General features: G+C 67.5%; 205 protein-coding genes and 2 riboswitches. Of the genes, 103 read left to right on the top strand and 102 right to left on the bottom strand.

What is annotated here, in order from left to right:
* The first annotated feature begins 200 nt into the window (after nt 1-200).
* The 8 genes from AC0IYU_RS10470 to AC0IYU_RS10435 all read left to right on the top strand — a co-directional run bounded on the left by AC0IYU_RS10470 (nt 201) and on the right by AC0IYU_RS10435 (nt 7,258).
* Nucleotides 201-491, top strand: coding sequence for a hypothetical protein (locus tag AC0IYU_RS10470; protein ID WP_472116124.1), 291 nt, complete (start codon nt 201-203; stop codon nt 489-491).
* Nucleotides 492-569: 78 nt separating this feature from the next.
* On the top strand, nt 570-965 hold the full coding sequence (locus AC0IYU_RS10465) for an Imm50 family immunity protein (protein ID WP_435485396.1): 396 nt from the start codon (nt 570-572) through the stop codon (nt 963-965).
* Nucleotides 966-1,106: 141 nt separating this feature from the next.
* Nucleotides 1,107-1,463, top strand: a complete 357-nt coding sequence (locus AC0IYU_RS10460) for a hypothetical protein (RefSeq protein ID WP_472116121.1) — start codon at nt 1,107-1,109, stop codon at nt 1,461-1,463.
* A 480-nt stretch (nt 1,464-1,943) separates the two neighbouring features.
* A complete protein-coding gene (locus AC0IYU_RS10455; protein WP_472116118.1) occupies nt 1,944-2,981 on the top strand; it encodes a substrate-binding domain-containing protein in 1,038 nt (345 codons plus the stop codon).
* 26 nt (nt 2,982-3,007) lie between these two features.
* A complete protein-coding gene (locus AC0IYU_RS10450; RefSeq protein ID WP_472116116.1) occupies nt 3,008-3,970 on the top strand; it encodes an ABC transporter permease in 963 nt (320 codons plus the stop codon).
* Nucleotides 3,970-4,767 carry an ATP-binding cassette domain-containing protein gene (locus AC0IYU_RS10445; protein WP_435485399.1) on the top strand — a complete coding sequence of 266 codons (798 nt, stop codon included), beginning with the start codon at nt 3,970-3,972 and terminating at the stop codon, nt 4,765-4,767. The genes AC0IYU_RS10450 and AC0IYU_RS10445 overlap by 1 nt, the downstream gene beginning before the upstream one ends.
* Nucleotides 4,760-5,986 (top strand): ROK family transcriptional regulator, encoded by a 1,227-nt coding sequence (locus AC0IYU_RS10440; protein WP_472116113.1) that lies wholly within the window; start codon nt 4,760-4,762, stop codon nt 5,984-5,986. The genes AC0IYU_RS10445 and AC0IYU_RS10440 overlap by 8 nt, the downstream gene beginning before the upstream one ends.
* A 123-nt stretch (nt 5,987-6,109) precedes the next feature.
* Nucleotides 6,110-7,258: an ATP-binding protein gene (locus AC0IYU_RS10435; RefSeq protein ID WP_472116110.1), complete on the top strand. Its 1,149-nt coding sequence runs from the start codon at nt 6,110-6,112 to the stop codon at nt 7,256-7,258.
* Nucleotides 7,259-7,267: 9 nt separating this feature from the next.
* Here the strand turns inward: AC0IYU_RS10435 and AC0IYU_RS10430 are convergent, their stop codons facing one another.
* The 7 genes from AC0IYU_RS10430 to AC0IYU_RS10400 all read right to left on the bottom strand — a co-directional run bounded on the left by AC0IYU_RS10430 (nt 7,268) and on the right by AC0IYU_RS10400 (nt 13,519).
* Entirely contained in the window at nt 7,268-7,909 is a 642-nt protein-coding gene (locus tag AC0IYU_RS10430) for an FHA domain-containing protein (RefSeq protein WP_472116107.1), read from the bottom strand.
* 188 nt (nt 7,910-8,097) lie between these two features.
* The gene (locus AC0IYU_RS10425) at nt 8,098-8,268 is read right to left on the bottom strand and encodes a hypothetical protein (RefSeq protein ID WP_435485403.1); all 171 of its coding nucleotides are present in this window, start codon (nt 8,266-8,268) and stop codon (nt 8,098-8,100) included.
* 129 nt (nt 8,269-8,397) lie between these two features.
* Nucleotides 8,398-9,411, bottom strand: a complete 1,014-nt coding sequence (locus AC0IYU_RS10420) for a Bug family tripartite tricarboxylate transporter substrate binding protein (protein ID WP_472116104.1) — start codon at nt 9,409-9,411, stop codon at nt 8,398-8,400.
* 13 nt (nt 9,412-9,424) lie between these two features.
* Nucleotides 9,425-10,834: a sensor histidine kinase gene (locus AC0IYU_RS10415; protein ID WP_472116172.1), complete on the bottom strand. Its 1,410-nt coding sequence runs from the start codon at nt 10,832-10,834 to the stop codon at nt 9,425-9,427.
* Nucleotides 10,835-10,942: 108 nt separating this feature from the next.
* Nucleotides 10,943-11,608, bottom strand: a complete 666-nt coding sequence (locus AC0IYU_RS10410; RefSeq protein ID WP_435485405.1) for a response regulator — start codon at nt 11,606-11,608, stop codon at nt 10,943-10,945.
* Nucleotides 11,609-11,634: 26 nt separating this feature from the next.
* Entirely contained in the window at nt 11,635-12,639 is a 1,005-nt protein-coding gene (locus tag AC0IYU_RS10405; RefSeq protein WP_472116101.1) for a Bug family tripartite tricarboxylate transporter substrate binding protein, read from the bottom strand.
* 73 nt (nt 12,640-12,712) lie between these two features.
* Nucleotides 12,713-13,519 carry an IclR family transcriptional regulator domain-containing protein gene (locus tag AC0IYU_RS10400; RefSeq protein ID WP_435495130.1) on the bottom strand — a complete coding sequence of 269 codons (807 nt, stop codon included), beginning with the start codon at nt 13,517-13,519 and terminating at the stop codon, nt 12,713-12,715.
* A 197-nt stretch (nt 13,520-13,716) separates the two neighbouring features.
* Between AC0IYU_RS10400 and AC0IYU_RS10395 the strand changes: the two genes are divergently transcribed.
* The 6 genes from AC0IYU_RS10395 to AC0IYU_RS10370 are packed head-to-tail and all read left to right on the top strand — an operon-like array spanning nt 13,717 to nt 19,207.
* Nucleotides 13,717-14,640: a shikimate dehydrogenase family protein gene (locus tag AC0IYU_RS10395; RefSeq protein WP_472116098.1), complete on the top strand. Its 924-nt coding sequence runs from the start codon at nt 13,717-13,719 to the stop codon at nt 14,638-14,640.
* Between the two features lie 27 nt (nt 14,641-14,667).
* A complete protein-coding gene (locus AC0IYU_RS10390; RefSeq protein WP_472116095.1) occupies nt 14,668-15,501 on the top strand; it encodes a shikimate dehydrogenase family protein in 834 nt (277 codons plus the stop codon).
* 16 nt (nt 15,502-15,517) lie between these two features.
* Nucleotides 15,518-16,732 carry a 3-carboxy-cis,cis-muconate cycloisomerase gene (gene pcaB / locus AC0IYU_RS10385; protein WP_472116093.1) on the top strand — a complete coding sequence of 405 codons (1,215 nt, stop codon included), beginning with the start codon at nt 15,518-15,520 and terminating at the stop codon, nt 16,730-16,732.
* A complete protein-coding gene (locus AC0IYU_RS10380) occupies nt 16,729-17,196 on the top strand; it encodes a carboxymuconolactone decarboxylase family protein (protein ID WP_435485411.1) in 468 nt (155 codons plus the stop codon). The genes pcaB and AC0IYU_RS10380 overlap by 4 nt, the downstream gene beginning before the upstream one ends.
* Complete coding sequence (locus AC0IYU_RS10375; protein ID WP_472116090.1) at nt 17,193-18,446, top strand: multidrug effflux MFS transporter; 1,254 nt, start codon at nt 17,193-17,195, stop codon at nt 18,444-18,446. The genes AC0IYU_RS10380 and AC0IYU_RS10375 overlap by 4 nt, the downstream gene beginning before the upstream one ends.
* On the top strand, nt 18,443-19,207 hold the full coding sequence (locus AC0IYU_RS10370) for an alpha/beta fold hydrolase (protein ID WP_472116088.1): 765 nt from the start codon (nt 18,443-18,445) through the stop codon (nt 19,205-19,207). The genes AC0IYU_RS10375 and AC0IYU_RS10370 overlap by 4 nt, the downstream gene beginning before the upstream one ends.
* Before the next feature lie 20 nt (nt 19,208-19,227).
* Here the strand turns inward: AC0IYU_RS10370 and AC0IYU_RS10365 are convergent, their stop codons facing one another.
* Genes AC0IYU_RS10365 through AC0IYU_RS10350 form a run of 4 tightly spaced genes read right to left on the bottom strand, consistent with a single transcriptional unit; the run spans nt 19,228 to nt 22,943 of the window.
* Nucleotides 19,228-20,076: a fumarylacetoacetate hydrolase family protein gene (locus AC0IYU_RS10365; RefSeq protein ID WP_472116085.1), complete on the bottom strand. Its 849-nt coding sequence runs from the start codon at nt 20,074-20,076 to the stop codon at nt 19,228-19,230.
* Between the two features lie 37 nt (nt 20,077-20,113).
* Nucleotides 20,114-20,869, bottom strand: a complete 756-nt coding sequence (locus tag AC0IYU_RS10360) for an IclR family transcriptional regulator (protein WP_472116082.1) — start codon at nt 20,867-20,869, stop codon at nt 20,114-20,116.
* A gap of 27 nt (nt 20,870-20,896) precedes the next feature.
* On the bottom strand, nt 20,897-22,393 hold the full coding sequence (gene mhpA / locus AC0IYU_RS10355; RefSeq protein ID WP_472116079.1) for a bifunctional 3-(3-hydroxy-phenyl)propionate/3-hydroxycinnamic acid hydroxylase MhpA: 1,497 nt from the start codon (nt 22,391-22,393) through the stop codon (nt 20,897-20,899).
* Nucleotides 22,386-22,943 (bottom strand): VOC family protein, encoded by a 558-nt coding sequence (locus AC0IYU_RS10350; RefSeq protein WP_472116076.1) that lies wholly within the window; start codon nt 22,941-22,943, stop codon nt 22,386-22,388. The genes mhpA and AC0IYU_RS10350 overlap by 8 nt, the downstream gene beginning before the upstream one ends.
* Before the next feature lie 148 nt (nt 22,944-23,091).
* Here AC0IYU_RS10350 and AC0IYU_RS10345 point away from each other — a divergent pair, with 148 nt between their 5' ends.
* The 7 genes from AC0IYU_RS10345 (at nt 23,092) to AC0IYU_RS10315 (ending at nt 31,890) form a co-directional block, all read left to right on the top strand.
* Nucleotides 23,092-24,072 (top strand): Bug family tripartite tricarboxylate transporter substrate binding protein, encoded by a 981-nt coding sequence (locus AC0IYU_RS10345; protein WP_435495122.1) that lies wholly within the window; start codon nt 23,092-23,094, stop codon nt 24,070-24,072.
* Nucleotides 24,073-24,232: 160 nt separating this feature from the next.
* Complete coding sequence (locus AC0IYU_RS10340; RefSeq protein WP_472116073.1) at nt 24,233-26,116, top strand: bifunctional sugar phosphate isomerase/epimerase/4-hydroxyphenylpyruvate dioxygenase family protein; 1,884 nt, start codon at nt 24,233-24,235, stop codon at nt 26,114-26,116.
* A gap of 48 nt (nt 26,117-26,164) precedes the next feature.
* Nucleotides 26,165-27,580 carry an MFS transporter gene (locus AC0IYU_RS10335; RefSeq protein ID WP_472116071.1) on the top strand — a complete coding sequence of 472 codons (1,416 nt, stop codon included), beginning with the start codon at nt 26,165-26,167 and terminating at the stop codon, nt 27,578-27,580.
* A 50-nt stretch (nt 27,581-27,630) separates the two neighbouring features.
* The gene (locus AC0IYU_RS10330) at nt 27,631-28,305 is read left to right on the top strand and encodes a DsbA family oxidoreductase (protein ID WP_472116068.1); all 675 of its coding nucleotides are present in this window, start codon (nt 27,631-27,633) and stop codon (nt 28,303-28,305) included.
* Nucleotides 28,306-28,429: 124 nt separating this feature from the next.
* Nucleotides 28,430-28,915, top strand: a complete 486-nt coding sequence (locus tag AC0IYU_RS10325) for a hypothetical protein (protein ID WP_472116064.1) — start codon at nt 28,430-28,432, stop codon at nt 28,913-28,915.
* 32 nt (nt 28,916-28,947) lie between these two features.
* Nucleotides 28,948-30,513 (top strand): DUF1800 domain-containing protein, encoded by a 1,566-nt coding sequence (locus tag AC0IYU_RS10320; RefSeq protein ID WP_472116169.1) that lies wholly within the window; start codon nt 28,948-28,950, stop codon nt 30,511-30,513.
* Between the two features lie 165 nt (nt 30,514-30,678).
* On the top strand, nt 30,679-31,890 hold the full coding sequence (locus AC0IYU_RS10315) for a DUF1501 domain-containing protein (RefSeq protein WP_472116061.1): 1,212 nt from the start codon (nt 30,679-30,681) through the stop codon (nt 31,888-31,890).
* 39 nt (nt 31,891-31,929) lie between these two features.
* Here the strand turns inward: AC0IYU_RS10315 and AC0IYU_RS10310 are convergent, their stop codons facing one another.
* Complete coding sequence (locus AC0IYU_RS10310) at nt 31,930-32,376, bottom strand: SRPBCC family protein (protein ID WP_472116059.1); 447 nt, start codon at nt 32,374-32,376, stop codon at nt 31,930-31,932.
* 206 nt (nt 32,377-32,582) lie between these two features.
* On the opposite strand from AC0IYU_RS10310, the gene AC0IYU_RS10305 reads away from it, so the two are divergent.
* The gene (locus AC0IYU_RS10305) at nt 32,583-32,777 is read left to right on the top strand and encodes a hypervirulence associated TUDOR domain-containing protein (RefSeq protein WP_472116056.1); all 195 of its coding nucleotides are present in this window, start codon (nt 32,583-32,585) and stop codon (nt 32,775-32,777) included.
* A 128-nt stretch (nt 32,778-32,905) separates the two neighbouring features.
* Here AC0IYU_RS10305 and AC0IYU_RS10300 read toward each other — a convergent pair whose 3' ends face one another.
* Nucleotides 32,906-34,114 (bottom strand): MFS transporter, encoded by a 1,209-nt coding sequence (locus AC0IYU_RS10300; protein ID WP_472116054.1) that lies wholly within the window; start codon nt 34,112-34,114, stop codon nt 32,906-32,908.
* Between the two features lie 141 nt (nt 34,115-34,255).
* Here AC0IYU_RS10300 and AC0IYU_RS10295 point away from each other — a divergent pair, with 141 nt between their 5' ends.
* The 3 genes from AC0IYU_RS10295 to AC0IYU_RS10285 are packed head-to-tail and all read left to right on the top strand — an operon-like array spanning nt 34,256 to nt 36,073.
* Nucleotides 34,256-35,149: a LysR family transcriptional regulator gene (locus tag AC0IYU_RS10295; protein WP_435485427.1), complete on the top strand. Its 894-nt coding sequence runs from the start codon at nt 34,256-34,258 to the stop codon at nt 35,147-35,149.
* 28 nt (nt 35,150-35,177) lie between these two features.
* Nucleotides 35,178-35,669 (top strand): helix-turn-helix transcriptional regulator, encoded by a 492-nt coding sequence (locus AC0IYU_RS10290; protein ID WP_435485428.1) that lies wholly within the window; start codon nt 35,178-35,180, stop codon nt 35,667-35,669.
* On the top strand, nt 35,666-36,073 hold the full coding sequence (locus AC0IYU_RS10285) for a VOC family protein (protein WP_472116052.1): 408 nt from the start codon (nt 35,666-35,668) through the stop codon (nt 36,071-36,073). Before AC0IYU_RS10290 ends, AC0IYU_RS10285 begins: the two co-directional genes overlap by 4 nt.
* A 31-nt stretch (nt 36,074-36,104) precedes the next feature.
* Here the strand turns inward: AC0IYU_RS10285 and AC0IYU_RS10280 are convergent, their stop codons facing one another.
* On the bottom strand, nt 36,105-37,442 hold the full coding sequence (locus tag AC0IYU_RS10280) for an aspartate aminotransferase family protein (RefSeq protein ID WP_472116049.1): 1,338 nt from the start codon (nt 37,440-37,442) through the stop codon (nt 36,105-36,107).
* 96 nt (nt 37,443-37,538) lie between these two features.
* On the opposite strand from AC0IYU_RS10280, the gene AC0IYU_RS10275 reads away from it, so the two are divergent.
* Both AC0IYU_RS10275 and AC0IYU_RS10270 read left to right on the top strand, forming a co-directional pair.
* The gene (locus tag AC0IYU_RS10275) at nt 37,539-38,426 is read left to right on the top strand and encodes a LysR family transcriptional regulator (RefSeq protein WP_472116046.1); all 888 of its coding nucleotides are present in this window, start codon (nt 37,539-37,541) and stop codon (nt 38,424-38,426) included.
* Nucleotides 38,427-38,512: 86 nt separating this feature from the next.
* On the top strand, nt 38,513-39,352 hold the full coding sequence (locus tag AC0IYU_RS10270) for a tRNA-uridine aminocarboxypropyltransferase (protein WP_472116044.1): 840 nt from the start codon (nt 38,513-38,515) through the stop codon (nt 39,350-39,352).
* On the opposite strand, the gene AC0IYU_RS10265 is transcribed toward AC0IYU_RS10270, so the two are convergent.
* The gene (locus AC0IYU_RS10265) at nt 39,349-39,549 is read right to left on the bottom strand and encodes a hypothetical protein (RefSeq protein ID WP_472116042.1); all 201 of its coding nucleotides are present in this window, start codon (nt 39,547-39,549) and stop codon (nt 39,349-39,351) included. The genes AC0IYU_RS10270 and AC0IYU_RS10265 overlap by 4 nt on opposite strands.
* A 143-nt stretch (nt 39,550-39,692) precedes the next feature.
* Nucleotides 39,693-39,983 carry a DUF1330 domain-containing protein gene (locus AC0IYU_RS10260; protein WP_472116039.1) on the bottom strand — a complete coding sequence of 97 codons (291 nt, stop codon included), beginning with the start codon at nt 39,981-39,983 and terminating at the stop codon, nt 39,693-39,695.
* A gap of 267 nt (nt 39,984-40,250) precedes the next feature.
* Here AC0IYU_RS10260 and AC0IYU_RS10255 point away from each other — a divergent pair, with 267 nt between their 5' ends.
* Nucleotides 40,251-40,625: a hypothetical protein gene (locus tag AC0IYU_RS10255; protein ID WP_472116036.1), complete on the top strand. Its 375-nt coding sequence runs from the start codon at nt 40,251-40,253 to the stop codon at nt 40,623-40,625.
* Between the two features lie 188 nt (nt 40,626-40,813).
* The gene (locus tag AC0IYU_RS10250; protein ID WP_472116033.1) at nt 40,814-41,227 is read left to right on the top strand and encodes a hypothetical protein; all 414 of its coding nucleotides are present in this window, start codon (nt 40,814-40,816) and stop codon (nt 41,225-41,227) included.
* 597 nt (nt 41,228-41,824) lie between these two features.
* On the opposite strand, the gene AC0IYU_RS10245 is transcribed toward AC0IYU_RS10250, so the two are convergent.
* Nucleotides 41,825-42,370 (bottom strand): hypothetical protein, encoded by a 546-nt coding sequence (locus AC0IYU_RS10245; protein ID WP_472116031.1) that lies wholly within the window; start codon nt 42,368-42,370, stop codon nt 41,825-41,827.
* Nucleotides 42,371-42,545: 175 nt separating this feature from the next.
* Nucleotides 42,546-44,339 (bottom strand): ATP-binding response regulator, encoded by a 1,794-nt coding sequence (locus AC0IYU_RS10240; RefSeq protein WP_472116028.1) that lies wholly within the window; start codon nt 44,337-44,339, stop codon nt 42,546-42,548.
* Nucleotides 44,340-44,534: 195 nt separating this feature from the next.
* Between AC0IYU_RS10240 and AC0IYU_RS10235 the strand changes: the two genes are divergently transcribed.
* Together AC0IYU_RS10235 and AC0IYU_RS10230 are read left to right on the top strand one after the other, a co-directional pair.
* Nucleotides 44,535-45,179, top strand: coding sequence for a hypothetical protein (locus AC0IYU_RS10235; protein ID WP_472116025.1), 645 nt, complete (start codon nt 44,535-44,537; stop codon nt 45,177-45,179).
* A 174-nt stretch (nt 45,180-45,353) separates the two neighbouring features.
* The gene (locus tag AC0IYU_RS10230) at nt 45,354-46,016 is read left to right on the top strand and encodes a tRNA-uridine aminocarboxypropyltransferase (protein ID WP_472116023.1); all 663 of its coding nucleotides are present in this window, start codon (nt 45,354-45,356) and stop codon (nt 46,014-46,016) included.
* Nucleotides 46,017-46,464: 448 nt separating this feature from the next.
* Here AC0IYU_RS10230 and AC0IYU_RS10225 read toward each other — a convergent pair whose 3' ends face one another.
* The 3 genes from AC0IYU_RS10225 to AC0IYU_RS10215 all read right to left on the bottom strand — a co-directional run bounded on the left by AC0IYU_RS10225 (nt 46,465) and on the right by AC0IYU_RS10215 (nt 48,175).
* Nucleotides 46,465-47,166 (bottom strand): carboxymuconolactone decarboxylase family protein, encoded by a 702-nt coding sequence (locus AC0IYU_RS10225; RefSeq protein WP_472116166.1) that lies wholly within the window; start codon nt 47,164-47,166, stop codon nt 46,465-46,467.
* 49 nt (nt 47,167-47,215) lie between these two features.
* Entirely contained in the window at nt 47,216-47,668 is a 453-nt protein-coding gene (locus tag AC0IYU_RS10220) for a (R)-mandelonitrile lyase (RefSeq protein ID WP_472116163.1), read from the bottom strand.
* 81 nt (nt 47,669-47,749) lie between these two features.
* Nucleotides 47,750-48,175, bottom strand: a complete 426-nt coding sequence (locus AC0IYU_RS10215) for a (R)-mandelonitrile lyase (protein ID WP_435441771.1) — start codon at nt 48,173-48,175, stop codon at nt 47,750-47,752.
* Nucleotides 48,176-48,268: 93 nt separating this feature from the next.
* On the opposite strand from AC0IYU_RS10215, the gene AC0IYU_RS10210 reads away from it, so the two are divergent.
* The gene (locus tag AC0IYU_RS10210) at nt 48,269-49,192 is read left to right on the top strand and encodes a LysR family transcriptional regulator (protein WP_472116020.1); all 924 of its coding nucleotides are present in this window, start codon (nt 48,269-48,271) and stop codon (nt 49,190-49,192) included.
* Here AC0IYU_RS10210 and AC0IYU_RS10205 read toward each other — a convergent pair.
* Nucleotides 49,176-50,075, bottom strand: coding sequence for a LysR family transcriptional regulator (locus AC0IYU_RS10205; RefSeq protein WP_472116017.1), 900 nt, complete (start codon nt 50,073-50,075; stop codon nt 49,176-49,178). The genes AC0IYU_RS10210 and AC0IYU_RS10205 overlap by 17 nt on opposite strands.
* Nucleotides 50,076-50,266: 191 nt before the next feature.
* Here AC0IYU_RS10205 and AC0IYU_RS10200 point away from each other — a divergent pair, with 191 nt between their 5' ends.
* The 7 genes from AC0IYU_RS10200 to AC0IYU_RS10170 all read left to right on the top strand — a co-directional run bounded on the left by AC0IYU_RS10200 (nt 50,267) and on the right by AC0IYU_RS10170 (nt 57,650).
* Entirely contained in the window at nt 50,267-51,298 is a 1,032-nt protein-coding gene (locus tag AC0IYU_RS10200) for an alpha/beta hydrolase (RefSeq protein WP_472116160.1), read from the top strand.
* Nucleotides 51,299-51,390: 92 nt separating this feature from the next.
* Nucleotides 51,391-52,521: an MFS transporter gene (locus AC0IYU_RS10195; protein ID WP_472116157.1), complete on the top strand. Its 1,131-nt coding sequence runs from the start codon at nt 51,391-51,393 to the stop codon at nt 52,519-52,521.
* Complete coding sequence (locus tag AC0IYU_RS10190; protein ID WP_472116014.1) at nt 52,518-52,979, top strand: cyclophilin-like fold protein; 462 nt, start codon at nt 52,518-52,520, stop codon at nt 52,977-52,979. Before AC0IYU_RS10195 ends, AC0IYU_RS10190 begins: the two co-directional genes overlap by 4 nt.
* Before the next feature lie 232 nt (nt 52,980-53,211).
* Nucleotides 53,212-54,042, top strand: a complete 831-nt coding sequence (locus AC0IYU_RS10185) for a 2Fe-2S iron-sulfur cluster-binding protein (RefSeq protein ID WP_472116011.1) — start codon at nt 53,212-53,214, stop codon at nt 54,040-54,042.
* Nucleotides 54,029-55,021: an FAD binding domain-containing protein gene (locus AC0IYU_RS10180; protein WP_472116008.1), complete on the top strand. Its 993-nt coding sequence runs from the start codon at nt 54,029-54,031 to the stop codon at nt 55,019-55,021. The genes AC0IYU_RS10185 and AC0IYU_RS10180 overlap by 14 nt, the downstream gene beginning before the upstream one ends.
* A gap of 14 nt (nt 55,022-55,035) precedes the next feature.
* Nucleotides 55,036-57,228 (top strand): xanthine dehydrogenase family protein molybdopterin-binding subunit, encoded by a 2,193-nt coding sequence (locus AC0IYU_RS10175; RefSeq protein WP_472116004.1) that lies wholly within the window; start codon nt 55,036-55,038, stop codon nt 57,226-57,228.
* Between the two features lie 65 nt (nt 57,229-57,293).
* The gene (locus tag AC0IYU_RS10170) at nt 57,294-57,650 is read left to right on the top strand and encodes a cyclophilin-like fold protein (protein WP_472116001.1); all 357 of its coding nucleotides are present in this window, start codon (nt 57,294-57,296) and stop codon (nt 57,648-57,650) included.
* 132 nt (nt 57,651-57,782) lie between these two features.
* On the opposite strand, the gene AC0IYU_RS10165 is transcribed toward AC0IYU_RS10170, so the two are convergent.
* A complete protein-coding gene (locus tag AC0IYU_RS10165; RefSeq protein WP_472115998.1) occupies nt 57,783-58,577 on the bottom strand; it encodes an alpha/beta hydrolase in 795 nt (264 codons plus the stop codon).
* Nucleotides 58,578-58,669: 92 nt separating this feature from the next.
* A complete protein-coding gene (locus AC0IYU_RS10160; RefSeq protein WP_472115995.1) occupies nt 58,670-59,182 on the bottom strand; it encodes a hypothetical protein in 513 nt (170 codons plus the stop codon).
* Nucleotides 59,183-59,767: 585 nt separating this feature from the next.
* Between AC0IYU_RS10160 and AC0IYU_RS10155 the strand changes: the two genes are divergently transcribed.
* The gene (locus AC0IYU_RS10155; RefSeq protein WP_472115992.1) at nt 59,768-60,115 is read left to right on the top strand and encodes a hypothetical protein; all 348 of its coding nucleotides are present in this window, start codon (nt 59,768-59,770) and stop codon (nt 60,113-60,115) included.
* 8 nt (nt 60,116-60,123) lie between these two features.
* Here AC0IYU_RS10155 and AC0IYU_RS10150 read toward each other — a convergent pair whose 3' ends face one another.
* The gene (locus tag AC0IYU_RS10150; RefSeq protein WP_472115989.1) at nt 60,124-61,059 is read right to left on the bottom strand and encodes a LysR family transcriptional regulator; all 936 of its coding nucleotides are present in this window, start codon (nt 61,057-61,059) and stop codon (nt 60,124-60,126) included.
* A gap of 133 nt (nt 61,060-61,192) precedes the next feature.
* Between AC0IYU_RS10150 and AC0IYU_RS10145 the strand changes: the two genes are divergently transcribed.
* Nucleotides 61,193-61,597, top strand: a complete 405-nt coding sequence (locus tag AC0IYU_RS10145) for a RidA family protein (protein ID WP_472115986.1) — start codon at nt 61,193-61,195, stop codon at nt 61,595-61,597.
* A gap of 11 nt (nt 61,598-61,608) precedes the next feature.
* Here the strand turns inward: AC0IYU_RS10145 and AC0IYU_RS10140 are convergent, their stop codons facing one another.
* Nucleotides 61,609-62,268, bottom strand: coding sequence for a GAF domain-containing protein (locus AC0IYU_RS10140; protein WP_472115983.1), 660 nt, complete (start codon nt 62,266-62,268; stop codon nt 61,609-61,611).
* Between the two features lie 218 nt (nt 62,269-62,486).
* Between AC0IYU_RS10140 and AC0IYU_RS10135 the strand changes: the two genes are divergently transcribed.
* Nucleotides 62,487-63,077 (top strand): ferritin-like domain-containing protein, encoded by a 591-nt coding sequence (locus AC0IYU_RS10135; RefSeq protein ID WP_472115980.1) that lies wholly within the window; start codon nt 62,487-62,489, stop codon nt 63,075-63,077.
* Between the two features lie 28 nt (nt 63,078-63,105).
* Here AC0IYU_RS10135 and AC0IYU_RS10130 read toward each other — a convergent pair whose 3' ends face one another.
* Nucleotides 63,106-63,528: a hypothetical protein gene (locus tag AC0IYU_RS10130; RefSeq protein WP_472115977.1), complete on the bottom strand. Its 423-nt coding sequence runs from the start codon at nt 63,526-63,528 to the stop codon at nt 63,106-63,108.
* 178 nt (nt 63,529-63,706) lie between these two features.
* Here AC0IYU_RS10130 and AC0IYU_RS10125 point away from each other — a divergent pair, with 178 nt between their 5' ends.
* The gene (locus AC0IYU_RS10125) at nt 63,707-64,534 is read left to right on the top strand and encodes an HDOD domain-containing protein (protein WP_472115974.1); all 828 of its coding nucleotides are present in this window, start codon (nt 63,707-63,709) and stop codon (nt 64,532-64,534) included.
* A 38-nt stretch (nt 64,535-64,572) separates the two neighbouring features.
* Here AC0IYU_RS10125 and AC0IYU_RS10120 read toward each other — a convergent pair whose 3' ends face one another.
* From AC0IYU_RS10120 to AC0IYU_RS10110, 3 genes are all read right to left on the bottom strand, one after another.
* On the bottom strand, nt 64,573-64,986 hold the full coding sequence (locus AC0IYU_RS10120) for a GFA family protein (protein WP_472115971.1): 414 nt from the start codon (nt 64,984-64,986) through the stop codon (nt 64,573-64,575).
* A 55-nt stretch (nt 64,987-65,041) separates the two neighbouring features.
* On the bottom strand, nt 65,042-65,983 hold the full coding sequence (locus AC0IYU_RS10115; RefSeq protein ID WP_472115968.1) for a helix-turn-helix domain-containing protein: 942 nt from the start codon (nt 65,981-65,983) through the stop codon (nt 65,042-65,044).
* A gap of 128 nt (nt 65,984-66,111) precedes the next feature.
* On the bottom strand, nt 66,112-66,762 hold the full coding sequence (locus AC0IYU_RS10110; RefSeq protein WP_472115965.1) for a DUF2625 domain-containing protein: 651 nt from the start codon (nt 66,760-66,762) through the stop codon (nt 66,112-66,114).
* A gap of 223 nt (nt 66,763-66,985) precedes the next feature.
* On the opposite strand from AC0IYU_RS10110, the gene AC0IYU_RS10105 reads away from it, so the two are divergent.
* On the top strand, nt 66,986-68,287 hold the full coding sequence (locus AC0IYU_RS10105) for a UDP-N-acetylglucosamine 1-carboxyvinyltransferase (protein ID WP_472115962.1): 1,302 nt from the start codon (nt 66,986-66,988) through the stop codon (nt 68,285-68,287).
* 31 nt (nt 68,288-68,318) lie between these two features.
* On the opposite strand, the gene AC0IYU_RS10100 is transcribed toward AC0IYU_RS10105, so the two are convergent.
* Nucleotides 68,319-69,338: a hypothetical protein gene (locus tag AC0IYU_RS10100; protein WP_472115959.1), complete on the bottom strand. Its 1,020-nt coding sequence runs from the start codon at nt 69,336-69,338 to the stop codon at nt 68,319-68,321.
* 114 nt (nt 69,339-69,452) lie between these two features.
* On the opposite strand from AC0IYU_RS10100, the gene AC0IYU_RS10095 reads away from it, so the two are divergent.
* Both AC0IYU_RS10095 and AC0IYU_RS10090 read left to right on the top strand, forming a co-directional pair.
* Nucleotides 69,453-70,496 carry an NAD(P)H-dependent flavin oxidoreductase gene (locus AC0IYU_RS10095; protein ID WP_472115956.1) on the top strand — a complete coding sequence of 348 codons (1,044 nt, stop codon included), beginning with the start codon at nt 69,453-69,455 and terminating at the stop codon, nt 70,494-70,496.
* Between the two features lie 64 nt (nt 70,497-70,560).
* Nucleotides 70,561-71,235, top strand: a complete 675-nt coding sequence (locus tag AC0IYU_RS10090) for an alpha/beta hydrolase (protein ID WP_472115953.1) — start codon at nt 70,561-70,563, stop codon at nt 71,233-71,235.
* A 44-nt stretch (nt 71,236-71,279) separates the two neighbouring features.
* Here AC0IYU_RS10090 and AC0IYU_RS10085 read toward each other — a convergent pair whose 3' ends face one another.
* Genes AC0IYU_RS10085 through hisD form a run of 6 tightly spaced genes read right to left on the bottom strand, consistent with a single transcriptional unit; the run spans nt 71,280 to nt 77,330 of the window.
* A complete protein-coding gene (locus AC0IYU_RS10085; RefSeq protein WP_472115950.1) occupies nt 71,280-72,095 on the bottom strand; it encodes an HpcH/HpaI aldolase family protein in 816 nt (271 codons plus the stop codon).
* Nucleotides 72,092-73,120, bottom strand: coding sequence for a Bug family tripartite tricarboxylate transporter substrate binding protein (locus tag AC0IYU_RS10080; protein ID WP_472115946.1), 1,029 nt, complete (start codon nt 73,118-73,120; stop codon nt 72,092-72,094). The genes AC0IYU_RS10085 and AC0IYU_RS10080 overlap by 4 nt, the downstream gene beginning before the upstream one ends.
* Before the next feature lie 10 nt (nt 73,121-73,130).
* On the bottom strand, nt 73,131-74,129 hold the full coding sequence (locus tag AC0IYU_RS10075; protein ID WP_472115943.1) for a Bug family tripartite tricarboxylate transporter substrate binding protein: 999 nt from the start codon (nt 74,127-74,129) through the stop codon (nt 73,131-73,133).
* Nucleotides 74,130-74,164: 35 nt separating this feature from the next.
* Nucleotides 74,165-75,247, bottom strand: coding sequence for a LacI family DNA-binding transcriptional regulator (locus AC0IYU_RS10070; protein WP_472115941.1), 1,083 nt, complete (start codon nt 75,245-75,247; stop codon nt 74,165-74,167).
* On the bottom strand, nt 75,244-76,011 hold the full coding sequence (locus AC0IYU_RS10065) for an SDR family NAD(P)-dependent oxidoreductase (RefSeq protein WP_472115939.1): 768 nt from the start codon (nt 76,009-76,011) through the stop codon (nt 75,244-75,246). Before AC0IYU_RS10065 ends, AC0IYU_RS10070 begins: the two co-directional genes overlap by 4 nt.
* Entirely contained in the window at nt 76,011-77,330 is a 1,320-nt protein-coding gene (gene hisD, locus AC0IYU_RS10060) for a histidinol dehydrogenase (RefSeq protein ID WP_472115936.1), read from the bottom strand. The genes AC0IYU_RS10065 and hisD overlap by 1 nt, the downstream gene beginning before the upstream one ends.
* 202 nt (nt 77,331-77,532) lie before the next feature.
* Between hisD and AC0IYU_RS10055 the strand changes: the two genes are divergently transcribed.
* The gene (locus AC0IYU_RS10055; RefSeq protein ID WP_472115933.1) at nt 77,533-78,621 is read left to right on the top strand and encodes a lipase family protein; all 1,089 of its coding nucleotides are present in this window, start codon (nt 77,533-77,535) and stop codon (nt 78,619-78,621) included.
* A 122-nt stretch (nt 78,622-78,743) separates the two neighbouring features.
* Nucleotides 78,744-79,646 carry a DUF3014 domain-containing protein gene (locus tag AC0IYU_RS10050; RefSeq protein WP_472115930.1) on the top strand — a complete coding sequence of 301 codons (903 nt, stop codon included), beginning with the start codon at nt 78,744-78,746 and terminating at the stop codon, nt 79,644-79,646.
* 47 nt (nt 79,647-79,693) lie between these two features.
* Here AC0IYU_RS10050 and gcvP read toward each other — a convergent pair whose 3' ends face one another.
* The 6 genes from gcvP to AC0IYU_RS10020 all read right to left on the bottom strand — a co-directional run bounded on the left by gcvP (nt 79,694) and on the right by AC0IYU_RS10020 (nt 87,093).
* The gene (gene gcvP, locus AC0IYU_RS10045; RefSeq protein WP_472115927.1) at nt 79,694-82,603 is read right to left on the bottom strand and encodes an aminomethyl-transferring glycine dehydrogenase; all 2,910 of its coding nucleotides are present in this window, start codon (nt 82,601-82,603) and stop codon (nt 79,694-79,696) included.
* Nucleotides 82,604-82,732: 129 nt separating this feature from the next.
* Nucleotides 82,733-83,104, bottom strand: a complete 372-nt coding sequence (gene gcvH / locus AC0IYU_RS10040) for a glycine cleavage system protein GcvH (protein ID WP_472115924.1) — start codon at nt 83,102-83,104, stop codon at nt 82,733-82,735.
* Between the two features lie 42 nt (nt 83,105-83,146).
* A complete protein-coding gene (gene gcvT, locus AC0IYU_RS10035; protein WP_472115921.1) occupies nt 83,147-84,334 on the bottom strand; it encodes a glycine cleavage system aminomethyltransferase GcvT in 1,188 nt (395 codons plus the stop codon).
* A 45-nt stretch (nt 84,335-84,379) separates the two neighbouring features.
* Nucleotides 84,380-84,492, bottom strand: a riboswitch (glycine riboswitch).
* Nucleotides 84,493-84,504: 12 nt separating this feature from the next.
* Nucleotides 84,505-84,595, bottom strand: a riboswitch (glycine riboswitch).
* Between the two features lie 33 nt (nt 84,596-84,628).
* Nucleotides 84,629-85,171 carry a hypothetical protein gene (locus AC0IYU_RS10030; RefSeq protein WP_472115918.1) on the bottom strand — a complete coding sequence of 181 codons (543 nt, stop codon included), beginning with the start codon at nt 85,169-85,171 and terminating at the stop codon, nt 84,629-84,631.
* A gap of 100 nt (nt 85,172-85,271) precedes the next feature.
* On the bottom strand, nt 85,272-85,727 hold the full coding sequence (locus AC0IYU_RS10025; protein ID WP_472115915.1) for a YybH family protein: 456 nt from the start codon (nt 85,725-85,727) through the stop codon (nt 85,272-85,274).
* Nucleotides 85,728-85,902: 175 nt separating this feature from the next.
* The gene (locus AC0IYU_RS10020) at nt 85,903-87,093 is read right to left on the bottom strand and encodes an MFS transporter (RefSeq protein WP_472115912.1); all 1,191 of its coding nucleotides are present in this window, start codon (nt 87,091-87,093) and stop codon (nt 85,903-85,905) included.
* Nucleotides 87,094-87,184: 91 nt separating this feature from the next.
* Here AC0IYU_RS10020 and AC0IYU_RS10015 point away from each other — a divergent pair, with 91 nt between their 5' ends.
* Nucleotides 87,185-87,970: an AraC family transcriptional regulator gene (locus AC0IYU_RS10015; protein WP_472115909.1), complete on the top strand. Its 786-nt coding sequence runs from the start codon at nt 87,185-87,187 to the stop codon at nt 87,968-87,970.
* On the opposite strand, the gene AC0IYU_RS10010 is transcribed toward AC0IYU_RS10015, so the two are convergent.
* From AC0IYU_RS10010 to denD, 4 genes are all read right to left on the bottom strand, one after another.
* Nucleotides 87,958-89,235, bottom strand: coding sequence for a TRAP transporter large permease (locus AC0IYU_RS10010; protein WP_472115906.1), 1,278 nt, complete (start codon nt 89,233-89,235; stop codon nt 87,958-87,960). The genes AC0IYU_RS10015 and AC0IYU_RS10010 overlap by 13 nt on opposite strands.
* An 85-nt stretch (nt 89,236-89,320) precedes the next feature.
* A complete protein-coding gene (locus AC0IYU_RS10005) occupies nt 89,321-89,815 on the bottom strand; it encodes a TRAP transporter small permease (protein ID WP_472115903.1) in 495 nt (164 codons plus the stop codon).
* Nucleotides 89,812-90,780: a TRAP transporter substrate-binding protein gene (locus AC0IYU_RS10000; RefSeq protein ID WP_472115900.1), complete on the bottom strand. Its 969-nt coding sequence runs from the start codon at nt 90,778-90,780 to the stop codon at nt 89,812-89,814. The genes AC0IYU_RS10005 and AC0IYU_RS10000 overlap by 4 nt, the downstream gene beginning before the upstream one ends.
* Before the next feature lie 44 nt (nt 90,781-90,824).
* Nucleotides 90,825-91,844 (bottom strand): D-erythronate dehydrogenase, encoded by a 1,020-nt coding sequence (gene denD, locus AC0IYU_RS09995; RefSeq protein ID WP_472115897.1) that lies wholly within the window; start codon nt 91,842-91,844, stop codon nt 90,825-90,827.
* Between the two features lie 72 nt (nt 91,845-91,916).
* Between denD and AC0IYU_RS09990 the strand changes: the two genes are divergently transcribed.
* The gene (locus AC0IYU_RS09990) at nt 91,917-93,011 is read left to right on the top strand and encodes a hypothetical protein (protein ID WP_472115894.1); all 1,095 of its coding nucleotides are present in this window, start codon (nt 91,917-91,919) and stop codon (nt 93,009-93,011) included.
* A gap of 72 nt (nt 93,012-93,083) precedes the next feature.
* On the opposite strand, the gene AC0IYU_RS09985 is transcribed toward AC0IYU_RS09990, so the two are convergent.
* Nucleotides 93,084-94,781 (bottom strand): electron transfer flavoprotein-ubiquinone oxidoreductase, encoded by a 1,698-nt coding sequence (locus AC0IYU_RS09985; protein WP_472115891.1) that lies wholly within the window; start codon nt 94,779-94,781, stop codon nt 93,084-93,086.
* A 146-nt stretch (nt 94,782-94,927) separates the two neighbouring features.
* On the opposite strand from AC0IYU_RS09985, the gene AC0IYU_RS09980 reads away from it, so the two are divergent.
* Genes AC0IYU_RS09980 through AC0IYU_RS09965 form a run of 4 tightly spaced genes read left to right on the top strand, consistent with a single transcriptional unit; the run spans nt 94,928 to nt 97,766 of the window.
* The gene (locus AC0IYU_RS09980; protein WP_472115888.1) at nt 94,928-95,710 is read left to right on the top strand and encodes an SDR family oxidoreductase; all 783 of its coding nucleotides are present in this window, start codon (nt 94,928-94,930) and stop codon (nt 95,708-95,710) included.
* Between the two features lie 14 nt (nt 95,711-95,724).
* Nucleotides 95,725-96,618 (top strand): DMT family transporter, encoded by an 894-nt coding sequence (locus AC0IYU_RS09975; RefSeq protein ID WP_472116155.1) that lies wholly within the window; start codon nt 95,725-95,727, stop codon nt 96,616-96,618.
* The gene (locus tag AC0IYU_RS09970; protein WP_435439361.1) at nt 96,615-97,037 is read left to right on the top strand and encodes an acyl-CoA thioesterase; all 423 of its coding nucleotides are present in this window, start codon (nt 96,615-96,617) and stop codon (nt 97,035-97,037) included. The genes AC0IYU_RS09975 and AC0IYU_RS09970 overlap by 4 nt, the downstream gene beginning before the upstream one ends.
* 21 nt (nt 97,038-97,058) lie before the next feature.
* Nucleotides 97,059-97,766 carry a M949_RS01915 family surface polysaccharide biosynthesis protein gene (locus tag AC0IYU_RS09965; RefSeq protein ID WP_472115885.1) on the top strand — a complete coding sequence of 236 codons (708 nt, stop codon included), beginning with the start codon at nt 97,059-97,061 and terminating at the stop codon, nt 97,764-97,766.
* A gap of 6 nt (nt 97,767-97,772) precedes the next feature.
* Here the strand turns inward: AC0IYU_RS09965 and AC0IYU_RS09960 are convergent, their stop codons facing one another.
* Both AC0IYU_RS09960 and AC0IYU_RS09955 read right to left on the bottom strand, forming a co-directional pair.
* Complete coding sequence (locus AC0IYU_RS09960) at nt 97,773-99,140, bottom strand: sensor histidine kinase (protein WP_472115881.1); 1,368 nt, start codon at nt 99,138-99,140, stop codon at nt 97,773-97,775.
* A complete protein-coding gene (locus AC0IYU_RS09955) occupies nt 99,137-99,811 on the bottom strand; it encodes a response regulator transcription factor (RefSeq protein ID WP_435439358.1) in 675 nt (224 codons plus the stop codon). The genes AC0IYU_RS09960 and AC0IYU_RS09955 overlap by 4 nt, the downstream gene beginning before the upstream one ends.
* Before the next feature lie 142 nt (nt 99,812-99,953).
* Here AC0IYU_RS09955 and AC0IYU_RS09950 point away from each other — a divergent pair, with 142 nt between their 5' ends.
* The 3 genes from AC0IYU_RS09950 to AC0IYU_RS09940 are packed head-to-tail and all read left to right on the top strand — an operon-like array spanning nt 99,954 to nt 103,035.
* A complete protein-coding gene (locus AC0IYU_RS09950) occupies nt 99,954-100,658 on the top strand; it encodes a phosphatase PAP2 family protein (RefSeq protein WP_472115878.1) in 705 nt (234 codons plus the stop codon).
* Nucleotides 100,645-101,217, top strand: a complete 573-nt coding sequence (locus tag AC0IYU_RS09945; RefSeq protein WP_472115875.1) for a phosphatase PAP2 family protein — start codon at nt 100,645-100,647, stop codon at nt 101,215-101,217. The genes AC0IYU_RS09950 and AC0IYU_RS09945 overlap by 14 nt, the downstream gene beginning before the upstream one ends.
* A 57-nt stretch (nt 101,218-101,274) precedes the next feature.
* Nucleotides 101,275-103,035, top strand: a complete 1,761-nt coding sequence (locus tag AC0IYU_RS09940) for a phosphoethanolamine transferase (protein WP_472115873.1) — start codon at nt 101,275-101,277, stop codon at nt 103,033-103,035.
* A 12-nt stretch (nt 103,036-103,047) separates the two neighbouring features.
* Here the strand turns inward: AC0IYU_RS09940 and AC0IYU_RS09935 are convergent, their stop codons facing one another.
* Nucleotides 103,048-103,629: a peroxidase-related enzyme gene (locus AC0IYU_RS09935; protein WP_435439353.1), complete on the bottom strand. Its 582-nt coding sequence runs from the start codon at nt 103,627-103,629 to the stop codon at nt 103,048-103,050.
* Nucleotides 103,630-103,783: 154 nt separating this feature from the next.
* On the opposite strand from AC0IYU_RS09935, the gene AC0IYU_RS09930 reads away from it, so the two are divergent.
* Genes AC0IYU_RS09930 through AC0IYU_RS09920 form a run of 3 tightly spaced genes read left to right on the top strand, consistent with a single transcriptional unit; the run spans nt 103,784 to nt 107,720 of the window.
* The gene (locus AC0IYU_RS09930; RefSeq protein ID WP_472115870.1) at nt 103,784-104,524 is read left to right on the top strand and encodes a gluconate 2-dehydrogenase subunit 3 family protein; all 741 of its coding nucleotides are present in this window, start codon (nt 103,784-103,786) and stop codon (nt 104,522-104,524) included.
* Between the two features lie 14 nt (nt 104,525-104,538).
* Nucleotides 104,539-106,311, top strand: a complete 1,773-nt coding sequence (locus AC0IYU_RS09925) for a GMC family oxidoreductase (RefSeq protein WP_472115867.1) — start codon at nt 104,539-104,541, stop codon at nt 106,309-106,311.
* Complete coding sequence (locus tag AC0IYU_RS09920) at nt 106,308-107,720, top strand: c-type cytochrome (RefSeq protein WP_472115864.1); 1,413 nt, start codon at nt 106,308-106,310, stop codon at nt 107,718-107,720. The genes AC0IYU_RS09925 and AC0IYU_RS09920 overlap by 4 nt, the downstream gene beginning before the upstream one ends.
* Before the next feature lie 27 nt (nt 107,721-107,747).
* Here AC0IYU_RS09920 and AC0IYU_RS09915 read toward each other — a convergent pair whose 3' ends face one another.
* Nucleotides 107,748-109,016, bottom strand: coding sequence for an HAD family hydrolase (locus AC0IYU_RS09915; RefSeq protein ID WP_472115860.1), 1,269 nt, complete (start codon nt 109,014-109,016; stop codon nt 107,748-107,750).
* Nucleotides 109,017-109,433: 417 nt separating this feature from the next.
* On the opposite strand from AC0IYU_RS09915, the gene AC0IYU_RS09910 reads away from it, so the two are divergent.
* Nucleotides 109,434-109,709, top strand: coding sequence for a hypothetical protein (locus AC0IYU_RS09910; protein ID WP_472115857.1), 276 nt, complete (start codon nt 109,434-109,436; stop codon nt 109,707-109,709).
* A 91-nt stretch (nt 109,710-109,800) separates the two neighbouring features.
* Nucleotides 109,801-110,157: a hypothetical protein gene (locus AC0IYU_RS09905; RefSeq protein WP_472115854.1), complete on the top strand. Its 357-nt coding sequence runs from the start codon at nt 109,801-109,803 to the stop codon at nt 110,155-110,157.
* Between the two features lie 17 nt (nt 110,158-110,174).
* Here AC0IYU_RS09905 and AC0IYU_RS09900 read toward each other — a convergent pair whose 3' ends face one another.
* Complete coding sequence (locus AC0IYU_RS09900) at nt 110,175-110,444, bottom strand: hypothetical protein (RefSeq protein WP_472115852.1); 270 nt, start codon at nt 110,442-110,444, stop codon at nt 110,175-110,177.
* 218 nt (nt 110,445-110,662) lie between these two features.
* Between AC0IYU_RS09900 and AC0IYU_RS09895 the strand changes: the two genes are divergently transcribed.
* Nucleotides 110,663-111,241, top strand: coding sequence for a dihydrofolate reductase family protein (locus tag AC0IYU_RS09895; protein ID WP_472115850.1), 579 nt, complete (start codon nt 110,663-110,665; stop codon nt 111,239-111,241).
* Between the two features lie 69 nt (nt 111,242-111,310).
* Here the strand turns inward: AC0IYU_RS09895 and AC0IYU_RS09890 are convergent, their stop codons facing one another.
* Nucleotides 111,311-112,201 carry a LysR family transcriptional regulator gene (locus tag AC0IYU_RS09890; protein WP_472115847.1) on the bottom strand — a complete coding sequence of 297 codons (891 nt, stop codon included), beginning with the start codon at nt 112,199-112,201 and terminating at the stop codon, nt 111,311-111,313.
* Nucleotides 112,202-112,283: 82 nt separating this feature from the next.
* On the opposite strand from AC0IYU_RS09890, the gene argC reads away from it, so the two are divergent.
* The gene (argC, locus tag AC0IYU_RS09885; protein WP_472115844.1) at nt 112,284-113,219 is read left to right on the top strand and encodes an N-acetyl-gamma-glutamyl-phosphate reductase; all 936 of its coding nucleotides are present in this window, start codon (nt 112,284-112,286) and stop codon (nt 113,217-113,219) included.
* A 122-nt stretch (nt 113,220-113,341) separates the two neighbouring features.
* Here argC and AC0IYU_RS09880 read toward each other — a convergent pair whose 3' ends face one another.
* The 5 genes from AC0IYU_RS09880 to eat form a co-directional block, all read right to left on the bottom strand.
* Complete coding sequence (locus AC0IYU_RS09880; RefSeq protein ID WP_472115841.1) at nt 113,342-114,595, bottom strand: type II toxin-antitoxin system HipA family toxin; 1,254 nt, start codon at nt 114,593-114,595, stop codon at nt 113,342-113,344.
* Nucleotides 114,585-114,860 carry a helix-turn-helix domain-containing protein gene (locus AC0IYU_RS09875; protein WP_472115838.1) on the bottom strand — a complete coding sequence of 92 codons (276 nt, stop codon included), beginning with the start codon at nt 114,858-114,860 and terminating at the stop codon, nt 114,585-114,587. The genes AC0IYU_RS09880 and AC0IYU_RS09875 overlap by 11 nt, the downstream gene beginning before the upstream one ends.
* 135 nt (nt 114,861-114,995) lie before the next feature.
* On the bottom strand, nt 114,996-115,784 hold the full coding sequence (gene eutC / locus AC0IYU_RS09870; protein WP_472115835.1) for an ethanolamine ammonia-lyase subunit EutC: 789 nt from the start codon (nt 115,782-115,784) through the stop codon (nt 114,996-114,998).
* Complete coding sequence (locus AC0IYU_RS09865) at nt 115,781-117,175, bottom strand: ethanolamine ammonia-lyase subunit EutB (RefSeq protein WP_472115832.1); 1,395 nt, start codon at nt 117,173-117,175, stop codon at nt 115,781-115,783. Before AC0IYU_RS09865 ends, eutC begins: the two co-directional genes overlap by 4 nt.
* Nucleotides 117,176-117,192: 17 nt before the next feature.
* Nucleotides 117,193-118,635 (bottom strand): ethanolamine permease, encoded by a 1,443-nt coding sequence (eat, locus tag AC0IYU_RS09860; RefSeq protein WP_435495052.1) that lies wholly within the window; start codon nt 118,633-118,635, stop codon nt 117,193-117,195.
* A 158-nt stretch (nt 118,636-118,793) separates the two neighbouring features.
* On the opposite strand from eat, the gene AC0IYU_RS09855 reads away from it, so the two are divergent.
* Complete coding sequence (locus AC0IYU_RS09855; RefSeq protein WP_435439336.1) at nt 118,794-119,204, top strand: FKBP-type peptidyl-prolyl cis-trans isomerase; 411 nt, start codon at nt 118,794-118,796, stop codon at nt 119,202-119,204.
* Nucleotides 119,205-119,207: 3 nt separating this feature from the next.
* Here AC0IYU_RS09855 and AC0IYU_RS09850 read toward each other — a convergent pair whose 3' ends face one another.
* From AC0IYU_RS09850 to AC0IYU_RS09830, 5 genes are all read right to left on the bottom strand, one after another.
* Nucleotides 119,208-119,960 (bottom strand): SDR family oxidoreductase, encoded by a 753-nt coding sequence (locus AC0IYU_RS09850; RefSeq protein WP_472115829.1) that lies wholly within the window; start codon nt 119,958-119,960, stop codon nt 119,208-119,210.
* Between the two features lie 146 nt (nt 119,961-120,106).
* The gene (locus tag AC0IYU_RS09845) at nt 120,107-121,705 is read right to left on the bottom strand and encodes an OpgD/OpgG family glucan biosynthesis protein (RefSeq protein WP_472115826.1); all 1,599 of its coding nucleotides are present in this window, start codon (nt 121,703-121,705) and stop codon (nt 120,107-120,109) included.
* Between the two features lie 221 nt (nt 121,706-121,926).
* Nucleotides 121,927-122,769: a class I SAM-dependent methyltransferase gene (locus AC0IYU_RS09840; RefSeq protein ID WP_472115823.1), complete on the bottom strand. Its 843-nt coding sequence runs from the start codon at nt 122,767-122,769 to the stop codon at nt 121,927-121,929.
* A 348-nt stretch (nt 122,770-123,117) separates the two neighbouring features.
* Nucleotides 123,118-123,264: a hypothetical protein gene (locus AC0IYU_RS09835; protein WP_472115820.1), complete on the bottom strand. Its 147-nt coding sequence runs from the start codon at nt 123,262-123,264 to the stop codon at nt 123,118-123,120.
* Between the two features lie 164 nt (nt 123,265-123,428).
* The gene (locus AC0IYU_RS09830; RefSeq protein ID WP_435487734.1) at nt 123,429-123,995 is read right to left on the bottom strand and encodes a LuxR C-terminal-related transcriptional regulator; all 567 of its coding nucleotides are present in this window, start codon (nt 123,993-123,995) and stop codon (nt 123,429-123,431) included.
* A 93-nt stretch (nt 123,996-124,088) separates the two neighbouring features.
* Here AC0IYU_RS09830 and AC0IYU_RS09825 point away from each other — a divergent pair, with 93 nt between their 5' ends.
* From AC0IYU_RS09825 to AC0IYU_RS09805, 5 genes are all read left to right on the top strand, one after another.
* The gene (locus tag AC0IYU_RS09825; RefSeq protein ID WP_472115817.1) at nt 124,089-124,901 is read left to right on the top strand and encodes a CoA transferase subunit A; all 813 of its coding nucleotides are present in this window, start codon (nt 124,089-124,091) and stop codon (nt 124,899-124,901) included.
* 1 nt (nt 124,902) lies between these two features.
* Nucleotides 124,903-125,541 (top strand): 3-oxoacid CoA-transferase subunit B, encoded by a 639-nt coding sequence (locus tag AC0IYU_RS09820; protein ID WP_435487732.1) that lies wholly within the window; start codon nt 124,903-124,905, stop codon nt 125,539-125,541.
* Between the two features lie 95 nt (nt 125,542-125,636).
* Complete coding sequence (locus AC0IYU_RS09815) at nt 125,637-127,031, top strand: CoA transferase (RefSeq protein ID WP_472116153.1); 1,395 nt, start codon at nt 125,637-125,639, stop codon at nt 127,029-127,031.
* 12 nt (nt 127,032-127,043) lie between these two features.
* Nucleotides 127,044-128,120 (top strand): DUF4241 domain-containing protein, encoded by a 1,077-nt coding sequence (locus tag AC0IYU_RS09810; RefSeq protein WP_472115814.1) that lies wholly within the window; start codon nt 127,044-127,046, stop codon nt 128,118-128,120.
* Nucleotides 128,121-128,136: 16 nt separating this feature from the next.
* On the top strand, nt 128,137-128,460 hold the full coding sequence (locus tag AC0IYU_RS09805) for a hypothetical protein (protein ID WP_435439312.1): 324 nt from the start codon (nt 128,137-128,139) through the stop codon (nt 128,458-128,460).
* Between the two features lie 9 nt (nt 128,461-128,469).
* Here the strand turns inward: AC0IYU_RS09805 and AC0IYU_RS09800 are convergent, their stop codons facing one another.
* On the bottom strand, nt 128,470-129,363 hold the full coding sequence (locus AC0IYU_RS09800; RefSeq protein WP_472115811.1) for a LysR family transcriptional regulator: 894 nt from the start codon (nt 129,361-129,363) through the stop codon (nt 128,470-128,472).
* 169 nt (nt 129,364-129,532) lie between these two features.
* On the opposite strand from AC0IYU_RS09800, the gene AC0IYU_RS09795 reads away from it, so the two are divergent.
* From AC0IYU_RS09795 to mmsB, 5 genes are read left to right on the top strand one after another with little or no spacing between them, the layout of a single operon-like run.
* Nucleotides 129,533-131,086 (top strand): CoA-acylating methylmalonate-semialdehyde dehydrogenase, encoded by a 1,554-nt coding sequence (locus tag AC0IYU_RS09795; protein WP_472115808.1) that lies wholly within the window; start codon nt 129,533-129,535, stop codon nt 131,084-131,086.
* Nucleotides 131,083-131,496, top strand: coding sequence for a lysozyme inhibitor LprI family protein (locus AC0IYU_RS09790; RefSeq protein ID WP_472115805.1), 414 nt, complete (start codon nt 131,083-131,085; stop codon nt 131,494-131,496). Before AC0IYU_RS09795 ends, AC0IYU_RS09790 begins: the two co-directional genes overlap by 4 nt.
* Complete coding sequence (locus tag AC0IYU_RS09785) at nt 131,493-132,647, top strand: acyl-CoA dehydrogenase family protein (protein ID WP_472115802.1); 1,155 nt, start codon at nt 131,493-131,495, stop codon at nt 132,645-132,647. Before AC0IYU_RS09790 ends, AC0IYU_RS09785 begins: the two co-directional genes overlap by 4 nt.
* Before the next feature lie 27 nt (nt 132,648-132,674).
* Complete coding sequence (locus tag AC0IYU_RS09780) at nt 132,675-133,790, top strand: enoyl-CoA hydratase/isomerase family protein (protein WP_472115800.1); 1,116 nt, start codon at nt 132,675-132,677, stop codon at nt 133,788-133,790.
* Nucleotides 133,791-133,823: 33 nt separating this feature from the next.
* Nucleotides 133,824-134,720 (top strand): 3-hydroxyisobutyrate dehydrogenase, encoded by an 897-nt coding sequence (gene mmsB / locus AC0IYU_RS09775; RefSeq protein ID WP_472115797.1) that lies wholly within the window; start codon nt 133,824-133,826, stop codon nt 134,718-134,720.
* Nucleotides 134,721-134,732: 12 nt separating this feature from the next.
* On the opposite strand, the gene AC0IYU_RS09770 is transcribed toward mmsB, so the two are convergent.
* Nucleotides 134,733-134,891, bottom strand: a complete 159-nt coding sequence (locus AC0IYU_RS09770) for a hypothetical protein (RefSeq protein WP_472115795.1) — start codon at nt 134,889-134,891, stop codon at nt 134,733-134,735.
* Between the two features lie 177 nt (nt 134,892-135,068).
* Between AC0IYU_RS09770 and AC0IYU_RS09765 the strand changes: the two genes are divergently transcribed.
* Nucleotides 135,069-135,740, top strand: a complete 672-nt coding sequence (locus tag AC0IYU_RS09765) for a DUF1345 domain-containing protein (protein ID WP_472115792.1) — start codon at nt 135,069-135,071, stop codon at nt 135,738-135,740.
* Here the strand turns inward: AC0IYU_RS09765 and AC0IYU_RS09760 are convergent.
* Nucleotides 135,680-135,901, bottom strand: a complete 222-nt coding sequence (locus tag AC0IYU_RS09760; protein WP_472115790.1) for a hypothetical protein — start codon at nt 135,899-135,901, stop codon at nt 135,680-135,682. The two genes, AC0IYU_RS09765 and AC0IYU_RS09760, sit on opposite strands and share 61 nt — an antisense overlap.
* A gap of 167 nt (nt 135,902-136,068) precedes the next feature.
* Nucleotides 136,069-136,995, bottom strand: a complete 927-nt coding sequence (locus AC0IYU_RS09755; protein WP_472115787.1) for a LysR family transcriptional regulator — start codon at nt 136,993-136,995, stop codon at nt 136,069-136,071.
* Nucleotides 136,996-137,095: 100 nt separating this feature from the next.
* Between AC0IYU_RS09755 and metE the strand changes: the two genes are divergently transcribed.
* The 3 genes from metE (at nt 137,096) to AC0IYU_RS09740 (ending at nt 140,929) form a co-directional block, all read left to right on the top strand.
* On the top strand, nt 137,096-139,450 hold the full coding sequence (metE, locus tag AC0IYU_RS09750; protein WP_472115784.1) for a 5-methyltetrahydropteroyltriglutamate--homocysteine S-methyltransferase: 2,355 nt from the start codon (nt 137,096-137,098) through the stop codon (nt 139,448-139,450).
* Between the two features lie 59 nt (nt 139,451-139,509).
* On the top strand, nt 139,510-140,373 hold the full coding sequence (locus AC0IYU_RS09745; RefSeq protein ID WP_472115782.1) for a hypothetical protein: 864 nt from the start codon (nt 139,510-139,512) through the stop codon (nt 140,371-140,373).
* Nucleotides 140,374-140,581: 208 nt separating this feature from the next.
* Nucleotides 140,582-140,929, top strand: coding sequence for an alpha/beta hydrolase (locus AC0IYU_RS09740; RefSeq protein ID WP_472115779.1), 348 nt, complete (start codon nt 140,582-140,584; stop codon nt 140,927-140,929).
* Nucleotides 140,930-141,006: 77 nt separating this feature from the next.
* Here AC0IYU_RS09740 and AC0IYU_RS09735 read toward each other — a convergent pair whose 3' ends face one another.
* Nucleotides 141,007-141,585: a DNA-3-methyladenine glycosylase I gene (locus AC0IYU_RS09735; RefSeq protein ID WP_472115776.1), complete on the bottom strand. Its 579-nt coding sequence runs from the start codon at nt 141,583-141,585 to the stop codon at nt 141,007-141,009.
* Nucleotides 141,586-141,644: 59 nt separating this feature from the next.
* On the opposite strand from AC0IYU_RS09735, the gene AC0IYU_RS09730 reads away from it, so the two are divergent.
* Nucleotides 141,645-143,387: a dipeptidase gene (locus tag AC0IYU_RS09730; protein ID WP_472115772.1), complete on the top strand. Its 1,743-nt coding sequence runs from the start codon at nt 141,645-141,647 to the stop codon at nt 143,385-143,387.
* Here the strand turns inward: AC0IYU_RS09730 and AC0IYU_RS09725 are convergent.
* From AC0IYU_RS09725 to AC0IYU_RS09685, 9 genes are all read right to left on the bottom strand, one after another.
* Entirely contained in the window at nt 143,371-143,883 is a 513-nt protein-coding gene (locus AC0IYU_RS09725) for a MerR family DNA-binding protein (protein WP_472115770.1), read from the bottom strand. The two genes, AC0IYU_RS09730 and AC0IYU_RS09725, sit on opposite strands and share 17 nt — an antisense overlap.
* A gap of 135 nt (nt 143,884-144,018) precedes the next feature.
* Entirely contained in the window at nt 144,019-144,342 is a 324-nt protein-coding gene (locus AC0IYU_RS09720) for a chaperone modulator CbpM (protein WP_472115767.1), read from the bottom strand.
* A 2-nt stretch (nt 144,343-144,344) separates the two neighbouring features.
* The gene (locus AC0IYU_RS09715; RefSeq protein ID WP_472115764.1) at nt 144,345-145,307 is read right to left on the bottom strand and encodes a DnaJ C-terminal domain-containing protein; all 963 of its coding nucleotides are present in this window, start codon (nt 145,305-145,307) and stop codon (nt 144,345-144,347) included.
* A gap of 66 nt (nt 145,308-145,373) precedes the next feature.
* The gene (locus AC0IYU_RS09710; RefSeq protein ID WP_472115761.1) at nt 145,374-146,018 is read right to left on the bottom strand and encodes a histidine phosphatase family protein; all 645 of its coding nucleotides are present in this window, start codon (nt 146,016-146,018) and stop codon (nt 145,374-145,376) included.
* Nucleotides 146,019-146,052: 34 nt separating this feature from the next.
* The gene (locus tag AC0IYU_RS09705) at nt 146,053-148,458 is read right to left on the bottom strand and encodes a penicillin acylase family protein (RefSeq protein ID WP_472115758.1); all 2,406 of its coding nucleotides are present in this window, start codon (nt 148,456-148,458) and stop codon (nt 146,053-146,055) included.
* 95 nt (nt 148,459-148,553) lie between these two features.
* Complete coding sequence (locus AC0IYU_RS09700) at nt 148,554-149,129, bottom strand: glutathione S-transferase family protein (protein WP_472115755.1); 576 nt, start codon at nt 149,127-149,129, stop codon at nt 148,554-148,556.
* Nucleotides 149,130-149,155: 26 nt separating this feature from the next.
* Nucleotides 149,156-149,788, bottom strand: a complete 633-nt coding sequence (locus AC0IYU_RS09695) for a CDP-alcohol phosphatidyltransferase family protein (protein ID WP_472115753.1) — start codon at nt 149,786-149,788, stop codon at nt 149,156-149,158.
* 126 nt (nt 149,789-149,914) lie between these two features.
* Nucleotides 149,915-150,655: a glutamine amidotransferase gene (locus AC0IYU_RS09690; RefSeq protein WP_472115750.1), complete on the bottom strand. Its 741-nt coding sequence runs from the start codon at nt 150,653-150,655 to the stop codon at nt 149,915-149,917.
* A gap of 47 nt (nt 150,656-150,702) precedes the next feature.
* Nucleotides 150,703-151,602, bottom strand: a complete 900-nt coding sequence (locus tag AC0IYU_RS09685) for a LysR family transcriptional regulator (RefSeq protein ID WP_472115747.1) — start codon at nt 151,600-151,602, stop codon at nt 150,703-150,705.
* A gap of 132 nt (nt 151,603-151,734) precedes the next feature.
* On the opposite strand from AC0IYU_RS09685, the gene AC0IYU_RS09680 reads away from it, so the two are divergent.
* The 6 genes from AC0IYU_RS09680 (at nt 151,735) to AC0IYU_RS09655 (ending at nt 156,191) form a co-directional block, all read left to right on the top strand.
* Nucleotides 151,735-152,895, top strand: a complete 1,161-nt coding sequence (locus AC0IYU_RS09680) for a CaiB/BaiF CoA transferase family protein (protein ID WP_472115743.1) — start codon at nt 151,735-151,737, stop codon at nt 152,893-152,895.
* The gene (locus tag AC0IYU_RS09675) at nt 152,888-153,832 is read left to right on the top strand and encodes a hydroxymethylglutaryl-CoA lyase (RefSeq protein ID WP_472115741.1); all 945 of its coding nucleotides are present in this window, start codon (nt 152,888-152,890) and stop codon (nt 153,830-153,832) included. The genes AC0IYU_RS09680 and AC0IYU_RS09675 overlap by 8 nt, the downstream gene beginning before the upstream one ends.
* 95 nt (nt 153,833-153,927) lie before the next feature.
* Nucleotides 153,928-154,854, top strand: a complete 927-nt coding sequence (locus tag AC0IYU_RS09670) for a Bug family tripartite tricarboxylate transporter substrate binding protein (RefSeq protein ID WP_472116150.1) — start codon at nt 153,928-153,930, stop codon at nt 154,852-154,854.
* Nucleotides 154,855-154,952: 98 nt separating this feature from the next.
* A complete protein-coding gene (locus AC0IYU_RS09665; protein ID WP_472115738.1) occupies nt 154,953-155,411 on the top strand; it encodes a DUF4124 domain-containing protein in 459 nt (152 codons plus the stop codon).
* Nucleotides 155,412-155,423: 12 nt separating this feature from the next.
* Nucleotides 155,424-155,882, top strand: coding sequence for a ribonuclease HI family protein (locus AC0IYU_RS09660; RefSeq protein WP_472115735.1), 459 nt, complete (start codon nt 155,424-155,426; stop codon nt 155,880-155,882).
* Between the two features lie 60 nt (nt 155,883-155,942).
* A complete protein-coding gene (locus AC0IYU_RS09655; protein WP_435439288.1) occupies nt 155,943-156,191 on the top strand; it encodes a DUF3297 family protein in 249 nt (82 codons plus the stop codon).
* A 25-nt stretch (nt 156,192-156,216) separates the two neighbouring features.
* Here the strand turns inward: AC0IYU_RS09655 and AC0IYU_RS09650 are convergent, their stop codons facing one another.
* Nucleotides 156,217-157,089 (bottom strand): DUF2272 domain-containing protein, encoded by an 873-nt coding sequence (locus tag AC0IYU_RS09650; RefSeq protein ID WP_472115733.1) that lies wholly within the window; start codon nt 157,087-157,089, stop codon nt 156,217-156,219.
* Nucleotides 157,090-157,704: 615 nt separating this feature from the next.
* Here AC0IYU_RS09650 and AC0IYU_RS09645 point away from each other — a divergent pair.
* The gene (locus AC0IYU_RS09645) at nt 157,705-159,315 is read left to right on the top strand and encodes a serine hydrolase domain-containing protein (protein ID WP_472115731.1); all 1,611 of its coding nucleotides are present in this window, start codon (nt 157,705-157,707) and stop codon (nt 159,313-159,315) included.
* 44 nt (nt 159,316-159,359) lie between these two features.
* On the opposite strand, the gene mug is transcribed toward AC0IYU_RS09645, so the two are convergent.
* Entirely contained in the window at nt 159,360-159,968 is a 609-nt protein-coding gene (gene mug / locus AC0IYU_RS09640) for a G/U mismatch-specific DNA glycosylase (protein WP_472115728.1), read from the bottom strand.
* 198 nt (nt 159,969-160,166) lie between these two features.
* Between mug and AC0IYU_RS09635 the strand changes: the two genes are divergently transcribed.
* Nucleotides 160,167-161,225, top strand: coding sequence for a GlxA family transcriptional regulator (locus AC0IYU_RS09635; protein ID WP_472115726.1), 1,059 nt, complete (start codon nt 160,167-160,169; stop codon nt 161,223-161,225).
* An 81-nt stretch (nt 161,226-161,306) separates the two neighbouring features.
* The gene (locus tag AC0IYU_RS09630) at nt 161,307-162,302 is read left to right on the top strand and encodes an SLAC1 anion channel family protein (protein WP_472116147.1); all 996 of its coding nucleotides are present in this window, start codon (nt 161,307-161,309) and stop codon (nt 162,300-162,302) included.
* 48 nt (nt 162,303-162,350) lie between these two features.
* Here the strand turns inward: AC0IYU_RS09630 and AC0IYU_RS09625 are convergent, their stop codons facing one another.
* From AC0IYU_RS09625 to AC0IYU_RS09605, 5 genes are all read right to left on the bottom strand, one after another.
* Nucleotides 162,351-164,669: an FdhF/YdeP family oxidoreductase gene (locus AC0IYU_RS09625; protein WP_472115724.1), complete on the bottom strand. Its 2,319-nt coding sequence runs from the start codon at nt 164,667-164,669 to the stop codon at nt 162,351-162,353.
* 113 nt (nt 164,670-164,782) lie between these two features.
* Complete coding sequence (locus AC0IYU_RS09620) at nt 164,783-165,559, bottom strand: DeoR/GlpR family DNA-binding transcription regulator (RefSeq protein WP_472115721.1); 777 nt, start codon at nt 165,557-165,559, stop codon at nt 164,783-164,785.
* 123 nt (nt 165,560-165,682) lie between these two features.
* Nucleotides 165,683-167,959 (bottom strand): phosphocholine-specific phospholipase C, encoded by a 2,277-nt coding sequence (locus AC0IYU_RS09615; RefSeq protein WP_472116144.1) that lies wholly within the window; start codon nt 167,957-167,959, stop codon nt 165,683-165,685.
* Nucleotides 167,960-167,993: 34 nt separating this feature from the next.
* Complete coding sequence (locus AC0IYU_RS09610; RefSeq protein WP_472115719.1) at nt 167,994-168,176, bottom strand: hypothetical protein; 183 nt, start codon at nt 168,174-168,176, stop codon at nt 167,994-167,996.
* A 38-nt stretch (nt 168,177-168,214) separates the two neighbouring features.
* On the bottom strand, nt 168,215-170,299 hold the full coding sequence (locus AC0IYU_RS09605) for a LamG-like jellyroll fold domain-containing protein (protein ID WP_472115716.1): 2,085 nt from the start codon (nt 170,297-170,299) through the stop codon (nt 168,215-168,217).
* 303 nt (nt 170,300-170,602) lie between these two features.
* Here AC0IYU_RS09605 and bla point away from each other — a divergent pair, with 303 nt between their 5' ends.
* Together bla and AC0IYU_RS09595 are read left to right on the top strand one after the other, a co-directional pair.
* The gene (gene bla / locus AC0IYU_RS09600; protein WP_472115713.1) at nt 170,603-171,490 is read left to right on the top strand and encodes a class A beta-lactamase; all 888 of its coding nucleotides are present in this window, start codon (nt 170,603-170,605) and stop codon (nt 171,488-171,490) included.
* A 252-nt stretch (nt 171,491-171,742) separates the two neighbouring features.
* Entirely contained in the window at nt 171,743-172,624 is an 882-nt protein-coding gene (locus AC0IYU_RS09595) for a hypothetical protein (RefSeq protein ID WP_472115710.1), read from the top strand.
* 29 nt (nt 172,625-172,653) lie between these two features.
* On the opposite strand, the gene AC0IYU_RS09590 is transcribed toward AC0IYU_RS09595, so the two are convergent.
* The 8 genes from AC0IYU_RS09590 to deoC form a co-directional block, all read right to left on the bottom strand.
* A complete protein-coding gene (locus AC0IYU_RS09590) occupies nt 172,654-173,706 on the bottom strand; it encodes an ABC transporter permease (RefSeq protein ID WP_472115707.1) in 1,053 nt (350 codons plus the stop codon).
* Nucleotides 173,703-175,259, bottom strand: coding sequence for a sugar ABC transporter ATP-binding protein (locus AC0IYU_RS09585; protein WP_472115704.1), 1,557 nt, complete (start codon nt 175,257-175,259; stop codon nt 173,703-173,705). Before AC0IYU_RS09585 ends, AC0IYU_RS09590 begins: the two co-directional genes overlap by 4 nt.
* Nucleotides 175,260-175,311: 52 nt before the next feature.
* Nucleotides 175,312-176,316, bottom strand: coding sequence for a substrate-binding domain-containing protein (locus AC0IYU_RS09580; protein WP_435487692.1), 1,005 nt, complete (start codon nt 176,314-176,316; stop codon nt 175,312-175,314).
* 9 nt (nt 176,317-176,325) lie between these two features.
* Nucleotides 176,326-177,381 (bottom strand): ABC transporter permease, encoded by a 1,056-nt coding sequence (locus tag AC0IYU_RS09575; RefSeq protein ID WP_435439274.1) that lies wholly within the window; start codon nt 177,379-177,381, stop codon nt 176,326-176,328.
* Nucleotides 177,378-178,355, bottom strand: coding sequence for a ribokinase (locus tag AC0IYU_RS09570; protein WP_472115701.1), 978 nt, complete (start codon nt 178,353-178,355; stop codon nt 177,378-177,380). The genes AC0IYU_RS09575 and AC0IYU_RS09570 overlap by 4 nt, the downstream gene beginning before the upstream one ends.
* A gap of 4 nt (nt 178,356-178,359) precedes the next feature.
* On the bottom strand, nt 178,360-178,812 hold the full coding sequence (locus tag AC0IYU_RS09565) for an RbsD/FucU family protein (protein WP_435439272.1): 453 nt from the start codon (nt 178,810-178,812) through the stop codon (nt 178,360-178,362).
* 126 nt (nt 178,813-178,938) lie between these two features.
* The gene (locus tag AC0IYU_RS09560) at nt 178,939-181,371 is read right to left on the bottom strand and encodes an aldehyde dehydrogenase family protein (RefSeq protein ID WP_472115698.1); all 2,433 of its coding nucleotides are present in this window, start codon (nt 181,369-181,371) and stop codon (nt 178,939-178,941) included.
* A gap of 4 nt (nt 181,372-181,375) precedes the next feature.
* A complete protein-coding gene (gene deoC, locus AC0IYU_RS09555) occupies nt 181,376-182,443 on the bottom strand; it encodes a deoxyribose-phosphate aldolase (protein WP_472115695.1) in 1,068 nt (355 codons plus the stop codon).
* A gap of 256 nt (nt 182,444-182,699) precedes the next feature.
* On the opposite strand from deoC, the gene AC0IYU_RS09550 reads away from it, so the two are divergent.
* Nucleotides 182,700-183,488: a DeoR/GlpR family DNA-binding transcription regulator gene (locus tag AC0IYU_RS09550; RefSeq protein ID WP_472115692.1), complete on the top strand. Its 789-nt coding sequence runs from the start codon at nt 182,700-182,702 to the stop codon at nt 183,486-183,488.
* On the opposite strand, the gene AC0IYU_RS09545 is transcribed toward AC0IYU_RS09550, so the two are convergent.
* Nucleotides 183,445-185,274, bottom strand: coding sequence for a diguanylate cyclase domain-containing protein (locus AC0IYU_RS09545; RefSeq protein WP_472115689.1), 1,830 nt, complete (start codon nt 185,272-185,274; stop codon nt 183,445-183,447). The genes AC0IYU_RS09550 and AC0IYU_RS09545 overlap by 44 nt on opposite strands.
* Before the next feature lie 308 nt (nt 185,275-185,582).
* Here AC0IYU_RS09545 and AC0IYU_RS09540 point away from each other — a divergent pair, with 308 nt between their 5' ends.
* Both AC0IYU_RS09540 and AC0IYU_RS09535 read left to right on the top strand, forming a co-directional pair.
* Nucleotides 185,583-186,380 carry a DUF1266 domain-containing protein gene (locus AC0IYU_RS09540; protein ID WP_472115686.1) on the top strand — a complete coding sequence of 266 codons (798 nt, stop codon included), beginning with the start codon at nt 185,583-185,585 and terminating at the stop codon, nt 186,378-186,380.
* Between the two features lie 231 nt (nt 186,381-186,611).
* Complete coding sequence (locus AC0IYU_RS09535; protein ID WP_472115683.1) at nt 186,612-187,466, top strand: oxidoreductase; 855 nt, start codon at nt 186,612-186,614, stop codon at nt 187,464-187,466.
* 72 nt (nt 187,467-187,538) lie between these two features.
* Here the strand turns inward: AC0IYU_RS09535 and trhA are convergent, their stop codons facing one another.
* The 4 genes from trhA to AC0IYU_RS09515 form a co-directional block, all read right to left on the bottom strand.
* On the bottom strand, nt 187,539-188,162 hold the full coding sequence (gene trhA / locus AC0IYU_RS09530; RefSeq protein ID WP_472115681.1) for a PAQR family membrane homeostasis protein TrhA: 624 nt from the start codon (nt 188,160-188,162) through the stop codon (nt 187,539-187,541).
* A gap of 51 nt (nt 188,163-188,213) precedes the next feature.
* Complete coding sequence (locus AC0IYU_RS09525; protein ID WP_472115678.1) at nt 188,214-189,665, bottom strand: glycerophosphodiester phosphodiesterase family protein; 1,452 nt, start codon at nt 189,663-189,665, stop codon at nt 188,214-188,216.
* 208 nt (nt 189,666-189,873) lie between these two features.
* On the bottom strand, nt 189,874-191,244 hold the full coding sequence (gene chrA, locus AC0IYU_RS09520) for a chromate efflux transporter (RefSeq protein ID WP_472115675.1): 1,371 nt from the start codon (nt 191,242-191,244) through the stop codon (nt 189,874-189,876).
* A gap of 288 nt (nt 191,245-191,532) precedes the next feature.
* Nucleotides 191,533-192,048 (bottom strand): O-acetyl-ADP-ribose deacetylase, encoded by a 516-nt coding sequence (locus AC0IYU_RS09515; protein ID WP_472115672.1) that lies wholly within the window; start codon nt 192,046-192,048, stop codon nt 191,533-191,535.
* A gap of 85 nt (nt 192,049-192,133) precedes the next feature.
* On the opposite strand from AC0IYU_RS09515, the gene AC0IYU_RS09510 reads away from it, so the two are divergent.
* On the top strand, nt 192,134-192,403 hold the full coding sequence (locus tag AC0IYU_RS09510; RefSeq protein ID WP_472115669.1) for a hypothetical protein: 270 nt from the start codon (nt 192,134-192,136) through the stop codon (nt 192,401-192,403).
* Between the two features lie 146 nt (nt 192,404-192,549).
* The gene (locus AC0IYU_RS09505) at nt 192,550-193,542 is read left to right on the top strand and encodes a sialic acid TRAP transporter substrate-binding protein SiaP (RefSeq protein WP_472115666.1); all 993 of its coding nucleotides are present in this window, start codon (nt 192,550-192,552) and stop codon (nt 193,540-193,542) included.
* A gap of 27 nt (nt 193,543-193,569) precedes the next feature.
* Here AC0IYU_RS09505 and AC0IYU_RS09500 read toward each other — a convergent pair whose 3' ends face one another.
* Together AC0IYU_RS09500 and AC0IYU_RS09495 are read right to left on the bottom strand one after the other, a co-directional pair.
* Nucleotides 193,570-194,997: a GTPase/DUF3482 domain-containing protein gene (locus AC0IYU_RS09500; RefSeq protein ID WP_472115663.1), complete on the bottom strand. Its 1,428-nt coding sequence runs from the start codon at nt 194,995-194,997 to the stop codon at nt 193,570-193,572.
* Entirely contained in the window at nt 194,994-196,400 is a 1,407-nt protein-coding gene (locus AC0IYU_RS09495; RefSeq protein ID WP_472115660.1) for a DUF2868 domain-containing protein, read from the bottom strand. Before AC0IYU_RS09495 ends, AC0IYU_RS09500 begins: the two co-directional genes overlap by 4 nt.
* Nucleotides 196,401-196,838: 438 nt before the next feature.
* On the opposite strand from AC0IYU_RS09495, the gene tssE reads away from it, so the two are divergent.
* Nucleotides 196,839-197,438 (top strand): type VI secretion system baseplate subunit TssE, encoded by a 600-nt coding sequence (gene tssE / locus AC0IYU_RS09490; protein ID WP_472115658.1) that lies wholly within the window; start codon nt 196,839-196,841, stop codon nt 197,436-197,438.
* A 38-nt stretch (nt 197,439-197,476) separates the two neighbouring features.
* Nucleotides 197,477-199,357 carry a type VI secretion system baseplate subunit TssF gene (tssF, locus tag AC0IYU_RS09485; RefSeq protein WP_472115655.1) on the top strand — a complete coding sequence of 627 codons (1,881 nt, stop codon included), beginning with the start codon at nt 197,477-197,479 and terminating at the stop codon, nt 199,355-199,357.
* A gap of 16 nt (nt 199,358-199,373) precedes the next feature.
* Here tssF and AC0IYU_RS09480 read toward each other — a convergent pair whose 3' ends face one another.
* Nucleotides 199,374-199,955, bottom strand: coding sequence for a TetR/AcrR family transcriptional regulator (locus AC0IYU_RS09480; RefSeq protein ID WP_472115652.1), 582 nt, complete (start codon nt 199,953-199,955; stop codon nt 199,374-199,376).
* A 91-nt stretch (nt 199,956-200,046) separates the two neighbouring features.
* Between AC0IYU_RS09480 and AC0IYU_RS09475 the strand changes: the two genes are divergently transcribed.
* Nucleotides 200,047-200,475 (top strand): VOC family protein, encoded by a 429-nt coding sequence (locus tag AC0IYU_RS09475; RefSeq protein WP_472115650.1) that lies wholly within the window; start codon nt 200,047-200,049, stop codon nt 200,473-200,475.
* Between the two features lie 8 nt (nt 200,476-200,483).
* On the opposite strand, the gene AC0IYU_RS09470 is transcribed toward AC0IYU_RS09475, so the two are convergent.
* Nucleotides 200,484-202,334, bottom strand: coding sequence for an ABC transporter ATP-binding protein (locus AC0IYU_RS09470; RefSeq protein ID WP_472115648.1), 1,851 nt, complete (start codon nt 202,332-202,334; stop codon nt 200,484-200,486).
* Between the two features lie 183 nt (nt 202,335-202,517).
* On the opposite strand from AC0IYU_RS09470, the gene AC0IYU_RS09465 reads away from it, so the two are divergent.
* The 4 genes from AC0IYU_RS09465 (at nt 202,518) to AC0IYU_RS09450 (ending at nt 206,941) form a co-directional block, all read left to right on the top strand.
* On the top strand, nt 202,518-204,131 hold the full coding sequence (locus tag AC0IYU_RS09465; protein ID WP_471703274.1) for a Mu transposase C-terminal domain-containing protein: 1,614 nt from the start codon (nt 202,518-202,520) through the stop codon (nt 204,129-204,131).
* Between the two features lie 2 nt (nt 204,132-204,133).
* On the top strand, nt 204,134-205,042 hold the full coding sequence (locus AC0IYU_RS09460; protein WP_213355006.1) for a TniB family NTP-binding protein: 909 nt from the start codon (nt 204,134-204,136) through the stop codon (nt 205,040-205,042).
* A complete protein-coding gene (locus AC0IYU_RS09455; RefSeq protein WP_213355008.1) occupies nt 205,039-206,250 on the top strand; it encodes a TniQ family protein in 1,212 nt (403 codons plus the stop codon). Before AC0IYU_RS09460 ends, AC0IYU_RS09455 begins: the two co-directional genes overlap by 4 nt.
* 82 nt (nt 206,251-206,332) lie before the next feature.
* Nucleotides 206,333-206,941 (top strand): recombinase family protein, encoded by a 609-nt coding sequence (locus AC0IYU_RS09450; RefSeq protein ID WP_152960984.1) that lies wholly within the window; start codon nt 206,333-206,335, stop codon nt 206,939-206,941.
* Nucleotides 206,942-207,117: the final 176 nt, after the last annotated feature.

The following is a 207,117-nucleotide window of genomic DNA, read 5'->3' as shown; positions in this document are numbered from 1 at the left end:
TTTTAATGATACGGCGACCACCGAGATCTACACGTGTGGCGCTTCGTCGGCAGCGTCAGATGTGTATAAGAGACAGTCCCGATACCGTTCCAGGGGCAGTATTTTGATGAAGAGACGGGGCTACATTACAACCGTTTCCGATACTTCGTGGCGATATTTTTGTGGGCCGCCCCACCCACTGTCCTTTGGCAAGGAAGAAAATGGATGACGCAGAATTAATTGACAAAATTGAGTCAATAGTTAAATCAAAAAAGGTCTATTGGGTTCAGGGTGACTATATTCGCGCCGGCGAAACGGTTCATTGGGAGTGCTTTATCAGGCCGCTTGAAGACTCTGTTGCGGTAGGCTTTGATGAATATTTGGATAAATACGAGGAAGCCGTGGATATGTATGATGCGTATATTAGAAATAAGCTCCCAAATATCAAGGCGGCCGTGGATTTTGTTCTGAGCTCATTTCCTCTGGCTGCTGAAAAAATGCGTGTGCGCTGATCACTGCGTGACTAGAGAAGCAAGCTTGGCCTAGGGCGTGCGCAGGCGCTGTGTTGCCCACTCGTACGAGTTAAAAAAATGAATGACTACCAGAAGATCCTAAATCCTCAGGCTTTGTTGGCGCCGTATGGAGATTTTTCGCCCCTGAGTGATTCAAAAGTATTGGAAATACTATTGAAGCGAGATGAACCCAGATTTTCCATAAAACTAATGACCGAGAAAAGGCCGAGAAATCCCCCGGCCAGATGGGCCAGGGCCTACGATGTTATTTATCTGGGCGTATCGTTTCTCGGGGTTAAAAAGTTGGTTGCGACTGACTGGGATCATAAGAACACAGTGAGTCGACTCAGCATCCAAACTTCCAACGGCTTGGCCTCGGTGCACATGCATTGCATAGAAGGTTTTTCGATGATCTTCGATTGCGAGTGGATCTCGATCGACAGTCTGGTTCCGGGAAGTATCGGAACTGCGTAGGCGGCAAATTAATTATTGATCGATGGTGTTTGCGTCGGCTATACGTGCCAATAAAGTGAAGATATTTAAATTTGGCGTGGCATCTTGTTCTCGGGATTAAAGGTGATAATTTTCAATTTTGGGCCGTTGAGCAAGGATGAGTTGACGATCACACTCGACGACGAGGGCGCCAGACTGTTGCTCTCTCGAATTGCCGCGCTGGCTCACTGCGCATCACTTGTTGAACGCGTCGACTGTTTTTGCTATTCGGGTGAAAATCTGGAGCGCGCGCAAATCGAGCTTCGTGCGGAGAATCCAGATCTCCTTGAAAGGGGTAAAGGCAAATTGCTGCTGCGATTGAGTGGCGATGCAATCGAGTATGCAGATCATCAATTGGAGGTATTCTTGGAAAAAGGGTACTTCTTTCCTGCAGAGTATTGGTCTTTCTCGCGATCGGATCGAAAATATGATACTCAGGTCTTTTTCGAAAAATTTGCTGCGACCAATGCCGTCGCGTAAATGATGATCGAATTTGCGTCCATTGCTGTTTCTAATTTTGACTGGGGTAATTACGAGACGGTTCAAGGGTCTGCTGACTGAATCCCGCAAGCATTGCGCTCGTTGCTTGATGCTTCGTTGGCGCAAGCCGATAGCTACTATTGGGAAATTGAAAATCAAGTTGTAGTGCAAGGGCAATTGTTCAGTGCCGCCGAGCCGACGCTTCAAGTACTTGTCGCATCCCTTTTGGATCCAAGGCCTGGCTTATGTCCGTACGCATCTGCTTGCTTCGCGTTAGTCCGAGGCATTGGCGAAGGACGCCCGCGACGGATTGTTCCGCTACCAACCCCCGGGTTTCCGATAACTAAACCCACTTGATTTAGTCCTCCCGCTGGCCGATAGTCCCCCTGCGCCCGGACGCCGCGCCCCCTGGCCGTAACGCGATCCGGTTCCCAAGCCCGCAGGCACCACTTCCCCAGCCTGCCCACGGAGACAAAAATCATGCAACGCAGCAGCATCAGCCGCACCCGCTCCCTCCTGGCCCTGGCCGCCACGACCCTGGCCGTATCGGCCGCATTCACCGCCACCACCGCCGCCTTCGCCGCCGACCAGCCCGTCATCGGCCTGGTCACCAAGACCGAAACCAACCCCTTCTTCGTGAAGATGAAGGAAGGCGCGCAGGAAGAAGCCAAGAAGCTCGGCGCCAAGCTGCTGTCGGGCGCGGGCAAGGCCGACGGCGACAACGCGGGCCAGATCACCGCGATGGAAAACATGATTGCGGCGGGCGCCAAGACCATCCTGATCACGCCGAGCGACGCCAAAGCGATCGTGCCGGCGATCAAGAAGGCGCGCGACAAGGGCGTGATGGTGATCGCGCTCGACAGCCCGGCCGATCCGCCGGACGCGACCGACGCACTGTTCGCCACCAACAACTACACGGCCGGCGTGCTGATCGGCGAATACGCCAAGGCCGCGATGGCCGGCAAGCCCGCGAAGATCGTCGCGCTCGACCTGCTGCCGGGCCACCCGGTGGGCGCGCAGCGCCACAACGGCTTCATGAAGGGCTTCGGCCTGGCCGCGAACGACGCCAAGTCGAACGAGCTGTCGAAGGCGCCCGAAATCGTGTGCATGGCCGACAGCTACGGCGACCAGGCCAAGGCGCAGACCGCGATGGAAAACTGCCTGCAGAAGGCGCCCGAAGTGAACCTGGTCTACACCATCAACGAGCCCGCCGCGGCCGGTGCGTACAACGCGCTCAAGCGCGCAGGCAAGGAGAAGGGCGTGCTGATCGTCTCGGTGGACGGCGGCTGCCAGGGCATCAAGGACACCAACGCCGGCGTCATCGCCGCGACCTCGCAGCAGTACCCGCTGAAGATGGCCGCCATGGGCGTGGCCGCGGGCGTGGAGTTCGCCAAGACGGGCAAGAAGGCTTCGGGCTACGTCGACACCGGCGTGACGCTGATCGCCGGCAAGAGCGTGGCGGGCGTGGACAGCAAGGACACCAAGACCGGCGCCGACCTGTGCTGGGGCAAGAAGTAAAAGCGTAGCCCGGGGAGCACACAACGATGGCGACAAAACCTGCAACGCACCACATCCCCTGGGGTGCCCTGGGGCCGTGGCTGGCCCTCTTGGGCGCATGCGTCTTCTTCGCGACCCAGTCCGACCGGTTCCTGACCGGCGGCAATCTCTCGCTGATTCTTCAGCAGGTGATGGTGGTCGGCGTGATCGCCATCGGCCAGACGCTGATCATCCTCACGGCCGGCATCGACCTGTCGTGCGGCATGGTGATGGCGCTGGGCAGCATCATCATGAGCAAGTTCGCCACCGAACTGGGCATGCCGGTGCCGCTGGCCATCCTGTGCGGCATCGGCGTGACCACGCTGTTCGGCCTGCTCAACGGCCTGCTGGTCACGCGCATCAAGCTGCCGCCGTTCATCGTGACGCTGGGCACGCTGAACATCGCGTTTGCCATCACGCAGCTTTACTCGTCTTCGCAGACCATCACCGACCTGCCGGGCGGCCTCACCGGCCTGGGCACCACCTTCACCATCGGCAGTGCCGAGGTGGCGTGGGGTTCGGTGCTGATGGTGGCGCTGTACGCGCTCGCGTGGTTCGTGCTGCGCGAGACGGCCGCCGGCCGTCACATCTACGCGGTGGGCAACAACGCGGAGGCCACGCGGCTGGTGGGCATTCCGACGCAGCGCGTGCTGCTGGGCGTGTACGTGGCGGCGGGCGTGCTGTACGGCATCGCCTCGCTGCTGTCGGTGGCGCGCACGGGCGTGGGTGACCCCAACGCGGGGCAGACGGAGAACCTGGACGCCATCACCGCCGTGGTGCTCGGCGGCACCAGCCTGTTCGGCGGGCGCGGCATCGTGCTGGGCTCGCTGATCGGCGTGCTGATCGTGGGCGTGTTCCGCAACGGTCTCACGCTGATGGGCGTGTCGTCGATCTACCAGGTGCTGGTGACGGGCGTGCTGGTCATCCTGGCGGTGGCTGCGGACCAGCTCTCGCGCAAGGGAGCACGCTGATGAACGCCGTTGCCAACCCCAAGATCGTGATGCAGGCCAAGGGCCTGGTGAAGCGCTACGGCCAGGTCACGGCGCTCGACGGCGTCGACTTCGAGCTGCGCGAGGGCGAGATCCTCGCGGTGATCGGCGACAACGGCGCGGGCAAGTCCTCGCTCATCAAGGCGCTGTCGGGCGCGGTGGTGCCCGACGAGGGGCAGATCCTGCTCGACGGCAAGCCGGTGCACTTTCGCAACCCGCTGGACGCGCGCCGCGCGGGCATCGAGACGGTGTACCAAGACCTGGCCGTGGCCCCGGCCATGACCATCTACGAGAACCTGTTCCTCGGGCGCGAGCTGCGCCGCCCCGGCTTCTTGGGCAACGTGCTGCGCATGCTCGACAAGAAGAAGATGCTGGTCGAGAGCACCGCGCGCATGGCCGACCTGAAGGTGGGCATCCAGTCGATGACACAGGCGGTCGAAACACTCTCGGGCGGGCAGCGCCAGTGCGTGGCGGTGGCGCGCAGCGCGGCTTTCGCGCGGCACGTGGTCATCATGGACGAGCCGACCGCCGCGCTGGGCGTGAAGGAAGGCAACATGGTGCTGGAGCTGATTCGCCGGGTGCGCGAGCGCGGCCTGCCGGTGGTGCTCATCAGCCACAACATGCCGCACGTGTTCGAGGTGGCCGACCGCATCCACGTGGCGCGGCTGGGCAAGCGCGCGGCGGTGCTCAACCCGAAGAAGATCAGCATGAGCGACACGGTCGCCGTGATGACCGGCGCGATGACGGCCGATCAGCTGCCCGCGGAGGCGCATGCCTGATGCCGACGCAGCACCTGCGCGCATGCCCGACCTGCTGCGGCCCCGCGGCTCGAACCAGGTCGGCATGCGCCAGTTCAACGAGCGCACGGTGCTGCAGGCACTGCGCGTTCACACCAGCCTGCCCAAGGCCGACCTGGCGCGGCTCACCGGGCTGAGCGCGCAGACCATCGGGCTCATCACCGCGCGGCTGGAGGAAGACGGCCTCATCGTCAAGCAGAGCCGCGTGCGCGGACGCATTGGCCAGCCCTCGGTGCCGCTGGCGCTGAACCCCGACGGCGCGTTTTCCATCGGCATCAAGGTGGGCCGGCGCGGCGCCGAGTGGCTGCTGATCGACTTCACCGCGCAGGTGCGCGAGCGCCACGCCATCAGCTACGACTTTCCCGACGCGGACGAGTTGCTGCCCGCCATTGCGCAGCACATCCACCGGCTGCGCGACGGGCTCGGGCCGCTGGCCGCGCGCAATGTGGGCGCGGGGCTGGCCGCGCCGTTCCAGCTGGGCGGCTGGCACCGCACGCTGGGCCTGTCGAAGGCGCAGGCCGACCTGTGGAACCAGATGGACCTGGCCGCCGAGGTGCGCGCGCGTACCGACGTGCCGGTGAGCTTCGCGCGCGACACTGTGGCCGCCTGCGTGGCCGAACTGGTGAGCGGGCGCGGGCACGACCTGAAGAGCTTCCTGTACATCTTCGTGGACACCTTCGTGGGCGGCGGGCTGGTCATCAACTCGCACCTGCATGCGGGCGCGCACGGCAATGCGGGCGCCCTCGCGTCATTGCCGATGCAGCCGCCGGCCAGCGGCGGTGCGCTGCCGACGCAGCTGATCGCACAGGCCTCGCTGTGGGAGCTGGAGCAACGGCTGGCCGGCGAGGGCCTGGACGCCACGGCCGCCTACGACGACCGGGCGTTGCAGCCGCCCTTTGTCGCCAGCACGCAGGCCTGGCTCGAAAGCGCATCGCATGCCTTGGCACACGCCATCGTGAGCGGCGCCGCCATGCTCGACCTGGCCGACGTGGTGGTGGACGGCTCGATGTCGCGCCTGCTGCTGCAGGCCCTTCTGGAGCGCACGCGCTCCGCGCTGGACCGCTGCAACTGGGAAGGCCTGTGGCGCCCCCAGGTGCACGGCGGCAGGGCGGGAGCGCTGGCGTGTGCGCTGGGCGGCGCGATGCTGCCGCTGCACGTCAACTTCGCGCCGGACCACGAGGTGTTCCTGAAGGCGGCCTGAATTAGCTGCGTGAGGCAATCGCCAGCGGAGTTGGCTCGTTCGTCCTACGTGGAACTCGCACGGGGGGCGGGAGGATCCGGCGAATGCCTGAATGAATGTTTCCGGGCGAAAAACTAGGTATGCATGAAGCTTTCCCGCTTTCTCACGGAGCGCGCCGAAGACATCCTGGTGGACTGGGAGGCCTTTGCCAAGACGTTGAAGCCCGCCGCCACCCTGATGACCAGCGAGGCATTGCGCGACCACGCGCACCAGATCATCAAGGCGATTGCACTGGACATCGACAGCTTCCAGAGCAAGGCCGAGCAAACGGCCAAGTCGCATGGTGACGCGGATGACGAGGGAAGTTTTCACAGTGCTGCCGCGATCCACGGCACGTTGCGGGAGGTCAGCGGCTTTTCACTGACGCAGCTCACGGCGGAATTTCGATCGCTGCGTGCGAGTGTTCTGCGCCTGTGGCTGCCCACCGTCGAGGAGTTCAACCGCGAGGTCGTGGAGGAAATGACGCGCTTCAACGAGGCGGTGGACGAGGCCCTGGCCGAGTCGGCAATGACCTTTTCCGAGCACACGAACCACACGCGCGAGCGCTTCCTGGCCATCCTCGGCCACGATTTGCGCACGCCCCTGGCCGCCATCAGCATGACCGGCCTGCTGCTGGAGCGGTCGAAGAACCTCGACGGCAACGCCGTCACCGGCAAGCGGCTGGTGCGGAGCGCCGCCACCATGACGACCATGGTCAACGACCTGCTGGAGTATTCGCGTACGCAACTCGGCGGCAAGATGCCCATGGCACCCGCAGCGGCGAACATGGGCGACATTGTTCAGGCCGCCCTTCACAACGCGTCTTCGGCAAACCCCGATTGCGTGTTCGACTTGAACACGCGCGGCGACCTGTCGGGCGATTTCGACGACGTCCGGCTTCAACAGGTGGTCGTGAACCTGCTCGCCAATGCAGCCCAGTACAGGGCGAAGGGGACAAGCGTCCAGCTCGACGTGGCCGGCGAAACGAATGACGTGCTGGTCTGCGTGACCAATCGCGGCCCCGCGATTCCGGCCGAATCGCTCAAGACGATCTTCAGCGCGATGGTGCAGCTGCCGCTCGACGGAGAGCAGCCCGGGCGCCCGCGCACAAGCCTCGGCCTGGGGCTGTTCATCGCGCGTGAGACGGTCCTGGCGCACGGTGGCTCGATCCACGTGGCGTCGACCGACGCGGGGGGCACGAGTTTCTCGGTCCGCATTCCTCGCGCCGTTGCGGCGCCGAGAGCGCCGACCTGAGAAGCGCATTCACACTTCGATGAATGCGAGGCGCGTCGCCCGGTCGAGTTCAATTACGTCGTGCTCTTTCAACGGCATCGCTTCGGTGTCCAGCAGCTTGCCGTTGAGCGTGACCACACCCATCACGCTGGCAGCGACGTAGCCTTGCCGGCGTCGTGTGACCGCGGCCACGGCCACACCGGGCGTACCGACGGTGGTGACGACCTTGCGCAGCGACAGCTCCCGGCCTTCCCCCTGCCCTGACAGCACGCGCAGCACGGGCACGCGCGGCGTCCCGGCTTCGGCAGGTTCCGTCGGTGCAAATTCCGTGGGCATGGGCCGAGCCGCGGTCGGCTCGCTGCCCGCGCCGTGTTTATCAGTGCCGACGTCGGCGTCCAGAAAGAGGATCTGACAACCGCCTACCTCGATGAAGTCGTTGTCCTCGAGCGCCTGCTGGACAACCGGCACCCCATTGACGAGGGTCCCATTGGTGCTGCCCAGGTCTTCGATGAACACCTGGTTGCCGCGCAAATGCAGCGCCGCATGACTCGCGCTCACGGTCAACCTGTCGAGAACGATGTCGCAGTCCGTACGGCGGCCGATCGTCGTACGGCGTTTGACCAGTGCCACCTGCGACAGGTTGGCACCGATTGAAATTACCAGCTCCGGCATTCGTATTTCCTGTGAAGACAACTGTGCCCGTGCGGGCGAAGCAATGCACCATGCCCCGCCGGGCTGATCGGAAAATGAGCGCTTAGGTATACGTCCGGTGTAGTCGCAGGGCTTGAAACCCTGTCGCCCGACGAATCCCCCGCGCTGAAAAGAAAGCCCCGGAACCGGGGCTGACGGGGAGCGGAGGATCAGTTCGATCCAGGGGCATCGCCCTCGGGAGGCTCTGCGTCCTCATGCTTCAACGCAGGCTTCTGCCCGGGCTGCGGCGCATGGATGGCGCCAGGTGCGATTTCTTCGCCGTGGTGTTTCTTTTCCTGCTGCACTTTTTTGTCGTGCGCGACATTGCGTGGATCGGTCATGCACGCAGGTTGGACGCTCGCTGGCTGCCGAACGTGGGACGGGGCGCCTATTGCGGGTCAGCGTCAGGGGATGGACGCGCTTGCACGACGTTCGCCGCGACCGACCGCTCGCGTCGGCAAGCCGACGAGTCAGGGCTTCCAGCGGCGCAGACCGAGCTCGTCGGCGAGCACCCGGTAAGCGGTGATGCGCGCCTGCACGTAGCCGTCGAGCGCGGCGCCGGTGAGCGTGAAGGGGTACAGGCCATGCTGCTCGCGCAGCGCCGCAAAGCCGGGTGCGGCGGCCGCTTCGCGGAAGGCGGCGGCCCAGGCGTGCACGGCCGGCTCCGGCACGTCCGCGCTCACGTAGAGGCCGCGCACGGTCGGCCACACCAGGTCCACGCCTTGCTCGCGCGCCGTCGGCACGCCGGTGAGCGCGCCGCCCAGGCGCTGGTCCGACAGCACAGCGAGCAGCCGCACCGCCGCGCCCCCCGCAATGGCCTGCAGCGCCTCGGCCGCGTCGCCGGGGAAGGCATCGACATGCCTGCCCTGCAACGCGCTCAATGCGTCGCCACCGCCTTCGAAGGACACGAAGCGCATGGCCTTGTGGTCGCGCCCCGCCGCGCGCACCAGCAGGGCGGCCTTCACCCAGTCCTGGCTGCCGACGGTGCCGCCCGCGCCGAAGGCAATGCGCGACGGGTCTTGCCGCAGCGCGGCGACCAGGTCCTGCAGGCGCTTGTAGGGCGAGTCGCGGTGCACGGCGATCACGCCGTAGTCGGTGCCCAGCGTGGCGACCCAGCGCACGGCCGAGGGCGGGTGCGGGCCGAAGCGGCCCTGCGCCAGGTTGAGCAGCGAGCCACTCGAAAACGCCACCAGCGTGCCGGGACCGCCGAGTTGGCCGGTGGCGATGCGGTCGAACGCGACGGCGCCGATGCCGCCGGGCAGGTATCGCTGGCCCAGCGGCGGACGCGCGGGGCGCACGGCCTGCAACGCATCGCGCGCAAGGGCGCAGGTCAATGCGAAACCGCCGCCGGCCTTGGCGGGAATGACGCAGTCGGCGGCGTCTTCGGAAGGGTCGTTGGCAGCCAGCGCGCGCGTGCCGAGCCAGGGCATCAGCAGCGCGGACAGCGTGCGAAGTGCATGGCGGCGGGAGGTCTGCAAGGGCATGGCGGCAGTCGCGTCAGGTGGCGGTGGGAGCCGATGTGCGCGGCCACCAGATGATCGCATGCAGCCCGCGCCCGGCCTCGCGCGCTTCGAGCCGCAGCTCGCCCTGGTGCCGCTGCGCGATCGAGCGCGCAATGGCCAGCCCGAGCCCGAAGCCGCCCTTGCCCGCGCGCGCCCCGCGCCGGAAGCGCTGGCCCAGTGCGGTGCGTTCCTCGTCGCTCAGGCCCGGGCCGTCGTCCTCGACGTTGAGGCTCCAGCCTGCGGCGTCGCCCGCCGCAAAGAGCGTGATCGTGCCTTCGGCCGGCGTGTACGTGATGGCGTTCGTGACCAGGTTGCTCAAGGCTTCGCGCAGCAGGCCGCGGTCGGCCACAGCACGGAATTCGGGCGTGGGCGAATGAATGCCCAGGTCGATCCGCTTGGCGCGCGCCAGCGGCAGCAGGTCGAGCGCCACTTCGCGCAGCAGCGCGGCCATGTCGAAGGCGGCGGGCTCCACCGACACCGTGTCGCTGCGGCCCAGCGCCAGCAGCTGCTGCGCGCTGCGCGTGGCGCGGCCGATCTCGGTGCCCAGCGCATCGAGCGCCACCTGCACCTGCGCCGGGTCTTGCTCGCGCCGCGCGTAGTCGGCCTGCATCTGCAGCGTGGTGAGGTGCGTGCGCAGCTGGTGCGAGGCGTCGTCCAGGAACTGGCGCTGCTGCGTCACCAGCGCCTGCGTGCGCGACATCTGCTGGTTGACCGCGGCCACCAGCGGGCGCACCTCGGCGGGCAGGTCGGTCTCGGCGATGCGCGTGAGATCGTCGCTCGTGCGGGCCTGCACCTCGCGCGCGAGCCGCGACAACGGCCGCAAGGCAGCCGCCAGCGCAAGCGCGGTGCCGCACAGCAGCATCGCCAGCACCAGCCCGTCGCGCAGCGCCGCGCTGCGCACGAAGCGCGCGCTGAACTCCTGCCGCGAGCGCGTGCTTTCTCCGACCTGGATCAGCACGCTGCGCCCGGTGCTGCCCGCCGGCGCGCGGTCGAGGTCGCGCCGGTAGGCCGCCAGGCGCACGGCCTCGCCGAAGTAGGTGGCGTCGTAGAAGGCCGGCACGCCCATGGCGAGCTCGGCGGGCGGCGCGGGCAGGTCGGCGCTGCCCAGCTCGACCAGCCCGTCGGAGGTCGCCACGCGGAAGAACACCTGCCCGCTGGCCGTGAGCTCGAAGAACTCGAACATCGTGTACGGCAGCTCGACCGACAGGCCGCCCGAGGCGGTGGAGATGTTGGCATCGATGGACTTGAGCGCGCCCAGCAGCGAGCGGTCGTAGGCCGCGTTGGCGGCGGCCAGCGCGTCGTGCCGCGTCATCCACAGCTCGATGCCGGTCACGAGCAGCAGCGCGGGGAACAGCAGCAGCGCCAGGCGCTGCCAGAGGCTCGCGCGCTTGAGCCTCTGGCGCATGCGCGCAATGCGGCTCACGCCGTGGCTCCGCCGCGCCGCCGGTGTTGCCCCCGGCGAGGGGGGAGGAGACGCGACACGAAGTGCGCGAAGCCTGGGGGTGAGCCCATGTCAGTCGGTTTCCAGTACGTAGCCCAGGCCGCGCAGCGTGACGATGCGCACGCCGCTGCCGTCCAGCCGCTTGCGCAGCCGGTAGACGAACACCTCGACCGCTTCGGGGTGCACCTCTTCGTCGTCGGAGAACACGCGCTCCAGGATCTGCTGTTTCGACAGCGGCTCGCCGCTGCGCTGCACCAGCACGCGCAGCACGGCCAGCTCGCGCGGCGAGAGCGCGAGCGCCTCGCCGTTCAGCGTGAAGTGCTTGCGTGCACCGTCGTACACCAGCGCGCCGCAGGCCAGGCGCGGATGCTCGACGCCGCGTGCGCGCCGCACCAGCGCGTGCAGGCGCGCCTCGAGTTCGGCCAGTGCGAAAGGCTTGGCGAGGAAATCGTCGGCGCCCGCGTTGAGCGAGGCCACCCGCTCGCTCAACGAGTCGCGCGCCGTGAGGATCAACGCGGGCAGCCGCTGGTCGCGCTCGCGCAGCCGCTGCAGCACCGTGTGGCCGTCCATGCCCGGCAGGCCCAGGTCGAGCACCAGCGCGTCGTGCTCGCGCTGCTGCAGCGCCCGGTCGGCCAGGCGGCCGTCGTCCACCCATTCGACCTGGATGCCCGCATGCTCCAGTGCCTTGCAGAGCCAGGTGCCCAGGGTGTGTTCGTCTTCGGCCAGCAGGATGCGCATGGCGCCGATGCTAGGGCCTGGAACGCTCAGTCTGGTTTGATGTTTGCCCGGGCGATGACTTTTTGCCACCGGGTCTGTTCGGCCGTGATGAACTGCGCGAACTGCTCCGGCGTGCCGCCGACGGCTTCGGCCGCGTCGGCCGACAGGCGCTGCATCGAGTCGGGCGACTTCACGGCCTTCATGGTCTCGGCCGAGAGCTTGGCCAGGTTGGCCGGCGTGAAGTTGGCCGGCGCGAGCATGCCGTACCACTGCGTCATTTCGAAGCCCGGAAAGCCCTGCTCGGCCACGGTGGGCACGTCGGGCAACTGCGCCAGGCGCTTGGCCGAGCCGGTCGCGATGCAGCGCACCTTGCCCGCCTTGATGAACGGAATGATCGCCGCCGCGCCGATGGCCGAGGCGTCGAGCCGGCCCGAGAGCAGGTCGGTCACCATCGGGCCGGTGCCGCGGTAGGGCACGTGCAGCATGAACACGTCGGCCGTCATCTTCAGGTACTCGAAGGCCAGGTGGCCCGCGCTGCCGTTGCCCGCCGAGCCGTAGCTGAGCTTGCCGGGCCTGGACTTGGCGTAGGCGATGAACTCCTTGAGGTTCTTCGCCGGCACGTCGGGGTGCACCACGTACAGGCTGGGCACCTTGGCCAGCAGGCTCACGGGCTTGAAGTCCTTGTTGGCGTCGTAGGGCAGCTTGGCGAAGATGTACGGGTTGACCGCCAGCGTGCCGATGTGGCCGAGGATGATCGTGTGCTGGTCGGTGCTGCGCGCCACCTCGCTCATGGCGATGTTGCCGGCCGCGCCGGGCTTGTTGTCGACGAACACGCTTTGGCCGAGGGTGCGCGAGAGCTCGGCGGCGGTCGAGCGCGCGACGATTTCAGAGCTGCCGCCGGGGGCAAAGGGGACGACGAAGCGAATGGACTTGCTGGGCCAGGTCTCTTGCGCCGAGGCCAGCGACGGCAGCAGGCCGCCCAGGGTGAGGGCGCCGCCGGCTTGCAGCCAGTGGCGGCGGGTGTGTGCGTCGTTCAGGAAGGGTTCCGACATGGTGCGTGTCTCCGTCTTTTTGGGGAAAGTGCGCATCCTGCACTGTGGATGCTGTCGGAATGCTGTCAGTGCATCAGATCAGGTTGCGCATCGCCTGCGCCGTCTCCCGCAACACCGGCAACACCCGCGCCACCGCGTCTTCCGAGCTCTCATGCCCCATGGGCATCGTGATGTTCAGCGCGCCCACCAGCGTGCCGTGCCGGTCGCGCAGCGGCGCGGCGATGCCGCGCGAGTTCAGGTCGAGCTGCTGCTCCGACAGCGCCCAGCCCTGTGCCCGGATGCGCGCCAGCTCCAGCCGCATGCGCTCCATGCTCGCGATGGTGTGCGAGGTGAACACGGTCAGCGTCTTGGTCGCCAGCCATTCGTTGAGTTCGGCGTCGCTGCGCAGTGCAAGCATCAGCATGCCTGAGGCCGTCACCTGCGCCGGCACGCGCGCGCCCAGCACGTAGCCGGTGCTCATGCTGCGGTTGGGGCCGTTGCGCGCGATGTAGACCACCTCGTCGCCGTCCATCACGCTCAGGTACGCAAACTCGTTGGTGCCGGCCGCCACGCGCTGCAGAAAGGGCTGCACCACGCGCGGCAGGCGGGCCGATTCCAGGTACGACTGCCCCAGCCGCAGCACGCGCGGCGTGAGCCAGAAGAGCTTGCCGTCGCTCGCCACGTAGCCCATGTGCTGCAAGGTGAGCAGGTAGCGCCGCGCGGCGGTGCGGGTCATGTTCGTGCGCTGGCCGGCCTGGCTGGCGGTGAGGCGCGGGTTGGCGTCGTCGAAGGCCTCGATGATGCTCACGCCGCGCTCCAGCCCGGCGATCCAGTCGCGCTTGTCCAGCCCCGCGGGCGGTGCGGCGTCGTCCTTGTCCAGGTCCTTGCTGTCCTTCGTCATGGCGGAAGTGTGCCTTCGGTAGAGGGGCGATGGGTGCCGGCGGCACCCCTGAAAACCCTCAAATTGAACGATGATCGATTTCTGTAGTTCGATAATCGCACGTTTGAAGCTCCCTAAGGCAGCAAGGGTGAGGCGAAGGGTCTATAAAGCGAGGCATTCGGCCTCGAAACGAGCGATTGACGAACGGAAGCAAGCACATGAGCCATTCCATCCGCGGCAGCACCCAGGCGTACCTGATTCCGGGCGACCCGGTTCGCAATGTGCGGCTTCCGCGCATGTTCAACGCCGCCTTCGAGCGCTACGAGATCGACGCCGTGCTGCTGCCCATGCAGGTGCCGGTGCGCGACTTCGCGGTGTTCTTCAAGTCGGCCTTCCTGGCGCGCAACGTGCGCGGCATGGTGATCGCGCCGCCGCACAAGCCGCTGGTGGTCGACCTGCTCGACGGCTGCGGCCTGTTCGGGCGCGTGGCGGGCTCGGTCAACGTGGTGCGCCGCACTGAGGGCGACCAGCTCGAGGGCGACCTGTTCGACGGCGAAGGCCTGATCGGCGCGCTGGACCGCTGCAACATTCCCTTCCGCGGCAAGCGCGTGCTGATCCTCGGCGCGGGTGTGAGCGCCGCGGCCATCGGCGTGGCGCTGGCCGAAGGCGGCACGGTGAACGGCGCGGAGCACATCGCCTTCTTCGACAGCGCGGCCGGCAAGGCGGCCGGCGTGGCGGCCAAGCTGAATGCCTTCTTCGACGCGACGGTGGTCGCGGTGGAGAGCAATGCGCCCGAGGGCTACGACCTGGTCATCAACGCCACGCCGCTGGGCCTGGTCGAAGGCGACGCGCTGCCGGTCGACGTGACGCGCATGGACGGGCATGCCGCGCTGTTCGACATCCTGCTGCGCAACCAGCCCACGCCGCTGGTGCGCGCGGCGCGCGCACGCGGGCTCAATGCGCAGGCGGGTTTCGAAATGCTCATTCAGCAGATGCCGCACTACCTGCGCTACTTCGGCCACCTCGATGCAGCGACCGCGCTGCAGGCCGACGCGAACTTCCTGCGCGAAATCGTCTACCCGCCGGCCATGCAAGCGGAGATTGCTCAGCCCCTGCGCTATCACTCGCCCAGCGTGGCCTGAGCCTCATCTTTCAACGAAACGAACGACATGATTTCCGGCAAGACCACGCTCATCGCCCACCTGGGCTTTCCCACCGAGGCCTTCAAGGCCCCGATGATCTACAACCCCTGGTTCGACAAGCAGGGCATCGACGCGGTGGTGGTGCCCATGGGCGTGAAGCCCGAGGACTACGCGGCCTCGCTGCCGCAGATCTTCAGGTTCAGCAACCTGCGCGGCGCGCTGGTGACCATGCCGCACAAGGTCACGACGATGTCGCTGGTCGACGAGGTGACACCCACCGCGCGCGTGGCGGGCGCGTGCAACGCCATTCTCAAGCGCCCCGACGGCACGCTGCTGGGCGACCAGTTCGACGGCGCGGGCTTCGTGCGCGGCGTGGAGCGCAAGGGCCGCCTGTTCAAGGGCACGCGCGTGCTGGTGTCGGGCACGGGCGGCGTGGGCTCGGCCATTGCCGCATCGATTGCGGCGGCCGGCGCCGCCGAGCTGATGCTGTTCGACATGAGCGAGGCCTCGGCCAACGCGTTGGCCGCGCGGCTGCGCGAGCACTATCCGCAGATGAAGGTCGCCACAGGTTCGAAGGACCCGGCCGGCTACGACGTGGTGGTCAACGCCACGCCGCTGGGCATGAAGGAGAGCGACCCGCTGCCCTTCGACGTGGATCGCATCGATGCGGGCACCTTCGTCGGCGAGGTCGTGATGAAGACCGAGTTCACGCCGCTGCTGCTGGCCGCCAAGGCCAAGGGCTGCCAGGTGCAGGTGGGCACCGACATGCTGTTCGAGATGATTCCGGCGTACCTGGAATTCTTCGGATTCGGCACAGCGTCCCCGGAGGAATTGCGCGCCGTGGCCCAATTGAAGTATTGAAAGAGCAGGTGTCCGCATGAGTATTTTCGAAGGCTTTCTCTCCACGTCCGAAACGCTCGGTGCTTTCAGCGACCGCGCCTTCGTCGACGCCATGCTTCGCTTCGAGGCCGCGCTGGCGCGGGCGCAGGCCGCCGAGGGGCTGATCCCCGAGAGTGCTGCGCACTCCATCGTCAGCAGCTGCAAGGTCGAGCTGTTCGACGTGCCGAAGATCGTGCGCGAAAGCGGGCGTGCCGGCAGCGTCGCCATTCCCCTGGTGAAGGCGCTGCGCGATGCCGTGGGCATGTTCAATGCCGATGCCGCGCCCTTCGTGCACTTCGGCAGCACCAGCCAGGACGTGATCGACAGCGCCATGTCGCTGGTCACGCGCGAGGCCGTGGCGCTCATCGAGACCGACCTGGCCAAGGCCGCCGACGCGCTGCTGCGGCTGGCCGTCACGCACGCCGAAACGCCGATGCTCGCGCGCACGCTGATGCAGCCGGCCTCGGTCACCAGCTTCGGCTTCAAGTGCGCGGGCTGGGCCGCGCCGCTGGTGCGCAGCCGCATCCGGCTGCGCGAGGCTGCCAGGCACGCGCTGCAGCTGCAGTTGGGCGGCGCCGTGGGCACGCTCGCGCAGATGAAGGGGCAGGGCGCGGCCGTGCGCAAGCGCATGGCCAAGGAACTGGGCCTGGGCGACCCCGGCGCCACGTGGCACACGCAGCGCGACGAGTGGGTCGCGCTGGGTTGCGAGCTCGGCCTGATGACGGGCAGCCTCGGCAAGATCGCGGTCGACATCGCGCTGCTCGGCCAGTACGAAGTGGCCGAAGTGGCCGAGCCCAGCGAGCCCGGCCGTGGCGGCTCGTCGGCCATGCCGCACAAGCGCAACCCGGTGGCCTCGATGGTGGCCATCGCCGCCGCGCACCGCGCGCCGCAACGCGTGGCCGCGCTGCTCGGCGCCATGCCGCAACAACACGAACGCGCGCTCGGCGCCTGGCAGGCCGAGCTGGCCGAATGGCCGCAACTGCTGATGTCCGCGCACGGCAGCACGCGCGCCATGGCGGGTGCGTTGCCCGGCCTGCAGGTCGACGCCGCGCGCATGCGCGCCAACATCGACCGGCTGCGCGCCGAACTCCCGCGCGACGCGGCCGACGAATGGTTCGACCCCGCGCTCGCCCACTATGCCGGACAGACCGCGCTCGCCGAAGTGAAGGCGTTGCAGGCCCGGCTCACCGAACACAAGGAACTCTCGCAATGACCGCCCCCGAATTTCCCGCCGCGCCAACGGCCTCCGAGATGCCCGCCGAAGGCTACGAGTCCGGCCTGCTCAACCGCCGCCGCGTGCTCGGCGACGCCTGGGTCGACAAGTCGCTCGCCAACCGCAACGAGTTCAACGCCGAGTTCCAGGAGCTCATCACGCGCCATGCCTGGAACGACATCTGGGGCCGCCCCGCGCTGGGCGACAAGACGCGCCGCTACATGGTGCTGTCGATGATGCTGGGCATCCACGCGTACGAGGAGTTCGCGATGCACGTGCGCGCCGCGCTCGACGGCCCGCCCGAGTCGCGCCTCACGCCGCAAGACATCAAGGAAGTGATCATGATGGCCGCCATCTACTGCGGCGTGCCCGTGGCCAACCATGCCTTCGGCATTGCGACGAACATCCTGCGCGAAAAGGGCCTGCTGGCCGCCGCTTCGTCACCGCAACCCGCCACCCGGTGAGCGCGCCGGTCGCCCGCAAGGGCCGGTTCGACGTCAGCTTCACCTTGCTGCTGCCGCTGCTGCTCGCGGCGCAGCCGGTGGCCACCGACAGCTATCTTCCCGCGCTCCCGGCCATTGCCAGCGAGCTCGGCTCGGCCAGCACCAGCCTCACGCTGTTCGTGCTGGCCTTCGGCTTTGCGCAGTTGCTGTGCGGCCCGCTGGCCGACCGCTTCGGCCGGCGGCCGGTGCTGCTGGCGGGGCTCGCCTGCTATGTGCTGGCCGCATTGGGCGGCGCGTTCGCGGGCAGCGTGGCGTTGCTCGCGGGCTGGCGCACGCTGCAGGGCTTTTCGATGGCGGCCATCCTGGTGTGCTCGCGTGCGGCGGTGCGCGACCTGTACCCCGCGCACGAAGGCCCGCACGTGATGGCGCGCGGCCTCACGGGGCTGGGCGTGGTCGGCCTGGCCGCGCCGCTGCTGGGCGCCTGGCTGGTGCAAGGGGCGGGCTGGCGCTGGGTGATGGTGGCGATGGCGCTCTACGCCTCGGTGCTGCTCGCGCTGTGCTGGCGCTCCTTCGGCGAAACGCGCCGGCCGTTCGCACAGGGCAGCGGCGAATCGTCCGCGCCGCGCGGCAGCACGCGCGCCGTGTTCGCGAGCCGCTCGTTTCGTGCCTGGGCTTCGCTGGCCGCGACCACCTACGGCGGCCTGTTCTGCTTTCTGCTGCTGTCGCCCATGGTCTACATCGGCTACCTGGGCTGGTCGCCCGCGTGGTACGGGTGGATCCCGGCGGGCGGCTCGCTGGTCTACATCTTCAGCACCACCATGTGCCGCACGCTGCTGCGCCGCTACGGGCCGGTGCGCACGGTGCGGCTGGGCGCATCGCTGAGCCTGGCCGGCCCCGTCATCCAGGCGCTGGGCTGCCTGCTGCTGCCGCTGAGCGCGGTGCCGCTGCTGGTGGGCCATGCGGTGTACTGCCTGGGCCACGGCATCCATCAACCGTGCGGGCAGGCAGGTGCCGTGGGCGACCTGCCGCACCTGGCGGGGCGGGCGGTGTCGTGGTCGGGCTTCGGCATGATGATGGTCGCGTTCTGCGTGGGGCAGATTGCCGCGCTGTTCGTCGACCCTGGTTACTCCCACGGCGCCTGGCCGATGGTCGTGCCCATGCTGCTGGCCGGCTGCGTGCTGATGACCATTGCGTTCTTCTGGCTGCCGCGCCTGCAACACTTTCAACCTGCTGCACACCCTGCACATCCGACAAAGGAAACCACACCATGACCCGTTTGAACGTCGTTCGCGAGGGCAACGGCCCCATCGTCGTGCTCAGCCATGCGCTCGGCTGCGACCTGCACATGTGGGACGCCGTGGCCGCGCTGCTGTCGCGCGCCCACACCGTGGTGCGCTACGACCACCGCAACCACGGCGCATCGGACGTGGTGCCCGGCGCGCTGCGCATCGAGACGCTGGCGCAGGATGCGGCCGAGCTCATCGCGCGCGAGGCGGGTGGCGAGCCGGTGCATTTCGTCGGCCTGTCGATGGGCGGCATGACCGCGCAGGCGCTGGCCGTGCGGCACCCCGAGTTGCTGAAGACCGTGGTCATCGCCAACTCGTCGGCCCACTACCCCGACCAGGCGCCCTGGCGCGCGCGCGCCGACACGGTAAACGCCAAGGGCGTGGCCGCCATAGCGCCCGGCGCGGTGTCGCGCTGGCTCACGCCGGCCTTCGCGGGCACGGCCGAAGGCGCGGTGGCCGCCAAGGTGCTGCACGACACGCTGGTGCGCACCGACGCGCAGGGCTACATCGAGAGCTGCAACGCCGTGGCCGCCATCGACTTTCGCGAGAGCAACCGCCGCATCGCGGTGCCCGCGCTGGTCATCGGCGGCCTGCAGGACGAGGCCACGCCGCTGGCCATGTCCGAGGCCATGGTGGCAGCCATTCCGGGTGCGCGCCTGGCCACCATCGACGCTGCGCACGTGAGCGCGGCCGAGCGGCCGGTGGAGTTCACGCAGCTGCTGATCGATTTCTGGCGCAGCCTTTAACTAAGAAAGCGCTGTCGCGCTCACTCCGCGCGAATGCCGTTACGCAGGATGCCGATGGCGTCGACCTCGATCTCGACCACGTCGCCCGGCTTCATCCACACGGGCGGGGTGCGCTTGGCCCCCACGCCGCCCGGCGTGCCGGTGACGATCACGTCGCCCGGCGCCAGCGGCATGAACGCTGAAATGTGCGCAATCTGGCGCGGAATGCTGTGAATCAGCTTGTCGGTGGTCGTGCGCTGCATTTCCTGCCCGTTCAGCCGCGTGACCAGCGTCATGACCTGCCCGTGCGCGATGTCGTCGCTCGTCACCAGCCAGGGGCCGAAGCCGCCGGTGCGCCAGAAGTTCTTTCCGGCGGTCCATTGCGGCGTGGCGGTCTGCCAGTCGCGAATGGAGCCGTCGTTGTAGCAGGCGTACCCGGCAATGTGGTCCCAGGCGTGCGCTTCGTCGATGCGCCGCCCGCCTTGCCCGATGACGATCGCGATCTCGCCCTCGAAGTCCAGCTTGCCCGACTCGGGCGGCATGACGATGTCCTGCCCGTGCGCGACCTGCGATTCGGCGACGCGCAGGAACAGCGTCGGCTTCTCGGTGATCTCGCGCCCCGTTTCCCGCACGTGGTCGCCGTAGTTCAGCCCCACGCACACGATCTTGCCGGGGTTGGGAATCACCGGCAGCAGCGTCACCTCACTCATCGGCAGCGTGGTCTTGGCGCTCGACGCGGCCTGCGCCGCTTCCCCGAGCAGTCCGGCGGCGATGAGCGCCTTGAGGTCCGTGGCGCGTGCGCCGAAGACTTCGCGCAGGTCGACGATGCGTTCGCCGAGCACGGCGCCGTAGCTGTCCTGGCCGTTGTGTTGGTAGCTGATGAGTTTCATGGTGTGCCTCCGAGGGCGGTGGGGTTGAAGAAACGGTTTACCGGGCCAGTCGACCTCCTATGCGCGCGGCGCCTTCGGTGATCAGCTGAACCAGCTTGTCCAGGTCGACGATGGACAGGCGGGCGGTGTCGAAGACCAGCGAAATCGCGGCCCATGCACCCCCGTCGGCCTTGGGAATCGGCGCGGCGACGGCCGCCAGTTGCGGCTCCAGCTCGCCGATCGACACGTAGTGGCCCGCCTTGCGGATGGCCGCGTAGTGTTTGCGGAAGTCGCTCCACTCCGCCGGCAGGCCGCTGCGCACCGCCTCTTCCTGGCGTGCATCGAACACCTTGCGCAGCTGCGGCGGTGTGAAGCTGGCCAGCAGCACCTTCGGCGCGCCGCCCAGGAACAGCGGGCGCGGCCGGCCGCGGCCGTACGACAGCGTGGGCGACGTGCTGCCCATCTCGCGGTGCGTGTCCAGCACCTGCATGCCGAACACACCCGAGGCGACGCAATCGAAGCCCGTGGCCGCGACCAGCTCGCGCATCACCGGAATGCCTTCGCGCAGCACGGGGTCGGCCTTGCGGATGTAGTGGTCCAGCAAGATGATGCGCGGCCCCAGTGCGTAGTGCGAATCTTCCACGCGCTGCAGCAGCCCGGCCTCCAGCAGCAGCCGCACGTAGCGGTAGCCCGTGGGCAGCGACACCTCGAGCTGCACGGCGATGTCGTCCGCGGTACGCGTGAGGTGCCTGTCGTCGAACAGGTCCAGCACGGCCAGCATGCGGCCCAGGCTGGACATGGATTTTTCCGGCACGCCAATTCCTTCCGAATGGTTTGAACTTCATGGCGCGGCGGGAAGGTATTGCGAGATGCGATCCAGATCGAGCCCCGTGCGCGCAACGCCGACGATGTATCGGTCGGGCCGCAGTATCACCGCTTGGGCTTCATTGCTTGCCAGCCAGGCGCTCAGCGACGCGTCGGGGCGGTCGATGACGACGGCGCCGGCACGGCGCCACCGCTCGGCCGTGGCGGGTGCCGCGCAGGCCAGCGCCCGCGCATGGCCGATGACGGCGCTGCGTGGGCCGAGCGCTTCGTCGAGCAGGCGGCCGTCGTCGAGCCGCGGCTGCGGAAAGGGCCGCCCGGCGGGTGTGCCGGGCGTGGCGTCGAACGCGCCCGCGCCGAGCATCTGCGGCGGCAGCTCGAAGATCTCGGGGCGGCCGGTGCGAAACCTGGCGTCGCGCTCGGCGGCCAGTGCAGGGTCGGTGGTCTGGATGATGTTGCCCAGGCGCACGGCCAGTTCGATCAGGGCGCGCACGTGCGGGGCGCGCTCCGACTCGTAGGTGTCGAGCAATGAAGGCGCAGCCTTGTGCCTGAGCACGGCTTCCAGCTTCCAGGCGAGATTGGCCGCGTCGCGGATGCCCGCGCACATGCCTTGGCCGAGGAAGGGCGGGGTCTGGTGGCAGGCGTCGCCGGCCAGCAACAGGCGGGCGTTGCGCCAGCCTTGTGCGATCACCGAGTGAAAGGTGTAGATCGCAGCGCGTTCGAGCCGAGCCTGGTCGGGCCGCAGCCACGGCGCGACCAGGCGCCACAGCGCCTCGGGCCGCAGCATCGCTTCGCGGTCGTCGCCGGGCAGGACCATGATTTCCCAGCGTCGGCGGTTGCCGACGACGTTGCAATACGTCATGGGTCGCGCCGGGTCGCAGTGCTGCACCGTGTGCTGCGGCAGCGCGACGTCTTGCTCGAGCACCACGTCGAACACCAGCCACGGCTGCTTCAGGCCGAGGTCGGTCATGGGGCTGCCCATTCGCGCCCGCACGGGGGAACGCGCGCCGTCGCAGCCCACCACGTAGCGGGCGCGTACGCTCGATGTGCGGTCCGCCTCGAGGTCGCGCACCTGCAGCACGGCGCCGTCGGCGTCCTGGTCGACGCTCAGGACTTCGTGGCGCAGGCGCACATCGACATTGGGGAAGCGCGCGAGCCCTTCGCGCAACACCGCCTCGAGCTGCGGCTGGTGAAAGTAGTAGTTGTTGGCGCCGCCGTGCGGCCCCAGTGCGGTGGCGCCGCCGCGAATCAGCATCGTCTCGCCCGCGCCGTTGACGAAGTGCATGCCCTGTTCGCCGGGCCGCGCGATGGCCAGCGCCGCGTCGCGCAGCCCCGCGCCCTGAAGAATGCGCAGCACCTCGCCGTCGAAATGAATGGCGCGCGGCAGCGCGAAGATGCCGCTCTCTTTTTCCAGCACCACCACCGACAGCCCCGCCGCGCCCAGCAGGTTGGCCAGCATCGCGCCGGTCGGGCCCAGGCCGACGATGGCCACGTCGTGCACGGCGCGCTCAGTCACGCTGGTCTTCCTGCATGCGGCGCGCCACGTCGGCTTGCCATTGCGCGCGGCTCATGAACCTGGGCAGGCGCTTGGCGATGGCCTCGGCCTGCGCAAGGATCGCCTCGTCGGGGTGCGACAGGTCCACGGGTTCACGCAGCGGCTGGTCGCAGTACCAGGGCGTGTCCATGAACAGTTCGAGGCGGTTGCCTTCGGGGTCGCGGCAGTACACCGAGACGGCGTTGCCGTGCGTCACGGGGTGCATGTCGCTCGCGCCCCCGGCCAGCATGCGGTCGTGGTACCGGCGCAGCGTGGCGATGTCGCGCACCCGGAACGAAATCTGGTTCACCACGTTGAAGCCCATGTCCGCGGGCCGCCCGGTGGCCAGCACCAGCTGATGGTGCTCGCGCGGGTCGCGGCTGAGGAACACAAGCTGCACCGTGCCCAGGTCGCCGGCGTCGGTTTGCGTGAAGCGCAGCGCTTGCTTGTAGAAGCCGGCCATCAGGGGCAGGTCGGTCACATAAAGCCCGATATGGCTGAACTGCAGGTCGGATGGGGTCTGGTCGAGCATCGGTTTTGTCTCCATGCGAAAAAGCCCGAGCCCGTTCTGGCTCGATTCAATGAAAGAATATCAATATTCTCACATATTGACAATAGATGGTATGTTTGTATGATTCGAGCAGGTTTCGAACACATGAAATCACACCAGGAGACAATCCATGAAATTCAGAAATTTGGCTTTTGGCCGCTGCATGGCGCTCGCGTTGTGCGTGTCGGCGGGCGCAAGTGCGTGGGCACAGTCCGACTACCCGACCAAGGCGGTGCGCATCATTGCCCCCTTCCCGGCGGGCAGCGGGCCCGATGCGAATGCGCGCGAGATCGCGGCCGAGCTCACCCGCATCCTGGGCCAGACCTTCTATGTGGAGAACCGCCCCGGCGCGTCGAACATCATCGGCACAGAGGTCGCCGCCAAGGCCCCGGCCGACGGCTACTCGCTCTACATCGGCACGACCAGCTCGCTGTCGGTGGTGCCGCATCTCTATTCGAAACTGCCCTTCAACGCCGAGCGCGACTTCGCACCCGTGAGCCTGCTGGGCGTGCTCAACACCGGCCTCGTCGCCACGCCGGGCATCGCGGTCAAGGACGAGCGCGCGCTCGTCGCCGCGCTCAAGGCCAAGCCCGGCAGCATGGACGTGGCCACGGCCGGCATCGGCAGCTATTCGCACCTGTCGGCCGTATGGTTCAACGCCGCCGCGGGCGTTGCCACCAACCTGGTGCCTTACAACAGCAGCAGCCCGTACACCGACCTCATCGCAGGGCAGGTGCAACTCATGTTCGACGGCCTGCCGGCCGCGGCCAGCAACATCCGCGCGGGCAAGCTCAAGCTGCTGGCCATCACCGGCAAGGAGCGCCACCCAAGCTTCCCCGACGTGCCGACTTTTGCCGAGTCGGGCCTGCCGGACTACGCACCCATCGCGTGGCAGGGCATCCTGGCGCCGGTCGGCACGCCCAAAGCCATCATCGACAAGGTCAACGCCGCGATGCAGAAGGCCTGCACTTCGCCGGAGCTCATCAAGAAGTGGCGCGACTACGGCGGTGAACTGCGCTGCAACACGCCTGCCGAGTTCAAGGCTTTCATCGACGCCGACCGTGCGATGTGGGGCAAGGTGATCAGTGCCGCCAAAGTCAAACTCGACTGAAGGCTGGGGCCCGGGGGTGGCCGGGCCGGATCACCCCAGCCCCCGGGATCCTAGGTGTATCCCGTATTACGTGCGATTAACGGACGTATTTGATCGCTGATCGATCAGCGGGCCTCTGAATAGATTGTGGCGCGGGCCGGGTGTTTTTAAAGTCCACCCCATGCACCGCTCCATCGCCACCGTATCGCTCAGCGGCACCCTCCGCCAGAAGCTCGAAGCCGTCGCGGCCGCCGGCTTCGACGGCATCGAGCTGTTCGAGGCCGACTTCATCAACTTCAAGGGCACTGCCGGCGACCTGCGCCGCATCACGGCCGACCTGGGCCTGACGATCGACCTGTATCAGCCGTTTCGCGACTTCGAGGCCATGCCCGAGCCGCAGTTCCGCCGCAGCCTGGAGCGTGCCGAGCGCAAGTTCGACCTGATGGAAGCCATGGGAGCGCCGCTGGTGCTGTGCTGCTCCAACACGTCGCCGCTGTCCGTGAACGACCCGGCACGGGCCGCCGCGCAACTGCACGAGCTGGCCGAGCGCGCCGCGCGCCGCAACCTGCGCGTGGGCTTCGAGGCGCTGGCCTGGGGACGCCACACCTCGCTGTACGGCCAGGCCTGGCACATCGTGAAGCAGGCGAACCACGCGCACCTGGGCTTGATTCTCGACAGCTTCCACACGCTCTCGCTGAAGGACGACCCGGCAGGCATCGCCGACATTCCGGGCGACAAGATCTTCTTCCTGCAGATGGCCGATGCGCCGCTGCTGGCCATGGACGTGCTGCAGTGGGCGCGCCACCACCGCTCGTTTCCGGGGCAGGGCGACTTCGACGTCATCGGCTTCTTCGAGCAGGTGCTGCGCGCGGGCTACACCGGGCCGCTGTCGCTGGAGATCTTCAACGACATCTTTCGCGAGACGCCCAACCGCCGTACCGCCGTGGATGCGATGCGCTCGCTGCTGTACCTCGAGAGCGAAGCGCGCCAGCGCATGGCGGCCGCCGAGCCCGTGCAGCCGCAGCGCGTGGAGCTGTTCAACCCGCCGCCGGCACCGGCGCTGTCGGGCCTGTCGTTCATCGAATTCGCGGCCGACGAGGCCTCGGCCCCGACGCTGCACACCGTGGTCTCGCAGCTGGGCTTTCGCCGCATCGGCCAGCACCGCTCCAAGGCCGTGACGCTGTACCGCCAGGGCCAGATCAACCTGATCGTGAACGCCCAGCCCGACTCCTTCGCGCGGCAGCGCTTCGACGCGCACGGCACCTCGGTGTGCGCGCTGGGCGTGCGCTGCGACGACCCGCTCGCGGCCGTCGGACGCGCCACCGCCATGCGTTCGCAGCGGCACGACAGCCCGGTCGGCCCGAATGAGCTGCGCGTGCCGGCCATCGTCGCGCCGGGCGGCAACCTGATTCACTTCGTGCCCGAGGCGCTGGGCGCCAACGGCCTGTACGAGGCCGACTTCGTGCTCGAAGACGCGGGCACCGATGTAAACGACGCCGGCCTGCAGCGCATCGACCACGTGGCCCTGGGCCTGGCGCTCGACCAGCTCGACACCTGGGTGCTGTTCACCCGAGCCGTGCTGGGGCTCGAACCGGGCGAAAGCCTGGAGCTGGCCGACCCCTTCGGGTTGATCCGCAGCCGCGGCGTGGCCAACGCCGAGCGCAGCCTGCGGCTGGTGCTGAACGTGTCGCTGAGCCAGCGCACCCGCACCGCGCGCACGCTGAGCGTGACCGGCGGCGGCGCGGTGCACCACATCGCGCTGAGCTGCGCGGACATCTTCGCCTCGGCCGCGAAACTGCGCGCCAACGGCACGCGCTTCGTGCCCATTTCGGACAACTACTACGACGACCTGGCCACGCGCATCGACCTCGCACCGGAGCTGCTGGTGCGCATGCGCGAAGCGGGCGTGCTGTTCGACCGGTCGCCGGCCGGCGACTACCTGCACATCTACACCGAGAGTTTCGAGGGCGGACTGTTCTTCGAGGTCGTACAGCGCGTGGGCAGCTACGACGCGTACGGTGCCCTCAATGCACCGGCGCGCATGGCGTCGCAGGCGCAGGACTGATTCGCCGGGTTTTTCTGATTACTTACCTGTCAACACTGGAGACAACACATGGCCACCAACACAGCCCATGAGCCGCAAGGCAGGCACCAGTCGAAGAAGGCCGCGGCAAGCGGCTGGATCGGCTCGGCGCTGGAGTACTACGACTTCTTCATCTACGCCACCGCGGCGGCGCTGATCTTTCCGCAGATCTTCTTTCCCAAGGGCGACCCCAAGACCGCCATCATCGCGTCGCTCGCGACCTACGGCGTGGGCTACGTCGCGCGCCCCATCGGCGCCTTCGTGCTGGGCCACTGGGGCGACACGCACGGGCGCAAGCAGGTGCTGGTGCTGTGCATGTTCCTGATGGGTTTCTCGACCGTGGCCGTCGGCCTGCTGCCGACCTACGATCAGGTCGGCCTGCTGGCCCCCGCGCTGCTGGTGCTGCTGCGCCTGATCCAGGGCTTTGCCGTGGCCGGTGAAATCTCGGGCGCGAGCTCGATGATCCTCGAGCACGCGCCGTTCGGGCGTCGCGGCTTCTTCGCGAGCTTCACGCTGCAGGGTGTACAGGCCGGCCAGATTCTGGCGGCCGCCGTGTTCCTGCCGCTGGCGCACTACATGCCTGAAGACGCCTTCAACTCGTGGGGCTGGCGCATTCCGTTCCTGCTGAGCTTCCTGGTGATCGTGGCCGGCTACATCATCCGCCGCGAAGTGGACGAAACACCGGCCTTTGCCGAAGTCGACAAGAAGGGCGAAGTGGCCAAGGCGCCGATCGTCCAGGCCTTCACCGACAGCTGGGCCGACATGCTGCGCGTGGTGTGCATGGCGCTGATGAACGTCATTCCGGTGGTGGCCACGGTGTTCGGCGCGGCCTATGCCGTGCAGGCCGCCTACGGCATCGGCTTCCAGAAGGACGTGTACCTGTGGATTCCGGTGCTGGGCAACATCCTCGCCGTGATCGTGATTCCGTTCGTGGGCAACCTGTCGGACCGCATCGGCCGCCGCCCGCCCATCATCGTCGGCGCGCTGGCCTCTGGCCTGCTGTCGTTTGCCTACCTGTATGCCATCAGCATCCGGAACGTGCCGCTGGCCGTGTGCATGTCGCTGCTGATGTGGGGCATCGTGTACCAGGGCTACAACGCCACCTTCCCGAGCTTCTATCCGGAGCTGTTCCGCACCCGCAACCGCGTGTCGGCCATGGCCATCTCGCAGAACGTGGGCACCACCATCACCGCGCTGCTGCCGGCCCTGTTCGCCGCCGTCGCGCCTCCGGGCTCGACCAACGTGTGGCTCACCGTGGGCGCCATCTCCTTCGCGGTGACCATTCTTGCGGCGCTGGCGGCGATGAGTGCGCGGGAAACGTACCGCATCCACATGAAGGACCTGGGCAACCCCGACGCCGTGCCGGTGGACAAGCAGGAATACCACCGCCTGCGCGAGCAGACGCTGTCGGACGCCCGCATGGCCAAGGCCACGGCCCGCGCCTGAGCGAAAACCTTTCGCGCACCAAGGGTTGGGGGGCCGTGAAGAATGGCGCCATGACCTCCCACCTCAAGATCGATTTCGTCTCCGATGTGTCCTGCCCCTGGTGCGCCGTGGGCCTGAGTTCCCTCGAAGCGGCCATCCGGCGGGTGGCGCCCGACGTCACCGCGGAGCTGCACTTCCAGCCCTTCGAGCTGAACCCGCAGATGCCGCCCGAAGGCCAGGACACCTTCGAGCACCTGAACGAAAAGTACGGCTCCACGCGCGAGCAGCAGGCGCAGTCGCGCGAAATGATCCGCCAGCGCGGCGCCGCCGTCGGCTTCGAGTTCAGCCCCGAAGGCCGCCCGCGTGTGTACAACACCTTCAATGCCCATCGCCTGCTGCACTGGGCCGAGCTGGAAAGCCCGGCGAAGCAGGCGGCGCTGAAGAAGCTGCTGCTGAAGGCCTATTTCACCGACCGCCAGAACCCCTCCGACCCCGAGGTGCTGGTGCGCGCGGCAACCGAAGCGGGGCTCGACGCAGCGCGTGCCCGCGAGATATTGAACAGCGACGAGTTCGCGCAGGAAACCCGCGAGCGCGAGCGCATGTACACCGACGCGGGCATCCACTCGGTGCCCGCGATCATCATCAACGACCAGCACCTCATCTCCGGCGGCCAGCCCGTCGAGGTGTTCGAGCGCGCGCTGCGGCAGATTGCCGGCGCTGCACCGGCGAGCCTGTCCGTGGCCTGACTTCGAGGGCGCCACGGCGTCATCTTTGCGCAGCGTTACGAAGGTAAAGAGCGTCAACGCGGCGCGGGTTTCAGCGGTTGAGGAGGCATCCTTGAATTTGCTGTCACCCTCAGGAGCCCCGAAGATGATGAAGAAGAAAGGCCTCATGGCCGCCTCGGCCGTCGCCCTTGCCCTCATGGCGGCGGTCTCGCTGCCCGCGCAAGCCGACGAATACGGCAAGCATCCGTTCTACCTGCACGCCTTGTCCGACCTGCGCACCGCTGCGTGGCAGGTGGAGCACCGCCGGCCCGAAGACGGGCAGGTCTCGCGCGACGAGCAGGTGGTGGTCGACGAAATCCATGCCGCCATCGGCGACCTGCAGCACGCCGCGTGGCTCGACGGCAAGCCCGTGCAATGGCGCGAGCCCACCGACGCATGGCTGCCGCGCGAAGGCCGCCTGCACGTGGCGGCCGACCTGCTGCGCAAGGTGCGCTCCAACGTGGCGCGCGAAGAAGACGACCCGCGCTCGCGGCCGTTCCAGCAACGCGGACTGGCGCACGTCGATCTGGCGCTCGCCACCGCGCAGCACGCCATCGGCGATGTGCGCCACCACGACATGCGCAGGGAGTGAGGGCGGTGCCCGTCACTGCTTCGCGCTTCGCCATGCGCCGCGCGTCGATGGCGCTTGGCGCGTGTGCGCTGGCCCTGCTCGCGGCCTGCGCGAGCGCACCGGGCGAGCGGCGGCCGCTGGTGTCGGTGTCGCTGCCCTCGGCACCCGTGAACGAAGCCACGCGCCTGCGCTGGCTCGACCGCGTGAGCTGGGGCGCCAACGCCAGCAGCGACGCGCAGCTCGCGCAGCGCGGGCTGTCGTTGTGGATGCGTGACCAACTCAACCCGCGCCCCGCGCCGCTGCCGGCTGCCGCGCAGGCGCAGATCGACGCCATGGCCATTTCGCGCACCCCGCTCGACCAGCTCGTGACCGGGCTCGACGCGCAGCGCAAGGCCGCCGATGCGCTGCCCGACGAAGACCAGAAGAAGGCCGCACGGCAGGCCTACCAGCAGCAGCTCAACGACCTCGCACGCGAGGCGCAGACGCGCTTCGTGCTGCGCGCTTTGTATTCGCCCAACCAGCTGCAGGAGCAGATGACGTGGTTCTGGATGAACCACTTCAACGTCAACCTGCGCAAGGACAACCTGCGCGCGATGGTGGGCGACTACGAAGAGAACGCCATTCGCCCGCACGCGCTCGGCAAGTTCCGCGACCTGCTGGGCGCCACGCTGCATCACCCGGCCATGCTGCGCTACCTGGACAACGCGCAGAACGCGGCCAACCGCATCAACGAGAACTACGCGCGCGAGCTCATGGAGCTGCACACGCTGGGCGTGGGCAGCGGCTATTCGCAGGCCGACGTGCAGGAGCTGGCGCGCGTGCTCACCGGCGTGGGTGTGAACATGCAGCCGCTCGATGCACCGCCGCCGAACGTGCGGCCCGCGCTGCGCGCCGACTATGTGCGCAAGGGCCTCTTCGAGTTCAACCCGAACCGGCACGACTACGGGCCGAAAACGCTGCTCGGGCAACCGATGCAGAGCCGCGGCCTGGCCGAGGCCGACGAGGCGCTCGACCGCCTGGCGCGCGCGCCGGCCACCGCGCGTTTCGTGTCGCGCAAGCTGGCCGTGTACTTCGTGTCGGACGATCCGCCGCAGGTGCTGGTCGATCGCATGGCCGCGGCCTTCACGGGCAGCGACGGCGACATCGCCGTCACGCTGAAGGCGCTGTTCGAGTCGCCCGAGTTCACGGCCTCGCTGGGCCGCAAGTTCCGCGACCCGGTGCACTACGTGATGGCCGGCGTGCGGCTCGCGTACGACGACCGCGTGGTGCTGAACGTGAACCCGATGCTCGGCTGGATCAACCGCATGGGCGAGCCGCTGTATGGCCACGAGACGCCCGATGGTTATCCGCTGAACGAGGCGGCCTGGGCCAGTGCGGGGCAGATGAACACGCGCTTCGAGATCGCGCGCGCCATCGGCGCGAACGGCGCGGTGCTGTTCCGCGCGGACGACAAGGCGCCGCTGGAGAAGCCCGCCTTTCCGCAACTGGCCGAGTCGCGCGCGGTGCGTGCGATGCAGGGCGGCTTGAGCGCGGACACGCGCGAGGCGCTGGCGCAGGCGAAGAATCCGCAGGAGTGGAACACCTTCCTGCTGGCGTCGCCGGAGCTCATGCGCCGCTGAGGTTGGTCTTGGTTTTTCTCCCTCCCCCGCTGGGGGAGGGCAGGGGTGGGGGCAAGCGGCGTTCGATGAAGCGCTGCAGTGAAAGCAAACGCCGCCGTGCCCCCATCCCAACCTTCCCCCAAAGGGGGAAGGAGCAAGGCAGGCAAGAACAAAGGACACATCGTCATGCAACGTCGAGAACTCTTGCGGCTCATGGCCGCCGCTCCCTTCGCAGGCGCCGCCGGCCAGCTCATGGCCGCGCCCGCGGCCGAAGGCGCCAAGCTGCTGGTCGTGTTCCTGCGCGGCGCGTACGACTGCAGCAACCTGCTCGTGCCCACCGCCAGCGACTTCTACTACGCCTCGCGCCCCAACATCGCCATCGCGCGCCCCGGCACGCCCAACGGTGCGCTGCCGCTCGACGGCAACTGGGGCCTGCACCCCGCGCTCGCGCAAAGCGTGATGCCGCTGTTCCAGCAGAAGCAAGCCGCCTTCATCGCCTTCGCCGGCACCGACGACCTCACGCGCAGCCACTTCGAGACACAAGATTCCATCGAGCTCGGCCAGGCGCTCGACAAGCGCCGCGACTACGGCTCGGGCTTCCTCAACCGGCTGGCCGGCGTGCTCGGCGCCGGGCCCGTCACCGACGTGTCGCCCATCGCCTTCACCGACCAGTTGCCGATCTCGATGCGCGGCAAGGCCAAGGCCGCCAACATGGCGCTGGCGGGCAATGCACGCTCGGGCATCGACGCGCGGCAAAGCCAGGTCATTGCGGCCATGTACCGCAACACCGCGCTGGCCCAGCCGGTGGCCGAAGGCTTCCAGGTGCGCGACGAGGTGATGCGCGCCGTGCAGGCCGAGATGGACGCCGCCAGCCGCAACGCCATGACCGCCAAGGGCTTCGAGCTGGTCGCGCGCCGCATGGCGCTGCTGATGCGCGACCGCTTCGACCTGGGCTTTGTCGACGTCGGCGGCTGGGACACGCACGTGGGGCAGGGCGCAGCCACCGGCTACCTCGCCAACCGCTTCGAGGAACTGGGCCGCGGCGTGGCCGGCTTCGCGCAGGAGATGGGTGAGGACGCCTGGCGCCAGACCGTGGTGGTCGTCATCAGCGAGTTCGGCCGCACCTTCCGCGAGAACGGCAACCGCGGCACCGACCACGGGCACGGCACCGTCTACTGGGTGCTCGGCGGCGGGCTCTCGGCGCAGGCCGGCGGGCGCATCGTCGGCGAGCAGCAGGCGCTGACGCAGGCCACGCTGTTCCAGAACCGCGACTACCCGGTGCTCAATGAATACCGGGCGGTGTTCGGCGGGCTGTTCCAGCGGATGTATGGGCTGTCGGCGGCGCAGCTGGCGCGCGTGTTCGACGGCGTCGCGCCGAAGGATCTGCAGTTGGTTTGAATTGAAGGGCGCGGGCGCGGGCGCCGGCCCCGTGCGCCCTCACCCCGGAATGTTCGGCTCCACCAACTGCGCCAAGGCCACGAACGACTCCTGCCAGCCCAGGTAGCACATCTCGGCTGGAATCACCTCCGGAATGCCTTCCTGCACGATGGAAATTTCAGTGCCGCAGGACACCGGTGTCAGGCTCACGGTGGTCTTCATGGTGCCGGGAAGGTTGGCATCGTCGAAGGTCGCGTCGTAGGCAATGCGCGCGTCGGGCACCAGTTCCAGATACGTCCCGCCGAACGAGTGGCTGTGGCCTGTACCGAAGTTGGTGAAGGACATGTGCCAGGCGCCGCCCACCACGGGCTCCATGGCGTGGACCTTGCCGGTGAACCCGAACGGCGGGAGCCAGCGCTCGAACGCGCCGGGCTCGGTGAACGCGCGGTAGATCCGGCTGGGCGGGGCGCGAAGAACGCGGTGCAGACGCACGGTGTTGGTAGCCATGGATGTTTTCTCCCAGGAACAGAAGATGACCCCCGGTGGGCGTCGAACGAGCCCGTCGACAACAGGCGTGCCGCAATACTAGGTTCCTGTACAGCTCCGGTGAAGAAGCGGTTTCTACCTACATGCGTGGACGCAGCCGCAGATAGTTTTGCCTTGTGCATTTGCACATGTAGCGCTGTGGAGCTGTCATGCAAACAAAGCCGAAAGTGGGCGATGCCGTCGATTGGAAGACGCCGCAAGGCGAAACCACCGGCAAGGTGGTGCGCAAGGTGACGAAGTCGGCGCGCGTGAAAGGCCATGTCGCGAAGGCTTCCGACGCCGCGCCGCAATTCGAAGTAAAGAGCGACAAGACGGGCAAGACCGCGATCCACAAGGCTTCTGCTTTGAAGCGCCACGCGTGAGAGAAGTGCTGAGCGCATAGACGGGGTTGGGTTTGACAGCCAGCTCCTGATGCGCAATCCGCTCACCGGCGTGCAAGAGAAAGCGCCGCTCTTGTCGATGTGGCTGACGATCCCGCGAGTGCGCTCCATCAGCGCCGTGCCTGGCGAGGCGCGCCCACCCAATGCACCACGGCGGCGGCGACTCCCAGCACGAGGCCGAAGACCACGATGCCGCTCCAGCCGTAGCGCGCCATCAGCCAGCCGCTGGCCATCACGCCGAGGGCGCCGCCGGAGAACGTGGCGGTCATGTACAGGCTGTTGATGCGGCCTTGCGCCTTCGGATCGACGGCAAAGGCGCGGGTCTGGTTGGCCACCAGGCCCGACTGCACGCCGATGTCGAGCACGATGACGCCCAGCACCAGGAACACCAGCGACGACTCCGCGCCGGCCAGCAGCAGGAAGGCCACCGTCACGATGCCGATGCTGGCTGCGATGACGCTGCGCGATCCCAGCCGGTCGGTGGCGCGGCCGCCGAGCGACGCGGCCATGGCCCCGGCCGCGCCGATGATGCCGAAGCCGCCTGCCCAGGCGCTGCCGAGGTGCCACGGGCCGCTCGCCAGCAGCGCCGCCAGGTTGACCCAGAAGGCATTGAAGCAGGCCCACAGCAGCGCCTGCACCATCATCGATTCGCGAATCGCGCGGTGATCGCGGGCCAGCGGCCACAACGAGGCCAGCAGGCGTCCGTAGGACAGGTCGGTGCTCGGCACGCCACGCGGCAGCAGCTTGGCGGCCGCGATCCACACCGGAACCATGAACGCCGCCTCCAGGCCGTAGACGGCGCGCCAACCGCAGGCCGCGCCCACCACGCCGCTGATCGTGCGGCCCAGCAGGATGCCGACCATGATGCCGCTGACGACCGTGCCGACCGAGCGCCCACGCTCGCCGGGCAGCGACATGACGGCCGCGAAGGGCACCAGCTGCTGGGGCACGCAGCTGACGATGCCCAGCGCGAAGGAGGCCGCGATCAGCGACCAGATGCCGGGCGCCAGCGCCGCCGCCGCGGCGAAGACGAAGGCTCCGGCGATCTGGCCCAGCACCAGCTTGCGGCGGTCGAAGCGGTCGCCCAGCGGCAGCAACAACGCCAGCCCCACGGCGAAGCCGAGCAGCGCCGAGCCCGCGACGAGGTCTACCGTTGCCACGTCCACCTCCATGCCCGATGCAATCAGCGGCAGGATCGGCTGGGTGCAGTAGATGTTGGTGATCACCGCGCCGGCGATGATCGCCATCATGAGGATCTTGCCGCGCGATGCGACCACGGGCGCTGGCGGACTGGCGGGTGTGATGAACGGGCTGCTCACGGCGTTCTCCTTCGATGTGTGCCTCCGGTTGCGGCGGGATGCCGCGCTCCGGAGAGAGCGATGCCCTAAGTTACTTGTTTGCACGTGCCGAGAGAATCCTGCAAGATCGAGAATGATTCTTCCGAAATTTGGTAGCCGCGAATGAACCGTCTCGAGTCGATGTCCATCCTTGTCGCCGTCGTCGATGCGGGCAGCCTGTCGGCCGCCGCGCGTTTTCTCGACATGCCGCTGGCGACGGTCAGCCGCAAGGTGGCGGAACTGGAGGCGCACCTGAAGACGCGCCTGCTCCACCGCACGACGCGGCAGCTGTCGCTGACGGAAGCCGGCATCTCCTACGTGGCGGCGTGCCGGCGCATCCTCGAGGAAATCGGCGAAGCCGAGCGCGCCGCGACGGGGGAGTACGCCTCGCCCAAGGGCGAACTGGTGGTCACGGCGCCCGAGATGTTCGGACGCCTGCACGTCGTGCCCGTGGTCGCGGAATTTCTCGCGCACTATCCGCAGATCGGCGTCAGCCTGATGCTCACGGACCGCGTCGTGCATCTGATGGACGAGCACGCCGACGCGGCGGTACGGATCGGCCAGTTGCCCGACAGCACGCTGATGGCAACGCGCGTCGGCACGGTGCGGCGCGTCGTCTGCGCCAGCCCGGCCTATCTGGCGGCGCACGGCGTGCCGGCCAGGCCGCAGGACCTTGCGGCGCACGCGTGCATCACCTTCGAAGTTCTTGCGTCCATGCGCGCCTGGGTGTTCGGTGCCGGCAAGTCCGAGCTGTCGGTGCCCGTTCAGTCGCGGCTGACGGTCAACACGGCGGAGGCGGCCATCGCGGCCGCAACGCTGGGCGTCGGACTGATACGCGTGCTGTCTTACCAGGTCGCGGATGCCGTGCGCGCGCAGGCGCTGCGCGTGGTGCTCGACGAGTTCGAGTCGGCGCCTTTGCCTGTCAGCCTGGTGCACACCGGACAGGCGCCGTTGCCGTTGAAGCTGCGCGCCTTTCTGGACTTCGTGACGCCGCGCCTGCGCGAGCGCACCGCCTGAGCCCGCGCCCCAAAGGATTCACTGCCAAATGAGCGAAGCCCCCGCCCCCCAGGACCCCGACGTGCTGCGCCGTCTGCTGCGCGCGAAAGACCGAATGGACGCCGCATCGCACGAGCAATGGCCCGTGCAGCGGTTGGCGCAGGCAAGCGGCATTTCAGAGGCCCACTTCGCGCGATCGTTCAAGCAGGCCTTCGGCATTCCGCCGCACCGGTACCTGCTCACCCGGCGCATCGAGCGGGCGATGACGCTGCTGCGCGAAACCGAGTTGTCCATCACCGACATCGCCTTCGACACGGGCTGGGCGAGCCTGGGCACCTTCGGGCGCACCTTTCGCGACATCACCGGAAGCAGCCCGAGCGCGGTGCGCACGGGCGGGCGGGCGACCGCGCACGCGCTCGCCCGCGTGCCGGCCTGCATCGTCAGCGCCGCGCGCCGGCCCGACCTCAGGACCGCAGTTTCGGAGAAGCGGCGCCAGGCAACGGACGGTACAAACGAGCCCGAACAACAGGAGATTCCATGATGCAGGGCATTGAAGTGGTGGGTTTGTACGTGCGCGATCAAGACGAAGCGCTCGCGTTCTATGTAGACAAGCTGGGCTTTCGCGTGCACACGGACGTGGGCAACGGCGACTATCGCTGGCTCACTGTGCAGCACCCGGAGCAGCCGTCGTTCCAGCTCGGCCTGTTCAAGCCCGGGCCGCCGGCGCTCGATGCGGCGACGGCGCAGGCGGTGCGTGCCATCGTGGCCAAGGGCGCCATGCCGCCGCTGGTGCTGACCGTGGACGACTGCCGCGCCGCCCATGACCGGATGCTGGCGCTGGGCGTGGAGTTCACGCAGGAGCCGACGGAGCGCTACGGCACGGTGGACGCCGGCTTTCGCGACCCGTCGGGCAACGGATGGAAGATGATCCAGGCGCGCCGCTGACCGGCGCGCGGCCGGTCGGCCTTGCCTGCTGCTATGCGACGGATTGCCGTGCGCGCGGCGCCGCTCGCACGGCAGTGTCTATCGCCTTGTCGAGCAGCTCCAGACCAAGGTCGAGCTCGCTGTCGCTGATCGTCAGCGGCGGTGCGATGCGGAACACGCCGCCCATCGACGGCAGCTTCACGATGTTCATGCTCAGCCCGAGCCGCATGCACTCGCGCGTGATGGCCTCGCCGAGTTCGAAGGCCGGTTCGCGGGTCTTTCGATCGGTGACGAGTTCCAGCCCGAGCAGCAGGCCGCGCCCACGCACATCGCCGATGCACTCGTGGCGTTGCTGCAAGCTTCGCAGCCCCTGCGCCAGGCGCTCGCCTGCGGTGCGTGCGCGTTCGACAAGTCCGTCGCGCTCCACCACCTCCAGCACTTTCAGGCCGACTGCCGCGGGCAGCGGGTCGGAGACGTGCGTCGTATAGAACAGGAAGCCGCGCGCATGCGCCTCTTCTTCGATGGCGGCGGTCGTCACCATCGCGGCCAGCGGCAGGCCCGCGCCCAGGGTCTTGGAAAGCGTGAGGATGTCGGGGGCAACGCCGTCGCGATCGCAGGCGAACATCAGGCCGGTGCGGCCGATGCCGGTCTGCGCCTCATCGACGATCAGCAGCATGCCGCGCTCTTCGCACTTGTGCTTCAGCGCCGCCATGTAGCCCGGCGGCAGTTCGAGGATGCCGCCGCTGCTGAGGATGGGTTCGGCGATGAACGCGGCGAGCGCGCCGGTCGACTGCCGGTCGACCTGCTCGAAACCGTCGTCGAGTTCGCGGCGCCAGTCCAGCGCGCCGTCCGGCGTCGTGAAGCGGGGCCGGTAGGCGTTGGGCGCCGGTATTGCGAACGAGCCGGCCGCCGTGGGGCCGTAGCCTTTGCGGCCCGCGCTGTAGGTGGCCGCCGCCGCGCTGCCGGTCATGCCGTGCCACGACTGCGTGAACGCCACCACCTCGTGGCGGCCCGTGACCAGCTTGGCCATGCGGATGGCCGCTTCGTTCGACTCGGCGCCCGTGCTCAGCAGCAGGCAGCGCTCCAGGTCTGCGGGCGCGTGCCGCGCGATCTGCGTGGCCAGCTCGACGACCGGGCGCGACAGCATGCCGCTGAAGAGATGGTCAAGCGTGCGCATGTGTTCCGACACCACCGCGACGATGTCCGGATGCGAGTGCCCCAGCAAGGCGCTCATCTGCCCCGACGTGAAGTCGAGGATGCCCCGGCCGTCCGCGTCGTAGACGAAGCAGCCCTGCGCACGCTCGATGATCAGGGGCTCGAAGCTGCCGCCGTAGCGCACCAGGTGCCGTTGGGCCTGCTGCCAGAACTGGGGGTCGTTGTTCCTGCTCATGTCGATGCTTCCCGATCAAAATGACGCACCTTACGCAGCACCTCCCGCGCCGGGAAGCGAATTGTTTTGAACTCAGCTATCAGGAGAATTCATCCCGTGAGCCAATCCCTGGACATCGACCTGCTTCGCAGCTTTGTCGCCATCGCGGAGACCGGCGTGCTGGGCCAGGCTGCGCTGCGCGTGGGGCGCACGCAGTCGGCGCTCAGCATGCAGATGCAGCGGCTCGAAGGCATCGTGGCGCAACCGCTGCTGCATCGCACCGGGCGAGGCGTGACGCTCACTGCCACCGGCGAGCGGCTGCTCGTGCGCGCGGGGGAACTGCTGCGCAAGCACGACGAAGCCCTGGCCGAACTGCGCGGCGAGCAGCTGTCGGGCGTGCTGCGCTTCAGTTGCCCGGACGACTATGCCGTCGTGTTCCTGCCGTACCTGCTTCAAGGCTTTGCGAGCCTGCACCCGCGGGTGCAATTGGAAGTGATGTGCGCGCCGACACCCCGCCTGCATGAGCTGCTGGCCCGGCGTGCGGTCGACCTGGCGCTGGTGTCGGTGTCGGTGGCCGAGACGGGCGGTGCGGTGGGTGGCGACGTGATCCGCCACGAGCCTCTGGTCTGGGTGACGCAGCGCGGCGGCGCCGCCGCGTCGATCGATCCGCTGCCGCTGGCGCTGGGCGCGCCCGATGCACTCGACCATCTGCTGCCCAGGCAGGCGCTGGAGGCCGCGGGTCGCGCCTATCGGCTCGCCTATGCCAGCAGCAGCCTGTCGGGCCTGGTCGGCATGGCGCGCTCCGGCCTGGCCGTCATCGTGCTGACGCGAACCGCCGTTCCCGACGACTTGGAGATCCTGACGTCGGCGCAGGGGTTCCCCGATCTGCCGGGCGTCGGGGTCAAGCTTGCATTCGCTCGTGACGAGCCGACCGCGTTGACGGCTGCCTTCGCGGCGCATGTCAGGACCTTTCTTCCCGAGGCTGGCCCTCCCGCGATTGCCTAGCCGCTGGCGCTGTTCGGACGCAACGCGGCGGGGCGGGCCGGTTTTCGGCCGCCAACCCGCTTTGAGACACCGCCGAGAATCACTGCATGCCCCACGCCGTCTCCCTTCTTCGCGCCGCGCGCCTGGCGCGAAGCGCCAAGCCCTTTCTTGCCCGTGGCGGTTTCAAGCGCGAGCGCTGCGCCGGCTGCCGGCTGGTGCCCAGCCACTGCATGTGTGCCTTGCGGCCCCTGCTGACCACGCGCGCGGGGGTGTGCCTGCTCATGGCCGACATCGAGCCGCTCAAGCCGACCAACACGGGCTGGCTGATCGCCGACGTGGTCGCCGACACCTTCGCCTTCGGCTGGGCGCGCACCGAGACCGACCCCGCATTGCTGGCCTTGCTGGGCGACCCGCAGTGGCAGCCGTACGTGGTGTTTCCGGGGCAGTACGCGGCGCCCGAGCGCGTGGTGCATGCCGTGCCCTTGCCCGACTCCACCGACCCCGCCGACCCCGCCGACCCCGCCGACCCTACCGGCGGCGAGCCCGCGAAGCGTCCGCTCTTCATCCTGCTGGACGGAACGTGGGGCGAGGCCCGCAAGATGTTCACCAGAAGCCCGTATCTCGATCCGCTGCCCGTGCTGAGCCTGCAGCCGGAGCAGATCACGCAGTACCAGCTGCGTCGCTCCGGGCGCGACGACCACTTCTGCACCAGCGAGGTGGCGGCCCTGTGCATGGACCTGGCAGGCGAGCACGTCGCCGCGCAAACACTGGAGGCCTACCTGGCCGTGTTCACGCACCACTACCTGCGTGCGAAGAACCAGCAGCCCATCGCGTGGGAGGGGGCTGCGCACAAGCGGCTGCGCGAGGTCTCGGGTGTGCTGCCATTGCGCGCCGCAGATGATCCGCACGCCGAACCCGACGCGCGGGGCCTGGCCGCGGGGGATTAGCCGCAGCGCAGCGCGAATCGGCGGTCGTGTGCGTGCCTGCGTTGGTCCTTGAGCCGGTCCTGCTCGAACGGCGGCTGCGGCTGGCGGGCCGCGGCGTCGATCGAGGCGATCAAGGCGTTCAGTTGGTCGCACTCCGAAGTCGAGCTGTCGACGTTCATGGCGACTCGACGCTCGTGCGCCAGTACAGACTGGGCCACGGCGCTGCTCTCGCGCATGTCGGCGGTATGTAGACCAGCAGCGGGGAAACGAGAGACGCGGGCCCACTGTCTTGCAAGCGCGCCTTGGCGAAAGCTTCTGCTGCCCGCGGGTACTCAAAGGGGGAGCGTCGCGCTCCTGCCACTCAAACGCCTTCGATGATGCGAATCTCGCGGTCGGCTCCGTCGCCCAGTGCAGCCAATGCGGCCTGGTATGCCGGGCTGTCGTGTGCGGCAACTGCTTGTTCAACACTGTCGAACTCGATCAGTACGGTGCGTTGCATCGCGCCGAGTTCATAGACCTTGGACGGTTCGCCGCGCGCCAGGAAGCGCGCGCCGTTGGCAGTGAGTGCCGGGCCGGCCAGCTTTGCATAAGCGGCAAGTTTTTCGGAATCGTTGACTGCGCGATACGCGCTGACCCAGTAGGCTTTTGGCATTTGATCTTCTCTTCGGTGCGCTGAAGGTAAAAACGTGACTGTGCCGCGTGTCTTGATTTGTCGCAAGCTCGGCACAGCATCTTCGGTGTGAAGAACGGTTTTGAGAGGCGCTGACGTTGGCGCACGTGCGGCAGGATGCCGCCACCATCAAACGTTCGACGACATGGCTTGGCGAGGATAAGAGTGCATGGAACACTGCATGGATTTTGAAGAAAGTTCTCGCACGCGGCCACCCGAAGACGCCGCCCGCGAAAAGCCTCAACCCACATGAACTTGCACATCATTTCGGCCAGTCGGTCGCTTGTCCAGGAGGCCTGGAAGGAGCCTGACAAGTGGGAGGAAAACCTGACCTCCGCAGAAGCGATGCTCGCGAGGGCGCTCGTTGAAGTCCCCGGCAACGTCCTTGCGGCGACGTGCCTGGGCGCTGTGCTCTGCGACCGGGGCGAACACAAAAAGGCGGCATCCGTCCTACAGCGCGCGGTTGAACTCGGGTCAACTGACCGGAATACGTACTTCAATCTGGGGGTGGCAAAGATGAACTGCGGCGCAGACGAGGAAGCCATGGCTTCCTTCCGAAGGGCCGAGGGCCTCCAACCTTCGCGGCTGTCGTGGGAGGCCTACTTCGACCCTCAGGCCCACTGAGTGCCGGGCCTGAACCACCGGCTGAAAGCGGCCAGACCCGAATGGCAGCATCATCGGAACAATCACATGAGGGGGTTTCAAGTTTGTTGGTCATACGTCCCAGTAGCCACATCGTGGCGGACCTGAGTTCGCGCGACCGCGCATCCGTCACCATTTCGCGGAAGTCTCGAGAAGTACTTGCGGCATGCTTGCCCGCCGACTATCTGTCATTGGCCGACTTCGTTGGCGCGCAGGAAATCGCGGGGGACTTCGTGCTGCTGAATCTGGCGCAGATGCTGCAAGAGACCGCTGGCAGAGATCATCCAATGATTGACCTTGGGAAGACCTGGTGGGTTATCGGCGCCTCAGGCACTGGCGATGCGTGGCTTCTGAGGAGAACGGAATTCGCCTCCAGGGTTGCGTTTCTCGACCACGACCAGGGAACCAGTGCGCAGGGGATCGATATGGGTATCGACTTCATGCAATGGCTCCAGTTGGCCGACCTGATGGCACAGGTGGAGCAATGTACGGGCAGCATCCCGAACGTTGGCGAAATTGCTTTGGCAATGAACAGTTTGTCGATGGGCTTGGCAGAGCGCTATCCGTACAAGCTGGACGTTTGATTCGCAGAGTGGGCTTGGCCACTGGCAGACCTGCACGGTCACGGCACGATTCTTCTCCCGCTTTTTTTTGTCCAGCAATGAACCTGCCGACTTTTGACCACGACGCAACGCGCGCACTGATCAAAGAGAGAGCCGACGCGCCTTTCTCGGCATTCGCTATTGGCGACCGCGCGCATCGCATTCAATCGTGCAGCGGAGATCGAGACGGCAGAGCCGCTGCTGCGCCAGGCCATCGCCTTCGATTGGGCCGCGCAAGGTGTTCCGAACGACAGGCATATGGTGGAGTGGGCTTACTTCGAGTTGCTGTTGAACGCCCGGCACGATACGGACCGCTTTGAGCGGCTCTTCGATGAAGCCGTGTCACGGTGTGCGGAAGTCGACACGGACTACACAGTGATCCATCCGCCCCAGGAGGAGCTGCTGGAGATCGCCGTTGGAATGGGGCACCGACTTGTCGTCGAGCGGCTCGCCGGGAAGACAGCGGATCGACGCCAGCCAAGAAGACGACCAAGGAATTGTTGGCTCGGGCCAAGGAACTTCTCTCTGGTTCCACCTGATCGCTGCGCAAACGGATCTGCTCATGCCGACGGAAGTTGGTCATTTTGGATCGATGACATCAAACTCGAACTGCACCGGATCGGCGTTTTCGACGTAGGCGCTGATCAGGTAGTGGCCGGCAGGATCGCCATCGGCCACGTCCCAAGACTTCGAAATGGTGCCGTCGTAGATGGTCAGGGTCACGTCCAGCGAAATGGTCTTGCGATCCGCTGACGTGCCGTAAGGCTGGCCACCGCTGCCCCACGTCTTCGGGGTCTGCGGCAATGTCGCGCGTTCGAGAACGCGGACCTTGCCAGATTTCTGGTTGAGTTTCAGGATCCAACCGTAGTTTTGGTTGATCGTCCGCGGTACGATTTTCGAAACCTTGAAGTCCAGCACGTCGTTGTTGGGCGCGAGCTTGAAGAGCCCAAAGACCGCATCGAGCGGGCACGCTCCCTTCGCTGCAGGAGCGACGGCGCAAGCTTTGAACACGGCGGCATTGGACTCAGAAATGGATGCCTGCGGTGCGGCGCCCGTCGTTTGAGCGCCAATGTGGGTGCACGCGACCGCGGCGAAAAAAACAAGAGGATGGCGTAGATATTTCATGGCAGATGAGGTTCGGCAAGCGACTGTCAAACGATCAAGCGGTCGAGCTGTATATCAAGCTCGGCAAACGCACCAGGGCGGCCATTCATCAGCTTGGTACCTGACAAGAACGCCCTGAAAGGCTGGCACCGGGCTGCCAAGGCTGGGTGTCCTCGGTCAACTTGGGTTGCGGCATTCATACCCTCTTCAACACCGCGTCGATGGTATCCAGCAATGTGTCTGCGTTCACGGGCTTGAACAGCACGGGGACACCGGATTCGCGCACCCGCTGCAGGCGCTCGGGCGCGGTCTCCCCCGTGATCAGCAGCAGCGGCATCCGCGTGCCATTGCGCCAACGCAAGCGCAGGCCCACATCGAGTCCGCTGCCACCGTCGGCCAATCGATAGTCGCACAGCAGCAGTTCGAACGCTCGCCCCTCGGCTTCCGCCTGAGACAGTGCCATGGCCGCCGTGCCCTCGTCGACCACCGCCTGTACATCGAATGCATATGCGCGCAACAACTCGCTCATCGCCTGGCGGATCTCGGCCTCATCGTCGATGAGCAGCACACGCCGCGCCAAGGCCGGCGTCGGAGGCTGGGGCGGCATCCGGCGCGGCAATCCACCTTGCTGCGGGGTGCTCGGCCTCGGGCCGGGTGACGTGTCGGGCGGGGGGTGTGCTGGCGCCAGGTGCACGCGAAAGCGCGTGCCGCGATCCACGCGTGAGTGCACCTGAACCTGATGATCGAGCAGCCGAGACAGCCGCTGCACGATGGACAGGCCGATACCGAGGCCGCGTGCACGATCGCGCTCCGGATTGTTGATCTGGTAGAACTCCTCGAAGATGCGGCCCAGCTGCTCGGGCGCCATGCCGATGCCCGTGTCGCGCACCTCGATCCACAGGCGCTCGCCGCGCGAGCGCACGCGCACGATGACGCCGCCGCGCACCGTGTACTTGAGCGCGTTGTCAACGAGGTTCGAGAGCATCCTCTGCAGCAACTGGGCGTCGCTGTAAACCCATGCACCACTGGCCTGTACCCGCAGCTGCAGGTCCGCCTGCTCTGCACGCGCCAGGAAAACATGGTTGAGCGACACCAGCAGCGTGTCGAGCGCGACGGGCCGGATGTCCGGGGTGATCACGCCGGCGTCGAGGCGGGAGACATCGAGCATGGTGTCCAGCGAGTGGCCCAGCGCATTGACCGAGCGCATGAGCCGCTCGGCGTTCTGGTGCTCGGGGTGATCATGCAGCGCGTTCTGCAGCGCCGCACCGAACAGCGCGATGGCGTGCAGGGGCTGGCGCAGATCGTGGCTGGCGGCCGCAAGGAAGCGCGTCTTCTCCACGCTGGCGCGCTCGGTCGCCGCGATCTGCTCTGTCAGGCGGCTTGCGAGCGACTCGTTCTCAAAGCGCAGGATCAGCGCATCGGTCAGCTGCTTGTGCTGCAAGACGCCGCGGCGCAGCGCAAACAGCAAATAGGCCGTGCCCACGGCTGCCAGGAACAGGTTCACGCCATCGCTGTGCCAGAGCAACGCACCAATCAGTCCTCCCATCATCGGAATGCCATAGCCGAACAGCGAGGCCGTCATGGGCCACAACGATTGCATGGCAAGCCCGCAGCCGACCATGATCAGGATGGCCATCAGGGCCGTCACCTCCGGGTTTTGCGTCGATACGAAGAACCAGGGCACGGGTGCGGTGGCCACGCCGATCAGGATCATCTGAAGGGTGTGCCTGCGCGCCCAACGCGGTCCATCGGCCAGTGGCACCTCGGGATGCCAGCGCGGGGCCCACAGCACGTACAGGTTCGCGAAGACAAGCATCGCCACAAAGGGCAGCACCATGGGCAACTTCAAATAGAAGTAGCCCATCGCGCCGCCGATGAAGGTGAAGCAGAGATGACCGCACACGCCGGCGTTGCGCGACGCATAGGCCGAGGAAAGATGCTCGCGCAGCACTCGCAGGCTGCTGGACGTGTCGATGGTGGTGGTGTTCAACGAAAGGTCGGCGGAAAGCGCAGGAACGCACAGATTTTGAGTGCAATCCAACCTGTTGGTGGCGTGGTGCTGCAGAATTCTGGGGGCTGACGCGGGAAGGCAACTGACGGGCCAGGACCCGACGTTCATCAGCGGTGCGCAGTTTGCCCTGGAGCAACTGGCCGTGCCGTAGGCTAAAGGTTCAAACCCGTACTTATGAAAAATATCCGCTTTTCCGGCGCGAACGCGTCGCCGCGGAGAACCCGTCGTTCGCCGTGCCGCCACAAGGTGTCCCGATCAGCGAAGCGGAAACTCAACTATCAAGTCAAGCCGAAAATGCTGCGCAGTCGCACAGATGCATATCAACTGCTGAAGCGGCTTGGTGCTCCTCCGCGGTTGCTGCTTCATGTTCAATTGGTTGGAGAAGCCGCCGACATGCTCGTGGAACGCTACGCAAAATTGGGGCTAGACGTCGATGCAAAACGAATTGAGTTGGGCGTGGCAATCCACGACGCCGGAAAGATTCTGCATCCGGAGGAGATGAGCGGACCCGGGTCGCTCCATGAAGCCGAAGGCAAGCGGTTGATGCTTGAGAACGATGTTCAGGTCGAGATAGCCGAGTGCTGTGTATCTCACGCAGCATGGCGCAGCCCCGGTCTGGGATTGGAAGAGCTCTCCGTTGCGCTTGCTGACAAGCTATGGAAAGGCAAGCGAGAGGAGGAACTGGAGCTTCTTGTAATCGACAAAGCTGCGCAGCACCTGGGGACGGACCGTTGGGAAGTATTTGCTGCGCTTGATTCTGTGTTCGAAGACATCTCGGCTGGGGGTACGGAACGCCTGCAGCGCAGCAGCATCGCGTGATAACGCGGCGCGCCTCTCGCGAAAATACGATGGCTGCTATCGGCCGCTAGTCATGACTGCTCAGTGCCAATGCGGTCTTCCGACATTGTTCAAAGCGGCCGGTCGTCGCGCCAAAGCTATGAGACATCTCCTTTCACGCACTGCCCAGCCAGGCACGCTGAATAAAATCCGGCCATGTCCGCCGCTTCAGTTCCACGCCCCCAGTGCACCGCTTGCCTGCGCCCGCTCAGCGCCTGCATTTGCCGCTGGGTCGCGCCCACCGCCCACGCGGTGGAGGTACTGGTGCTGCAGCACCCGATGGAGGTACATCAGGCCAAAGGCAGCGCCCGCCTGCTGCACCTCAGCTTGGCGCACTGCCGCTTGGTGGTGGGTGAGGCATTTGCCGTGCCGGTGTGGCCGGTGGACGGCAAGCACACGCTGCTGCTGTACCCGGACAGTCTGCAAGATTCCGCGCCGGACCTGCGGGTTGAGCCCCCGCTACCGCGCGAGTGGCTGCAAGCCCAGTCGCGCCTGCGTCTGGTCGTGCTGGACGGCACCTGGCGCAAAAGCCGAAAGATGCTCTACCAAAGCCCGCCACTGCAACAGTTGCCCCGCTTGGCGCTGCGCAACCTGCCGCCTTCGCACTACCGTATCCGCAAAGCCCATGGGCCTGACCAACTGTCCACGCTGGAGGCGACCTGCTACGCCTTGGGCCAACTGGAAGGCGGTGCGGCGCGGTTCCAGCCCTTGTTGGATGCCTTCGACGGGTTTGTAGAGTACTTGGAGCAGGCTGGCGGGCAGCGAAACGCGCAAACTGACAAGTCCTGCCCTCGACCAAGGGTTGCGGGGTTCATTTAGGTGACCAGCCAATCGCTGGTTTTGGCCGACTGGAGTCGAAGGGAGTCGACGCCACCGGGCCGGTTGGGACATCAGGTTGCTCCGGTCGGACGCCGGAAAGCAGTCAAGTTCGGATATGGGTTGCTATCGGATGACTGGTGCCAGAACTTTGCTGGATGGCCTCTCATGCCCGAATCTAGCCAGAGCACTGCCGGCGGCGCAGGGCCCGGGGCGGTCCGTTGCTGGACCTCGCCGAAGCGCTGCTTCGCAGCGATTGCGGCCGCCCGGAGTCCGCCAGCGAAAGGCTGCTCCGCCCTGCAAAGCAGCCGTTGCAGCTAAACGCTTTGCACGCGCCCGGCGAAATGGAAGCGCGATAGATACTTTTTCAAGGTGGATGACGGTCTGCTCGGGGTAGCGCATGCAGAGCGACGATTTCCATCCTTGCTACAAACCAACCTCAACGATTCACTCAGCTCTTTGTCCGCGACGCCAGTTGGCGCGCAAGCGCATCGTGAGCCCGCGTTGCAGCTTGCCCATCCACCTTCGCGGCCAATACCTTCGTTAACTGATCCAGCTGGCCCGCCGTGATGCCCACATTCATGCTGAAGCCCATGTGTGCCTGCAGTTGCGCGTCAGCCCCCGGCAACGCCGACAACATCCCGACGGTTGCGAGCTCGCGACTTTGCCAATCCAAGTTATCGCGCTCGAAGATGGCACCAAACAGATGGCTCTTCAGGTACTGATCCACCACTGGCGCGAAGTCATAGATGGCGCCCTTTGCGGGACCGCCCAGCAGCTTGGTCTGGTTCGCGGTGCCGGCCGCGAGCAGCGCTTCGCCGGTTGGAATGGGCCTTCCAGGCAGCTGCCCTTGTGCATCCTGTATGCCGCGTTGCTTGCGTGCTTCGACGACCTTCATCAGTTCGTTCAAAGCGTTCAAGCTGCGCGGAAATCCTGCGTAGGCGTAGAGCTGTATGAGCACTTCCTTCGCATCGTTGACGGTCAACCCGGCGTCCAGGCCCTGATCGAGCGCGATAGCGAGCCGGGCCATGTCACCAGAAGCGCCGAACGCCGCGATCGGAACGATGGCCTGCTGGCGCATTGAGAGGGTCTCGGACGCAGACTCCCGCTGCGTCGCCGCTGAGGTCTGTCCATGCGAGGGCGCATGCTCCATCATGGCCACAGCGCCGATTGCCAGGCCGAGGGCAAGCTTCGAGAAGCGCTTAACGTGTTGTGTACTGTTCATCGCTGACTTTCTCCATCCATTCGACGTTCTTTCCATCGAGCATTCCTGTCACCGCAAGATGTGTCATCGCCACTGCAGGCGATGCACCGTGCCAATGCTTCACACCCGGCGGGCACCAGACGACATCCCCGGCTCGTAGCTCCTGAACGGGCTTGCCCCACTCCTGTGTGCGGCCTGCACCTGAAATGACGACCAGCCGCTGTCCGGCAGGATGGGTGTGCCACGCAGAACGTGCACCCGGCTCAAAAGTAACGTAGCCGCCGCTTGCGGTAATCCCGCTGGTGGCGGGCCAGAGCTGATCGACCCTGACGCGACCGGTGAAGGTCGCCTCAGGACCAGCCACGGATGGCGTGGCTCCCGCGCGAAAAATCTGCTGGGCTGTGATGGGCACGGCGGGTTCCACGGCGTAAGCCGCGCAGGCCTGCGCCATCCAAAAACATGCGCCCAAGGCGCGAAGACGGTGGTTCAAATGGGACTCCTTATTGATCTGAAACCAGCTCAACGAAATAGCTCAGCCATGCGTTGTCGCAGTGGCCGCCGGGCCTGCGAAATACTCTGCATCGGTAACGTGCGTCAGCCATTCAACGTTCTTGCCGTCGAGCGCTTCCTGCACGGCAATGTGCGTCATCGCAGTTGTGGCGGTCGCGCCGTGCCAGTGCTTGTGGCCGGGCGGGCACCAGATGACATCTCCCGCACGAATCTCTACGATCGGCTCGCCTTCGCATTGGGTCCACCCGCAGCCCGCCGTGACGATCAGTGTCTGGCCCAGTGGATGGGTATGCCAAGCCGAACGCGCACCGGGCTCGAAGGTAACGCTGGCGCACGACGTGCGCGCAGGCGGCGGCGGGTTGTTCAGCAAGTCGATGCGGACGGAGCCAGTGAAGCATTCAGCAGGGCCCTTGGCGGATGCTTGAGTGCCGGGACGGATGAGTTTCATAGGAGTGGCCTTTGCATTCGCCCCACTGTATTTCTGCGCCGGTTTTCCGAGAAGACTGCAAAATCAGCATGCACTTGTGCAAATCAATCACCAATGGCCAAAGAAAACCTGAACGATCTGCAAGCATTTGTGGTGGTCGCTCGCGAGCGGAGCTTCACCCGAGCGGCAGCGCAAATTGGTCTTTCGCGCTCGGCGTTGAGCCACGCGATGTTGGCGCTGGAAGCGCGGCTGGGCGTGCGGCTTCTAACGCGAACCACCCGAAGCGTTTCGACCACGGAAGCCGGCGCGCGCCTGCTCGACACGGTGGCGCCGCGTCTGCAGGAGATCGAGGCCGAACTAGGTCAGCTCAGCGCGATGCGCGACAAGCCGGCCGGCACGGTGCGCATCACCGCACACGACCACGCCATCGGCACCGCGCTCTGGCCGCGCCTGATGCCCTTGCTCAAGCAGTACCCCGACATCCAGATCGAGTTCAGCGTCGACTACGGCTTCACCGACATCGCGGCGCAGCGCTTCGACGCCGGCGTGCGAGTCGGCGACCGGATCGACAAGGACATGGTGGCCGTGCGCATTTCGCCCGACATGCGGATGTCGGTGGCTGCCTCCCCTGAGTACTTGGCGGGCAAGACATCGCCGAAGAAGCCGCAGGACCTGACCGAACACCGGTGCGTGAACCTGCGCCTGCCGACGCGCGGCAACCTGTACGCGTGGGATTTCGAGAAGGGTAGAAAGTCGGTCAACGTGAAGGTCGACGGGCAGACCATCTTCAACAGCACGGCCCTGATGCTGCAGGCAGCGCTCGACGGCCTGGGCTTTGCCTATGTTCCTTACGACCTGATGAAGCCACACATTGAAGCAGGCCGACTGATTCCGGTGCTGGAAGATTGGTGGCCGACCTTTCCGGGCTATCACCTCTACTATGCGAACCGGCGCCAGATCGCGCCGGCGTTGGCGCTGGTGATCGAGGCGCTCAGGTATCGCAAACCCGAGCGAACTGCTTTTACCGCGAAGCGCTGAAGCGCAATGCCTTTACCACCAGCGAAAAGGCCGGCGACGGCTGCCGCTTGCTGGGGTAGTACAGGTGGTAGCCGGCGAACTTGGGGCACCAGTCCTGCAACACGCGAACCAGCCGCCCCGAGTCGATGTGCGCCATCAGCTCGTCTTCCGGCAGCAGCGAGATGCCGAGCCCGGCCAGCGATGCGTCGATCTGCGGAGGCGCGGTGTTGAAGATCAGCGGCCCATCCACGCGGACGTTGACCTTCCGGCCACGCTTCTCGAAGTCCCACACATAGAGTCCGCCCGATGTCGGCATGCGCTGGTTGATGCAGGCGTGCTTCGTCAGATCGGCCGGCGTCTTGGGAATGGAATGGACGGCGAAGTATTCGGGCGATGCCACCACCGCCATCTGCAGCGGCGGGCCGATGGGCACTGCGATCATGTCGTTGTCGATCGTGTTGCCCATGCGCACGCCCGCATCGAAGCGGTCGGCCACGATGTCCCGAAAGCTGTAGTTCATGTCGAACTCCAGCTTGATCTCCGGGTACTCGCGCAGCAGCGGCGTGAGCTTGGGCAGCAGCACCGTGTGCAGCACGTTGTCGCCGCAGGTGATGCGCACGGTGCCGGCGGGCTTGTCGCGCAATTCGGTAAGTGCTTCCAGTTCGGCCTCGATCTCGTCGAAGCGGTGGCCGATCGCCTTCATGAGTCGCTCTCCAGCCGATGTAGGTGCGACGCTGCGTGTGGTGCGTGTGAGCAGGCGGATCTGCAGGCCTTCTTCCAGGCCGCGGATCGCCTGGCTGAGCGCCGATTGCGTAACGCCCAATGTGCCAGCCGCTTTGGTGAAGCTGCCTTCGCGGGCCACCGTCACAAAGGCCAGGAGGTCGTTGAGATTGCGTCTTGGCATGTTGGTCTTCGCGGGGCGCGCACTGATTAGTGGAGTTAATAAATGTATTAAGCATTCATTACCTAGTCAATTTCCTCGTCGATCGGCAGACTTGCCGTAAAGGAACATCGACCATGAAAACCCATACAGGCACCCCTTCCGACCGCCGCGAATTTTTGAAGATGGCTGGCACCGGCGCCGCTGCCGCCGGCATGTTGTCGACGACTGGCGCCACATTGGCAGCGGCGCCGATGAAGAGCACCCGGTTGTCAAGCGGCGCAGACAATTTCTACACGAGCGACGAAGTCACCGTGCAAAAGGTCAGCTTCAAGAACCAGTACCAGATGACCATCGCAGGAAACCTCTTCTTTCCCAAAAAGCTGGACCGCAAGAAGCGCAGCCCGGCGATCGTCGTCGGTCATCCCATGGGGGCGGTAAAGGAACAGAGCGCGAATCTCTACGCGACCAAGATGGCGGAACAGGGCTTCGTGACGATTTCGCTGGACCTCGCGTTCTGGGGCGGCAGTGACGGACAGCCGCGCAATGCCGTCTCGCCCGACATGTATGCCGAGAGCTTCAGCGCTGCAGTCGATTACCTTGGCAGCCAGGCGCTCGTCGACAAGCAGCAGATCGGCGCCATCGGCGTGTGCGGCAGCGGCAGCTTCGTCATCAGTGCAGCCAAGATCGATCCGCGGATGAAGGCCATCGCTACGGTGAGCATGTACGACATGGGCTCGGCCAACCGCGATGCGCTGAACCACTCGCAGACGGTCGCTCAGCGCAAGCAGATCATCGCTGCGGCCGCCGAGCAACGGCAGGCGGAGTTCAACGGCAGCGCTGTCCAATACACCGGCGGAACGGTGCTCGCGCTGGCAGCCGATACGCATCCCATCCAACGCGAGTTCTTCGATTTTTATCGCACGCCGCGCGGCGAGTTCACCCCCAAGGGCGCATCGGCGCGCACCACCACGATGCCGACGTTGACCAGCAACGTGAAGTTCATGAACTTCTACCCGTTCAACGACATCGAGACGATCTCGCCTCGGCCGATGCTGTTCATCACTGGTGACCAGGCCCATTCCAGGGAGTTCAGCGAAGACGCCTACAAGCGCGCCGCCGAACCGAAGGAGCTGTTCATCGTTCCGGGTGCCGGCCATGTGGATCTGTACGACCGCGTCACGCTGATCCCTTTCGACAAGCTCACCTCGTTCTTCAACAAGCACCTCGTTGGGGCGAGCGCCTGATGACGGCACAAGCCATTGGCGCGTCGGCCGGCAGCGCCGATTCAGACGAACGAAGCGAAGCGCAGCCAGCCCACTGGGGCGGAGTCTTCGCGATGACGCTGTGCGTCTTTGCACTGATCGCCTCGGAGTTCATGCCCGTCAGCCTGCTGACGCCGTTGGCGACCGACCTCAAGGTCACCGAAGGCATGGCGGGACAGGGCATCGCCATCTCCGGCGCCTTCGCGGTGCTTACCAGCCTGTCGATCTCGGCAATCGCCACGAGGATCGACCGCAAAGCACTGCTGCTGTCGCTGACCGCGCTGATGTGCCTCTCGGGGGCCATCGTCGCGCTCGCACCCAACTACCTGACCTACATGGCGGGCAGGGCGCTGATCGGTGTCGTGGTCGGAGGCTTCTGGTCCATGTCGGCGGCCACCGCCATGCAACTCGTGCCACCGTCCAAGGTGCCGCGTGCACTCGCGATCTTCAACAGCGGCAATGCGCTGGCCACGGTCGTGGCGGCGCCGCTGGGCAGCTTCCTCTCCTCGGTCATCGGGTGGCGCGGCGCGTTCTTCTGCCTGGTGCCGGTGGCGGCGATCGCATTCGTCTGGCAGTGGTTCAGTCTGCCGGCCATGAAGGTACAGCCACGTTCGCGTGGCTCGGGCAATGTCTTCAGGCTCTTCAAGAACCGGCTGGTCGTGCTCGGCATGTTGGCAGTTGGCATCTTCTTCATGGGGCAGTTCGCGCTGTTCACTTACCTGCGGCCGTTCCTGGAGACAGTGACGCAGGTCGATGTGTCAACGCTGTCGCTGGTGCTGCTGATGCTGGGTGTCGCTGGCTTCGTCGGCACCACGGTCATCGGCCGGTTTCTGAAGCTCGGGTTCTACGGCACGCTGACGATCATTCCGGTGCTGATGGCCGCGATCGCGGTGACGCTTGTCGCCGCGGGAGACTCGGTGTCTGCCACGACGGTGCTGCTGGGCGTCTGGGGCCTGGTGGCAACCGCAGCGCCTGTCGGCTGGTGGCTGTGGATCGCACGCACGCTGCCGCAAGACGCCGAAGCCGGCGGCGGGCTCATGGTGGCGGTGGTGCAACTCTCCATCGCGCTCGGCTCCACGGTGGGTGGCCTGCTGTTCGACGGTAGCGGCTACCGGAGCACCTTTTCTTTCAGCGCCGGCTTGTTGCTGATCGGCGCGTTTCTGGTTGTCTTGACAGCGCGTGCTGACCGCACGAAATCGACATGATCCAAAGCCTCGTTCCTTTCGCCACGACGGTCAAACCTCGCAGACGGTGGCGCCTGCACCTTGCGGGCTTGTGCATCGGCCTGCTCGCTGTCGGTGCCAGTCACGCCGAGTCACGCATGTGGATGACCGTCGGCGAACGTCGCATGGCCGTGACCCTGGCCGATACGGATGCCGCCCGTGCGTTCGCTGCGCGACTGCCGATGACGCTCGACATGACCGATCTCAACGCCAACGAAAAGAAGTTCGACTTGGCGATGGAGTTGCCCGCGAACGCTAGGCGACCGGGAACGATCCGCAACGGCGACCTCATGCTGTACGGCACGAGCACCGTAGTCGTCTTCTATCTGACGTTCGATTCGCAGTATTCGTACACGCGTCTGGGTCGGGTGGACGACCCGGCCGGTTTGGCGCAAGCGCTCGGACAGGGCAGCGTCAAGGTCGGATTCTCAAGGCAATGAAGACTCAACGCAGCCCGCGGCCTGAAATTCATTAGCTGAAGTAATAAAGGCATTAAGCATTTGTCACGTAGTCGACGCGCGGCGTGTTTGACACAGTCGAACGCGGCAAAGAACAACCAAAAAAAAGCCCGCAGAAGGCTTCGCTGCGCACGGTCAAGCACGGCCCCGGCCAACACGCACCGCGATGAGCTGGCGAACTGCCACCGCATCCCATTTTGAAAGGACACCGTCCATGCCCCACGAAATCAAGAATGATCTCCCGTCCGAACTCAATGCCGACGAAGCGGCACTGCTGCGAGAAATGCCCGCACTCAACGACGTGGGGCAAGCGCGACGCACGTTCATGATGCAGACCGGCGGCGGTGGCATCGGCCTCTTCGCCGCCAACCTGCTGGCGACCGAATCTGCGCTCGCGCAGATGCCGCCTGTGCCCGGCGCGGCCTCCGCGCCCGTCGTCGCGCAGAACGTCGTGAAGGTCAGCTTCCTGGTCAACGGCACACCGCATGCGCTGGACATCGACTCACGCGTCGTGCTGCTCGACGCGCTTCGCGAGCGCCTTGCGCTGACAGGCTCCAAGAAGGGGTGCGACCAGGGCCAGTGCGGCGCCTGCACCGTGCTGGTGGACGGACAACGCGTCCTCTCCTGCCTGACGCTGGCTGCTACGCTGCAGGGCCGCGAGGTCACGACCATCGAAGGACTGGCGAAGGGAGGCCAGCTGCATCCTATGCAGGCGGCCTTCGTCAAGCACGACGGCTTCCAGTGCGGCTACTGCACGTCGGGCCAGATCTGCTCCGCCGTTGGCATGTTGGGCGAAGCACAGCGCGGCCAGGTCAGCCACGTCACCGAGAACGTCGGGAAGACCACCACGCGCCTGACCGACGACGAGATCAAGGAGCGCATGAGCGGCAACATCTGCCGCTGCGGTGCCTACCCGGGCATCGTCGCGGCGATTCAGGAGGTGCATTCGGGCCGGCAGGCCGCGCAAACCTGGGGCTTCGCCACCGAGACGCAGCTGGCGATGACCACGACACCCAGCAAGGAGGACGGCCATGCGACCGTTTGAGTACGTGCGGGCAACGGATGCCACGTCCGCGACCGCCGCCATGTCGGCCCTGCCGCAAGCCAAATACCTTGCGGGCGGAAGCAATCTGCTGGACCTGATGAAAGAAGACGTCGAGCGCCCGACGCGCCTGGTCGACATCACCCGCCTGCCGCTGCGCGACATCCAGCGCACGCGCGCCGGCCTCTCTATCGGGGCCCTGGCCACCAACACAGAGACGGCCAACCACCCGCTGATCCGCGAGAACTACCCGCTGCTCACGCAGGCGATCGTCGCGGGCGCCTCGGGTCAGTTGCGCAACATGGCCACCAACGGCGGCAACCTGCTGCAGCGCACGCGCTGCAATTACTTCTACGACACATCCATGCCGTGCAACAAGCGCGAGGTCGGCAGTGGCTGCGGCGCGCGCGAGGGCCTCAACAAGATCGGCGCGATCCTCGGCTGGAGCGAGGCTTGCGTCGCGACCTATCCCGGCGACATGGCCACCGCGTTGTACGCACTCGATGCCAGGGTGCGCGTGCGCGCGCCGGACGGCCGCGAGCGACTGATCGCCATCACCGACTTTCATCGGCTGCCGGGCGACACGCCGCAGCGCGACAACAACCTGGAGCATGGAGAGTTGATCGTCGCGATCGAGCTGCCCGTGTCCGCGGGAGACTTCGCGCGCAACGCGCACTACCTGAAGGTGCGCGACCGTGCCTCATACGCTTTCGCGATGGTCTCCGTGGCTGCCGCGCTGGACATGGACGGCAGCAGGATCCGGCAGGCGCGCGTGGTGCTGGGCAGCGTCGCGCACAAGCCCTGGCGCAGTGCAGAGGCCGAAGCGGTGCTCGTGGGCCAGCGTGCCGACGAGGCCACATTCCAACGCGCTGCCGAAGCCGCGCTGCGCGATGCGCGTCCGCTGGCGCACAACGCCCACAAAGTGGAACTGGGTCGCCGTTCTGTGGTGCGGGCGCTGATGCGCGCTTCGCGCCTGGCGTGAAGAAGGGAAATCACATGGCACGCTATCTAGGCAAGGAAACGACCCGCGTCGACGGGCTCGCCAAGGTCACCGGCAAGGCGAAGTACACGGCAGAGTTCCAGATCCCGAATGTCAGCTACGGCTTCATCGTGCTGAGCACGGTGGCCAAGGGCCGCATCACCGCCATCGACACGCGCGAAGCCGAACAGGCGGGCGGCGTGATCCGTGTCTTCACGCATCTGAACGCGGGCAGGCTCGGTCCGGCACCCGCGGCCGGTGCAGCGCCAGCGTGGTCGTGGCCGCTGCAATCGGACCGCGTTTTCTTCAACGGCCAGCCGATCGCGCTGGTCGTGGCCGAGAGCTACGAACAGGCAAGGTATGCGGCGCGGCTCGTCAAAACGACCTACCAGACCGAGTCGCACAACACCGACTTCTCGACGGTGCTGGACCGCGCGCAGCCGGACCCTGCCACGGCAAAGGGCACGCCCCGCGGCAACCCGGTCGCCGCGATGCAGGCCGCGGCGGTCAAGGTCGAGGCGGAGTACCGCATTCCGATCAACCATCACAATCCGATCGAGCCGCACGCCGCCATCGCGTTCTGGCAGGGCGATCAGCTCACGATCTTCGACAAGACGCAGGAAGTCTTCGGCGTGCAGAAGCATCTGGCAGAAAGCCTCGGCGTGCCTGCCGGGAACATCCGCGTGGTGTCTCCGTTCGTGGGGGGCGCCTTCGGCGCGTCGCTCAAGCCGAACTACTACCCGTCGCTGACGGCGATGGCGGCGCGTGAACTCAAGCGCCCGGTCAAGGTGGTCTACACACGCACCCAGATGTTCACCGGACACGGTTACCGGCCGAACACCATCCAGAAGATCGCGCTGGGCGCCGACCGCAACGGCAAGCTGACATCGATGATCCACGAGGCGTTCCACAACACCTCGTCGTTCGAGGCGTTCTCGGATTCGACCACCGGCTTCACGCGGCAGCTCTATGCCTGCCCCAACCTTCACGCGCCGTTGAAGGTCGCGGCAACGGATCTGGGCACGCCGACGTGGATGCGCGCGCCCGGCGCGGTGAGTGGCATGTTCGCGCTCGAATGCGCCATGGACGAACTGGCCTACACGCTCAAGATCGATCCAATGGAATTGCGGCTCGTCAACTACGCCGAAGTCGATCCTGAAAGCGGCAAGCCGTTCTCCAGCAAGGCGCTGCGCGAGTGCTACCGCCTGGGTGCCGAGAAGTTCGGCTGGAAGAACCGCAAGGCCGAGCCACGCTCGATGCGCGACGGCCGCCTGCTGGTGGGATGGGGCATGGCCTCCAGCGTGTGGGGTGCGATGCAGATGCCCGCCAGCGCACGCGTCATCTTCCGTGCCGATGGGACGGCGAGCGTGACCAGCGCGACCAGCGACATCGGGCCGGGCACCTACACGGTGATGACCATGATCGCGGCCGAGTTCCTCGGTCTTCGGCTGGACCAGGTGCATTTCGAGCTGGGCGACACGCGGCAGCCGAAGGCGCCGGCGCAGGGCGGCTCGTGGACAACATCCAGCGTGGGTTCGGCGGTGCGAGGTGCGGCGCTCACCATCGTCGCGAAGCTGCTGGATCTTGCGAACCGGGATGCTGCGTCGCCGCTGAAGGGCGCGAACGCAGCGGACGTGGACATGCTCGATGGCGTCTTGAGCCTCAAGAGCGATCCGTCGCGCTCGGTCGTCATCGCCGAGGTCATGCGCCACACCGGCACGAGCGAGATCGCCGAGACCTACGACTCGACACCGTCGCCCGAGCGCGCGAAGTACACCTCGCTCGCGCACGGCGCGCAGTTCGTCGAGGTGAAGGTCGATCCGGACCTGGGCACGGTAAAGGTCACTCGCGTTATCGAGGTCACCGCCTGCGGCAAGATCCTGAATCCGCTCGCCTCCCACAGCCAGGAGATCGGTGGCGTGGTCTGGGGCATCGGCATGGCACTGGAAGAAGCGACCGAGATCGACCACCGCTATGGCCGAATCATGAATGCCAACCTGCAGCATTACCACGTGCCGGTGAACGCCGACATCCATTCCATCGAAACCATCTTCGTCGAGGAAGAAGACACCATCGTCAATCCGCTGGGCGTGAAGGGCATGGGCGAGCTGGGCATGGTGGGGATTCCGGCCGCCATCGCCAACGCGATCTTTCATGCCACTGGCAAGCGTGTGCGCGATCTTCCGATCACGCCGGAGAAACTGATTTGATGACGTCGAGCGACAGACCACCTGATGCAATAAATTCTTCTGGCTCAACGAGACAAAAGAGCCGAATGAAGCTCAACATCGTCGTTGACGGTGCTGTCGTTGCAACTGGAGAGCTTGACACCAGTCCAAGTGCAGCGGATTTCGCCTCGCTTCTTCCCATGACGCTGCATTTGCAAGACTACGAGGCAACAGAGAAGATCGCAGATCTGCCGCGCAAGCTTTCAACTGAAGGCGCCCCGAGTTCGTATACGCCGTCATCGGGGGACATTTGCTTCTACGCTCCGTGGGGAAACATTGCTTTCTTTTACCAAGATGGCGCATCTTCAGACGGACTGGTACGCCTTGGGCGTCTTCAATCAGGGCTTGATCGCTTAAACAAATGCAATCAAGACAGTTTGGTCGCGGACCTGTACTTGGTCTAAGTTGGAAAAGGCCGCTGGCAATCCGAGGGCAGCGTTTCGACGAGCGCTTCAGATTGAGCCAGTCCATTGCGACGTCATCGCGACTGACCGTCTTCAGCCGCCGACTTCAGGCTCTGCACGCAGGCGCTGTCATCATTGCAGGACGAAGTCAGCAATAGCCTGAACTGCCGGGTAATCCAATCCGCCAAACCCATGCGTGCCTTGGTGCGCACATAGATCGCCAGAAGGTTTCCCTCCAGTCAACTCGACCACATTCTTTCGTGAGGTGCCTGTCAGTCGATCCACCACAAGTGGCAGGTCTTTGGGCGCTGTCACCGAGCAGCCGTCTTCGTGATGGGCCAGCACGAGTACGGGCAGCTGCAGCTTTTCCAAATTGAAATGCGATACAGCATGCCCCTTGGTAAAAGTGGATTCGCTGGAAATGGGCGAGGCCAGAACGAGTCCATCCGGCCCGGTGGGGCCCGGCCCTAGGCGAAGAGTCGCAGCGACAGCAGATTCTGTCCCGCGGCTATGTCCGACCAGCCACACAGGAACATCCGTACGCTCGCGCAACCATTTGATGGTCGCTTCGACGTCGGCGACGTGTTCGTCCGAATCTCTGAGCCCCGCCAGGCCCGAGCGCCTATCGGATGCTGCGTCGATGACGACAACCGCAATGCCTCGCTGAGCAAAGAGCCCTCGATTGCGAACGAGAAAGTTCTGGTCTCCCCATCCAATGCTGCCGTTCGGGAAGATCTTGAGCGCTCCATGGCCGCCAGCGATGAGGACTGCCGCCGCTCGTGGTTTGCCATCCGGTTCTACAAAGATCATCCGCTGTGTCACGCCTGGACGTGTGGCCAAGTCGACCACGGTCGACGTGTCTGCCCACGCAGGCGACATCAGTGCGATTTGGAGGCCTACTGCAAGGCCTGCAAGAACTGTGCGCATTGAGTCGATCCTTCAGAAGGCATTGAACCTGGACGTTTGCTTTCGGCACTTTTGTCTAGAACCCATTGGCTGCTTGTGGCCCACGGTAGAGGTCATCTGGTTGACGGTACGGCGAACGGATTCTGTCTCCGAAACTGTTCGAGGACGCAGTCCGGCAAGATTCCGTAGTTGCCATTCGCATATGTGTCAACGAGGGTCAGCATGACGGTGTCGTTCCATCGCCGGACGATGGGCCAAATTTCGTACTCCCTGCTGCCCGCGATAGCGAGGGCGAATGCAGGGGTCGCCGATTTTCCCAGTTCTGATACCCCAAGCACCTTGGCGAGTTCTGGAAGCGGACCTTTGCAGTCGATGAGATAGCGGTGATAAAGGACCTCAAGATCGGCGCGTTGAGCCGCCACCTCTCCCTCCGGTTGTGGCTGGGCACGCGCGGTTGCCTGGAATCGGATGAGGTCGGCCGCGAGGCGACCGGACAAGTACCAAACGAATCCGTCATCGTAGGCAAGGCTGGGCATCGGGTCGGCGCGGGCCGATAAGCCGAGGCACGCTGTCAGGATGAGAACCGTAGTTCGATGAAACATTTGATTCTTGATCGAGGTCAACATGAGTGCGGCAACGCGGTGGCTGGAGGGCGGTGGCAAATGTCCGATGTTGGCCTACTCAGAAGTCTAGCCTCGACCAACGCCAGCTCGCTTGCTGGCGAAGCAGACATCTTCGACGCCCGGGCGGATGACGGCACGGGGCCCAGCCCGCCTGTTCGGATGTCCCCAAAGCAAACGTCCAGTGCATTGACGCAAGGCCAGCCGTCACCCAACCGCCGCTTGACGCACCGCCCTCGCAAAAATTGCGAGCGTGCCAGATGAAAAGTTCACCGATTCAACAAGCCGCGCCATCGCAATTCCATAGCTCCCGAAACTTGACGCGCTCCATCGAGAGCGCTTACATTGCCTTCGCCTCGTGATGAGCGGGGCTGGGATTGGCGTCCCGATGACATCCTGCGACGAAAGCCGCAGTCACCGCACAGGTCTGCGGCTTTTGCGTTTGTGCCTCTTTTTAGGCGGCTCGAACGGGAGGGCTCGCGCCCTGCCGGTTTCCGCAAGGATGTCCCGGTACGCCAACCTGTTCGAGCTGCCGCCCCCAATTGGCGTTGGGTGCGTCGGTTGTTGCAAATCGACATCCTTGGAGGCCCCATGGCCCATGCTTCAGACGCCGGCACCCACGCCGGCAACCCTGCCTCGTCCTTCCGTCCCACCGCCCAGTTCAAACCCTTCGACTGGGTGCAAGCCGACAAACTCGATGCGTCCCGACAAAGCCAGGCCGCATTCCTCAACGATGCGCGCGACGTGGTGCAGGGCGCGCAAACGCTGGTGCGACTGCTCGACTGGGACGAAGAACGCCGCGCCTGCGCCGCGTCCGATGCGGATCCGGCACCGCTCTTCGACGCCCCCCAGCGTGAATCGCTGCAGCGGCTGCTCGCGGCATCCCTGAGCCTTCTTCACGCCCGCATCGAAGGCCAGTGCGAAGCCTTGACGGGCTAGCTGGCTGGCTAGCCATTCACCACCGTGCGGCCGACAGCGGGCGGCGCATGCCGCGCCATCAGCTCGGCCACCCAATCGATGAACACGCGCAGCTTGGCGCTGACATGCCGGTTGGGCGCAAAGGCCACGTAGAGCGGCATCGGGTCGAGGCGCCACTCTTCGAAAAGCGGCACCAGTTCGCCGCGCAACCGGTGCGCCTGCGACATGTAGTCCGGCAGCCAGAGCACCCCCAGCCCGGCGAGCCCGGCGGCAAGGTAGGCATTGCCGTCGTCGACCGAGAACACGTGGCGGCCGTGCACCTCGATGCGCTCGCCGCCGCGGTGCATGGCATACGGAAAAGCCTTGCCGGTGCGCGACCACAGGAAGCCCACGACCCGGTGATGCGTGTCTTCCAGCTCGCTCGGGTGCTCGGGCGTGCCGGCGTGTTCCAGGTAGCTCGGCGCCGCGTACACGCCCAGCTGCAGGTCGCCCACGCGGCGCGCCATCAATGACGGGTCGGTGAGTTCGCCGCCGCGTACCACGCAGTCCACGTTGTCGCCGATCACGTCCACCATGCGGTCGCTCACGCCCATGTCGAGCTGGATGTCGGGGTAGCGCGCGTGGAACGCCGACAGCGCGGGCACCAGGATCATGCGGGCCAGCGGGCTGGGCACGTCCACGCGCAGGCGGCCACGGGGCAAAGCCGCGGCGCTCGACAGGCTGGTCTCCGCATCGTCCATGTCGGCCAGCAGGCGCACCACGCGCTCGTAGTAGGCCGCACCGTCGGCCGTGACGTTCACCTTGCGCGTGGTGCGGTTGAGCAGCTTCACGCGCAGCCTGGCCTCCAGCTGCTGCACGAGTTGCGTCACGCTGGTCTTGCTCAGGTGGAGCGTGTCGGCCGCCTTGGTGAAGCTGCCTGCTTCCACCACGCGGGCGAAGGCCTGCATCGCATCGAAACGGTCCATGTCTGCTCCTGGTGTCGCGGATTGTTTGGGTTCTGCAAACAGTGATTGTTGGTGTTGCCCGTTTATCCGCAAGGCGCAGTTCCCTAAAGTCCCTTCATCGTTCTTCTTCAACCACTTTCGACAAGGCCTTCCAATGACTCAACGCGACGTCGTTTTTCCGCCCGGGCGCCAGGCGCTCTATGAAAAGAACCGCTATTCGCCGGCGGTTCGCTCCAATGGCTTCCTGTTCGTCTCGGGGCAGGTCGGCAGCCGCGAAGACGGCTCGCCCGAGCCCGACCTGCAGGCGCAGGTGCGGCTCGCTTTCGACAACCTGAACGCGGTGCTGGGGGCCGCAGGCTGCACGTTCGACGACGTGGTCGATGTCACGGTCTTCATCGTCGACCCGGAAGCGAACTTCGAAACCATCTGGAAGCTGGTGCCCGAGTACTGGGGCAACGCGCCGCACCCGACGCTCACCGGCATCGGCGTGACGTGGCTCTACGGCTTCAAGTTCGAAATCAAGGTGATCGCCAGGCTGCCCGAGGGCAGCGGGGGCTGACCCTGCCTGCGCTACGGCTGCAGATACTGCGGCAGATAAGGCGGCAGCGCCCGGCCGACGCTGCGCAGGTGCTCGAACTCGGCGTCGCTCAGCGGCCGTTCCAGCAGGTCGAAATGGCACAGCGTGCCGAGCAGCGTGCCGTCGGGGCCCGGTATCGGTACGCCGTGGTAGGCCACCATCACGCCCTTGTAGGGGTGCCCGTCGAGCCTGTCGTCGTGCGCGGAGTTGGTGGTCAGGAACGCGCCGTCGCGCAGCACGAACTGGCAGAAGCTGATGCCCATCGGCACTTCTGCCAGGTACTCGGGGCGCGCTTCGCCGGCCTTGTCGACCAGCGCGATGTTTCTGAAAAGATCGCCGTCGAGCCAGTAGACCGCCGTGAAGCGGTGCGGCACGCGCCTGTTGAGCTGGCCAAGGGCTTCCGCTAGGCCCCGGCTCTCGCACACGGCGACGAAGCTGTCGATGCTCTCCCGCGACGGCGCTTCCGACGCCTTCGACAGCAGCTGGATGTAGAGACGGTCGACCTCGTGCTCCCACGCCGTGCCCGCGTCGACGAAGGCGATGTCCGCATCGGTGCCTGAATCTCCGCCGCCCGGCGCGCTCGGATACGGAGGCACAGCCACCCCAGCGGCCTTGAGCGCTTGCTCTTTTTGAAATCGGGACAGCAGAGTCATGGGGTGGGGGGAGTACGGGCCATGGTACTTCAGTGGCACTGGTCCAGGGCGACGAATGTGGCTTGCACCGCGCGAAGCGGGTCGAAAGTCGTGGCGCGCCTACATCGACGGCACCGGAGCGCTGACGTCTGGGGGCGGTTGCGCCGTCCACAGTGCCATCGACTCTTTGGTTTCGAAGAGCGCTGTACACCTGCAGACTGGCATTTCAGGAGACCCGAATGGCCAACAACAACAACGGCTCGACCGACGAAGGTTCGGCGAACCGCGATCCCCTCACGGGCACCCCCGGCGTGCCCCCGGTCGAAACCTACTACGCCAAGCAAGCCAACGGCAGCGACATCGTGAGCCACGAAGACCTGTCGAACGAAAGCGTCGTCGACGTCCTGAACGATCTGCTCGAGAACGCGCGCGACGGCGAGTACGGCTTTCGCACCTGCGCGGAGCAGGTCGAGACGGCGAACGCCAGGCAACTGTTCTTCACGCGCTCCGAAGGTTGTCGCCAGGCCGGCGAAGAGCTGCTTCAACTCATCAAAAAGTACGGCGGCGAGCCTGCCTCGGGCGGCACGGCGGCGGGCGCGATGCACCGCGGCTGGGTTCAGCTCAAGGGCAGCGTGGGCGCGGACAGCGAGCTGTCGATCCTCGAGTCTTGCGAGCGCGGCGAAGACACGGGCATTGCCCGTTACCGCAAGGCGCTGAAACAGGCCCTTCCGGCGGATGTTCGCGCCGTGGTGGAGAGGCAGGCCGCGGGCGCTCAGAAAAACCACGACCAGATCCGCGACCTGCGCAATGCCGCAAGAGCGCAGGGCTGACCTTGCCGCAGGGGGCTGGGTCCTGCAGCTATTTGCTCAGCGAAATGAGCGTCCACACGATTGCCACGAGCTGTGCGAGGTTGATCAGGATGGCGGTGATGTGTGTCCTGCGGAAGCCCGGAATGGCCTCCATGTAGTTCGACTGGATCTGCGTTCCGAGGGCGTCCATCTTGGGAATGATCTTTTTGCGCAGCACGACTGCAATCAGCGCCAACGCGGCGGCACTCGCCGCGATTCCAGGGCGGCCCGCGAACACGAAGCTGATCGCCGTTGCGGTCGCGGTCGCGAATGCGGTGACGTAGTAGAGGTTGAAGAAACCGCGCACGAAGCGCGCGTCGAGCAGCGTGTCGTGCTTCAACACCAGAAGCGGCAGGGAACCCATGAGGAAGTAGGCGGTGGTGACGAGCAGCGCCACCGTGAAGAACAGGGCGGCGAACATGGCAGCAGACATCTCGATATTCCTCCATGCCGTGGGCCGGGAGCATGCGGTGCGGGGGTGTGATGTCGCCCATCCACCCCGGTCCTACCGGTATCCGTAGAAATTACAGATTGGCGCAAATGGAGTATTTACTAATCGGTACGCGGGAGGAAAATCTTTTGCATACCAAGGCAATACACACCTCCACGCCATGACACTCGACGAACTTTTTGCCAGTGACGCGTCGCTTCCCACCGTGCCGAAGGTGGTGTCCGACCTGATGGAGATGCTGCGCGACGACAACGTGTCTTTTGCGGATGTGGCGCGTCGCATCGAACTCGATCAGGTGCTCGCGGCCAAGGTGCTGCAGATGGTCAACGCGCCGTTCTTCGGGCTTCGGCGCAAGATCTCCTCGATCCAGGGCGCGATCCTGATGCTCGGCATTTCCACCGTGAGGTCGTTCGTCGTGAGTTCGGGTGTGTCGGGCGTCTTCAGGAAGGTGGAGGGCGTCGACCTTCCGGACTTCTGGGCCCACAGCCTGCGCGTGGCATCGGTCTCGCGGTACCTGGCCTCCAAGACCCCGCGCGTCGACCCCAACCTGGCATTCACCGCGGGCAGCATGCATGCCATCGGTCACCTGATCATGGCGCAGGCGATGCCCCGCCGCATGGCTGCTCTCAATGCCGTTCACCCCTTCGATGCACCCGGGCGCGCGCAGCTCGAGCGCGTCGAGTTCGGCTATCACTACGGCGATGTGAGTGCGTCATTGGCGCAGCGCTGGGACTTTGCTTCCGAGCTGGTCGGTGCGCTCTCGAGTTTCGTGAGTCCGGGGCAGTCGGAGCGCGTCGATGCGCTGGGCGGCGTGCTTCACCTGGCGGTGTGGCGCGTGGCCCTGGAACGCCAGGGCGTGGACCTGGGCCATGTCGGCGGCCTCTGGCCGAGCCAGTCCGCGATGGCCATCGGCATCACCGAGGAAATGGTGCAGAAGATGCCCGCGCCGCGTGTGCTCGCCGCGGACCTCGAAGCGATGATCGCCTGAGGGCGCTCGCAGGCACGCCGTGCATTGCGGCGGGCCGTTCACATCGGCGGCATCCTGTCGAACTTCGGCAGCGCCGTATCCAGAAAATCCCATGCATGTCCGCGCACCGCGTACGTGACCGCCTGCGGCTGGTACCGGCCGGGCTCGTCGAGGCTTGCGGCGTGCACCGTGAAGATGTCTGGCATCGCCGCAAAGGTCATGTACACCGGCGACCCGCAGGCCGGGCAGAAGGCGCGGGTCTTCACGTTGCCGCTGTCGCCGACCAGGTCCCACAGCGCGGCCTGGCCGCTGTGCGTCACGCCGCCGCGCGCAAACGTGAGGTACGAGCCGTGGCCGGTGCCGCTCTTGCGTTGGCAGTCGCGGCACTGGCACTCGTTCTGAAAGATCGGCTCGGCGGCAATCTCATAGCGGATGGCGCCGCATGCGCAACCTCCGGTGTAGGCGTGGGTCATGGTTCGGGTCCTTTCGACGTTGCCGAGAAGCCGGCATGGCGGCCAATCTAATCGGCTACCGCTGCGAAAGGGGAGTAACAAGTTCGTCGTGAATGGGCGCGCGCCCCTGCACCTCGACCGGCACATGGAAGTCGATGACGGCCCCTGGCTGGTCGGGCGCGAACTGGCCGTCGTACAGCTCGAAGTCGGGACTGTCGGCCACTCGCAGTCCCGAGGCAGGAATCAACTCGCCCCAGATGGTCGCCATGGCGCTTTTCACCTGCGGATGGAGCGCAGACCCGTTCAGGGCGATGCGAAACACGACATAGGTCGCCGCGGGAATCTCTTTCACCGTGAAGCCCTTTGGCAGTTCGTGCGCGGTCCCTGCACCCGCACCCATCCCCACGCCCGCCATGTACTGGAAACCGCCTGTCTCCCGGTCTGCGCTCCAGACCACGCCATACGTCGCCCAGCTCGGGCTCTGGCCCTTCAGCGGCAGGGCGCCCACGAGTGCGGCCCACAGCTGGGGAATCTCGGACTTCGTCGCGTCGTCGAAGCGTCGGGCGGGGCCTGCGACGCTGAAGGCCTCGAGCCTGATCAGGTCCGGCAACCGGGTCACTGCCGTGGAGGTGCTGCTGGGTGCATTCATGGGAAATTGTCCTTCGATGGGAGTGGGTGAAAAGCCGACCCGAAAGCGGCCGGGCGAGACGCCGAAGAGGCGCTTGAACGCGCGTGTAAAGGCCTCCTGAGACTCGAAGCCGCAATCGAAGGCGAGGTCGACGAGCTTCAGGTCGGGCTCCGCGGCCAGCCTGCGGGCGCCGCGCACGAGTCGCCGTCCGCGCACGTGCGCCATGGCGCTGCGGCCCATGCGGGCGGTGAACATCCGGGAGAAGTGATGCGTCGACAAGCCCGCCCGCCGCGCGATCAGCTCGAGCGTGAGGGGCTCGTCGAGCCGCTCCTCGATCCACGCGATCAGGCTGACGAAAAGTTCGGGTTCGCGGGGCAACGGGTTGTCCATGCGGCGATCATGAATCACCGTCAGGCGGCCTGTCCTGACCGAACTTGCTGCCGGCCGCGTTGGCGTGGATTGCGGCGCGCAGCGCATGCAAGGTGCCAAGCCGCTGGTGGGCCTTGCATGGCGCGGATCTACCCCGCGGTCGTCGTCGCGGCCAGTTCGATGTTGAGCGCGTACTGCTCGGCAATGCTCACCGCCTTGCGCGAACTGGACTGCACCGAGCCTTCCTTCGTCCAGAGAAACGGAAAGAAGCTGAAGCACTGGTCCGCGCCGACGTGCTGCACATCGGCTTGCCAGCCGCTCCAGCGCGCGTCGGCGTAGAACACCTGCAGCCGGTCGGTCGACGCCCATTCCAGGAAGTCGCTGTAGCCGATTTCCAGCGACTCCCACCCGAGCGTCTCGGGCGCCCAGTAGTACATGGCGCCGGCGTCTTCCCCGAGCCCGCCGCCGTTCAGCGCGAAGAAGCCGCCCACCACGTCGTCCGCCACGAGCAGGAAGCCCGACGAGCGCCCTTCGTTCCAGTCGACGATGTTGCGGGCCAGCTTCGGGTGACCCGAGCCCAGCACGCGCAGCCAGCCGTGGTCGATGAGCAGGCCGCCGGTGTCGTGGGCCACCGCACCCATGGTCGAGCGTGTCGTGACCTGGAGCGCGAGCAGCACACGCTGGCTGGCGGCTTCGGAGGGCTCGAGAATCTCGAACGGGTGGCTGGCGCTTGCGGCCCATTCCTTGACGAGGGGCAGGGCGGCGTCTTCGGTGTCGATCAGTTCTTCGAGCGTGCGCATAAGAAGTTGGTTTTGAGAATCCGGAGGGATGGCGGCCGCATGTAAAGCAAAAGAATTGTTAATTCGTGGGCGTTCGCTTCGAAGTTCTTACAACTTCAGCGCCGTTCGTGCTGCTTTCTGACGGTAAAGTGCCCGTCTCCGGTTTCGGATTGTCCGCGACTCTTTTCTGCTGTCCTCGCGCTTCCCTCTTCCCTCTGCCCCCTTTCCCCCCGTTCGCCTCTTCATGTCCAACCTCATCGTGCATGGCGGTACGCCGCTCCGCGGCCGCATCACCCCTTCCGCCAACAAGAACGCCGTGCTCCCGGTGCTCTGCGCCACCCTGCTGACCTGGGAGCCGCTGCGACTGCACGGCGTGCCCGACATCACCGACGTGCGCAAGATCCTCGACATCTTCCGCACGCTGGGCAGCGAGGTGCGCATGGACCACGACACCGGCACGCTCGAACTGCACCACCGCGAGACCACCTTCGACGCGGCGCGCCACCGGCTGCCCGAGGAAATGCGCTCGTCGATCATGCTGGTGCCGCCGCTGCTGGCGCGCTTCGGCGTGGCGCGGCTGGAAGACAACGTCAAGGGCTGCACGCTGGGCGTGCGCGAGATCGATCCGCACGTGGAGGTGTTCCAGCGCTTCGGCGGCGAGGTGGAGCGTACCGAGGGCTCGCTGCTGGTGCACAGCAGGGGCCGCCTCACGCCCACTGATCACTGGCTCGACTACGCCTCGGTCACCACCACCGAGAACTTCGTGCTGTGCGCGGCTGCCGCGGGCGGCACCTCGACGCTGACCAATGCCGCGTCGGAGCCGCACGTGCAGGAGTTCTGCCGCTTCATGGCCATGATCGGCGTGCGCATCGAGGGCATGGGCACTTCGCGGCTCACGGTGCACGGCGGCGGCGCGCTCGCGGGCGGCGAGTTCCGCTTCGACGAAGACTTCCACGAGATCACCACCTTCCTGGCGCTGGGCGCCATCACCGGCGGCGACGTGGTCGTGCGCAACAGCGCGCCCGAGAACTTTCCGTTGCTCGACCGCACCTTCGCGAAGTTCGGCGTGCAGATCGTGCACGAAGACGGCTGGTCGCGCGCCATCCGCTCGGGGCCGCTGAAGGTGCAGACGCCCTTCACGAGCAACGTGCTGACCAAGGTCGAGGCGGCGCCGTGGCCTTACTTTCCGGTCGACCTGCTGCCGATCTTCATTGCGCTGGGCGTGCGCGCGCAGGGCAATGCGATGTTCTGGAACAAGGTGTACGACGGCGCGCTGGGCTGGACCGGCGAGCTCTCGAAGTTCGGCGCGCACGTGTTCTCGTCGGACCCGCACCGCCTCATCACCTTCGGTGGCAACCCGCTGACGCCGGCGGTGGTCGAGAGCCCCTACATCATCCGCGTGGCCATTGCGCTGTTCATGGTGGCGGCGAGCATCGAGGGCAAGTCGGAGATCCGCAACGCCGCGCCCATCCGCCGCGCGCATCCGCGCTTCGTGGAGAACCTGCGCAGCCTGGGCGTGCAGGTGGAGTGGACCAGCGAAGAGTGATGCGAGCAGTGACGCGAAGAAGCCCCGGGCCTCAGAACGAGGGCACGGGGTTCTTGCCCTCGGTCAGCACGTAGGCGCCGTTGCGCCAGGCATAGACCAGCGTGCTGTCGACGGTGTCTACTCGGCTGCTCTTCGCGCTAGCCGTGCGCTCGCCCTTGAAGGCGATGCGCATCTCGCCCGGGGTGGTGTCGTCGGCGCCGGCCACGAAGCTGGGCGTGCCGCTGATGTCGTAGCACTCGCCGTTCGCGGGCTCCTCGGGCTTTTGCGACTTGAGCACCTTCTCGCAGGCCTCGTCCGCCCCTTCGTTGGACGCCGACAGCGCAATGCTCGGCGTGACCACGCGCACCTTGCCTGCGTCCAGCGCATACACCGACAGCCACTGTCCGCAGTAGCCCTGCCAGCAACTGCCGCTGGTGATGGTCAGCGCAAAACGCTGCGGCGCCACGCGCTCCACCTTGGTGCTGCCCAGGTTGCCCATGAAGCCGAGGTAATCGACCGCGTCGCTGCGGCTCGTGAGCTTCCAGCCATCGGCGCCCTGCTCGAAGAAGTAGGCGCCGAGCCACGCGCCGCTCGCATGGCCGTCCATGGCCTGGCCCTGATCGTCGACCGGCACGGTCTCGGTCAGCATGACGGCGTGCGTGTCGTCGAGCTTCACCACTTCGCGCGGCGACACGCGGGCCTTCTGCTCGGCGGCGCTGCCGGGCACGGTCTTGCCGTCGTTGCCGATTTCGGGGAGCGAGACGATGTCGGGTTGCTGGGGCGTGGCGTTGGGGCTTTGCGAATCGGGGAACACCAGCGCCATGAGGTCGGCGCGCCGCAGCGTGGCCGATGTGTGCGAGCGCGCGGCGCCGGCGGGCGCGTTCGTGGTCGATGCCGCAGGTGCGGCGGGTACGGCCGCAGGTGCGGGCGTGTCCTGCACCGCAACGGCGTTGTCCTTCTGCGGGCAACCGCCGAGTGCCAGCAGGCCGGCGGCGGCAAGGGCGACAGCGGCGGGGCGCTGCAACAGCTTCGATAAGGCGAACGGGGGCGGTGTCGGGTGGAGTCGGGGCATGCCTCCATTTTGCCGAAGCCGCGCGGCGATGACCCTGCCGCCGCGGCGACCTCCGGCTTGGCAGGACAATGCGCGGCATTCGACGACGCGCAACGCAAGACAAGGAGCCTTCGCATGACCACGCTGCAGCAACTTCTGGGAACGGACCTTCCTCTCATCCAGGCGCCCATGGCCGGCGTGCAGGGCAGCGCGATGGCCGTCGCGGTCAGCAACGAAGGCGCCCTCGGCTCGCTGCCCGGCGCCATGCTGAGCCCCGAGGCCATGCGCAGCGAGCTGGCCGCCATCCGCGCCGGCACCGGCAAGCCCTACAACATCAACTTCTTCTGCCACACGCCGCCGGTGCCGAGCGCCGAACGCGAGGCCACGTGGCGCTCGGCACTGGCGCCGTACTACGCGGAGTTCGGCATCGACGCGGCCAGCATTGCCGCCGGGCCGGGCCGCAACCCCTTCAGCGCCGAGGTGGCCGACCTGCTGGCCGAGTTCCGCCCGCCGGTGGTGAGCTTTCATTTCGGGCTGCCGTCCGAAGCCTTGCTCGCGCAGGTTCGCGGCTGGGGCGCGAAGGTGCTGGCCTCGGCCACCACGCTGGACGAGGCGCTCTGGCTCGAAGCGCATGGCGCCGACGCGGTCATCGCGCAGGGACTCGAGGCGGGCGGGCACCGCGGCCACTTCCTGTCGCACGACCTGACGAAGCAGCTCGGCACCTTCGCGCTGCTGCCGCAGCTGGTGCGGGCGGTGAAGGTGCCGGTGATCGCGGCGGGCGGCATTGCCGATGCGCACGGCGTGGCGGCGGCCATGGCGCTGGGCGCGGCGGGCGTGCAGGTGGGCACGGCCTACCTGCTCACGCCCGAGGCGACGACCAGCGCGCCGCATCGCGCGGCGCTCAAGAGCGATGCCGCGCGGCACACCGCGCTCACCAACCTCTTCACCGGCCGGCCGGCGCGCGGCATCGTGAACCGCGTGATGCGCGAACTGGGGCCGCTGGGTGCCGTGGCGCCGGAATTTCCGCTGGCCACTTCGGGCATCGCGCCCTTGCGCGCCAAGGCCGAGGCCAAGGGCAGCGGCGACTTCTCTCCGCTGTGGTCGGGCCAGAACGCCACCGGCTGCCGCGAGGTGTCGTCGGCCGAGGTCACGCGTGCGTTGGCGCAGGGCTTTCGCTGACGGCTGCGACATCTCCGCATCGAATCTTTCAACATCGACCCTGCACGACCCAAGCGTTTGACCCATGACCCAACTTCACCTGCCCCTCAAGTTCCTGGAACACCCTGCGCAGCCCTCCGTGCGCGACCCCTGGCTGCTGGTGCTGATGCACGGCGTCGGCAGCAACGAGCAGGACCTGTTCGGCCTGGCGCGCATGCTGCCCCCGCAGTTTCACGTGCTGAGCCTGCGCGCGCCCTACGTGCTGTCGCCCGACGCCTATGCGTGGTTCGAGTTTCAGGTGCTGCCCAATGGCGAGCGGCAGATCGATGAGGTGCAGGAGCGCGAAAGCCGCTTCCTGATCGGTGAAATGATCGCCTCCGCCGCGCAGCAGCTCGGCGTTCCGCCCGAGCGCGTGGTGGTCGGCGGCTTCAGCCAGGGCGGCATCATGGCGCTGTCGCTCCTGCTCACCAAGCCCGAGACCGTGCGTGCCGCGATGGTGTGGCACAGCCGGCTGCTGTCGCAGGTGGTGCCGCAGGTGGCGGCGCCCGAGGCCTTCGAAGGCAAGGCGCTGTGGGTGAGCCATGGCAGCGCCGACAACGTGATTCCGCCGAGCGCCGCGCAGGTCACGCGCGACCTGGCGCGCACGCTGCCGCTGGCGCTGTCGGGCGCGGACTTTCCGGGTGCGCACGAGCTGCGTCCGGCCGAACTGCAGGCCACGGTGGCCTGGCTGCAGTCGCTCAGCGCGCCGACCGGCGCCTAGACGATCGGTCGGACACGCGCGACGCGGCTGTCGCCTGCACCGGATCAGTAGCCGAGCGTTGCCGCCGCAGGCCTTCGCCCGCCGGCGCCCGAGGCCTGCTGGAAGGCCTGCGTGATGAGCCCCGTGGTGGTGCTCGCGAAGTAGCGTGCGCCCCACTGGGCGTATTTCGCCTCGTCGTCCGGCGTGAGCGCGATCACGCCGCCGCAGTTGCCCGCGTCGCGAATGGCGCACAGCGCGCGCTGGATGGCCGCTTCGACCTCGGGCGCCTTCCAGTTGTTGTCGAAGCCCATCGCATGCGAGAGGTCGTTCGGTCCGACGAAGACGGCATCCACCCCAGGCACGGCCGCAATCTCGGCGGCCTGCTCGACGGCTTGCGGCGTCTCGATCATCACGATCAGCGCCACGCCCGCATTGCTGCGCTCGGTGTGCGCCACGCCGGGAAAGGCGCCGTAGCCGGCGGCACGCGGGCTGAACGCGCTGCCGCGCCGGCCCGTGCGCGGATAGCGCACCTGCTGCACCAGGTCGCGCGCTTCTTCGGCGCTGCCCACCATGGGAATCTGCACGCCGCTGGCGCCCATGTCGAGCACGCGCGAGATGTCGTGCCGCAGGCAGCGCACCACGGGCACGATGCCGCTCGCGCGCGCGGCGCGCAGCATGTGCTCGGTGGTCTCCAGGTTGGCGCTGCCGTGCTCGTTGTCGAGGATGACGAAGTCGAAGCCCGCGTAGCCGCACATCTCCACGATGGCCGGGCTGGGCAGCGAATTGAACAGGCCGCGCAGGCGCTGGCCGCTCCTGAGCAGGGCGGGCAGGCGCGTGTCCAGCGGGTGCGTTGGATGGAGGGGGTGGTCGGCGGTGGTCATTCGATGCTCACGTGGTTGGTTTTGATGAGCTCGGCGAACTTCAGCGTCTCGTCCTGGATGAACTTGCGAAAGGCCTGCGGCGTCATCGGCTTGGGCGTGAAGCCTTGCGCGGCCAGCCGCTCGACCACCGAGGGCGTGCGCAGCACCGCCACGACCTCGGCGTTGAGCCAGGTCACCACCGGCGCGGGCGTCGCGGCCGGCGCGAGCAGGCCCAGCCAGGTCGCGGCCTCGAACCCGGGCACGCCCGATTCGGCCACCGTCGGCAGCTCGGGCGCCAGTGGCGAGCGCGCGGCGCTGGTCACCGCCAGCGCCTTGGCCTGGTTGTTCTTGGCGAATGCGAGCGCGGTGCTCATGTTGTCGAACTGCATGTCGATCTGGTTGCCCGCCAGGTCGACCAGCGACTGGCTGCTGCCCTTGTACGGCACGTGCACCGCCTTGCCGCCGATGCGGTTCAGGAACATCAGCGCCGTGAGGTGCTGCGAGGTGCCGTTGCCGCTGGAGCCGTACGACACGGCATCGGGCTTGGCCTTGACGACCGCAATGAGCGACTTCACATCGGTCGCGCCTGACTTGTTGCCCGCCAGCAGCACGAGCGGCGTGCTCGCGAGTTCGGTGACGGGCGCGAAGTCCTTGTCGACGTTGTAGCTCAGCTTCTTCAGCAGCGTGGGGTTGACCGACAGCGCGGTCTGCGTGCCCAGCAGCAGCGTGTAGCCGTCGGGTTTGGCGCGCGCGACGAACTCGGTGCCGATGCCGCCGCCCGCGCCGGCCCGGTTGTCGACCACCACGGCCGTGCCCCAGCGCTTGCCGAGTTCCTCGGCGACCAGGCGCGCGACGATGTCGGTGGCGCCGCCCGGCGCGAAGGGCACGACGATGGTGACGCGGCCGGTGGCGGGGTAGCCGCCCGGGCCGGTGGCCGCCTGTGCGGAAGCGATGCTGCCGATGCCGCCGACGAAGGCCAGCGCGGCGGCCGCCCGCAATGCGGTGCGGCGCAGGGATGCGATGCTTGTGATGGATGTGTGTTTCATGCTGTGTTCCTCATTCGGCCTGGATGCCTGCGTCCTTGATGACCTTGCCCCACTTCACGATCTCCGCCTGCTGGAAGGCCGTGAAGGCCTCCGACGTGCGGCCGTCGGGCTCCACGCCCAGGCCGCGCAGCTTGTCCTGCACGTCGGGCATCGCGACGATGGCGGCTATCTCTCGCGCCAGCCGCTCGACCACCGGCTTGGGCGTGCCGGCGGGCGCGAACACGCCCTGCCACGACTGCATCTCGAAGTTCGGCGCGCCCGCCTCGGCCAGCGTGGGCACGCCGGGCAGGCTGGCCAGCCGCTTCGCCGCGGTCACGCCGAGCACCTTCACGCGCTTGCCGTCGATCATCGGACGCGCCGCCGCCACGGTCTCGAACACCATGTCGATCTGCCCGCCGACCAGGTCGACGATCGCCTGCGAGCCGCCCTTGTAGACGATCTGTCGCATGCGCGTGTGCGTGATGTTCTCGAACAGCTGGCCCGACAGGTGCTGCGAGGTGCCGGGGCCGGCGGTGCCGTAGGTGAGGCTGTCGGGTTTGGCCTTGAGCTCGGCCACCACCTGCGCCACCGAATTGAACCGGCTGCCCTCCGGCACCACCAGCACGTTGCTCACCATGCCCACGAGGTTGACCGGCACGAAGTCCTTCACCGGGTCGTAGCCGAGGTTCTTGTTGAAGAAGGGGTTGACCGCGTGCGTGGTGATGGTGCCGCCCATCACGGTGTAGCCGTCGGCCGGCGCGCGCGCCACGGCCTGCGTGCCGACGATGCCCGACACGCCCGGGCGGTTGTCGATGATCACCGGCTGGCCCAGGCGCTCGCCCAGGTGCTGGGCGACGAGCCGCGCCACGCCGTCGGACACGCCGCCGGGCGAGAAGGGCACGACGTACTTGATCGGCTTGGTGGGCCAGGCGGCCGGCTGCGCGTGGGCAACGCCGGCCATGGTGGCCAAGGCCGTGAGTGCGGAAAGTGCAAGTGCGGTCAGCACTGTGGGGCGGATTCGGGGGCTCATGGGGTTGTCTCCTGGATGGATGGGATGTGGCCCGCTCAGGCGGGCTTCGAAACGGTTGTCTTGCCTCGCGGCGCACGCGGGCCTGGCGCCTTTGGCGGGCGCGCCGCGCGCACCGAGTCGCGCTCGACCACGCGGCACGCAATGACCACGTTGCGCGGCTGCGCGTCGTCCAGCATCTGTTCGTGCAGCAGCTCGACCGTGGCCTCGACCATCGGCTCCACGCCCTGCACCACGGTCGTGAGGCGGTAGGCGCCCCAGGCGGCCTGCGGCACGTCGTCGAAGCCGACCACGCTCACGTCCTCGGGCACGCGCAGGCCGAGTTCGTGGCGCAGCACGTCCATCACGGCGATGGCCATGTGGTCGTTGGCCACGAACACGGCGTCGGGGCGCTTGGTGGCGGGCACGCCGCTGAACATGGCGCGTGCCGCGTCGCGTGCGCGCTCGAAGCTGTAGTGGCCCACCTCGCGGCGGAACACCGACACGCCGGCTTGCGCGAGCGCGTCGTTGAAGCCGCGCTCGCGCTCCAGGTTGGTCGACGACTTCTCCAGCCCCGCGAGGAACGCGATGCGCTGGTGGCCGCGCGCCAGCAGCAGTTCGGCCACCATGCGACCGCCCTCGCGGTTGTCGGAGGTGACCGAGCTGGTGGTGTGCCGCGCAAAGGCGCTGGTGTCGGGCACGCGGTTGAACAGCACCACCGGCACGCCCGAGTCGGCGCACTGGCGCGCGAGGTCGGGCGACAGCATCGCCGAGGCCATGACGATGCCGTCGATCTGGTACTGCAGGATCTCGTCGAGCACGCCGTCGGTCTCGTCGCCGTCGCTGATGAACATCAGCACGTGGTAGCCCTGCTTCTGCAGCTTCTGCGAGAGCTTCTCGATCACCAGCGGGTAGAACTGGTTCTCCAGGTAGCCCATGACCAGCGCGATGATGCGGCTGCGCCGCGTGATCAGGCTGCGTGCCATGGCGTTGGGCCGGTAGCCCAGCGACTTGGCCGCGATCATCACGCGGGCGCGCGTGTCTTCCGACACGCTGGCTCCGGGCGTGAAGGTGCGACTCACGGCCGACTGCGACACGTTGGCGAGCTTGGCCACGTCCTGCGCGGTGGCGTTGGACCTCATGCCGCGCTCCAGCCGCCGTCGAGCATCAGCGCGCTGCCGGTCATGAGGCTCGATGCCTCGCTCGCCAGGAACACCACCGCGCCCATGATCTCCTCGGTCCGGCCCAGGCGGCCCAGCGCGATGCGCTCGGTCACCCAGCCGCGGAACGCGGGGTCGGCGAACATGTTCGCCGTCATCGCGGTCTCGATGAAGGTGGGGCAGATGGTGTTGACGCGGATGTTCGCCGGGCCCAGCTCCCAGGCCAGCGCCTTGGTCATGCCCTCGACGGCATGCTTGCTCGCGCAGTACAGCGTGCGGCGCGGGCTGCCGACCACGCCCATCTGCGAGGAGATGGTGACGATGGAGCCCGGCAGCTTCGCCGCGAGCAGCCCGCGCGCCACGGTGCGCGTGACGTACAGCGTGGCCTTCACATTCAGGTCGAACACCGCGTCGATGTCTTCGTCCTGCACGTCGACCAGCAGCCTGGGCCGGTTGAGGCCCGCGTTGTTGACCAGCACCTGGAACGGCGCCACGGCGCCCAGCGCGGCGGTCACCGCGGCCGCGTCGGTCACGTCGAGCACCAGCCAGTCGCACGCGCCGCCTTCGGCGCGGATCAGCTCGCAGGCTTCGCGCAGCTCGTTCTGCGAGCGCGCGGCCAGGGTGACGTGGGCGCCGGCGCGCGCCAGCGCCGCCGCCGCGGCCAGGCCGATGCCGCGCCCCGCGCCGGTGACCAGCGCGCGCTGGCCGTCGACACGAAAGCCCGGCGAACGGGGCAGCGCACCCATCACGACAGCGCCGGCACCGGCTGGTACCACGGCACCTCGGCGCGCGTGCCGTAGCGGCGCACGCGCAGGTTGGCCTGCTCGCCGTGGCCGGCGAAGTTTTCCATGTGGCACAGGCGCGAGCAGTACTCGCCCATGAGCGCGCTGGCCTCGTCGGTCAGTACCTTCTGGTAGGTGCAGGTCTTCAAAAACTTGCCGACCCACAGGCCGCCGGTGTAGCGCGCGTTGCGGTTGGTGGGCAGCGTGTGGTTGGTGCCGATGACCTTGTCGCCGAAGCTCACGTTGGTGCGCGGGCCGAGGAACAGGGCGCCGTAGTTGGTCATGTGCGCCAGAAAGTAGTCGGGGTCGCGCGTGAGCACCTGCACGTGCTCGAAGGCCAGTTCGTTGGCCTTGCGCAGCATCTCTTCCTGCGTGTCGCAGACGATCACTTCGCCGTACTCGGCCCAACTCACGGCGGCGATGGCGGCGGTGGGCAGGATATTCAGTTGCCGCTCGATCTCGGCCAGGGTGTCGTGCGCCAGCTGCTCGCTCGTGGTCAGCAGGATGGCCGGCGAGGTGGGGCCGTGCTCGGCCTGGCCCAGCAGGTCGACCGCGCACATCTCGCCGTCGGCTGTTTCATCTGCGATCACCAGCGTCTCGGTGGGGCCGGCGAACAGGTCGATGCCCACGCGGCCGTAGAGCTGGCGCTTGGCTTCGGCCACGTACATGTTGCCGGGCCCCACCAGCATGTCGACCGGGGCGATGGTCTGGGTGCCCACGGCCATGGCCACCACGGCCTGCACGCCACCCAGCACCAGGATTTCGTCGGCGCCGGCCATGGCCATGGCGGTGACGATGGCCGGGTGCGGCGCGCCCTGGTAGGGCGGTGCGGTGGCCACGATGCGCTTCACGCCTGCCACCTTGGCCGTCAGCACGCTCATGTGGGCCGAGGCCAGCAGCGGGTACTTGCCGCCGGGGATGTAGCAGCCCACGGCATCCATGGGAATGTGCCGGTGGCCGAGCACGACGCCGGGATAGGTCTCGACCTCGACGTCCTTCATCGAGTCGCGCTGGATCTGCGCGAAGTTGCGCACCTGCTTCTGCGCGAAGGCGATGTCCTCGATCTCGCGCGCCGACAGGCTCTTGCGCGCTTTTTCGATGGCGTCGGCCGAGAGCCTGAAGTCGGCGGGGTTCCAGTTGTCGAACTGGCGGCTGTAGTCGCGCACGGCCGCATCGCCGCGCGCTTCCACGTCCTTGATGATGCCTTCGACGGTGGCGCGCACCTTGGCGTCGTCGTCGGCCCGGACTTGCACGTCCTTGCCGCGCTTGAGGTATCTGATCATTCGCTTTGCCTTCAGGTTGGGTGTTGCATACGAATGCAATGTCGAAAGCTTGCATTCGTATGCAAACAGGGAAAACCCTTGTACGAAGCCGCTTCGGGTCAGCTTCGTTGTCGGTCGCCTCCCATGAAAGAAGGATGGGCTCATGCCTATGCCGCGATAGCCTGCCCTGGGCCGGATTGCGGTCGTGGTACAGGAGGTCTGGATGCCATCGAACACACGCGCACGCCGCTCGGCGCCTGCATTCATGCGCCGTCTGCCCGGTTCGGTCACCGGCTTGCTGCTGCTGTGCCTGCTGCATGGCTGCGTCAGCCTCACCCAACCACGGGATACGGCGCTGTCGCGAGAGCCTGGCGAGCGTGTGCTCGGCTATTCGGTGGATGTGGGCGTGGAGGCGCGCAAGCACTGGGAGTTCGCGTGGTTGAGCACCCGGGCCTACAACGCGCATTACCTAGAAGCCACGGGGACCGAGCCTGCTGCGGCCATGCGCGACGCCGGGCCTGCGGATGTGCAGGGACTGAAGGCGCCCAGCGATTGCCCCAAGCCCGACGAGGTGCTGGACAGCGCCGGCTGGCGCCGCTGGAAGGACTTTCCGGGATCGCAGGACGGCGACCTGGTCGATCGTTTGCGCCACGCGCACTTGCGCGTCGAGGTCTGGGAGCATGCCGCCACGCGCAGGGTGGCGGTGGCCTTCGGCGGCACGGTGTTTTCCAACGCCTCCGACTGGTTGTCGAACATCCGCTGGTTCCTGCCGGAGCGCGAGGACGAGTACACGCTGATCCAGAAGGAGTTCGTCAAGGCCTTCGTCGCGCGGTTCAAGGCCCGTGCGGCAGACCCGCGCCATGCGTACCTGCGAAGCGGGAGCGGACTGAAGCTCTATTCGACCGGCCATTCGCTGGGTGGCGGTCTTGCCCAGCAATTCGCCTATGCGCTGCCGGCCGATGCCGACGTGCCGCGCGTCGAGCGCGTGTATGCGTTCGACCCGTCGCCGGTCACGGGCTACTACAGCGTCGAGCCCGCCGTGCGGGAGCCGAACGCGGAACAGCTCGAGATAGACCGCATCTACGAGCGCGGCGAAGCGCTGGCGTTCGTGCGCTCGCTCACCAACTTCTTCGTGCCGCCGACCGAGGACCAGCCGAAGATCCGCAGCATTCGCTACGCGCTCTTCTTCAGCCTCAAGACTTCCTGGAACATCGTCGGCGCCCACTCGATTCCAAGGCTGGCGTGCGAACTCGACGAGGCGAAGGACCGGCCTGCGCCCGCGGCCCGCGCCGCCGCTTCACAGGGCGGTTGAATCGCCAGGCCGCGCGGCACGCGCGTCACAGGGCGTTACGTCGCAAGGGCTCGTCCGCCACCCGAATTGGTGCACCATGGCCCTTCGCCACCCCTGACATTCCTCGAAAAGGAACCCGACCCATGTCCGACAGCGACAACCGCGACGCCCCCGACTTCCGACCCCGCCGCGAGACGCCCACGGGCGCCATCGTCGTGGCCGTGCTGGTGCTGCTTGCGGCCGCATTCTTTGGCTGGCGCTGGTACCAGCAGCAACAGCAGCCACCCGTCGAGCCCGCGCCCGTGGCCGCTGCACCCAATGACGCGCCGGCCGCGCCGCCGCCCGCCGCTGCCGAGCCCAAGGGGCCGCAGAACCCGGTCGATGCCCTGGCGCCGCCCGACGCCGCGCTGCCCAAGCTGGCCGACTCCGATTCGCGCGTGATGAAGGCATTGGCCGAGTTGCTCGGCGCGAAGAACGCCGAGGCCTTCCTGCGCTCCGACGGCATCGTGCACCGCTTCGTGGCCACCGTCGACAACCTCGCGCGCGAACAGGCGCCGGCCAATGCATGGCCGGTGCAGCCCACGGGCCAGCGCTTCATCACCGAAGGGGAAGGCGAGACGCAGGCCATCTCGGCCAACAATGCCGCGCGCTACAACGCCGTCGTGCTGCTGGCGCAATCGATCGACCCGGCCAAGGCCGCGGCCGTGTACGCCAGGCTGTATCCGCTGTTCCAGCAGGCGTACGAAGAGCTGGGCTACCCGGGGCGCTACTTCAACGACCGGCTCATCGCGGTGATCGACCACCTGCTGCAGGCACCCGAGCCCACGGGCCCGGTGCAGGTGCGGCTGGTCGAGGTGAAGGGCGACGTGCCCTCGCAACGGCCGTGGGTGCGCTACGAGTACGTCGACCCGCAACTGCAGTCGATGTCTGCCGGCCAGAAGATCATGGTGCGCATGGGCCCGGAGAACGAGCGCAAGGTGAAGGCCAGCCTGCGCGGGCTGCGCCAGCAGGTTGCCACGGGCGAGGTGGCAAGAAAGAAGGGCTGAGGGACCGCGGTGCGGCGGCGTTTTCAGGCGCCGCCACCGCGTCTGTGTCAGGCCTCTTCGGCTTCCTTGTAGTCGCCCACCGGCACGCAGCTGCAGAACAGGTTGCGGTCGCCGTACACGTTGTCCACACGACCGATGGGTGGCCAGTACTTCGCGTTCTTGAGTTCGGCCAGCGGGAACGCGCCGAGTTCGCGCGAGTACGGGTGGGCCCATTCCGTGCCCAGCAGGCTGGCCGCGGTGTGCGGTGCGTGCTTGAGCGGGTTGTCTTCCTTCGGCCACACGCCTTCCTCGATGCGGCGGATCTCGCCGCGGATGGCGATCATCGCGTCGATGAAACGGTCGAGCTCGACCAGCGGCTCGCTTTCCGTTGGCTCGACCATCAGCGTGCCCGGCACCGGGAAGCTCAGCGTGGGCGCGTGGAAGCCGTAGTCGATCAGGCGCTTGGCCACGTCTTCCGCGGTGACGCCGCTGGTGTCCTTCAGCGGGCGCAGGTCGAGGATGCACTCGTGCGCGACGTGCCCGTTGGGGCTCGCGTACAGCGTCGGGTAGTGGTCCTTCAGCCGCGCGCTGATGTAGTTGGCGCTGAGGATGGCCGTTTCGGTCGCGGCCTGCAGGCCCTTGGCGCCCATCATGCGGCAGTACATCCAGCTGATCGGCAGCACGGCCGCATTGCCCAGCGGCGCGGCGGACACGGCCCCCACGCCTTGCGAAGCCACACCTGCGGTCGCATGGCCCGGCAGGTATGGCACCAGGTCTTCGACCACGCACACCGGGCCCACGCCCGGGCCGCCACCGCCGTGCGGAATGCAGAAGGTCTTGTGCAGGTTCAGGTGGCTCACGTCGCCGCCGAACTCGCCCGGCGCGGCCACCCCGACCAGCGCGTTCATGTTGGCGCCGTCCACGTACACGCGGCCGCCGTGCGCGTGCACCAGCTCGCAGAGTTCCTTCACGCGCGTCTCGAACACGCCATGCGTGCTGGGGTAGGTGATCATCACCGCGGCCAGGTGGTCGCTGTGCTTCTCGCAGGCGCGCTTCAGGTCGTCCATGTCGACGTTGCCCTGCGCGTCGCAGGCCGTCACCACCACCTGCATGCCGACCATCTGCGCACTGGCCGGATTGGTGCCGTGGGCGGAAGACGGAATCAGGCAGATGTTGCGATGGCCCTGGCCCTTGGCTTCATGAAAGCCCTTGATGGCCAGCAGTCCCGCGTACTCGCCCTGCGAGCCCGCGTTGGGCTGCAGGCTGATGCCTGCGTAGCCGGTGGCCTCGCACAGCCAGGCGCGCAGTTGTGCGTCGAGCTGGGCGTAGCCCTGCAGCTGGTCGGCCGGCGCGAAAGGATGGATGTTCGCGAACTCGGGCCAGGTGATCGGAATCATCTCGCTGGTCGCGTTGAGCTTCATGGTGCAGCTGCCCAGCGGGATCATGCTGCGGTCGAGCGCCAGGTCCTTGTCGGACAGGCTGCGGATGTAGCGCAGCATCGAGGTTTCGCTCTTGTGGGTGTTGAACACCGGATGCGTGAGGAAGGCGCTGGTGCGGCGCAGGTCCTCGGGGATCAGCGGCGTGGCGCTGGCGGCCAGGTCGTCGAAGCGCGGCATGGCGGTGCCGGCGGGCACAAACAGTGCCCACAGCGTCTCGACGTCGGCGCGCGTGGTGGTCTCGTCCAGCGAGATGCCCAGGTGGTGTTGCAGGCGCTGGCGCAGGTTGACGCCGCCGGCCTGCGCGCGCTCCAGGATGGCCTGCGTGTCGTCACCGGTGCTCACGGTGAGCGAATCGAAGGCGGTGCCGTTGACCGGCTCGCGGCCCATCTGCGACAGGCCCTTGGACAGGATGGCCGTGAGCGCCGCCACGCGCTGCGCGATGCGCGTGAGGCCGTCGGGCCCGTGGTACACGGCGTACATGCTCGCCACCACGGCCGGCAGCACCTGCGCGGTACAGATGTTGGAGGTGGCCTTCTCGCGGCGGATGTGCTGCTCGCGCGTTTGCAGCGCCAGGCGGTAGGCGGGCTGGCCGTGCGTGTCGACGCTCACGCCCACCAGGCGGCCCGGCAGCGAGCGCTTGAACGAATCGCGGCAGGCCAGGTAAGCGGCGTGCGGGCCGCCGTTGCACAGCGGCATGCCGAAGCGCTGCGTGGTGCCGCAGACGATGTCGGCGTCGAACTCGCCGGGGGCGACCAGCAGCGTGAGCGCCAGCAGGTCGGCCGCGACGATGAGGGCGGCGTCGCACTGGTGCGCATGGCCCGCGAGCGGGCGCAGGTCGTGCACGTGGCCGGTGGTGGCGGGGTACTGCGCGAGCACGCCGAAGAACTCGCCGCTCACCATCAGCAGCGGCAGCGTTTCCGACACGCTGCTCACCTTGACCTCGATGCCCAGCGGCGCGGCGCGCGTCCTGATGACCTCGATGGTCTGCGGGTGGCAGTCGCCCGACACCAGGAACACGTTGCTCTTGCTCTTGACGCTGCGCTTGGCCAGCGTCATGGCCTCGGCCGCGGCCGTGGCTTCGTCGAGCATCGACGCGTTGGCGATGGCCATGCCCGTGAGGTCGCACACCATCGTCTGGAAGTTGAGCAGGGCTTCCATGCGGCCCTGCGAAATCTCGGCCTGGTAGGGCGTGTAGGCCGTGTACCAGGCAGGGTTCTCGAGCACGTTGCGCAGGATCACGCCCGGCGTGTGCGTTCCGTAGTAGCCCTGGCCGATGAAGCTCCTGAACACCTTGTTCTTCGACGCCAGCGCCTTCAGCTCGGCCAGCGCGTCGGCCTCGGTCACCGGCGCGGGCAGCCGCATCGGCTTGGCGCGACGGATGGCCGCCGGCACGATGCCGTCGATGAGCTCCGCGCGTGTGGCCGAGCCGATCACCGGCAACATGCGCGCCTCGTCCGCCGCATCGATGCCGATGTGGCGGGCGAGAAATTCTTCGGCGTTCTCTAGTTCTTGCAAAGAGGGAAGGGCGGGAATCGGCATGGCGTGATGGATCGGCTAAAAAAAGAAGAAAGACTCAGCGGTCGCCGCCGGGCCGCCCCAAGGCGGGCCGCGCCTTCCCCATGGGGGCTGGCGAAGCACACGAAGTGGCAAGCCGAGGGGCGAACATTTCTAGGATTCGGCCGCGAATTTGTCGTAGCTGGCGGCGTCCAGCAGGGCGTCGAGTTGTGAGGGTTCGCTCAGCTTGACCTTGAAGAACCAGCCGCTGGCCAGCGGGTCGCTGTTGGCCAGCGAGGGGTCGGCGCGCAGCGCTTCGTTCACTTCGACGATCTCGCCCGACACGGGCATGAACACGTCGGCCGCGGCCTTGACCGATTCGACGACGCCGGCGACTTCGCCCTGAGCAAAGGTCTTGCCGACTTCAGGCAGGTCGACGAACACCACGTCGCCCAGCGCGTCCTGCGCGTGTACGGTGATGCCGACGGTGGCTGCGCCGCCTTCGGCCGACACCCATTCGTGGTCCTTGGTGTACTTGATGCTCATGGAAAAACTCCTCGTGGAAAAAATGATTCGGGGGTGCAGAGCCTAGCCGCGGAAATAGCGCGTCGGCACGAAAGGCAGGGTCGAGACTTCCATGGGCACCGGCTTGCCGCGCACGATGGCCTGCAGGCGCGTGCCCGGCTCCGCGAAAGCGGTGGCCACGTAGCCCATGGCCACGCAGCGGTCGGCCGTGGGGCCGAGCAGGCCGCTGGTGACGACGCCGATGTCGTGGCCCTCGAAGGACTGCAGCACCGTGCCGTCGCGCACCGGAATGCGTTCGAGCGCCACGAGGCCGACGCGCTTGCGCTTGAGCGTGTCGTGGTCGGTGTGGCCGGCGGCTCCCGGGGTGGCCGCGGCGAGCTGGGCCAGGATCTTCGTGGCGCCCGGAAAGCCGCCTTCGCGCGCGCCCCCGGCGCGGCGCACCTTCTGCATAGCCCAGTTGAGCGAGGCTTCGACCGGCGTGGTCGTGGTGTCGATGTCGTTGCCGTACAGGCACAGGCCGGCTTCGAGCCGCAGCGAATTGCGCGCGCCGAGGCCGACGGGCTTGACCTCGGGCTGGGCCAGCAGCAGCCGGGCCAGCGCCTCGGCGTCCTTGGCCGCCGCCGAGATCTCGAAACCGTCTTCGCCGGTGTAGCCGCTGCGGGTGACGAAGGCCGGAATGCCGCCGATCTGCACCGCGCCGCCGGTCATGAACACGAAGCGCTCGATGCCGGGCGACAGCCGCGCCAGCGTGGCCGCTGCCTGCGGGCCCTGCAGCGCGAGCAGGGCGTGGTCGGGCAGGGGCTGCACCTCGCAGCGCGCGCCGATCTTCCGCTGGATGTGCGCGATGTCGGCCACCTTGCAGGCGCCGTTGACGATCACGAAGAGCGAGCCGTTGCCTTCGTTGAAGAACATCAGGTCGTCCAGGATGCCGCCCTCGTCGTTCAGCAGCAGGCCGTAGCGCTGCTTGCCGGCGGGCAGGTCGATCACGTCGACGGGCATCAGGGTCTCGAAAGCCGCTGCGGCGTCGGGGCCGACCAGGCGCAGCTGGCCCATGTGGGAAATGTCGAACAGGCCGGCCGCGTCGCGTGTGTGCCTGTGTTCGGCCATCAGGCCGGCGGGGTACTGCACCGGCATCGAGTAGCCGGCAAAGGGCACCATGCGGGCGCCGAGCTCCACGTGGAGGTCGTACAGCGGCGTCTTGAGAAGCGCAGTGTCGGGGGCGGAAGCAGCGGAGGCAGCGGAAGAGGCCATGGGGCACTCCAAAGGGGCAGACGAAATCCATGACGCAAGCCATGGGCCACCCCTGCTGTCCGCTTTACCTGAGAGATTCGCCCCACGATCGGGGTTTGCTCCTTCGGTGGGCCGCTGCATCGTTTCCGGTACGGCGGCCTCTCTCCAGCAAGGAAACGCCGGTGTGTACCGGCGCCTTGTCAGTCCTTTTGCCTGAGCGTTCGGGAAACCCCTGCGCCTTCGGCGGCCCCGTCGCGCGGGGCTCTCTCCTGACCCGGGCGAGTGTAGTGGATCGCGGTGCGCAGGGCTTTCGCTTCAGTGAACGATTTCAGCCGGCGGCAGCAGCCGGTCGATGCGTTCGCGCAGCGATTCGGCGCGCTCCGGGCCCGCGGCTTTCTCGATTTCGCTGAGCATCAGCGCGGCGATGGTCATCATGGCCTCGCGGTCGCGCGCCTCGCGCAGGGCGTCGCGCATCTGCAGCGCGAACTTGGGGTCGCGGCGCACGAACATGCGCTCGCAGATGTCGAACAGGAACATGCGCGTGGTGGCCAGCGAGCGCTTGCCGTCGAAGCTGTCGGCCGAGGTGCTGACCTGGATCGTGTCGGCGGCGGGCACGGTCAAGGCCTGTGCCGCCTGCGCAGCCGCAGCCGCGGCGGCCTGCGGGTCTTGCAGGTAGCCCCGCTGCACCAGCGCCTGGAGCGCCTGCTCGGCCTCGTCGCGGGTGCTGAACAGCGGGCTGAAGTCGGTCAGCGAGCGGCGGCCGTCGGCCATGAGCAACAGCGCGCGCTCCCGCTGGCTGAGCGTGCGCTGGCCGCCCTGGAGTTCATCGCGGGCCTTGTCGGTCTTGGTGGGGAACATGGCAGCCACAGCTTTCGGGAGTCGAGGGCTGCAGCATCGTTGCAAGCGGTGACATCTTCATGAACCGTTTGGTTTGCACGGGCAACGGTCTTTGGCGGCGTCATCCGCCCGCGATTTCCTTGCGGATGAGCCACTGGTTGCCCACGCGTTGCAGTTCCAGCGTCTTGCGGCTTTTTTCGCGCAGCTTGTCGGCGGTGTAGGTCTGCTGAAAGCTTGCGCTGGCGGCTTGCCCGGTGACGCTGATGACGAGGTTGTCGATGTCCACGCGGATGGTGGCCTTGTCGGCGATGCGCGTGCGGCGGTCGGCTTCCCAGGCCTTGCGGTCCTGGCCGCGGGGCGGCGTGAAGTCGGGCGCATAGGTGGCCAGGTAGCGCGCCACGTCGCGCGCGGACCAGGCTGCGGCCCAGTTGCGCACGGCGGTCTCGATCTCGGCGATGGCAGCGGCCGGGTTCGCCGGGGTCGGTGCGGGCTGCGGCCCTGTCGCCGCCGGCGTGGCGCCGAAGGCGGCCATGGCCAGCAGCGTGCCGCCGAGGAGGCAACTCAGTGATCGGTGCATGGCGAAGTCTCCTCCTTGTCGTTTGTCGGTCCCGATCATCGGCCGAAACGGTAGCGCTCGAACGACACCTCCCGCTGCTGGATCACCCCGCCAGGTCGGGCTGCCGCTCGATGCTCGCTGAATCGAGCATAAGGCGCGCAATGCGACATTCGACGGCCATGGGCGACGGTGGCGCTCAGGTCGCAGCGCGCTGCGCCCCCGCCGGCACCGCCGGCATCGCCCTGTTGCGCAACCGCAGCGCCAGCACCGTCGCCGCGCCCAGCACGCACAGCACCGCGGTGAACGTCACGCCCAGGCCGCGCGCGTCCGACAGCATCCCGAAAAGCGGCGACACCAGGCCGCCCACCGACAGCGCCAGCCCCAGCGTGATGCCGCTGGCCGTGGCCGGGTTGCGCGGCAGGTAGTCCTGCGCCAGCGTCACCTGCGCGGCGAAGGGCAGGAACATGCTCATGCCGAGCAGCGCGGTGCAGGCCAGCGCCCAGCCGGGGGTCGTTGCGAGCACCAGGCCGGCGAGCGACGGCAGGGCGAGCAGGTAGCCGCTGCGGATGGTGCCCATGCGCCCGATGCGGTCGCCGAGCCAGCCGCCGAGCAGCACGCCCACCGCGCCGGCGGCGGTGAAGCCGGTGAGCGCCGCCGCGCCCTGGAAGGCCGTGCCGTGCAGGTCGCGCGTGATGCGCAGCGACAGCATCGACAGCACCGTGACGTACGGGATCGACCAGCCCACGATGGTCGCCACCAGCAGCCCGAAGGCGCGCCAGTCGTTGTGGGGCTTGAGCACCTCGCCGGCGGCCTTGCGGGCGGCGGCCGCCGTGGCGGCGGACGCAGCGCCGCGCCCCGCATTCGCCAGCAGCCACACCACGCCCATCGCCAGCGCCGGCACCCCCAGCAGGTAGCTGCGCGACAGGCCTCCACCACCGACCACCGTGGCCGCGAGCACCGGCGGAAAGGAGGCGCCGATGGTGCCGCCGACGGAGAACACGCTCATCGCTTTCTGCGAGGCCCCGCCGGCCGCACGTGCCGCCACCGTGGCCGGCGGGTGGTAGGCCGCAATGCCCAGCCCGCACAGCGCGATGGCGATCCAGGTCAGCAGGTAGCTCTGGCTGATGCCCGCCAGCACCACGCCGAGCGCGGCCACCAGGAAGCCCGTGGGCACCAGCCAACTGCGCGGGTGGCGGTCGGCGTACAGGCCGAACAGCGGCTGCACCACGCTCGACAGGCCGGTCGCCGCGAGCATCAGCCCGCTCACGGCCGTGTAGCTGTAGCCGCGCTCCAGCACCATGAAAGGCAGCAGGGCCGGCACCAGGCCCTGGTAGAGGTCATTGACGGCATGGGTGCCGGTGAGCAGGCCGAGGCGGCGCTTGTTCATTCGATCGCTTTCTGGATGTCCATTGATAAAAGCCATCGTAAAAAGCCGCGCGAAGATGTTCTCGCTACGAATCAGCATCTATCGTCGAGAAATGGACAAACTGGACCTGAGGCCCGAACAAGGCGAGTCGACCCCGCGCCCGATGGCCGTGCTGGCGACCGACACCGACGGCGACGCTTTCATTCCGCTGCACACGCACCGGCGCGGGCAGCTGATCCATGCGATTTCAGGCGTGATGCTCGTCAGCGCCGTGGCGGGCAGCTGGGTGGTACCGCCGGGGCGCGGCGTGTGGGTGCCGGCCGGCATGGCGCACCAAATCCGCATGGCGGGCGAGGTGAAGATGCGCACCGTCTTCGTCGAGCCCGGCACGCGCGCCGACCTGGGCGGCGAATGCCGCGTGATCCGTGTCGGCGAGTTGCTGCGGGCGCTGATCGTCGCCGCCGCGTCGCTTCCGCTGGACTATGCGCCGGGCGGGCGCGACGAACGGGTGATGGAGCTGATCCTCGACGAGATCGAGGCCGCGCCAGCCCTGTCGCTGCATGTGCCCATGCCCCGCCACGTTCGCCTGGCTGCGCTGTGCGAGGCGCTCGTGCGCGACCCGTCGCTGCCCGCGTCGCTGGACGACTGGGCGCTGCGCCTGCACATGAACAGCCGCACGCTGGCGCGCCTGTTCCAGCGCGAGACGGGCATGAACTTCGGCGCCTGGTGCCGGCAGGCGAGGCTGCTGCTGAGCCTGCCGAAGCTGGCCGCGGGCGCTTCGATTCTTGAAGTGGCGCTGGCGCATGGCTACGAGAGCCCGAGCGCCTTCACCGCGATGTTCCGGCGCGCGCTGGGCGTGCCGCCCAGCGCGTACCTGCGCCGAACCTACTTGGAATAGGCCAGGTCGCGCAGCGCCAGCGAGACCCACGGCACGTAGGTGATCACCATCAGGCAGGCCAGGATCACCAGCACGAAAGGCACCAGGTGTTTCACGATGCGGTCCAGCGAGATGCGCGCCACGGTGCAGGCCGCGAACAGGTTCACGCCGAAGGGCGGCGTGATCATGCCCAGGGCCAGGTTCACGACCATGATCAGCCCGAAGTGCACCGGGTCGATGCCGAAGTGCACCGCCACCGGCGCCAGGATCGGGGCGAGCACGATGATCGCCGCGCTTGTTTCGATGAACATGCCGATCACGAACAGCGCTGCGTTCACGCCCAGCAGGAACATCGCCGGCGACTTCAGCACCTCCTGCAGCCAGTGGCCGATGGCGTCAGGAACGCCCGCACGGGTAATGAGGAATGCGAACAGCCCCGCGTTGGCGATGATGAACATGATCACGGCCGACGACATCACCGACTTGCGCAAGATGGCGTACAGGTCCTTCAGCTTGATCTCGCGGTAGATCACCATGCCCACCACCAGGGCGTAGAACACCGCCACCGCGGAGGCCTCGGTCGGCGTGAAGATGCCGCCGTAGATGCCGCCGAGGATGATCACCGGCATCAGCAGCGCCCAGCCGGCCTGCCACAGTGCGCGGCCGAACGGCATGCGGCCTTCGCCGTCGTTCTTGCCCCAGCCCTTCCACTTGCAGTAGATCCACACGAACAGCATCAACGCCAGGCTGATCAGGATGCCGGGGCCGAAGCCCGCGATGAACAGCTCGCCGATGGACACCTCGGCGCTCACGCCGTAGAGGATCATCGGGATCGACGGCGGAATGATCACGCCGAGCTCCGCGCTGGTGGCCTGCAGCGCCGCCGCGTACGACGTGGGATAGCCGTGCTTGATGAGCGCTGGAATCAGGATGGCGCCGATCGCGAAGGTGGTCGCCACCGAGGAGCCCGACACCGCCGCGAAGATCATGCAGGTGAGCACGCAGGTCATCGGCAGGCCGCCCTGCACGCCGCCCACGATGCTCTTGGCGAACTCCACCAGCCGGCGCGAGATGCCGCCGGTTTCCATCAGGTTGCCCGCCAGGATGAAGAACGGAATGGCCGCCAGCGGAAACTTGTTGATCGCGTTGAACATCTCCTTCACGGAGATCAGCATGTTGGCGTTCGCCACCTGGATGCCCAGGATCGACGCCAGCCCGATGGACACCGCCACCGAGATCGACAGTGCAAAGCACAGCACCATCGTCGCAACCATCACGACGCTCATGATGCAGCCCCTACGCCCGGCACTTCGTGTGCTCGCTGCCCCCCGAGGGAGCCGTTCGCTCGCTGGGAGCGGCCCGGCGCGGCGCTCATTGCGCAGTCTCCAGTTCGAGCCGCTTGGGGTCGAGAAAATTACCCACGATGCCGAACAGGCAGAACACCGAGCCGACCGGCAACGCCAGGTACGACCAAATCATCGACAGGCTTTCGAGGCCGGCCATCGACTGCACACGCCCGCGCATCGCGTAGTCCCAGCCCCACCACAGCACGATGAGCATCAGCACCAGCGCGGCAATGCTCACCACCGCGTCGAGCACGCGGCGCATGCGCGGCGGGCTCCAGCGGTACAGAACGTCCACGCTCACCATCGCGCCCTGGCGGAACGCCATCGGGATGCCCATGAACACCATCCAGATGAGGCTCACGCGGATCAGGATCTCGCTCCACTCGGCCGGCTGCTCCAGCACGAAGCGGGTGACGATCTGGAACACGCCCAGGGCCGACGCAACCACCAGCATCGCGCAGGCCATCAGCATCGAGAAGCCGGTGGTCCAGCGCTCGATGCCCAAGAATTTTTCTTTCACTTGTAGTCGCGGATCTTGTCGAGATTGGCCTTGCCGAAGTCCTTCTCGAACTGGGCGTTCACCGGCGCGAGCGCGGCGACGAACTTGGCCTTGTCGACGTTGTCGATCACGGTCATGCCCTTGGCGCGCAGGTCGGCCACGCCCTTGGCGTCGTCTTCGTCGACACGCGCGCGGTTGGCCTTGGTGCCTTCCTTGGCGGCGTCCAGGAAGGCCTGCTTGTCGGCCGCGGAGAGCTTGTCGAAGCTCGCCTTGTTCATCAGGAAGATGCAGGGCGAGTAGACGTGGCCCGTGAGCGACAGGTGCTTTTGCACCTGGTCGAACTTGGCCGAGATGATGACGGGAAGCGGGTTTTCCTGGCCGTCGACCGTGCCCTGCTGCAGCGCGGTGAACACTTCCGGGAAGGCCATGGGCGTGGTGATGATCCCGAAGCCCTTGTAGGCCGCGATGTGCACCGGGTTTTCCATGGTGCGCATCTTCAGTCCCTTGAGGTCTTCGGGCGCCTTCACGTCACGCTTGCTGTTGGTCATGTGGCGAAAGCCGTTTTCGGCCCACGCCAGTGCCTTGAAGCCCTTGGCATCGAACTTGGTCAGCAGGTCCTGCCCGATCGGGCCGTCGAGCACGGCGCGCGCATGGGTCTTGTCGCGGAAGAGAAAAGGCACGTCGAGGATCTTCGTCTCGGGCACGAAGTTGGGCACCGGGCCGGTCGAGGAGAACGCGAGCTCCTGCGTGCCCAACTGCACCGCCTCGATCGACTCGCGCTCGCCGCCGAGCGCGCCGTTGTAGAAGGTTTGCACCTTGTAGCGGCCTCCCGTGCGCTTCTCGACTTCCTTGGCGAAGGTGTCGATGGCCACGCCCTGATGCGAGTTCTGCGCGACCGAGATGCTGATCTTCATGGTCGTCTGTGCAAAGGCGACCGAGCTCAGGGCGAGCGAAAGGCAGGCGGCGGCAATGGGGCCGAATTTCATGTTGTCTCCGGGAGTTTGGTCAGGAACGTGTCAGGCGCACCGGACTATGCAACACCCGGGAGCTTTACCGCGTCGGGATTTTCACGGACGTAATCGCGAATGACCGCCTCGAAGCTCGGGTCCGGCCTGAGCCCCAGCGCCCGGGCGCGTGCGGTTTCGATGTGGCCGGGCCAGGTCTTCACGATGCGCTGGATGGCGGGGTCGGGCGTCCGGTCGAGCAGCGCGGTGGCTGCCTTGCCGGCCACGCGCTCCAGCGCCGCGGCCATTTCGCCCACGGTGGTGGCGAGCGAGGGCAGGTTGAGAGCGGTGCGCGGGCCCCATTGCGCGTCGGTCGCCTCGGCGGCGCGGACGATGCCCTCGATGGTGCGCGCGGGCGACGCAATGGCGACCGGCGTGGCGTCGGGCACCGGGCAGGCGGCCGGCAGGCCGGCCAGCGGCTCGCGGATCATGCCGCTGAAGAACCCCGAGGCCGCGCCGTTGGGCTTGCCCGGGCGCACGCTCACCGTCATGAGCCGCACGCTGCGCCCGCGCACGAAGCCCTTGCGGGTGAAGTCGGCCACCAACTGCTCGCCGATGAACTTCTGGATGCCGTAGCTGGTCTGCGGCGTGGGCAGCGTGTGGTCTTCGATGACCGGGGGCAGCGGCTGCTCGGGCGAGTCGCCGAACACGGCGAGCGAGCTGGCGAACACCAGCACCGGCTTCGTGCCGAGCGCGCGTGCTTTTTCGAGCAGGGCGTGCGTGGCCGCGAAGTTGCTGCGCATGCCCAGGTCGAAGTCGGCCTCGCATTCGCCGCTGACCGCCGCGGCCAGGTGGAAGATGGCGTCGGCCTCGCGCCAGATTGCGGTGTCTGCATCGGCGGCCAGTTGCGCGTTGAGGTCGCCGGCGACGGCGGCGATGCGCGGGTCGGCCGCGAGGTCGGCGGGTGGCGGGGCGCGGTCCACCAGGGTGATGCGCTCGATGGTCCGAGGGGGCGCGCCCGCGAGCGAGAGCTGGCCTTGCTTGAGCAGGGTGCGGGCGAGGCGGGCGCCCAGGAAGCCGGCGCCGCCGGTGATGACGATGTGCATGGTTGTCTTGTCTCCTTGTGTCGAACAAGGATAGCGCCTCGAAGTGCAAAAGAGGCGCAGCACAATTCGCGCATGAAAGCACTGCCACCCGATTTGCTCGCCACCCTGCAACAGCCCGTTCTGCACGACGCCGACCTGGACACGCAGGCGACCTTCTTCGAGCGCGAGGACGTGCGGTCGTTCTACTTCGACACCCTGGAGGACCCGGACAAGGACGACGTGCTGCGGGCCAGCGCGGGCTTGCTGCCCGTCCTTCATCCGCACCGCGCTGCGTTGCTCGCGCTGTTGTGCGGCGCGCTCGTGGAGAACGGAGCGGACCCGCGCCTGCTCTTCGATGCGGCGCAGGGGTTGATGGGCCGGCTGCTTGCGTCCCTGGCGCCGTATTGCGCGATGGCGCCGCACGAAGTCGAAGCCGATGAAGCGCAGGACGAGGAAGAGCCGGAAGAGCTGGAAGCGCTCGCCGCCTGGCAGGCGGCCAATGCCGCGTTGGATGCGCTGGCACCCCAGGAGCGCTTCCAAGTTGGCGCGCGCCAGGCTGCGGTCGACCTGCTGGTGCTGCCGCTGATGGCGATGGTCGTGCGCAATGTGCACAACCACCGCGCGCTGCTCGCGGACGGTGCGCTGATGTCCCACATCGAAGACATGTACGCCAACGACGCGCTGCCTTTCGAGCAATTGCATTTCCTGCGCGGCGCTGCCCAACTGGCCTACGAAGATGAGCTGGTGGTGCTGTTGCCCACTTCGCGCGCCGGCATGGTCGTGAAGGCCCACGGCATCAACAACAACTTCCACGCGTTCTCGCTGTTGCAGGACCTGATGCGCGAACATGCAACGACGCTGGGCATCCGCCAGTCCTTCGCCGAGCGGCCGGCGGCCGACGACGAAGACGATCCGCGCGACAGCGACGCCGCCGAGTACCTGTGGCTGCAGGCCACGGCGTTCTCCAACGGCGACCTGGTGGACGGCATGGCCTGGTCCTGGGGCGAGGGCACGTTGCGCGAAAACGCCCGCAGGCAGGGCAAGCTGGTGCTCGTTGCCGTCGAAACCGAGGACAAACCCGCGCGCAGCTGGAACGGGTTCAACGGCGTGCTCCATTCGGAGCAGAAGGCCCACGTGTCGCTCGTGCGCTTCCTGACGCCTGACGAGGTGGCTGCGTACCTCGCCTGAGGTGTTGCACGCACCCCGCCCGCCATGCAAGAAGCCCTCCGTGGAGGGCTTCGGACAACATGCGGGGTGCGCTTACATCCCCACGTAGTTCGGGCCGCCGCCCCCTTCAGGCGTGACCCACACGATGTTCTGCGTCGGGTCCTTGATGTCGCAGGTCTTGCAGTGCACGCAGTTCTGCGCGTTGATCTGCAGGCGCTGCTTGCCGTCTTCGGTGCCCACGAACTCGTACACGCCCGCCGGGCAGTAGCGGCTTTCGGGGCCCGCGAACTTGGCCAGGTTGATGTTGACCGGCACCGTCGCATCCTTGAGCGTCAGGTGGGCCGGTTGTTGCTCTTCATGGTTCGTGTTGCTGATGAACACGCTGGAGAGCCGGTCGAAGGTGAGCTTGCCGTCCGGCTTCGGGTAGACGATGGGCTTGCACTCGGCCGCGGGCTTCAGGTACAGGTGGTCGGGCTTGGTGCGGCGCAGCGTCCAGGGAATGTTGCCCTTCAGCAGCCATTGCTCGATGCCGTTCATGAGGGTGGCCACGCCCAGACCCTTCTTGAACCATGCCTTGAAGTTGCGCGCCTTCTTCAGCTCGGCGTGCAGCCAGCTCTTCTCGAACGCCTCGGGGTAGGCCGTGAGCTCGTCGTGCTGGCGCCCGGCCTGCACCGCGTCGAAAGCGGCTTCGGCGGCGAGCATGCCGGTCTTGATGGCGGCGTGGCTGCCCTTGATGCGGCTCACGTTCAGGTAGCCGGCCTCGCAGCCGACCAGTGCGCCGCCGGGGAACACGGTCTTGGGCAGCGACTGCAGGCCGCCGGCCGTGATGGCGCGCGCGCCGTAGCCGATGCGCTTGGCCGGCTTGATGCCCTTGGCCTCGTCGCCTTCCAGGTACCAGCGGATGTTGGGGTGCAGCTTCCAGCGCTGCATTTCCTCGAACGGGCTCAGGTAGGGGTTGCTGTAGTCCAGGCCCGTGATGAAGCCCATGGTGACCTTGTTGTCCTCCATGTGGTACAGGAACGCGCCGCCGTAGGTGTCGCTCTTCATCGGCCAGCCGGCCGTGTGCAGCACGAAGCCGGGCTGGTGGCGCTTCGGGTCGATTTCCCACACCTCCTTCACGCCCAGGCCATAGGTCTGCGGGTCCTTGCCCTCGTCGAGCTTGAACCTGGCAATGAGCTGGCGGCCCAGGTGACCGCGCGCGCCTTCGGCGAACACCGTGTACTTGCCGAGCAATTCCATGCCGAGCTGGAAGTTCTCGGTCGGCTCGCCGTCCTTGCCCACGCCCATGTTGCCGGTGGCCACGCCGCGCACCGAACCGTTCTCGTTGTAGAGCACCTCGGCCGCCGGGAAGCCCGGGAAGATTTCAACGCCGAGGTTCTCGGCCTGCTGCGCCAGCCACTTGGTGAAGGCACCCAGGCTGATGATGTAGTTGCCGTGGTTCTGGAAGCACGCCGGCAGGAAGGCGTTGGGCGTGCGCAGGCTGCCCTTTTCACCCAGGAACACCATGGCGTCGTCGGTCACCGGCTGGTTCAGCGGCGCGCCGAGTTCCTTCCAGTCGGGCAGCAGTTCGTTCAGGGCGCGCGGGTCCATGATGGCGCCCGACAGGATGTGCGCGCCGGGCTCGGAACCCTTCTCGAGCACCACGACCGAAATTTCTTTCTCCTGCTGTGCGGCGAGCTGCTTGAGCCGGATCGCGGTCGAGAGGCCGGCCGGGCCGCCGCCGACCACGACCACGTCGTATTCCATGGCTTCCCGAGGGCCGAACTGGGCGAGGATTTCGTCGTGCGTCATGTGGGTTGGGTCGATAATGATTTTTCGAGGCGCGGGGCATGCTTGCCGGGTTTGCGGGGGCATTTTATGCGGCGTCCATGCGCGGCCCCTGTCATCCATGGGCGCGCCTTTTACGTCACCTGCGCGACTCCACAGGATTCAAGTTCATGGCCTACAGCATCGATCTTTCCGGCCGCGTGGCCTTCGTCACCGGCGCTTCCAGCGGGCTTGGCGCCCAGTTCGCGAAAACGCTGGCACGCGCCGGCGCCGCGGTGGTGCTGGCCAGCCGGCGCGTCGACAAGCTCAAGGAGCTGCGCGCGCGCATCGAAGGCGAGGGCGGGGACGCCCACGTGGTCGACCTCGACGTCACCGAATTCGGCAGCATCAAGGCCGCCGTGGCGCGCGCCGAGACCGAGGTCGGCCCCATCGACGTGCTGGTCAACAACTCGGGCGTGAGCACCACGCAACGCCTGGAGGACGTGACCCCCGACGACTACGACTACATCTTCGACACCAACGTGAAGGGCTCCTTCTTCGTCGCGCAGGAAGTCGGCAAGCGCATGCTGGCGCGCGCCAGGGGCAAGGCGCCGGGCACCTACGTCGGCGGGCGCATCATCAACATCGCCTCTTCGGCGGCGCTCAAGGTCATGCCGCAGATCGGCACCTACTGCATGAGCAAGGCCGCGGTGGTGCAGATGACCAAGGCCATGGCGCTCGAGTGGGGCCGCTTTGGCATCAACGTGAACGCGCTGTGCCCGGGCTACATCGCGACCGAGCTCAATGAAGAACACTGGTCTACCGAAGCCGGCGCCAAGCTGGTCGGCATGCTGCCGCGCAAGCGCGTGGGCAAGCCGGAGGACCTGGACGGCCTGATCGTGCTGCTGGCCAGCGGCCAGAGCCATTTCGTGAACGGCGCCGTCATCGCGGCCGACGACGGGTTCGCACTCTGAGCCCGCGGGCCTGGATCGGCGTTGCCGCCGGCCTGGCGGCGGGAGCGCTGTGGGGGCTGGTGTTCGTGGCGCCGCGCATGGTGGGCCACTTCGGCATGGTCGACATCACCGCGTCGCGCTTCCTGGTGTTCGGTGCCATCTCGGGGCTCGCGGTGTTCGCACGGCCTGCCGCCGTGCGGTGGCCGAGCGGCCGGCAGGCGCTGGCGGCGTTGGGCCTGAGCGTGCTGGGCTTCAGCGGCTACTACCTGCTGCTGGCCTTCGGCATCGAGGCCGCGGGCACCGAGGTGCCCAGCCTGATCATCGGCACGATTCCCGTCTGGATGATGCTGCTCGGCCGGCCCGCAGGGCTGCGCATGCGCGCACTGCTGCCGGGGCTGCTGCTCACGGGCGCGGGCATCGCTCTGATGATCTGGGGCGCGTGGGCCGCGCAGCACGGCACGGGCGGCGGGGGAGCGCGTTTCGGCTGGGGCATTGCGCTCGCGCTGGGCGCGATGGTGAGCTGGACCCTCTACGGCCTGCTCAACGCCGCCTGGCTGCAGCGCCACACCGAACTCAACGCGACCGACTGGGCCAACTGGCTGGGCATTGCCACCGGCCTGGGCGCCTTGCTGCTGTGGCTGGTGGCGGGCAGCGACCTGGCCACGCTGCAGTCGCGCCCCGACGGCACGCTTTTCGTGTGGATCGCGCTGGCGGGCGGGTTCGGCTCGTCGTGGCTCGCGACCATCCTCTGGAACATCGCGAGCCAGCGGCTGTCAGCGAGCCTGTGCGGCCAGCTGATCGTCAGCGAGACGCTGTTCGCATTGCTCTATTCCTTCGTCTGGGACGGCCGCTGGCCGCAGGCCACCGAGTGGGTGGCGGCGCTGCTGTTCGTGCTGGGCATCCTCGCATCCATCAAGGCGCACCGATGAGAATCGAAATTCCCGAAAAGAAGAAGCTCGTGTACGAAATGTCCATTCCCATCCGCTGGGGCGACATGGACGCCATGGGCCACCTGAACAACGGCACCTACTTCCGCTACCTCGAAACCGCGCGCATCGACTGGATGCATTCCATCGGCTTCGAACCCGAGCCCGGCGGCGAGGGCATGGTGATCGTCAACGCCTTCTGCAACTTCTACCGGCAGATCGAGTACCCCGGCAAGGTGCTACTGAAGATGTACGTGAGCGACCCGGGCCGCACCACCTTCGAGAGCTGGGGCACCATGGCGCGCGAAGAGGCGCCCGACGTGATCTGCGCGGCCGGCGGCGCGACCACCATCTGGGTCGATTTTCCGAAGCAGAAGGCGCTGGCGCTGCCCGACTGGCTGCGCACGCTGGTGAGCGAGTAGAAGAAAAGCCATCGAACGCCGATGAAATTCACGGTCCTCGCGCTCGCGTCCCTGGCCTTGCTGGCCCCCGGCAGCCATGCGCAGACGCAGGCCGGCGTAAGCGCCGCCGCCCGCGAATGCCCGGCCAACGCGCCGTTCCTGAGCGCCGAGGCGTTGAAGAAAGCCGGCTTCGAACTGCCCGTGTTCAAGCGCTACTGCTACACCGACAAGGCCGGCAGCCACGCCTTGCTGCTCGGCGAGAAGCAGGACCTGCCGTTTCCCGAGGAGCAGTTGTCCTCGGCCATCCGGGCCTCGCTGTACCGCATCGAGGGCGATCACACGCTGACGCAGGAATGGTCGATACGCGACTTCGCGGGCAAGGACGAGGCGGGCGTCAATTTCCGCGCCAAGCTCTTCGAGCTCGCCGACATCGACGGCGACGGGCTGGTCGACCCGGTGCTGGTGTACCGCTTCTACAACCCCGACGGCGCAGATCACATCGACAACGACGACTACGTGGGCCGCATCAAGATCGTGACCTTCCACAAGGGCAGCAAGGCGACGATCCATGCGATCACGGGGCACTACGACGGCGAGCGAAAGACCACCGCCAACGGCAACTACTTCGCGTTGCCCAAGGCGGTGCAGCAGCACCTGGTGAAGAAGATGTCGGTCATGGCCGGCGCCGGCCAGTTCGGCTTCGACAACTCGTACGTCTACGTGCCCAGGAAGGAAGCCGCCGGGCGCTGAAGAAGTTCAGGCCGGCTGCAACACGATGCGCGCCTCGAAGCCCTGCGTGGCGCCCGCGGGCGGCGACGACAGCAGCAGCTTCGCCTGGTGCTTCTCGACGATGGTGCCCACGATCGACAGGCCCAGCCCGTAGCCTGCGCGGTCCGAGCTGTGGCGCACGTGGCGCTTTTGCAGCGTTTGCAGTTGCTCGACGTTCACGCCCGCGCCAAAGTCGCGCACCGCCAGCGCGCAGGGCGTCATCACCTCGATCGCCACGCGCCCGCCCCCGCCGTAGCGCAGGGCGTTCTCCACCAGGTTGCGCAGGGCGATGGCCAACGCATCGACGTCGCCGAGCGCCATCGGGGCGGCGCTGTCGGGCACCTTCAGTGCCAGGCGTTCGCTGACGTTGGGGTCCTGCCAGAACTCCTGCGCCACCGTGCCCGCAAGCTGCACCAGGTCGACCCGCGCGCGCGTCAGCGACGCACCCGATTCGGCGCGCGAGAGCTGCAGCAGTTTCTCGGCGCGGTGGCTCAGCAGCTGCAGCGCGTCGAGCGCGGCCTGCACGTCGTTGCGCCGCAGGTCGTGCTCCAGCGCGGTCTGCAGGCGCAGGCGCGCCGCTGCCAGCGGCGTGCGCAGCTCGTGCGCCGCGTTGGCGGCGAGCGCACGCTCGACGTCCAGCGACTGCGACAGCCGCTCCAGCAGCCGGTTGACGTGGTCGCCGACCGAGCGCAGCTCCTGTGGCAGGCCGGGCAGGGTGATGGGGCGCAGGTCGGCGCCGCTGCGCTTCTCGATCTCGCCGGCCAGTTGCTGCAGCACGCGCAGTTCGGCGCGCGCCACGTTGCGCAGCACCAGCGCGAGCAGCGGCAGCACGGCCCCCAGCGGAATGATCAGGCCGAACAGCGTGCGGTTGAGCGCGCGGCGCCGCTCGTCCAGCGGATCGGCCACCTGGAAGTACAGGTCCAGCGCCGGGTGGCGCACGGTGTAGATGCGCCAGGCCTGGTTGTTGGCGAAGCCGGCGGCCAGCGGCACGTCGAAGGCGTCCACCGGCGCCTCGGCGGAGCGCAGCAGCACGTGCTCGTGGACATCGACCACCTGGTACATGACCGCGTCTTCCGAGAACAGCTGCTTGGGCGCGACCAGCGGGGTGCGCGGGGCCTTGCTGTCGCCGTTGCCGCTCACGTGCTGCAGCTTGTCGAGCTCCTGCACCGCCATGTCGAACATGCGGTGCGACACCTCGACCAGCTCGTTGTCGAAGTTGTGGTTGATCTCGCGGTCCACATACCAGACCACCGCGAACACGCACAGCAGCCACACGCCGCCGACCCACAGGATCAGCGTGCGCGTGAGGCGCCCGGCGAGCGAGTCGCGCGCGCCCGCGGCCAATCGGATGCTCATTCGTCGTCGTCCCCGGAGGTGGACAGCCGGTAGCCCAGGCCGCGCAGCGTCTGGATGTGGCTGCGCCCGAGCTTGCGCCGCAAGCGGCTGACGAACACCTCGAGCGTGTTGCTGTCGGCCTCGTCGCCGAAGCCGTAGAGCGCGTCCGCGAGGTTCTCGCGCGTGTGGATGCGCTCGGGCCGCGTGGCCATCACGCGCAGCAGCGCCCATTCCTTCTGGGTCAGCGTGATCGGCGCGCCGTCCTTGCGCACCATGTCGTGCGCCAGGTCGATCTCCAGCGTGCCGAGCTTCAGCACCGGCGAGCTGCTGGCGCTGCGCCGCCGCTCGACCGCACGCAGCCGCGCGAGCAACTCGGCCGGGTCGTAGGGCTTGGTGAGGTAATCGTCCGCACCGGCGTCAAGCCCACGGATCCGGTCGGTCACCTGGTCGCGCGCGGTCAGCACGATGACGATGGGGCGTTCGGGCAGGGCGCGCACCTGCGGCAGCAGCGACAGGCCGTCGCCGTCGCCCAGGTGCAGGTCGAGCAGCACCGCCGCGTACTGCACCGAGAGCAGGGCGCCGCGCGCGTCGGCCAGGCTGGGCGCCACGTCGACCACGAAGGCCTTGGCCAGCAGGTAGCTGCACACGGCGTCCGCCAACGCGGTGTCATCTTCGACAAGCAATATGCGCACACCATGTCCTTCCAGGAAAGAAATGAGTCTAGCGCCACCGAGTTGCGGCTGATTGCCCGGTCAGATTCGGTTCAGGTCGCTTCAGGCTGGGTTCATGCCGCAAACGTAGGCTCGCGACTGTTTTTCAGTCTTGCCTTCGTTCATGACACGTTTCCCGAATTTTCGCCTGGGGGTGCTGACCCTCGTCGCGCTCGCTGCAGTGATGGCATGGGACGCAACCGGTGGAGACCTGTGGCTGGCGCGCATGGCGGGCTCTGCCATGGGCTTTCCCTTGCGTTCGAACCCCTTCATGGTCCACGTCATGCATGAAGGCGCGCGCGACCTGAGCTGGGTGCTCGTGATCGGGCTGTTCGCCGCCATCCGCTGGCCGCTCGGCTTCCTCAAACGCCTGCCCATGGGCGCCCGCGCCCAATTGGCGCTGACCGTGCTGGCCTCGGTGATCGCCGTCAGCCTGCTCAAGAACCTGAGCCGGACCAGCTGCCCCTGGGACTTGCAGGAGTTCGGCGGCGTGGCGCGCTATGTGTCGCACTGGTCCTGGGGCGTCAACGACGGCGGCCCCGGCGGCTGCTTCCCGGCCGGCCATGCGTCGGCGGCCTTCGCCTACGTGGGCGGGTATTTCGTGCTGCGCCGGGTGTCCGGGCGTGCCGCGGCGGTCTGGCTGGGCGTGGCCGTGGTGGCGGGGCTCGTGCTGGGGGTGGCGCAACAGTTGCGCGGCGCTCACTACATGAGCCACACCCTGTGGACGGGCTGGGTTTGCTGGGCGGTCGGTTTCGCCATCGAGGTCGCGCTCACGCGCGGCCGTGCACGCGTGCTGAAGCCGGCCATCCCCGCCCATGCAGGACCTTGACTTCGCCCTGTTCCGGCTCGTCAACGCGGGCGCCTCGGTGCCCGGGTGGAGCCTGCGTTTCGCGGAGTTCGCCTCCGACGTGCTGCCGGCCCTGCTGATGCTCGCCGTCGGCGTGTGCGCCCTGGTCGGCGGGCGCTGGCGTCATGCGCTTTTCACGGCGCTGGCGAGCCTGCTGGTGGTGTGGCTCATGGTCAACCTGATTCGCACCATGGCCCCCATTCCGCGGCCCGCGTTCTATGGCCTCGGCATTCAATGGGTGCCGCAGGGCGCGCGCCCCGGTTTTCCCAGCCTGCATGCCGCGGGGGCGTTCGCCGTGGCCTTTTCGCTCTGGTGCCTGCCCTCGCGCGCCCCGATGCGCGCGGCGCTGCTGGTGGCGGCGGTGGTGGCCTGGAGCCGCATGTTCCTGGGACTGCATTTCCCCTCCGACATCGTGGCGGCCGTGATGCTGGGGGCGCTGGTGTCGATCGTGGTGGAGCGCCGCGTCAGCCGGCCGCTGGGCCGCCTGGCGGCGCCACGCCTGCGCCTGGCGCGGTGGCGAACCCGGGTGCGCAGCGCATGAACGCCGACTGAATGACCAGTTCAGGCTCCCTTCAGGCGAGCTCTTTACATTCGTCACATGTCTGTTTCGCGAATCGCGCCGCACTCCTTGCGGCGCCTGGATATCCCTGAGCCCGACGAGGCACGAACCTCGCAGTCATCCGCGGACGGCGCCCTGTGGGCGCGCCTGGACCGGTGGCTGGTGCAGCCGCGCTCGGCCGGCATCGTCGTGCTGTGGCTCAGCCTCTACCTGATCCTGACCACCAACTGGCCCCTTTGGACCGACCTGGCCCGCATCGGCGGCGCCCCGAGCACCTACCTGCCCACCATCGCGGTGATGAGCCTGCTCACGCTGTGCGGCCTTGTGGCCATGCTGTCGTTCACGGCCTGGTCGCGCTGGATGAAACCGGTGTGGTTCGCCGTGGTCGTGCTGGCCGCCGTGGTCCAGCACTACATGCTCGAATACCGCGTGGTCATGGACCCGACCATGATCGCCAACGCGTTGCAGACCGACCCCAACGAGGCGCGCGACCTGCTGAGCTGGCGCATGGCCTTCAACGTGCTGGTCGTCGCGCTGCCGGCGGGCTGGGCGCTCTGGCGCGTGCGCATCATGCCGATGCGCTTCCTGTCCAAGCTGTGGCGCAATGCGGCCCTGCTGCTGCTGGCGGTGGTCGTGGCGCTGGCGGCGGCCGTGGCGATGAACCGCGAGCTCGCGCCCCTGATGCGCAACAACATCCATCTGCGCTACATGATGAACCCCATCGCGACCCTGTATTCCACAGGTTCGCTGCTCATCAAGCCGTTGTTCAAGCGCAGCGGCAAGCTCATTTCCATCACCGCCGGCACGGCACTGGGCGCGAGCTACGCGGCGCAGGCCAAGCCGCCGCTGTTCGTGGTGGTGGTGGGCGAGACGGCGCGGGCCGACCACTTCGCACTGAACGGCTATGCGCGCGACACCACGCCCGAGCTCGCCAAGCGCGGCGTGCTGAGCTACCGCGACGTGCATTCCTGCGGCACCAACACGCTGGCCTCGGTGCCGTGCATGTTCTCGCCGCTGGGCAAGCAGGGCTACGAGTCGCGCAAGGACGACTACGAGTCGCTCATGGACGTGCTGCAGGCCTCCGGGCTGGCCGTGTTCTGGCTCGACAACCAGGCCGGCTGCAAGGGCGTGTGCGTGCGCGTTCCGAACGCCTCGGCCTTCGACGGCCTCGACGCGGCCACCAAGAAGGCGCTGTGTGACGGCGAAGAGTGCCTCGACGACGTGATGCTCAAGAACCTGGACGAGCGCATCGCCGCGTTGCCAGCCGAACGGCGCGCCAAGGGCATCGTGCTGGTCATGCACCAGATGGGCAGCCACGGCCCCGCCTACTACAAGCGTTCCGCGCCCGACGTGAAACGCTTCCAGCCCGAGTGCAAGACCAATGCGCTGGCCGAGTGCGGGCACAACGAGCTGATGAACGTGTACGACAACTCGATCGCGCAGACCGACCGCTTCCTCGGCGAAACGATCGACTGGCTCAAGGCCCAGTCGAAGACCTACGACCCGGGAATGCTCTACGTGAGCGACCACGGCGAATCGCTGGGCGAGTACGGCCTGTTCCTGCACGGCGTGCCGTACAGCTTCGCCCCCGAGGCGCAGAAGCACGTGCCCATGGTCACGTGGTTCAGCGACGGCCTGAGCGAGCGGCGCAAGCTCTCGCGCTCGTGCATGGAAGCGGGGCTCGATGCGCCGCTGACACACGACAACCTCTATCACACGGTGCTGGGCGTGATGGATGTGACCACGCCCACCTACAAGCCGGCCCTCGACGCGCTCGCGTCCTGCCGCGCCAAGGGCTGAAGGCGGCGGGCCTTACTTCTTTTCCCGGGGCAGCCGCCCCATCAGGAAGAACTCGTTGTTCGGCTGCATGCCGCTGAAGCTGGCCAGCCGGTTGCTCAGCCCGAAGAAGGCGGTGATGGCCGCGATGTCCCAGATGTCCTCGTCGTCGAAGCCATGGGCATGCAGCGGCGGAAAGTCGCTGTCGTCGATTTCGTGCGAGCGGTCGCAGACCTTCATTGCAAAGTCGAGCATCGCGCGCTGGCGCGGCGTGATGTCGGCCTTGCGGTAGTTGACCGCCACCTGGTCGGCCACCAGCGGCTTCTTCTCGTAGATGCGCAGCAGCGCGCCGTGCGCCACCACGCAGTACAGGCACTGGTTCGCCGCGCTGGTGGTGGTGACGATCATCTCGCGGTCGCCCTTGGTGAGCGAGCCTTCCTCCTTGAGCATCAGCGCGTCGTGGTACGCAAAGAAGGCGCGCCATTCGGCAGGCCGGCGGGCCAGGCCGAGGAACACGTTGGGCACGAAGCCGGCCTTTTCCTGCACCGCGAGGATGGCGGTGCGGATGTCCTCGGGCAGGTCCTTCAGTTCGGCGAGCGGGTAGCGGGTTGCAGTCATCTTGTCTCCGTCGGGTTGTCGGTTTGAAAGCGCCTTGAAAGGCGTCGCGCGACTTCCATGATAGGCAAGACACTTTCCTACAAGATGTTGCGCGCCGTATCGCGATGATGAACGTTCGCACAACAACACGCGGCCCCATGCCGCACATAACGCGATGAAAGACGTCTCGCATTCCGACCGGCGCGGCTTCCTGCGCCGGTCCATCGCCATCGTGCCGGCCGCCACGGCCTTCGGCGCCGGTGGCCTCACAGGGGCGGCGCTGGCGCAGCCCGCTGCATCGGCCCCGGCCCCAGCCGCCTCGCCCAGTCCCGCGGCTGCCTACACCCCGGTCTACTTCAACGCCAACGAATGGACCTTCGTGCAGGCCGCGGTGGGCCGGCTCATTCCTTCCGACGACACCGGCCCCGGCGCCATCGAAGCGGGCGTGCCCGAGTTCATCGACCGGCAGATGGAAGGCGCCTTCGGCCATGCGGCCACCTGGTACATGCAGGGCCCGTTCGTCGAGGTGTCGCCGCTGTTCGGCTACCAGAAGAAGATGCCGCCACGCGAGGTGTACCGCGCGGGCATCGCGGCCACCGACGCGTACTGCCGCAAGCAGTTCGCCGACAAGCCCTTCGCGCAACTCACCGCGGCGCAGCAGGACGAGGTACTCAAGGGCCTGGAGGCCGGCAGCGTCACGCTCGACGGCGTGGGCGCGACCGACTTCTTCGGCTTCCTGCTGCAGAACACCAAGGAAGGCTATTTCAGCGACCCCATCCACGGCGGCAACAAGAACGCCGCCGCCTGGAAGATGATCGGCTTCCCCGGCGCGCGCGCCGACTACGCCGACTGGGTCGACCGACCCGGCGTCAAGTACAACCTGCCGCCGGTGAGCATCGCCGGCCCGCAGGGCTGAGGGGCGCACGCACCATGGCAAACATCAGGAAACCCAGTGTCGACGCCGTGCTGGTCGGCTTCGGCTGGACCGGCGCCATCATGGGCATGGAGCTCACCGGCGCCGGCCTCAAGGTGCTGGCGCTGGAGCGCGGCGAGAACCGCGACACCCAGCCCGACTTCGCCTACCCGCGCATCACCGACGAGCTGAGCTACGGCATCCGCGGCAAGCTGTTCCAGAACCTCTCGCGCGAGACCGTCACCATCCGCCACACCCCGGCCGAGATCGCCGTGCCGTACCGGCAGCTCGCCTCCTTTCTGCCCGGCGACGGCGTGGGCGGCGCGGGCGTGCACTGGAACGGCCACCACTGGCGCCCGCTGCCGAGCGACCTGCGCATTCGCAGCACCTACGAAGAGCGCTACGGCAAGAAGTTCATTCCCGAGGGCATGACCATCCAGGACTTCGGCGTGAGCTATGAAGAGCTGGAACCGCACTTCGACCAGTTCGAGAAAATCTGCGGCACCTCGGGCAAGGCCGGCAACATCGGCGGCAAGATCCAGCCCGGCGGCAACCCCTTCGAAGGCGCGCGCGCCAACGAGTTTCCGCTGCCGCCGCTGGCCTCTGTCAACAGCGCGGTGCTGTTCGAGAAGGCCGCGCGCGAGCTGGGCTACCACCCGTTCCCGCAGGCCGCCGCCAACGCGTCGCGTGCCTACACCAACCCGCACGGCGCGCAACTCGGGCCGTGCAACTTCTGCGGCTTCTGCGAGCGCTACGGCTGCTACATGTACTCGAAGGCCTCGCCGCAGACCACGCTGCTGCCGGTGCTGATGAAGCGGCCCAACTTCGAGCTGCGCACCAAATCGCATGTGTTGCGGGTGAACATGTCGCCCGACGGCAAGCGCGCCACCGGCGTGACCTACATCGACGCCGAAGGCAACGAGGTGGAGCAGCCGGCCGACCTGGTGGTGCTGTGCGCCTACCAGTTCCACAACGTGCGCTTGCTGCTGCTGTCGAACATCGGCAAGAAGTACGACCCGGCCACCGGCGAAGGCGTGGTGGGCCGCAACTATGCCTACCAGCTCAACGGCGGCGCCAGCCTGTTCTTCGACAAGAACCAGCCGATGAACCCCTTCGTCGGCGCGGGCGCCAGCGGCTCGGTGATCGACGACTTCGACGGCGACAACTTCGACCATGGGCCGCTCGGTTTCATCGGCGGCGCCACCATCAATGCCATCAACACCGGCGGGCGGCCGATCCAGCAGATGAGCCTGCCGCCTGGTGCGCCGGCGTGGGGCGCGGGCTGGAAGAAGGCCGTGAAGGAAAACTACATCTACCAGGCCAGCGTGGGCAGCCAGGGCTCGGTGATGGCCTACCGCGACAACTACCTCGACCTCGACCCGACCTACAAGGACGTGCACGGCCAGCCGCTGCTGCGCATGACCTTCGACTGGAAGGCCAACGACCTCGCCATGACGCAATTCATCGGCACCAAGGTCGAGCAGATCGCCAAGGCCATGGGGCCGAAGCAGATGAAGCTGAACTTCCAGAAGCCCGACGCCCACTACGACGTGCGCTTCTACCAGTCGACCCACAACACCGGCGGCGCGCCCATGGGCACCGACCCGAAGACCAGCGCCGTCAACCGCTTCCTGCAGGTGTGGGACGTACCCAATGTATTCGTGATGGGCGCGAGCGCCTTCCCGCAGAACTTCGGCTACAACCCGACCGGCATGGTGGGTGCGCTGGCGTACTGGGCGGCCAAGGCCATCCGCGAGCAGTATCTGAAGAGCCCGGGGGCGCTGGCATGAGCGCGCGTCGTGTGTACGGCGGCATCGCCGCGGCCGTCGTGTTGCTGTGCGCAGGGGCATGGGCCGTGGCGCAAAAGAGCGATGCGCCTGCCGAGGCCGCATCGGCGCCATCCGCACCTGCCGCCGCGACGCCGGCAGCGCCGGTCACTGCCGCAGCCCCTGCGTCCGCCGCCGCAGACCCCGTGCTCGAGCACGGCCGCTACCTCGCGCGCGCCGGCGACTGCGTCAGCTGCCACACCGCGCCGGGCAAGCCCGCCTTCGGTGGTGGCCTGCCGATGAAGACGCCGTTCGGCACCATCGTTTCCACCAACATCTCTCCCGACCCCGAAGCGGGCATCGGCGCCTACACCGAGGCCGAGTTCGCCCGCGCGCTGCGCGAAGGCGTGGCCAGGGACGGCCACCGCCTGTACCCCGCCATGCCGTACCCGTCGTTCGCCCGCGTGAACGACGAAGACATGCATGCGCTGTTCACCTTCTTTCGCAACGGCGTGCAGCCCGTCGCGCAGAAGCCGCCGGCCACCGACCTGCCGTGGCCCTTCAGCATGCGCAGCCTGATGATCGGCTGGAACTGGATCTACCTCGACAAGGGCGTGTACCAGAACGACAGCGCGCGCAACGCCGAGTGGAACCGCGGTGCCTACCTGGTGCAGGGCCTGGGCCATTGCGGCGACTGCCACACGCCGCGCAGCATGCTCGGCGGCGTGAAGGCGGCCAGCGACCGCAAGGGCGAGGTGTACCTGTCGGGCGCGATCATCGACGGCTGGTACGCGCAGCCCCTGCGCCACACCGACCGGCCGACCATGGCACAGTGGTCGTCCGAGGACATCGTGCAGTACCTGCAGACCGGGCGCACCGGCCACACCGCCGCCTTCGGCGCGATGGTCGACGTGGTGCAGAACAGCACGCAGCACCTGTCCACGCAGGACCTGAAGGCCGTGGCCACGTACCTGCAGTCGCTCGGCGCCAAGGAAGGTGTGCAGAGTGCACCGTCGCAGACCTCCCTGGTCGCGGCCGCACCGCAGCACCCGAGCTCGCTGGCGCTGCGCAACGGCACGGTCGAGGGCAACAGCGGCGCGATGGTCTACCTGAATAACTGCAACGCCTGCCACCGCTCCGACGGCACGGGCGCGAACAAGACCTTTCCGGCGCTGGCCGGCAACAGCGTGGTGAACGCGAAAGACCCGACCTCGCTCATTCGCCTGGTGCTCGCGGGCTCGGCCATGCCCAGCACCGCGCAGGCGCCGTCGCCCATCGCCATGCCCGACTTCGGCTGGCGCCTGACCGATGCCGACGTGGCCAGCGTGCTGAGCTTTGCGCGGTCGAGCTGGGGCAACCAGGGCGAGGCCGTGACGACCGCGCAGGTGGCCAAGGTGCGCGAGTCAATCAAGCCGGTAGCCAAGAGCCCGTAGCAGGCCGCGGGGGCAGGGCACCGGCCGCTACTTCAGCGCCTTGCCCGCCGACGCGCCCAGCGGCGTGTGCAGCTGAGAGGCGACCCACGCGCCGGTGTTGTCGTCGCGCCCCTGCAGCAGGTAGCGCGTGTCGGCCTTGCCGTAGTTCTGCACCGCCATCGCCGAGAACCTGCCGATGTCGGTCTTCGGGTCGCGCAGGCGGTTGACGATCAGCACCTTCTTCGTGTCGGCGAAGTCGGCCATCATGTTCTGGTCGCCTTCGCTGTCGCCGGCCACGAAGCTCGGGCCGTAGCCGTACTTGCTGACCAGGAAGCGCTGGATGTTCTTTGTCTTGCCCGGGCCTTGGGTCTGGTCGTAGCCGCGGCGGAACTCGGGCTGTATCAGGCCCCGGGCGTCGCGCTCCAGCTCCATCGCCAGCACGCGCTCGGGCGGGTTGTTGTAGCCGAAGGCGGGGTTGGAAGAAATTTCCTTGATCACGTCGACGAACGATGCGGAACACACCCACACGTCGAAGCCCGCGTTGCGAAAGGCGGCGTACAGGTCCTGCATCTCGGGCTGCAGGCGCAGGCCGTTCTTCCAGCTGACCGACACCACGCCCGCGCGGCCCGGCAGCGCCGTGGGCGAAGTCCACTTGACCTTGGCGACGGGCTCCTTCAGCTGCCAGGCCACCGTGTCGGCCGTGAGCTTGCGCACCTGCGCCTCGGTCATGCCGGCGAACAGGTACGTCACCCAGGGGTAGGCCGTGTCGTGGTCGAAGGTGTCGCCGATGGCTTCGTACAGGTAGCGCACCTTGGTGGTGAAGGCGCCGTAGTGCGGGCTCATGGCCACCACCGCGAGCGACTGGTCGCCCTTCAGTCCCTTGTAGTTCCGGTACAGCCATGTGTAGCTGGCCACGATGTCGGGCACCACGCGGTCGATGTTCACGGCCTGGCCGGCCGCGTTGTTGAAGGCGGGAAGAAAGTCCTTCTTCGGAATGTTCTTGCGCAGCGCCACCTCGAGCTGCGCGGGCGTGGCGCCGAAGACCAGGTTCTCGAGCTGGTAGATGAGCGAGGCCTCTTCGATGTCGAGGAAGACGCTGGTGTTGTCCCAGTCGAACACCACGTAGGGCGGCTTGGCGGCGTTGTAGCCGGGGCTGCCCTTGCCGAGGCTGGCGATGAGGCCTTCGATCTGCGCGCGGTTGAAGGCGTCCCATTGGCCTGGGGCCAGGGCCTGGCTGTTGCCGGGCGAGAAGCTGGCGCAGCCTGAGGCGACGAGCGCGGCGGCCATGGGGGTGAGAAGGGCGAGTCTGCGTTGCATGCGTTCCCTGTTGTTGTGTTGCAGATAAGGAGCGCCGAGCGTATGCAACGCCCGTGACACTTCCGCAGCGACCTACGCATCAGCCGTGCCAGGCTGCGCGGCCGGCATGCGTTCACGTCGCACGGCGGAAGCTGCATTTGTTGGCGGGAATCGAGACTTGATGCCGCACGCGGCGGCCACAAGGCCCGCGCTGTTCTCTACAGTGAATGCCCCTGTCACTCACTACCCCAACTAGGGGACAAGGAAGGCGCTACACACACACCCATTGCATGTTTGAAGGCTGCTTGCCTCGCGGCAGGTTGTCGGTGCGAAAGCAGCGATGCAAATGCGAGGTATCAAAGGCGACGGCCAGGGTGTTAGTAGCACCCCGACCGTCTAACCAAAGAAGTGCACTTACCTCTAAAGGACCGCACAAAAATGGCTACCAAGACTATAGCCCGGCCTCGCACGCCGGTATCCCCCGACGGAAACGCCCAAGACCCGTCGGATCTTCTCGAAAACACCCTCTCTCAGCTCGAAGCTCTCCTGTGGGCCTGCCACGGGGAAGACATCGACTGGTGCAGTGGTGAAGGGCCTCGGCATCTGGACAACATGCTCTGGCTTGCGGCCGATCTGGCGCGCAAGGCCGGCGAACTGTTCCAGGCGAGCGAGACGGCGCGGCGCAACGCGCCCGAGGGCGGCGCCGGCACGTAGCCGGCGGCCGACCTGACGGGCTGCGGATTCGCAGTCCGTCATTTGCGACGGGCAATGGGCAACGGGCGATGCACCATGGACAATCCCCGGCATGCGTTCCCTCGTCTACTACTCACTGATGCTGCTGGTCGGCTTTGTCTGGTACCGCCTCGGGCAGAACATGCTTCGCAAAGGCTACAGGGACCAGAACGACCAACGCACCGAAGGCTTCGTCGGGCCCTTCGGTTTCGTCGTCACGGCCGGCCTGTCATGCTACTTCGTGTTCGCACTCTTGCGCGCGTTGGTTCGCGCCGAGGTGCCCTGCGTGGGCAGGGCCTGCCAGGTCCACGCCTACACCCTGGCCGCGCATGCCTCCGACTACTGGGCCAACATGTTCTACCTGCTGTGGCTCGTGCTGGCGCTGGTCTACGCGTTGTACGTGACGGGCAGGATCTGGTTTCGCGTCTGACGCGCGCCTGCGCCTGCCTACTGCCGGGCGGGGGCGTGGGCCGAGGCGTCTGCCGGCGCGCGCTGGGCCGCGGCGGCTGCTTCCGCTTCCTTGTCCTTCTTGTTGGCCATGTGCCGCCCGACCACGCAGCCGCCCGCCGCGCCGATCAGGCCGTGATGCCCTGCGACGTGCCCGCCGACACCGCCCACCACGGCGCCCTTGATGCAGCCTTTGGCTTCGGCTGCGCCGGCCATGGAGAGGAACGCGCCAGCAACAGTAAGCGCGAGCAGAGTGCGAGAGAGCTTCATGAGACGTCCTTGTGTTGGAGTGGTTTTGTGCCATCGACACTAGCCGCTTGCGCGAATGCCGGCGTACGCGGCGGATGCCTTGCGCTGTAGGCGTTTTTCGCCGGTGGCTGTCGACGCCGCCGCCGGGCTCCACTACCATCCGCAGCACGCTGCCGGCACGGCGACTGCCTCGCCGGGGACACTGAGCCGCACCTCCCAACCCAAGCACGGGGAACCGCATGAGAACGCTCAAGATCATGGCGCACATCTCGCTGGACGGCGTGATTCAAAGCTCCGGGGAAGACAGCTTTCCGTACGCCGACTGGACCGCGCCCTACCGGAGCCCCGCCGGCCTGAATGAGGTGCTCGCCGCGCAGGGCAGCCCCTTCGATCTGCTGCTAGGCCGCCGCACCTATGACATGTGGTCGGGCTACTGGCCGAAGGCACCGGGCGGACCGATGGCGCACAGCCTGAACGCGGCGACGAAATTTGTCGCAACGCATCGCCCCGAAAGCCTTGCATGGGGGCCGTTCGAAAGCGTGGGGCCGGACATCATCGAAGGCGTGCGCCGCATCAAGTCGCAGGCGGGGCCGAACCTTGTACTGTGGGGTAGCTCCACGCTGACCTCTGCGCTCATTGAACATGGGCTTGCGGACGAGGTCTTGCTGATCGTCTATCCGGTCCTGGTGGGCACCGGAAAACGCTTCTTCGCGGACGGCACGCCGGCACGTTCCCTCGAACTCGTCACGACGAAAGCAATGCCGTCGGGCCTTGTTCTGAATGCATACAAGGTCGCCGGGCCCTTGAAGACCGGCTAGTCCATCCGACATCGCAGCGGTGCCATGTTGCGTCGCCCTCAGCGGGCTGCCGTGCGGCCCAGCGCGGACCTATGTGGCCGAATTCTTTTCAGGAAGTAAAGCGTCCAGGACGAAACGCGTCGGCCCGCTGGCGCCGCGGTCGCTCACCGCCAGGCCCAGCTGGCGCCACAGTGCCGGGCTCAGCGGACGGACGGCGATGCGCGGGTCCCGCGCGGGCTCGTGCGATTCCTGCGGCAGCAAGGCCGCGCCGTAGCCGGCGGCGACCAGCGTCCTGATCGCATCGTTGTAGTTGAGCTCGATGCGCGGCCGGCAATGCACGCCCGCCGCGGAAAACCATTCCGCGGTCAGCCGGTACAGGCGCGTGGAGGCGTCGTTCATGATCAGCGGGTGCTGCGCCAGCCACTGCGCGGTCAGCCGCTTCGGTGCCTTCCAGTCGGCCGGCAGAAAGGCGACGACGGCCTCGCGCCGCAGGGGCGTGACATGCACGCCGCGCACCGGCGTCTGCGGCAGCGCCACCACCGCAAGGTCGAGGCTGCCCGCCGCGAGCCGGGCCATGCTGTCGTTGGAGGTCAGCACCTGCACGTTCACGTCGATGCCGGGATGGTTCTTGGCCAGGCGTTGGAGCGCGGGCGGCAGCAGGTGCGCGATGGCGCCCGTCGAGGCGCCCACCCGCACGCGGCCCGTCTGGCCAGCGAGCTGGCGCCTGACGTCTTCCACCGCATCGTCCGCGTCCGCCAGCAGCCTGCGGGCACGCGCGATGAAACGCTCGCCCAGCGCGGTCGCCTGCGCGGGCCCCCGCCCGCGAACGAGCAATTGGCCGCCCAGGCGCGACTCGAGTTCCGCGATCTGAACGGTGACGGTGGGGGCCGCCAGGTGAAGGGCGCGCGCGGCATTGGCCAAGGAGCCGAGGTCGGCGATGGCAACCAGGGTGCGCAGGTGGTCGAGGCTGAGTTCACGCATGCCGCTAATTTAACTTTTCTTAATTTAGTGTTGCTTATATTTAGCTGGAGCCATCGAAGCCGAATGCCTACGATCGCTGCCCATGGACCTCAATATCTTCATCGACGGCGACCAGGGCACCACCGGCCTCGACCTGCAGAACCGCCTGCGGGGCGGGGAATTCCGCATCCGCACACTGCCTGCCAACCTGCGCAAGGACGCGGATGCCCGCCGGGCAGCACTCAACGCGTGCGACATCGCCATTCTTTGCCTGCCCGATGCCGCGGCGCGCGATGCGGTGGCAATGATCGAGAACCCTTCGGTGCGCGTCATCGACGCCAGCTCGGCGCACCGCACCAGCCCGGGTTGGGTCTACGGCCTGCCGGAGCTCGATGCACGGCAAGGCGAACGCATTGCCTCGGCACCACGGGTGACGAATCCGGGCTGTTACCCCACCGCGGCGGTCGCCTTGCTGCGACCGTTGACGGATGCGGGCCTGTTGCCCGCCGACTGTCCGCTCGCCATTCATGCGGTCTCGGGCTATTCGGGCCAGGGCAGGGCGGGGGCGGAAGCGTACGAGGCCGGCGCAAAGGCGGGCGCGGGGGCCGCGGCGCATTCGCTGAAGGTGTATGGGCTGGAACTCGAGCACAAGCACGTGCCGGAAATCGAGCTGTATGCGGGCCTGACGCAGCGGCCCCTCTTCGTGCCCGCCTATGCCAGCTACCGGCAGGGCATCGTGCTCACCATTGGCCTGCACGCGCGCATGCTTCCCGCCGAGGCTTCGGGCGCGCGCATCCATGAATGCCTGGTGGCGCGGTATCGCGATGCGGCGCATGTGCATGTGCTGCCGATGTCGTCTGCCGCGCCCCTGACCGACCTGGACCCGCAAGTCCACAACGGCTCCAACGACATGAGCCTGGCGGTCGCATGCAATGAACGCACAGGCCAGATCGTCTTGAGCGCGGTTCTCGACAACCTGGGCAAGGGGGCAGCGGGCGCGGCCGTGCAGAACCTGCGACTGATGGCGAGGGCTTCATAGCCCACGTTGTGAATTCGAAGCGTTGATGCCGAGAGCGCGGTCAGACCGAAGCTGCTCCAGATTTACCAGCCCAAGAGCGGCCGTCCGATGCCGGCGTCCTCGCCAAAAGCCGCGAACCAACCCTAGGCCCCGATGCGTTCAGCCTGCTGCTCGATGAAGCTCGCAACGCGCCGCACGAGCGTCTGATTCCCTCCGGCAGACGCCACACTGGCCGCTGCATGAAGTGCAACCGTTTCGCCAATCGCAACGATGACTTCTTCCGCCACGACAGCCGTCAGCCCGAAGTGCGGTGCCGCGTCACGCGCCAGCGCAAGGCTCGACGCGTGCTGCCCCGGAAGAATGGCGAGCTCCTGATAACCGGTGTGGCCGCCCAGCTGCATCACGAGGTCGAAGGCAGGCGCCAGACGCCACCGTCCGTCTTCTCCTCGCAACGCGCCATGGTTCTTGACGTGATCGTCGCTGTTGCCCACCGCCAGGTTGAACACCATGCGTCGGAACAACTCGGCCAGGTCTTCCTGCGGCTGCCGAGAGATGCGCCGCAGCAGTTGCGCCAGCTCGACGTAGCTCCCCCCGCTCGATTCATAGGGCACATCGAGCAGCGCCGAGGCCGAGAGGTAGTGAAAACGCCGCTCGTCGGTCACCGGCCCCGCGCGGTCGAAGCGCTCGACCAGCAAGGCGTGCCCTGACGCAAGGGGTTGCAGAAGAAAGGGCGGGACTTCGATGCCACAGGCATCGGCCAGCCACAGCGTGGCCGCTTCGATCACTTCCACGTCGTGGTCATCCCCGCGCGATGCGAACTTGGCGATGCAGCGCCGGCCCGCGTGCGCAAATGCCGACTTGGGGCGTGCCCCGCCCAGGCTGCCGCCGCGCAGCAGCAGATGCATGTCGGCGCCGATGTCCATTCCGTCCTCGACGCGGCGCGAGGCTTCGGCGAGTTCCTGGAGCGACCAGAGCGTGACCGGCGGCTCCTCGCTTCGGATGGGCAACGCTTCGGAAAACACCATGGCGCCGATGCGGTCCTCGTTGGTCAGGAGCAATGCATCGATGTCCGAGAGCGGCTTGCCCTGGCGGATCTCAAGCACCTTGCGGCCCCAGCTGTCGGGCAGTGCATCGCGCAGCGTGAGCGGCATGGCGCCACCGTCGCGGATGCGGCGTTCGGCAAGCACGAAGGCGGCGTCGCGCAGCGGCAGGTGCTCGGGGTTGAGCGGCGCGGCAGCGGGGTCTTCGAGATAGCGACGGCCGTAGGCGAATTCGCCCGACTCCACGACGCCGCGGCGAGCGACCTTCATCAGGCCGGCCGGTTGCACCTGCTCGCCCTTGCGGTGCGCAAGGCCGACGTAGATGCGGCGCTCGCCCTCGTCGTTGTCAGAAGTCACGCTCGTCCTCCGCAATCACACCGGCGGCGCCTTGCACGGCCGACCTGCGTACACGGCGCTTCGCGGCCAGCCCTGCGGGGGCCGGGGCCACGCCGTCGAGTGAATCGATCTCGCCCAGAAGCCACAGCGCATGGGCCAGCAGCCCGATGCTGGTGCCGGGCTTGCCCGATTCGAGGGCGCGCAGGGTGTTGGGGGCGCACAGCAGCCGCTCGGCCATTTCAGCGATCGTCCATTCGCGGTGCACCCTGTGCGCGCGAAGGCGCAAGCCGAGCCTTTCAATGGGCTCGACCGTCTGCGAGGGCAGAGCGGAAAGGCTGTGGCTGCTTTTTGACATCAATAAAATGACTATTAACCGGCTTAAGAGTCATTTTATTGGATATTTATCGATGTTGAAAGGCCTCTATCCAGCCAAGCCCGGCGCCCCCGTGTCACGCTGCTGCAGCACCGCGAGATCGCTCTCGTCCTTGAGCCCGACGCCGGTCAGCCCCCGTCGCAGCGACTCGCGCATCAGCCAGGCCAGCTTGAACGCGGCCGCCTCGTAGCACAGCCCTTCGGGGCGCACGTTGGAGATGCAGTTGCGTTCGGCGTCATGCCGGCCGCGCTTCGGTGAATGGGTCAGGTAGATGCCCAGGCTGTCGGGCGAGCTCAGGCCCGGGCGCTCGCCGATCAGCATCACGGAGAGTGCCGCGCCGAACAGCTCACCCACTTCGTCGGCCAGTGCCACGCGGGCCTGCGTGGCGATGACCACGGGCGCAAAGCTGGTGTGCGCCGGCAGTTGCGCACGCAGGGCGGCCAGCAGCGGCACGGCGTGGCGCGCCACCGCCAGGGAGGACAAGCCGTCGCCGACGACCACGCAGACGTCGCAGCCGTAGCGCCGGTCGCCGAGCAGTCGCGTGGCGTCGCCGTCATCGAGCTGGCGGCCGAGGTCGGGGCGGCGCAGGTATTCGGTGCGGTCCGCCGCCTGGCTGCGCGCGCGTGCCACCTGCCAGTGCTGGGCGGTCAGTGCGGCGTGGAGCGCATCGACGTCCAGCGCCGCATGGATCGCGTCGCGCGCCATCGCATGCGCCCAGCCGAAGCGCAGCGTCTCGTCGGTCGGCATGCCCGCGCCGGCGCGGCCCAGCGCCAGCCGCGCGGGCGTGGCCGAGCGCCATTGCGCCCAGGGGTTGGGGGTGACCGACTCGCTGCTCATGACGCCAGCGCGGCCAGCCCGCTCATGTCGGCCAGCAGCCGGTTGGACGAAGGCGGCGCGAGCTGGCCCGCACCGTTGGTGATCTGCATGCGCTGCAGCCAGGCCTCGAACTCGGGCGCGCGCTTCAGGCCCAGCGTTTCGCGCATGAACAGGGAGTCATGGAACGAGGTGCTCTGGTAGTTGAGCATCACGTCGTCCGCACCCGGAATGCCCATGATGAAGTTGATGCCCGCCGTGCCCAGCAGCACCAGCAGGGTGTCCATGTCGTCCTGGTCGGCCTCGGCATGGTTGGTGTAGCAGATGTCGCAGCCGATGGGCAGGCCCAGCAGCTTGCCGCTGAAGTGGTCTTCCAGGCCGGCGCGAATGATCTGCTTGCCGTCGTACAGGTACTCCGGCCCGATGAAGCCGACCACCGTGTTGATGAGAAAAGGCTTGTAGCGCCGCGCCAGTGCATAGGCGCGCACCTCGCAGGTCTGCTGGTCGACGCCGAAGTTGGCGTTGGCCGACAGCGCGCTGCCCTGGCCGGTTTCGAAATACATGACGTTGTCGCCGATGGTGCCGCGCTTCAAGGACAGCGCCGCCGCATAGGCCTCGTCGAGCAGCTCGGGCGTCACGCCGAAGGAGAGGTTGGCCTTCTCGGTGCCGGCGATGGACTGGAACACCAGGTCCACCGGCGCACCGGCTTCCGCGAGCTTGAGCGTGTTGGTCACGTGCGTGAGCACGCAGCTCTGCGTGGGGATCTCGAAACGCTGGATCACCTCGTCGAGCATGCGCAGCAGCTGGCCCAGCACGGGCATGCTGTCCGAGGCGGGGTTCAGGCCGATCACCGCGTCCCCCGCGCCGTAGAGCAGGCCGTCGAGCGTGGAGGCGGCCACGCCGCGCAGGTCGTCCGTCGGGTGGTTGGGCTGCAGTCGCACGGCCAGGTGGCCGGGCAGGCCGATGGTGTCGCGAAAGCGCGTGATGACCGTGCACTTCTTCGCGACCGACACCAGGTCCTGGTTGCGCATGAGCTTGGACACGGCCGCCACCATCTCGGGCGTGAGGCCGGGTGCCAGTGCGGCGAGCGTGGCGGTGGTGGCAGCTTCGGACAGCAGCCAGTTGCGAAAGTCGCCGACCGTGAGGTGCGACACCGGCGCGAAGGCCTGCGCATCGTGGCTGTCGATGATGAGCCGCGTGATGTTGTCGCTCTCGTAGGGAATCAGCGCTTCCGTCAGGAACTGCTTGAGCGGCGTGTCGGCCAGCACATGGCGCGCGGCCATGCGCTGCTGCGCGGTGGCCGCGCCCACGCCCGCGAGGTAGTCGCCGGAGCGTGCGGGGCTGGCCACCGCCATGACCTGCTTCAGGTCGTCGAAGCTGAAGACCTGGCCGGCGATGGTGGTGCGATAGCGCATCGTCTTTCGCTCGCCGTTCAGGCGTTGGTGGCCGATGAAGAAAGCATCTCGTCGGGCGCCGCCGCCTTGCGCTGCGCCGAGGTCAGCAGGAAGTAGCCGTAGGCCGCGGCCATCAGCACCAGGAACAGCACGGTCAGCATGAAGTTGAACCACACCATCGCGCCCAGGCAGACCACGCCCAGGCCGAGCGCGATGGCCGGGAACACGGGGTAGAAGGGGGCGCGGTAGGTGCGCAGCAGGTTCGGCTCGGTGCGGCGCAGCTTGAACAGCGCGGCCATGGAGACCAGGTACATGACGATGGCGCCGAGCACGGCCATGGTCACGATGTTGGCGGTGAGCGTCTGCCCGCCGAACTGCACCCACTCGTCGCTGAAGATGGCAACGACGCCGATCACGCCGCCTGCCAGCAGCGCGCGGTGCGGCGTGTCGAAGCGCGGGCTCAGGCCGGCAAAGTAGCGCGGCAGGTAGCCCGCGCGCGCCAGCGCGAAGATCTGGCGCGAGTAGCCCATGATGATTCCGTGGAACGACGCAATCAGCCCGAACAGGCCGATCCACACCAGCATGTGCAGCCAGCCGCTGTTGTCGCCCACCACCACCTTCATGGCCTGCGGCAGCGGGTCGTTGATGTTGGCGAGCTTGCGCCAGTCGCCCACGCCGCCCGCGAAGATCATCACGCCGAAGGCCAGCACCACCAGCGTGACGATGCCAGTCGTATAAGCGATGGGAATGGTGCGGTGCGGGTCGCGCGCCTCTTCGGCCGCCATGGCCGCGCCCTCGATGGCCAGGAAGAACCAGATCGCGAACGGTATGGACGCGAAGATGCCCGAGATGGCCGCGCCGTTGAGCACGCTGCCGCCGGCCCAGCCGTTGGCCACGAAGTTGGCCATGGTCCAGCCCGGCGCGACGACGCCCATGAACACCAGCAGCTCGAAGATGGCCAGCACGGTCACGAAGAGTTCGAAGGCGGCCGCGATGCCCACGCCCACCCAGTTCAGGCCGATGAAGATCACATAGGCACCGAGCGCGAACCACTTCGGGTTGATGCCCGGGAACTGCACGTTGAGGTAGGCGCCAATGGCCAGCGCGATGGCCGGTGGCGCGAACACGAACTCGATGAGCGTGGCAAAGCCCGCCACGAAGCCGCCGGTGGGCCCGAAGGCGCGCCGCGCATAGGCGAAGGGCCCGCCTGCGTGCGGTATGGCGGTCGACAGTTCGGTGAAGCTGAAGATGAAGGTGGTGTACATCGTGGCCACCAGCAGCGTGGCGACCAGGAAGCCGAGCGTGCCGGCGGTGTTCCAGCCGTAGCTCCAACCAAAGTACTCACCGGAGATGACAAGGCCCACGGCGATGCCCCAGAGCTGGAACGGACCGAGCACCTTTTTCAGATGGCCCGTGCCGGTGTGTGCGGCGGCTCCGGTCGGTCGGGTCGATGGGCCCGGCGTGGCTTCGGTGGAATGCATGGGGCTTTCCTCTCTTCGTGAATAGTGACAGTGCACATTCAGCAAAGCAAGGGCTGTTCCACCAGGGGCCATGCAGGGGCGCGGGCACCGAATATCCCCTTACAGGGGTGGTGCGGGCGCTGGCCATAATCGGGGTCTCTCAACCTTCGAGGTGTTTCGTGAAGTCTTTTTTCTGTGCCGCGCTCGTGTCCGTTCTTGCTGTTCCCGCTGCCTTCGCGCAGTCCGCCCCGGTGACCACGCCCAGCGGCCTGATCTACCAGTCGCTCAAGGAAGGCACCGGCGCCTCGCCGCTGGCCACCGACGTGGTCAAGGTGCACTACCGCGGCACCTTCCCCGACACCGGCAAGGAATTCGACAGCTCCTACAAGCGCGGCGAACCCACCGAGTTCCCGCTCAACGGCGTGATCCCGTGCTGGACCGAAGGCGTGCAGAAGATGAAGCCCGGCGGCAAGGCCAAGCTGACCTGCCCGCCGTCCATCGCCTACGGTGCGCGCGGCGCGGGCGGCGTGATTCCGCCGAACGCGACGCTGAACTTCGAAGTGGAACTCGTGTCGGTCGCCAAGCGCTGATCTTCAGATCTGCGCCATGCCGCCGTCGACGAACAGCTCGATGCCGTTGACGAAGCTGCTGTCGTCCGAGGCCAGGAACACCACGGCCTTGGCGATCTCGTCGGTCGTGCCGACCCGGCCCAGCGGAATGTTCTGCGCCTGTACGTCGATGAAGCCCTTGATCTGTTCCGGCGTGAGGCCGAGCAGGTCATAGCCTGCGGTGGGCACCACGCCCGGGCTGACCGCATTGACGCGAATGCCTGCGTCCTTCAGGTCCACTGTCCAGCTGCGCGCGAAGCTGCGCACGGCGGCCTTGGTCGCGCTGTAGACGCTGAAGGCCGCCGTGCCCTTGACGCTGGTGATCGATGCGTTGAGCACGATCGACGAACCCTTGGCCATCAGCGGCAGCGCCTTCTGCACCGTGAAGAGCAGGCCGCGCACATTGGTGTCGAAGGTCTTGTCGAAGTGCTCTTCGGTGATCTGCCCCAGCGGCAGCAGGCTGCCGCCGCCCGCGTTGGCAAACAGCACGTCGAGCCGCCCCTTGTCTTTCTGGATGGTGGCGTAGAGGCGGTCGAGGTCGTCGAGCTTCGACACGTCGCCCAGCACGCCTGTCACATTGCGCCCGATGGCCTTCACGGCCGCATCGAGTTCGGCCTTGCGGCGGCCGGTGATGAACACGTGGGCGCCTTCGGCCACGAAGCGTTGCGCCGTGGCCAGGCCGATGCCACTGGTGCCGCCGGTGACGAGGGCGATCTTGTCGTTGAGCTTGAGGGTCATGATTTCTTCCTTGAAGGTTGCCGCGGAGCGGCGTTGCCGATGCAAGGAAGTTTGGGTGCAGTACCCGTTCGCACCAAGACGCCGGGCGGCATTTGTCTATTCACCAATTGCCAACAATGCGGCTCAGCGTTGAACCTCTGGCCGCATCACCCCGGCTGGTACTGATACAACCAGGTCTCCGTCAACGTCTGATCCCCATTCTTCAGATACAGCCGCATGTCGATCGGCTCGTTGCCTTCGGGCGTGAAGTCGAACTGCGCGCGCCAGTGCCCTGGCACCCCGTTGGGCACGGCCTCGGCAAAGATGTACGAGAACTTGCCGCGCGCCGCCGTCAGCACCACCTCGGGCTTCACGCCGAAGGGCACCGTGGTCAGCGGCTGGCCGATGAACTCCACCATGAACTTGCGCACGCCCTGCGGCCTCGGCTGGCCCGGCTGGCCGCCACGGCCGATGCGGGTGGCCACGCAGCGCGCGAGCGGCGACGGAAAGGGCTCCTGGTCGGTCCAGTGCAGGCGGTACTGCAGGCTGTAGCTGGCGCCGGCCTTGGCGTCTGCCTTGGGCACCCAGAAGGCGACCACGTTGTCGTGAATTTCGTCGTCGGTCGGAATCTCGATGAGCTGCACCGAGCCCTCGCCCCAGTCGCCCAGCGGTTCGATCCACAGGCTCGGGCGCTTCTCGTAGTTCACGCCGTCCTGGTAGTGGTCGAAGGCGCGGTCGCGCTGCAACAGGCCGAAGCCGCGCGGCTTGGTGTCTGCGAATGCGGACGCGCGTGTCTGCGTCGGGTTGTTGAGCGGGCGCCAGATGCGCTCGCCCGCGCCGTTCCAGATCGCCAGGCCGTCGGAGTCGTGCACCTCGGGGCGCCAATCGATGGCGGTGGGCTTGATGGTTTCGGAGTACCAGTACATCGACGTGAGCGGCACCAGGCCCAGGCGGGACACGTCGCGGCGCAGGAACATGCGCGCGTCGATGTCCATGATCACGGACTTGTTGCGCTGCATGATGAACTTGAAGACGCCGGTGACGCTCGGGCCTTCGAGCAGCGCGTAGACCGTCATCGAGGTGGTGTTGTTCGCCGCCGGGGTCTCGAAGTAGAAGCGCGTGAAGGTCGGGAATTCTTCCGCCTTGTCGGGCACCGCGACGTCGAGCGCCACGCCGCGCGCAGACAGGCCGTACTGGTAGAGCTCGCCGATGGCGCGGAAGTACGAGGCGCCGAGGAACGCGACCCAGTCGTTCTTCTGCCAGTCGAGCTTGCTCTGGTCGCCCAGGCGGCTTTCCTGCAGGCGAAAGCCCGCGAAGCCCGCGCCGGGCGGCAGTGCGCGCGCCGGGCTGTCGGGCGGCATCGAGAAGTACGAGGCGTTGTAGAGCACCTCGCGCGAGAAGGCGTCGCCGTCGGCGTTTTCCAGCACGTGCATGCGCACGGGGGTCTGGAAGAAGCGGCCGAGGTGGAAGAAGGTGACCGGGAACGCGCCCGGCCCGTCGCGGAAGAGCGCGTTGGCCGGGTCGAACTTGATCTTGCCGTGGGCGTCGTAGTCGATGCGCTCCAGCACGTCGGGCGCGAGGGGCACGGCCGCCACATAGGGCTTGGCCGCGAGCGACTTGGCCTGCGCGACCAGTGCGTCGAAGGAAAAGGGCGTGGGCTGGCTCAGTTGCAGCCCGTTTGCGGCCAGCGCCTCCTGGGGCAGTCCGAGTGCGGCGAGTGCGGCGGCTGCGCCACCGGCGGCAAGGAAGGATCGGCGATCAAGCATGTGGTTCTTGAGGGTTGCGAATCTTGCGAGTCTGGGAAAAGGGAAACGGCATGGCCCAGCCTGGGAGGCGAGCTTCGGAACGATCCTAATGCAGCAAGTGGCGCTAAGGACTTTCCGTGACCGGGAAGAGCAGACAGTCTGAAGGCCCGCGCAAGCCGTGCGCGTCAGCCATTCCGCGCACCCCGGGCCGGACAAAGCCGCCAATCCGGAGAATTGTGCGTTTATGTATCGCCGCCGTCGGATGCCCTCAGCGCGTAGACCGCATACAGCGAGACGCCGAGAAGCATCATGACCATTGGCGCGAACAGCGTGTACGACAGCCCCATGCCTTCGAGCAGGCGGTAGGTGGCTGTCAGCTGCAGCCGCGGGTGTGGCTGCGTCAGCTCGGCCGGGCGGCGCACGCCCCAGCGAAACTCCGCGCCGGTGGTGCGCACCGAGGGGTGCTGCTGCGCGCGGCCTACCCCGAGCCAGCACATGGCATCGAAGGCCAGCACCGAGCCCGCGGGCGCCCGCTCGCCGAAGGTGGCGAGCACGGCCCGCACCTGCGCGGGTTCCAGGTACATCAGCACGCCCTCGGTGAAGAGGAACACGGGCGGGCCATTGCGGTTCTCCGGCAGGCCCAGCTGCTCCCACCAGTCGGGCGCGGTCAGGTCGAGTTCGCGAAGGTCGTGGCGCCCGTTCGTCTCGGGGATGAGCTCGCGGCGCAGTTCGAGCACCTCGGGCAGGTCGGCGTCGGTCATGCGGCACCTGCCGTCGTCCAGCCACTGGAAGTAGTGGCTCAGCCCGCAACCCATGTTCACCACCCGCGCGGCGGGGTGGCGCTTGAGGAACTCCTGCGCCAGGCCGCGCAGGCGCCGCGTGCGCGAGAGGATGCTGTAGATGGTCATGCGCTCTTCCGGCAGCGCCTGACCATCGTCGCGGATCCGTTCGAGGATGCCGGCGGAGTAGGCGTCGCGCACGGCCACCTGGGGAAACATGCGGTCGCCCGACGCGCGCGCGGCCAGGGGAATCCGCAAGGTGGAGGGAACGGCCGACAGGCCCCGCACGGGTTTGGGAAGGGTCATGAATGCTGCAGCAAAGCCATGCGTCGAGTCTGGCTGCTGCGGCAAGGCGGGGCAAGTCAGTCTTTGGTTGTGCCCGCAGTGGCGCAGCGCGCATCCACGAATGCCTCGCTATAGCCTGATGAGCAATTGAAGCGTTGCAGTGCCCGCTGCGATGGACCTGCTGGCCCGGCGGTTGGCCGGCGTCTTCCAGTGCGCGGACGGTGTGCCGCGCTCCCGCGCGAGGTGGCGGTAGACGGTGTTGCGGTGAACACCGAGCCGGCGCGTGGCCTTGGCCGCGTCGTGGTCGCAGGCTTTGAGCGCCTCGTCAACGGGCGGCTGGCTCGCCCCGTCCTCGGCCCCTTGATGCGGCTACAGCCTGACGTTGACGATGGACAGGATGATGGCCGAGAGCGTCAGCGCCACGGGCAGCTTCTGGACGGCCAGCGCATGCGCACGCGCGACAGTCGTTTGTGTCTGCAGCAGCAGGCTCTTTTCGGAATGAAGGGATGTGGACATTTCGGACTCCTTGGACGATGTGCGGACGGCTTGCCCGCATGCCTCCAAGATAGGCTTCCACAGCGGCTCCGACGCACGCCTTTCACGGACACGGCGTTTCCGTTTTTGCAACGATCCCCGCGCTGCGCGGGCGCGCTGCGCGCCCGCGCTGCGCGCCCGCGCGCTCAGCCCGCGATCAGCTTCTGCACCAGCTCCGCCGTGGTCGCTGCCGCGTACTTGCGCATCAGCCGCGCCCGGTGCAGCTCCACCGTGCGGTGGCTGATGCCCAGCGCCTTGCCGATTTCCTTGGACGTGAGCCCGCGCATCACCTGGGCGGCCACCTCGCGTTCGCGCGGCGTGAGCTCGGCCTTCACGGCGCGGCGCGAGCCCAGGTCTTCGAAGGTCCAGATGCCGGCCTCGTGCGGTGCCTCGCGGTTCATGGCGTGGCCGGTGACGTGGCACCAGAAGGTCTCGCCGGCCATGGCGCCGTGCAGCCCGCCCAGCCGTTTCATCATGCGGTTGTCGGCGTAGTGGCCGCTGGCGTTCAGGAAGGGCTCCATGCGCTTGCCGATGCGCTCGAACTCGGCCACGCTGGGGTAGAGGATGCTGAACGAATGCCCCACCAGCGCCGGGGGCGTTGCGCCGAATATTTCGCACACGCGCAGGTTGCAGGCGACGATGGTGCGGTTGCTCGACACCACCATGCCCACGGGCGCGTGGTCGAAAGCCAGCCGATAGTCGATCTCAGGCATCAGGGGTCACCATTACGAAATACTACGTATTCGGGTACGTAGTATGGTTCAAGGCTTTCCCACCCACTCCCATTCATCCATCAAGGAGCCCGAGTGAACAAGATCTATCCCTCCGCAGAAGCGGCACTCAAGGGCGTCGTCGCCGACGGGCAGATGCTCGCGGTCGGCGGCTTCGGCCTTTGCGGCATTCCCGAGGCGCTGATCGACGCGCTGAAGGACACCGGCGTGCAGAACCTCACCGTGGTGTCGAACAACGCGGGCGTCGACGGTTTCGGCCTCGGCAAGCTGCTGGAAACGCGCCAGATCAAGAAGATGGTCGCCTCCTACGTGGGCGAGAACAAGGAGTTCGAGCGCCAGTACCTGGCCGGCGAACTCGAGCTCGAATTCACGCCCCAGGGTACGCTGGCCGAAAAGCTGCGCGCCGGTGGCGCTGGCATTCCGGCCTTCTTCACCAAGACCGGCGTGGGCACGCAAGTGGCCGAGGGCAAGGAGCTGCGCGAGTTCAACGGCGAGACCTACGTGATGGAGCATTCGCTGGTGCCCGACGTGGCGCTGGTGAAGGCCGACGTGGCCGACAAGTCGGGCAACCTGCGCTTTCGCCTGACGGCGCGCAACTTCAACCCGGCCGCCGCCATGGCCGGCAAGGTGTGCATCGTCGAGGTCGAGAAGATCGTCGAAGTGGGCGAGCTGGCCCCCGACGACATTCACCTGCCGGGCATCTACGTGCACCGCATCGTGCGCAACGCCACGCCCGAGAAGCGCATCGAGAAGCGCACCGTGAGCGCCGCCGCACCGGTGGACGCCGCCGCCGCCAAGGTCGAAGCCCAGGCCGTGATCGCGCAGGCTGCCGCCAGTTCCGACGTGCCCGTGCCTACAGTGCCCGCCAACAAGAAAGAAGGAGTCTGAGATGCCCTGGACCCAAGACCAGATGGCGGCCCGCGCCGCGCAAGAACTCGAAGACGGCTTCTACGTCAACCTGGGCATCGGCATTCCGACGCTGGTGGCCAACCACACCGGCACCAAGGAAGTGTGGCTGCAGAGCGAGAACGGCATGCTCGGCATCGGTCCGTTCCCGACCGAAGACAACGTCGACGCCGACCTCATCAACGCCGGCAAGCAGACCGTGACCACGCTGCCCGGCTCGGCCATCTTCGGCAGCCATGACAGCTTCGCGATGATCCGCGGCGGCAAGATCAACCTGTCGATTCTGGGCGCCATGCAGGTGAGCGCCAAGGGCGACCTCGCCAACTGGATGATCCCCGGCAAGATGGTGAAGGGCATGGGCGGCGCCATGGACCTGGTGGCCGGCGTGAAGCGCGTGATCGTGCTGATGGAACACGTGGCGAAGAAGAAAGACGGCACCGAGGACCTGAAGATCCTCGAAGCCTGTACCTTGCCGCTGACCGGCGTGGGTGTGGTCGACCGCATCATCACCGACCTGGCCGTGATGGACGTGGTGCCCGAGGGCCTGAAGGTCGTCGAGCTCGCGCCCGGCGTCACCTTCGACGCGCTGCAGGCCAAGACCGGCGCCAAGCTGATCCAGTAAGGCTGCGAACCCGACGACACACCAAGGGCAGGGCCGCGAGAGCGGGCCCTGCCTTTTCGTTTTGGAGAGGCGGAGAAGGAGAGAAGGAGATGGCAATGGACGCAATGGAAGTTCTGGGCGGCATCTGGCGGCAGGCGGGCCTGCCGCCGGATGCCCTGTCGTTCGCGCGGCTCTCGGGTGCCGAGCCGGTGCTGCCGTCTTCCTTCGCGGTCGGCACTGCCGCGCAGAGCAGCATCGCGGCGGCGGCGCTCGCGGCGTGCGAACTGGGCCACCTGCGCGGCACCGCGCGCCAGCAGGTCGGCGTCGACATGCAGCACGCAGCGCTCGACTGTTGCGGCTGGTTCAGCCTGGACGGCCGCGTGCCCGAGCTGTGGGACACCTTCTCGGGGCTGTACCGCTGTGCCGACGGCTGGGTGCGCATCCATGCCAACTTTGCGCACCACCGCGAGGGCGCGCTGCGGCTGATGAAGCTGGATCCCGCGACCTGCACGCGTGCCGACGCCGAAGCCGCGATGGCCACCTGGCGCGCACAGGATTTCGAGAACGCTGCCGCCGCGCAAGGGCTGGTCGCGACCGCGCTGCGCCGCTTCGACGAATGGGACGCCACGCCGCAGGGGCAGGCCGTTGCGGCGCAACCGCTCTTCAGCATCGAACGCATCGGCGACGCACCGCCGCGCCTGCTGCCGCCGCTGCGCGAAGACCAGCGGCCGCTGACTGGCGTGCGCGTGCTCGACCTCACGCGCATCCTCGCGGGGCCGGTGGGCGGCCGCGCGCTCGCGGCATATGGCGCCGACGTGATGCTCGTCAATTCACCGCACCTGCCCAACATCGAGTCCATCGCCGATACCAGCCGCGGCAAGCTGTCGGCGCATGTGGACCTGCGCACCGACGACGGCCGTGGGGCGCTGCGGCAACTTGCCGCCGACGCGCATGTCTTCGTGCAGGGCTACCGGCCCGGCGGTGTCGCGTCGCTGGGCTTCGGGCCGGCGGAACTGGCGCGGCTGCGGCCCGGCATCGTGTGCGTGTCGCTCTCGGCCTACGGCACGCAGGGGCCGTGGGCCGGCCGGCGCGGTTTCGACTCGCTGGTGCAGACGGCCATGGGTTTCAACCACGCCGAGGGAGAGGCCGCAGGCGACGGCAAACCCAGGCCGCTGCCCATGCAGATCCTCGACGAGGCCACCGGCTACCTGATCGCCTTCGGCGCCGCCGCCGCGCTGTGGCGCCAGCAGCAGGAGGGCGGCAGCTGGCACGTGCAGGTGTCGCTGGCGCAAACCGGGCAGTGGTTGCGCAGCCTGGGGCGCCTGCCCGGCGGGCTGTCGATCGCAAGGCCCGACTTGCAGCCTTATGTCGAAACCTCGGACTCCGGCTTTGGCAAGCTCGCCGCGCTGCGCCATGGCGCACAGCTGTCGCGCACGCCCGCCGCATGGCCGCGCGCTTCGATGCCGCCAGGCAGCCATCCGGCCGTGTGGCCGGCCGATGTGCGGGAGTGAGAAACTGGGCGCATGCCTTATTTCGACATCGACAACCTGCAAGCCATTTTTCTCGACGACGAGGCGCTGCGCGCGCGCCATCTGCAGCGCAAGCCCTGCGGCCCGCTGAACCTCACGAGCGGGCGCATCGTGGCGTGCGATCCGCTGGTGCAGCCCGAGCGAGCGCCCTTTGCGCGCGAACTGCCGCAACGCGGCGCCTTCCCCGTCGAGGTGCTGCACGACCGGGGCGATCACGCACTGGCGGTGCTGTGGCTGCGTGAGCGCGTCGGGGTGCGCGCCGCCGACCTGCGCTGGGAGATGGCGCTGCTCGAGGGACAGTCACCGGAGACGCTCGAAACCTTGGGGGAGGGCGAGTTCTACGGCTACCCGGTGGATGCGGGCGTCGGCTGTTTCATGGACACCGACGCCGCCGCCGCCATGGCCGAGCGCGACCAGCGCGAAGCGGCCGATCCCGACTACGTGAGCTACTACGACGACGTGCTCGCCGGCGAGATGGGCGACGCCGATACCGTCGACCACTACCCGCTGGGCGCAGGCTCGGCGAGCAACACGGTGATCTTCCGCTCGGGTTGGGGCGACGGCAGCTACCCCAGCTTCTGGGCGCTCGATGCGGCGGGCGAGCCGGTGGCGCTGGTGACCGACTTCATGACGATGACCGGCGGCGACGCGCGCGACGAGAACGACAAGCGCGGCGACGCGTACAAGGCCAGCCTCTCGCCCGGGAAACTGACCGCGCTCGAGGCACTGGGTGCGGCGGCCGTCGCCGGCGACGCCGCCGCCATCGGCCCGCTGCTGGCCGCGGGCCTTGCGGGCGCGAACGAGATCGTTCCCTCGCTCGGCGAGACCGCTCTCATGAGCGCCATTCGCATGAACCGGCTCGACGCTCTGCGCGTGCTGCTGGGCAGTGTGGCCGGCCTGCCGATGCCGCCGCAGCTCTACACCGTGGACGAGGAGGAGGGCTACCTCGCGTATGCGCGGCGGCTCAAGAAGCCGCGCTTGCCTGGACTGATCGAATTGCTTGAGCAGGCCGAGTCCGAAGCCGCCGAACCGGCGCCGCGACCCGGCCTCTGGAAGCGCATGTTTTCCTGAGCCGTAGGAGCGGACGATGAGCAGATACGAAGGAAGGCCGCTGTTGCGGCTGGTGGATTGCTTGGTGCTGGACGCGATCGACCAGCTCGACGACGAGAAACGGGCCACGCTCGAAGCCCTGGAGCCCAGGCTCGCGCAGACCTTCATGGCCAGCGGTACCTGGCAGGAGATGGTCGGCGCGCAGATGGGCTTTGCCGACGACGTGCCCGACAAGATCCGCCATTTCTGGCGCCGCTACCTCGACCATGCGGAAACGCAGAACCAGCGCGTGGACCCGCAGGCCTTCGTGGTGGATTTCGTGGCGCAGAATTTTCCGGACATCGCCCCGCCGCGGCGCTGACCGCGGGTGTCAGGCGTCAGGCAACAGCAGCGCTCGCTGCGCCTGCGCCGTCTCGCGCAGGAACTCCCAGATGGCCTGCATGCGCCCCAGGTGCTTGGTCTCCGCCGGCATCGACATCCAGAACGTGCGCGTGAAGTTGGCCTGTCCCGGCAGCACCGGCTCGAGCGCGCTGTCTTTCTCCGCAATGAAGGCCGGCAGCACCGCAATGCCCGCACCCGCCGCCACCGCGCTGTGCTGCGCGAGCACGCTGGTGCTGCGCAGGGCGAAGCTGTCGGGGCGGTGCAGTTCGTCGAGGTACTGAAGCTCCTTGCTGAACAGCAGGTCGTCCACGTAGCTGATGAAGGTGTGGCCGCGCAGGTCTTCGCGCGTCCTGATCGGCTTGTGCGCGGCAAGGTACTTCTTCGAGGCGTAGAGCCGCAGGGTGTAGTCGGTCAGCTTGCTGACGACCACCGGGCCGCGCGCCGGGCGTTCGAGCGAAATCACGATGTCGGCTTCGCGCCGCGACAGGTGCACCAGGCGCGGCATGGCCAGCAGGTCGATGGTGAGCTTGGGGTGCTGCACCGCGAACAGCGCCAGCTGCGGCGCCAGCACCACGGTGCCGAAGCCCTCCGTCGCGCCGATGCGCACCAGGCCCGACAGCCCTTCCTGCGAGGCCGGTGCCGTGCTCTCCACCGCCCGGAAAGCGCTTTCCATCGCCTCGACCTGCGGCTGCAGCCGCCGGCCCGCCTCGGTGAGCCGGTGGCCGCCCGATTCGCGCGAGAAGAGCGGAGCGCCCACCTCTTTCTCGAGCGCCTGGATGCGGCGCGCCACGGTGGTGTGGTCGACCTCGAGCCGCCGCGCTGCGCTCATCAGCGTGCCCGAGCGGGCGAGCTCCAGAAAGTAGCGCAGGTTGTCCCAGTCCATGTGCGTGCGTGTCTCCGATTGCTTGGGGGCTGGACTCTGCATTTTTGCAAAGCACCCGCGCATATTTGTCTATTGTCATGGCAAATCTGCAAAGCTAGGATGCACGGCTGAACCGGCCAGACCGGTAGTCGCTTTTGCAGGACCTACAGGATCACAGGAGACAAAACACATGGACGCCACCACCACCACCACCACCACCGCCGCCAAGCCCCGAGCCTCGACCGCCCAGGTCGCCACCGTCAAGCTCTTGATCGGCGGCAAGCTCGTCGAGTCCAAGACCACCGAATGGCGCGACGTCGTCAACCCGGCCACGCAGCAGGTGCTGGCCCGCGTGCCGTTCGCGACCCCGGCCGAACTGGACGCCGCCGTCGCCTCCGCCAAGGAAGCCTTCAAGACCTGGCGCAAGACCCCCATCGGCACGCGCGCGCGCATCTTCCTGAAGCTGCAGCAGCTCATTCGCGAGAACATGGGCGAGCTGGCCGCGATCCTCACGGCCGAACAGGGCAAGACGCTGCCGGACGCCGAAGGCGACGTGTTCCGCGGCCTCGAAGTGGTCGAGCACGCTTCGAACATCGGCAACCTGCAGCTCGGCGAGCTGGCCAACAACGTGGCCAACGGTGTGGACACCTACACGCTGCTGCAGCCGCTGGGCGTGTGCGCCGGCATCACGCCGTTCAACTTCCCCGCCATGATCCCGCTGTGGATGTTCCCGATGGCCATCGTCACCGGCAACACCTTCGTGCTCAAGCCCTCCGAGCAGGACCCGATGGTCACCATGCGCCTGTGCGAACTGGCGCTCGAAGCCGGCATTCCGCCCGGCGTGCTGAACGTGGTGCACGGCGGCGAAGCCATCGTCAACGGCATTTGCGACCACAAGGACATCAAGGCGATCAGCTTCGTCGGCTCGACCAAGGTCGGCACGCATGTCTACAACCGCGCCACGCTGGCCGGCAAGCGTGCGCAATGCATGATGGGCGCGAAGAACCACGCCATCGTGATGCCCGACGCCAACAAGGAGCAGACGCTCAACGCCATCGCCGGCGCGAGCTTCGGCGCGGCCGGCCAACGCTGCATGGCGGTGTCGGTGGCGGTGCTGGTGGGCGAGGCGCGCAACTGGGTGCCTGAGCTCATCGCCAAGGCCAAGACGCTGAAGATCGGCGCCGGCACCGAGAAGGGCGTGGACGTGGGCCCGCTGGTGTCCTGCGCCGCCTACGACCGCGTCAACAGCCTCATCGAACGCGGCCAGGCCGACGGCGCCAAGCTGGTGCTCGACGGCCGCAAGCCCACCGTGCCCGGTTTCGAGAAGGGCAACTTCGTCGGCCCGACGATCTTCACCGGCGTGAAGCCTGGCATGACGATCTATGAGCAGGAAGTGTTCGGCCCGGTGCTGTGCGTGGCCGAGGCCGAGACCATCGACGAAGCCATCGAGCTGATCAACAGCAACCCGAACGGCAACGGCACGGCGATCTTCACGCAGTCGGGCGCCGCGGCGCGCCGCTTCCAGGAAGACATCGACGTGGGCCAGGTCGGCATCAACGTGCCGATCCCGGTGCCGGTGCCGATGTTCTCGTTCACCGGCTCGCGCGCTTCGAAGCTCGGCGACCTGGGCCCGTACGGCAAGCAGGTCATCATGTTCTACACGCAGACCAAGACCGTGACGGCACGCTGGTTCGACGACAGCACCGTCTCGCACGGCGTCAACACCACCATCAGCCTCAAATGAGGCATGGGTTTCGCAGGCACGGGCTGCGCAGTGCGGCCTGGGGCGCGGTGGCGACGGTTGCGTTGCTCGCCGGCGGGGCGCAGGCCGCCGCCGCGGCCGACCCGGTCGACTGCAACCCCAATGGCAACCAGTTGCAGATGAACGACTGCGCGGTGCGCGACTTTCGCGCGGCCGATGCCGTGCTCAACATCCGGTACGGCGAGGTGATGAACACGCTCTCGCCGCAGATGCGCGTCGCGCTGCGCAACGAGCAACGGGCCTGGCTCAAGGGCCGCGACCCCGCTTGCAAGCGCGCTGCCAAAGCGAACGAGGGCGGCTCCATCTGGCCGCTGGTATTCAACGCGTGCCTGGAGAAATCGACCCGGAAACGGACCGAAGAACTGGAGCGCTGGAAGGGCCGCGAGCAATGAACTTCGAACTGTCGGAAGAACAGAACGCCTTTGCGCAGACCGCGCGCGACTTTGCCAGGGCCGAGTTTGCGCCGCACGCGGCGCGGTGGGATGCGGAAGCCATCTTCCCGAAGGAAGCCATCGCCAAGGCCGGCGAACTGGGCTTCTGCGGGCTCTATGCGCCCGAGCGCGTGGGCGGCCTCGGCCTGCCGCGGCTCGATGCCGCGCTGGTGTTCGAGGAGATGGCCGCGGTCGACCCGTCGACCACGGCCTTCATCACGATCCACAACATGGCGACGTGGATGCTGGGCACCTGGGCGACCGATGCGGTGGCGCAGCAGTGGGGTGAAAACCTGACGAGCGGGCGCAAGCTGGCGTCGTACTGCCTCACCGAGCCGGGTGCCGGGTCGGACGCTGGGTCGCTGAAGACGCGCGCCGAACTGCAGGGCGCCGAGTACGTCATCAACGGCGGCAAGGCCTTCATCTCGGGCGCGGGCGCCACCGACGTGCTGGTGCTGATGGCGCGCACGGGCGGCGCGGGTGCGAGCGGCATCTCGGCCTTCGCGGTGCCGGCGGATGCGCCGGGCATCAGCTACGGCAAGAAGGAGCACAAGATGGGCTGGAACAGCCAGCCCACGCGCACCATCAACTTCGACAACGTGCGCGTGCCTGCGCAGAACCTGCTGGGCAAGGAGGGCGAGGGCTTTCGCATCGCCATGAAGGGGCTCGACGGCGGGCGCATCAACATCGCAACCTGCTCGGTGGGCGCGGCGCAGGGCGCGCTCGACGCGGCGCGCCGCTACCTGCATGAGCGCCAGCAGTTCGGCAAGCCGCTCGCGAGCTTCCAGGCGCTGCAGTTCAAGCTGGCCGACATGGCGACCGAGCTGGTCGCGGCGCGGCAGATGGTGCGGCTGGCCGCGTCGAAGCTGGACGCGGGCCATGCCGACGCGAGCACCTATTGCGCGATGGCCAAGCGGTTCGCGACGGATGCAGGCTTCAACGTCTGCAACGACGCATTGCAGCTGCACGGCGGCTACGGCTACCTGAGCGAGTTCCCTCTGGAGCGCCTGGTGCGCGACGCGCGCGTGCACCAGATTCTCGAAGGCACCAACGAAATCATGCGCGTCATCGTTGCGCGAAAATTGCTGGAAGGCGACAGCGATATCCGCTGAACGCGCCGCATCCAGGACCTGAAAACAATGACCGACAACGTAGTTCTCTTCGACGAAATCAAGACCGCTGGCGGCCAGCGCTTCGGCGTGGCCACGCTCAATTCGCCGGCCTCGCTCAACTCGCTCTCGGTGGCGATGGTGCGCCTGCTCACGCCCAAGCTGCGCGAGTGGGCGCAGGACGCCGGCATCGTCGGCGTGCTGCTGCAGGCCGCGGGCGAGAAGGCCTTCTGCGCCGGCGGCGACCTGCGCCAGCTCTACCAGACGCTGCTCGACTGCGGCCCCGAGCGCAACACCTACGCCGAAGACTTCTTCCGCGAAGAGTACGAGCTCGACCACCTGATCCACACCTTCCCCAAGCCCTTCCTGTGCTGGGGCCACGGCATCGTGATGGGCGGCGGCGTGGGCCTGCTGGCCGGCGCGTCGCACCGCGTGATGACGCTGCAAAGCCGCATCGCCATGCCCGAGATCAACATCGGCCTGTACCCCGACGTGGGCGGCAGCTGGTTCCTGCGCCGCACGCCGGGCCGCACCGGGTTGTTCCTGGCGCTGACGGCCGCGAACATCAACGCGCACGACACCATCTTCTGCGGGCTGGCCGACGTGCTGGTGCCGCAGGAGCGCAAGGGCGATGTGATCAACGCCATCGCCTCGACCACCTGGGCCGGGGAAGGCAAGGCCGACCGCGCCACGCTATCGCGCATCCTCGCCAAGGCGGGCGAGGGCGCGGAAATGCCGGTGTCGAAGGTGCGCGAGCACTACGACACCATCAATGCGCTGATGGCCGGCGACGACCTGCTCGACATCGCGAAGCGTCTGCGCGAACTGCAGAGCGACGACGCCTGGCTGCAGACCGCGGCCAAGACCTTCGCCAAGGGCGCGCCGAGCTCGGCCGCGCTGAGCTTCGAACTCTGGCAGCGCGTGTACCGCATGTCGCTGGCCGAGGTGTTCCGCCTGGAGTACTGGGCGTCGCTGGGCTTTTGTGCGCACAAGGACTTTGCCGAAGGCATTCGCGCGGTGCTGGTCGACAAGGACCGCAACCCGCGCTGGAGTCCGGCCACGCTCGAGGAGATCACGCCCGCCTTCATCGAAGACCACCTGCGCCCGCGCGGCGAGATGCCGGCCGAGCTCGCATCGCTGGTCTGACACTGCATTCATAAAGACGACGGAGACAAACACATGAAGATCGCATTCATCGGCCTGGGCAACATGGGCGGCCCGATGGCCCTGAACCTGCTCAAGGCCGGCCACACGCTCAGCGCTTTCGACCTCTCGGCGGAGGCCTGCAAGAAGTTCGCTGCCGCAGGGCTGCCCATTGCCAAGTCGGCCGCCGAGACGGTGGCCGACGCCGAGGTGGTCGTCAGCATGCTGCCGGCCAGCGCGCACGTCGAGGGCCTGTTCCTCGGCGGCGCGGGCAAGCCCGGCCTGCTCGACAGCATCCAGGCCGGCACGCTGGTGATCGACAGCAGCACCATCGCCGCGGCCACGTCACGCAAGGTGGCCGAAGCGGCCGCCGCCAAGGGCGTGGCGATGATCGATGCGCCCGTGTCGGGCGGCACCGGCGGCGCGATTGCGGGCACGCTGACCTTCATGGTCGGCGGTGACCCCAAAGACCTGGAGCGCGCACGCCCGGTGCTCGAGAAGATGGGCGCCAACATCTTCCACGCCGGCGCGGCCGGTGCGGGCCAGACGGCGAAGATCTGCAACAACATGCTGCTCGGCATCCTGATGATCGGCACGTCGGAGGCACTGGCGCTGGGCGTGGCCAACGGACTCGACCCCAAAGTGCTCAGCGAGATCATGCGCCGCAGCTCGGGCGGCAACTGGGCGCTGGAAAAGTACAACCCGATGCCGGGCGTGATGGAAACGTCGCCGGCGTCCAAGAACTACGCGGGCGGCTTCGGCACCGATCTGATGCTCAAGGACCTGGGGCTGGCGCAAGAGAACGCCACCGCCGTGCGCGCGGCGACGCCCCTGGGCGGGCTGGCGCGCAGCCTGTATGCGGCCCACAGCCTCGCGGGCCATGGCGCACTCGATTTCTCGAGCGTGCTGAAGCTGGTGCAGAAGCCTTCCTGAAGCTGCGCTCGATCAGCCGAAGTGGGCCTTCAGGCCCCACAGGATGCCGATCACCACGACGAACAGCACGAAGAACAGGACCCAGGCACGGGTGAACGCCTGGGTCTCGGTGATGGCTTCGGGCGCAGCCGCGGGGGGCGGGCTGGAGACGGCGGGCGGTGTTGGAGTCATTCCCGACTGTACCCCCCGCCAGCGCTGGCGACGGGGGCTTTCGTGAGGGATGCTCGAAGCGGCCCGTAAAAAGCCCTCTTCGTCAGGTCGCCGCAAGACAGCTTCGCCGACAGTCGAAGGGCAGGCCTTCCTGCCGCCGCAACGCCGGCGTGTCGCTCCCAGGACCCCCAAGCCTTCATGAAACTTCCAAGACACCGACTCCTGCGCCAGATGGTCGTGCGCCCGCGCCTGTTCATTGCCGCGGCCATCGCCATCGCGGTGGGTGTGCTGCTGCCGTCTGCCAACGAAGCGCACCTAGTCACGCGCCTGCTGATCGCCTGGAACACCGGCGCCTGCCTGTACGTGCTGCTGGCCGCGGTGATGATGACCCGTTCGACGCAGCAGCTCATGCGCGTGCGCGCAAAGTTGCAGGACGAGGGGCAGACCGTCATCCTCGTGCTGGTGGTGGTGTCGGCCATTGCGAGCCTGGCGGCGATCGGCGGCGAACTCGCGGTAGTGAAGGACATGCACGGCCTGGAGAAAATAGCGCACGTCGCGCTGGCCGGGCTCACCGTGGTGTCGTCGTGGGCCTTCACGCAGGTGATGTTCACGCTGCACTATGCGCACGACTACTACGCCGTCACGAGCCAGGGGCGCAAGCCCGGCATCCAGTTTCCGGACGACGACGCGCCGACCTACGGCGACTTCTTCTACTTCTCGGCGGTGATCGGCACGTCGGGGCAGACGGCCGACGTGGCTTTCGTTTCCAAGCCCATGCGGCGCATCGGCTCGGTGCATTGCATCCTGGCTTACCTGTTCAACACGACGGTGCTGGCCTTGCTCATCAACATCGGCGCGAGCCTGTTCTGAGCGCCATGGCACGCGCGCGCCACCGATTCGCCGCCGTCGCACTGCTGTGCCTTGCGCCCGCTGCCTGGGCGGACGACGACCTGGCCGAGCTGCCGTTCAAGCTCACGGTCGACGGGCAGTTCATCCGCCGCGCAGAACATGGTGCGGTTGTCGGTGGGCACGCGGTTCCAGGAAGTTTTCCCTCCCCATCTGGGGGAGGGCCAGGGTGGGGGCTCGACGGCGTGGAATGAAGCATGGCGCTTGTTCGAGGCGCGCCCCCATCCCGGCCTTCCCCCAGAGGGGGAAGGAGCCAGGACCAAGACCAAGACCAAGACCGAGAAACCAACCTCTACAGCAGCTCGATCCCCGGCAGGCTCTTGAAGCAACTCTCCCGCGTGATCCGCACGAAGTCCGCCAGCCACGGCTGCCCCGACGTGCCCTGCGTGCATGCCATGTACAGCCGTCCCGTCAGCCCCCTGGCGCCCACGCGCCGCGCCGTGACATAGCCGCGGTCCAGGTAGTTCTGCACCGCCCACAGCGGCAGCGTCGCCACGCCGCGCCCGCTGGCCACCAGTTGCAGCATCGCCACCGTGAGTTCCGTGGTGCGCCGGTGCGCGGGCTTCACGCCGGCGGGCGCGAGCACTTGACGCACGATGTCGAGCATCTCGTCGGGCACGGGGTAGGTGATCAGCGTCTGGTCGGCGAAGTGCCGCGCCGTAAGGTGCGCGCGGGCCGTGAGCGGGTGGTCGTTGGCCAGCAGCGCCATGATCTCGAAGCGGAACAGCGCGTGGTAGTCCACCGTTTCGTCGGGGTCTTCTTCCGACACGATGGCCACTTCGGCGCGGTTCTGCATTACCAGCGCAATGGGGTCGGGGTGGAAGCCCGAGACGATGTCGAGTTCGATCTCGGGCCAGCGCTGGCGGAACGCATCCATGGCCGGCATCAGCCAGTCGAAGCAGGTGTGGCACTCGACCACGATGCGCAACTGCCCGCTGCGCCCCAGCGCCAAGCGCGCCACATCGCGCTCGGCTTCCTCGATCAGCGGCAGTGCGGTGTCGGCCAGCTGCAGCAGCCGCAGGCCGGTGGTGCTGAACTGCGGCGGCACCGACTTGCGCTCGAACAGCTGGGCGCCATAGCGGTCTTCGAGCAGCTTGATCTGATGCGACAGCGCCGACTGCGTGAGGTTGAGCAGCTGCGCCGCTCGCACCAGGCTGCCGGTGTCGCGCAGCGCGATCAGCGTGCGCAGATGACGTATTTCAAGGACGGACTGCAACATGAAAATGATTCAAGCGAACGGGCAAAAGGTTTCGTTTGAATCATATTCCGTAAACGCAGACGATCGTGGATTCCCAAGATCAGCGACCGGACCACCTGCAATGACGACCCGTATCCACACCCTCGGCTTTCCGCGCATGGGCGCCCAACGCGAACTGAAGTTCGCCCTGGAGCAGCACTGGCGCGGCGAGATCGACCGCGCCGCGCTCGAAGCCGTCGGCGAGCAACTGCGCGCGCGCCACTGGCAGGCCCAGCGCGACGCCGGGCTCGACTTCGTGACGGTCGGCGATTTTGCGTACTACGACCATGTGGCCAACCACGTCCAGCTGCTGGGCTGCGAGCCCGCGCGCTTCGACTTCCGCGGCGACGAGCCCGAGCTGTCGCGCTACTTCAAGATGGCGCGCGGCGTGGAGGACGAAGTGGGCCACGTGCATGACGAAAGCTGCAGTCACGGCAACGAAGGCACCTTCGCGCTGGAGATGACCAAGTGGTTCGATACCAACTACCACTACCTGGTGCCCGAGTTCAACGCGGCCACGCAGTTCAAGCTCGCATCGACGCGCCTGTTCGACGAAGTGGCGCAGGCGCAGCAGGCCGGCCATGCGGTCAAGGCCGTGCTGCTGGGGCCGCTGAGTTTCCTGTACCTGGGCAAGGAGAAGGAAGCCGGCTTCGACCGCTTCTCGCTGCTCGACCAGCTGCTGCCCGTGTACGAGCAGGTGCTCGCGCGCCTGAAGCAGCAGGGCGTGGCGTGGGTGCAGATCGACGAGCCCATCCTCGGCCTCGACCTGCCCGAGGCCTGGCGCAACGCCTTCGAGCGCGCCTACTGGCAGCTCGCCCGCAGCGCGCCCAAGCTGCTGCTGGCCACCTATTTCTCGCCGCTGTCGGACAACCTGCGCCTGGCCTGCCAGTTGCCGGTGGCCGGCCTGCACGTGGACGCCGTGCGTTCGCCGCAGGAGCTGACGGGCGTGGCCGACTGGCTGCCGGCGCACAAGGTGCTGTCGGTCGGCGTGGTCGACGGGCGCAACATCTGGCGCACCGACGTCGACGCCGCGCTGGCCAAGCTGAAGCCGGTTGCTGAAAAGCACAAGGGCGAGCTGTGGATCGCGCCGTCGTGCTCGTTGCTGCATGTGCCGTTCAGCCTTGCGGCCGAGGCGAAGCTCGACGCCGAGCTGAAATCGTGGCTCGCCTTCGCCGTCGAGAAGCTCGGCGAGCTGCGGGTGCTGCGCGCCGTGCTCGATGGCGGCGAAGCCGCCGTCGCCGAAGAACTCAGGGCCGCCCGCGCTGCGGTCGCCGCTCGCCGCAGCAGCCTGCGCGTGCACCGCGCCGACGTGGCACTGCGCCTGGCGCGCAGCGTGGTGGGCGACGACGCCCGCACGTCGGTCTTCACGCAACGCCAATCGGTGCAGCGCACGCGCTTCGCTTTGCCCGCACTGCCGACCACCACCATCGGCTCGTTCCCGCAGACGGCGGACATCCGCGCCGCGCGCGCTGCCTTCAAGCGCGGCGAGCTCGACGCCGCCGGCTACCGCGAGAAGATGCGCGCCGAAATCGCGCTGGCGGTTCGCAAGCAGGAAGAACTGGGCATCGACGTGCTGGTGCACGGCGAGGCCGAGCGCAACGACATGGTCGAGTACTTCGGCGAACAGCTGGCCGGCTTCGCCTTCACCGCCAACGGCTGGGTCCAGTCGTACGGTTCGCGCTGCGTGAAGCCGCCGGTGATCTTCGGCGACGTGGCGCGCCCCGCCGCCATGACGGTCGAGTGGACCGCGTATGCGCAAAGCCTCACGAAGCTGCCGATGAAGGGCATGCTGACCGGCCCTGTGACCATCCTGCAATGGTCCTTCGTGCGCGACGACCAGCCGCGCGCCACCACCTGCGAGCAGATCGCCTGGGCCATTCGCGACGAGGTGGTCGACCTCGAAGGCGCGGGCATCGGCATCGTCCAGATCGACGAGCCCGCCATCCGCGAGGGCCTGCCGCTGCGCCGCGCCGGTTGGCCCGCCTACCTGAAGTCGGCCACGCGCGCCTTCCGCATCAGCGCCTCGGGCGTGCGCGACGAGACGCAGATCCACACGCACATGTGCTACTCAGAGTTCAACGACATCCTGCCGGAGATCGCGGCGATGGACGCCGACGTGATCACCATCGAGACCAGCCGCTCCGACATGGAGCTGCTGCGCGCGTTCGGCGGATCGGGCGGCCAGAACAACGCGGGGGGCTTCCGCTATCCGAACGAGATCGGCCCGGGCGTGTACGACATCCATTCGCCGCGCGTGCCGTCGGTCGACGAGATCGTGCGCCTCATGCGCAAGGCCGCGGCCGTGGTGCCCCACCAGAACCTGTGGATCAACCCCGACTGCGGCCTGAAGACCCGAGGCTGGCCCGAGACCGAGGCGGCGCTGTCGAACATGGTTGCGGCAGCGAAGCTGCTGCGCAAGGAACTCGCGGGGGCCTGACGGCCCGAGGGCCTCGGGGCCAATTCCACTGCCGATGCATGCGCGCCAATAATGGCGCCATGATTGCACTGAACCGCCTTTCTTCGCTCTTCGCGCCTCGTTGCTCCCTGTTTGTCCTTTTGTTCCTGGCCCCCTTGGTGGGCTGGGCGCAAAGCCGTGCCGAGGCGCTGCTGCAGTTCGAAGGCGTGCCGGCGCGCTACCAGGCGTCGTATGCGCCCGGCGCCGTCGCGCGCGGCGCGAAGGAACTGCTGGACCCCGACGACGCGGCCATTGCCGGCAAGGCGCTCAAGGCGCTGGACGCGGCCGCCTCGCGCGCATTCAATGCCAAGGCGTCGGTGGCAGCCATCCAGCAGGAAGTGGATGCCGCAGGCAAGGGCGCCGCCGCCCCCAGCCCTGAAGTGCGGGCTGCCGTGGCCCGCTTGGCGAAGCTGCGCACCGACTACGCCGCCATGAGCGAAGCCGGCAAGGCCGAGTTCTTCAACCGCGAACGCGCGCGCCCCGCCGACCCGGCCCGCACCGAGCTGCTCGAGCGCATGGCGGTGGGCGAAGTGCGCGAGATCGACTTCTCCAGCCAGTTGCTGATGAGCGCGGTGGTCAAGCAACTGGCGCGCGGCAACGGCGGCCAACTCAGCGGCCTGCCCGACAGCACGCTCGACATGGCGCTGGACACGTTGTGGTCGCGTGGCGTCACCTCCACGCGACCGCGCAACCTGATGACCGTGGCGCGCGAGTTCGAAAAGCAGATCACGCAGGCGCTGTTGGCGGCCTTGCCCGATGCCGACGTGGCCGCCCTGCTGGCGTGGCGCAACGACCCGCAGGCGGCGGCGGAGCGCGAGGCGCTGGTGGGCACCTACCGCGCCGAGGTCAAGGGCAGCGGAGGCGTCGCGCTGCGCACGCTGGTGCGCGCCTGGCCGCGGTCCTGAGTAGCGCTCAATGGCATGAAAAATGCTTGCATGGTCGGAGCATCATGACCGTTTGACATACCGAAAGGACAGTTGGGTTAGCGTCGTCAGAAAGTTCCTCTTCATTGTTTCAATTTCGTGAACACTGCGATTCGATTGAATAGGGTTTTCCCTAGGAATCGTCGTGCACACTTGGGCAACACAAAAGCCAAGTTAATAAGGAATTGATATGAAGACCTCGAAGATCGTCGCCGCCGCTGCCCTGTCCCTGCTCGCCGCCGCTGGCGCACACGCAGAAACCTACGAAGGCGTGCAAGCCATCACCTCCGGCTACAGCCGTGCCGACGTGGCACCGCAAGCCGTTGCTGCCGCTCGTGCCGGCAACGTGTACGGCGACGGCGTGTCGTCGACCGTGGCTCCCGCCCTGACCGCTTCGGCCGACCGTGCCACCATCCGCACCGAAGCCGTGGCCGCTGCCCACGCTCCTGGCCAGAACCTGCGTCGCGAATCGTTCGCCGGCAGCGTGGTGCCTGCTCAAGCCCAGGCCCGCACCTTCACGCGCCAAGCCGGCCTGTAATCGGAAGGCGGCGCAAGCCGCTTCGATTCAAGCCACGCGCCCCAGACCGGACCCTGCGAAAGCAGCGTCCGGTTTTTTCATGGGGCCGTGCGTCGGGTCCCGTGCCGGTGGCAGTCGGGCGCATGGTCGTCCACGACGCCCGTGGCCTGCAGCCACGCATAGACGATGACCGGCCCCACGAACTTGAAGCCGCGCTTCTTCAGCGCCGCCGACATCTCTTCCGACAGAGGCGTTTTCGTCGGCACGCTGCCGGTGCGGTTGACGATGGGTTTGCCGCCCGCCATGCCCCACACGAACGCAGAAAAGTCTTCGCCCGCTGCCTCCATGGCGAGGTAGGCGCGCGCATTGCCGATGGTGGCCTCGATCTTCGCGCGCGAGCGCACGATGCCCGCGTCCTGCATCAGCCGGTCGACATCGGCCTCGGTGAACTTGACGATCTTCTCCGGCACGAAGCCCTTGAACGCCTTGCGGAAGGCGTCCCGCTTGCGCAGGATGGTGAGCCACGACAGCCCGGCCTGGAAGCCGTCGAGCATGAGCTTTTCCCACAGTGCGCGGCTGTCGTGCTCGGGCACGCCCCATTCGGCGTCGTGGTAGGCCGCCAGCAGCGGGTCGGTCTGGGCCCAGGCGCAGCGGATCTTGTCGGTGCTGTTGCTCATTGTTCGGTTCGTTGCTCGGCTATCGTCGGGTGGTGTTCAGCATTGAGGGAGTCAGCTACATGCCGCATTTTCAATTTCCATTGTGGACCCTGTCGATGGGTCTCGTGGCCGTGCTCGGCCTTGGTGCGCCCGTGCACGCCGACGCGCTCAGAAAGCCCCAACTCGACCAGCTTGCCGCCGCATGGCAAGGCGGCAGGCGGCCCGCGAATTTCAACGCCTTTCTCGCTCAGGCCGCCAAGGCCCATCCCGCGCTGCAACCCGGCGTGGCCGCGTACCGGGCGAAGAAACCGCTCGCAGGAGACGACCTCGTCAACATCGCGCGCCTGCTCGGTTTGTACAACCGCCTGCAGAACCAGCAGGCCGTGATCGCGAGCATCGGCACCATGGTGGCCATTCCGACGGTGCGCAACGTGCAGGTGCCGCCGCACGAAAGCGCGCAGATCGCCGAGTTCGGCAAGCTGGTCGAAAAGATGGCGGGCGACTTCGGCCTGTCGTACCGCAACGTCGACAACCGCATCTTCGAAGTCAGCCTGAAGGGCATGGGGAGCGAAGAATTCGGCATCCTCACGCACGCCGACGTGGTACCCGCGGTGCTGTCCGAATGGGTGCTCGACGACGGCACCCGGCTCGACCCCTTCAAGATGACCCGTGTGGGCGACTTCCTGTACGGCCGGGGCACCATCGACGACAAGGGCTCCATCGCCGCCGTGCTCTACGCCATGAAGGCCGTGAAAGACAGCGGCCTGCCGATCGAGCGCAGCGTGCGGCTGATGATCGAGACCACCGAGGAAACCGGCGGCGACGCCATGCAGTACTACCGCACCAGGACCCAGCTGCCGGCCTACAACATCGTGCTCGACAGCAAGTATCCGGCGGTGGTGGCCGAGAAGGGCTCGGGCGCGCTGAAGGTGCTGTTCCCGGCGGAGCAGGCAGACGGCGCATCGACGGCCATCACGGCCATGACCGGCGCGGCATCGGCCAACGCCATTTCGCAGACGGCCACCGCCACGCTCAAGGGCGGCGACCTCGCCGCGGCGGCGGCGAAGCTCGAAGCCGCCAAGTCCACCTTCTTGCAGACGTACGAAGGTCAGGGCGGCAAGTTCGCCATCGACATTGCGCGCGGCGCCGACGCCATCGAAATCAAGGTCACCGGCGTCTCGGCGCATGGCTCGCGCCCCGAAGAAGGCGTGAACCCGCTTCCCCGCCTCGCGTTGTTCCTGCAGGAGTCGGGCGTGCCGCTGGCCGCCAACCACTACCTGAAGGCCGCGAAGTACATCGACGCGCTCTATGGCACCGGCTACCTCGGCGAGAAGATGGGGCTGGGCTACGCCGACGACTTCATGGGCCCGCTGACCTTCTCGCCCAATCTCGTTCGCACGGGCAGCGACGGCAAACTTGAAGTGACGGTCAACGTGCGCATGCCGCGCGGCCGCACGCCCGAGGAGCTGAAGGCGCAGGTCAGCGCGAAGATCGACGCGTGGGCGAGCACGAACGGCGTGAAGCTCGAAGTGGCCTACGACCAGGGCAACTGGATGGCGCGCGACCCCCGGGGCGCGTGGCTTTCGACGCTGTTGAACATCTACGGCGACACCACCGGACTGGAAGCCAAACCCGTGCCCACGGCCGGCAGCACCACGGCCAAGTTGATGCCCAACGCCATCAACTTCGGGCCCGCGATGCCTGGCAAGAAGTACACGGCGCACAACGCCAAGGAATACAAGGAAGTGCCCGACCTCGATGCCGACATGCAGATGTTCACCGAGATGCTGGTGCGCATTGGCAACCTCAAGCAGATGGACTGAGCGGCCCGCAGGCAAATCCCTTCAGCGCCAGCAACTCGTCCAGGATGGGGCACGCGGGTTGGTGGTCGCCCAGGCACAGGTCCGCCAGGCGCTCCAGCAGCCGTTTCTTCGTCTGAAGCGCCTCGATCTGCAATTCGAGGTCCTCGGTCCGGCTCACGGCAATGCGCTTCACGTCGCAGCTCGCGCGATGCGCATCCTGCCAAAGGGCGAGCAGGCGGGCGACTTCGTCCATCCCGAAGCCCAGGGCGTGCGCTCTTCGAACAAAGCGCAGCACGCAGATGTCCTCGAGCGTGTAGCGGGGCCCGGCGGCACCGGCCCGCTCGTCCGTCGCAATCAGGCCGCGCGCCTCGCATTGGCGAACCAGCCTTTGCGAGACGCCCGCGCGCGCCATGAGCTCGTCGATGCCGATCCCCAGGCGACGTGCCGGGGTACGTGGCACGGTTGCCGGTTCGGGCAATTCCGAACGCCGCTGTGGTGCATGGGTGCAAGGGTTCATCCGACCTCCTGTTGAAGAGCTTCGGAGTGTTCGGCCTCGCACGGTGTCAAGGTCAAGCGGCTGGCCCGCTTTCCCTTGGCGGCTGGAGGGAAATGCGAGGGCGACGAAGGAGGACTGGGACGAACCTCGGTCGGCCTACCGCAGGCCGCGTGCCTGCAGCGTGGCCTTCAGCCGCCGCACCTCGTGCTGCAGATCGAGAATCAGCGCGGCCGCATCGAGCCCCACGCCGAAATCGCGCTCCAGCCGGCGCGCTTCCAGCGCATGCTGCAGGTCGGCGCTGGAGAACTGCCAGCGCTCGGGCGGGGTCTGGGCCTCGGTCGTCTCGATGTGCAGGATGCCGACCTCGACCAGCTGCACGACCCAGGCGGTGTCCGCGCCCACGGCGTGCGCCAGTTCGGCGGCCGCCAGCGGTTGCGAGGCGCTGATGGCGGTGGCGGTTGTGAGGGTGAAATTCACCATGCTCAGGCTCCCAGATGCTGGCGTGGGTTGAACGATGCCGTGGCCTTGGCCAACTGCTCATAGGCCTGGCGCGCGTCTTCGCTGTCGGCGGGCGGCAGCGCAATGTCCAGAAGCAGGTACAGGTCGCCGGGCGTCTTGCCCGCGAGCCCGCGGCCCTTCAGGCGCAGCTTGAGGCCGCTGCGCGCGTTGCGCGGCACGGTCACCTCGACCACGCCGCCGGTGGGTGTGGGCACCTCCACCTGCGCGCCCAGCGCCGCCTCGGCGGGCGTGACGGGCAGCGTCATGTACAGGTCGCGTTCTTCCACGCGGTACAGCTTGTGCGGCGCGATGCGCACCTCGAGGTACAGGTCGCCCGCGGCTTCGCCGCCGTGGCCGGGCATGCCTTGCCCCGCGAGCCGGATGAACTGGCCCGGGTGCATGCCCGGCGGGATCTTCACGCTGAGCGTGCGGTTCTCCAGTTTCGGATGGCCCTGCGCGTCGACGGTCTGCGCGCGCAGCGTGATCTCGCGCTCGGCGCCGTTGAGCGCGTCTTCCAGCGAGATCTCGATGGCCGCGTGGTGGTCTTCGCCGCGCGCGCGAAAGTTCTGCCGCGCGGCGCCGCGGCGCTCGGCGTCGCCGAACATCGAGGCGAAGAACTCGCTGAAGTCCGCATGGTCGGCCGGGCCCTGGCGCGGGCCGCGGTGAAATTCGTAGCCTTCGTCCCAGCCGGGCGGGGGCTGGAAACCGCCTTCGGGGCTGCCGCCGCGCGCCACGCGGTCGGCCAGGGCGTCGTAGGCGGCGCGCTTTTCCTTGTCGCCCAGCACGTCCTTCGCCTCGTTGATGTCGCGCATGCGCTTCTCGGCGTCGGGCTCCTTGCTGACGTCGGGGTGGTATTTGCGCGCGAGCTTGCGGTAGGCCTTGCGCACCTCGTCGTCGGACGCGGTGCGTTCGATGCCCAGAGCGCTGTAGTAGTCCTTGAAATCCATGGTGTGTGGCTGTTCGTTGGGTGGACGGCTTGGCGGGTTCCGGGCGCTGTGGGCTTGGGGGCAGTTTTACGCCAGGGAGGCCTCGCCGTCTGCATGCCGCAGCAGCGGCGTAACCGCCCATGTGGGGCCGGTGCGCTGGAAACGCAATGGCTGCGCGTTGCCAAGCACCGTGAAATCGACCGGCACTCCCAGCAGCGCGGCCAGCACATACAGCGTGCCGCCGTGCGCCACCACCAGCACCGGCGCGGGTTGCTGCAGCGCCGCGTCGAGCGCGGCGCGCTTGCGGCTGACGAACTGCGCCAGCGTTTCCCCGCCCTCGGGCTCGCAGGCCCAGTCGATGTTCGCCGACGACGTGCCGATCAGCGCGCCGAAGTTGCGCTCGCGCAGCGTTTCATGCGCCGTGGGGGTGAGGCGCAGCGCGGCGGCCACGGTGTGCGCGGTGTCGAAGGCGCGCCGCGCGTCGCTGCACACGATGGTGCGGATCGGCTCGCCCGCCAGCAGCTCGGCGGCGCGCGCGGCCTGCTGCAGGCCCAGTTCGCTCAGCGGCTCGTCGGGCGCCTGGAACACGCGCAGCGCGTTGCGCCCGGTCTGGCCGTGGCGCAGAAAGTAGAAGTGGTCGCAGGCCGGCGCGAGCGGCTGCGCCTGCGCAAGGCGCACCAGCTGGTCGAGCCCGCCTGCGGCGGTGTGGGAGGAAGGGTTCTGTGTGGACATGGATTCCGAATCAATAGGCCCGCTCAGTACCGGCTCAGTAGGCCAGCTGCAGCGGCTTGCCTTCGCGCTGCGCCTGCACGTCGGCCGGGTGGAACGGCAGCGGATGCCACTGCTTGGCCGCGAACAGCGGCAACTGGTCGTAGGCGCGCGGCGAAGCCGGGTCGCTGCTCTGGCCGTAGGTGAGCAGACCTTGGGCCACCGGGCCGCTCGCGTCGAAGGTCACGACCTGGATGTAGCTGCTGCCGTAGTTGACGTTGTAGCCCTTCGGATCGATGAGCGACTGCCCCTGCGACTCCAGCTTGTTGAGCACGCCCTCGAACTCGTCGCCGCCGTGCAGCGCGATCTGCTGGCCGCGCACCAGGCGCGACTGCGGCACGCCCAGCGCCACGTCGGCCGCGAAGCCGGCGGTGCGCAGCGTGGTCACCGCGTCGCCGACCGCCTTGAAGACGGCCTCGCGCGTGGCGGGCGTGGCCATGTCCAGCCCGGCCGGCGTGGTCACGGGTTGTGCGGGGTCGAAGGGCTGGCGCCACACCTTGGGAACGTCCTTGGCCTTGCGCCAGAACTCGCGGAACAGCGCGGCGCCCTTCGAATCGGCGTTGCTGGTGCGGTCCCACGCCGTCAGCACGCGGCAGCCCTGCGCCTGCTCGACGCTGAGCGAGGTGCCCGCGCTGGCACAGGCGGCCCGCAGGTCGTCCATCACCAGCATGCCGGCCAGGTTCCTGTCGCGGAAGATCACGCTGCGCAGTTCGGTCGCGCCCATGCGGTTGCCCGCCAGGCCGTCGCTGCCGGCAAGGCGGCCTTCGATTTCCATGATGGCGCTGCGCGTGCGCAGCCGCTGCGGCACGCCGATGGGGCCGACCAGCGGAGAAACCCCCGCCATCGGCGCCACGCTCGGGTTGGAGAGCCAGAAGCTGTCGTTGCTGTTCTGCACGTAGTCGGGCGTTACCAGCACCGGCATGCGCGCCGGCGCGATGATGCCGGGCGCGGCGGCCGTGGCGTCGCGGTTCCAGGCGCAGGCACTGCGCGAGCCGTCGAGCACCGGCAGGCCGGCCGCGTTGAGCAGCGCCGCGGCGGCGGGCGAGGGCGCGCAGGCGCGCAGCATGTCGGCCGACACGTCGGGCACCACCGACAGGTCGGCGTACATGGCGTTGCCGTCGCGGTCGGCAGCGATGGTGTTGATCCACGGCATGCCCTGGTTGCCCATGGCGGCGCGCAGTTCGCCCACATTGCGGGCCAGGGCCATCTTCATCCAGCTCTCGGCCGATCGCACGTTGAGCGTGTTGGCGTCGCGGATGGCGTAGGCCTTCTGCGCGGTCCAGCCCAGGCCGGCGCGCGGCAGCGAGATGACCGGGCCCCAGTCGGTCGCGTAGAAGGTGTGCTGCGCGGGCGCGCCGCTGCCGCCGGTGGCGGCGTCGGGCAGCACCACGGTGCGCGCGACCATCTTTTTCGGCTGGCCGTCGACCCAGTACACGGTTGGGTCGGCGGGGTCGAGCTTGAGCTCGTACAGCGTGAAGCGCTTGCCGGTGGACACCGTGTGCGTCCAGGCCACGTCCTTGTTGAAGCCGATGGACACCACCGGGCTCAGGCCGCCGGTGGCGCCCATCACGTCGAGCTGGCCGGGAATGGTCAGGTGCATCTGCCAGAAGCGGTTGGTGCCGTTCCACGGGAAGTGCGGGTTGCCCAGCAGCAGGCCCTTGCCGTCCGGCGTGGCGTTGCGCCCGAAGGCCCAGCCGTTGGAGCCCATCTCGCCGCCCTCGGGGTTGGCGTTGAAGCTGTGGCGGCCGATTTCGGCCACGGCTTCCTTCAGGTCGACGGGCGCAGCGCTGGTCCTGGCGCCCGGTGCTGGCGGCACGGCGGCCAGCACGGCGCCGGCCAGCGCGCCCAGGCCGCCCTGGATCATCGATTGCTCCGTGGCGCGCGACAGGTCCGCCATGGTCATCGGCCGCACCCAGGGCTTGCCGCGGCAAGCGGCCGGCAAACCGTTCTGGCCGGCGTCCTGCAGGTAGCGGTTGTAGCCCGCCACGTAGCCGCGCAGCGCGGCCTTCACGTCGGGGCCGGTGGTGGCGCCGGCGCGTGCCAGCGCGGCGTCGTCCATGTGGTAGCGGATGAACAGGTCGATCTGCGCGTTCGGCATGCGGCCCAGCCCCAGCTCGCCGGTGTTCTGCGCGCCCAGGAACTGCGAACGGTCGCCGCGCAGCGTGAGCAGGTGCTCGGCGGTCTGGCAGACGTTGTCCTGTGCGTGCGCGTAGGCGCTGCCGTAGGCCAGGCCTTCGTAGTCGGGCGCCGTGATGTGCGCGATGCCGAAGGTGGTGCGCTCGATGGTCACGTTGCGCCCGCCGGGCGGCGGCGCGCTGGCGCAGGCGGCCAGCAGGGTGGCTGCGCCGACGGCAAGAACCGTCAGAGAAAACCGGGGAAAGGAGCTTGTCTTCTTGGGTGTCATGGTGCGGGCGTGTTGTTATTTGAAAAAATCGGCAAGCCGATTAAAGGGCGTGCCCGCCGCCGCGTCTGTCACCGTTGCGGCACGCCGCGCGCTGTTCAGCCGAACTTCATGCCCTTCGGGCGGGCCTGCAGCCGGTCGATGTAGGCGTCGATCTTCGGCCGGTTCGAGCGCCCGCCGAACGCGCGGTGCCAGATGAACATGGAGCCGATCATCACGTCCGCCGCGGTGAACCGCGCGCCGAACAGGTACGGCCCTTCGCCGAGTTCGCGCTCCACCGCATCCTTGGCGTGCTCGAAATCGGTCCAGCCGCGCGCGCTGTTGTTGCTGCGGATCTTCATCAGGCTGTCGCCCATCGCGGGCTCCAGCTGCGACGTCGAATAGACCATCAGCGACAGGTAGCGCCCGCGCTCGGGCGAACCCACCGGCGGTGCGAGCCGCGTGTGGGGAAACTTCTCGGCCACGTACATGCAGATGGCCGCGTTCTCGAAGACGCGCGTGCGCCCGTCGACCAGCGCGGGCAGCTTCCCGGCAGGGTTGATCTGCAGGAACTCGGGCTTCTTGTGTGCCTGGTCCTTGATGAGCGTGGTGACGATCTCGTAGTCGACGCCTGCCTCGTCGAGCATCCACTTGGCCACCTGCGAGCGGCTGTGCGGGTCGAAATACAGCTTCATGAGCCTGTCTCCTTCGTCGTGAAAACTCAGAACTTGGGAATGCGCAAGGTCTTGCTGATCATGAGCGTGCCCGACAACGCGAACATCAGCGTGAGCGGATGCAACTGCCACGGCCCGACGACCCATGCGCCGCCCCACAGCGCGCTGCCGATGTGGCCCTGCCAGGCCGCGTACGCCAGCACGCCGACCAGCACCACGCTGGTGGGAATGGGTGTGCCCTCGAAGTACTTCACCTTGTTCGCGCCTTCGGACAGCGACTCGGCCGTCACGTTGTAGCGCGCGAGCCGGCTCACGCCGCAGCACACGAAGTAAACCAGGATGGCGCAGTCCCAGCCGCCGTTCAGGCCGGCCGCGAAGCCCAGAGCGGCGGGCGCCACGCCGAAGGAGATGATGTCGGCCAGCGAATCGAGCTCGCGCCCGAGCGCCGACTGCGTCTGGCGCCAGCGCGCGATGCGTCCGTCGAACACGTCGAAGATGAAGGCCGCCGGTGCCAGTGCCGCCGCCCACAGGAACTGCGTGAGCGACTGGCTCGCCATGTAGGCCATCGCCAGGAACACACCGCCCACCCCGCATGCGGCATTGCCGAGCGTGAATACATCGGCCAGGTGGAACTCCCGGATCATCGAGAAGTGCTTGCGCACGGGGGAAGGCGTGGTCATGAAGGGGGAGGTCTCGGAAACGGTGAATGGACCGCACCTTAACCCAAGCGCGGGGCGCCTTTTGTAGTCGCGGTCCGACGAAAAGCCGGCGAGCCGCGGCGGCCGGGCCCGCCGCTGCAGGCCCGGTCAGACGCCCTGGTGCGCTTCGACGATCCGCGCGAACCGCCCGAGCAGTCCGGCCGCCGCGTCGGTCGGCGTCACGCGCTCGCGCAGCGCGGACGGGTCCGCGCCCTCGCGGCGCAGCTCTTCGGCCAGCATGTCGATGTAGGCGCGCATGGTGTCGGCGTCGAACTCGGGATGGAACTGAAGTCCCCAGGCGTTGTCGCCCGCGCGAAAGGCCTGCACCGGCTCGTGGTCGTTGCCGGCGAGCCGCACCGCGCCCTCGGGCAGCCGCAGCGCGCTTTGCCAGTGCACCACGTTCGCCGCAAACTGCGCGGGCATGCCGCGCATCAGGTCGTCGGTGGCGGCGGCGTCGTCGAGCGTGACGCCCACGGTGCCGACCTCCGCGCCCTGTGGGTGGTTGCCTGCCTCTCCGCCCAGTGCGTGCGCCAGCAGCTGGTGGCCGTAGCAGATGCCCAGCACCGGCGTGTGGCGCGCCACCAGTTGCGCGAGCCAGGCGGCGGTGGTTTCGCTCCAGGGTTCGCGGTGCGACACCATCGCATGCGAGCCCGTCACCACCACGCCCGACACCGCGCCTGCATCGGGCAGGGTGTCGCCCCGGCGCGGGTCGACCACCACGATCGGCAGCGCCTGCGTGCCGAGCCCGTCGGCAATCCAGTGTTCGAAGTCACCGCGCTGTGCGCGAAGGGCTTCGAAGGTGCTTCCGACCTTGACGATGACGAGCGGATGAGGGGGCGTGTTCTGCATGCTCGCGATCATGCCGCAGCCTGAAGGCCCAACTTGAGTGCTCGGGTTCAGCGCCGGGTGCCGCTGTGCAGCAGCAGGTCCATGAACGCCCGCCCCACCGGCGACGGCGACCGGCCCGCCCGCGTCACCAGCCCGATGGGCCGCGACATGGCGGGCCGTTGCAGCGGCACCGTCACCAGGTCGTCGTTGCGCGTGAGCTGCAGCGCCAGCCGCGGCAGCGCCGTGATGCCCAGTCCCGCGGCGACCAGCGCGCCGGCCGCGGCCACGCTCGGGTATTCCAGCGCCGGCACCACCTGCAGTCCGCGCTGCAGAAAGGCCGCGTCGGTGATCGGGCGGATGCTGCTGTGAAAACCGCTGGCGATGAAAGGCCTTGTCGCAAACACCGACCATGCCACCGAGGCCCTGCCCGCCAGCGCATCGTCGTGCCGGCACAGGAGCACGAAGGGGTCGTCGATCAGGTGGCGGTACAGCATGGGCTCCTGCGGCGCGGGGCGCACGGTGATGCCGAAGTCCGCGCGGCCCTCGTCCACCGCGCAGCGCACCTGGTCGGCCGGTCCCTCGATCAGCGAGAACGTCACCTGCGGGTGGCTCTGGCGAAACGCGGCGATCGCATGGGGCAGCAACGCAACACCCGTCGAGGGCAGCGCGGCGATGGTGAGGTGCCCGCTGCGGCCCTCCAGAAACTGCGACAGCTCGCTGAACGAGCTGTGGAAGTTCTCCAGGATGCGCAGCGCGATCGGCAGCAGCTCGCGGCCTGCGGGCGTGAGCGCCACGTGCCGCGTGTCGCGGTCGAACAGCCGCGCGCCGGCCAGTTCCTCGACGATCCGGACCGTGCGGCTCAGCGCGGGCTGCGACACGTGCAGCGCGAGCGCGGCGGCGCGAAAGTTCAAGGTATTCGCCACCTCGGCGAAGGCCTCCAGTTGCTGCAGCGTGATGTCGATTCGCATGGACTCGGCCCGTCGGGATTGATCCGTTCAAGTTATCACAGATATACAAATATTCGTCTTCCCAGATCAATGGCCGGAGACCAGACTTGCGGCCATCGAACAACGGGAAAGGCCCGGCCCAGGGCTCGAGACATGCAAAAAATACTGGAAGGCATCCGGGTGGTGGAACTCGGGCAGGTGCTGGCCGGACCGTTCGCCGGCGCGATCCTCGCGGACCTGGGGGCCGACGTCGTCAAGCTCGAGCGCACAGAGGGCGGCGACGACGCGCGCCACATGGGGCCTGCCTTTCGCCATGGCGACGCGCTCAACTTTCATGTGTTCAACCGTGGCAAGAAGTCCGTCGCCATCGACCTCAAAAGCGCCGAGGGCATGGCGGCGTTCGAGCGGCTTGCCGCGCAGGCCGACATCCTTGTTCACAACCTGCGCCCCGGGGTCACGCGATCGATGGGCATCGACGGTCCCACGCTGTGCGCGCGCCATTCGCGCCTGGTCTACTGCGAAATCTCCGCCTTCGGCCACACCGGGCCGCTCGCCATGCAGCCGGGCTACGAGCCTCTGATCCAGGCCTTCAGCGGCCTGTCGAGCATCAACGGCGGCCCGGACGATCCGCCCATGCGCACCGGCGCCTCGGTGTGCGACCAGGGCACGGGCATGTGGGCGGTGATCGGCGCGCTGGCGCTGCTGCAGCGCCGCCATGTCACGGGCAAGGGCGGCGTGGTCAGCGCATCGCTGCTCGAAACGGCGCTGGTCTGGACCGGCCAGAAGGCCGATGCCTATGCCAACGAAGGCCGCCTGCCGGAGCGCCACCGCTCGGGCCATCCGGGCTTCGTGCCCTACGAATCCTTCGACACCGCCGACGCGCCGCTGCTGGTGTGCTGCGGCAACGACCGGCTGTTCGCCAAGTTCGCCCACGAGCTCGGGCGCGACGACTGGACCGCCGATGAGCGCTTTGCCACCAACCGGCTGCGGCTGCGCCACAAGGCCGAACTGTTCGCGCAGGTCGTGCCGCTGCTGCGCGCGCAGACCCGTGCGCAGTGGACCGCGCGCTTCACTGCGGCCGGCGTGCCCTGCGCGCCGGTGCACACCGTGCCCGAGGCCATCGCGCATCCGCAGGTCGAGGCGCTGGGCATGCTGCAGGCCGTGCCGGGCGAAGACTTCAGGCTGACCGCGCTGCCGTTGTCGATCGACGGCGTGCGCCCGTCGCACCGCGTGGTCGCGCCGCGGCTGGGCCAGCACAACGCGGAGTTCGGCGCACCCGTTCAACAGCCACGGCAAGGAGATGCGAATGTCTGACCTTCCACGACGCGCGCGTCTGCACGAGGAAGGCCCGCGCGAGGGCTTCCAGATGGAGGCCCGGCACATTGCCTCGGCCGACAAGGTGCGCCTGATCGAGGCGCTGGCCGGCACGGGGCTCGAAGAGGTGCAGTGCGTGTCCTTCGTCAACCCGGAGCGCGTGCCCGGCATGGCCGATGCCGAGCTGGTCGCCCAGTCGATCCGCAAGCGCGAAGGCGTGCGCTACACCGGCATATGGCTCAACCTGCGCGGCATGCAGCGCGCCATGCGCACGCAGCTCGACATCGAAGGCGCCATCACCACCAACGCGTCGGAGGCCTTTTCGATACGCAACAGCGGCAAGAGCCTGGCCGCGCTGCGCGACGCCCAGCGCGAAACGCTCGCCTACTGTGTAGACCGCCGCATTCCGGTCACGCGCGGCATCGTCACCACGGCCTTCGGCTGCAACCTCGAAGGTGCCATTTCTCCTGCCACGGTCGTCGAGCGCGTGGCGCAGATGCTCGACGTGATGGCCGAGTTCGGCTTGCGCGTGCCCATTCTCCGGCTCGCCGACACCGTGGGCTGGGCCCAGCCCAACGCCATCGCCTCGGTGGTCGGTGCCGTGCGCGAGCGCTGGCCCGACCTGCGGCTGGGCCTGCACCTGCACGACACGCGCGGCACCGCCATGGCCAATGCGCTCATGGGCCTGCAGATGGGCATCGACACCTTCGACAGCGCCTGCGGCGGCCTGGGCGGCTGCCCGTTCGCGGGCCACACCGGCGCGGCCGGGAACATCTGCACCGAAGACCTCGCCTTCATGTGCGAGGAGATGGGCATCGAGACCGGCGTGGACCTCGACGCGCTCATCGATTGCGCACGGCTGGCCGAGGAGATCGTCGGCCACCCGCTGCCGGGCAAGCTCATGCGGGCCGGCACGCTGGCGAGGTTCCGGCGCTGAGCCGGGCGAAGAAACCAGAAAAAAGACATTCCACAGGAGACCATACCGTGCCGACTTTCTTCTTCCGACTGGTTGCGCCGGCGGCGCTTTGTGCGATGGCGCTGGCCGCCGGCCCCGTGCACGCCCAGGCGTACCCAAGCAAGCCCATCACCATCGTCGTGCCCTTCGGCGCGGGCAGCGGCACCGACCAGCAGGCGCGCAGCATGGCGCAGGCGCTGGGCGCCGAGTACAAGGTGCCCGTCATCGTGGACAACCGGGCAGGGGCCAGCGGCTTCATCGCCGCGCAGTACGTGGCCAAGGCCGCGCCCGACGGCTACACGGTGCTCATGACCACCAACACCACGCACGCGGCCAACGAGCACCTGTTCAAGAAGCTGCCCTACGACCCGGTGAAAGACTTCACCCCGGTCACGCTGCTGTCCAAGGGCCACATGCTGCTGCTGGTGAACGCCGATTCGCCCATCAAGTCCGTGGCCGAGCTGATTGCCGCGGCGAAGAAGGCGCCCGGCAAGCTCAACTTCGGCAGCGGCAGCTCGTCGAGCCGCGTGGCCAGCGAACTGCTCAAGCAGATGGCGGGCATCGACGTGGTCAATGTGCCGTACAAAAGCAACCCGCTGGCCATCACCGACCTGCTGGGCGGGCAGGTCGATTTCATGTTCGCCGATGCACCCACCGCGCTGCCCCAGGTCAAGGGCGGCAAGCTGCGCGCGCTGGCCGTCAGCGGCAGCAAGCGGCTGGACGCGGTGCCGGCGCTGCCGACGGTGGAGGAGGCCGGCGTGAAGGGCTACGACATGTCGTACTGGACGGCGGTCTACCTGCCGCCGGGCGTGCCCGCCGCCGTCACGCAAAAGCTCAATGAAATGATGATCAAGGTCTCCGCCGCGCCCGCCGTGGCGGCCTACCAGGCGACCACCAGCGGCGAGGCCGTCACCAGCACGCCCGAAGGGCTGGCGAAGTTCCAGGCGGCCGAATCGCAGAAGTGGGGGCGGGTGATTCGCGCGGCCGGCATCGAGCCCGAATGACGATGCACCGCGTGGGGGCGTGCGCGCAAGGCTCGCCGGGCGGGTGCGCTGCGGCTACAGTTGGCGCAACTCTCGTCACCCCCCACCCCATGCGACCGATGCGCTCCCTGGCTTTTTTCCTGTCGATCTTCGGCGCCGCGCTGGGCGCGCACGCGGACGTGGTTCGGTGCACGGATGCCAGCGGGGCCATCTCGTACACCAACGTCGCCTGCCCGCCCGGGAGCAAGCAGGCGCGGCCCGTGCAGATTCTCACGCCGCCGCCGGCCGATGAAACGCGCCGGGATTACACGCCGGCGCCCGTCGCTGCGCCGCCGCCGCCCAGCCAGGTCGCCGGCAACCCGCCCAACCCGCCTTCCGGCCCTGCCGTCATCCCGCGCTACCCCGCCGACACCCAGCCCGCGGCAGACCCGCCGCCCGTCTACATCCTGGGCCCGGACCCATATGACGACCGCGTGCGGCCCGTCCGCCGGCCGCCACCCCACCTGCGCGACCCCGGGCCGCCCCCCGGCAAGCGGCCCTGCCAGAACCTGGCGGGCATCCAGCGCAGCAACTGCTGAGCGGCACGCAGCATGAGCGAAACCGTGCCTGCGGGCACGCCGTGGACCGTGTACTGCGACGGCAGCGCCATGCCGAACCCGGGCCGCATGGGCGTCGGCGCAGTCATCACCGCGCCCGACGGCACGCGCCACACGCTCTCGCGGGCCACGCACACCACCGGCTGCAACAACGAGGCCGAACTGCTGGCTTTGACCCTGGTGCTGCAAGACCTGCGTGAGCGCGGCGCGACCGCCGTGCGGGCGTACAGCGACAACAGCACGCTGGTCGAACAGCTCGTCGGGCCCCAAGCCAGACCCATCGCCCGCCTGGCCGGCCTGTTCGACGAGGCGCGCGCCTTGCTCGGCGGGTTCGACGACGCGCGCGTGCACTGGATTCCGCGCCACCGCAACGCAGAGGCCGATGCGCTCGCCCGTGGCGCGCTGGGCTTCGGACCCAAGCCGCCGCCGCGGCCCCAGAAGAAGCGTCGATAGAAGGGCAGATGGACAGCCCTCGCGCGGCAGGGCGCCCGGGAGCCCCTATCATCACGCGCCATGACAGAAGCCACTTCCCGCCCACCCCTTCCCGACCACCTCTCCAGCGACCCGCGCAGCCCGCACCACCTGGCGGCCGCCTTCGAGAACGACATCGGCATTCGTTTCAACGGCAAGGAACGCCTCGACGTCGAGGAATACTGCATCAGCGAAGGCTGGGTCAAGGTGCCCGCCGGCAAGACCGTCGACCGCAAGGGCAAGCCCCTGCTGCTCAAGCTCAAGGGCACCGTAGAAGCGTTCTACAAGTAAGCCAGCAAGCCGTTTTTTCAATCGATCAGCGCCACTGCAGCAACAGCGACCAAGGCTGGCGGCTCATGTGGCGATCGATGCAGCCTGCCACGCCAGGCGTCGGCGCGCATCCCTCGGGCAGGTAGCTCGGGTCCAGCACCAGGGTGCCCGGCGCAAAGTCGAGCCGGCGCCGCGTGACCGACTGCAGCACGTTGCCGCCCACCGTGTCGAAGCCCGAGGCATCGACGCTCACCACCACATCGCAATGCATCGGCAGCGCCTCGCCGCCGACGTCGCGCGTGGCCAGCACCTCGCCGATCTTGTCGAAGGTGTCCAGCCCGGCGCCCGCGCCGCGTGCCTGGCACACCAGGTCGCCCACGCGCGGCGTCGTACGCGTGAGGTCGCACGCGCGCAGGGCATAGCGCGTGGGCCGGCCTGCTGCCTCTTCGACGCCCGCCTGCCACGCCGCCCCGGCGTAGTCGACATGTGCCTCCGAGAAAACGAACTCTTCTTCGGCCAGGCCGGCTTGGCGTGCGAGCCAGCTGATGAACGCGGCGGACCAGGGCGTGTCGATGACGGAGGCGCGGGCCAGCGCGACCTGCACGGCACGCAGCTCGGTGGACTCCAGCCCCTCGTCCGGGCCCACGCCCATGCCCTGCAGCCGCCCGGACGTCGCCTCGTTCAACGCCTGCATCAGCAGGTGCCGGTTGGCGGGGCGCAGCGCGCCGTAGCGCACCTGCGTGGGCAGCCGCGGGTCGACGGCCTCCCAGTAGCCGAGCACCCGCTGCCAGGGCGCGAGGCCCGGGACGGTGCGGCGCGTGTCCTCGGCCTCGGAGTCGCCGGCTTCGGTCATGCGGCCTTCGGCATCCATGGTCTGGGCGCCGAAGGCCTGGTGCTCCTGCACGGCGAAGGTCGCCATGGCGAGGGCGCGAGAGGGGGAGGGGCGTTGGGTGGCGGTTTCGGTGCAGATTGGGGCAGCGGATGCCGGGCCCGAGAAGGCCAGCCAGAGGGTGCACGCCAGCAGGGGCAGGCTGCCGCGAGACGCGCGAGGGAGCTTGTTGGAAGGCGGCATGTGGCGCGAGCATAGCTGTGCGGGGGCGCTCCATTCCGCGGCGCACGCTGGCGGAATCCAGCCGACCAGTGCCGCGCGTGGCCAAGGCAGCTGTTGCCAAAGCGATCGAGCGCTGCCGGTGCCGTGAACCGGCACATCGATGTGGCGTCGATCAAACAATCCAGCCATATGCCGGTCGGGGCGGCCTTCGCGTGCCGTGCCTGCACGTCGGCGCCTTCTGGCTTTACGGGTAATCAATCCGTATTCGAAATTCAACGGCATCAATTCTTTTACCTGCACCGTTCTCGTGTGTTGCGTCGATCAATTGAACGGGTAACCGAAAGCGTATGAGCGCGCAATTCATTTAATTTCGATCAGTTTCATTACTGCGGGGAACAAGTCCGGCCAAACTTCATCTGGGCAGGCCGTCGAAGCGTTGTCAACACGCTCCACAGGCAATCGAAGACCTCGAACAAAGGCCATATGACACACACCAAGAGATACGCGAATGCCGTGGCCTTCGCTTTGACTGTGGCACTGGGCGCATGCGGCGGTGGGGGCGGCGGAGGAGGAGGTGGTGGTGGAGGTGTCGGCATCGGCGCCGTCCTTCCGGTCGCCGGTTCCAGCAGCACCAGCGAAGCCGCCCCGTCGTGCGACGCACCGGCGATCACGTCGCAGCTGCCGGCCGCCAGCGCGCTGAATGCGCGGGCCAAGTGCCTGGAGCTGAACACCCCCTATGTGCCGCCGCCGGGCGATGTTCTCGAGCACAACACCTCGGGTTACGCCAAGAGCATGTGTTCGGCCGTGTTCATTTCCGGCATCGATCCCGCGGTCGCTGCCGAAAGCCTCGGGTACTTCGTCGGGCCCTATGCGCAGCGAAAGTTGGTGGGCACGCCCGTCGTCGACCGCAGCAAGAAGGAAGTGCGTATCTCGATTCCCAGTGGACCGACGCTGGTGGCGCGTTACTTCGGTTCCCAGGGCTGCATCACGCTGCCGGCGGGCAAGGACGATGTCTTCTTCAAGCCCGTCGAAGTCAAGAGCGCGTTGGCCGCCGCAAACACCCTGCCTTGGCCCATGGGGGACGTCTTGCCGTCCGATCCGCTGCCCGCCGAGGTCGACGTTTCCAAGGTCACGCAGGCGCTCGACGCCGCCTTTGGAAACCCGGAGGCTTACACCTCCGCGGTCGTGGTGACGCACAAGGGGCGCATCGTCGGTGAACGGTACCAGGCCGGTGTGGGTGTGACGACGCCGCTCGAATCATGGTCGATGGGCAAGAGCGTGACCGCCACGATGCTTGGCGTGCTCATGCAGCAGGGTGTCTATCAGCTCGATCAGCCTGCCCCGATTCCCGAGTGGCAGGGCGAAGGAGACGGCCGAAAGCAGATCCGCATTTCCGACATCCTGCACATGTCGAGCGGCCTGCGGATCAAGGCGCCGGACGACCCGGACTTCGACCCGAACGGAACCTACCCGGACCACATTTATTTCTACACCGGCAGGATCAATGCGTTCAACTACGCCGCGACACGGCCGCAGCAATGGCCCGCGAACACGGTCGGGCGCTACCGCAACACGGATCCGGTGCTCGCCAACTACCTGGTGCGACTTGCGGTGGAGAAGCGCGGCGAGGAATACCTTTCGTTCCCGCAGCGAAGCATCTTCGACAAGATAGGCATTCGGTCGATGGTGATCGAGACAGATCCCTACGGCAACTTTCTGACCCAGGGCTATGACTTCATGTCTGCGCGAGATTGGTCGCGGCTGGGCAACCTGTATCTGCAGGATGGCGTGTGGAACGGCGAGCGAATCCTTCCCGAAGGATTCGTCAAATTCGTGAGTACCGTCGCTCCCGCATGGGCCGCGGACAAGCGCCCCATCTACGGCGGCTTCTTCTGGATCAATGGCACCGGCGCGCTGGCCGTGCCCACCTCCGCCTACTACATGCTGGGCGCCGCGGGTCAGTACGTGGTCGTTGTGCCATCGCATGACCTTGTCGTTGTGCGGATCGGCTACTCCAAGGGCGAGCGGTTCGCCACCTCTACGCTGAACCAGGCATTGGGGCTGCTGACGAGTGCGGTGCCGCGCACGCGTTAGCGTGTCGGTCGCATCGCCGCTGGGTCAGGCAACGACGCAGCGCTTCATGACGCTCGCGCGTCGAACACCGCGGCGTCGCGGAGCGCCCTGTAAGCCTCCACCAGATCGTCGAGCGAGAACGCGCGATTGAGCCCGCTGGGATTGGGAAGAATCCAGGTTTCGGCGCCGGCACAGCGCGCGGCCTGGCTACCCCACGCGATGTGCTTCTGGCCCGTCATGCCTGCATAGGCCGCCTTGCCCAGGAACGCAAGCCGACGCGGGCCGCACGCAACGATCTTTCGGTTGAAGTGCTCGGCCGCAGCGAGAAACTCATGTGCCGCCACCTCGCTCGCGCGTGCGGTGCCCCGATCGACGGCCGTCGTCAGGCCATAGCCCAGCGCCATCAACAGTGGCCCTTGCTCGGGCGTCATCAGCGTCGCGGTGAACCCGGCCAGATGCAGCACGCGCCAGAACCGATTGCCTCTGCCGTCGAAATGGCGACCGGACGCAGCCGCGCGTCGGCCCGGATTGATGCCGCAGAAGACGATCTCCAGCCCTGGCCGCAACAGCTCGGGCAGCCCCACAGGCGCGATGCCGGGCAGTTCGGTGCCCGGCTGGTGCCGCATGAATGGTTCGGCCGCGGCGCGCTTCGGAACCGGGGGTGCGTCACTCATGCAGCCAGTCTAGGTTGGCGCCTGGAGGCGCATGCCGCCGAATGTCGTGCTTCCCGGCCAAACTGCGACGTTTTCAGGCCACGCACGGGCGCACCGCCCGCCGTGCGCTCCGATGAAGACATGCCGTCCTAGAATGCGTCGGCTCGGTTGCAGGCGAGCTTCAGGTGCGGACCCGCGCAAGAACGAAAAGCTGAAATCATGAAGCTGGTGATCGTCGTCTTCGAAGGGGTGCAGGCGCTGGACGTTGCAGGCCCCATGGATGTCTTCGCCGAGGCCAACAACTTTCTTGCCCCGCACCAGCACTACCAGATCACGCTGGTGGGCCTGCGCGCAGGCAGCGTGCGTTGCGCCAACGGCATGGCGCTCCATGTCGAGACCGACTACCTTCACTACGAAGACCAGCCCGACCTGCTGCTTGTGGCCGGTGGCCCGAAGCTGTACGAGGTACAGACCTACGCGCCCAGCTTCCTGCAGTGGCTGGCCGACAAGGCCGCGGGCTCGCGGCGCTTCGGCTCCGTGTGCAACGGCGCGTTTCCGCTGGGGCATGCCGGCTTGCTGAACGGCAAGCAGGTGACTGCCCATTGGCACGACGTGGACCGTCTCGTCGCGCAATTTCCGCGGGCCCTGGTGCGGCCCGACAAGATCTTCGTGCGAGACGGCAAGCTGTTCACCTCCGCCGGTGTCGCTGCCGGCGTCGACCTGTGCCTCGCCCTGGTCACGGAGGACTGGGGCCACGAGATGGCGCTGCGCATTGCCAAGCGGCTGATTGTGTACATCCGGCGCGATGGCGGCCAGTCGCAATACAGCCCCTACCTGGCGGTCGGCCCGAAGGAAGAGACCATCGTGGCGAAGGTATTGCGCCATGTCACGGACCATCTCAGCGAGCCGTTGTCCATCGAGCAGCTGGCCGATGCCGTGGGGGTCAGCCGGCGAACGTTCTCGCGCGTCTTCGCCAAGGACGCCCACATGACGCCCTCGGCGTTCGTGGACCAGGTGCGCGTCGAGTTCTGCCGCAAGCTGCTGGAAGAGACCGACCTGCCGTTGAAGACGGTGGCGTTTCGATGCGGCTTTCACAGCGCCAATCACATGCGGGTGATCTTCGCGAAGCGGCTCGACACCACGCCCCGGGCCTACAGGGAGCGCTTTCGGGAGCGCTTTCGGGGTGTGGAGGCCGCAGTGCCGCGCGCCCGCCGTTCCGCTGTCCTGAAAACGGACGTGAATGGCTCAAAACCGGCCGCATCCGAAGACCGCGCCTGACCCGCCGTCCCTAGACTTTCGGGGTCGCCGCAGCGAACGCGAATTCGCAGGCGGCGCGACCGCGTCAATCCAGGAGCACGTATCAACACCACGCACACGCTGAGCCCGGCGGGCCACCCGCGGCAGGCATCCATTCAGTACCTTCCCGTCAATCTGTTCGCCTCGGTCATGGGCATTTCGGGCCTGGCGTCGGCGTGGCGGCAGGCCAGCCACCAGTTCGGCACCAGTCCTCTGGTCGAGGGTGCGATCGGGAGCGTTGCCGTTGCAATCTTCGTGCTGCTGTGCGTGGCCTATGCCTGCAAGGCCGTTCGCCATCCGCAGGTGGTGCGCAACGAGTTCCTGCACCCCATCGCCGGCAACTTCTTCGGCACGGTGACCATTGCCACGCTGCTGATCTCGTCGGTCGTGGCCCCGGTCAGCGCGCGCGCGTCGCAGGTGCTCTGGAGCATCGGCGCGGTGGCGACGATTGCACTCGCGTTCACCATCGTCAGCCGGCTGTTGCGCGGAAAGGTCGATGCCGGCCACGCCGTGCCGGCGTGGCTGATTCCCGGCGTGGCCACGTTGGACATCACGGTGGCCGGCAGCGCCATGCCGATGGCCTGGGCGAACGAGGTCAACCTGTTCTCGATGGCGGTGGGCACGATGGTCGCGCTGGTCTTCTTCACCATGATCGTGTCCAGGCTCATCCATCACCACGAGAAGCTGGCAACCGAGATGGTGCCGTCCCTGATGATCCTGATTGCGCCGTTCGAAGTCGGGTTCCTGGCGTACACCAGCTTCTTCGAGCGGGTCGACACCTTCGCGGCCATGCTTTTCTATTTCGGGCTCTTCGTTTTTTTCTCGCTGGTCTTCAAGGTCTTCAGGCGCGGCATTCCCTTTGCGGCCGGATGGTGGGCATTGAGCTTCCCGATCGCCGCGCTCTGCAATGCGGCGCTCCGGTATGCAGAGCACGCACGGTATGCACCGGTGACGGCACTGGCGGTTGCGCTGCTGGTGTTTCTCAGCGGCCTGATTGCGGTCCTGACGGTTCGCACGGTCCAGATGATCGCGAGCGGCAAGTTGCTCGGCCCCAGATGAGGTTGCGCGTGCCATCGCCCGGCACGGTCCCGTGCTCTCGATGGGCGCTCAGCCCACGGCCTCGGCGCGCAGCCGCACCGGAATCGACTTCGACGCCGGCACCATGCTCTGCAGCGCATGGTGCGCCAGCGGCACCAGCGGATTGCACTCGGGGTAGTAGCCGCCCACGCAACCGGCGGGAATGTCGTAGCCGGTGACGCGAAGGCCCTGCACGGCGCGCGGTGTGCCGTCTTCCACGGCGGTCGATGCGGTCACGCGCGCGCCTTCTTCCAGGCCCAGCCGGGCCATGTCGCCCCGGTTCATGAAGATCACCATGCGCGAGCCGTACACGCCGCGGAAGCGATCGTCCAGGCTGTAGATGGTGGTGTTGAACTGGTCGTCGCTGCGCAGCGTCATCAGGCGCAGCACATCGGGGCCGGTCTCGGGCGTGTCGGGGTCGGCCACCAGGCTGTCGAAGCTCATGAAGTTGGCCTTGCCGTTCTTCGTCTTCCACACCCGCTGGCGTGCGGGCACGGGCCGCTGGAAGCCGCCGGGCATGCGAAAGCGAGCGTTGAAGTCGCGGAATATGTCGGGCCACGTCGCCTCGATGGCATCGCGCACCTGTGCATAGTCGCCCGCCCATGCGTCCCACGGCACCAGCGGGTTGGGCGCGAGCGTGGCTTTGGCGATGCCCGCGACGATGGCCGCCTCGGAGCGCAGCGTGTGCGCCGCCGGTTGCGCCACCCCGCGCGAGGCGTGCATGAAGCCGGTGGAGTCTTCCACCGCCACGCTCTGCTCGACGCCCGCCTGCACGTCGATCTCGATGCGGCCCAGGCAGGGCAGCAGGTAAGACACCTCGCCGTGCACCAGGTGGCTGCGGTTGAGCTTGGTGGCTATCTGCACCGTGAGCCGCAGGCGCTGCCAAGCCGCTTCCACGCGCCGTGTCTCCGGCACCGCCCGCACAAAGTTGCCGCCCAGCCCGATGAAGGCACGTACCGAACCATCGATCACCCCCTGGCAGGTCTCCACCGTGTTCAAGCCCTTCTTGCGCGGCGGCTCGAAGCCGTACAACTGCGCCAGCTTGTCCAGCGGCACCAGTTCGGGCTTCTCGCTGATGCCCACGGTGCGCTGGCCCTGCACGTTGGAGTGCCCGCGCACCGGGCAGATGCCGCCGCCCACGCGGCCGATGTGGCCGCCGAGCAGCAGCAGGTTGCTGAGCATCTGCACGTTCTGCACGCCCTTGCGGTGCTGGGTGAGGCCCATGCCGTAGATGCCGATGACGGCCTTGGCGCCCGCGAACACGCGCGCCGCTTCTTCCAGCGCCGCGCGTTCCAGGCCCGACTCGGCCTCGATGGCTTCCCAGGGCGCCGCGCGCACCGAGTCCGCGAACGCCTCGAAGCCGTGCGCATGCGCGGCGATGAAGTCGGCCGCCACCACGCGGGCCCGGCCCGCTTGCACCGCAGCGTCGTCCATCGCCACCAGCGCCTTGCACAGGCCGGTGAGCGCGGCGATGTCCCCGCCGATCTTCAACTGCAGGTACTGCGTGCTCACGGCGGTTTCCACCGGCGTGAGCATTTCCAGCGGCGACTGCGGGTTGGCGAAGCGCTCCAGCCCGCGCTCTTTCAGCGGATTGAAGGTGACGATGGGCACGCCGCGCTTTCGGGCGTCCTGCAGCTGGTGCAGCATGCGCGGACTGCTCACGCCGGTGTTGTGGCCGAAGATGAAGATGGCGTCGGTGTGCTCGAAGTCGTCCAGCGTCACCGTGCCCACCGGCACGCCGATGGTCTGCGGCAGCGCCACCGAGGTGCTCTCGTGGCACATGTTGGAGCTGTCGGGCAGGTTGTTGTTGCCGTACAGGCGCGCCAGCAGCTGGTACATGTAGCTGGTTTCCAGGGACGCGCGCCCGGAGGCATAGAACACGACCGACTCTGCGTCCACGGCGCGCAGCGTCCGCAGCTCGGCGCCGATGCCTTCGAAGGCCTCTTCCCAGCCGACTTCGTCGTAGCGGTCGGTGTCTCGGTTCCAGCGCAGCGGCACGGTGAGCCGGCCGGCGCTTTCCAGTTCGTGATCGCTCCACTGCAGCAGTTCGCCCACCGTGTGGCGCTCGAAGAAGGCGCCCGGCACGCGCTTGGCCGTGAGCTCCCAGGCGGTGGCCTTGGCGCCGGCCTCGCAGAATTCGGCCGTGTGCGGGTGCGCCGACTTGGCCCAGGCGCAGCTCACGCAGGCGAAGCCGTCGGTCTTGTTCTGGTGCAGCAGCGCCCGCGCGCCGGCCAGGCCGGCGTGCTCGTGCAGCAGGCTGGTGGTGACGGCTTTCAAAGACCCCCAGCCCCCGGCGGCAAAGGGATAGGGCTTGATCTTCGGCTCGGTCTTGGAGGGTGGGGCGGTCATGAAGGGTCAGCGTGCGCGTGGCGAGTGGGAGGCTGCAATCTCGGCCGCGCCCCGCGCAAACGCTGTAGGACGGCCGCTGATTGCCGTGCCCGCTAGCCTTCAGCGTGAGCGCTTCAGGCCAGCACCACCCGCTCGCATGCCTTGCGCAGTGCCGCCATGCCCGGCAGGTCGCGTGCCTTCGCATCGGTGACCACCACGCCGATGTCTGCCGCGCGCGCATAGCTCACGCGGCTGGCCTGGCCGATCTTGGCGTGGTCGGCCAGCAGGATCAGTTGCTGCGCCTGCTCGGCCATGGCACGCGCCACCGTGGCCTCGTGGTGCTCGAAGCTCATGGCGCCATGCTTGGCATGCAGGCCCACCGGCGACAGCAGCGCCACGTCGGCGCGGTAGCGGCGGATGGCCTCGACCGTGGTGTCGCCACAGGTGGCCTGCGCCTTCACGTCGATCTCTCCGCCCAGCAGGATGGTCCGGTTGCCGGTGAGCCGCCCCTCGCCCGCGCCTGCGAGCTTGAGCGCAATGTTCAGCGAGTTCGTGATGACGGTCATGCCGCTGAGCGAGGCGATCTCTTCCGCGCAGATCGACATGGTGCTGCCCGCGTCCATGAACACCGTCTGTCCAGGGCGCAGCAGCGCCACGGCGACCTTGGCGATGGCGCGCTTCTCGCGCTGCCGCGCCACCAGCCGCACCGCCAGCGGCGGCTCGGGCTCGGCGCTGGTGGCAATGGCGCCGCCGTGCACCCGGCGCAGCTCGCCCAGGCCTTCGAGCTCGAGCAGGTCGCGCCGCACCGTCTCGCGCGACACCGCCAGGTCTTGCACGATGCGCTCGACGCTCAGGCGCGAGAAGGTGGCCAGCAGGCTGCGGATGCGCAGGAATCGTTCGTCTTGGAGCATGAATGAATGCGGGCGGGTAAACGGAAAAAGGGGCGGCCTCAGTGCGACGGCCGCCCCGGTCTGCATGTTCAGGGCCGGAAACAGGCCTTGAACAGGCGCGCAACTCGCGCCATTTTGCCGATGTCAGAGATCGGCAAGGCCCATGGCCGGATCGCTGACCGAGTGCTTGCCGGTTTCCACGCGGCCGGCAAAGCGGCGGTAGAAGGTGGGGTCGGCGTCGCAGGTGACGGCAAAGTCGTACCACTGGCCGCTGCTGTCCAGCTTCCAGAGTTGCTCGGCCTTGGCGCCGCCGTTCACGCTCGCTCCCCACGGGCCGTCGTTGCGGTAGGCCTTGGCGCGCACCGTGAAGCCGCAGGCGTTGGTGCCGCCGTTGAGCATCTCCAGGTACACGTTGCCGTTGGCCACGTCGTAGCACACGCGCACCTCGGGGTTGGGCGCGTTGCTGGCGCGCAGCGCGTCGAGGTTGCCCTTGAAGTGGCGGTGGAAGCCGTTGGGCCCGAGCACCCACAGGTCGTACGAGTTGCCCGCGCTGTCGGCGGTGCCGCTCCACACGTCGTCCAGCATCTTGCCGGGCTCGACCATGTAGCGGCGCGGCAGCCTGTCGAGGTGCAGCTTGTCGTACACGTGGAACACGGCGGCTGCCTTGCCGGTGTTGGAGAAGATGAGGCGCATCGCGCCGTTGAGTGCATCCGCACGCGCGCTCACATGCAGTTCGTAGGGCAGCGCGCGCGAGGGCCGCGCGCCGGTGGCCTGCTTGGGGAGCGTCGCGTTGGCCGGCGGCACGATCTGCGCCAGCGCCTGTTGGTCGGCGCGCAGCTTGTCGGCGTCGGCCTTGGTGCGGGTGCCGGCGAAGGTGGGCAGCACTTCGGTGTTGGGCGTGGCGAAGTTGAAGGCGCTCGTCAGGTCACCGCTTACCGCGCGGCGGAACGGCGAGATGTTCAGCTCCTTCACCCCGAAGCGCGCTTCCAGGAAGCGCAGCACCGAGGTGTGGTCGAACACCTGCGAGTTGACCCAGCCGCCGCGGCTCCAGGGCGAAATCACGTACATCGGCACGCGCGGGCCGGGGCCGTACACGCGGCCGTCGGCGGGCGGCGTGGTGCTGCCGACCAGCGGATAGGTATGGCGCTCGAAGGCCACGTCGGCATCCGACAGCGTGGTCTTGCCTGCGGCGGCGCTGTTCGGGTCGGTGGGGTTGAGCAGCGACGGCGCCGACGGCGAGGGCATGTGGTCGAAGTAGCCGTCGTTCTCGTCGAAGTTGACGATGAACACCGTCTTGCTCCAGACGTCGGGCGAGGCGGTGAGCGCGTTCAGCACCTCCTGGATGTACCAGCCGCCCTGCACCGGGCTCGATGGCCCGGGGTGCTCGGAGTAGGTGGCGGGCGCCACGATCCACGACACCTGGGGCAGCTTGCCGTTGAGCACGTCCTGTTTGAAGGTGCCGAGGAAGCCGCCGTCGGGCATGGTGTTGGCCACGCCCTTGTACAGCGGGTTGCCCGGGTCGTCGCTGGCTGCGTCGTAGGCCGGCACGGTCACGCCCGCGGGTGGGCTGGCGTCGCCGTCGTAGCGCATGTCGTTCTTGCCCGAAAGCTTGTTTGCGACGCGGTATTGCTGGAAGCCGTGCAGCGGGTTGTCGGTGTAGTTGTCGGGCAGGTTCTGGTAGACGAGCCAGCTGACCTTGGCCTCTTGCAGGCGCTCGGGGTAGGTCTTCCAGTTGCAGCCGTACTGGGTCGAATCGACGCCGGGGTTCGTCGTCGGGTTCCAGGGGGACCTCAGGTTCTCCCAGGTGTTGTCGATGGACGAGACGCCCGCCAGGCCGCTGCTCGTCTGGCCCGAGGGGCCATTGGTGCCGGTCCAATGGAACAGGCGGTTCGAGTTGGTGCCTGTGTGCATGCCGCAGTGGTAGCTGTCGCACACCGTGAAGGCGTTGGCCAGCGCGTATTGGAACGGGACTTCGGCTTCCTTGAAGTAGCCCATGGACGCCGTGGTCTTGAAGCGCGGCCACTGGTTCATGCGCCCGCCGTCCCAGGCGCTCTGTGCGTCGCTCCAGCTGTGCGGCGTGCCGCTCACGCGCTGCGCGTTGCCCTGGCTCTGGTCGAGGTGGTAGGGCAGCACCGGCTTGCCGTTGACGTCGCTCTGCTGCCAGACATTCAGGCCGTTGGGCAGCGGAATGGTGAAGCGGTCGCCAAACCCGCGCACGCCCATCATCATGCCGAAATAGTGGTCGAACGAACGGTTCTCCTGCATCAGGATCACGACGTGCTCGACGTCCATGATCGTGCCCGTCCTGTTGTTGGCGGGAATGGCGAGCGCGCGGCGAATGCTGGGCGGGAACGCGGAGATGGCGAGCGCGGCGGCGCCCGTGGTGGCGGTGCCGGTGAGGAACTTGCGGCGCGAGTTCATGGGCTTGTGGGTCTTGTCGTTCATGTCGTGGGCCTCAGGGTGCGCAGCTTTTCACGGGCGCGGTGCCGTTGTCGGGGGTGGGTGTGGTCGGTGTCGCGGGCGCGGTGGGCAGGCCACCGGTGACGCCACCGCCGCCACTGCCGCCGCCGCAGGCGGAAAGCGCGCAGGCCACGGTCAGCGCGGCCAGCAGGCGCGCGCTCTTGGATGCAGATTTCATGGGTCTATCCTTTGTTGTGCAGTGTTTGTGGAAGGGGTTCAGGGAGAAAGCGTCGACAGCGGGCGGGCCGCCTTGTAGAGGCTGGCGATCTCGTCCGCTGTGAGCGCGCGGTTCCAGATCGCGAAGTCGTTGAAGTCCATCGCACCGCGGGGCGAGGCGGACTGGCGCTTGTAGTAGAGGCCGGAGCCGTCTTCGTTCAGGCCGATGCCGTTCTTCAGGCCGCCGAGCTTGGCGACCAGTGCCGGCGAGAGCGCCACGCGGCCGCTCTGGACGCCGCGCACCGGATCGACGGCATAGCCGTCCATCGTGAGCCCGGCCTTGTCGATGACCATGGCCACGTAGGCCCACTGGCCGGCGCTCAGGTAGTGCGCGCCCTTGATCTCGCCGCGCGCGCTGCCGGTGCCCGTGTTGAACCGCAGCTCGCAGCTGCCGAACAGGCCGATGGCAAGGCCTTCGTTGTTGCCGGTGTCGTAGTTCTTGTTGGCGATGACCGATGCGCCGTTGCCCACGCCCTGGCTGCAGGTGGCGTCGGTGCGCACCCAGAAGCCGATGGTGAAGGCGGTGGTGCCCGCGTCCGTGGTCACGTCGGTCGTCTGCCTGAGGCGGTAGCCGGCCATGCCGCTGGCGTTCGCAACGCGGCTGTCCACGCGCAGCGCCTTGGCGCGGTCACGCGTTCTCATGCCGTCGTCGGCCACCAGCGAGCCGCCGTCCGCATCGGTGGCCCAGGGCGCGAGCGTGGAGGCGCCAGCTTTGCTGTCCACACCCGGCAGGGCATCGAGCGGGTAGTAGCTGGCCAGGCCGTTGAGCAGCGTGGGTGCCAGCGGCACCGGCTTCAGGTACGCGATCTGCGCGGTCAGCGCGACCGTCGTGTCGCCGGCCACCAGCGTGTAGAGGTAGCTGTAGTTGCCGTCGCTCGTGGCGGCGATGTAGTCGGTGTACGAGGTGCTGCCCGCCGCCAGCGTGGCCATGAGCCGGCCGTCGCGCAGCACCTGCACCGGCAGGTTGGTGTTGCCGGCGAGCTTCCAGGCGAGTTCGATGTTGTCCTTGTCGGCGCCGGTCTTCGCGGCGAACTCGCGGATGCTCGTGGTGCCCTGCAGTGCCATGCCATTCAGGCCGTAGCCCTGCGCCGCCGGCATGGCGCCCAGGTGGCGCAGCACGGTGGGCGCGATGTCCGTGGCCGCGGCGAGCTGCAGCAGCGCGTTGTCGGCAGGCGCGGCCGAGCCTGTGCCTGGCAGGCCCGCAAGCGGCTTGTTGCTGGCGATGAAGACGGTCTTGTTCTCTGTCGTCTGCAGCCCCGTGTTGCTGCCGAAGGCGTCCAGGCCGTGGCCCGTGGTGAGGATCACGAGCCAGTCTTCCTTGGCGTCGTTGGCGGTGCGCAGCGCTATGCGTGCCAGCAGTTGGCCAACGGCCGCCGAGGTGTCTTGCACGGCGCGCTGGTAGGTGTCGCTCTTGAGGCCGGCGGATGCCACGGCGGCCGGCGCACCGTACTGCGCCACGACCAGGTCATGGCCCGCATCGATGAGTTGCGCGGTGCGCTCGGTCACGCAGGCGTCGGAGCCTGCACAGTCGAGCGCGGTGTCGACACTGCCCGGCTCGCTGGCCAGTAACGCGGGATACAGCGGGTTGGCCGTGACCGCGCCGGTCTTGTAGCCGGCCTCGGCCTTCTGCTTTGCGATGGCGAATATCGACGGCGCGCGCTTGGCGTCGATGCGCTGGTCGCGGGTGTCGCCGCGCACGCCATGGCGATCGACCCAGGTGCCTGTGAGCAGCGTGGCCCATCCCGGGCCGTCCGTAGGGCGCTGCTCGGTGCGCGTGCCGTTCGCGCCGCCGGTCCAGGCGGGCGCGAGCTGGAATGACTGCAGCGCGGTGGCTTTCTTTTGCGCGATGGCGTCGCGAAGCGCGACATGGGTGAGACCGTCGATCTCGACCACGATCACCTTGGGGCCGCTCTTGCCCTGATTGGCGCTGGGCGCCTGGTTGGACGTGCTGCCCGTCGGCAGCGCGCCGACGGGCGAGAAGCCGGCGCCGTTGCCGCCGCCCCCGCCCCCGCAGGCTGCGAGCAGCAGCAGGGCGCAGATGCTGGCCGCCGCCGACGCGCCGCGCGCGGTCGTTCCTCTGATCATGTGGTTCTCCCGAAGAATGTGGAATGCGCGCCCGCAGGGCCGCGCTCCCGGAATCTGTGTGGTGGTGGGTGCTTGCGGTCTTGCAACCATTTGCAAGAAAACGCACAAATACCTTGAATGCCTCAGATCTTGCTGGCCTCAAGTGACAGCGCTTTGACAGTGCGAGTGCCCTTCGCCGTTCGCGCGCGCCGTTACAGCGGATACACCCGGGACGCCGAGCACGGCCGGCTCGCTGGAACATCGCAGGCCGCGCTCCTACGATGCCTGTCGTCCCATCCACTCGCCGAAAGAAAGAAGCACGACATGAATTCATCCGTACAACGCCGCACCCTGCTGCTTGCCGCTTCCGTGCTGCCGCTGGCCAGCGCATGCACTGCCTGGTCTCGCAACGGCCCGCAGCCTTCAGGCGAAGCGCAACTTGCCGAACTGGAGCGCGCCTGCGGCGGCCGCCTCGGCGTGGCCGGGCTGCACACGGGCAGCGGCGCGCGCATCCATCACCGGGCGCACGAGCGCTTTCCGCTGTGCAGCACCTTCAAGCTGATGCTCGCGGCCGCCGTGCTCGAACGCAGTGCCAAAGACGCCGGCCTGCTGTCGCGCCAGCTGACCTACGGCAAGAGCGACCTGGTCGCCTATTCACCCGTCACCGAGAAGCACGTGGGCACGGGCATGAGCGTGGCCGCCCTGTGCGCCGCCACCGTCCAGTACAGCGACAACACGGCCGCCAACGTGCTGCTGAAACTGCTCGGCGGGCCGGCCGAGGTCACGGCGTTCTCGCGCCGCATCGGCGACGCCACCTTCAGGCTCGACCGCACGGAGCCCGAGCTCAACACCGCCATTCCCGGCGATCTGCGCGACACCACCACGCCCGCGGCCATGACCGACAGCGCGCAGCGGCTGGCGCTCGGCGATGCACTGGGTGCGGCCCAGCGCGAGCAGTTGAAGACCTGGCTGCTGGGCAACACCACCAGCACAGAGCGATTCCTGGCGGGCGTTCCCGCGGGCTGGAAGGTCGGCGACAAGACGGGCTCGGGCTCGTACGGCAGCACCAACGACACCGGCGTGCTCTGGCCGCCGGCCGGTGCGCCGCTGGTGCTGTCGGTCTACCTGACGTTTCCGCAGAAAGACGCCAAAGGTCGCAACGACGTCATCGCGTCGGCAACGCGCATCGCGGTGGCGGCGCTCGCCGGCTGACAAAGCTCAGGGGCCGTGTTCAGGGTGTCAAGGAAACGTCATGTCCATCGCGCACGATGGTGGCATAAATGGTGATTGTGGAAATCGTTGCAATAACTACAAACGCGCCGACGCATTGCTTTGCGACCGTCGCTGAAACCCCGCGATCCGTTCCATCCCATTTGTGCGGCCGCTGCCCGGTTCACCTGCAGTCCGCCGCTGCCTTGTCGTGACGGCTCGCCGTCATGACGTTTTTCTGAAAATGGAATTGCAATGATCCGCCCCTTCAAGACACTCAGGCTCCTGGCCTGCGCCATCGCCCTCGGCTCGCTCGTCACGGCGTGCGGCACCACCGCCCCGTCGGCGGCCGCCATCGACAACAGCAGCATCGGACAGCCCGAATTCCGTGCGCACAAGACGACCTACGGTGTCGTCTACAGGCTGCCGAAGGAGGTGAACGACGTGCTCGACGCGCGCGTGTACCCGGCACTGCGGCAAGACCTGGTGCGGCTCGGCCTGCAGGCTGAGGCGCAGACCTTCAACATTCCGCACGTGACGGTGGTGCACATCCACAGCGCCGACCCGACCACGCCGCAGAAGATGCTCAAGGCCCTGCCGAAGCCGCCGGCGCCGATCAGGCTCACGCTGAAGAACTTCTACACGACCGAAGCCGCGAAGGACGCGGGCCGCCCCTGGTGGCTGGACCTCGGCATCGTGAAGACCGGCCAGGGCTTCGAGGACATGATGGCCTACAACACCGTGGCCACCGCCGCCATGGCGCCGCTGCGCGACGGCCCGCTGCCGCGCGTCACCGGCCCGGTCTACGCCCGGATGGGCGACGCCGGCAAGGACCTGGTGAAGACGGTGGGCGTGAGCGGCGTGAACGTGGTGAGGGACGGCAAGGAACTGCGTTCGCACAACCCGCACAACACGCTGGTCTACAGCATGGCAGCGTTCACCCCCGCGCTGCAGGCGTCGATGAACCAGGTGGCCGCCAGATTCAACACGGTGCTGCCGCAAGGCATAGACACCACCTTTCGCGACGTGTCGATCGTCGAGCTGGCCTTTGCGGGCAACGTGACGCGCGAGATCTACCGCATCAGCCTGGTCGATGGCACGGTGACGGACGTTGCGAGCGGAAGGATCGTCAAGTAAGCCGTTTTCGTGGCTCTTCGCGGGGGCCCTCAGCCCTGCTTGCGCATCGCGAAGCAGGCCCCCGCCACCAGGATGAACGCGCCGATGATCACCTTCTGCCAGGTGCTCGGCACGCCCGCCAGAATGAGCACGTTGTTGATCAGCGTGACCAGCACCACGCCCAGCAGCGTGCCGCCCACGGTGCCGCTGCCGCCCGTGATGCGCGCGCCGCCGAGGATCACGGCTGCAATCACGTCCAGCTCGTTGCCCACCAGGTCGAAGGGGTTCGCCAGCCGCGTGCTCGACACGTGCACGATGCCCGCCAGCCCCGACAGGAAACCCGCGTACGCGAACACGAAGACGTGCACCGTGCGCAGGTTGTAGCCCAGCCGTTCCGCAATGGCCAGGCTGCCGCCAATGGCGTACACCGCGCGGCCGATGAGCGTGCGGTTCAGCAGCCACCACGTCAGCACCGCGGCGCCGGCCAGCACCAGCACCGTGGCGGGCAGCACCACGTGCAGGCCCTGCGGCGTGTCGAAGCGCCATAGCGCGAGCTTGCCGAAGGCGTCCATGGGCGCGGGCACGTTCATGAAGAACACGGTGCCCACGAAGGTGAGAAGAATGCCGCGGTACAGGTACTGCGTGCCGATGGTCACGATGAGCGAGGGTGCCTTCAGCCAGTGCACCAGCAGCCCGTTGAGCACGCCCAGCACCGCGCCGCTGGCCGCGCCTGCGACGAGCAGCACCGCGATGTGCGTCTCCGGAAAGTAGTTCAGCACCAGCTTGGTGATGCTGTACATCGTGAGCGCCGCAATGGCCGCGAACGACACGTCGATGCCGCCCGCGGCCAGCACGATCAGCACGCCCAGCGCGAACAGGCCCACCACGGTGCAGGCCCGCACGATGTCGAACAGCACAGGCAGCTGGAAGAAGCTCGGGTTGATGGCGCCCACCGCCAGGCACACCAGCACGATGAGCGCGAGCGTGAAGACGGAAGGGCGTTGCGCGAGCCAGCCACGCCAGGAGGCCGGCGGCCTGGGCGCGGCCACTGCCGATGGAGAAGGTGCCGGCGTGGAATGCGCTTGCATGGTGGAAGCCGTCATGAGAATGCGGGGGAGGGGGTGTCTGAAACCAGCGCGTGGTAGAGCTCGCTCTCGGCCAGGCCCTGCGCGTCGAAGTCGTTGGCGATGCGGCCCTTGCGCATCAGCAGGATGCGGTCGCAGTTCTGCAGCAGCTCCTGCAGGTCGTCGCTCACCAGGATCACGCCCAGGCCCTGCTCGGCCAGGCGCTGCACGATGCGGTAGATGGTGTCCTTGGAGCCCACGTCCACGCCCACGGTCGGGCCGTGCAGTATCAGTACGCGCGGGTCGATGGCCAGCCACCGGCCGATGAGCACGCGCTGCTGGTTGCCGCCCGACAGCGACTGCACCGGGCGGTCCACGTCCGGCGTGGCGATCTGCAGTTCGCGCACGGTGCGCTCGGCCAGTGCCTGGCACTGCTTGCCGTCGAGCGCGCCGAAGCGTCCGCGCAGGCGGCTCAGCACGGCCGTCACGATGTTGTCGCGAATGGGCTTGTCGAGGAACAGGCCTTCGCTCAGGCGGTCTTCGGGCACGTAGCCGATGCCCTGGCGAATGCCGTCGGAGGGCGTTCGCAGAACGATCTGTTGCGCGTCGAGCGCAATGCGCCCGCGGTCCGCGGCCTGCACGCCGGCCAGCGCCAGCGCCAGTTCGTTGCGGCCCGAGTCGAGCAGCCCGGTGATGCCCAGGATCTCGCCCTTGTGCAGCGTGAAGCTCACGTCGCTGAACTGCGCGCCGCGGCCCAGCGCATCGACCTCGAGCAGGGCGTCGCCGCCGTGCGTCTGATGGCGGTAGCGCGCGCCGTCGAGTTGCTTGCCGGTCATCCAGTGCGCGAGCTCGGCCTTGGTGAAGTCGCGGATCGGGCCCTGCGCCACCTTCGTGCCGTCGCGGAACACGATGGCCTGGCCGCCCATGGCGATGCACTCGTCGAGCTTGTGGCTCACGAACAGCACGGCCACGTCCTGCGCGCGCAGTGCCTCCACCACGTGCACGAGGTTGTCGACCTCTTTCTGCGTGAGCGAGGTGGTGGGCTCGTCCATGATGACCATGCGCGCGCGCGTGGCCACGGCGCGCGCAATGGCCACCAGTTGCCGCGCGGCGATGGGCAGTTCGTCGACGCGCCGCGCCAGAAAGGCCGCATCGGTCGGCAGTTTCACCGTGGCCAGCGCGCGCACCGCCGTGGCGGCCACCGCCTTGCGGTCGAAACGTCGCGCCAGCTTGCCGCCGGTGGCGACCAGCTGCTCGCTGAGCGCGACGTTCTCGGCCACGCTCATGTTCGGCAGCAAGGACAGGTCCTGGTAGACCGTCTCGATGCCGAGCGTGAGCGCCTCCAGCGGCGACAGCGATTCGTGGGGGCGCCCGTCGATCACGATGCGCCCCTGGCTCGGCGGCTGCGCGCCCGAGATGATCTTGATGAGCGTGCTCTTGCCGCAACCGTTCTCGCCGAGCAGGTGGTAGATCTCGCCGGCCTCGATCGTCAGGTCGATGCCGCGCAGCGCGTGCACGCCCGCGAAGCGCTTGTGCACGTCCTGCACTTCTAGGAAGACGCGGCGCCCGGTCGCCGGAGCCGGGGCTTGCATGGAAGGCGCGGGGATCACGGAAGAGGTCATGCGCTCGAGGCTTTCGCGAAGATCAGAAGGCGTACTTCTTGTAGTTCTGCTTGTCGACCTCGACCCAGGCCTGGCCCGTGACGATGATGCCGACGCCCGGGCCCTTCTTGACCGAGACCTTGTTGTAGCCCTGCACGCCCATGTCGGCACCGTCGGTGATGGTCTTGCCGTCGAGCAGCATCTTGGCCGCCTTGTTCATGACGATGCCGGCGTCCTTCGGGTCCCAGAAGGCGATGCCGCCGACCGCGCCCGACTCCAGGAACTTGGCCGCTTCGCTCGGCAGACCCGTGCCGTACACGCAGATCTTGCCCTGCAGGCCCGCCTCTTCCACGGCGCGGCCGATGCCCAGCACGTCAAGCGACGACGAGCCCTGGAAGCCCTTCAGGTCGGGGTGCTTGCGCAGCATTTCCTTGGCCTTGCCGTAGGCCTTCTCGGCGTCGTTGAGCGACTCGTTCTTGGCGTCGACCAGCGTCATCTTGGGGTACTTCTTGGCGTTGGTCGCGCCGCCGTCGGCCCACTGCACCTGCGACTGGCTGCCCAGCGAGCCGACCAGCGAGGTCCACTTGCCCTGCTGGCCCATGCAGGCGGCCAGGCGCTCGTTGATGCGCGCGCCGTAGGCCGTGTTGTCGAAGGCCTCGATGTCGACCATGGTGTTCTTCTGGTTGTCGGCCTCGTGCGTCACCACCTTGATGCCGCGCTCCATGGCGCGCTTGAGCACCGGCTCCAGCGTGGGCGGGTCCATCGAGACCACGGCGATGGCGTCGACCTTCTTGGCCACCAGGTCTTCGACCAGGCGCTGCTGCTGCGCGGCATCCGACTGGGCCGGGCCGATCTGGCGCGTGGCCACGCCGGGGGTGCTGGCGCCGAACTCCTTCACGCCCACTTCCATGCGGTTGAACCAGCTGATGCCGGTGATCTTCACCACGGTGACGATGTCCTGCGGCTTGCCTTGCGCGTGCAGCGCCGAGGCGAAGGCCACGGTGCCCAGGGCCAGTACGGTGCAGGCGATCTTTGTTTTCTTCAGCATTGTTGTCTCCTAGCCCTCGGTGGTTCTGTGTTGCGTCGCGCCAGGAGGGGGCTGATGCGGCGGTGCGCTGGTGCGCGAAACGGAAATGAAGCTGCGCAGGTCGCCCAGGCTGAAGCGCGCCGACGCCAGGAAGAACAGCAGCAGCAGGCCCCAGGCGCAGTCGCGGAAGAAGTTGGAAATGCCCAGCAGGTTGAAGGTGCTCGACAGCAGCTGCAGCGCCACGGCCGAGAAGAAGAGACACACCATGCGCCCGTAGCCGCCCTGCGGCCGCACGCCGGCCATCACGGTGATGAGGATGGCAATCAGCAGGTAGGAGTTGCCGTAGTCCGACTTCACGCTGGCCGTGCGGCTCGCGATGATCACGCCCGCCACCGCCGCCAGCACGCCGCACAGCGCGTAGGTGGCAATGAGCATGCGGCTTTGCGAAATGCCCGCGTAGCGCGCCGCCTTGGCGTTGGTGCCCAGAAGGAACAGTCGGATGCCGAACGGGCTCTGCTTGAGCAGCCAGCCCACGCCGAGCAGCATGACCAGGAAGATCACGAACGGAATGGGCACGCCCAGCACCATCTCGTTGCCGATGGCCGACAGCGGCTCGGCACTGCCCACGCGCAGGCTGGAGCCGCCGGTGAGAACGACCGCGAGCCCCGTGTAGAGCAGCTGCGTGCCCAGCGTGCAGAGAATGGGCGTGAGGCCGGCGCGCGCAATGAGCAAGCCGTTGAGCAGCCCGCCTGCCAGCCCCACCGCCAGCGCGATGACCGCGAACCAGCCCGTGTAGAGCCAGGGCGACACATCGGACGCCACGAGCATCGGCGCCACGGTGGCGGCCACCACGCCGGCCAGGTTGGCCAGGGCCACTCCCGACAGGTCGATGCCGCCGTTGCCCGAGATCATCGACAGCGCCACGCCCATGGCCAGCAGGCCGAGTTCGGGCAGCTGGCCGCCCATGGACTGGAAGTTGTAGACGTCGAGAAAGTCGCCCCTGGAGAGCACGGTCGCGACCACGAGGATCACGACGTTGATGGCGACCAGGAAGTTGAGTTCGCGGTCGGAGAACCGGGAGGTCATGCAAGGGCCCTTCCGACGGCGCGGTTCATCAGCGCATCGACTTCGGCGCGCATGGGCATCGAGGGTGCAGTGCCTGCGCGCGTGACCGAGATGGCGGCCACCGCGGAGCCGAAGCGCGCGGCTTCCAGCGGCGAGGCGCCTTCGGCGAGCGCCGCCGCAAAGCCGCCGTTGAAGGCATCGCCCGCGCCGGCTGTTTCCTTCACGGCACCGGCGTGGAACACGGGCAGGTGCACCGAGCCGCTGGCGCTGTGCAGCAGCGCGCCCTTGTCGCCGAGGGTGATGAGGGCGCAGCCCACGCCCTTGGCGAGGAAGAAGTCGCCTGCGCGGCGTGCGTCGTCGATGGTTTCCACCGCAATGCCGCTGAGCGCCGCGGCCTCGTGCTCGTTGGGCGTGATGTAGTCGCACAGCGGGTACAGCGCGTCGTCGAAGGGCAGGGCGGGCGCGGGGTTGAACACCGTGACCGTACCGGCGGCGCGCGCCAGCTCGAGCCCGCGTTGCGCGGCGCCCGCGGGTTGCTCCAGCTGCGTGACGAACACGCGCGCGCCGCGGATGGCATCGGCAGCGGCGTCCACGTCGTTCGCGTCGATGAGCGCAGCGGCACCGGGCACCACGATGATCGCGTTGGCACCGGTGACCTCGTGCACGTAGATGAAGGCCGCGCCGGTCGGCTGCGTGCTCACCTGGGGCGCGCGCGGCGTGATGCCTTCCTGCGCCCACAGCGCGAGTGCGTTGGCGCCGAAGGCGTCCTGCCCGAGCTTGGAGATGAACGTCACCTCCGCGCCCGCCCGTGCCGCCGCGACGGCCTGGTTCGACCCCTTGCCGCCGGGCCCCATGGCAAAGCCGGAACCCGCGATGGTCTGGCCCACGCCGGGGAGGTTGGCCGCTCGGAACGCGAGGTCGGCCACGAAGATGCCGAGCACGGCCACGCCGCGTTGGTGCGGCGCCTGTGCGGCGTGTGAAGGTGCGACAGCCATGGCGTCAGGCCTCGGGGGCGAGCACGCCCTTCTTGAACACGAAGCAGCCGTAGAAGCGGCGCTCGCCGGTCGCGATCACGCAGTACGCACGGCGCGCGGCTTCATAGAACGCAAAGCGCTCGATGGAGCCCAGCGGCCGCGAGCGGCCTTCGGCCGCATCGATCTCGCGTTGCATCTCTTGCTGAACCGGCGGGATCTCGTGGGGCTGGCCCATGATTTCCATGCGCCGCGCCGGATCGTCCACCGCCTCGTCGAGCGGCAGCACCGACAGGATGGCGCGCGCCGCTTCGGTCGTGCCCACGCCGTCGATGCGCAGCAGCCGGCCCAGCGTGGTCTGGCGTGCCACGGAATCGGCCGGAAAGTTGGCGTCGCACAGCACCAGTTCGTCGCCATGGCCCATGGCGCGCAGGGCGTACAGCACGTCGGCGTTGAGCAGCGGATGGATGGACTTCAGCATGTTGTCTCCAGCAAATGGACCTGTTCTTGTGGCCGTCATTCTTAAGGAAGGAAAACGTTTGCGCAAACGTTTGCTATTCGGGGATTTCCCTTGGTTTCGGCGTGCGCGCCACGTTCATTCGCACGTTCATTCACCAAAGGGAATCCAGATGTTCTTGACCTGCGTGGCATGCCGCAGCAACAGCGGGCCTTCGGCCGACGCCGCGTCGTGCCAGTCGGTGGCCAGGCCATGGTCGACCAGCGTGCGCTTGAGGTTGCCCACCGACAGGCGCTCGGCGTTGCGCGACAGCTCCCTTGCGCCGAAGACCCACAGCGCATCGACGTCGTCGTGCTCGGCCAGCGTCTGGCCCAGGCTCGCGGCGGGGCCGGTCACGAGGTTGATCACGCCGGCCGGCAGGTCGGAGGTTTCGAGCACCTGGTAGAAGTCGGTGGCGATCAGCGGGTGCTTTTCGCTCGGCACGACCACCGTGCGGTTGCCCATGGCCATGAGCGGCGCGAACAGGCTCACGAAGGACAGCAGCGGCGCCTCGTCCGGGCACACCACGCCGACCACGCCCATGGGCTCGACGGTGGCCAGTGCCACGCCGCGCAACGGCGGCATGTGTACCGCGCCTTCGTACTTGTCGGCCCATGCACCGTAGGCGAAGAGGCGGCTGACCGATGCATCGACTTCGGCCTGCGCGTCGCGCGAGGCCGCGCCGGTGAGGCTGGCGATGCGCGCCGCGAATTCGTCGGCGCGGGCAGAGAGGTTTTCCGCGAGGTAGTACAGCGCCTGTGCGCGGCGGTGCGGCGTGGCACTCGACCAGCCGGCGGCCGAGCGTGCGGCGGCGACTGCGTTGCGAATGTCCTTGCGGTTGCCCGTGCCGACTTCACCCGCGCGTTGCCCGCTGGCCGCCAGCACCGGGTGCGACAGTTCGCCGTCCGGGCGCACCTGCTTGCCGCCGATGAACAGCTTGGCGGTGCGGTCGATGGCCGGGAGCGTGGTCGAAGGCTTGGCCTGCGCCTTGTTCGTTTCGTTCGCGGCTTGTGCGTTCACTGGCGCGGAGCGCGGCTTGCGCTCGGCCCATGCGCGCGGCTTCAGGTATTCGTAGCAGCCCTCGCGCCCCCCTTCGCGGCCGTAGCCCGATTCGCGGTAGCCGCCGAAACCCACGCCCGCGTCGAACAGGTTGGTTGCGTTGACCCACACCACGCCGGCCTGCAGCTGCGGCGCAATGCCCAGTGCCAGGCCGATGGTCTCGCTCCACACGCTGGCCGCCAGGCCGTAGCGCGTGTTGTTGGCCAGCGCCACGGCTTCGTCGGGCGTGCGGAAGGTCATCGTCACCAGCACGGGGCCGAAGATTTCTTCGGTGGCCACGCTCGATGCAGGGTGCACGCCGGTCAGCAGCGTGGGCGGGAAGAAGCTGCCGCCCGGCGGCAGCGCGCCCGGCGCCTGGTAGCAGCTCGCGCCTTCACGCACACCGGTGGCCACCAGCGTTCGCACGCGCTCGAGCTGCGTCGGGTCGATCAGGCTGCCCATGTCGACGGCCTTGTCCATCGGCGAGCCCACGCGCAGGCTGCGCATGCGGCGCTTCAGGCGCTCGATGAAGTCTTCGGCAATGCCTTCCTGCAGCAGCAGCCGCGAGCCGGCGCAGCACACCTGGCCCTGGTTGAACCAGATGGCGTCGACCACGCCTTCCACGGCGGCGTCGATGTCCGCGTCGTCGAACACGATGAAGGGCGACTTGCCGCCCAGTTCCAGAGTGAGCGACTTGCCCGAGCCGGCGGTGGCCTCGCGGATGAGGCGGCCCACGTCGGTGGAGCCGGTGAAGGCGATCTTGTCGACGCCTTCGTGCGCGACCAGTGCCGCGCCGGTGGCCCCGTCGCCGGTCACCACGTTCAGCACGCCAAGCGGCAGGCCGGCCTGCGCGGCGAGTTCGGCGAAGAGCAGGGCGCTCAGCGGCGTGAGCTCGGCGGGCTTGAGCACCACCGTGTTGCCCAGCGCGAGCGCGGGCGCGATCTTCCACGCGAGCATCAGCAGCGGAAAGTTCCACGGAATGATCTGGCCGACCACCCCCAGCGGCACCTGGTCCGCGAACTCGCGTTCCTGCAGCTGCGCCCAGCCGGCGTGGTGATAGAAGTGGCGCGCCACCAGCGGCACGTCGAGGTCGCGGGTCTCGCGAATGGGCTTGCCGTTGTCCAGCGCCTCGACCACGGCGAGCAGGCGCGCATGGCGCTGCACCATGCGCGCCAGTGCGTACAGGTGCCGTGCGCGGCCGTGTCCGCCGAGTGCGAGCCAGCCGGGCTGCGCGGCGCGCGCGGCGGCCACGGCGGCATCCACGTCCTGCGCCGAGCCTTGGGCGATGCGGGCCAGGCGCTGTCCGGTGGCGGGCTCGGCCGTCTCGAAATGCGCGCCGGCGCCTGCCGCAGTGAAGCGCCCGTCGATGAAGTGGCCGAAGCCCTCCGCATGGCGTGCGAGCCACTGGCGCGCGTCGGTATCGCTCTCGGGCGCGGGGCCGTAGTCCATGGTGTCGAAATAGCGTGCGACGCTGGGGGTGGTCGTGGGGTGGTTCTGGCTGCTCATCGGGTCATCCGATCGGGTGGCGATTGAAGGCCGAGTAGCGGCCGGTCACGTGGTGCTCCAGCTGGCGCTCGATGTCGGCCAGCAGCGTGGAGGCGCCGATGCGGAACAGCTCGGGCTCGAGCCAGGGGCGGCCCAGCTCTTCCTTCATGAGCACCTGGTAGTCGAGCGCCGTCTTCGCGGTGGACACACCGCCGGCTGGCTTGTAGCCCACGCGAAAGCCCGTGCGGGCCTCGTACTGGCGGATCATGCGCAGCATCACCAACGTGACCAGCGGCGTGGCGTTCACGCCTTCCTTCCCGGTGGAGGTCTTGATGAAGTCGGCGCCGGCCATCATGCAGACCATCGAGGCCTTGGCGACGTTGCGCAGCGTCTTCAGCTCACCCGTGGCCAGGATGGCCTTCACGTGCGCATCGCCCGCTGCCAGGCGAAAGTCGCGCATCTCGTCGTAGAGCTTTTGCCACTGCCCGGTGAGCACGTGCTCGCGGGTGATGACGATGTCGATCTCTGCCGCGCCGTCGCGCACCGAGGCTTCGATCTCCTTGAGCTTGAGCTCGTGCGGAATCAGCCCCGCCGGAAAGCCCGTGGACACCGCCGCCACCGGAATGCCCGTGCCCGCGAGCGCCTCGACCGCGGTCGACACGAAGCGGTGGTACACGCACACCGCCCCCGTGTGCAGCGTGCGGTCTGCGAAGCCCAGCGCGGCCAGCAGGTCGGGGCGCACCGGCGTCACCGCCTTGGCGCAGAGCCGGCGCACGCGCTCGGCCGTGTCGTCGCCGTTGAGCGTGGTCAGGTCGATGCAGGTGATGGCCTTCAGCAGCCAGCCGGCCTGCGCGTCTTTCTTGACCGAGCGGCGGCCCGGCAAGGTGGCCACGCGGCGCTCGGCGGCCGAGAGGTTGACGCGGATGCTGTCGAACCAGCCGCTGTCGAAAGGCTGCGCGGTGTTGCGCGCGGCAGTGTGGGGCTGTGCAGCGGGCGCGGGTGCCGGGTTTGCGGCTGCGGCGACGGCGGTGGCGGGCGGTGCCGGACGCGAGCGCACCGCGCCGCTGGCGCGAACGAGTGAAGTGGAAGTCATGGAGTGGAAGGCGCCGTGGCGCGCAGGGGCCGCTGGTGCGGCAGGCAGGCAAAGGGCATGTCTGTTGTCTCCGTGGCTTGGCGTTGCAGTGCGATGCAGCGGTGGTCCGTGTCGAGCGTGCTGCCGTGCAGTGCCGGCGGCGTGTTGGATTGAATGTTATGGCAACAACATTTATTTAGGCAAGATGTTTTTGCAATAACATTTTGAGGCCGTCCGATGCCCGATACTCCAAACCTTGGACCCAAGGAACCCGAACATGCGAAAAACCGCCGGAGCCGAAGCGCGGGCCGTGCGCCTGACAAAGATGCAGGAGCTCGTCGAGGCCGGCGGGCCGTTGCCGATCAAGCAGGCCGCGCAGCGGCTGGACGTGACCGAGATGACCATCCGGCGCGACCTGTCGTCGGCCGATTCACCGCTCTCCGCCCTCGGCGGCTATGTGCTGGCGACCACGCTGCCGGGCGCCGATCGCTACTCGCTCGACGAGGCCAGCGACCAGCACGCGGCCAACAAGCGGCTGGCCTGCGAGCGTGCCGCCACGTGGGTGCAGCCGCACGACAGCCTGTTCATCGATTGCGGCACGACCATGGTCCATTTCGCCGAAGCGCTGCCGCCGGACATGCCGCTGAGCGTGGTGTGTTACTCCACGAACATCGCGGCGGTGCTGAGCCGCCGTCCCCACACCCAACTGATGCTGATGGGCGGCCTGTACCACCCCTCATCGGCCACCTTCTTCTCCGACGAAGGCCTGCAGTACCTGAACAAGCTGGGGGTGAACAAGGCCTTCATCTCGGCCGGTGGGCTGGACCTGGAGCGCGGCGCGAGCTGCTCCAACTTTCATGAAGTGCCGGTGAAGCAGGCGGCGATACGCAGCGCGTCGGAGAGCTTTCTCATCGTCGACGAAAGCAAGCTCGGCAAGTTGCGGCCGGCTTTTTTCAGCCCGCTGGATGCGTTCGCGCGCATCGTGGTGGGCGGCGCGCCCGTGGCGGCGGTGAAGAAGCAGTTCAAGGAGCTGCCGGTGGAGTTTGCAAGGGCTGGGTCCGCATAGAAGGCGTTGCCGTACCACCGGGGCCGCGCCCACCGAGCGCCGATGCAAAGGTGAACGCCGGCCCTGTGCGCCGCTGCTTGACGTTGTACATCGCCAGGTCGGCCGCGCGCAGCAACTGGGCCAGCGTGTTGCCGTCGTTCGGGTGGCATGCGATGCCCAGGCTCATGCCGACCGTGACGCTGCGGCCTTCGTAGTCGACCGGCCCCGCGCAGGCCTCGATCATGCGCTGAGCCATCACGCCCAGCGTCTGCGGCGAAGGGGTGCCGTGTACCAGGATCGCGAACTCGTCGCCGCCCAGCCGTGCCACCACGTCGTGTGCGCGCAGTTGCTGGCGCAACCGCTTCGCTGTGGCGATCAGCACTGCGTCGCCGGCCGCATGGCCGTGCGCGTCGTTCACGCCCTTGAAGCCGTCCAGGTCCAGCAGCATCAGTGCGAACGGCTCGCCCGTGCCCAGCCATTCCTCGCCCCGGCTCTCCAAGCCCGTGCGGCTGGTGGCGCCCGTGAGCGCATCGGTACCCAGCGCCTCCACCAGCTGCTGGGTGCGCGTGGTGAGCGCCTGCTCGGAGCGCAGCACCAGCCGCAGGCGCGACGCCATCGCCACCGCGAAGACGATCAGCTCCGCGACCAGCGCACCCTGCGACACGTTCATCTGGTTCGGCGCCCATGCCATCCAGCCCCAGCTCGGAAGCACGATGGTGCCGACGCCGGCCAGCAGCAGCGCGATGCCGAAGAAATAGAGCACGGCGGGCCAGTAGCGCCGGCGCATCGCGACCAGCGCGCCGACCACCATCACCACGGTCGACGCCACCACCGACACCTGTACCAGCTGGAACGTCAGCAACGGGTGCGAGCCCCAGTAGGCGTATGGAATTGCCAGCGCCAGCGTCAGCGTGAAGACCTGTACCAGCCGGTCGAGCCACGGCGCGAAGTGGCGCAGCCGCAGCAGCCGCCTGCCGAACTGCAGCTTGCAGATCGCCCACAGCGCAGGCCCCGCGGTATAGGCGATGCCGGCCACCGCCGGCCAGTGCGCGAAGGGGTAGCGCAGCGCATGGCCGTTGATGCTGGCGAGCGCCAGCACGCCGCACGCGCACGAGAGCATGTAGTACGCATAGAGCCCTTCGCCGAACACCAGGAACAGCACCAGGCCGTACACCATGAGGCCGAACAGCAATCCGTAGCTCACGCCGTCGAACATGCGCTTGTCCTGCGTCGACTCCAGGAAATCGGCCGGGTCCCAGATCTTGACGTCGTAGATGCGCGCGAAAGTGGACTCGACCCGGAAGTAGGCGGTATACGTGCCCGGACCCGGCAGCCGGAAGCGCCACGCCATCTGCTCGGAGGCGGCCGGTCGAGTCGCCCAGGGATGGCGCATGCCGGTGACGACGGGGTCTGCCAGCGCATGGCCGTTCTCGTCGAAGGGGCCGTAGAAGCGCAGGTCGCGCGTGGACACGGTGGGCACCAGCAGCAGCCATTCGCGCGTTGCATCGGCGGGGTCGACCAGCCGCATCTGCAGCTTGAACCACAGCACGCGGTCGGCTTCCTTGCCCTTCAGGGGATCGACCGGAAAGCCGAAGCGCACTTCATGCTGCGGCGTGCGCACCTGCTCGATGGTGAGCGAGCGCGTGGTGTCGTCGAGCACCTGCAGGTGCTGCACGGCCGGCAGTCCGTCGGCTTGGCGCGCGATCTGCAACGGTTCCCGCTGCGCCTGCGTGGGCCCTTCGGACTGTGAGCGCTGCGCGGTAGCGAGCGCGGACAGGAACAGCGCGACCAGGGCAACGATCCACAAGGGCCATTGGCGCAGAGGGTGGCCGCTGACGGCCCGGTGTGTGGCTAAAGTGTCGGTCCCTTGGGCGAAGAAGCGAAACATCATCCGGATGTGCGGCCCAGGAGGCGGAAATAAACGGGGGATTGTCGCGCAAAGCCGCGGCTCTCTCGCCCCCCGCCCTCCCGCGCACGGACGCCAGGCAACGCGGCAAGCGCGGCCGCGCAACCCCGCCGGTCGACACGGACCGCTGCATAGAATGCCTGCGCCTTTCGGTTCGCTCGCTTCGCGCCGTCACTGCCGGCGCCTTTCAAAACTCAGGAGGTCAAGGTATGGGGATCAGGGACATCATCGGCCACGCGCTGCTGGACAACGACAAGCTTCACTTCGACCCGGCGCCCGACGCCACCGCCGAGGAAGCGTGGCTGGTCACATTGAGTGCACCGCTCAGCGCCTTCAACGGCGACTACGTGAATTCGGTGCCCACGGGCAAGGACGACGACGAACTGCGCGAGGGCATCGCGCAGGTGTGGGGCGTGCACGACCGCGCCAGCTTCGAGGAGAAGGCCCGCTGGCTCGTGCAGGAGGGACAACGCACGGCCTACGCCTCGGTGTGGCAGGCCATCGCGGCGGTCGACGACGCCGTGCAGACGACCCACCCGCTGTTGCGCGCGCTGGTGGACACGTCCTTCCCCGCCTTCTTCCAGATCAAGGCGCGCAAGAGCCTCGACTACAAGGCGCTGGCGGCGCAGAGCGGCCATTCGTTCTCCGAGGTTTCGCAGCTGGTGACGAACAGCCGGTCATGGGTGGACGAACTGAGAAAGCACTTCAAGGTTCAACCCGCGCAGATCGCCAGCCTGGTGGCATGGGACGCCGTGCGCCTGGCGAGCCTGTCGCGCTGGGCGGTCCAGTTGGGTTTCATTGAGCGCGCGGAGTTCGCGCGGTTTGCAGGCGGCCTCAAGCCCCAGGTGCAGCAGGCGTACGCCGACTGGGCGCAGGTGAGCGCCGCCTACATCGCGGGCGGCCTGGTCTGGCGGTATTCGGACGAGCGCGAGGAGAACCTGCTGCGCACGAACCGCCTCTTGCTGAGCGACGCACGCAGCCCGTATCGCAGCACGGCGCTTCGCTGACACCTCACGAGCGCGCATCGTGCGCGGCCTGTCGCGGGTGTTCGTGAAGATGCGCTTGCAGCCCTTCTGACAGCTGGCGCGCTCGGGGTGCAGGTGTCGATGGCGCGGAGCCGCGCCCTGAACGCCGACCCGGCCTCGTTCTCGCACACCGGACAGGGTCATCGATCCGGCGTAGCCTGTGCGGCAGCGAAGCGTTCCCATCCACACCTGTTGTTTCATGGAGTTTCAAAGATGATGAATCGAACCGACCCCGTCTGGCTGATCACGGGATGCTCCACCGGCTTCGGCCGCGAACTCGCCAAGCTCGTGCTGGCGCGCGGATGGCGCGCCGTGGTCACCGCGCGCAATCCCGCGCAGGTGGCCGACATTGCCGAGGGCCATGGAGACCGCGCACTGGTGCTGCCGCTGGACGTGACGCAACGCGAGCAGATCGAGCAGGCGGTGGCGCAGGCACGGCAGCATTTCGGGCGCATCGATGTGCTCGTCAACAACGCGGGCTACGGCTACCTGGCCGCCATCGAGGAGGGCGACGACAAGGAAGTGCGCGACATGTTCGAGACCAACGTCTTCGGCCTGATCGACATGACCAAGGCCGTGCTGCCGGTGATGCGCGCGCAGGGCAACGGCCTGGTGGTGAACGTGTCGTCCATCGGCGGGCTCGCGAGCTTTGCGGCCACCGGCTACTACCACGGCACCAAGTACGCGGTGGAAGGCCTCTCGGAATCGCTGGCGGTGGAGCTCAAGCCGCTGGGCATCGGCGTACTCATCGTCGAGCCGGGTCCGTTCCGCACGAACTGGGCGGGGCCTTCCATCCAGCAGTCGGCCACGCGCATCGAGGCCTACGACGCCACCGCGGGCGAGCGCCGCAGGCAGACGGCCGCGCGCAGCGGCAACCAGGCCGGCGACCCGGTGCGCGCCGCGCAGGCCATCATCGACGCCGCGCTGTCCGACAAGCCGCCGCTGCGCCTGGTGCTGGGCAAGGCGGCGCTCGACCTGGCGCGCAAGAAGCTCGAGTTCATGCGTGGCGACTTCGATGCGTGGGAGGCCACGACGCTGGGCGCCGATTTCCCGCCGGGCGAAGGCTGAGCCGCTCGGGGCTGCATGCCGTCGGCAGGTGCAGCGCGTGCCAGTCACGGCTGACACGGAAGGCCTCTTGCCTTAAAGCACGAACCAGCCCACCGCCACGTAGTGGCTCGCCGTGCCCGCCAGCACGAACAGGTGCCAGGCGCCGTGCGCATGGCGAAAGCCTTGCCGGTTGCGATAGAACACCGTGCCCGCCGTGTACAGCACGCCGCCGACCAGCAGCCACACCAGCCCGGCGGCGTCGAGCCGCGCGGCCAGCGGCACGGCGGCCAGCACGCCGAGCCAGCCCATGCCGATGTAGAGCCACAGCGGCGGCTTCTGCGGCGCATCGCCCCTGGCCGGCCTCAGCTCGCGCCAGATGCCGAACAGCGCCGCGCCCCAGATGATCGCCAGCAGCACGCCACCCCACGCACCCTGCAGCGTGACCAGCGCAAACGGCGTGTAGGTGCCCGCGATCAGCAGGTAGATGGCGCAGTGGTCCGCCCGCTCCCACACGCGCTTCAGGCGACCGCGCGTGCTGTGGAACAGGGTGGAGGCCGCGTACAGCGCCACGGCGGAGAGCGAGAACACCAGCGCCCCCGCGATGCGCGCGGGGTCGCCGGTGGGCACGGTCTTCAGCAGCAGCGCTGCCGCCGCGGGCAGCGCGAGCAGCAGGCCGAGCAGGTGGCTGTAGCCGTTGAGTCGTTCGCCGGGGTACATGTCGTGTGCTGCCTGCTGCTTGTGCTTGTGCGTGCGGGGCGTGGCGTGGCCTCAGCGGCCGGTTTCCTTCAGGTAGGTCTTGCGCGCGGCGAAGGCCGTGTTCGCGAAGTCCGAGAACACGCCGTCGATGCCGGCGCGGAAGTACGCGAGGTACTCGGCCGCCGGGTCGCCCTTGTACACGCCGGCCAGGTACTTGGCTTCGTTGCGGAAGGTGTAGCTGTGCACGAACAGGCCGGCCTTGTGCGCGTCGGCGATCAGGGCGGTGGGCTTGACGGTGTTCACGTCCGCCAGGCCCTTGCCCGCGACGAACGGCACGACGGTGTGGGCCATGACCTGCGGCTTCCACGGGCCGATGCCGTCGGCATAGGTCTTCACCTCGGCCAGGCCCGCGGGCGTGAGCATCTCGCCGAACCACTTCGGGTTGCCGGCCAGCGTCCAGCTGTAGGGGCGGCCGTCGACGAAGGTGTAGACGTCGTTGGTCACGTAGATCATCTCGCCGGTCTGGTAGTTGACGTCGTTGCCGTCCACCAGCTGCACCGCGCGCGCCTTCAGGCCGGCCGAGCGCAGGTACTTCAGGCTCTCGGGCTCGAAGCTCTGCACGAAGATCGGTGCGTCCTTGCGGTTGAGGTCGTTGAAGTTCATGACCTTGAGCAGCGCGTCTTCCAGCGGGTGGCTGCCCGCCGGGCCGCAGCCGTTGGCAATGGCTTGCGCGTTGTTCCAGATCGGGTTCTTGGTTTCCGGGTACACGCTGAGCGCGCGGCCGGTGGCGGCGCTCTTGGCCCGGGCGATGTCGATGACCTCCTGGAAGCTCAGGATCGGCAGCTTGCCGTTCAGCTCGGTCGGGCGCTGGTCTTTGGCGTCGTAGGTGGTGCCGCGAATCCACTGGCGCAGCTCGTCCATGGTGAAGTCGGTGATCGACCAGTCGTTGGTGTGGTCCTCGCCGTCGACGATGAGCGACTTGAGCACCGACTTCGGATCGCTGGGGTCCGTCAGGTCGCTCTTGTACTGGGCCGGGCCGTTCTCGGCGATGGCCGGGTACTTCACATTGACCAGCACGCCCGGCACGGTGCGCTTGCGGGCCGCGACGGTGGCGTTGGTCGCGGCCACGTCGGCCACGTTGGTGTTGTCGCTGAGCCAGGGGTTGTGGCGCGCCACCAGCACGCAGTCCTTCGTGAGGTGCAGGTCGGTTTCCAGCGAATCGGCACCGGCGTCGGCTGCGGCTTCGTAGGCGGTTTTCGTTTCCTCGGGATACAGGCCCGGCAGGCCGCGGTGGCCGATGACGAGGGGCACCGAGCCGTCGAGCGTGCCCAGCGGCGCGGGTGCGGGCGCTGGGGGCGCCGGTGCAGGCGCAGGCGCGGGGGCCGGCGGAAGCACCGGAAACGCGACGCCGTTGTCGCTGCCGCCGCCGCAGGCGGCGATCACGAGGCAGCCGCCGATCGAGGCCATGGCCGCAAGGACGGCGCGAACCGGGCGGGGAGCGGGGGCAGGAACGGTCTGTGTCATGGGCGGTCTTCGCGTGAGTGTTGGAAGGAGATCGAAAGCCGCCGGATGCTAGGTTTGGCCCGTGACGCGACGGTGACCGGGTTGTCCGCATGCGCGGGCGCAGGCATCCGCACCGGCACTTGCCGCAGCGCCCTGCGCATCCGCATGTGCCGGACGCGCACCAAGCGCGCCACGCGCACCGCAGTGAACTGCGCGCCGAAGCCGGCGCTCAGCGCAAGCCGGGCACCAGCGTCACCAGCAGGCCGACGGCCGCGCAGCCACCGAGCAGCGGCAGCACGCCGACCTTGAACCGGAACAGCGCCACGGTCGCCGCCACGGCGATGACGGCCGAGATGGCGTCGAAGTGCCCGCCGAAGCCCTGCGGCCACAGCACGTGGTAGGCGAAGAACAGCGCCAGGTTCAGGATCACGCCGACCACGGCCGCGGTGATCGCCGAGAGCGGCGCGGTGAAGCCGAGCTTGCCGTGCGTGGCCTCGATGAGCGGCCCGCCCGCGAGGATGAAGACGAAGGAGGGCAGGAAGGTGAAGAAGGTCACGACCGTGGCCGCCAGCGCACCCCCCATGAAAGGCGCGTTCGCCCCGGCCACCTGCTGCAGCCAGCCGCCGACGAAGCCGACGAAGGCAACCACCATGATCAGCGGGCCCGGCGTGGTTTCGCCGAGGGCGAGGCCGTCGATCATCTGCCTGCCGTCCAGCCAGTGGTGCTGCTCCACGGCGCCCTGGTACACATAGGGCAGCACGGCATAGGCGCCGCCGAAGGTCAGCAGCGCCGCCTTGGTGAAGAACGCGCCCATCTGCGCCAGCGTGCCGTGCCAGCCCTGCGTGGCGACGAGGCCGCCCATGGCCAGCGCCCACAGCACCAGGCCCACGGCGAGCACCTTGGCCAGCCGGCCGCGGGTGAAGCGCGCATGCGGCGGCGTCGGCGTGTCGTCGTCGATCAGGGCCGGCCCGTAGCCCGCCTCGGTGCTGCCGTGGCCGCCGCCCAGCGCGAACACGCCCGGCGCCCAGCGTGCGCCGAAGTGGCCGATCAGCCCGGCCCCGATCACGATGGCGGGAAACGGCGTGTCGAACGCGAAGATCGCCAGGAAGGCCGCGCCCGCGATGCCCCACATCCACGGGTTCTTCAGCGCCCGCGTGCCGATGCGGTGCGCCGCGTGCAGCACCAGCGAGGTCACCGCCGGCTTGATGCCGTAGAAGATGCCCGCCACCACGGGCACGTTGCCGTAGGCCATGTAGACCCAGGACAGCGCGATCAGGATGAACAGCGACGGCAGCACGAACAGCGCGCCGGCCACCACGCCGCCCCAGGTGCGGTGCATGAGCCAGCCGATGTAGGTGGCCAGCTGCTGCGCCTCGGGGCCGGGCAGCAGCATGCAGTAGTTGAGCGCATGCAGGAAGCGCTTCTCCGAAATCCAGCGCCGGCGTTCCACCAGTTCGGTGTGCATGATGGCGATCTGCCCCGCCGGGCCGCCGAAGCTGATGAAGCCGAGCTTGAGCCAGAAGCGGAAGGCTTCGCCGAAGGAAACGGGTTGCAGGGGTGCGAGGGGTGCGGGGAAGGCGTCGGTGCGTGCGGTGTCCACGGAAAGCTCCGGTCGGGTTGCCAGCACTTGGACGGGACACCGTCTGACTTTGCAGGCCGGGAGGCTGAGGCCCCGGGGAGGCGGATCGTAGCAGGGGCGGACCGCCTTTTTGCCCCGCCAGCTAGCGCGCGGGCCGCGTGCCCACCAGCACCGGCTGGAAGAATGCGCCGTCGATGCGCCGCACGTTCTCCAGCCCCGCGTCGCGAGGTTTTCGGTGACGAAGAAGAAGTCCAGGTCGCAGCGAGCGCCCCGGCCTTCGTCGTCGAGAGCGGTCATGCGGTCATGCGGTCATTGTGCGGGGGTGCCGCGCAATGCAGTTTCGTACACGGCGAGGTCGCTGGGCGAGAAGCAGCAGAACACGACCTCCCGGACCGAGGTCGCGTCCTGCTCCGCGGCGCGCACCGTGTCCACCGCGACGCTCGCCGCCAGCGCGACGGGATAGCCGTAGATGCCCGTGCTGATGCTCGGAAACGCGATGCTGCGTGCCCCTTGCCCCGCCGCCAGCGCCATCGCACGCCGGTAGCACGACGCGAGCAGTCCGGGTTCGCCCGAGGCACCGCCGCGCCACACGGGGCCGACCGTGTGAACGATGAACTTTGCGGGCAGCCGATAGCCCTGGGTCAGCTTGGCATCGCCGGTCTTGCAGCCGCCGAGCAAGCGGCATTCGTGCACCAGGTCCGGCCCTGCGGCGCGGTGGATGGCACCGTCCACGCCGCCCCCGCCCAGCAACGAGGAGTTGGCGGCGTTGACGATGATGTCGACCTGCAGGGTCGTGATGTCGGCGCGGATGGCGCGCAGCTGCATGGGGTCCTCCGGGTCCTGTGGGTCCGGCATGGTACGGCGGGCCGACGCTGCCGTACGTCACACGCCCCGACAATGCCTGCGCACCATGCCCAAACACATCGCCACCGCCGCCGCCCTGACCCTGTCGCTTGCCGCCTCGGCCTTCTTCTTCTGGGCCTGGTACGACCGTTACCTGAGCCGGGACTTCAACGACCTGGGCCGGCACTACGACGCCGACACGCAGACCGTCTACACCACCAGCGGTTTCGTCTGGGCGTTGCCGGCCTTCGGCTGCCTGTTGCTGGCCGCCTGGGTTCTGGTCCGCGCGCTGAAGCGGGCACGCGCGCGCCGGGCGACCGCCTCGCGCGGCGGCTGACCGCTTCAATCTCGCGCGGGCAAACCCGCTTTCGGGTTCCGGCCCGCATCCGTAGGCTTGCCCCGCCGGGCGCGACCCGGTGTCTGCCCGCGGCCATGGCGTCGATCTTGCATGAGGCGGACTGTTCTCAACCCGAGGGAGAGTCGATGAAAAGCTTCTTGCCGTGGCACCGCGCCGGCCTGTTCCTGTTGGCGCTGGCAAGCGCCGTCGCCGCGCAGGCCCAGGTGCTGCAGCTCAAGTGGGCGCATGTCTACGAGCCCACGAGCATCTTCCACCAGCAGGCCGAAATGGCGGCGCGCAAGATCGCCGAGCAGTCCGAAGGCAAGATCTTGGTCGAGGTGGTGCCCTCCTCGAAGCTGGGCCAGGAGTCCGACTTTCCGCTGATGCTGGCCAACGACTCGGTGCAGATCGCCTACGTCGGGCAGGCCACGCTGGCCGAGGGCTATGCGCCGCTGAACCTGGCGAGCTACCCCTTCGCGTTCAAGGACCTCGACCACGTGCGCAAGTACCTGGCCAGCCCGCTGCTGGCGGAGCTGATGAAGGGCTACAACGAGAAGAGCGGCAACCGCATGGTGGCCGCCGTGTACTACGGCGCGCGCCAGGTCACGTCCGCCAGGCCGCTGGCCAGGCCCGACGACTTCCGCGACCTGAAGCTCTACGTGCCCGACGCCGCGGCCTACCAGCTGTTCGCCACCGCGCTCGACGCCAGGCCGGTGACGCTGCCCTTCATGAGCCTGTACGGCGCGCTGAAGAAGAACGAGGTCGAGACACAGGACAACCCGCTGGGCATCGTCAGGTCGAAGAAGCTCTACGAGGTGCAGAAGTACGTGATGCTGACGGCGCACGTCTACGACACGCTGGGCATCGTGATCGGCAAGGCCGCCTGGGCCCGGCTGGCGCCGCCGCAGCAGGCGATGCTCGAGAAGGTGCTCGCCGACACCGCTCGATGGACCAACGTCGGCGTGATTGCCGGCGAGCTGGAAGACGAGCAGTTCCTGCGCGGCAAGGGCATGACGGTGTCGACGGTCAACCGGCAGCTGTTCCAGGAGCGCATCGTCAAGCGCTCCACGCCCGAGCAGCTGGGCGCGCGGCCGGGCGACTATGCCCGGCTGCAGGCGCTGGCCTCCGGCGCCCACTGACACGGCGTGGCGCGGGTCTGGCTGCTGTCAGGCGGGCCCGAAAGCGCTTCGCAGCCCGTGCGACAGGTCGGCAACGAGCGCCTCGCGCTGCGGTGACGGCCGCCAGAAGATGCGGCCGGCGACCGAGCCCGTGCCTGTTTCCCAGTCGGGATGGTTGCGCGCCGGCTGCGCGGCCCGCACGGCGGCGGCCGCGGCCTGGGTCTGCGCGTCGCCGCCGGCGGGCGCGTCCGCGCCGATGCGCTGCGTGGCCGCATGGGCGCGCTGCTCCAGCGCCTGCGCAAGCTGAAGCTGCCACGCGACCAGCGCGAACAACACACCGTCTTCCACCGTGAGCTCGTGCATGTCGCGCAGCTTGTTGGCGATCTTGCGCCCGAGCGGGCCCCAGCCCTGCGACACCGCGCCGCCGATGGCGCCGCCCAGTGCCGCGCCGGCGCCCAGCGAGATGCCGGCCACGGCCAGGTCTGCCACCACCCCCACCGCCGCGCCGATGGCCGCGCCCTTGCCCAGGCGCAGGCCCGCGTCCTTCATGGCTTCGGGGCTGAAGAAGTCGAGCGTCCAGCGGCCTTCGACCAGGGGCAGCGGCGCCTCGTCGGCGTCGCCCTGGCGGAAGCCGTAGAGCGCGAGCAGGTCGTCGGTGCAACGCTGGGCCTTGTCGAACACCGCTTTCTGCAGGGCGGCCACGAGGGCCTGCCGGCGTGCCGTGTCGGCGAATTCGGTGGCCGACACGGTACGGCGCACCGCCGCGGCATCGACCAGCAGTTCGGCGATGCGCGTGCAGGCCGACTGCCGGCGCCGGGCCGCCTCGGCGTTCAGCGCATCGACCACGCCGCGCAGCACCTCGCGGCGCTCGCGCAGCAGCGTGGCGAGGTCGTTGTACAGGTCCTGCTCGGCGCCGACGAAGGGGGCTGCCGCGTCGAAGCGCACCTGCACGTGCAGGCCGTAGGCCGACAGCAGCGCCTTCCACGCCGGCTCGCGGCTGGCGGCGTCGCGCACGAAGTTCAGCACCGGCAGCACGGGGCGCGCGCAGGAATTGAGCAGCTCGATCTCGTCGCGGAACTTGGGCAGCACCGGCTCGCGCACATCGATGACCAGAAAGGCAGCGTCGATGTCGAGCATGGTGCGCAGCACCTTGGCCTCCTGCTCGAACACGCCGTGGGCCTCGGGGCCTTGCAGGAACTGGCGGATGCGCTCGGGCGGCGTGGCCTGCGTGCCCTGCATGTGGAAACCGGCGAGGTGCTCGCGCAGTGCGACGGCGTCTTCGAGGCCGGGCGTGTCGAAGAAGCGCACCGCGGCCGCGCCGTCCACCTCGAGGTCGACCGACTCGACATGGCGCGTGGTGCCGGGGCGGTCCGACACTTCGCCGAAGTTCACGCGCCGCGTGAGCGTGCGCAGCAGCGAGGTCTTGCCCGCGTTGGTGTGGCCGACGACGGCGATGCGGATGGGCGGCTGTGTCATGGCGCGGTGGCGGTCGGGCGCAGGGCGGTGGCCAGGCTGTCGCCGGCCGCGATGCGTTGCAGGCCGGTGCCTTGCAGCCAATCGAGCCAGCGCTGCGTGGCGCCGGCGTTGGGTGCATCGGCCAGCCAGAGGCGGCATTCGCCGCAATGCGCCAGCACTTCGCGCAGGAAGCGCTCGGTGCCGCGGTCGGGGCTCGACGCGGCGTGGCACACCAGCAGCACGGTGCGCGGACGCACGCGGGCCAACTGGTCGAGCAGGGCGCGGCGCGACGGCGCGCTGCCGTCGATGCGCTGCACCTGCGCGGCCCCAGTGGCGGGCAGGGCCGACGGCGGCCAGGGCGTATCAGGTGGCAGCTCGAAGCCGACCACGAAGAGCAGGTCCTGCAGCTGTGAATCGGACAGGCCCGCGGGCGTGGCACCCTGCGTACGGCCGGGGTCGGCGTCGACGATGGCCGCCGGTGCCATCGCGGCGAAGCGGGCGAGCAGTTGGCGGTAGTAGGGCTCGCGCCAGTCGGGCTGCAGCGCCTTGCGGCGGCTGCGCCACATGGCGGCGCTCCACAGCACGAGGGCCACGCGCGGCAGCAGGCCGTAGACCACGATGCACCCCGTGAGCCACAGCGCCCAGGTGCGCTGGCCTCCCGCGTGGGTTGCGCCGGGCGCGGCGGCCAGGATGGTGGCGGCGTCGGGCACCGGAAAGCCGAGCTTCGAGGGCGCCCAGCCCAGCACCTGCACGGCCTGCACGAAGAATGCGGGATCGAGGATCGTCGTCTCCCAGCTCAGCGTGTAGCTGCGAAAGGCGAGCGCGAACAGCATCGCGGCCAGCACCACCGCGAACGACAGCGACCAGATGCCGTGGCTCACCAGGCCGAAAGCCCATGGCAGCAGCCTGGCGCGGGACAGCAGCCCGGTGGCGGCGCGCACCAGCAGCGGCGCCTGTCCGCGTTTGCCGCCCGCCACCCGCGCGGTCAGCGACAGCCAGATCCACCCGAGCGAGGCGCTGCCGAACGTGCCCGCCGGCAGCCACAGGCCGGCCAGCCACGCCAAGAGCGTGAGGGCATGCAGGCCCAGCAGGCTGACCAGCGCGACGATCACGTTGATATGGCGCTCGCCGCCGCCCACCACGTTGCCCGCAAGGCCGAGGCCTGCAAGCACGATGAGCGCGACCATGCCCATCAACACCCACGGCGCCCAGAGGCGGGCGCGGGTCAGTTCGGTTTGGAGGCCGAGGCGTTCGCCGAGGCGAAGCGCACGCTCGGTGACTTGCGCGTGGCTGCCGGCAGTGTGCGAGGCCGCAGCGCGCATGGCTTGCGCGTCGTCCAGCGGGCCGTTCTGCTCGGCCCATCGAATGGCCTCGGTGATCACCGCATCGGAAAAAGCAGATTCGCGCAACGCGGTGTCGGTCAACAGGGGCCCTTCGCTGAGGAGGCCCCGCGCAGGGTCAGGGCGCGCAAATTATGCCCGCCGCGCCGTGCGCCCCCATGAGAAACGGGGCCGCGAGCGGCCCCGTTTTCCAGGGTGCAAAGAGTCGGTGGCGCGTGCCAGGTCTCAGCGAAGGCCGAAGAACGAAAGAACGGCAACCACGACCACGACCAGACCGACGATGTAGATGATGGAATTCACGCGAGGGCTCCTGTGTGTTGATATGCATACAGCTTCGTTGCGCAGGGGCTTCCTGACTGTCGGCAAGGGGCGGCGTGTGGTGTAGGACTCGCGAAGCGCATTGCCATGACATTTCCCCGCTTTGCTCGCTTTTCTCGGGGGCGTGCACCAGATGTGACCATTGTTTGCAATAGGCCGCGTGCATCCACGCAAGACTCTGGCCCTTCCAGCAAAGGCACGGCCATGCGACCCACCGAGCATCCCCCTGTTTCCGGCCCCCGACCAGGGCACCCCGCCCACCCCGGCGCACGTTCGCCGCGCGCAGCTGGTGCCGCCCCGACGCGCGTCAATGCGCACCTGCTTCCCACGCTTTTCGACCGCCTGCGCGACGAGGCGCCCAGCCGCACCTCGGAGCTGCCCTCGGACTACACCGTCACGCCCGCGCAGATGCGCGACATCGTGCAGCGCGACCTGGCCTTCCTGCTCAACACCACCAATGCCGAAGACCTGATCGACCGCGAGCGCCATGCCGAAGCGGCCGCGTCGACCCTCAACTTCGGCGTGCCGCCGCTGGCGGGCAGCTACCTGTCGCAGCGCAAGTGGGCGGACATCGAACGCATCATCCGCCGCGCCGTGCAGGACTACGAGCCGCGCCTGATTCCCGAGACGGTGTCGGTGGTGCCGCTCATGAAGGAAGGCGGCGGCGCGGCCGAGGAATACAACGTGTTGCTGTTCGAGATCCGCGCCATGATCCATCTGCGTCCCTACCCGCTGGAGTTCATGGTGCAGAGCGCGGTCGATCTCGAAACCAACCGCATGAGCGTGCTGCGCGTCGCGCGCTGACGCGTTTCCTTCTTCTTCACTTCAGGGACCCGGATGCCATGGACCCCCAACTCCTCGACTACTACAACAAAGAACTGGTCTACATGCGCGAGGCGGCCGGCGAGTTCGCCCAGTCGCACCCCAAGATCGCCCGGCGCCTGGGCATGCACGGCATCGAGGTGGCCGACCCCTACGTGGAACGGCTGATCGAGTCTTTCAGTTTCCTTTCGGCGCGCATGCAGATCAAGCTGGACGCGGAGTTTCCGCGCTTCACACAGCGCCTGCTCGAGGTGCTGTACCCCAACTACCTGAGCCCCACGCCGTCAATGGCCGTGGCGCAACTGCACCCCAGCGTGAAGGAGGGCGACTTCACGCGCGGCTTCGTGGTGCCGCGCGGCACGGCCTTCCATGCGCGCGTGCCAACCGGCGAGGAAACGCCGTGCGAGTTCCGCTCCAGCCAGGACGTGACGCTGTGGCCCTTCGAGATCGTCGACGCCAGGCTGACGGGCGCGCCGCCCGACATTCCCGCGCTGGAGCGCTACCTGCCGCCGCACGTGCAGGTGACGGGCGCGCTGCGCCTTCGGTTGCGCATCGTGGGCGAAATGAACTTCAGCGCGCTGGTGGGGCTCGACCGGCTGCCCATCTACCTGCGCGGCAACGAACAGGTGGCCTCGCACCTGTTCGAGCTTCTGCACACCTCGGCCGTGACCACCTTCGTCGGCGAGCCCGGCAAGCTGGCCGACCGGCCGCACGTGGTGACCGAAGGCGCGCTGGTGCACGAAGGACTGGCGCCCGGCGAGGGCTTGCTGCCGCTGGAATGGAACACCTTTCACGGCCACAACCTGCTGCACGAATACTTCGCATGCCCCGAGCGCTTCTACTTCTTCACGCTGACGCAGCTGGCCCCCGGCCTGGCGCGCACACACGGGAAAGAAGTCGAGATCGTGGTGCTGCTGAGCAAGCCGCCGGGTGCGTTGGGCGCATTGGTCGACGCGGGCCAGTTCGCGCTGTTCAGCACGCCGGTGGTCAACCTGTTCGAACGGCGCACCGACCGCATCGAACTCGACGAGGCGCAACCCGAGTTCCACCTGGTGCCCGACCGTTCGCGCCCGCTCGACTTCGAGGTCTATTCGGTGCAGCGCATCGCGGGGCAGCAGGCGCAGACCACGGCCGAGCTGGAGTTTCGCCCGCTCTACCAGACGCTCAATGAAGACGAGGGCAACCACGGGCGCTACTTCTCGGTGCGCCGCGAGCAGAGGCTCGCGTCCGACACCGCGCGCAAGTACGGCACGCGCACGCCGTACATCGGCACCGAGGTGTTCCTGTCACTGGTCGACCAGCACGAGGCGCCTTACCCCGGCAGCCTGCGCTACCTGTCGGTGAAGGCGATGCTCACGAACCGCGACCTGCCGTGCCTGGTGCCGCGCAACGGGCATTCAGACCTGGCGGTGGCCGACTCCGTGCCGGTCTCGGCCGTGGGCCTCATTCGCCCGCCGAGCACGCCCAAGTCGCCGTTCGCACATCGCGAAATCGCCTGGCGCCTGATTCGCCAACTGGGCTTCAACCACCTGCCGCTGGCCGACATGCCGCACCGCGAGGGCGCCCAGGCGCTGCGCGGCATGCTGCGGCTGTTCGTCACCGCCGACAACGACGTGCTGGGCCGCCAGATCGACAGCCTCGTCGGCTCGCGCATCGAACCGGTGACGCGGCGCCTGCCGGGTGCGGGGCCGCTGATCTACGGGCGCGGCGTGCAATGCACGCTGAGCGTCGACGAAGAAGGCTTTTCGGGCACCAGCCCCTACCTGCTGGGCCTGGTGCTGGAGCACTACCTCGCGCGGCACGTGAGCATCAACGTGTTCACGCAGACGGTGCTCGAGTCGATGCAGCGCGGCACGGTGGCGAAGTGGCCGGTGCGCATGGGCGGGCGGGGCATCGTCTGACGACGGACTGTGCGCTTCAGCGCTTCTTGACGGGCCCCAGCGCCTGCTCGATCAGCCAGCGCATGGCCGCGCGAACCTCCTTCGCGTCGCCGCCCGCATCGATTTCCAGCGCGGCGCGGTCGAACGCCGCCGACAGCAACTGCGACAGCGCATCGACGCAGACTTCGCCGCGCCCCATGCCGGCGCGTTTTAGGCCTTCGCGCAGCGAGTGCGCCGCGTTGGCGTCGTCCATGGCCATCACTTCCGCCATGCCCAAGACGGCGGGGCCGTCGACCAGCAGCAGCCGGGTGCGGCCCGGCACGGTCATGGCGTTGAGGTAGGCCTCGCTGCCTTCCAGCAAGGCCTTGCGCGGCTCCAACTGCGCGGGCGCCGCGGCCTCGATGTCGGCCGCGACCGCCATGGCTTCGCGCACCAGCACCTGCCGGAACAGGTCGCGCTTGTCCGCGAAGTGGTGGTAGAGCGCCCCTCGGGTGATGCCCGCGGCCACGGCAATTTCAGGTGTGGATGTGTCGCTGTAGCCCTTGCTGACGAACAGGACGCGGGCGGCCTCGAGCAAGGCCAGCCGGGTGGTTTCGGTGCGTTCGCGGTTGGTGGCCATGCGCGGTAATTTACATGCAGGCTGTCTGTAGGTTAGTATTTAACATGCATGCATGCATGCAGTCTGTATGTTTTATGGAAAGGTACGACCCATGAAAGTTACGAGCTACTACCCCGTCGTCATGACCGAAGACGTGGCGGGCACCGCCGGCTTCTACCGTTCGCATCTCGGATTCACGCCGCTGTTCACGAGCGACTGGTATGTGCATCTGCAGCTGGCGGACGATCCGTCGGTCAACCTCGCCGTGCTCGACGGTCGCCACGAGACCATTCCCGCCGTCGCGCGCGGGCGGGTGGCGGGCGGGCTTCTGTTGAACTTCGAGGTGGACGACCCCGACGCGGTGCACGAGCGCTTCAAGGCGGCCGGCCTGCCGATCCTGCTGCCCCTGCGCGACGAGGCCTTTGGCCAGCGGCACTTCATCACGCGCGACCCGAACGGCGTGCTGATCGACATCATCAAGCCGATCCCGCCGAGCGGAGAGTTCGCGGCGCAGTACGAGCCCGGCGCGCTGCCGACCTGACGCAGGGCTCAGGCCCGCAGCGCCTCTCCCTCGCCCAGGTCTTCGCCCAGGAACCCGCCGCTCTGGTGTGCCCACAGCCGCGCGTACAGCCCGCCCTGCGCCATCAGCGTGCGGTGGTCGCCTTCTTCCACCACGCGGCCTTCGTCGAGCACGATGAGCCGGTCCATCGCCGCGATGGTCGACAGCCGGTGCGCAATGGCGATCACGGTCTTGCCTTCCATCAGCGTGTACAGGCTCTGCTGGATGGCCGCCTCGACCTCGGAGTCGAGCGCGCTGGTGGCTTCGTCGAGCAGCAGGATCGGCGCGTCCTTCAGCATCACGCGCGCGATGGCCACGCGCTGGCGCTGGCCGCCCGACAGCTTCACGCCGCGCTCGCCCACATGCGCCTCGTAGCCGCGCCGTCCGCTCGCGTCGCCCAGCGTCTGGATGAAGTCGTGCGCCTCGGCGCGCCGGGCCGCCGCCTCGATCTGCGCCTGCGTGGCGTCGGGCCGGCCGTAGGCCACGTTGTCGGACACCGAGCGGTGCATGAGCGAGGTGTCCTGCGTGACCATGCCGATGTGGCTGCGCAGCGAGTCCTGCGTGACGTGCGCGATGTCCTGCCCGTCGATCAGGATGCGGCCGCTCTCCAGGTCATGAAAGCGCAGCAGCAGGTTCACCAGCGTCGACTTGCCCGCGCCCGAGCGGCCGACCAGGCCGATCTTCTCGCCGGGCTTCACCGTGAGGTTGAGGTCCTCGATGACGCGGCGACCCGCGTCCCCGTAGCGGAAGCTCGCGTGGTCGAAACGCACCTCGCCGCGCGGCACCTCGAGCACCTTGGCGTCGGCCGCGTCGAGCACGGTGCGCGGGCGCGACAGCGTCTTCATGCCGTCCTGCACCGTGCCGATGTTCTCGAACAGGCTGGTCATTTCCCACATGATCCAGTGCGACATGCCCTGCAGCCGCAGCGCCATCGCGGTGGCCGCGGCCACCGCGCCCACGCCGACCGCGCCCTGCGACCACAGCCACAGCGCCATACCCGCCATGCCGGCCGTGAGGCCCATGCTCAGCGTGTGGTTGACGATTTCGAAGGCGCTCACCAGGCGCATCTGGCCGTAGCCCGTGTGCATGAATTCGCGCATGGCGTCGCGCGCGAAGCCGGCCTCGCGCTGCGTGTGCGAGAACAGCTTGACGGTGGCGATGTTGGTGTAGGCGTCGGTCACGCGCCCGGTCATCAGCGAGCGCGCATCGGCCTGGGCCTTGCCGACCTTGCCCAGGCGCGGCACGAAGCACACCAGCGCGCCGATGTACAGCGCCAGCCAGATCACGAAGGGCCACACCAGCTGCGCGTCGAGCACGCCCACCAGGATGATCATGGTGGCCACGTACACGCCCATGGCCACCAGCACGTCGGCCAGCACGAACACCGTGTCGCGCACCGCGAGTGCCGTCTGCATCACCTTGGCGGTGATGCGGCCGGCGAACTCGTCCTGGTAGAAGGACATGCTCTGGCCGAGCATCAGCCGGTGGAAGTTCCAGCGCAGGCGCATCGGCAGGTTCACCGCGAGCGTCTGGTGCTTCACGATGGTCTGCAGCGCCACCACGCCGATGCTGATCACCAGGAACCCGGCCAGCCACAGCAAGGTGTCGCCGCGTTCGGCCCACAGGCGCGACGGCACCTGGCCGCCGAGCCAGTCGACCACGCGCCCGAGGATGGCGAACAGCGCCGCCTCGAAGATCGACATGACGGCGGTGAGCGCCGCCATTGCCGCGATCTTGCCGCGCACGCCGTGCGTGCAGGCCCACAGGAAGGCCAGGAAGCCCTGCGGCGGGAGGGTGGGTTCGGCGGCTGGGTAGGTGTCATTTTCAGAAGACGACGGCACCAACTGACTGGGTTTGGCACCTGTTGTGCAGACGGTTCCTGGCAGCCAATATCAGTAGTCCTCTGCACCAATCTCGTCTATGCTCAATACTCCTGTGCACGAAAGTGAGGTCAGGGTATGGCGTCAGATACACTCGGAATTACCGAGCGAGGGGTGGCTACCCTGCCCAGCGAGGCATGGGAGATGGCCAAGCTCAGAACGGACATCATCGGACCGCTGGCGGCGCTCGAAATCGTCGGCCATCAGGCCGCCGATGCCGCTGCTCACTCATTGGGCTTGTCTCGGCGACAGGTGTACGTCCTGATCCGCCGCGCTCGGCAAGGCACCGGACTTGTGACGGACCTCGCGCCAAATCAGTCAAGCGGTGGCAAAGGCGCGGGCCGTTTGCCAGAACCGGTCGAGCGCATCATTCGCGAGCTGCTGCAAAAGCGTTTCTTGACCAAGCAGAAGCCCAGCCTGGCGGCGCTCCACCGCGAAGTCACACAGGCTTGCAAGGCACAAAAGCTGCGGGTTCCCGCGCGCAACACCGTAGCCTTGCGGATTGCCTGCCTCGATCCTCTCAAAACCACTCGCCGCCGAGAAGGCCAAGATGTCTCCCGCGACCTGCAAGGTGCCGGTGGCGTCCCGCGGGCAATCACCGTGCCGTTGGAGCAGGTGCAGATCGACCACACCGTCATCGACCTGATCGTGGTCGATGAGCGCGACCGGCAACCGATTGGCCGCCCGTACCTGACCATCGCCATCGACGGATTCACTCGCTGCGTGCTCGGTATGGTCGTCACACTGGAAGCCCCATCCGCCGTTTCGGTCGGCCTGTGCCTCGCGCATGTTGCCTGTGACAAGCGCCCTTGGTTGGAAGGGCTGAACGTGGAGATGGATTGGCCGATGAGCGGCAAGCCTAGCTTGCTCTACCTAGACAACGCGGCCGAGTTCAAAAGCGAGGCCTTGCGCCGTGGCTGCGAGCAACATGGTATCCGGTTGGACTATCGTCCGCCCGGGCAGCCGCACTACGGCGGCACCGTGGAACGGATTATCGGCACGGTGATGCAAATGATCCACGACGAATTGCCGGGAACGACATTCTCCAATCCCGACCAGCGCGGGGACTACGATTCCGAAAACAAGGCAGCCCTGACGTTGCGTGAACTGGAGCGCTGGCTCACATTGGCGGTCGGCACCTATCACGGCTCCGTACACAACGGACTGCTCCAACCGCCGGCCGCGCGCTGGATCGAGGCCGTGGCGCGTGCCGACGCACCGGCCATCATCACCCGCGCCACCGCTTTCCTGGTCGATTTCCTGCCCATCATTCGCCGCACGCTGACGCGCACCGGATTTGTCATTGACCACATCCACTACTACGCCGATGCGCTGAAGCCGTGGATCGCACGGCGTGGCCGCTTGCCTGCTTTCCTGATCCGGCGTGACCCGCGCGACATCAGCCGCATCTGGGTGCTGGAACCGGAGGGGCAGCACTATCTGGAAATCCCCTACCGGACCTTGTCGCATCCGGCGGTCACCCTCTGGGAGCAACGGCAGGCGCTGGCAAAATTGCGGCAACAAGGGCGTGAACAGGTAGATGAGTCGGCGCTGTTCCGCATAATCGGCCAGATGCGCGAGATCGTGACCACCGCGCAAAAGGCCACGCGCAAGGCGCGACGTGATGCAGATCGGCGCCAGCACCTCAAAGCGTCAGCTCATCTGGACAAGCCCGTTCCGCCGAAAACGGACATTGCTGACCCGCAGGCAGACAACCTGCCACCGGCGAAACCGTTCGACGAAATCGAGGAGTGGTAGCTGTGGACGAATATCCCATCATCGACGTATCCCACCTGTTGCCAGTAGCGCAAGGACTGGCCCGGCTACCGGCGGACGAACGCATCCAGCGCATTCGGGCAGATCGCTGGATCGGCTATCCGCGAGCGGTCGAGGCGCTGAACCGGCTGGAAACCCTGCATGCGTGGCCGAACAAGCAACGTATGCCTAATCTGCTGCTGGTTGGCCCCACCAACAACGGCAAGTCGATGATCATCGAGAAATTCCGGCGCGCTCATCCGGCCAGCGCCGATGCCGACCAGGAGCACATGCCGGTGCTGGTTGTGCAGATGCCGTCCGAACCGTCGGTGATCCGCTTCTACGTCGCGCTGCTCGCGGCGATGGGTGCGCCATTGCGTCCGCGCCCACGGCTGCCGGAAATGGAACAATTAGCGTTGGCACTGCTACGTAAGGTTGGCGTGCGCATGCTGGTGATCGACGAGCTACACAACGTCCTGGCCGGCAACAGCGTCAACCGCCGGGAATTCCTCAATCTGCTGCGATTCCTAGGCAACGAGCTGCGTATCCCGCTGGTCGGAGTCGGTACGCGCGACGCCTACCTGGCCATCCGCTCGGATGACCAGTTGGAAAACCGGTTCGAGCCGATGATGCTGCCTGTATGGGAGGCCAACGACGATTGCTGCTCATTGCTGGCCAGCTTCGCCGCTTCGCTTCCGTTGCGACGATCTTCCGCGATTGCCACGCCGGACATGGCGCGCTACCTGCTCACGCGCAGCGAGGGCACCATCGGCGAGCTGTCTCACCTGCTAATGGCGGCCGCTGTTGCCGCCGTAGAGAGTGGCGAGGAAACGATCAACCACCGCACGCTCAGCATGGCGGATTACATCGGCCCTAGCGAGCGGCGACGCCAGTTCGAGCGAGAGCTGATGTGAAATCGACACCACGCTGGCCGCTGCATCCGGCACCCATAGAAGGCGAAGCTCTGTCCTCATGGATTAACCGCGTCGCCCTTTGCTACCAGATGGATGTGCATGACCTGCTGGAACACGACCTCGGCCACGGCCAGGTCGATGATCTGGATACTGTGCCACCGCTGTCGCTGCTGACGGCACTTTCCCAACGAAGCGGCATCAAGCTGGGCCAGCTGCGCTGCATGAGTGTCGCCGGTTGGGCGCCGTGGCTGCTCGATAGTCTCGACGACCGGCTTTCGGCCGCTCTAGAAACCTATGTGTTCCAGTTCTCGGTATTACTACCGAAGCGCAACAGAAAGACCAGATCGATCACGAGCTGGCGCGCGTGGTTGCCCAGCCAGCCGATCCGCCGGGCGTGCCGGCTCTGCCTGAACGATCCAGCGAATCGGGCCGTACTGCTCGTTTGGAAATTGCCTCTGACATTGAGCTGTCCACTGCATGGTTGCTGGCTGGAATCCTATTGGGGCGTGCCAGGACGCTTTCTCGGCTGGGAGAGCGCCGACGCTGCGCCGCGCACGGCCTGCGACGCGATTGCGGCGATGGATCGGCGCACCTGGCAAGCCCTCACAATGGGGTATGTGGAATTGCCGCGCCGCCGAATTCATGCCGGTCTCTGGTTCCGGCTGCTGCGCACGCTCCTTGATGAACTGAATACCCCACTTTCGCAGTGCGGAACCTGCTCCGGGAGTATCCACTATGTCTGGGAACGCTGCGGCCATCCGCTGCGCGCCGGGCAAAGCCTGTGGCGTCCCTACGAAATTCTGAACCCAGCGATACAGTTGCAGATGCTGGAGGCGGCGGCCACCGCCATTGACCTGATCGAATCGAAGGTGTTGAGACCGCGCGGGGAACAAGCAGCACTGTTCTTGCCGGAGCCGCAAACCGGATTCACCAACGGTCTGTCCGCGAAGGAGCCCAAGCAGGAACCCGTGAACTACTGGCAGGAGATGATCAAGGCGATCAACGAAGCGGTCGCCGAGGCGCGACACAATCCGGAGACGGCCCGTTTTTTGTTCGCGCTGGCCGCTTATGGGCAGCAAGATCCCGAGTCTTTGGATCGCTTGCGTGTCACGTTGGCCAGGGAGGGCATTCCTTCAGAATTTCTGTCACATCATGAACCTGATGGACCCTTTACATGTCGTAGAATAAATGACGCGTTAAGTGACTAATTTTGACGCCCTGATCGTTTGGGCGCACACTGTCACATAATCGAACGTATACGTGACGGGTGAAAAGGTGCTGATCGGCTACATGCGGGTATCGAAGGCGGACGGATCCCAGTCCACCAATTTGCAACGCGATGCGCTCATCGCCGCTGGTGTGAGCCTTGCGCACCTTTACGAGGATCTGGCCTCGGGCAGGCGCGATGATCGCCCAGGGTTGGCTGCTTGCCTGAAGGCGCTTCGTGAAGGGGACACGCTGATCGTGTGGAAGCTCGATCGGCTTGGCCGTGATCTGCGCCACCTGATCAACACCGTGCACGACCTAACTGCGCGTAGCGTGGGCCTGAAGGTCCTGACCGGTCACGGTGCGGCGGTCGACACGACGACTGCCGCCGGCAAGCTTGTGTTCGGTATTTTTGCCGCGCTGGCCGAGTTCGAGCGTGAGTTGATTTCCGAGCGAACAGTCGCTGGACTTATCTCGGCGCGCGCTCGCGGCAGGAAAGGGGGGCGCCCCTTCAAGATGACCGCCGCCAAGCTACGCCTGGCGATGGCCAGCATGGGGCAACCGGAAACCAAGGTGGGCGATCTCTGCGAAGAACTCGGGATTACCCGGCAGACGCTCTACCGGCACGTGTCGCCCAAGGGCGAACTGCGGCCAGACGGCGTAAAGCTGCTCTCCCTCGGTTCAGCCGCATAAATGGAGGCGACCTGGAACGGGGCGCTGTTCAGTGCGGCAACGATCCGATTACCGGTGTCGACCCAGAGCAGCCGTAGAGCTTTTGGGAAAGCTGTCGTTCAACGCTTAGTTAATGGGCAGTTTGTAAGTTGCGCTTGCGATAAACTTTCCGCAATGATTCACCAAATGCGCGACTT

It is taken from the genome of Variovorax sp. AC103 (assembly GCF_979254005.1).
This window is presented reverse-complemented; position numbering and strand designations above follow the sequence as displayed.

Excerpts from the sequence above, each read along its gene's own strand:
- AC0IYU_RS09800 (WP_472115811.1), bottom strand. The coding sequence starts at position 129,363 with ATGGACTGGGACAACCTGCGCTACTTTCTGGAGCTCGCCCGCTCGGGC.
- AC0IYU_RS09985 (WP_472115891.1), bottom strand. The coding sequence starts at position 94,781 with ATGACGCACGACGAAATCCTCGCCCAGTTCGGCCCTCGGGAAGCCATG.
- AC0IYU_RS10025 (WP_472115915.1), bottom strand. The coding sequence starts at position 85,727 with ATGCACCGATCACTGAGTTGCCTCCTCGGCGGCACGCTGCTGGCCATG.
- AC0IYU_RS09690 (WP_472115750.1), bottom strand. The coding sequence starts at position 150,655 with ATGCAGAACACGCCCCCTCATCCGCTCGTCATCGTCAAGGTCGGAAGC.
- AC0IYU_RS10010 (WP_472115906.1), bottom strand. The coding sequence starts at position 89,235 with ATGAGCGTCGTGATGGTTGCGACGATGGTGCTGTGCTTTGCACTGTCG.
- AC0IYU_RS10200 (WP_472116160.1), top strand. The coding sequence starts at position 50,267 with ATGTTGTCGACGACTGGCGCCACATTGGCAGCGGCGCCGATGAAGAGC.
- AC0IYU_RS10195 (WP_472116157.1), top strand. The coding sequence starts at position 51,391 with ATGACGCTGTGCGTCTTTGCACTGATCGCCTCGGAGTTCATGCCCGTC.
- AC0IYU_RS09755 (WP_472115787.1), bottom strand. The coding sequence starts at position 136,995 with ATGTTGCAGTCCGTCCTTGAAATACGTCATCTGCGCACGCTGATCGCG.
- AC0IYU_RS10075 (WP_472115943.1), bottom strand. The coding sequence starts at position 74,129 with ATGAGCCCCCGAATCCGCCCCACAGTGCTGACCGCACTTGCACTTTCC.
- AC0IYU_RS09590 (WP_472115707.1), bottom strand. The coding sequence starts at position 173,706 with ATGACGGCTTCCACCATGCAAGCGCATTCCACGCCGGCACCTTCTCCA.
- AC0IYU_RS10090 (WP_472115953.1), top strand. The coding sequence starts at position 70,561 with ATGACCCAACTTCACCTGCCCCTCAAGTTCCTGGAACACCCTGCGCAG.
- AC0IYU_RS10110 (WP_472115965.1), bottom strand. The coding sequence starts at position 66,762 with ATGCGCACGCTCGAAGAACTGATCGACACCGAAGACGCCGCCCTGCCC.
- AC0IYU_RS10225 (WP_472116166.1), bottom strand. The coding sequence starts at position 47,166 with ATGGAGCATGCGCCCTCGCATGGACAGACCTCAGCGGCGACGCAGCGG.
- AC0IYU_RS10055 (WP_472115933.1), top strand. The coding sequence starts at position 77,533 with ATGCCATCGAACACACGCGCACGCCGCTCGGCGCCTGCATTCATGCGC.
- AC0IYU_RS10105 (WP_472115962.1), top strand. The coding sequence starts at position 66,986 with ATGTCCAACCTCATCGTGCATGGCGGTACGCCGCTCCGCGGCCGCATC.
- AC0IYU_RS10290 (WP_435485428.1), top strand. The coding sequence starts at position 35,178 with ATGAGCGAAGCCCCCGCCCCCCAGGACCCCGACGTGCTGCGCCGTCTG.
- AC0IYU_RS10070 (WP_472115941.1), bottom strand. The coding sequence starts at position 75,247 with ATGAGGTCCAACGCCACCGCGCAGGACGTGGCCAAGCTCGCCAACGTG.
- AC0IYU_RS10085 (WP_472115950.1), bottom strand. The coding sequence starts at position 72,095 with ATGACCACCGCCGACCACCCCCTCCATCCAACGCACCCGCTGGACACG.
- pcaB (WP_472116093.1), top strand. The coding sequence starts at position 15,518 with ATGAGTATTTTCGAAGGCTTTCTCTCCACGTCCGAAACGCTCGGTGCT.
- AC0IYU_RS09945 (WP_472115875.1), top strand. The coding sequence starts at position 100,645 with ATGCAGGACCTTGACTTCGCCCTGTTCCGGCTCGTCAACGCGGGCGCC.
- AC0IYU_RS10395 (WP_472116098.1), top strand. The coding sequence starts at position 13,717 with ATGAGCCATTCCATCCGCGGCAGCACCCAGGCGTACCTGATTCCGGGC.
- AC0IYU_RS09705 (WP_472115758.1), bottom strand. The coding sequence starts at position 148,458 with ATGACACCCAAGAAGACAAGCTCCTTTCCCCGGTTTTCTCTGACGGTT.
- AC0IYU_RS09745 (WP_472115782.1), top strand. The coding sequence starts at position 139,510 with ATGATTGCACTGAACCGCCTTTCTTCGCTCTTCGCGCCTCGTTGCTCC.
- AC0IYU_RS09505 (WP_472115666.1), top strand. The coding sequence starts at position 192,550 with ATGAAAAGCTTCTTGCCGTGGCACCGCGCCGGCCTGTTCCTGTTGGCG.
- AC0IYU_RS10050 (WP_472115930.1), top strand. The coding sequence starts at position 78,744 with ATGTCCGACAGCGACAACCGCGACGCCCCCGACTTCCGACCCCGCCGC.
- AC0IYU_RS09765 (WP_472115792.1), top strand. The coding sequence starts at position 135,069 with ATGAAACTTCCAAGACACCGACTCCTGCGCCAGATGGTCGTGCGCCCG.
- AC0IYU_RS09785 (WP_472115802.1), top strand. The coding sequence starts at position 131,493 with ATGAACTTCGAACTGTCGGAAGAACAGAACGCCTTTGCGCAGACCGCG.
- AC0IYU_RS10345 (WP_435495122.1), top strand. The coding sequence starts at position 23,092 with ATGAAATTCAGAAATTTGGCTTTTGGCCGCTGCATGGCGCTCGCGTTG.
- AC0IYU_RS09925 (WP_472115867.1), top strand. The coding sequence starts at position 104,539 with ATGGCAAACATCAGGAAACCCAGTGTCGACGCCGTGCTGGTCGGCTTC.
- AC0IYU_RS09770 (WP_472115795.1), bottom strand. The coding sequence starts at position 134,891 with ATGACTCCAACACCGCCCGCCGTCTCCAGCCCGCCCCCCGCGGCTGCG.
- AC0IYU_RS10365 (WP_472116085.1), bottom strand. The coding sequence starts at position 20,076 with ATGAAACTCATCAGCTACCAACACAACGGCCAGGACAGCTACGGCGCC.
- AC0IYU_RS09560 (WP_472115698.1), bottom strand. The coding sequence starts at position 181,371 with ATGAGCAGCCAGAACCACCCCACGACCACCCCCAGCGTCGCACGCTAT.
- AC0IYU_RS09900 (WP_472115852.1), bottom strand. The coding sequence starts at position 110,444 with ATGAAGCTCTCTCGCACTCTGCTCGCGCTTACTGTTGCTGGCGCGTTC.
- AC0IYU_RS10260 (WP_472116039.1), bottom strand. The coding sequence starts at position 39,983 with ATGCCAAAAGCCTACTGGGTCAGCGCGTATCGCGCAGTCAACGATTCC.
- AC0IYU_RS10405 (WP_472116101.1), bottom strand. The coding sequence starts at position 12,639 with ATGTCGGAACCCTTCCTGAACGACGCACACACCCGCCGCCACTGGCTG.
- AC0IYU_RS09650 (WP_472115733.1), bottom strand. The coding sequence starts at position 157,089 with ATGGCGACCTTCGCCGTGCAGGAGCACCAGGCCTTCGGCGCCCAGACC.
- AC0IYU_RS09980 (WP_472115888.1), top strand. The coding sequence starts at position 94,928 with ATGGCCTACAGCATCGATCTTTCCGGCCGCGTGGCCTTCGTCACCGGC.
- AC0IYU_RS09670 (WP_472116150.1), top strand. The coding sequence starts at position 153,928 with ATGGCGCTGGCCGCCGGCCCCGTGCACGCCCAGGCGTACCCAAGCAAG.
- AC0IYU_RS10210 (WP_472116020.1), top strand. The coding sequence starts at position 48,269 with ATGGCCAAAGAAAACCTGAACGATCTGCAAGCATTTGTGGTGGTCGCT.
- AC0IYU_RS10380 (WP_435485411.1), top strand. The coding sequence starts at position 16,729 with ATGACCGCCCCCGAATTTCCCGCCGCGCCAACGGCCTCCGAGATGCCC.
- AC0IYU_RS10235 (WP_472116025.1), top strand. The coding sequence starts at position 44,535 with ATGAAAAATATCCGCTTTTCCGGCGCGAACGCGTCGCCGCGGAGAACC.
- AC0IYU_RS10230 (WP_472116023.1), top strand. The coding sequence starts at position 45,354 with ATGTCCGCCGCTTCAGTTCCACGCCCCCAGTGCACCGCTTGCCTGCGC.
- AC0IYU_RS09805 (WP_435439312.1), top strand. The coding sequence starts at position 128,137 with ATGAGCAGATACGAAGGAAGGCCGCTGTTGCGGCTGGTGGATTGCTTG.
- AC0IYU_RS09550 (WP_472115692.1), top strand. The coding sequence starts at position 182,700 with ATGCGAAAAACCGCCGGAGCCGAAGCGCGGGCCGTGCGCCTGACAAAG.
- AC0IYU_RS10205 (WP_472116017.1), bottom strand. The coding sequence starts at position 50,075 with ATGCCAAGACGCAATCTCAACGACCTCCTGGCCTTTGTGACGGTGGCC.
- AC0IYU_RS09480 (WP_472115652.1), bottom strand. The coding sequence starts at position 199,955 with ATGGCCACCAACCGCGAACGCACCGAAACCACCCGGCTGGCCTTGCTC.
- AC0IYU_RS09580 (WP_435487692.1), bottom strand. The coding sequence starts at position 176,316 with ATGCTGAAGAAAACAAAGATCGCCTGCACCGTACTGGCCCTGGGCACC.
- AC0IYU_RS10185 (WP_472116011.1), top strand. The coding sequence starts at position 53,212 with ATGCCCCACGAAATCAAGAATGATCTCCCGTCCGAACTCAATGCCGAC.
- AC0IYU_RS09845 (WP_472115826.1), bottom strand. The coding sequence starts at position 121,705 with ATGCTTGATCGCCGATCCTTCCTTGCCGCCGGTGGCGCAGCCGCCGCA.
- AC0IYU_RS09940 (WP_472115873.1), top strand. The coding sequence starts at position 101,275 with ATGTCTGTTTCGCGAATCGCGCCGCACTCCTTGCGGCGCCTGGATATC.
- AC0IYU_RS09780 (WP_472115800.1), top strand. The coding sequence starts at position 132,675 with ATGACCGACAACGTAGTTCTCTTCGACGAAATCAAGACCGCTGGCGGC.
- AC0IYU_RS10280 (WP_472116049.1), bottom strand. The coding sequence starts at position 37,442 with ATGAGCAGGAACAACGACCCCCAGTTCTGGCAGCAGGCCCAACGGCAC.
- AC0IYU_RS09535 (WP_472115683.1), top strand. The coding sequence starts at position 186,612 with ATGATGAATCGAACCGACCCCGTCTGGCTGATCACGGGATGCTCCACC.
- AC0IYU_RS09465 (WP_471703274.1), top strand. The coding sequence starts at position 202,518 with ATGGCCAAGCTCAGAACGGACATCATCGGACCGCTGGCGGCGCTCGAA.
- AC0IYU_RS10335 (WP_472116071.1), top strand. The coding sequence starts at position 26,165 with ATGGCCACCAACACAGCCCATGAGCCGCAAGGCAGGCACCAGTCGAAG.
- AC0IYU_RS10120 (WP_472115971.1), bottom strand. The coding sequence starts at position 64,986 with ATGACCCACGCCTACACCGGAGGTTGCGCATGCGGCGCCATCCGCTAT.
- gcvH (WP_472115924.1), bottom strand. The coding sequence starts at position 83,104 with ATGAGCATCAAGTACACCAAGGACCACGAATGGGTGTCGGCCGAAGGC.
- deoC (WP_472115695.1), bottom strand. The coding sequence starts at position 182,443 with ATGACTTCCACTTCACTCGTTCGCGCCAGCGGCGCGGTGCGCTCGCGT.
- AC0IYU_RS09515 (WP_472115672.1), bottom strand. The coding sequence starts at position 192,048 with ATGCAGCTGCGCGCCATCCGCGCCGACATCACGACCCTGCAGGTCGAC.
- AC0IYU_RS10160 (WP_472115995.1), bottom strand. The coding sequence starts at position 59,182 with ATGTTGACCTCGATCAAGAATCAAATGTTTCATCGAACTACGGTTCTC.
- AC0IYU_RS09815 (WP_472116153.1), top strand. The coding sequence starts at position 125,637 with ATGGACGCAATGGAAGTTCTGGGCGGCATCTGGCGGCAGGCGGGCCTG.
- AC0IYU_RS10015 (WP_472115909.1), top strand. The coding sequence starts at position 87,185 with ATGGACAAACTGGACCTGAGGCCCGAACAAGGCGAGTCGACCCCGCGC.
- AC0IYU_RS09565 (WP_435439272.1), bottom strand. The coding sequence starts at position 178,812 with ATGCTGAAGTCCATCCATCCGCTGCTCAACGCCGACGTGCTGTACGCC.
- AC0IYU_RS10100 (WP_472115959.1), bottom strand. The coding sequence starts at position 69,338 with ATGCCCCGACTCCACCCGACACCGCCCCCGTTCGCCTTATCGAAGCTG.
- AC0IYU_RS09740 (WP_472115779.1), top strand. The coding sequence starts at position 140,582 with ATGAAGACCTCGAAGATCGTCGCCGCCGCTGCCCTGTCCCTGCTCGCC.
- AC0IYU_RS09970 (WP_435439361.1), top strand. The coding sequence starts at position 96,615 with ATGAGAATCGAAATTCCCGAAAAGAAGAAGCTCGTGTACGAAATGTCC.
- AC0IYU_RS09610 (WP_472115719.1), bottom strand. The coding sequence starts at position 168,176 with ATGAAATCTGCATCCAAGAGCGCGCGCCTGCTGGCCGCGCTGACCGTG.
- AC0IYU_RS10190 (WP_472116014.1), top strand. The coding sequence starts at position 52,518 with ATGATCCAAAGCCTCGTTCCTTTCGCCACGACGGTCAAACCTCGCAGA.
- AC0IYU_RS09905 (WP_472115854.1), top strand. The coding sequence starts at position 109,801 with ATGCGTTCCCTCGTCTACTACTCACTGATGCTGCTGGTCGGCTTTGTC.
- AC0IYU_RS10165 (WP_472115998.1), bottom strand. The coding sequence starts at position 58,577 with ATGCGCACAGTTCTTGCAGGCCTTGCAGTAGGCCTCCAAATCGCACTG.
- AC0IYU_RS09910 (WP_472115857.1), top strand. The coding sequence starts at position 109,434 with ATGGCTACCAAGACTATAGCCCGGCCTCGCACGCCGGTATCCCCCGAC.
- AC0IYU_RS10295 (WP_435485427.1), top strand. The coding sequence starts at position 34,256 with ATGAACCGTCTCGAGTCGATGTCCATCCTTGTCGCCGTCGTCGATGCG.
- AC0IYU_RS09720 (WP_472115767.1), bottom strand. The coding sequence starts at position 144,342 with ATGGTGAATTTCACCCTCACAACCGCCACCGCCATCAGCGCCTCGCAA.
- AC0IYU_RS10325 (WP_472116064.1), top strand. The coding sequence starts at position 28,430 with ATGATGAAGAAGAAAGGCCTCATGGCCGCCTCGGCCGTCGCCCTTGCC.
- AC0IYU_RS09595 (WP_472115710.1), top strand. The coding sequence starts at position 171,743 with ATGATCCGCCCCTTCAAGACACTCAGGCTCCTGGCCTGCGCCATCGCC.
- tssE (WP_472115658.1), top strand. The coding sequence starts at position 196,839 with ATGCGACCCACCGAGCATCCCCCTGTTTCCGGCCCCCGACCAGGGCAC.
- AC0IYU_RS09700 (WP_472115755.1), bottom strand. The coding sequence starts at position 149,129 with ATGAAGCTGTATTTCGACCCGCACAGCCGCTCGCAGGTGGCCAAGTGG.
- AC0IYU_RS09665 (WP_472115738.1), top strand. The coding sequence starts at position 154,953 with ATGCGCTCCCTGGCTTTTTTCCTGTCGATCTTCGGCGCCGCGCTGGGC.
- AC0IYU_RS10150 (WP_472115989.1), bottom strand. The coding sequence starts at position 61,059 with ATGGACCGTTTCGATGCGATGCAGGCCTTCGCCCGCGTGGTGGAAGCA.
- bla (WP_472115713.1), top strand. The coding sequence starts at position 170,603 with ATGAATTCATCCGTACAACGCCGCACCCTGCTGCTTGCCGCTTCCGTG.
- AC0IYU_RS10400 (WP_435495130.1), bottom strand. The coding sequence starts at position 13,519 with ATGACGAAGGACAGCAAGGACCTGGACAAGGACGACGCCGCACCGCCC.
- AC0IYU_RS10175 (WP_472116004.1), top strand. The coding sequence starts at position 55,036 with ATGGCACGCTATCTAGGCAAGGAAACGACCCGCGTCGACGGGCTCGCC.
- AC0IYU_RS10330 (WP_472116068.1), top strand. The coding sequence starts at position 27,631 with ATGACCTCCCACCTCAAGATCGATTTCGTCTCCGATGTGTCCTGCCCC.
- AC0IYU_RS10220 (WP_472116163.1), bottom strand. The coding sequence starts at position 47,668 with ATGGCGCAGGCCTGCGCGGCTTACGCCGTGGAACCCGCCGTGCCCATC.
- AC0IYU_RS09890 (WP_472115847.1), bottom strand. The coding sequence starts at position 112,201 with ATGCGTGAACTCAGCCTCGACCACCTGCGCACCCTGGTTGCCATCGCC.
- AC0IYU_RS10455 (WP_472116118.1), top strand. The coding sequence starts at position 1,944 with ATGCAACGCAGCAGCATCAGCCGCACCCGCTCCCTCCTGGCCCTGGCC.
- hisD (WP_472115936.1), bottom strand. The coding sequence starts at position 77,330 with ATGATCAGATACCTCAAGCGCGGCAAGGACGTGCAAGTCCGGGCCGAC.
- AC0IYU_RS10285 (WP_472116052.1), top strand. The coding sequence starts at position 35,666 with ATGATGCAGGGCATTGAAGTGGTGGGTTTGTACGTGCGCGATCAAGAC.
- AC0IYU_RS09450 (WP_152960984.1), top strand. The coding sequence starts at position 206,333 with ATGCGGGTATCGAAGGCGGACGGATCCCAGTCCACCAATTTGCAACGC.
- AC0IYU_RS10270 (WP_472116044.1), top strand. The coding sequence starts at position 38,513 with ATGCCCCACGCCGTCTCCCTTCTTCGCGCCGCGCGCCTGGCGCGAAGC.
- AC0IYU_RS10445 (WP_435485399.1), top strand. The coding sequence starts at position 3,970 with ATGAACGCCGTTGCCAACCCCAAGATCGTGATGCAGGCCAAGGGCCTG.
- AC0IYU_RS10320 (WP_472116169.1), top strand. The coding sequence starts at position 28,948 with ATGCGCCGCGCGTCGATGGCGCTTGGCGCGTGTGCGCTGGCCCTGCTC.
- AC0IYU_RS09570 (WP_472115701.1), bottom strand. The coding sequence starts at position 178,355 with ATGGCTGTCGCACCTTCACACGCCGCACAGGCGCCGCACCAACGCGGC.
- AC0IYU_RS10415 (WP_472116172.1), bottom strand. The coding sequence starts at position 10,834 with ATGCGCCAGAGGCTCAAGCGCGCGAGCCTCTGGCAGCGCCTGGCGCTG.
- AC0IYU_RS09810 (WP_472115814.1), top strand. The coding sequence starts at position 127,044 with ATGCCTTATTTCGACATCGACAACCTGCAAGCCATTTTTCTCGACGAC.
- AC0IYU_RS10370 (WP_472116088.1), top strand. The coding sequence starts at position 18,443 with ATGACCCGTTTGAACGTCGTTCGCGAGGGCAACGGCCCCATCGTCGTG.
- mug (WP_472115728.1), bottom strand. The coding sequence starts at position 159,968 with ATGAGTGACGCACCCCCGGTTCCGAAGCGCGCCGCGGCCGAACCATTC.
- AC0IYU_RS10095 (WP_472115956.1), top strand. The coding sequence starts at position 69,453 with ATGACCACGCTGCAGCAACTTCTGGGAACGGACCTTCCTCTCATCCAG.
- AC0IYU_RS09625 (WP_472115724.1), bottom strand. The coding sequence starts at position 164,669 with ATGACCGCCCCACCCTCCAAGACCGAGCCGAAGATCAAGCCCTATCCC.
- AC0IYU_RS10425 (WP_435485403.1), bottom strand. The coding sequence starts at position 8,268 with ATGACCGATCCACGCAATGTCGCGCACGACAAAAAAGTGCAGCAGGAA.
- argC (WP_472115844.1), top strand. The coding sequence starts at position 112,284 with ATGGACCTCAATATCTTCATCGACGGCGACCAGGGCACCACCGGCCTC.
- AC0IYU_RS10465 (WP_435485396.1), top strand. The coding sequence starts at position 570 with ATGAATGACTACCAGAAGATCCTAAATCCTCAGGCTTTGTTGGCGCCG.
- AC0IYU_RS09795 (WP_472115808.1), top strand. The coding sequence starts at position 129,533 with ATGGACGCCACCACCACCACCACCACCACCGCCGCCAAGCCCCGAGCC.
- AC0IYU_RS09735 (WP_472115776.1), bottom strand. The coding sequence starts at position 141,585 with ATGAGCAACAGCACCGACAAGATCCGCTGCGCCTGGGCCCAGACCGAC.
- AC0IYU_RS10000 (WP_472115900.1), bottom strand. The coding sequence starts at position 90,780 with ATGAAATTCGGCCCCATTGCCGCCGCCTGCCTTTCGCTCGCCCTGAGC.
- AC0IYU_RS10080 (WP_472115946.1), bottom strand. The coding sequence starts at position 73,120 with ATGAAACACACATCCATCACAAGCATCGCATCCCTGCGCCGCACCGCA.
- AC0IYU_RS09615 (WP_472116144.1), bottom strand. The coding sequence starts at position 167,959 with ATGAACTCGCGCCGCAAGTTCCTCACCGGCACCGCCACCACGGGCGCC.
- AC0IYU_RS09715 (WP_472115764.1), bottom strand. The coding sequence starts at position 145,307 with ATGGATTTCAAGGACTACTACAGCGCTCTGGGCATCGAACGCACCGCG.
- eutC (WP_472115835.1), bottom strand. The coding sequence starts at position 115,784 with ATGAGCAGCGAGTCGGTCACCCCCAACCCCTGGGCGCAATGGCGCTCG.
- AC0IYU_RS10440 (WP_472116113.1), top strand. The coding sequence starts at position 4,760 with ATGCCTGATGCCGACGCAGCACCTGCGCGCATGCCCGACCTGCTGCGG.
- AC0IYU_RS09710 (WP_472115761.1), bottom strand. The coding sequence starts at position 146,018 with ATGTCCACACAGAACCCTTCCTCCCACACCGCCGCAGGCGGGCTCGAC.
- AC0IYU_RS10215 (WP_435441771.1), bottom strand. The coding sequence starts at position 48,175 with ATGAAACTCATCCGTCCCGGCACTCAAGCATCCGCCAAGGGCCCTGCT.
- AC0IYU_RS09895 (WP_472115850.1), top strand. The coding sequence starts at position 110,663 with ATGAGAACGCTCAAGATCATGGCGCACATCTCGCTGGACGGCGTGATT.
- AC0IYU_RS09930 (WP_472115870.1), top strand. The coding sequence starts at position 103,784 with ATGAAAGACGTCTCGCATTCCGACCGGCGCGGCTTCCTGCGCCGGTCC.
- AC0IYU_RS09950 (WP_472115878.1), top strand. The coding sequence starts at position 99,954 with ATGACACGTTTCCCGAATTTTCGCCTGGGGGTGCTGACCCTCGTCGCG.
- AC0IYU_RS09510 (WP_472115669.1), top strand. The coding sequence starts at position 192,134 with ATGCCCAAACACATCGCCACCGCCGCCGCCCTGACCCTGTCGCTTGCC.
- AC0IYU_RS10390 (WP_472116095.1), top strand. The coding sequence starts at position 14,668 with ATGATTTCCGGCAAGACCACGCTCATCGCCCACCTGGGCTTTCCCACC.
- trhA (WP_472115681.1), bottom strand. The coding sequence starts at position 188,162 with ATGTACCCCGGCGAACGACTCAACGGCTACAGCCACCTGCTCGGCCTG.
- eat (WP_435495052.1), bottom strand. The coding sequence starts at position 118,635 with ATGCATTCCACCGAAGCCACGCCGGGCCCATCGACCCGACCGACCGGA.
- AC0IYU_RS09695 (WP_472115753.1), bottom strand. The coding sequence starts at position 149,788 with ATGACCACGCCTTCCCCCGTGCGCAAGCACTTCTCGATGATCCGGGAG.
- AC0IYU_RS09605 (WP_472115716.1), bottom strand. The coding sequence starts at position 170,299 with ATGATCAGAGGAACGACCGCGCGCGGCGCGTCGGCGGCGGCCAGCATC.
- AC0IYU_RS10310 (WP_472116059.1), bottom strand. The coding sequence starts at position 32,376 with ATGGCTACCAACACCGTGCGTCTGCACCGCGTTCTTCGCGCCCCGCCC.
- AC0IYU_RS09840 (WP_472115823.1), bottom strand. The coding sequence starts at position 122,769 with ATGACCCTTCCCAAACCCGTGCGGGGCCTGTCGGCCGTTCCCTCCACC.
- AC0IYU_RS10170 (WP_472116001.1), top strand. The coding sequence starts at position 57,294 with ATGAAGCTCAACATCGTCGTTGACGGTGCTGTCGTTGCAACTGGAGAG.
- AC0IYU_RS10180 (WP_472116008.1), top strand. The coding sequence starts at position 54,029 with ATGCGACCGTTTGAGTACGTGCGGGCAACGGATGCCACGTCCGCGACC.
- AC0IYU_RS10410 (WP_435485405.1), bottom strand. The coding sequence starts at position 11,608 with ATGCGCATCCTGCTGGCCGAAGACGAACACACCCTGGGCACCTGGCTC.
- AC0IYU_RS10350 (WP_472116076.1), bottom strand. The coding sequence starts at position 22,943 with ATGCTCGACCAGACCCCATCCGACCTGCAGTTCAGCCATATCGGGCTT.
- AC0IYU_RS10140 (WP_472115983.1), bottom strand. The coding sequence starts at position 62,268 with ATGACTCTGCTGTCCCGATTTCAAAAAGAGCAAGCGCTCAAGGCCGCT.
- AC0IYU_RS10435 (WP_472116110.1), top strand. The coding sequence starts at position 6,110 with ATGAAGCTTTCCCGCTTTCTCACGGAGCGCGCCGAAGACATCCTGGTG.
- AC0IYU_RS09915 (WP_472115860.1), bottom strand. The coding sequence starts at position 109,016 with ATGCAACGCAGACTCGCCCTTCTCACCCCCATGGCCGCCGCGCTCGTC.
- AC0IYU_RS09990 (WP_472115894.1), top strand. The coding sequence starts at position 91,917 with ATGAAAGCACTGCCACCCGATTTGCTCGCCACCCTGCAACAGCCCGTT.
- AC0IYU_RS10315 (WP_472116061.1), top strand. The coding sequence starts at position 30,679 with ATGCAACGTCGAGAACTCTTGCGGCTCATGGCCGCCGCTCCCTTCGCA.
- AC0IYU_RS09635 (WP_472115726.1), top strand. The coding sequence starts at position 160,167 with ATGAAGCTGGTGATCGTCGTCTTCGAAGGGGTGCAGGCGCTGGACGTT.
- AC0IYU_RS09820 (WP_435487732.1), top strand. The coding sequence starts at position 124,903 with ATGCCCTGGACCCAAGACCAGATGGCGGCCCGCGCCGCGCAAGAACTC.
- AC0IYU_RS09830 (WP_435487734.1), bottom strand. The coding sequence starts at position 123,995 with ATGCCTGAGATCGACTATCGGCTGGCTTTCGACCACGCGCCCGTGGGC.
- AC0IYU_RS09835 (WP_472115820.1), bottom strand. The coding sequence starts at position 123,264 with ATGTCCACATCCCTTCATTCCGAAAAGAGCCTGCTGCTGCAGACACAA.
- AC0IYU_RS10065 (WP_472115939.1), bottom strand. The coding sequence starts at position 76,011 with ATGGGTGCGCTGCCCCGTTCGCCGGGCTTTCGTGTCGACGGCCAGCGC.
- AC0IYU_RS10430 (WP_472116107.1), bottom strand. The coding sequence starts at position 7,909 with ATGCCGGAGCTGGTAATTTCAATCGGTGCCAACCTGTCGCAGGTGGCA.
- AC0IYU_RS10245 (WP_472116031.1), bottom strand. The coding sequence starts at position 42,370 with ATGAAATATCTACGCCATCCTCTTGTTTTTTTCGCCGCGGTCGCGTGC.
- AC0IYU_RS09500 (WP_472115663.1), bottom strand. The coding sequence starts at position 194,997 with ATGACACAGCCGCCCATCCGCATCGCCGTCGTCGGCCACACCAACGCG.
- AC0IYU_RS09585 (WP_472115704.1), bottom strand. The coding sequence starts at position 175,259 with ATGCAAGCCCCGGCTCCGGCGACCGGGCGCCGCGTCTTCCTAGAAGTG.
- AC0IYU_RS09655 (WP_435439288.1), top strand. The coding sequence starts at position 155,943 with ATGACAGAAGCCACTTCCCGCCCACCCCTTCCCGACCACCTCTCCAGC.
- AC0IYU_RS10130 (WP_472115977.1), bottom strand. The coding sequence starts at position 63,528 with ATGTCTGCTGCCATGTTCGCCGCCCTGTTCTTCACGGTGGCGCTGCTC.
- AC0IYU_RS09965 (WP_472115885.1), top strand. The coding sequence starts at position 97,059 with ATGAAATTCACGGTCCTCGCGCTCGCGTCCCTGGCCTTGCTGGCCCCC.
- AC0IYU_RS09685 (WP_472115747.1), bottom strand. The coding sequence starts at position 151,602 with ATGCGAATCGACATCACGCTGCAGCAACTGGAGGCCTTCGCCGAGGTG.
- AC0IYU_RS09850 (WP_472115829.1), bottom strand. The coding sequence starts at position 119,960 with ATGACCCTCAAGCTCAACGACAAGATCGCCCTCGTCACCGGCGGCACC.
- AC0IYU_RS10255 (WP_472116036.1), top strand. The coding sequence starts at position 40,251 with ATGAACTTGCACATCATTTCGGCCAGTCGGTCGCTTGTCCAGGAGGCC.
- AC0IYU_RS09540 (WP_472115686.1), top strand. The coding sequence starts at position 185,583 with ATGGGGATCAGGGACATCATCGGCCACGCGCTGCTGGACAACGACAAG.
- AC0IYU_RS09620 (WP_472115721.1), bottom strand. The coding sequence starts at position 165,559 with ATGCTCCAAGACGAACGATTCCTGCGCATCCGCAGCCTGCTGGCCACC.
- tssF (WP_472115655.1), top strand. The coding sequence starts at position 197,477 with ATGGACCCCCAACTCCTCGACTACTACAACAAAGAACTGGTCTACATG.
- AC0IYU_RS09660 (WP_472115735.1), top strand. The coding sequence starts at position 155,424 with ATGAGCGAAACCGTGCCTGCGGGCACGCCGTGGACCGTGTACTGCGAC.
- AC0IYU_RS10030 (WP_472115918.1), bottom strand. The coding sequence starts at position 85,171 with ATGTTCCCCACCAAGACCGACAAGGCCCGCGATGAACTCCAGGGCGGC.
- AC0IYU_RS10115 (WP_472115968.1), bottom strand. The coding sequence starts at position 65,983 with ATGGACAACCCGTTGCCCCGCGAACCCGAACTTTTCGTCAGCCTGATC.
- AC0IYU_RS10135 (WP_472115980.1), top strand. The coding sequence starts at position 62,487 with ATGGCCAACAACAACAACGGCTCGACCGACGAAGGTTCGGCGAACCGC.
- AC0IYU_RS10020 (WP_472115912.1), bottom strand. The coding sequence starts at position 87,093 with ATGAACAAGCGCCGCCTCGGCCTGCTCACCGGCACCCATGCCGTCAAT.
- AC0IYU_RS09725 (WP_472115770.1), bottom strand. The coding sequence starts at position 143,883 with ATGAACCCTTGCACCCATGCACCACAGCGGCGTTCGGAATTGCCCGAA.
- AC0IYU_RS09575 (WP_435439274.1), bottom strand. The coding sequence starts at position 177,381 with ATGACCTCCCGGTTCTCCGACCGCGAACTCAACTTCCTGGTCGCCATC.
- AC0IYU_RS09865 (WP_472115832.1), bottom strand. The coding sequence starts at position 117,175 with ATGCGCTATCGCACCACCATCGCCGGCCAGGTCTTCAGCTTCGACGAC.
- AC0IYU_RS09920 (WP_472115864.1), top strand. The coding sequence starts at position 106,308 with ATGAGCGCGCGTCGTGTGTACGGCGGCATCGCCGCGGCCGTCGTGTTG.
- gcvP (WP_472115927.1), bottom strand. The coding sequence starts at position 82,603 with ATGCCGATTCCCGCCCTTCCCTCTTTGCAAGAACTAGAGAACGCCGAA.
- AC0IYU_RS10450 (WP_472116116.1), top strand. The coding sequence starts at position 3,008 with ATGGCGACAAAACCTGCAACGCACCACATCCCCTGGGGTGCCCTGGGG.
- AC0IYU_RS09525 (WP_472115678.1), bottom strand. The coding sequence starts at position 189,665 with ATGACACAGACCGTTCCTGCCCCCGCTCCCCGCCCGGTTCGCGCCGTC.
- denD (WP_472115897.1), bottom strand. The coding sequence starts at position 91,844 with ATGCACATCGTCATCACCGGCGGCGCCGGCTTCCTGGGCGCCCGCCTC.
- AC0IYU_RS10340 (WP_472116073.1), top strand. The coding sequence starts at position 24,233 with ATGCACCGCTCCATCGCCACCGTATCGCTCAGCGGCACCCTCCGCCAG.
- AC0IYU_RS10125 (WP_472115974.1), top strand. The coding sequence starts at position 63,707 with ATGACACTCGACGAACTTTTTGCCAGTGACGCGTCGCTTCCCACCGTG.
- AC0IYU_RS09645 (WP_472115731.1), top strand. The coding sequence starts at position 157,705 with ATGACACACACCAAGAGATACGCGAATGCCGTGGCCTTCGCTTTGACT.
- AC0IYU_RS09680 (WP_472115743.1), top strand. The coding sequence starts at position 151,735 with ATGCAAAAAATACTGGAAGGCATCCGGGTGGTGGAACTCGGGCAGGTG.
- AC0IYU_RS09935 (WP_435439353.1), bottom strand. The coding sequence starts at position 103,629 with ATGACTGCAACCCGCTACCCGCTCGCCGAACTGAAGGACCTGCCCGAG.
- metE (WP_472115784.1), top strand. The coding sequence starts at position 137,096 with ATGACGACCCGTATCCACACCCTCGGCTTTCCGCGCATGGGCGCCCAA.
- AC0IYU_RS09730 (WP_472115772.1), top strand. The coding sequence starts at position 141,645 with ATGCCGCATTTTCAATTTCCATTGTGGACCCTGTCGATGGGTCTCGTG.
- AC0IYU_RS10420 (WP_472116104.1), bottom strand. The coding sequence starts at position 9,411 with ATGCCCTTGCAGACCTCCCGCCGCCATGCACTTCGCACGCTGTCCGCG.
- AC0IYU_RS09960 (WP_472115881.1), bottom strand. The coding sequence starts at position 99,140 with ATGAGCATCCGATTGGCCGCGGGCGCGCGCGACTCGCTCGCCGGGCGC.
- AC0IYU_RS10155 (WP_472115992.1), top strand. The coding sequence starts at position 59,768 with ATGGCCCATGCTTCAGACGCCGGCACCCACGCCGGCAACCCTGCCTCG.
- AC0IYU_RS09475 (WP_472115650.1), top strand. The coding sequence starts at position 200,047 with ATGAAAGTTACGAGCTACTACCCCGTCGTCATGACCGAAGACGTGGCG.
- AC0IYU_RS10145 (WP_472115986.1), top strand. The coding sequence starts at position 61,193 with ATGACTCAACGCGACGTCGTTTTTCCGCCCGGGCGCCAGGCGCTCTAT.
- gcvT (WP_472115921.1), bottom strand. The coding sequence starts at position 84,334 with ATGGCCTCTTCCGCTGCCTCCGCTGCTTCCGCCCCCGACACTGCGCTT.
- AC0IYU_RS09790 (WP_472115805.1), top strand. The coding sequence starts at position 131,083 with ATGAGGCATGGGTTTCGCAGGCACGGGCTGCGCAGTGCGGCCTGGGGC.
- mmsB (WP_472115797.1), top strand. The coding sequence starts at position 133,824 with ATGAAGATCGCATTCATCGGCCTGGGCAACATGGGCGGCCCGATGGCC.
- AC0IYU_RS10470 (WP_472116124.1), top strand. The coding sequence starts at position 201 with ATGGATGACGCAGAATTAATTGACAAAATTGAGTCAATAGTTAAATCA.
- AC0IYU_RS09675 (WP_472115741.1), top strand. The coding sequence starts at position 152,888 with ATGTCTGACCTTCCACGACGCGCGCGTCTGCACGAGGAAGGCCCGCGC.